The sequence below is a fragment of the Scandinavium sp. genome, from assembly GCF_036271055.1.
Lineage (GTDB): Bacteria > Pseudomonadota > Gammaproteobacteria > Enterobacterales > Enterobacteriaceae > Scandinavium.
This window is the reverse complement of sequence record NZ_DATBBJ010000070.1, coordinates 1-230,686: the sequence shown is the minus strand read 5'-3', so window position 1 is coordinate 230,686 and position 230,686 is coordinate 1. Positions and strand designations below refer to the sequence as shown.

At 53.0% G+C, this 230,686-nt stretch carries 208 protein-coding genes, 8 tRNA genes, 1 other RNA gene and 2 pseudogenes (1 of these 219 cut by a window edge); 90 read left to right on the top strand and 129 right to left on the bottom strand.

What is annotated here, in order from left to right; all coding sequences use genetic code 11:
• The 7 genes and pseudogenes from VH187_RS13420 to VH187_RS13390 all read left to right on the top strand — a co-directional run.
• Positions 1-7,416: pseudogene (locus tag VH187_RS13420) on the top strand (BapA/Bap/LapF family large adhesin); its annotated part reaches 4,329 nt to the left of the window's first position; the annotation flags it as partial.
• Between the two features lie 76 nt (positions 7,417-7,492).
• Positions 7,493-8,902 carry a TolC family outer membrane protein gene (locus tag VH187_RS13415; RefSeq protein WP_329701936.1) on the top strand — a complete coding sequence of 470 codons (1,410 nt, stop codon included), beginning with the start codon at positions 7,493-7,495 and terminating at the stop codon, positions 8,900-8,902.
• Positions 8,899-11,091, top strand: coding sequence for a type I secretion system permease/ATPase (locus VH187_RS13410; protein ID WP_329701935.1), 2,193 nt, complete (start codon positions 8,899-8,901; stop codon positions 11,089-11,091). The genes VH187_RS13415 and VH187_RS13410 overlap by 4 nt, the downstream gene beginning before the upstream one ends.
• A 7-nt stretch (positions 11,092-11,098) precedes the next feature.
• A complete protein-coding gene (locus tag VH187_RS13405; protein WP_329701961.1) occupies positions 11,099-12,262 on the top strand; it encodes an HlyD family type I secretion periplasmic adaptor subunit in 1,164 nt (387 codons plus the stop codon).
• A gap of 70 nt (positions 12,263-12,332) precedes the next feature.
• Positions 12,333-12,696: a transfer-messenger RNA gene (gene ssrA, locus VH187_RS13400) on the top strand.
• 204 nt (positions 12,697-12,900) lie between these two features.
• A complete protein-coding gene (locus VH187_RS13395; RefSeq protein WP_329701934.1) occupies positions 12,901-14,142 on the top strand; it encodes an integrase in 1,242 nt (413 codons plus the stop codon).
• 157 nt (positions 14,143-14,299) lie between these two features.
• A complete protein-coding gene (locus VH187_RS13390) occupies positions 14,300-14,782 on the top strand; it encodes a GNAT family N-acetyltransferase (protein WP_329701933.1) in 483 nt (160 codons plus the stop codon).
• 250 nt (positions 14,783-15,032) lie between these two features.
• Here the strand turns inward: VH187_RS13390 and VH187_RS13385 are convergent, their stop codons facing one another.
• From VH187_RS13385 to VH187_RS13365, 5 genes are all read right to left on the bottom strand, one after another.
• Positions 15,033-15,863: an RES family NAD+ phosphorylase gene (locus tag VH187_RS13385; protein ID WP_329701932.1), complete on the bottom strand. Its 831-nt coding sequence runs from the start codon at positions 15,861-15,863 to the stop codon at positions 15,033-15,035.
• Complete coding sequence (locus VH187_RS13380) at positions 15,850-18,447, bottom strand: DEAD/DEAH box helicase (RefSeq protein ID WP_329701931.1); 2,598 nt, start codon at positions 18,445-18,447, stop codon at positions 15,850-15,852. The genes VH187_RS13385 and VH187_RS13380 overlap by 14 nt, the downstream gene beginning before the upstream one ends.
• A gap of 3 nt (positions 18,448-18,450) precedes the next feature.
• Entirely contained in the window at positions 18,451-20,580 is a 2,130-nt protein-coding gene (locus tag VH187_RS13375; RefSeq protein ID WP_329701930.1) for a site-specific DNA-methyltransferase, read from the bottom strand.
• Positions 20,581-20,813: 233 nt separating this feature from the next.
• Positions 20,814-22,763: a UvrD-helicase domain-containing protein gene (locus tag VH187_RS13370; protein ID WP_329701929.1), complete on the bottom strand. Its 1,950-nt coding sequence runs from the start codon at positions 22,761-22,763 to the stop codon at positions 20,814-20,816.
• On the bottom strand, positions 22,760-25,069 hold the full coding sequence (locus VH187_RS13365; protein WP_329701928.1) for an AAA family ATPase: 2,310 nt from the start codon (positions 25,067-25,069) through the stop codon (positions 22,760-22,762). The genes VH187_RS13370 and VH187_RS13365 overlap by 4 nt, the downstream gene beginning before the upstream one ends.
• Before the next feature lie 339 nt (positions 25,070-25,408).
• Between VH187_RS13365 and VH187_RS13360 the strand changes: the two are divergent.
• A pseudogene (locus VH187_RS13360) lies at positions 25,409-25,541 on the top strand (IS5/IS1182 family transposase); the annotation flags it as partial.
• Positions 25,542-25,579: 38 nt separating this feature from the next.
• Here the strand turns inward: VH187_RS13360 and VH187_RS13355 are convergent.
• On the bottom strand, positions 25,580-26,821 hold the full coding sequence (locus VH187_RS13355; protein WP_329701927.1) for a hypothetical protein: 1,242 nt from the start codon (positions 26,819-26,821) through the stop codon (positions 25,580-25,582).
• A 160-nt stretch (positions 26,822-26,981) separates the two neighbouring features.
• Between VH187_RS13355 and VH187_RS13350 the strand changes: the two genes are divergently transcribed.
• Together VH187_RS13350 and VH187_RS13345 are read left to right on the top strand one after the other, a co-directional pair.
• Positions 26,982-27,194: an AlpA family phage regulatory protein gene (locus VH187_RS13350; protein WP_329701926.1), complete on the top strand. Its 213-nt coding sequence runs from the start codon at positions 26,982-26,984 to the stop codon at positions 27,192-27,194.
• Positions 27,195-27,340: 146 nt separating this feature from the next.
• Positions 27,341-28,891, top strand: coding sequence for a DUF3987 domain-containing protein (locus VH187_RS13345; protein WP_329701925.1), 1,551 nt, complete (start codon positions 27,341-27,343; stop codon positions 28,889-28,891).
• Between the two features lie 392 nt (positions 28,892-29,283).
• Here VH187_RS13345 and VH187_RS13340 read toward each other — a convergent pair whose 3' ends face one another.
• Positions 29,284-29,919 (bottom strand): inovirus Gp2 family protein, encoded by a 636-nt coding sequence (locus tag VH187_RS13340; RefSeq protein WP_329701924.1) that lies wholly within the window; start codon positions 29,917-29,919, stop codon positions 29,284-29,286.
• A gap of 691 nt (positions 29,920-30,610) precedes the next feature.
• On the opposite strand from VH187_RS13340, the gene VH187_RS13335 reads away from it, so the two are divergent.
• The 9 genes from VH187_RS13335 to VH187_RS13295 all read left to right on the top strand — a co-directional run bounded on the left by VH187_RS13335 (position 30,611) and on the right by VH187_RS13295 (position 34,891).
• Complete coding sequence (locus VH187_RS13335) at positions 30,611-30,937, top strand: hypothetical protein (protein ID WP_329701923.1); 327 nt, start codon at positions 30,611-30,613, stop codon at positions 30,935-30,937.
• Positions 30,938-30,953: 16 nt separating this feature from the next.
• Positions 30,954-31,757 carry a hypothetical protein gene (locus VH187_RS13330; RefSeq protein ID WP_329701922.1) on the top strand — a complete coding sequence of 268 codons (804 nt, stop codon included), beginning with the start codon at positions 30,954-30,956 and terminating at the stop codon, positions 31,755-31,757.
• Positions 31,758-31,807: 50 nt separating this feature from the next.
• On the top strand, positions 31,808-31,987 hold the full coding sequence (locus tag VH187_RS13325; RefSeq protein WP_286226855.1) for a hypothetical protein: 180 nt from the start codon (positions 31,808-31,810) through the stop codon (positions 31,985-31,987).
• Between the two features lie 35 nt (positions 31,988-32,022).
• A complete protein-coding gene (locus VH187_RS13320) occupies positions 32,023-32,451 on the top strand; it encodes a hypothetical protein (RefSeq protein WP_329701921.1) in 429 nt (142 codons plus the stop codon).
• Positions 32,452-32,525: 74 nt separating this feature from the next.
• Entirely contained in the window at positions 32,526-33,347 is an 822-nt protein-coding gene (locus VH187_RS13315) for a DUF932 domain-containing protein (protein ID WP_329701920.1), read from the top strand.
• Positions 33,348-33,412: 65 nt separating this feature from the next.
• The gene (gene radC / locus VH187_RS13310) at positions 33,413-33,895 is read left to right on the top strand and encodes a RadC family protein (RefSeq protein WP_329701919.1); all 483 of its coding nucleotides are present in this window, start codon (positions 33,413-33,415) and stop codon (positions 33,893-33,895) included.
• Positions 33,892-34,113 carry a DUF987 domain-containing protein gene (locus VH187_RS13305; protein ID WP_329701918.1) on the top strand — a complete coding sequence of 74 codons (222 nt, stop codon included), beginning with the start codon at positions 33,892-33,894 and terminating at the stop codon, positions 34,111-34,113. Before radC ends, VH187_RS13305 begins: the two co-directional genes overlap by 4 nt.
• A gap of 59 nt (positions 34,114-34,172) precedes the next feature.
• Positions 34,173-34,538, top strand: a complete 366-nt coding sequence (locus tag VH187_RS13300) for a type IV toxin-antitoxin system YeeU family antitoxin (RefSeq protein WP_329701917.1) — start codon at positions 34,173-34,175, stop codon at positions 34,536-34,538.
• Between the two features lie 32 nt (positions 34,539-34,570).
• Positions 34,571-34,891, top strand: a complete 321-nt coding sequence (locus VH187_RS13295; protein WP_329701916.1) for a TA system toxin CbtA family protein — start codon at positions 34,571-34,573, stop codon at positions 34,889-34,891.
• Positions 34,892-35,163: 272 nt separating this feature from the next.
• Here VH187_RS13295 and VH187_RS13290 read toward each other — a convergent pair whose 3' ends face one another.
• The 5 genes from VH187_RS13290 to VH187_RS13270 all read right to left on the bottom strand — a co-directional run bounded on the left by VH187_RS13290 (position 35,164) and on the right by VH187_RS13270 (position 38,179).
• The gene (locus tag VH187_RS13290; protein ID WP_329701915.1) at positions 35,164-35,793 is read right to left on the bottom strand and encodes a hypothetical protein; all 630 of its coding nucleotides are present in this window, start codon (positions 35,791-35,793) and stop codon (positions 35,164-35,166) included.
• The gene (locus tag VH187_RS13285; protein WP_329701914.1) at positions 35,790-36,521 is read right to left on the bottom strand and encodes a hypothetical protein; all 732 of its coding nucleotides are present in this window, start codon (positions 36,519-36,521) and stop codon (positions 35,790-35,792) included. Before VH187_RS13285 ends, VH187_RS13290 begins: the two co-directional genes overlap by 4 nt.
• Before the next feature lie 172 nt (positions 36,522-36,693).
• Complete coding sequence (locus tag VH187_RS13280) at positions 36,694-36,936, bottom strand: hypothetical protein (RefSeq protein WP_329701913.1); 243 nt, start codon at positions 36,934-36,936, stop codon at positions 36,694-36,696.
• 167 nt (positions 36,937-37,103) lie between these two features.
• Complete coding sequence (locus tag VH187_RS13275; RefSeq protein WP_329701912.1) at positions 37,104-37,241, bottom strand: hypothetical protein; 138 nt, start codon at positions 37,239-37,241, stop codon at positions 37,104-37,106.
• Between the two features lie 308 nt (positions 37,242-37,549).
• Positions 37,550-38,179: an ECs1377 family protein gene (locus VH187_RS13270; protein WP_329701911.1), complete on the bottom strand. Its 630-nt coding sequence runs from the start codon at positions 38,177-38,179 to the stop codon at positions 37,550-37,552.
• A gap of 177 nt (positions 38,180-38,356) precedes the next feature.
• Here VH187_RS13270 and VH187_RS13265 point away from each other — a divergent pair, with 177 nt between their 5' ends.
• The 4 genes from VH187_RS13265 (at position 38,357) to VH187_RS13250 (ending at position 42,273) form a co-directional block, all read left to right on the top strand.
• Entirely contained in the window at positions 38,357-40,630 is a 2,274-nt protein-coding gene (locus tag VH187_RS13265) for an FdhF/YdeP family oxidoreductase (RefSeq protein ID WP_329701910.1), read from the top strand.
• A 147-nt stretch (positions 40,631-40,777) separates the two neighbouring features.
• The gene (locus VH187_RS13260; RefSeq protein WP_329701909.1) at positions 40,778-41,644 is read left to right on the top strand and encodes a hypothetical protein; all 867 of its coding nucleotides are present in this window, start codon (positions 40,778-40,780) and stop codon (positions 41,642-41,644) included.
• 112 nt (positions 41,645-41,756) lie between these two features.
• On the top strand, positions 41,757-41,987 hold the full coding sequence (locus VH187_RS13255; protein WP_329701908.1) for a (4Fe-4S)-binding protein: 231 nt from the start codon (positions 41,757-41,759) through the stop codon (positions 41,985-41,987).
• Between the two features lie 13 nt (positions 41,988-42,000).
• Complete coding sequence (locus VH187_RS13250) at positions 42,001-42,273, top strand: GNAT family N-acetyltransferase (protein WP_329701907.1); 273 nt, start codon at positions 42,001-42,003, stop codon at positions 42,271-42,273.
• Between the two features lie 73 nt (positions 42,274-42,346).
• Here VH187_RS13250 and VH187_RS13245 read toward each other — a convergent pair whose 3' ends face one another.
• On the bottom strand, positions 42,347-43,246 hold the full coding sequence (locus VH187_RS13245; protein ID WP_329701906.1) for a LysR substrate-binding domain-containing protein: 900 nt from the start codon (positions 43,244-43,246) through the stop codon (positions 42,347-42,349).
• A 99-nt stretch (positions 43,247-43,345) separates the two neighbouring features.
• Between VH187_RS13245 and VH187_RS13240 the strand changes: the two genes are divergently transcribed.
• Positions 43,346-43,954 carry a short chain dehydrogenase gene (locus tag VH187_RS13240; protein ID WP_329701905.1) on the top strand — a complete coding sequence of 203 codons (609 nt, stop codon included), beginning with the start codon at positions 43,346-43,348 and terminating at the stop codon, positions 43,952-43,954.
• A 37-nt stretch (positions 43,955-43,991) separates the two neighbouring features.
• Here the strand turns inward: VH187_RS13240 and VH187_RS13235 are convergent, their stop codons facing one another.
• Positions 43,992-44,150 carry a YqaE/Pmp3 family membrane protein gene (locus VH187_RS13235; protein ID WP_329701904.1) on the bottom strand — a complete coding sequence of 53 codons (159 nt, stop codon included), beginning with the start codon at positions 44,148-44,150 and terminating at the stop codon, positions 43,992-43,994.
• A gap of 154 nt (positions 44,151-44,304) precedes the next feature.
• Here VH187_RS13235 and VH187_RS13230 point away from each other — a divergent pair, with 154 nt between their 5' ends.
• Positions 44,305-44,484, top strand: coding sequence for a hypothetical protein (locus tag VH187_RS13230; RefSeq protein ID WP_329701903.1), 180 nt, complete (start codon positions 44,305-44,307; stop codon positions 44,482-44,484).
• 44 nt (positions 44,485-44,528) lie between these two features.
• Here VH187_RS13230 and stpA read toward each other — a convergent pair whose 3' ends face one another.
• The gene (stpA, locus tag VH187_RS13225; protein WP_329701902.1) at positions 44,529-44,930 is read right to left on the bottom strand and encodes a DNA-binding protein StpA; all 402 of its coding nucleotides are present in this window, start codon (positions 44,928-44,930) and stop codon (positions 44,529-44,531) included.
• A gap of 693 nt (positions 44,931-45,623) precedes the next feature.
• Between stpA and alaE the strand changes: the two genes are divergently transcribed.
• Positions 45,624-46,061, top strand: coding sequence for an L-alanine exporter AlaE (gene alaE / locus VH187_RS13220; protein ID WP_329701901.1), 438 nt, complete (start codon positions 45,624-45,626; stop codon positions 46,059-46,061).
• Between the two features lie 45 nt (positions 46,062-46,106).
• Here alaE and VH187_RS13215 read toward each other — a convergent pair whose 3' ends face one another.
• Positions 46,107-46,451 carry a DUF2002 family protein gene (locus VH187_RS13215; protein ID WP_329701900.1) on the bottom strand — a complete coding sequence of 115 codons (345 nt, stop codon included), beginning with the start codon at positions 46,449-46,451 and terminating at the stop codon, positions 46,107-46,109.
• 160 nt (positions 46,452-46,611) lie between these two features.
• Between VH187_RS13215 and VH187_RS13210 the strand changes: the two genes are divergently transcribed.
• Entirely contained in the window at positions 46,612-46,938 is a 327-nt protein-coding gene (locus tag VH187_RS13210; RefSeq protein WP_329701899.1) for an ElaB/YgaM/YqjD family protein, read from the top strand.
• Positions 46,939-47,002: 64 nt separating this feature from the next.
• On the opposite strand, the gene pdxR is transcribed toward VH187_RS13210, so the two are convergent.
• Positions 47,003-48,355 (bottom strand): MocR-like pyridoxine biosynthesis transcription factor PdxR, encoded by a 1,353-nt coding sequence (gene pdxR / locus VH187_RS13205; protein WP_329701898.1) that lies wholly within the window; start codon positions 48,353-48,355, stop codon positions 47,003-47,005.
• Positions 48,356-48,440: 85 nt separating this feature from the next.
• On the opposite strand from pdxR, the gene VH187_RS13200 reads away from it, so the two are divergent.
• The 12 genes from VH187_RS13200 (at position 48,441) to emrB (ending at position 61,475) form a co-directional block, all read left to right on the top strand.
• Positions 48,441-48,872, top strand: coding sequence for a carboxymuconolactone decarboxylase family protein (locus VH187_RS13200; protein WP_329701897.1), 432 nt, complete (start codon positions 48,441-48,443; stop codon positions 48,870-48,872).
• A 180-nt stretch (positions 48,873-49,052) separates the two neighbouring features.
• Positions 49,053-49,298 carry a glutaredoxin-like protein NrdH gene (nrdH, locus tag VH187_RS13195; RefSeq protein WP_329701896.1) on the top strand — a complete coding sequence of 82 codons (246 nt, stop codon included), beginning with the start codon at positions 49,053-49,055 and terminating at the stop codon, positions 49,296-49,298.
• Positions 49,295-49,696 (top strand): class Ib ribonucleoside-diphosphate reductase assembly flavoprotein NrdI, encoded by a 402-nt coding sequence (gene nrdI, locus VH187_RS13190; RefSeq protein ID WP_329701895.1) that lies wholly within the window; start codon positions 49,295-49,297, stop codon positions 49,694-49,696. Before nrdH ends, nrdI begins: the two co-directional genes overlap by 4 nt.
• Entirely contained in the window at positions 49,678-51,822 is a 2,145-nt protein-coding gene (gene nrdE / locus VH187_RS13185) for a class 1b ribonucleoside-diphosphate reductase subunit alpha (protein ID WP_329701894.1), read from the top strand. Before nrdI ends, nrdE begins: the two co-directional genes overlap by 19 nt.
• Positions 51,823-51,832: 10 nt before the next feature.
• Positions 51,833-52,795 carry a class 1b ribonucleoside-diphosphate reductase subunit beta gene (gene nrdF / locus VH187_RS13180; protein ID WP_329701893.1) on the top strand — a complete coding sequence of 321 codons (963 nt, stop codon included), beginning with the start codon at positions 51,833-51,835 and terminating at the stop codon, positions 52,793-52,795.
• Positions 52,796-53,149: 354 nt separating this feature from the next.
• Positions 53,150-54,352: a glycine betaine/L-proline ABC transporter ATP-binding protein ProV gene (proV, locus tag VH187_RS13175; RefSeq protein WP_329701892.1), complete on the top strand. Its 1,203-nt coding sequence runs from the start codon at positions 53,150-53,152 to the stop codon at positions 54,350-54,352.
• Positions 54,345-55,409, top strand: a complete 1,065-nt coding sequence (gene proW / locus VH187_RS13170) for a glycine betaine/L-proline ABC transporter permease ProW (protein WP_329701891.1) — start codon at positions 54,345-54,347, stop codon at positions 55,407-55,409. Before proV ends, proW begins: the two co-directional genes overlap by 8 nt.
• 63 nt (positions 55,410-55,472) lie before the next feature.
• Complete coding sequence (proX, locus tag VH187_RS13165; protein WP_329701890.1) at positions 55,473-56,468, top strand: glycine betaine/L-proline ABC transporter substrate-binding protein ProX; 996 nt, start codon at positions 55,473-55,475, stop codon at positions 56,466-56,468.
• A 162-nt stretch (positions 56,469-56,630) separates the two neighbouring features.
• Positions 56,631-57,815, top strand: coding sequence for an MFS transporter (locus VH187_RS13160; protein ID WP_329701889.1), 1,185 nt, complete (start codon positions 56,631-56,633; stop codon positions 57,813-57,815).
• Between the two features lie 278 nt (positions 57,816-58,093).
• Complete coding sequence (mprA, locus tag VH187_RS13155; RefSeq protein ID WP_329701888.1) at positions 58,094-58,624, top strand: transcriptional repressor MprA; 531 nt, start codon at positions 58,094-58,096, stop codon at positions 58,622-58,624.
• A 124-nt stretch (positions 58,625-58,748) separates the two neighbouring features.
• Positions 58,749-59,921: a multidrug efflux MFS transporter periplasmic adaptor subunit EmrA gene (emrA, locus tag VH187_RS13150; RefSeq protein ID WP_329701887.1), complete on the top strand. Its 1,173-nt coding sequence runs from the start codon at positions 58,749-58,751 to the stop codon at positions 59,919-59,921.
• 15 nt (positions 59,922-59,936) lie between these two features.
• Positions 59,937-61,475: a multidrug efflux MFS transporter permease subunit EmrB gene (gene emrB, locus VH187_RS13145; protein WP_329701886.1), complete on the top strand. Its 1,539-nt coding sequence runs from the start codon at positions 59,937-59,939 to the stop codon at positions 61,473-61,475.
• 102 nt (positions 61,476-61,577) lie between these two features.
• On the opposite strand, the gene luxS is transcribed toward emrB, so the two are convergent.
• The 19 genes from luxS to norR all read right to left on the bottom strand — a co-directional run bounded on the left by luxS (position 61,578) and on the right by norR (position 77,387).
• Positions 61,578-62,093, bottom strand: a complete 516-nt coding sequence (luxS, locus tag VH187_RS13140; RefSeq protein WP_329701885.1) for an S-ribosylhomocysteine lyase — start codon at positions 62,091-62,093, stop codon at positions 61,578-61,580.
• 205 nt (positions 62,094-62,298) lie between these two features.
• Complete coding sequence (gene gshA, locus VH187_RS13135) at positions 62,299-63,855, bottom strand: glutamate--cysteine ligase (RefSeq protein ID WP_329701884.1); 1,557 nt, start codon at positions 63,853-63,855, stop codon at positions 62,299-62,301.
• Between the two features lie 78 nt (positions 63,856-63,933).
• The gene (locus VH187_RS13130; RefSeq protein WP_329701883.1) at positions 63,934-64,362 is read right to left on the bottom strand and encodes a YqaA family protein; all 429 of its coding nucleotides are present in this window, start codon (positions 64,360-64,362) and stop codon (positions 63,934-63,936) included.
• Complete coding sequence (yqaB, locus tag VH187_RS13125; RefSeq protein ID WP_329701960.1) at positions 64,359-64,925, bottom strand: fructose-1-phosphate/6-phosphogluconate phosphatase; 567 nt, start codon at positions 64,923-64,925, stop codon at positions 64,359-64,361. Before yqaB ends, VH187_RS13130 begins: the two co-directional genes overlap by 4 nt.
• Positions 64,926-65,043: 118 nt before the next feature.
• Positions 65,044-65,358 (bottom strand): BON domain-containing protein, encoded by a 315-nt coding sequence (locus VH187_RS13120; protein ID WP_329701882.1) that lies wholly within the window; start codon positions 65,356-65,358, stop codon positions 65,044-65,046.
• A gap of 175 nt (positions 65,359-65,533) precedes the next feature.
• Positions 65,534-65,610: transfer RNA gene (locus tag VH187_RS13115), tRNA-Arg, on the bottom strand.
• Between the two features lie 80 nt (positions 65,611-65,690).
• Positions 65,691-65,767: transfer RNA gene (locus VH187_RS13110), tRNA-Arg, on the bottom strand.
• Positions 65,768-65,988: 221 nt separating this feature from the next.
• A tRNA-Arg gene (locus VH187_RS13105) sits at positions 65,989-66,065 on the bottom strand.
• A 3-nt stretch (positions 66,066-66,068) separates the two neighbouring features.
• Positions 66,069-66,161 (bottom strand) — tRNA-Ser (locus tag VH187_RS13100).
• Positions 66,162-66,485: 324 nt separating this feature from the next.
• A complete protein-coding gene (csrA, locus tag VH187_RS13095; protein ID WP_000906486.1) occupies positions 66,486-66,671 on the bottom strand; it encodes a carbon storage regulator CsrA in 186 nt (61 codons plus the stop codon).
• Between the two features lie 239 nt (positions 66,672-66,910).
• Positions 66,911-69,538: an alanine--tRNA ligase gene (gene alaS, locus VH187_RS13090; protein ID WP_329701881.1), complete on the bottom strand. Its 2,628-nt coding sequence runs from the start codon at positions 69,536-69,538 to the stop codon at positions 66,911-66,913.
• Positions 69,539-69,670: 132 nt separating this feature from the next.
• Positions 69,671-70,171, bottom strand: coding sequence for a recombination regulator RecX (gene recX / locus VH187_RS13085; RefSeq protein ID WP_329701880.1), 501 nt, complete (start codon positions 70,169-70,171; stop codon positions 69,671-69,673).
• Between the two features lie 86 nt (positions 70,172-70,257).
• Positions 70,258-71,319, bottom strand: coding sequence for a recombinase RecA (gene recA, locus VH187_RS13080; protein ID WP_329701879.1), 1,062 nt, complete (start codon positions 71,317-71,319; stop codon positions 70,258-70,260).
• Positions 71,320-71,392: 73 nt separating this feature from the next.
• Positions 71,393-71,890 (bottom strand): nicotinamide-nucleotide amidase, encoded by a 498-nt coding sequence (gene pncC, locus VH187_RS13075; protein ID WP_329701878.1) that lies wholly within the window; start codon positions 71,888-71,890, stop codon positions 71,393-71,395.
• A gap of 137 nt (positions 71,891-72,027) precedes the next feature.
• Positions 72,028-72,906, bottom strand: a complete 879-nt coding sequence (locus VH187_RS13070; RefSeq protein WP_329701877.1) for a metal ABC transporter substrate-binding protein — start codon at positions 72,904-72,906, stop codon at positions 72,028-72,030.
• 14 nt (positions 72,907-72,920) lie between these two features.
• The gene (locus tag VH187_RS13065; protein WP_329701876.1) at positions 72,921-73,781 is read right to left on the bottom strand and encodes a metal ABC transporter permease; all 861 of its coding nucleotides are present in this window, start codon (positions 73,779-73,781) and stop codon (positions 72,921-72,923) included.
• Positions 73,778-74,488: a metal ABC transporter ATP-binding protein gene (locus VH187_RS13060; protein WP_329701875.1), complete on the bottom strand. Its 711-nt coding sequence runs from the start codon at positions 74,486-74,488 to the stop codon at positions 73,778-73,780. Before VH187_RS13060 ends, VH187_RS13065 begins: the two co-directional genes overlap by 4 nt.
• 199 nt (positions 74,489-74,687) lie before the next feature.
• Positions 74,688-75,770 carry a lytic murein transglycosylase B gene (mltB, locus tag VH187_RS13055; RefSeq protein ID WP_329701874.1) on the bottom strand — a complete coding sequence of 361 codons (1,083 nt, stop codon included), beginning with the start codon at positions 75,768-75,770 and terminating at the stop codon, positions 74,688-74,690.
• 102 nt (positions 75,771-75,872) lie between these two features.
• Complete coding sequence (norR, locus tag VH187_RS13050) at positions 75,873-77,387, bottom strand: nitric oxide reductase transcriptional regulator NorR (RefSeq protein ID WP_329701873.1); 1,515 nt, start codon at positions 77,385-77,387, stop codon at positions 75,873-75,875.
• A gap of 183 nt (positions 77,388-77,570) precedes the next feature.
• Between norR and norV the strand changes: the two genes are divergently transcribed.
• Complete coding sequence (gene norV, locus VH187_RS13045; protein WP_329701872.1) at positions 77,571-79,010, top strand: anaerobic nitric oxide reductase flavorubredoxin; 1,440 nt, start codon at positions 77,571-77,573, stop codon at positions 79,008-79,010.
• Positions 79,007-80,140 carry an NADH:flavorubredoxin reductase NorW gene (gene norW, locus VH187_RS13040; RefSeq protein ID WP_329701871.1) on the top strand — a complete coding sequence of 378 codons (1,134 nt, stop codon included), beginning with the start codon at positions 79,007-79,009 and terminating at the stop codon, positions 80,138-80,140. The genes norV and norW overlap by 4 nt, the downstream gene beginning before the upstream one ends.
• 92 nt (positions 80,141-80,232) lie before the next feature.
• Here norW and VH187_RS13035 read toward each other — a convergent pair whose 3' ends face one another.
• The 4 genes from VH187_RS13035 to VH187_RS13020 form a co-directional block, all read right to left on the bottom strand.
• Positions 80,233-81,249, bottom strand: a complete 1,017-nt coding sequence (locus VH187_RS13035; RefSeq protein ID WP_329701870.1) for a HoxN/HupN/NixA family nickel/cobalt transporter — start codon at positions 81,247-81,249, stop codon at positions 80,233-80,235.
• Positions 81,246-83,474, bottom strand: a complete 2,229-nt coding sequence (gene hypF / locus VH187_RS13030; RefSeq protein ID WP_329701869.1) for a carbamoyltransferase HypF — start codon at positions 83,472-83,474, stop codon at positions 81,246-81,248. The genes VH187_RS13035 and hypF overlap by 4 nt, the downstream gene beginning before the upstream one ends.
• Position 83,475: 1 nt before the next feature.
• Positions 83,476-84,003: an electron transport protein HydN gene (gene hydN / locus VH187_RS13025; protein ID WP_329701868.1), complete on the bottom strand. Its 528-nt coding sequence runs from the start codon at positions 84,001-84,003 to the stop codon at positions 83,476-83,478.
• A 144-nt stretch (positions 84,004-84,147) separates the two neighbouring features.
• Positions 84,148-85,161: a LacI family DNA-binding transcriptional regulator gene (locus VH187_RS13020; protein WP_329701867.1), complete on the bottom strand. Its 1,014-nt coding sequence runs from the start codon at positions 85,159-85,161 to the stop codon at positions 84,148-84,150.
• A gap of 198 nt (positions 85,162-85,359) precedes the next feature.
• Here VH187_RS13020 and ascF point away from each other — a divergent pair, with 198 nt between their 5' ends.
• Together ascF and VH187_RS13010 are read left to right on the top strand one after the other, a co-directional pair.
• Entirely contained in the window at positions 85,360-86,820 is a 1,461-nt protein-coding gene (gene ascF, locus VH187_RS13015; protein ID WP_329701866.1) for a PTS cellobiose/arbutin/salicin transporter subunit IIBC, read from the top strand.
• 12 nt (positions 86,821-86,832) lie between these two features.
• Positions 86,833-88,251 (top strand): 6-phospho-beta-glucosidase, encoded by a 1,419-nt coding sequence (locus VH187_RS13010; RefSeq protein WP_329701865.1) that lies wholly within the window; start codon positions 86,833-86,835, stop codon positions 88,249-88,251.
• An 80-nt stretch (positions 88,252-88,331) separates the two neighbouring features.
• Here the strand turns inward: VH187_RS13010 and hycI are convergent, their stop codons facing one another.
• The 9 genes from hycI to hycA form a co-directional block, all read right to left on the bottom strand.
• Entirely contained in the window at positions 88,332-88,787 is a 456-nt protein-coding gene (hycI, locus tag VH187_RS13005) for a hydrogenase maturation peptidase HycI (RefSeq protein WP_329701864.1), read from the bottom strand.
• The gene (locus VH187_RS13000) at positions 88,780-89,190 is read right to left on the bottom strand and encodes a formate hydrogenlyase maturation HycH family protein (protein ID WP_329701863.1); all 411 of its coding nucleotides are present in this window, start codon (positions 89,188-89,190) and stop codon (positions 88,780-88,782) included. The genes hycI and VH187_RS13000 overlap by 8 nt, the downstream gene beginning before the upstream one ends.
• A complete protein-coding gene (locus tag VH187_RS12995; RefSeq protein ID WP_329701862.1) occupies positions 89,190-89,954 on the bottom strand; it encodes an NADH-quinone oxidoreductase subunit B family protein in 765 nt (254 codons plus the stop codon). The genes VH187_RS13000 and VH187_RS12995 overlap by 1 nt, the downstream gene beginning before the upstream one ends.
• On the bottom strand, positions 89,951-90,496 hold the full coding sequence (locus tag VH187_RS12990; protein WP_329701861.1) for a formate hydrogenlyase complex iron-sulfur subunit: 546 nt from the start codon (positions 90,494-90,496) through the stop codon (positions 89,951-89,953). Before VH187_RS12990 ends, VH187_RS12995 begins: the two co-directional genes overlap by 4 nt.
• A 15-nt stretch (positions 90,497-90,511) precedes the next feature.
• On the bottom strand, positions 90,512-92,221 hold the full coding sequence (locus tag VH187_RS12985) for a hydrogenase large subunit (RefSeq protein WP_329701860.1): 1,710 nt from the start codon (positions 92,219-92,221) through the stop codon (positions 90,512-90,514).
• Between the two features lie 17 nt (positions 92,222-92,238).
• Positions 92,239-93,162: a respiratory chain complex I subunit 1 family protein gene (locus VH187_RS12980; RefSeq protein WP_329701859.1), complete on the bottom strand. Its 924-nt coding sequence runs from the start codon at positions 93,160-93,162 to the stop codon at positions 92,239-92,241.
• 2 nt (positions 93,163-93,164) lie between these two features.
• A complete protein-coding gene (hycC, locus tag VH187_RS12975; RefSeq protein WP_329701858.1) occupies positions 93,165-94,991 on the bottom strand; it encodes a formate hydrogenlyase subunit 3 in 1,827 nt (608 codons plus the stop codon).
• Complete coding sequence (locus VH187_RS12970; protein WP_329701857.1) at positions 94,988-95,596, bottom strand: 4Fe-4S dicluster domain-containing protein; 609 nt, start codon at positions 95,594-95,596, stop codon at positions 94,988-94,990. The genes hycC and VH187_RS12970 overlap by 4 nt, the downstream gene beginning before the upstream one ends.
• Positions 95,597-95,678: 82 nt before the next feature.
• Positions 95,679-96,140 (bottom strand): formate hydrogenlyase regulator HycA, encoded by a 462-nt coding sequence (gene hycA, locus VH187_RS12965; RefSeq protein WP_329701856.1) that lies wholly within the window; start codon positions 96,138-96,140, stop codon positions 95,679-95,681.
• A gap of 188 nt (positions 96,141-96,328) precedes the next feature.
• On the opposite strand from hycA, the gene hypA reads away from it, so the two are divergent.
• From hypA to flhA, 6 genes are all read left to right on the top strand, one after another.
• Positions 96,329-96,673 (top strand): hydrogenase maturation nickel metallochaperone HypA, encoded by a 345-nt coding sequence (gene hypA, locus VH187_RS12960; protein WP_329701855.1) that lies wholly within the window; start codon positions 96,329-96,331, stop codon positions 96,671-96,673.
• 12 nt (positions 96,674-96,685) lie between these two features.
• A complete protein-coding gene (gene hypB, locus VH187_RS12955; RefSeq protein ID WP_329701854.1) occupies positions 96,686-97,555 on the top strand; it encodes a hydrogenase nickel incorporation protein HypB in 870 nt (289 codons plus the stop codon).
• Positions 97,546-97,818 carry a HypC/HybG/HupF family hydrogenase formation chaperone gene (locus VH187_RS12950; RefSeq protein WP_329701853.1) on the top strand — a complete coding sequence of 91 codons (273 nt, stop codon included), beginning with the start codon at positions 97,546-97,548 and terminating at the stop codon, positions 97,816-97,818. Before hypB ends, VH187_RS12950 begins: the two co-directional genes overlap by 10 nt.
• A complete protein-coding gene (hypD, locus tag VH187_RS12945) occupies positions 97,818-98,939 on the top strand; it encodes a hydrogenase formation protein HypD (protein ID WP_329701852.1) in 1,122 nt (373 codons plus the stop codon). Before VH187_RS12950 ends, hypD begins: the two co-directional genes overlap by 1 nt.
• On the top strand, positions 98,936-99,946 hold the full coding sequence (gene hypE / locus VH187_RS12940) for a hydrogenase expression/formation protein HypE (protein ID WP_329701851.1): 1,011 nt from the start codon (positions 98,936-98,938) through the stop codon (positions 99,944-99,946). The genes hypD and hypE overlap by 4 nt, the downstream gene beginning before the upstream one ends.
• 81 nt (positions 99,947-100,027) lie before the next feature.
• Complete coding sequence (flhA, locus tag VH187_RS12935; protein WP_329701850.1) at positions 100,028-102,106, top strand: formate hydrogenlyase transcriptional activator FlhA; 2,079 nt, start codon at positions 100,028-100,030, stop codon at positions 102,104-102,106.
• 56 nt (positions 102,107-102,162) lie between these two features.
• On the opposite strand, the gene VH187_RS12930 is transcribed toward flhA, so the two are convergent.
• The gene (locus VH187_RS12930) at positions 102,163-102,507 is read right to left on the bottom strand and encodes a nitrous oxide-stimulated promoter family protein (protein WP_329701849.1); all 345 of its coding nucleotides are present in this window, start codon (positions 102,505-102,507) and stop codon (positions 102,163-102,165) included.
• A 232-nt stretch (positions 102,508-102,739) separates the two neighbouring features.
• Between VH187_RS12930 and VH187_RS12925 the strand changes: the two genes are divergently transcribed.
• Entirely contained in the window at positions 102,740-103,234 is a 495-nt protein-coding gene (locus VH187_RS12925; RefSeq protein WP_329701848.1) for an NlpC/P60 family protein, read from the top strand.
• Between the two features lie 46 nt (positions 103,235-103,280).
• Here the strand turns inward: VH187_RS12925 and VH187_RS12920 are convergent, their stop codons facing one another.
• Positions 103,281-104,150, bottom strand: coding sequence for a LysR family transcriptional regulator (locus VH187_RS12920; protein WP_329701959.1), 870 nt, complete (start codon positions 104,148-104,150; stop codon positions 103,281-103,283).
• A 100-nt stretch (positions 104,151-104,250) separates the two neighbouring features.
• Here VH187_RS12920 and VH187_RS12915 point away from each other — a divergent pair, with 100 nt between their 5' ends.
• The 3 genes from VH187_RS12915 (at position 104,251) to mutS (ending at position 108,541) form a co-directional block, all read left to right on the top strand.
• The gene (locus tag VH187_RS12915; protein ID WP_329701847.1) at positions 104,251-105,441 is read left to right on the top strand and encodes an MFS transporter; all 1,191 of its coding nucleotides are present in this window, start codon (positions 104,251-104,253) and stop codon (positions 105,439-105,441) included.
• 126 nt (positions 105,442-105,567) lie between these two features.
• The gene (locus VH187_RS12910) at positions 105,568-105,822 is read left to right on the top strand and encodes a SymE family type I addiction module toxin (RefSeq protein WP_329701846.1); all 255 of its coding nucleotides are present in this window, start codon (positions 105,568-105,570) and stop codon (positions 105,820-105,822) included.
• Positions 105,823-105,979: 157 nt separating this feature from the next.
• The gene (gene mutS / locus VH187_RS12905; protein WP_329701845.1) at positions 105,980-108,541 is read left to right on the top strand and encodes a DNA mismatch repair protein MutS; all 2,562 of its coding nucleotides are present in this window, start codon (positions 105,980-105,982) and stop codon (positions 108,539-108,541) included.
• Between the two features lie 58 nt (positions 108,542-108,599).
• On the opposite strand, the gene VH187_RS12900 is transcribed toward mutS, so the two are convergent.
• The 3 genes from VH187_RS12900 to VH187_RS12890 are packed head-to-tail and all read right to left on the bottom strand — an operon-like array spanning position 108,600 to position 110,867.
• The gene (locus VH187_RS12900) at positions 108,600-108,836 is read right to left on the bottom strand and encodes a non-oxidative hydroxyarylic acid decarboxylases subunit D (RefSeq protein WP_329701844.1); all 237 of its coding nucleotides are present in this window, start codon (positions 108,834-108,836) and stop codon (positions 108,600-108,602) included.
• 10 nt (positions 108,837-108,846) lie between these two features.
• Entirely contained in the window at positions 108,847-110,274 is a 1,428-nt protein-coding gene (locus VH187_RS12895) for a non-oxidative hydroxyarylic acid decarboxylases subunit C (protein ID WP_329701843.1), read from the bottom strand.
• On the bottom strand, positions 110,274-110,867 hold the full coding sequence (locus VH187_RS12890; protein WP_329701842.1) for a non-oxidative hydroxyarylic acid decarboxylases subunit B: 594 nt from the start codon (positions 110,865-110,867) through the stop codon (positions 110,274-110,276). The genes VH187_RS12895 and VH187_RS12890 overlap by 1 nt, the downstream gene beginning before the upstream one ends.
• A gap of 160 nt (positions 110,868-111,027) precedes the next feature.
• On the opposite strand from VH187_RS12890, the gene VH187_RS12885 reads away from it, so the two are divergent.
• Together VH187_RS12885 and VH187_RS12880 are read left to right on the top strand one after the other, a co-directional pair.
• Complete coding sequence (locus tag VH187_RS12885) at positions 111,028-111,435, top strand: MarR family winged helix-turn-helix transcriptional regulator (protein ID WP_329701841.1); 408 nt, start codon at positions 111,028-111,030, stop codon at positions 111,433-111,435.
• Between the two features lie 64 nt (positions 111,436-111,499).
• Positions 111,500-111,877, top strand: coding sequence for a DUF4440 domain-containing protein (locus VH187_RS12880; protein ID WP_329701840.1), 378 nt, complete (start codon positions 111,500-111,502; stop codon positions 111,875-111,877).
• A gap of 63 nt (positions 111,878-111,940) precedes the next feature.
• Here VH187_RS12880 and rpoS read toward each other — a convergent pair whose 3' ends face one another.
• The 14 genes from rpoS to cysG form a co-directional block, all read right to left on the bottom strand.
• Entirely contained in the window at positions 111,941-112,933 is a 993-nt protein-coding gene (rpoS, locus tag VH187_RS12875) for an RNA polymerase sigma factor RpoS (protein WP_329701839.1), read from the bottom strand.
• A 58-nt stretch (positions 112,934-112,991) separates the two neighbouring features.
• Positions 112,992-114,149, bottom strand: coding sequence for a murein hydrolase activator NlpD (nlpD, locus tag VH187_RS12870; protein WP_414713940.1), 1,158 nt, complete (start codon positions 114,147-114,149; stop codon positions 112,992-112,994).
• A 126-nt stretch (positions 114,150-114,275) separates the two neighbouring features.
• Positions 114,276-114,902, bottom strand: coding sequence for a protein-L-isoaspartate(D-aspartate) O-methyltransferase (locus VH187_RS12860; RefSeq protein ID WP_329701838.1), 627 nt, complete (start codon positions 114,900-114,902; stop codon positions 114,276-114,278).
• Positions 114,896-115,657 carry a 5'/3'-nucleotidase SurE gene (gene surE, locus VH187_RS12855; protein WP_329701837.1) on the bottom strand — a complete coding sequence of 254 codons (762 nt, stop codon included), beginning with the start codon at positions 115,655-115,657 and terminating at the stop codon, positions 114,896-114,898. Before surE ends, VH187_RS12860 begins: the two co-directional genes overlap by 7 nt.
• Entirely contained in the window at positions 115,638-116,687 is a 1,050-nt protein-coding gene (truD, locus tag VH187_RS12850) for a tRNA pseudouridine(13) synthase TruD (RefSeq protein WP_329701836.1), read from the bottom strand. Before truD ends, surE begins: the two co-directional genes overlap by 20 nt.
• Entirely contained in the window at positions 116,684-117,163 is a 480-nt protein-coding gene (ispF, locus tag VH187_RS12845; protein WP_329701835.1) for a 2-C-methyl-D-erythritol 2,4-cyclodiphosphate synthase, read from the bottom strand. Before ispF ends, truD begins: the two co-directional genes overlap by 4 nt.
• On the bottom strand, positions 117,163-117,873 hold the full coding sequence (gene ispD, locus VH187_RS12840; RefSeq protein WP_329701834.1) for a 2-C-methyl-D-erythritol 4-phosphate cytidylyltransferase: 711 nt from the start codon (positions 117,871-117,873) through the stop codon (positions 117,163-117,165). Before ispD ends, ispF begins: the two co-directional genes overlap by 1 nt.
• A gap of 20 nt (positions 117,874-117,893) precedes the next feature.
• Positions 117,894-118,217 carry a cell division protein FtsB gene (ftsB, locus tag VH187_RS12835; RefSeq protein WP_329701833.1) on the bottom strand — a complete coding sequence of 108 codons (324 nt, stop codon included), beginning with the start codon at positions 118,215-118,217 and terminating at the stop codon, positions 117,894-117,896.
• Positions 118,205-118,354, bottom strand: a complete 150-nt coding sequence (locus tag VH187_RS12830; RefSeq protein WP_329701832.1) for a hypothetical protein — start codon at positions 118,352-118,354, stop codon at positions 118,205-118,207. The genes ftsB and VH187_RS12830 overlap by 13 nt, the downstream gene beginning before the upstream one ends.
• A 14-nt stretch (positions 118,355-118,368) precedes the next feature.
• The gene (locus VH187_RS12825) at positions 118,369-118,695 is read right to left on the bottom strand and encodes a DUF3561 family protein (protein ID WP_329701831.1); all 327 of its coding nucleotides are present in this window, start codon (positions 118,693-118,695) and stop codon (positions 118,369-118,371) included.
• A 42-nt stretch (positions 118,696-118,737) separates the two neighbouring features.
• The gene (gene cysC, locus VH187_RS12820) at positions 118,738-119,343 is read right to left on the bottom strand and encodes an adenylyl-sulfate kinase (protein ID WP_329701830.1); all 606 of its coding nucleotides are present in this window, start codon (positions 119,341-119,343) and stop codon (positions 118,738-118,740) included.
• A complete protein-coding gene (cysN, locus tag VH187_RS12815; RefSeq protein WP_329701829.1) occupies positions 119,343-120,773 on the bottom strand; it encodes a sulfate adenylyltransferase subunit CysN in 1,431 nt (476 codons plus the stop codon). The genes cysC and cysN overlap by 1 nt, the downstream gene beginning before the upstream one ends.
• Before the next feature lie 9 nt (positions 120,774-120,782).
• Positions 120,783-121,691, bottom strand: a complete 909-nt coding sequence (gene cysD / locus VH187_RS12810; protein ID WP_329701828.1) for a sulfate adenylyltransferase subunit CysD — start codon at positions 121,689-121,691, stop codon at positions 120,783-120,785.
• A 9-nt stretch (positions 121,692-121,700) separates the two neighbouring features.
• Positions 121,701-123,107 (bottom strand): siroheme synthase CysG, encoded by a 1,407-nt coding sequence (gene cysG / locus VH187_RS12805; protein ID WP_329701956.1) that lies wholly within the window; start codon positions 123,105-123,107, stop codon positions 121,701-121,703.
• A 246-nt stretch (positions 123,108-123,353) separates the two neighbouring features.
• Between cysG and VH187_RS12800 the strand changes: the two genes are divergently transcribed.
• Complete coding sequence (locus VH187_RS12800) at positions 123,354-124,397, top strand: aminopeptidase (protein WP_329701827.1); 1,044 nt, start codon at positions 123,354-123,356, stop codon at positions 124,395-124,397.
• Between the two features lie 40 nt (positions 124,398-124,437).
• Here the strand turns inward: VH187_RS12800 and cysH are convergent, their stop codons facing one another.
• The 3 genes from cysH to cysJ all read right to left on the bottom strand — a co-directional run bounded on the left by cysH (position 124,438) and on the right by cysJ (position 128,797).
• Complete coding sequence (gene cysH / locus VH187_RS12795) at positions 124,438-125,172, bottom strand: phosphoadenosine phosphosulfate reductase (protein ID WP_329701826.1); 735 nt, start codon at positions 125,170-125,172, stop codon at positions 124,438-124,440.
• Between the two features lie 107 nt (positions 125,173-125,279).
• The gene (gene cysI / locus VH187_RS12790; RefSeq protein ID WP_329701825.1) at positions 125,280-126,992 is read right to left on the bottom strand and encodes an assimilatory sulfite reductase (NADPH) hemoprotein subunit; all 1,713 of its coding nucleotides are present in this window, start codon (positions 126,990-126,992) and stop codon (positions 125,280-125,282) included.
• Positions 126,992-128,797 carry an NADPH-dependent assimilatory sulfite reductase flavoprotein subunit gene (cysJ, locus tag VH187_RS12785; protein ID WP_329701824.1) on the bottom strand — a complete coding sequence of 602 codons (1,806 nt, stop codon included), beginning with the start codon at positions 128,795-128,797 and terminating at the stop codon, positions 126,992-126,994. Before cysJ ends, cysI begins: the two co-directional genes overlap by 1 nt.
• 303 nt (positions 128,798-129,100) lie before the next feature.
• Between cysJ and queD the strand changes: the two genes are divergently transcribed.
• Complete coding sequence (gene queD / locus VH187_RS12780) at positions 129,101-129,466, top strand: 6-carboxytetrahydropterin synthase QueD (protein ID WP_329701823.1); 366 nt, start codon at positions 129,101-129,103, stop codon at positions 129,464-129,466.
• A gap of 58 nt (positions 129,467-129,524) precedes the next feature.
• On the opposite strand, the gene queE is transcribed toward queD, so the two are convergent.
• The 9 genes from queE to rlmD all read right to left on the bottom strand — a co-directional run bounded on the left by queE (position 129,525) and on the right by rlmD (position 139,665).
• On the bottom strand, positions 129,525-130,196 hold the full coding sequence (gene queE, locus VH187_RS12775) for a 7-carboxy-7-deazaguanine synthase QueE (RefSeq protein ID WP_329701822.1): 672 nt from the start codon (positions 130,194-130,196) through the stop codon (positions 129,525-129,527).
• A gap of 83 nt (positions 130,197-130,279) precedes the next feature.
• The gene (locus tag VH187_RS12770) at positions 130,280-130,636 is read right to left on the bottom strand and encodes a hypothetical protein (protein ID WP_329701821.1); all 357 of its coding nucleotides are present in this window, start codon (positions 130,634-130,636) and stop codon (positions 130,280-130,282) included.
• Positions 130,629-131,417, bottom strand: coding sequence for a DUF4225 domain-containing protein (locus tag VH187_RS12765; RefSeq protein ID WP_329701820.1), 789 nt, complete (start codon positions 131,415-131,417; stop codon positions 130,629-130,631). Before VH187_RS12765 ends, VH187_RS12770 begins: the two co-directional genes overlap by 8 nt.
• 11 nt (positions 131,418-131,428) lie before the next feature.
• Complete coding sequence (locus VH187_RS12760; protein ID WP_329701819.1) at positions 131,429-131,746, bottom strand: hypothetical protein; 318 nt, start codon at positions 131,744-131,746, stop codon at positions 131,429-131,431.
• A 199-nt stretch (positions 131,747-131,945) separates the two neighbouring features.
• Positions 131,946-133,241, bottom strand: a complete 1,296-nt coding sequence (gene eno, locus VH187_RS12755; RefSeq protein ID WP_329701818.1) for a phosphopyruvate hydratase — start codon at positions 133,239-133,241, stop codon at positions 131,946-131,948.
• Between the two features lie 82 nt (positions 133,242-133,323).
• Positions 133,324-134,961: a glutamine hydrolyzing CTP synthase gene (gene pyrG / locus VH187_RS12750; protein ID WP_329701817.1), complete on the bottom strand. Its 1,638-nt coding sequence runs from the start codon at positions 134,959-134,961 to the stop codon at positions 133,324-133,326.
• A gap of 223 nt (positions 134,962-135,184) precedes the next feature.
• Positions 135,185-135,976: a nucleoside triphosphate pyrophosphohydrolase gene (gene mazG / locus VH187_RS12745; RefSeq protein ID WP_329701816.1), complete on the bottom strand. Its 792-nt coding sequence runs from the start codon at positions 135,974-135,976 to the stop codon at positions 135,185-135,187.
• 107 nt (positions 135,977-136,083) lie between these two features.
• Complete coding sequence (gene relA / locus VH187_RS12740; protein ID WP_329701815.1) at positions 136,084-138,315, bottom strand: GTP diphosphokinase; 2,232 nt, start codon at positions 138,313-138,315, stop codon at positions 136,084-136,086.
• A gap of 51 nt (positions 138,316-138,366) precedes the next feature.
• Entirely contained in the window at positions 138,367-139,665 is a 1,299-nt protein-coding gene (gene rlmD, locus VH187_RS12735) for a 23S rRNA (uracil(1939)-C(5))-methyltransferase RlmD (protein WP_329701814.1), read from the bottom strand.
• A 57-nt stretch (positions 139,666-139,722) separates the two neighbouring features.
• Here rlmD and barA point away from each other — a divergent pair, with 57 nt between their 5' ends.
• A complete protein-coding gene (gene barA, locus VH187_RS12730) occupies positions 139,723-142,470 on the top strand; it encodes a two-component sensor histidine kinase BarA (RefSeq protein ID WP_329701813.1) in 2,748 nt (915 codons plus the stop codon).
• A 42-nt stretch (positions 142,471-142,512) separates the two neighbouring features.
• Here barA and VH187_RS12725 read toward each other — a convergent pair whose 3' ends face one another.
• The 8 genes from VH187_RS12725 to syd form a co-directional block, all read right to left on the bottom strand.
• Entirely contained in the window at positions 142,513-143,646 is a 1,134-nt protein-coding gene (locus tag VH187_RS12725) for a glycerate kinase (protein WP_329701812.1), read from the bottom strand.
• Positions 143,647-143,679: 33 nt separating this feature from the next.
• Positions 143,680-145,020, bottom strand: coding sequence for a glucarate dehydratase (gudD, locus tag VH187_RS12720; RefSeq protein WP_329701955.1), 1,341 nt, complete (start codon positions 145,018-145,020; stop codon positions 143,680-143,682).
• Between the two features lie 13 nt (positions 145,021-145,033).
• Complete coding sequence (locus VH187_RS12715; RefSeq protein WP_329701954.1) at positions 145,034-146,377, bottom strand: enolase C-terminal domain-like protein; 1,344 nt, start codon at positions 146,375-146,377, stop codon at positions 145,034-145,036.
• Positions 146,377-147,849, bottom strand: coding sequence for an MFS transporter (locus VH187_RS12710; RefSeq protein ID WP_329701953.1), 1,473 nt, complete (start codon positions 147,847-147,849; stop codon positions 146,377-146,379). The genes VH187_RS12715 and VH187_RS12710 overlap by 1 nt, the downstream gene beginning before the upstream one ends.
• Positions 147,850-148,012: 163 nt before the next feature.
• Positions 148,013-148,456: a flavodoxin gene (locus tag VH187_RS12705; protein ID WP_329701811.1), complete on the bottom strand. Its 444-nt coding sequence runs from the start codon at positions 148,454-148,456 to the stop codon at positions 148,013-148,015.
• Between the two features lie 16 nt (positions 148,457-148,472).
• The gene (truC, locus tag VH187_RS12700) at positions 148,473-149,255 is read right to left on the bottom strand and encodes a tRNA pseudouridine(65) synthase TruC (RefSeq protein ID WP_329701810.1); all 783 of its coding nucleotides are present in this window, start codon (positions 149,253-149,255) and stop codon (positions 148,473-148,475) included.
• Positions 149,252-149,584 carry a YqcC family protein gene (locus tag VH187_RS12695; protein WP_329701809.1) on the bottom strand — a complete coding sequence of 111 codons (333 nt, stop codon included), beginning with the start codon at positions 149,582-149,584 and terminating at the stop codon, positions 149,252-149,254. Before VH187_RS12695 ends, truC begins: the two co-directional genes overlap by 4 nt.
• A 643-nt stretch (positions 149,585-150,227) precedes the next feature.
• A complete protein-coding gene (gene syd, locus VH187_RS12690; RefSeq protein WP_329701808.1) occupies positions 150,228-150,773 on the bottom strand; it encodes a SecY-interacting protein in 546 nt (181 codons plus the stop codon).
• Positions 150,774-150,841: 68 nt separating this feature from the next.
• Here syd and queF point away from each other — a divergent pair, with 68 nt between their 5' ends.
• From queF to xni, 5 genes are all read left to right on the top strand, one after another.
• Positions 150,842-151,687 carry an NADPH-dependent 7-cyano-7-deazaguanine reductase QueF gene (gene queF / locus VH187_RS12685; protein ID WP_329701807.1) on the top strand — a complete coding sequence of 282 codons (846 nt, stop codon included), beginning with the start codon at positions 150,842-150,844 and terminating at the stop codon, positions 151,685-151,687.
• Between the two features lie 116 nt (positions 151,688-151,803).
• Complete coding sequence (gene ppnN, locus VH187_RS12680; protein WP_329701806.1) at positions 151,804-153,168, top strand: nucleotide 5'-monophosphate nucleosidase PpnN; 1,365 nt, start codon at positions 151,804-151,806, stop codon at positions 153,166-153,168.
• 459 nt (positions 153,169-153,627) lie between these two features.
• Positions 153,628-154,917, top strand: coding sequence for an HAAAP family serine/threonine permease (locus VH187_RS12675; protein WP_329701805.1), 1,290 nt, complete (start codon positions 153,628-153,630; stop codon positions 154,915-154,917).
• Between the two features lie 51 nt (positions 154,918-154,968).
• Positions 154,969-156,336, top strand: a complete 1,368-nt coding sequence (locus VH187_RS12670) for an L-serine ammonia-lyase (RefSeq protein ID WP_329701804.1) — start codon at positions 154,969-154,971, stop codon at positions 156,334-156,336.
• Positions 156,337-156,448: 112 nt separating this feature from the next.
• Positions 156,449-157,204 (top strand): flap endonuclease Xni, encoded by a 756-nt coding sequence (gene xni / locus VH187_RS12665; RefSeq protein ID WP_329701803.1) that lies wholly within the window; start codon positions 156,449-156,451, stop codon positions 157,202-157,204.
• 45 nt (positions 157,205-157,249) lie between these two features.
• On the opposite strand, the gene rlmM is transcribed toward xni, so the two are convergent.
• The 4 genes from rlmM to VH187_RS12645 all read right to left on the bottom strand — a co-directional run bounded on the left by rlmM (position 157,250) and on the right by VH187_RS12645 (position 160,256).
• Positions 157,250-158,350: a 23S rRNA (cytidine(2498)-2'-O)-methyltransferase RlmM gene (gene rlmM, locus VH187_RS12660; RefSeq protein WP_329701802.1), complete on the bottom strand. Its 1,101-nt coding sequence runs from the start codon at positions 158,348-158,350 to the stop codon at positions 157,250-157,252.
• Positions 158,343-158,738, bottom strand: a complete 396-nt coding sequence (locus VH187_RS12655; RefSeq protein WP_329701801.1) for a DUF423 domain-containing protein — start codon at positions 158,736-158,738, stop codon at positions 158,343-158,345. Before VH187_RS12655 ends, rlmM begins: the two co-directional genes overlap by 8 nt.
• A 19-nt stretch (positions 158,739-158,757) precedes the next feature.
• Positions 158,758-159,675, bottom strand: coding sequence for a glycine cleavage system transcriptional regulator GcvA (gcvA, locus tag VH187_RS12650; protein WP_329701800.1), 918 nt, complete (start codon positions 159,673-159,675; stop codon positions 158,758-158,760).
• A gap of 353 nt (positions 159,676-160,028) precedes the next feature.
• Positions 160,029-160,256, bottom strand: coding sequence for a YgdI/YgdR family lipoprotein (locus tag VH187_RS12645; RefSeq protein ID WP_329701799.1), 228 nt, complete (start codon positions 160,254-160,256; stop codon positions 160,029-160,031).
• Between the two features lie 192 nt (positions 160,257-160,448).
• Here VH187_RS12645 and csdA point away from each other — a divergent pair, with 192 nt between their 5' ends.
• Entirely contained in the window at positions 160,449-161,654 is a 1,206-nt protein-coding gene (csdA, locus tag VH187_RS12640) for a cysteine desulfurase CsdA (protein WP_329701798.1), read from the top strand.
• A complete protein-coding gene (gene csdE, locus VH187_RS12635) occupies positions 161,655-162,098 on the top strand; it encodes a cysteine desulfurase sulfur acceptor subunit CsdE (RefSeq protein WP_329701797.1) in 444 nt (147 codons plus the stop codon).
• On the opposite strand, the gene tcdA is transcribed toward csdE, so the two are convergent.
• Together tcdA and mltA are read right to left on the bottom strand one after the other, a co-directional pair.
• Entirely contained in the window at positions 162,095-162,901 is an 807-nt protein-coding gene (gene tcdA, locus VH187_RS12630) for a tRNA cyclic N6-threonylcarbamoyladenosine(37) synthase TcdA (protein ID WP_329701796.1), read from the bottom strand. The two genes, csdE and tcdA, sit on opposite strands and share 4 nt — an antisense overlap.
• A 19-nt stretch (positions 162,902-162,920) precedes the next feature.
• Complete coding sequence (gene mltA, locus VH187_RS12625) at positions 162,921-164,018, bottom strand: murein transglycosylase A (protein ID WP_329701795.1); 1,098 nt, start codon at positions 164,016-164,018, stop codon at positions 162,921-162,923.
• 196 nt (positions 164,019-164,214) lie between these two features.
• Here mltA and VH187_RS12620 point away from each other — a divergent pair.
• From VH187_RS12620 to VH187_RS12610, 3 genes are all read left to right on the top strand, one after another.
• Positions 164,215-164,291 (top strand) — tRNA-Met (locus VH187_RS12620).
• 63 nt (positions 164,292-164,354) lie between these two features.
• A tRNA-Met gene (locus VH187_RS12615) sits at positions 164,355-164,431 on the top strand.
• Positions 164,432-164,480: 49 nt separating this feature from the next.
• Positions 164,481-164,557 (top strand) — tRNA-Met (locus tag VH187_RS12610).
• 108 nt (positions 164,558-164,665) lie between these two features.
• Here the strand turns inward: VH187_RS12610 and amiC are convergent.
• Positions 164,666-165,919 carry an N-acetylmuramoyl-L-alanine amidase AmiC gene (gene amiC / locus VH187_RS12605; RefSeq protein ID WP_329701794.1) on the bottom strand — a complete coding sequence of 418 codons (1,254 nt, stop codon included), beginning with the start codon at positions 165,917-165,919 and terminating at the stop codon, positions 164,666-164,668.
• A 227-nt stretch (positions 165,920-166,146) separates the two neighbouring features.
• Between amiC and argA the strand changes: the two genes are divergently transcribed.
• Positions 166,147-167,478: an amino-acid N-acetyltransferase gene (argA, locus tag VH187_RS12600; RefSeq protein ID WP_329701793.1), complete on the top strand. Its 1,332-nt coding sequence runs from the start codon at positions 166,147-166,149 to the stop codon at positions 167,476-167,478.
• Between the two features lie 61 nt (positions 167,479-167,539).
• Here the strand turns inward: argA and recD are convergent, their stop codons facing one another.
• The 12 genes from recD to rppH form a co-directional block, all read right to left on the bottom strand.
• On the bottom strand, positions 167,540-169,378 hold the full coding sequence (gene recD / locus VH187_RS12595; RefSeq protein WP_329701952.1) for an exodeoxyribonuclease V subunit alpha: 1,839 nt from the start codon (positions 169,376-169,378) through the stop codon (positions 167,540-167,542).
• Positions 169,378-172,917: an exodeoxyribonuclease V subunit beta gene (gene recB / locus VH187_RS12590; RefSeq protein WP_329701792.1), complete on the bottom strand. Its 3,540-nt coding sequence runs from the start codon at positions 172,915-172,917 to the stop codon at positions 169,378-169,380. The genes recD and recB overlap by 1 nt, the downstream gene beginning before the upstream one ends.
• The gene (gene ptrA / locus VH187_RS12585; RefSeq protein ID WP_329701791.1) at positions 172,914-175,802 is read right to left on the bottom strand and encodes a pitrilysin; all 2,889 of its coding nucleotides are present in this window, start codon (positions 175,800-175,802) and stop codon (positions 172,914-172,916) included. Before ptrA ends, recB begins: the two co-directional genes overlap by 4 nt.
• Positions 175,803-175,928: 126 nt before the next feature.
• Complete coding sequence (recC, locus tag VH187_RS12580) at positions 175,929-179,297, bottom strand: exodeoxyribonuclease V subunit gamma (protein ID WP_329701790.1); 3,369 nt, start codon at positions 179,295-179,297, stop codon at positions 175,929-175,931.
• Positions 179,298-179,327: 30 nt separating this feature from the next.
• On the bottom strand, positions 179,328-179,648 hold the full coding sequence (locus tag VH187_RS12575; protein ID WP_329701789.1) for a prepilin-type N-terminal cleavage/methylation domain-containing protein: 321 nt from the start codon (positions 179,646-179,648) through the stop codon (positions 179,328-179,330).
• A complete protein-coding gene (locus VH187_RS12570; RefSeq protein ID WP_329701788.1) occupies positions 179,633-180,040 on the bottom strand; it encodes a DUF2509 family protein in 408 nt (135 codons plus the stop codon). Before VH187_RS12570 ends, VH187_RS12575 begins: the two co-directional genes overlap by 16 nt.
• Entirely contained in the window at positions 180,037-180,594 is a 558-nt protein-coding gene (locus VH187_RS12565) for a prepilin peptidase-dependent protein (protein WP_329701787.1), read from the bottom strand. Before VH187_RS12565 ends, VH187_RS12570 begins: the two co-directional genes overlap by 4 nt.
• Positions 180,585-181,055, bottom strand: coding sequence for a prepilin peptidase-dependent protein (locus VH187_RS12560; protein ID WP_329701786.1), 471 nt, complete (start codon positions 181,053-181,055; stop codon positions 180,585-180,587). Before VH187_RS12560 ends, VH187_RS12565 begins: the two co-directional genes overlap by 10 nt.
• Positions 181,056-181,217: 162 nt before the next feature.
• Positions 181,218-182,012, bottom strand: a complete 795-nt coding sequence (thyA, locus tag VH187_RS12555) for a thymidylate synthase (protein ID WP_329701785.1) — start codon at positions 182,010-182,012, stop codon at positions 181,218-181,220.
• A 6-nt stretch (positions 182,013-182,018) separates the two neighbouring features.
• Entirely contained in the window at positions 182,019-182,894 is an 876-nt protein-coding gene (gene lgt / locus VH187_RS12550) for a prolipoprotein diacylglyceryl transferase (protein WP_329701784.1), read from the bottom strand.
• A 203-nt stretch (positions 182,895-183,097) separates the two neighbouring features.
• The gene (gene ptsP / locus VH187_RS12545) at positions 183,098-185,344 is read right to left on the bottom strand and encodes a phosphoenolpyruvate--protein phosphotransferase (protein ID WP_329701783.1); all 2,247 of its coding nucleotides are present in this window, start codon (positions 185,342-185,344) and stop codon (positions 183,098-183,100) included.
• 12 nt (positions 185,345-185,356) lie between these two features.
• Positions 185,357-185,890, bottom strand: a complete 534-nt coding sequence (rppH, locus tag VH187_RS12540) for an RNA pyrophosphohydrolase (protein ID WP_329701782.1) — start codon at positions 185,888-185,890, stop codon at positions 185,357-185,359.
• 684 nt (positions 185,891-186,574) lie between these two features.
• Between rppH and mutH the strand changes: the two genes are divergently transcribed.
• The 4 genes from mutH (at position 186,575) to VH187_RS12520 (ending at position 189,586) form a co-directional block, all read left to right on the top strand.
• Entirely contained in the window at positions 186,575-187,261 is a 687-nt protein-coding gene (gene mutH, locus VH187_RS12535; RefSeq protein ID WP_329701781.1) for a DNA mismatch repair endonuclease MutH, read from the top strand.
• Between the two features lie 69 nt (positions 187,262-187,330).
• Positions 187,331-188,044: a TerC family protein gene (locus tag VH187_RS12530; protein ID WP_329701780.1), complete on the top strand. Its 714-nt coding sequence runs from the start codon at positions 187,331-187,333 to the stop codon at positions 188,042-188,044.
• A gap of 127 nt (positions 188,045-188,171) precedes the next feature.
• Positions 188,172-188,390, top strand: a complete 219-nt coding sequence (locus tag VH187_RS12525; protein ID WP_329701951.1) for a YgdI/YgdR family lipoprotein — start codon at positions 188,172-188,174, stop codon at positions 188,388-188,390.
• 155 nt (positions 188,391-188,545) lie between these two features.
• The gene (locus VH187_RS12520) at positions 188,546-189,586 is read left to right on the top strand and encodes an NADP(H)-dependent aldo-keto reductase (RefSeq protein WP_329701779.1); all 1,041 of its coding nucleotides are present in this window, start codon (positions 188,546-188,548) and stop codon (positions 189,584-189,586) included.
• An 82-nt stretch (positions 189,587-189,668) separates the two neighbouring features.
• Here the strand turns inward: VH187_RS12520 and lplT are convergent, their stop codons facing one another.
• Both lplT and aas read right to left on the bottom strand, forming a co-directional pair.
• Positions 189,669-190,859 carry a lysophospholipid transporter LplT gene (gene lplT / locus VH187_RS12515; RefSeq protein ID WP_329701778.1) on the bottom strand — a complete coding sequence of 397 codons (1,191 nt, stop codon included), beginning with the start codon at positions 190,857-190,859 and terminating at the stop codon, positions 189,669-189,671.
• On the bottom strand, positions 190,852-193,011 hold the full coding sequence (aas, locus tag VH187_RS12510) for a bifunctional acyl-ACP--phospholipid O-acyltransferase/long-chain-fatty-acid--ACP ligase (RefSeq protein ID WP_329701777.1): 2,160 nt from the start codon (positions 193,009-193,011) through the stop codon (positions 190,852-190,854). Before aas ends, lplT begins: the two co-directional genes overlap by 8 nt.
• A 624-nt stretch (positions 193,012-193,635) precedes the next feature.
• On the opposite strand from aas, the gene galR reads away from it, so the two are divergent.
• The gene (galR, locus tag VH187_RS12505) at positions 193,636-194,652 is read left to right on the top strand and encodes an HTH-type transcriptional regulator GalR (RefSeq protein ID WP_329701776.1); all 1,017 of its coding nucleotides are present in this window, start codon (positions 193,636-193,638) and stop codon (positions 194,650-194,652) included.
• Here galR and VH187_RS12500 read toward each other — a convergent pair.
• The 4 genes from VH187_RS12500 to VH187_RS12485 form a co-directional block, all read right to left on the bottom strand.
• The gene (locus VH187_RS12500; protein WP_329701775.1) at positions 194,640-195,092 is read right to left on the bottom strand and encodes a GNAT family N-acetyltransferase; all 453 of its coding nucleotides are present in this window, start codon (positions 195,090-195,092) and stop codon (positions 194,640-194,642) included. The genes galR and VH187_RS12500 overlap by 13 nt on opposite strands.
• Positions 195,089-195,862, bottom strand: a complete 774-nt coding sequence (locus VH187_RS12495) for a GntR family transcriptional regulator (RefSeq protein WP_329701774.1) — start codon at positions 195,860-195,862, stop codon at positions 195,089-195,091. The genes VH187_RS12500 and VH187_RS12495 overlap by 4 nt, the downstream gene beginning before the upstream one ends.
• Before the next feature lie 101 nt (positions 195,863-195,963).
• The gene (locus VH187_RS12490) at positions 195,964-197,391 is read right to left on the bottom strand and encodes a glycoside hydrolase family 1 protein (RefSeq protein WP_329701773.1); all 1,428 of its coding nucleotides are present in this window, start codon (positions 197,389-197,391) and stop codon (positions 195,964-195,966) included.
• Between the two features lie 7 nt (positions 197,392-197,398).
• Positions 197,399-198,733 carry a PTS sugar transporter subunit IIC gene (locus tag VH187_RS12485; RefSeq protein ID WP_329701772.1) on the bottom strand — a complete coding sequence of 445 codons (1,335 nt, stop codon included), beginning with the start codon at positions 198,731-198,733 and terminating at the stop codon, positions 197,399-197,401.
• 299 nt (positions 198,734-199,032) lie between these two features.
• On the opposite strand from VH187_RS12485, the gene VH187_RS12480 reads away from it, so the two are divergent.
• Positions 199,033-200,067, top strand: a complete 1,035-nt coding sequence (locus tag VH187_RS12480; protein WP_329701771.1) for a LacI family DNA-binding transcriptional regulator — start codon at positions 199,033-199,035, stop codon at positions 200,065-200,067.
• Here the strand turns inward: VH187_RS12480 and lysA are convergent.
• The gene (gene lysA, locus VH187_RS12475) at positions 200,037-201,299 is read right to left on the bottom strand and encodes a diaminopimelate decarboxylase (RefSeq protein ID WP_329701770.1); all 1,263 of its coding nucleotides are present in this window, start codon (positions 201,297-201,299) and stop codon (positions 200,037-200,039) included. The two genes, VH187_RS12480 and lysA, sit on opposite strands and share 31 nt — an antisense overlap.
• A 121-nt stretch (positions 201,300-201,420) precedes the next feature.
• On the opposite strand from lysA, the gene VH187_RS12470 reads away from it, so the two are divergent.
• Positions 201,421-202,368, top strand: a complete 948-nt coding sequence (locus VH187_RS12470; RefSeq protein ID WP_329701769.1) for a LysR family transcriptional regulator — start codon at positions 201,421-201,423, stop codon at positions 202,366-202,368.
• On the opposite strand, the gene VH187_RS12465 is transcribed toward VH187_RS12470, so the two are convergent.
• Entirely contained in the window at positions 202,355-203,047 is a 693-nt protein-coding gene (locus tag VH187_RS12465) for an aspartate/glutamate racemase (RefSeq protein ID WP_329701768.1), read from the bottom strand. The genes VH187_RS12470 and VH187_RS12465 overlap by 14 nt on opposite strands.
• A gap of 135 nt (positions 203,048-203,182) precedes the next feature.
• Here VH187_RS12465 and VH187_RS12460 point away from each other — a divergent pair, with 135 nt between their 5' ends.
• Positions 203,183-203,503, top strand: a complete 321-nt coding sequence (locus VH187_RS12460) for a cupin domain-containing protein (RefSeq protein ID WP_329701767.1) — start codon at positions 203,183-203,185, stop codon at positions 203,501-203,503.
• A gap of 71 nt (positions 203,504-203,574) precedes the next feature.
• Here the strand turns inward: VH187_RS12460 and wzz(fepE) are convergent, their stop codons facing one another.
• The 4 genes from wzz(fepE) to VH187_RS12440 form a co-directional block, all read right to left on the bottom strand.
• Positions 203,575-204,711: an LPS O-antigen length regulator Wzz(fepE) gene (gene wzz(fepE) / locus VH187_RS12455; RefSeq protein ID WP_329701766.1), complete on the bottom strand. Its 1,137-nt coding sequence runs from the start codon at positions 204,709-204,711 to the stop codon at positions 203,575-203,577.
• A gap of 342 nt (positions 204,712-205,053) precedes the next feature.
• Positions 205,054-205,815 carry a 2-dehydro-3-deoxy-D-gluconate 5-dehydrogenase KduD gene (gene kduD / locus VH187_RS12450; RefSeq protein WP_329701765.1) on the bottom strand — a complete coding sequence of 254 codons (762 nt, stop codon included), beginning with the start codon at positions 205,813-205,815 and terminating at the stop codon, positions 205,054-205,056.
• Positions 205,816-205,876: 61 nt separating this feature from the next.
• Complete coding sequence (gene kduI, locus VH187_RS12445) at positions 205,877-206,713, bottom strand: 5-dehydro-4-deoxy-D-glucuronate isomerase (RefSeq protein WP_329701764.1); 837 nt, start codon at positions 206,711-206,713, stop codon at positions 205,877-205,879.
• A 474-nt stretch (positions 206,714-207,187) separates the two neighbouring features.
• Complete coding sequence (locus tag VH187_RS12440) at positions 207,188-208,369, bottom strand: acetyl-CoA C-acetyltransferase (protein WP_329701763.1); 1,182 nt, start codon at positions 208,367-208,369, stop codon at positions 207,188-207,190.
• Between the two features lie 217 nt (positions 208,370-208,586).
• On the opposite strand from VH187_RS12440, the gene VH187_RS12435 reads away from it, so the two are divergent.
• Both VH187_RS12435 and VH187_RS12430 read left to right on the top strand, forming a co-directional pair.
• A complete protein-coding gene (locus tag VH187_RS12435; RefSeq protein WP_329701762.1) occupies positions 208,587-209,816 on the top strand; it encodes an amino acid permease in 1,230 nt (409 codons plus the stop codon).
• Positions 209,817-209,924: 108 nt separating this feature from the next.
• Positions 209,925-210,803, top strand: coding sequence for an aldo/keto reductase family oxidoreductase (locus VH187_RS12430; RefSeq protein WP_329701761.1), 879 nt, complete (start codon positions 209,925-209,927; stop codon positions 210,801-210,803).
• A 12-nt stretch (positions 210,804-210,815) separates the two neighbouring features.
• Here VH187_RS12430 and VH187_RS12425 read toward each other — a convergent pair whose 3' ends face one another.
• Both VH187_RS12425 and VH187_RS12420 read right to left on the bottom strand, forming a co-directional pair.
• The gene (locus tag VH187_RS12425; protein ID WP_329701760.1) at positions 210,816-211,577 is read right to left on the bottom strand and encodes a transporter substrate-binding domain-containing protein; all 762 of its coding nucleotides are present in this window, start codon (positions 211,575-211,577) and stop codon (positions 210,816-210,818) included.
• Positions 211,578-211,589: 12 nt separating this feature from the next.
• A complete protein-coding gene (locus VH187_RS12420) occupies positions 211,590-212,753 on the bottom strand; it encodes an amidohydrolase (RefSeq protein WP_329701759.1) in 1,164 nt (387 codons plus the stop codon).
• A 142-nt stretch (positions 212,754-212,895) separates the two neighbouring features.
• Between VH187_RS12420 and VH187_RS12415 the strand changes: the two genes are divergently transcribed.
• The 5 genes from VH187_RS12415 (at position 212,896) to VH187_RS12395 (ending at position 216,874) form a co-directional block, all read left to right on the top strand.
• Entirely contained in the window at positions 212,896-213,747 is an 852-nt protein-coding gene (locus tag VH187_RS12415; protein WP_329701758.1) for a LysR family transcriptional regulator, read from the top strand.
• 83 nt (positions 213,748-213,830) lie between these two features.
• Positions 213,831-214,394: a peroxiredoxin gene (locus tag VH187_RS12410; protein WP_329701757.1), complete on the top strand. Its 564-nt coding sequence runs from the start codon at positions 213,831-213,833 to the stop codon at positions 214,392-214,394.
• Between the two features lie 19 nt (positions 214,395-214,413).
• Positions 214,414-215,637: a protein-disulfide reductase DsbD family protein gene (locus VH187_RS12405; protein WP_329701756.1), complete on the top strand. Its 1,224-nt coding sequence runs from the start codon at positions 214,414-214,416 to the stop codon at positions 215,635-215,637.
• A 54-nt stretch (positions 215,638-215,691) separates the two neighbouring features.
• Positions 215,692-216,261 carry an RNA polymerase sigma factor gene (locus VH187_RS12400; RefSeq protein ID WP_329701755.1) on the top strand — a complete coding sequence of 190 codons (570 nt, stop codon included), beginning with the start codon at positions 215,692-215,694 and terminating at the stop codon, positions 216,259-216,261.
• A complete protein-coding gene (locus tag VH187_RS12395) occupies positions 216,248-216,874 on the top strand; it encodes an NrsF family protein (RefSeq protein WP_329701754.1) in 627 nt (208 codons plus the stop codon). The genes VH187_RS12400 and VH187_RS12395 overlap by 14 nt, the downstream gene beginning before the upstream one ends.
• A gap of 40 nt (positions 216,875-216,914) precedes the next feature.
• On the opposite strand, the gene VH187_RS12390 is transcribed toward VH187_RS12395, so the two are convergent.
• Complete coding sequence (locus VH187_RS12390) at positions 216,915-217,835, bottom strand: LysR substrate-binding domain-containing protein (protein WP_329701753.1); 921 nt, start codon at positions 217,833-217,835, stop codon at positions 216,915-216,917.
• A gap of 175 nt (positions 217,836-218,010) precedes the next feature.
• Here VH187_RS12390 and VH187_RS12385 point away from each other — a divergent pair, with 175 nt between their 5' ends.
• The 4 genes from VH187_RS12385 (at position 218,011) to VH187_RS12370 (ending at position 221,427) form a co-directional block, all read left to right on the top strand.
• Positions 218,011-218,787 (top strand): SDR family NAD(P)-dependent oxidoreductase, encoded by a 777-nt coding sequence (locus tag VH187_RS12385; protein WP_329701752.1) that lies wholly within the window; start codon positions 218,011-218,013, stop codon positions 218,785-218,787.
• A gap of 48 nt (positions 218,788-218,835) precedes the next feature.
• Positions 218,836-219,336, top strand: a complete 501-nt coding sequence (locus VH187_RS12380) for an OsmC family protein (RefSeq protein ID WP_329701751.1) — start codon at positions 218,836-218,838, stop codon at positions 219,334-219,336.
• Between the two features lie 69 nt (positions 219,337-219,405).
• Positions 219,406-219,741 carry a DUF1294 domain-containing protein gene (locus VH187_RS12375; protein WP_329701750.1) on the top strand — a complete coding sequence of 112 codons (336 nt, stop codon included), beginning with the start codon at positions 219,406-219,408 and terminating at the stop codon, positions 219,739-219,741.
• 555 nt (positions 219,742-220,296) lie between these two features.
• The gene (locus VH187_RS12370) at positions 220,297-221,427 is read left to right on the top strand and encodes a PAAR domain-containing protein (RefSeq protein WP_329701749.1); all 1,131 of its coding nucleotides are present in this window, start codon (positions 220,297-220,299) and stop codon (positions 221,425-221,427) included.
• Positions 221,428-222,240: 813 nt separating this feature from the next.
• On the opposite strand, the gene VH187_RS12365 is transcribed toward VH187_RS12370, so the two are convergent.
• Together VH187_RS12365 and actS are read right to left on the bottom strand one after the other, a co-directional pair.
• Positions 222,241-222,314: transfer RNA gene (locus VH187_RS12365), tRNA-Gly, on the bottom strand.
• Between the two features lie 93 nt (positions 222,315-222,407).
• Positions 222,408-223,142: an amidase activator ActS gene (gene actS / locus VH187_RS12360; RefSeq protein ID WP_329701748.1), complete on the bottom strand. Its 735-nt coding sequence runs from the start codon at positions 223,140-223,142 to the stop codon at positions 222,408-222,410.
• A gap of 199 nt (positions 223,143-223,341) precedes the next feature.
• Here actS and idi point away from each other — a divergent pair, with 199 nt between their 5' ends.
• Positions 223,342-223,893, top strand: a complete 552-nt coding sequence (idi, locus tag VH187_RS12355) for an isopentenyl-diphosphate Delta-isomerase (RefSeq protein WP_329701747.1) — start codon at positions 223,342-223,344, stop codon at positions 223,891-223,893.
• Between the two features lie 78 nt (positions 223,894-223,971).
• Here idi and lysS read toward each other — a convergent pair whose 3' ends face one another.
• The 5 genes from lysS to xerD form a co-directional block, all read right to left on the bottom strand.
• Positions 223,972-225,489, bottom strand: coding sequence for a lysine--tRNA ligase (lysS, locus tag VH187_RS12350; RefSeq protein WP_329701746.1), 1,518 nt, complete (start codon positions 225,487-225,489; stop codon positions 223,972-223,974).
• A 9-nt stretch (positions 225,490-225,498) separates the two neighbouring features.
• Positions 225,499-226,597, bottom strand: a protein-coding gene (gene prfB / locus VH187_RS12345) for a peptide chain release factor 2 (protein WP_329701745.1) whose coding sequence is annotated in 2 segments (ribosomal slippage) — positions 225,499-226,521 and positions 226,523-226,597 — 1,098 coding nt in all. Because the reading frame shifts where the segments join, the coding sequence is not laid out codon by codon here.
• 148 nt (positions 226,598-226,745) lie between these two features.
• Positions 226,746-228,479, bottom strand: coding sequence for a single-stranded-DNA-specific exonuclease RecJ (gene recJ, locus VH187_RS12340; protein WP_329701744.1), 1,734 nt, complete (start codon positions 228,477-228,479; stop codon positions 226,746-226,748).
• A 3-nt stretch (positions 228,480-228,482) separates the two neighbouring features.
• Entirely contained in the window at positions 228,483-229,202 is a 720-nt protein-coding gene (gene dsbC / locus VH187_RS12335; protein ID WP_329701950.1) for a bifunctional protein-disulfide isomerase/oxidoreductase DsbC, read from the bottom strand.
• A gap of 24 nt (positions 229,203-229,226) precedes the next feature.
• Positions 229,227-230,123: a site-specific tyrosine recombinase XerD gene (xerD, locus tag VH187_RS12330; protein WP_329701743.1), complete on the bottom strand. Its 897-nt coding sequence runs from the start codon at positions 230,121-230,123 to the stop codon at positions 229,227-229,229.
• A 100-nt stretch (positions 230,124-230,223) separates the two neighbouring features.
• Here xerD and fldB point away from each other — a divergent pair.
• Positions 230,224-230,686: flavodoxin FldB (gene fldB, locus VH187_RS12325; RefSeq protein WP_329701742.1), on the top strand; the 463-nt coding region annotated here is incomplete at its 3' end.

Genomic DNA, 230,686 nt, shown 5'->3' with positions numbered 1-230,686 from the left:
GGCAACGTTGTGGACGGTGGCGCAACCAACGACACCACGCCAACCTTCAGCGGAACGGGCGAAGTAGGCAGCACCATCACTATTTACAACGGCGCGGGTATTCTTGGCACCGCGACCGTCAACGAAAGCGGAAGCTGGACGTTCACCCCGTCCTCCCCGCTCCCGGCTGTCAGTTACGTCATTACCACCACTGAAACGGATGTCGCAGGGAACACCAGCCTGCATTCTCCGACGGTGAATTTCACCATTGATACGAGCGCACCGACAACGCCGACTATCGATTATGCCCAGGACGATGTCGCCCCAGTTCTGGGTCAGGTGAATACCGGTGGCACCACCGATGACAATACCCCAGTGCTGCACGGCACCGCTGAAATCGGTAGCACGGTGACAATTTTCAACGGCTCCACCCTTGTTGGCACGGCTGTCGCTGACGGCAGCGGCAACTGGTCGCTTGCCCTGGGCACGCTGACTGATAACGCCTACACCTTCACCGCCATCGCCACCGATAAAGCAGGCAACCCGAGCGGTAGCTCGGCGTCGTTCACGCTGACGGTGGATACCACAGTGCTGCTGCCGCCGGTTGTGGAACATATCACGGATGATTTCGGCGTCATTCAGGGCGACCTGACCACTGGCATGTATACCGACGACCGCACACTGGCGATATCGGGAACAGGCCAGAACGGTACTACGGTGGTCATTTACGATAATGGTATAGAGATAGGCACCGCTGCGGTAAGTGGTGGGCAATGGACCTTTAATACGCCACAACTGGCTGTCGATCCGCTCACAGAAACACAGCACAGTTTCACCTTCTCTACCCGGGAAGGTGCAGAAGAAACCACCCAGACAACGCCAGTTGTTATCATTGTCGATATCAATCCACCAGCCGACCCGACCAACCTTGTTACCTCCGCTGACGGCACCACCGTCACGGGTCTCGCGGAAGGGAACTCCACGGTTATCATTAAAGACGCCGATGGAAATGTGCTTGGTCAGGGCACAGCCAATGCGCTCGGCAATTTCACTGTCACACTCTCTCCGGCACAAACCGGTGGACAAACGCTGACGGCGGTTGACCAGGATCGGGCTGGCAACCAAAGCGGTGGCGTAGATTTTGGTGCTTCCAACACCGGCCTGCCGGATGTGCCGTCCATTACGCAAATCCTTGATAACGTCGGCAGCGTGACCGGTCCGGTTGCCCCTGGCGGCAGCACCGATGACACCACCCCGACGCTGAGCGGTAAAGCTGATGCCAACGCCACGGTGCATATCTTTATCGATGGTAGTTTGATTGAAGCGGGTAGTGTCGTCGCAGACGGCAGCGGTAACTGGAGTTTCACGTCTCCCGCCCTGCTCGAAGGACCACACAGCTTTACGGTTTCGGCAAGCAACGCTGTGGGAACCGGCGCACTTTCCGCGCCAACGAACATCACCGTCGATCTGAGCGCCCCACTCCAGCCCGTTATTCTCAACGCCACGGATGACGTTCCGGCCGTTGTGGGCACTGTCCTCAGCGGGCAGTTGACCAACGATGCGCGTCCAACGCTCAACGGTACGAGTGAACCCAACGCCACTGTCACTCTCTATGATAATGGCGTGAAAATTGGTACGGCTCAGGCGAATGGCAGCGGGCTCTGGAGCTTCACACCGTCAAGCGATCTCGCCAGCATTTCCCATGATTTCACGGCACAAGCCACCGATGCCGCCGGAAACACCGGGGCCGCGTCCGGTATCTTTACGCTCAACATTGACGCCCTCGCGCCGAATGCTCCCGCTATCACCAGCGTGGCAAACGACAACGGTACATTGCCGGTCAATATCAATCAGGGCCAGTCGACCAACGATACAACGCCACTGCTCAGCGGTAGCGGTGAAATCGGCAGCACGATCAGCGTGTATGACAATGGGAATCTGCTGGGCACCGCCAATGTAGGTGGCGGCGGCACCTGGACCTTCCCGGTCGGCACCGTGCTCACCGACGGGCCGCATAGTTTTACCATCACCGCCACCGATGCGGCGGGCAACACCAGTTCGCCATCCACCGCCTTCCCGATTGTTATCGACACCGCGCCACCAGCCGTGCCAACGCTGTTGTCGGTCGTCGACGATCAGCCGGGCATTACCGGTACGCTGGTCAATGGTCAGCTCACCAACGACACCACGCCGACATTAAGTGGGCGCGGTGAAGTGGGCGCGACGGTGAATGTTTTCTCTGACGGAGCGTTAATTGGCAGTGCAACGGTGGACAGCGGCGGCGTCTGGACCGTCACGCCAACCACCCCGCTCACCAGCGGCCCACATGTTCTGACCGTCAGCCAGACCGATCCGGCGGGTAACATCAGCGCCAGCACCAACGGCTTCACAGTGAATGTGGATGCAACCGCTCCGGGCGCACCACTTATCACCTCCGTGGCGGATAACACCGCGCCGGTCATTGGCGTTGTGCCAAACGGCGGCAATACCAACGAAACCCATCCGGCGATCAGCGGAACCGGCGAAATCGGCTCGACGATTACGTTGTACAACGGCTCGACGGTGCTCGGCACCACCACCGTTAACGGCGCAGGGAACTGGAGCTTTACACCGACAACCGCGCTGACCAGCGGCACCTGGAATATTACCGCGACAGCGACCGATGCGGCGGGCAATACCGGAGCGCTGTCTGACGTTCGCAGCTTTACCGTCGACACGCTGGCACCGACTCTCCCAACCATTACGACCGTATTTGACGACCAGGGCACCGTGACAGGCAATCTGGTTTCCGGCGCGGTCACCGACGACACACAACCCGCCGTCAGCGGCAGCAGCGAAGCCAACGCCACCGTTAAGATTTATGACAACGGAAGCCTGGTCGCAACTGTCACCGCCAATGGCAGCGGTGCATGGAACTGGACGCCGGGTGCCGCGCTGGCTCAAGGCAACCATATCCTGACCGTGACCGCGACAGATGCCGCAGGTAACGTCAGCCTAACGTCCAATAGCTTCACCTTTGTGGTCGATTCGCAGGCCCCGCTGGCTCCAGTCATCACAGCGCTTGCCGATGACGTCACGCCAGTTATCGGACCAATAGTGGTCGGTCAAACCACCAACGACAACACCCCAACACTGACGGGTACGGCGGAAGTGGGGGCCACAGTAAACATTTACGACGGCACTACGCTGGTCGCGACGACCACGGCAGATACACTCGGTAACTGGCTGGTCACCACCTCGACACTGGGCGATGGCCCGCATTCATTGACCGCAAAATCAACAGATGCGGCAGGTAACGTCAGTCCTGCGTCGGCAGGCTTTGCGATCACCATCGATACCTCAGCGCCAGTGGCTCCGGTATTGCTGACCGTCACGGACGATGTGACCGGCGGTGCGTTCGGGGCGCTGACAACCGGGCAACTCACCAATGACAACAAACCGACGCTGACAGGTACAGCCGAAGCGGGTAGCACTGTCAGCGTTTACGATGGTTCAACCTTACTGGGTACGACTGTCGCGACAGGCGGTAACTGGAGCTTTACGCCAGCAACCGGGTTGTCCGATGGCTCACACACGTTGACCATTACCGCCACCGATGCGGCGGGCAACGTTAGCCCGGCAGCAGGTAACTTCGTGGTTGTGGTGGATGCCACCGCGCCAGTGATGCCAGTTATCACCCTCATCAACGACGATGTGCCGAATATCGTCGGCGCGGTGGGGAACGGCCAGCCAACCAACGATGCTCAACCAACGCTGAACGGTACAGCGGAAGCCAACAGTACGGTGAGGATCTACGATAACGGCGCATTAGTCACCACCGTAACCGCGAGCGCCGGAGGAACATGGGCGTGGACGCCACCTGCCGCACTTGCACAAGGGAATCACAGCTACACCGTGACCTCCACCGATACGGCGGGTAACCTCAGCGCAACGTCTACGACGGCGGCGATTATTGTCGATACCATCGCCCCAGGCGCGGTCACTAACCTGGCGGCGAACGCCACCGGGACTCGTATCACGGGTACAGCTGAAGCCAACAGTACCGTCACCATTACCAGCAGCACCGGTACGGTTCTGGGTACGGCCACCGCCGACGGAACGGGTGCCTTTACGGTGACCATTTCACCTGCACAAACCAGCGGTCAGGGGCTACTGGCCTTCGCGCAGGACAGAGCGGGCAACGTCGGCATCAACACGCCGTTTACCGCACCGGATACTCGCGTACCGGACGCACCGACCATCACCAGCGTTGTGGACGACGTGCAGAGCTATACCGGCTCGCTGACCAACGGACAATTGACCAACGATCCAACGCCAACCCTGAGCGGCCTCGCACAGGCGAACGCGACGGTGAATGTCTACAACAACGGCACACTGCTTGGCACGACAACCGCCAACGCCAGCGGCGTGTGGAACTTCACCCCTGGCGGCAATTTGACAGAAGGCAACCACGCCTTCACGGCTACCGCCACTAACGCCAACGGCACCGGGGCCGCTTCGTCGTCCATTTCGGTGATTGTCGACACCACTGCGCCTAACACGCCGACCATTAACATCAGCGCGGACGGCAGCACGTTGAGCGGTGTCGCCGAAGCCAACAGCACCGTGACCATCACGCTGCCGGGCGGTGGCGGAACGCTTACCACCACAGCAGGCAGTAACGGTGCGTGGACGCTGACGCTGCCAGTGCGTGAAATCGAAGGCCAGACGCTTTCAGCGACGGCGACGGACGTCGCGGGTAACACGTCCGGCTCTGCCTCGGTTATCGCGCCAAATCTGCCGTTGTCGGCGAGTGATAACGTCACCAGTCTGGCGTTAACCTCGACCGCCACCACCAGCACCGAGCACCTCACCGATTACGGTTTGCTGTTGGTCGGCGCGCTGGGCAATGTGGCGTCTGTCCTGGGGAATGACACCGCGCAGGTGACGTTCACCATTGCTAACGGTGGTTCCGGCGATGTCACCATTGACGCGGCGGCAACTGGCATCGTGCTGTCACTGCTCTCCACTCAGGAGATCGTGGTGCAGCGATTCGATACCGCCAGCGGTTCATGGACTACCTTTGTTGACACCTCAGCCGGGGCGTTCGCTAACCTGCTGACGCTCAATGGCAGCGGCGTCCAGCTCAGTCTCACCGGACTGACCGGTGGGCAGTATCGCGTCCTGACTTACAACTCCAGTCTGCTGGCGACAGGGTCTTACACCAGCCTTGACGTGGACGTACAGAAAACCACGGCCGGCACCGTCAGCGGCACAACGTCGCATACGGGTAACGTCATTCTTGATATCGACCCGACCAACGGAGAAGACAACGCGCCAACAGGCACAACGGTTACGCAAGTCACCAATGCTAATGGTGTCGTGACAACCGTAGGCGCTGCCGGGGCGGATATTGTTGGCCTGTACGGTACGCTGCACATCAGCCAGGACGGCAGCTACACCTATACGTTGACCAACACCTCTGCGGCGGTGCTGGGGCACAAGGAGAGTTTCACTTACACCATTACCCACCTCGGCGTCAGCGATTCGGCACAGTTGATTGTCACCCTTGGTCCGGTTCCGGCAGCGAGCACCGTGGTCACCGCCGATGACAGCGCATCGCTGGTCTTCAACACCGATGTTTCTGCCATCAATAATGGTGCATCGTCGCAATCGGGCTTTACGGTGGTTGGCGTAGGACTGGGGAATGTGTTGAGCCTCGACGTGCTTGCCAACATGAGCAACCCGATTAAGTTTGATGTCGATGACGGCAGCACTCGCACCCTGACGCTGCAATCGTCAGTCGGCGGCGTGGCGCTGGCCTCAACCTTTGATCTCTACATCTACCGCTTCAACGATCTGACTCAGCAGTACGAGCAGTATAAAGTGCAAAAAGGCTGGCTGAACGCGCCGTTGTTGGGTGGTCAGTCGAGTCAGTTGACGATGACTCTGCCGGGCGGCGAATACATATTCCTGTTGAACACCGCGAGCGGCGTGACGGCTTTGACCGGCTACACCCTCAATGTGTTGCAGGATCACACCTACGCTGTAGACAGCCTCACCGCCAGCACCACAGGCAATGTGCTGAGCAATGATGTGCTGCCAACCGGCGCTTTGCTAACGGAAGTGAATGGCGTGGCGGTATCGGCTACCGGTACGACCACCATTAACGGGCAGTACGGCACGCTGACTATTGATGCCCACGGCAATTACACTTACACCCTGAAAAGCGGTGTGGGGGCTGATGGCATCAACACGCCGGACAGCTTCATCTACACCGTTAAAGCGGCGAACGGGGATACAGACCGCGCTTCGTTGAACATCACTCCGACTCCGCACGCACTCGATGCGGTTAACGACACCAGCACAGTGATGCCGGTCACCACCGTTCAGGATACCACCGCCTACTCGGACACCAGCGTAGGAACGGCGAACTGGTCTAACCCTCTGATCGGCACCGGTTCCGGGAGCGGCAGCGGCGCCTTTACAGTCGATGCCAACACGCTGCTGCATAACGGGGTGCTGCACTTTGCGATCACCAGCGCACTTGCCATTGCCGGTTTGTCAGGCACCTGGACAATTACTCAGGGTGGTTCAGTGGTGCAACAAGGTACGTTCAGCGGCTCCAATACTGATATCAGCATTGCTGACCTCGGCGCAGGCAATTACACGCTGAACTTCACCGGCACCACCAGCGGACTGGGTCTTCTCGGCTCGTACACCGTCACGCCGTCCGTCACCGGGACGACGTATCACCTGGATGCGTTTGATACCAACAGCAGCACCGTTAACGGCAACATCTTCGATGGAACCGGCGCAGCGGGTGCGCTGGATCAGCTCTCGACGGTGCATACCACACTGACGGTGAACGGCTTTGGCGGCAGCACGGCGACACTCAACCCAACGGGCAGCACCAGCAGTGCCACCATTCAAGGGCATTACGGCACCCTGACCATGAACCTCGACGGCTCTTACACCTACGCCCTGAAGGCCGGTGTCAGCGTCGCGTCAATGACCAGCAAGGAGACGTTCACTTACACCCTTAACGACCAGAACGGCCACACCGATAGTGCCACGCTGACCATCGACATGAACCCGCAGATGGCAAGTAGCGCACAGCATGACGTGATAAACGGCTCGGCCTATGGCGACACGGTGATTTATCACCTGCTGAACAGCACCAATGCCACGGGCGGCAACGGCAGCGACGACTGGACGAACTTCAACCTCGCTCAGGGCGACAAAATCGATCTGCGTGAACTGCTGACCGGCTGGGATCACCAGGCGTCTACGCTCGGGAACTTCGTGCAGGTCAGCACCAGCGGGACGAACACGGTGATTTCCATCGACCGTGACGGAACAGGATCCACTTATCACTCAACGACTTTAATCACCCTGGACAACGTCCAAACCACGTTAACGGAGCTGATTCAACAGAACCACATTATCACCGGCTAGCCAAAAACAGCCCCGGATGTTACGGCGTCCGGGGCAAAAAACAGCAACATGTCGTGATTTTTAAAAGGGATACAATATGGGAAGAAGAGCGCCTGTCGCATTACTGCTGGCATTCCACCTCTGTTCCATTCAGGTGTATGCCGAAGATGAGCCACAATCCATCAGTTCTGAAGGACTGGCCACCGAGCAAGGCTTGCCTTCGCTCGACGGTTCCTCCGCTGAACTTCCCCTGAGTAACGCCGCGCCCGGTTCGCTGACGCTGAATAACGCCGTGAGCCGCGCCGTTAACTGGCACCCGTCTATCCGGGAGGCGATTGGCAAACTGCTTTCACAAAACGACCAGATTGACGTCGCCAAATCGAAGTATTACCCGCAGGTCACAGCGGGCATGAACAATGGCTACAGCAACACCTACACCAACAACGGCTACAGCCCATCGCTGGTGCTTTCCCTTTCACAAATGCTGTATGACTTTGGCAAGGTTTCAAGCCAGGTCAAAGCCGAAACGGCGGGCGCGGCGCAGCAACAAGCCAATGTCCTGGTGAGTATCGACAACGTCGCCCACGACACCGCCGTGGCGATGGTGCAGGTGCAGTCCTGGCAGCAGATGGTCGACGCCGCTAAAGAGCAACTTGATGCGCTGAACGGCATCGGAAAACTGACTCAACAGCGTAACGATGAAGGGGCAACTTCCCTTTCTGATGTGGTGCAAACCAACGCCCGCATCGAATCAGCACGTTCACAAATGGTTCAGTATCAGGCCAATCTCGACAGCGCTCAGGCGACATTGATGAGCATGTTAGGCTGGAATTCGCTCAACGGTGTCAGTACTGAATTTCCGGCAAAACTCGAACAAAGCTGCATGATGGCGAAACCCGAAGACAGATTAGTGCCGTCGGTGCTCGCTGCGTGGGCGCAGGCCAGCGCCGCACAGGCGAATCTCGAATACGCCAACGCGCAAATGACCCCCACTATTTCGCTTGAACCGTCGGTTCAGCACTATCTCAACGATAAATATCCTAGTCATGAAGTGCTTGATAAAACGCAGTATTCGGCCTGGGTGAAAGTCGAAATGCCGATTTATCAGGGCGGCGGTCTGACCGCGCGGCGCGATGCTGCCAGCCATGCCGTAGAGTCGGCGCAATCCACCATTCAACGTACCCGTCTTGATGTGCGCCAGAAACTGCTGGAAGCACGCAGCCAGTCGCTGAACCTTGCCAGCGCCTTGCAGATCCTTGGCCGCCAACAACAGCTCAGCGAACGCACCCGCGAGCTCTATCAACAGCAGTATCTCGACCTCGGTTCTCGCCCCTTACTGGATGTACTTAACGCCGAACAGGAAGTGTTTCAGGCGCGCTTCGCCGAACTCCAGACACAAAGCCAGCTCCATCAGCTCCAGCTTGACTGCCTCTACAACACCGGCACGTTACGCCAGGCTTTTGGTCTCAATAATCGCAGCATTCAGTCCGTGGAGATCCAGCCATGACCCGTGCCGCTCCTCCTGTTGAAGAATTGATTAGCGACCAGGCCCTGAGCAACTGGGCATTGGCTATCGGTCACGTTGCGGCCCATTATCGGGTGGTCTGTTCGCCAGGGGCGATTCAGGCCAACGCGCCGTGGTTTAAAGGCAAAAACCGCACCCCTGCGCTGACGCAACTCGCACGTCAGGCCGGGCTATCGTTCCATTTACTGACCCTCACCGAACACGCCTTCAGCCAGTGGCGACTGCCGGTCGTGGCGGAACTCGAAGACGGTCAACTGGCGGTGATCGAGCATTTCAACGGCGACGATGCTGTCGACGTATTTATGATCGACGGTGACAGCGAAAGCAACCGCGTGATCGCCAGCGATCTGTTGTCATCGGTGAAATACGTCGCCGCCCTGCGCCCGCTTTCTGCGCTCAAGGACAGCCGCGTCGACGCCTACGTTTCCCGCTTTAGCCCCGACTGGATGAAAGGGCTGGTGTTGCAGGATTTACGCCCGTACATTCCGGTGATGATCGCCGCGTTTCTGGTGAACGTACTGTCACTCGCCGGGATCGTCTTCTCAATGCAGGTATATGACCGGGTGATCCCTGCGCAGTCATACCCGACGCTGTACGTGCTGGCAACGGGAGTGCTGATCTCGGTTATCTTCGGTTTCCTACTGCGTGAAGCGCGAACGCATATCATGGACGTGCTCGGCAAACGCGCCGATATGCGCATTTCTGACAGGGTGTTCAGCCATGCCCTGCGGCTGCGCAACAGCGCGGTGCCCCGCTCCACCGGCAGCTTTATTTCGCAACTGCGCGAGCTGGAGCAAATCCGCGAAATGATCACCTCTTCCACGCTCTCAACGCTGGTCGATTTGCCGTTCTTCTTCCTGTTCGTTGTGGTGCTCGCCATCATCGCCCCGCAGTTGTCATGGATCGCGCCGATTGCGGCGGTCATGATGGTATTGCCTGGCCTGATGATGCAGAAAAAACTCGCCATTCTCGCCAACCAGGCCGCACACGAATCCACGCTGCGCAACGCAGTGTTGGTGGAAAGCGTACAGGGGCTGGAAGATATCAAGCTGATGCAGGCGGAAAACCGCTTTTTGCAGCAGTGGAACAGCTACATCCGCATTACCGGTGAATCTGGCCTGCGCACGCGAAAAGTGACGCAAGGGCTGATTGGCTGGGGCATGTCGGTGCAAAGTCTGGTGTATGCGGCGGTGATTTTATTTGGCGCGCCGCTGGTGATCGAAGGCGATTTAACCACCGGTTCGGTGGTGGCGGCATCGATGCTGGCGTCACGCATGATTGCACCGATGGCCGGGCTGTGCGGCGTGCTCGCCCGCTGGCAGCAGGTGAAAGCCGCTAAAATGGGCCTCGACAGCATCATGCAACTCCCGACCGAAACGCAGCGCGATGAAACGCTGGTGCATCAGGAAATTTTCCACGGTCACTACGTGTTTGAGAACGCCCATTTCCGCTATCACCACGAAGATCAGCGCGTACCGCTGCGGATCTCACGTCTGGAAATTTTACCCGGCGAGCGCGTGGCCCTGCTCGGGCGCAACGGTGCGGGGAAATCGACGCTGTTGCAGGCGTTGGCGGGTGGCGTGGAGATCGTCAACGGCGACCTGCGGCTCGACAACCTCAGCATCTCGCAAATCGACATGGCCGATTTACGCCGCAACATCGGTTTTCTCAGCCAGAACGCGCGGCTATTTTTCGGCACCCTACGGGAGAATTTAACCCTCGGCGCACCTCACGCCAGCGACGAAGCAGTGTTTGAAGTGCTTGAAATCTGCGGTGCCGACGGTTTTGTTAAACGCCTGCCGAAAGGGCTGGACCATCAAATCATGGAGGGCGGCAACGGGCTATCGGGCGGTCAACGGCAGGCGATTTTGCTCGCGCGAATGCTGCTGCGCTCGCCCAATATTGTTTTGCTGGATGAACCGAGCGCCTCGCTGGATGAACACACCGAACGAGAATTTATTCAGCGATTGGGTAACTGGCTCGGCAATCGGACGCTGATTGTCGCCACTCACCGCGTGCCGATGCTGGAACTGGTCGAGCGCGTGGTGGTGCTCAAAGAGGGCCAACTGGTGATGGATGCCCCGAAAGCGCAGGCGATGAACAACAGCCGCACACCGGTTCAGGCCACGGCAAACGGACGGGGGTGGAACAATGAAAACCAATCAGCGTGATATCGCCATGGACGACCTGGACATCCGCCGGGAGAATGAGTTTTCCGGTGCCAGCAAAATCGTCCTGATTTCCGCCGTGCTGTTTGTTGCCCTCGGCGTGTGGGCGTGGTTTGGTCAACTGGACGAAGTCTCAACCGGCACCGGGAAAGTGATCCCCAGTTCCCGCGAACAGGTTTTGCAATCGCTTGATGGTGGGATCCTCACCGAACTGACCGTACACGAAGGCGATAAAGTTCAGGCCGGTGAAATCGTAGCGCGTTTGGATCCGACCCGATCGGAGTCGAACGTCGGCGAAAGTGCTGCCCGCTATCGTGCGTCGTTAGCCTCAAGCGTGCGTCTGGATGCGGAAGTGAACGATCTGCCGTTGAAATTCCCTGACTCGCTCAAAGCCTGGCCCGATCTGATCGCTTCCGAAACGCGTCTGTATAAATCCCGCCGCGCACAGCTCACCGACTCGCAGGCCGATATTCAGGATGCCTTAAACTCGGTCAACAAAGAGCTGGCGATCACCGAACGGCTGGAAAAAAGTGGCGCGGCGAGCCACGTGGAAGTGCTGCGCTTACAGCGGGAAAAAAGCGATCTCGGCCTGAAAATCACCGATTTGCGTTCACAATATTACGTGCAAGCGCGTGAAGCGTTGTCGAAAGCCAATGCCGAAGTGGACATGCTCTCGGCGATAATTAAAGGCCGCGAAGACTCCGTCACCCGGATGACCGTGCGTTCACCGATGCGCGGGATTGTGAAAAATATCCAGGTAACCACCATCGGCGGTGTCATCCCGCCCAACGGTGAAATGATGGAGATAGTTCCCCTCGACGATCACCTGTTGATTGAGGCACGCCTCTCGCCTCGAGATATCGCTTTTATCCATCCCGGCCAACGGGCATTGGTCAAAATCACCGCCTATGATTACGCCATTTATGGCGGGATTGAAGGCGAAGTGGAGACCATTTCGCCGGACACGATTCAGGACAAAGTGAAGCCAGAAATCGTTTACTATCGGGTGTTTATTCGCACGCATCAGGATTATCTGGTTAATAAACGCGGGCATAAATTCTCCATCTCACCAGGAATGGTTGCCAGCGTCGACATCAAAACCGGTGAAAAAACCATCATGGATTACCTGATCAAACCGTTCAACCGTGCGAAAGAGGCGCTACGTGAGCGATAAGTGAGCGTTTGTGCGGCTTATAGCGGTAGTATTTGCCCGGCCGGGTCTGTTATACTCGACGTAACACATTGGGGCTGATTCTGGATTCGACGGGATTTGCGAAACCCAAGGTGCATGCCGAGGGGCGGTTTGCCTCGTAAAAAGCCGCAAAAAAATAGTCGCAAACGACGAAAACTACGCTTTAGCAGCTTAATAACCTGCTAAGAGCCCTCTCTCCCTAGCTTCCGCTCTTAAGACGGGGATAAAGAGAGGTCAAACCCAAAAGAGATCGCGCGGATGTCCTGCCTGGGGCTGAAGTGCTAAAACTAATCAGGCTAGTTTGGTAGTGGCGTGTCTGCCCGCAGCTGCCCGGCGAATGTAAAGACATGACTAAGCATGTAGTACCGACGGTGTAGTAATTTCGGACGGGGGTTCAAATCCCCCCAGCTCCACCAAAATCTTCAATCGATGATTACCAGAGTCATCCGATTAAGTCTAAAGAGCCCTCATGGCATAAGCCCTGCGGGCTTTTTTGTGCCTTCATTTTGTCCCCGGGAGTCTGAAGCAAACTAATTAAATCCGAACTTTTTAGGCACCTTGTTAGGCACCTCATAAAGCATTATTGTTTTTGAGGTGCCTAAAACTATGGAAACCCGGCAATGGCAAGACAAACCAAACCTTTATCCGTCAAAGAAATCGAATCAGCCAAACCCAAGGAAGCGGACTACGTTCTCTATGATGGCGATGGCCTTGAGCTACTAATCAAATCAAGCGGCAGTAAAATCTGGCAGTTTCGCTACATTCGCCCTGTCACCAAGAAACGTGCAAAGAAGAGTATTGGCCCCTACCCCTCAGTTACCCTTGCCGATGCCCGAAACTATCGCGCAGAGTCTCGTTCTCTTCTGGCGAAACAGATCGATCCTCAGGAGCATCAACAAGAACAGCTGCGCAGTTCGCTTGAAGCTAAAACCAATACTTTCCAGCTCGTTGCTGAACGTTGGTGGAATGTGAAGAAAGCCAGTGTGACCGAGGACTATGCAGAAGATATCTGGCGCTCGCTGGAGAGAGATGTTTTACCGGCGATTGGCGATATCAGTATTACAGATATTAAAGCTCATACACTGGTTCAGGCCGTTCAACCGGTTCAGGCCAGAGGAGCGCTGGAAACCGTCCGTCGCCTGTGCCAACGAATCAATGAGGTCATGGTTTATGCTCAAAATACAGGCCTAATTGATGCGGTTCCTAGCGTCAATATTGGCAAAGCCTTTGAGAAGCCTCAGAAAAAGAACATGCCAAGTATCCGTCCAGACCAGCTACCGCAACTCATGCAAACTATGCGTACTGCCAACATTATCCTACCAACACGATGCCTATTCATGTGGCAACTTCTTACTATCACCCGTCCTGCCGAAGCGGCTGAAGCTCACTGGGATGAAGTTGATCTGGAAGCGCGAGAATGGAAAATTCCCGCATCACGAATGAAAATGAACCGTGACCATACCGTTCCTTTATCAGATGAGGCAATGGCTGTTCTGGAAATGATGAAGCCGTTAAGCGGCAACCGAGAATTTATATTCCCTAGCCGTATCAAACCCAACCAGCCAATGAATAGCCAGACCGTTAACGCGTCGCTAAAACGTGCAGGTTTTGGAGGTGTGCTCGTTTCACACGGTTTGCGTTCTATCGCCAGTACAGCTCTTAACGAACAGGGTTTTCCACCTGACGTTATTGAAGCGGCATTGGCCCACGTGGATAAGAATGAGGTTCGCCGCGCCTATAACCGCAGCGATTACCTTGAGCAGCGACGGCCAATGATGCAGTGGTGGGCAGATTTTGTTAACGCGGCAGATAGTGGCAGTATTATTGAAGGGGGGATGAAAGGAATGCGGCTCGTAGGATGATGCTTGTGGACCAATAGTTAATATGACCGTGAACCCATCTGACAGTCATGTATGCTCCAGAAGTGAACATTGTCTATGGTATTTGACTTCTGATATAGAAATGCCTAATGCTAAGGCTGATAAGTGGTCAGCCTGTGTTTAAAGAAGAGTTATGAACATGGAAAAAATAGTCAAAAGCCCCAAAAGCTGCAGTGTTGCTGAGATCGCATCATTTGAAGCACTAGTGATCGAGGGTGGGGAAGTCGAATTGGCGGGCCTTCGAGAAAGAATTCTGCGCGCCGAGCAGCTTGTCTTTATCTATGATAACAATAACTTGGTTGTTGCAGTTGGAGCCATTAAACATCCAAATGCAGGGTATAAATCAAGCGTTTTTGAAAAGTCTGGCATTTCTGAGCAAGGAGGGTATGAATTTGAGGCGGGCTGGTTGTATGTTGCAAACGCAGCAAGAGGTAAAGGTTATGGGCGCATTCTGATGGAGTCAATTTGTCAACTGTTGTCTGACAAGCCATGCTTTGCTACCACTCGTGAAAATAATACCGCTATGCAATATTTGTTTAACCAATTTGGTTTTTCGAAACTTGGTAATTCTTACAAAAGTAGGAAAGGAAATTATTCTCTTACTCTTTATGTAAAGGAATAGTTAAGCCAAGAAAAGCAATAACTTTTCTTATCTACTTATCCTTCACTACAAATCGAAATCACCCCATATTCTGTAGACATCTTTAGATGCCCTGAGCATGAGCGGAACGTCCCAACATCCGCTCGATGCCGCCCTTAATCATGTTGGGGGAGCTCAGTGCCAATATTTTATTAATAGGTTGAGGTATCGGTTAACGAAGAAGAGTCGTAACCAGCAATCACTGATAATTTTAACAGAGCACGAGCTAGGCTTAAGAAGATTTGAACCACGGATTACCTTTCTGCCAGGCATCAATATTGATTACTTTTACCTCAAAGGGAGCGCAACTGACAATTTCGATCGCACTTGGATCAAAGATCGCGATGTTATAGCCCAACTGCTTATCATCGTCTCCGAAGTGACTCTTATATGCAATTGCATCATATCCAACGCTACGAAACAGTTCAGCCAGTATCTGAGTCGGCGCATAATCGGCGCGGTCATCCGACTGTGTGACAGGAGTTGAAAATGCATTATCTATCTCAATCCAGACAGCTTTCTCTTTCTCCTGTGCTGTTGGCTCCCGTCCGCCCAGCACGTGCCTTAAGATAGGCCCAGAAAGTGATGACTGACCATGTCCAAGTGAAAGATCAAGAGTCCGCAATGGGCGCGAGAGCTTGCACACAGCAACCGACACATCAGCACCAATCCAAGGCCGTACCTCGGAAATCGCAGTCTTCACTGTTGTACCTACATATAGCACCGGGATACCCGAGGAATTTGCACGTCCTTCGATGGCTCGGTCAGTAAGAGGCTTCATACGTGAAGCTCCGAAACCCCACACATCCTCGCCAATCCAGTTACCGTCACTATCGGTCCGGTCGCACAGATCTATCCCAAGCTGAGCACGATAGAACACATGCCCTTCTTTCAGCTCACCGTCACGTCCCTTAATCGTCGCAAGAACCGTATCAAGGAATGTTCTCTGTTCTTCACTTAAGATGTAACGATTGACCGTGCTAACGTAGCTTGCGAATCGAGAATAACTGTCCCAGTACGGAAACTCAGGTCTATAGCTCAAATCCTTCTCATATATAGTCATCTGCAAGCCCGCTACTGAATAAAGCCTCAGCATCTTGAGCGGCAGCAATTGAGTCTTGTACTTCCTGCCGCTTCAAGTTGAGGACACGTAATTTTCCGTTGTTTTTCACCTGAGCAATGGACTCAATCCGTCTATACACCTTGGGATGGCTTGCGGCGTAAAGCGCCAAACCTTGTAACTTAGCAAGCGCATCACTCAAGTACAGTCCATGCGGGTCAACCAGGTCTACAACGAGAGAGCCATCTTGTTCGGAAAAAAACAGGAAATCAGGGCGAACAATCCCATATTGCCCGGCTTTTTCGTAGGCAATACCAAGCGAAGATTGTCCTGGCTGCTGCGGATTACGATACCAGTAACAGAATTCAGCTCTTCCGGACTCAGTCTCAACAACCGTTCGCTCCCATTCATTCAGCTCAGCTGGGTATTTTCTATCGAGCCCACATAACAAGTGGTTATCCCAAACAGGCAGCACTTTCACATTTCCATTTTCGTTCGCCTTAGTCGCCTCATAACGGGCCTCAGGCTTCAGCAATCCAACATCCTGTGGCTCTGTACTCATTTCGATGATCTGTCGATAGGATTCCCTACGATCATCGCTTAGCGTCTTAATCTGTTGGTCATATTTTGACAGCCAATTCCTCGCAAGCTTTTCGGCCTCGGTATCGAAATAAGCCTCTACTTCCATCACCAGTCCCAAACCAGCAACTGTTACACGTCCTTCAATAATTGCTTCTAGAAATTCTTCTGGATCATTTTTGCGATCGGCTACCTGACTAGCCAAATGATCAACATACGAATGGGCAATAGCTGGGCTAAAGATACGTGCAGCTCGGCGGTATGCATCATCGATCACAGCCACATCAGCATCTTCCCAGAATTGTTCCAGGCTACGCCCCTGCCCTAGCATATCTGCCTTCACTGTCTTGCCATCTACAACCAATACAGACTTCCGCTTGATCTTAATTTTGTCCTCATTTTCGTACTGAAACTTATCCAGAACGGTATGCATTGCGGCATGAGCTAGCTTTCCTGCACCGGATAAAATATCGTCGGACGCCAATTCATGAGCTAACGCCGTCAACCTGACCGCTGGCTTAGCACCACGCTGGGGGCGCGTTTGCGACGGTAAAATTTCAAATGCATCCCACACGGTAGATGAAACAGCAGGATTCGGCAGCACTTCAATGTAATCTGTCAAGACGCGCCCTGGCGTTGCCGCTTCACTACCGGTCGTCAATTCATCAACTACCTGCTCCACAGCCTTACGATTGAACTTTGGCAATAGACAATCTACAGCGTTCAAGCGATCATTACCTGGGATACGACGAGCAAGAGGCGAACGTACAAGACGCCCCAATAACTGTGTGATGTGAGTCTTGTCGCTGGCTGCGCGGAAAGAAATCATAACCTCGGCACGTGGACAGTCCCATCCAGTACTTATAGCGTCCTTAGCAATTAATACCCGCACCCACGTTGATTCTTCAACCCGTTGCGGCTCTATGTAGGGCACGTCACGGTTACCAAATCGCTGTGTGGTATGCTCCCCGAAAACATGTGCCACACAGGCAGGAGACAGCTCGGGATAACGCTCAAAGATAGTATCCAATGCCCTCCCGATCTCATCTGGGTCAGGTGTATTCGGTACTTGCAAGACCATCAAAGGAACAACAATATACGCTTCCTGCTGTTGCTTGGAGTATGTGCTCCAGGCAAGGCTGGACTCCTTCAATTTATCGGTCGCACGACGCACCAGTACGGTATCGAAATCGCCAATATTGTCAGGGATATCAAGCAAGATGGTATCTTTGATAAGTCCAGACTCCTGTACTTTCGCCGCATCTACTTCCACATTAGGCAGCTTAATATGCTTTCCAGCCGACTCAATCGCCTTGTTGAACCGCTCCACTGTAGCTGAAATACCCCATACCGCTGGAATACCGGGTACGCTACCTACACCATTGATAAGCCGTTGGACGATAGTACTTTTGGCATTCTGGCTGGCAGTGGTCTGTGCGCCCATACCACGATGCGCCTCATCCAGTACCAAGTAGAGCGTCAAATCTGGGTCTTCAATAGTATTCTGGATTGTGTCCCAAATCGTGTATGCCCGCAGGTCTGGTCGCATTTCAGGGAACGTTTCATCTAACTTGGCAGCCATTTCTGCAGGGTCATGACCTCGAACCAACAAGCTGTTCTTACTCAACTTCTGGGTGTTGAGAAAATAGATTTTCCCCGGCTGAAACTTAGGTCTATTGAATGTATTTTCAACTACCACGAGATCTGTGTAATTTATACGATCGCTGGCTTCGATAAAGCGAAAACGAGTCTGCTCATTCAAAGAAGGGTCATCACTGAACCAAATAACTACTGCGCCGGGATCAGCGTCAAAACTGAACTCATCGTCGCCGTGAAACAGCGCTTCAAACGTAGCAGCAGCCATGACTGTCTTACCTGCACCGGTTACGGCAGTTAGTGAGAATGCGGTCCTGTCGAATTCGCTATGCCATAATCGGCGAGCTTTGCCCAAATTATTTAAGGATTCACGGACTGCGTCGCGTTGATAATCTTTGAGGGTGAACTTCATCCGTTATTCCCCATTGGTGAAGCTAAAATTGGTGAGATACGATTCATAAAGGCGGACTGCCTCGACGCTATCTGGCAAACGTTTAGCAATCGCCTGAAAGCGACGGTCATCGTTAGTAACGATATAGGCAATGATTAATTCGGTTCTCCCACACAAAGCCCTGATAAACGGTGTAGCAGCGTCAACATTGCTTAGCAATCCATAAGTATCAGCTATAGCCCAACCATCATCCGGCAGTTTGTCTATAAGAATTCCCTTAGCACCAGCACGAAGCCATAGCAGCGGCGCGATCCGATTAAATGCCAAGTTATAACTTATAGATACCGGGGTTTCGTAGGTAAGCGTGAAAAACTCAGCATTTTCCTCAAAGCCTTCAGACATCGGGAATTCATCAGTAAATTTATAGTCCCCTTTTATCAGTTCACCATCTGGGGTTCTACCCGTAATAGCAGCAGCAACACGAGGCTTGGTAATGTGATCACAGATGCCCCATTTTTCCCACTCTTGGTCACCCGGCCTTAAACCTAACTCTCGAAGCTTTTTTTGTTCATCCGCGCTAACTTCATTGTTGGTAATACTTATGCACTGGCGACGACCTCCGTCCTGCCGGTTCAAACGCATAACGGCGTGTACTGTAGTTCCAGAGCCAGAGAAAAAGTCCACAACCACAGCTTCAGGCTTGTCGGCAACAAAGAATCTGAGAGCATCTTCAACTGCATACAGAGATTTTGGGAAAGGAAAACGGCGTTCAGGAATTAATTTGGATAAAATCAACGATCCGCCATTCTCTGCATTGTGAGAGGCCATGTTCCACACTCGCTTAGGAATTACTCCCTTACGCTCTCGATGGACCGCCCGTACAGCGCCATCTGGATCATGCCCAATGATATCAATTCGTCCATCCCGAATAGCATCGACAGTACCACTTGGCAAATAATGAATTGCAACCTGTCCGCTTTCCGGCTTGTAGTTTCGTGCACGTATAAAGCCATTCTGAAGATATTTTTTGGCTGTTTCAGGAGTAATGCCCCAAAGTCCTTCGCCGCCTTTCGGTCTTAAAGGCCAGATGGGAATTGTTCCTTTTGGAGGCTGTACCGTCATGCGATCCACATCATCAGTGAGTGGTTCACCAATAGAATCAATAAAGCCTGATACTTCGTCAATAAATATAGGGTAAAACTGATTTGGACGAGCACCTCGCTTGGCAGTCGGTTCGCGGCGGCGAAGCCCAAGCCAATCAATATCACGCCCGATTTGTGCAGCGGCTGAGCGAGAATCATCTAGCATATTCTGTTCGCCAAGCTGGACGCTGGAGCCCCCCAACCTTACGAAATAAATGAATTCCTCAACCCGAGAGAACTGGCCAACCCGCGCTACACCCTTTGCACTGATAATGCTTGTAACCATTTCTATTTGTGCTTCAGGAAACACCTGTTCCAAAAGCAACCCGAGCCTCAAGTACTCTTTTTCGTCAATGGTTGCAATCAGCACTGAATCCGCAGGATTCAATAGCTCTTTAGCTAATAAAAGGCGACGCTCCATCATCGCGAGCCATTTACTATGCCGATACAGATCATCACCAGCAACATAATCGTTGTTGTACTTCCAGTCCTTTGCCCCTGTGTTGTATGGTGGGTCAATGTAGATCGCATTTACCTTGCCGCGATGAGTGTAGGTTAATGCTTTGAGAACGTGATAGTTCTCACCATTGATGATTGTATGGCATGGCTTATGGCCACCTCGGAGCACTTTGCCGGTACTAATTAGTCCCGGATAGATAGTATCGCGAAACTCAGCTACCACTACCAGAAAACCCAGCCCTACAGCCTTAGTTTCGGCTTCGGCAGTATCCAAAAGTTCTAATAATGCCGTCTTGTTGGCCCTGTTAATAGTCTTTACCTGCCAAAGCCGCTGATCACCTTTCTTGATCGATCCGCGCTCCGGCAGAATACGCACCTTGTCACCTTTTCGGACAGGTCGTAATGGTAACTCAACAGCTTCAGGGCTATGTCGCTCGAAGTTCAGCCCGAAGGGGAGGCGCGACGACAAAATTTTGAACTCTCGATCTAGTTCAGCCCCTAATGCCGGATCTTTAGCTTTTGCTTTGGCAAGCAAATCAGTCAGTCTGGACACTGAAATTTTTTCTCTCTATTGTGTATCTAGCTATTGACGATGCGGCTAAAACGTACCACATGAGCTATGTCGTCACGCCGATTGAAGTGCAGGTCATCAGTTGGGAAAGGCATAGCCTTAACATTTAATAACCGATACAAACAATGCACTGAAAATTTAGAGTAATATTAACATTCATCAGCAACACCGACGACCTAAAAACTGAATGACATTGTGAATGTGATTAAGCGATGCTATGGGATGATCTGTACCTCGCCTTCTTCAAACCACTGACTTTCCTCGATTCGAGCCATTGCTGCAGTTGGATCGGACGACCAAAGCACTAAGGCGAGCGATTCTTGCGCACGGCTGCAAGTTACGTACAGTAGACGTAAAGTCCGGTCGATGGTTGTCTCTTTGCCAGCTTCAGCATTATCTTTGTCCCGTTTACTTAGCTCCATACCGCCAAAAATCTTGTCGTATTTAATGAGGAACCCTCCGGCAAGCTCATCATCCATTACAACCATGACGTGCTTGAACTCAGAGCCTTTAACTACCTGATGTGTTGCAAGCTCTGAAATCCCAGCAAGGTAATTCCGATAGCACTTAAGTTGTTTCCATGGAGCAGCAAACAGTGCACACCATCCACGGCGCATTCTTGTTTGTTTTGACTCATCCTCACCTCGTTCAGGAGCTGGGGGAGTTGGTGACTTATCGGCATAAGCCTCCTGAAGGCGATGATCTACCTCGAACAAGCTTGCACACAAGACTGGCGCTAACACATCAGCAACCGTTGACTCTGGTTTAGCGCAAGCCGCCGCAAAAATATTTACCGCCTTGAGTATTTCGTCAGTACGTGCGGCTCTTGCTTCATAGTCTTCAGGAATATTGTCTAACCTGCCATATCGTCTAAAAACCTCAGTTGCCATGAACTCATTCACAATCCCGTCATTGCTTATACAGGCTTCCAAGTGTGCAAGTTCATTAAGCAATGTTTGTACAGATGAAGGCCCCTTATTATCACCACTGCCAGATGGCGCTGCTGCATGAGGATCTAACAGAACCATTGCCTCATAAACATGAAGAAACGAGCCACGAGTGGCAACAAGCTTATGCTCAAGCGCAAGCAACTGATATTGCCCTTGATTCCAATCTGCTAAACCACTAATTTCAAACATTCGCTCAGCGCACCAGCGTTCACTAAGCACTTTATCTTCTGGACTTCGTGATGTATCCCCCAAGAAGAGCCGAACCGTTCCACCAGCTTTTTCCGTTCGGGGATGTTGTGCTGAACCCTTTGTTGGTTGCGTCCTACCTTCCAGTTCAGTTTCCCAGATTTTATTAATCAGTGTGACTATCCGTCGCTGACTACGATGATTCATTTGTAACTCAGGCGTTGCCCAGTTTTCAGGAACAATGCTTGGAAGATCCGCATGACCATCTGTATAAATTCGTTGTCGATGATCTCCCAGCAAACCAAGAGTCAAATCTCGCTCCCGCTTTTCGGCAAGTAACATCAAGGAGTCCAGTACACCTTTCATCGTGTCCTGCGACTCATCAATAAGTATGATTGGATGTCGATCTTTGAGAATGCTTTGAAGTGTCGGTTTATTCCGAAGCAACCACGCAGTCGCGTCCAGTACGTAATTGTGTGGTAGAGCACCAGGACCATATGTATTTCGGTCGGGATGGTATATGAATACTTCTGTCGCTCGCAGAATTTCGATTTCATCTATAATTTCGTCGAGAGCGCGTTGTTTAGCTGGAGTTATACCTCTCGGTTTTGCTTCCGCCTCTGCAGTGTCTCTAGCAAGTTGCGCTTCTTTTAATGCAATAAGAGCCTCACGGATGTCATCGTTAAACCCGTTAATCAATTCCCAGCAAAACGAATGGATGGTAGACACACTGACTAAATTATTGTCTCCAAGACGTCCGTTGATTACAGAGACAGCATTCTTGGTGTAGGTCACAACTCTAATCGAACGCCCATACATCTTCAGGGACCGTGCCAATTGTCCCCCCTTCTCATGCTCGGTCACACCAGTAAGGCGACGTAAAACTTCCACCAATGTTCGTGTTTTACCAGAACCAGCCCCCGCAAAAAGGAAGTAGTTACGAGGTGGAATGTCTGTAAGGTAGCCGCAAATCTCTTCTACTACCCCTGCATCGCGATCATTGCCGTCAAGGGTTGGTGAATTAGTCATGGCATCACCTCCTTGCTTGGCTCAAGCTGTGTCTGGAGCCATTCCAATGCATCCTCGATATATTTAGGACAGACAATCGGTTCTTCCGCAGCGACCATTTCAAAGATGCTTGCTGCAAAGTCTCCTTTATTAAATGATCCATGCATTAATTTGTGCAGAGCCGCGAGCAGTTCTGGAATATTATCATTTTCAGCAACCTGTCTTGCTACTGAGCCCAGCGCGCCTTTCGGCGGCGTGATTTGCTTGCCTTCTTCATCGACCTTTTCATTCATCAACTCCTTAAACCAGGGAATATTCCTTAGGATAAGCGAATCCTCAAAAGTGCTGGGCCACTGGCTATCAGCTTCGGCTACAGGCAACTGCCATGCGAAACGTACAAAACATTCGGCAATTTCGTTCCAGACAAGATGCTCATCTTTTGGGTTCTTGAAATCCTCAAGCTGTTGCAGCTTAGGGTGCCATCCGCGAAGAGTCGGGTTCCCACATTGCAGGCCGGATTGTCCTGTATTAGCTACCGCAACCAAGGTTGTAGTCGGTTCCCCATTTTTTTTAGGCTTACCAGGTCTTTCTTCGACTGGATCGATATCAGTAATAATTACAGTTGGAATACGGAGTCTTTCAACGAGAGACCTTAGCCGATGAGCATGGCTACCACCAATATCAAGGAAGGACAGATAGCGGCTGTTGAGTATTGCAAAATCTCTTTCAATGAAAAGAGGCAACAGCATACGCTCAGCAACCCCCTCGACAAAGATTGCAGCATTGGCGAATAAAAGATCTGTGTGCTGAACGCGAAAATAACGCTCAGCGAATTGACGAGTCGTTTTATCATCACCAAAAACTTGCCCAAGATTGACCACCTCAGTGGTAGGCATGGTTTGTTCATCACTCTTAGCAATGCGGCGAACATATCGTAGCCGGTCAAAATTCTCAGCATGTGCTAGATGGCTAGAATGAGTACTGATAATCAATTGGCTTTTAAGTCCTAACTCATCGCTACCGTTAGGGCTTATTAACTTATGTGCCTTGCCAGGAAATATACGTTGTACCTGGACGTGCAAATGAGCCTCGGGCTCCTCAATCATAACCAGGTGAACAGGTACTGGAGCGCCCTTTTCAGGATTTAGGCGAGCAGCTTTGAAAGAAACAAGTTGGTAACTAAGCGATTGTAAATTCTGATAACCGAGACCAATGGAATATTCCGGGAGAAGCTCTTCTAACGAATCCTTCTGCATGCTGTATTGAACAGCGGTTCCATGGTCGAGTAAATCAGCTGTCTGTATGCGCGTTCGGAAACGAATCTCTTGGGGATCATGCAAGCCTGGGTACCCAAGCTCTTTAACCTCTTCTACCGAAGGTCCGATAGCCTCATGGATCTTTTTATCTAGTTCCTGCTGCGCCTCAGCAACAGCTTTTATGAGGTCAGCTCGGTGCCCATGACCTGTTGCAGCCACATTTAGGTGCTGTCGAGCAAATTTGAGAAGCTGGTTGGAGAATAAACCTATGCGATGGGGGCCAGAAGCAGATCGGGAATCAGCTTCCTCACTACCAAGGCCACGCTGTGCAGCCACAAAGTCTACTTTTATAAGTTTCTGCAGGTGCTTACGATCAATTGGGCTAGAGTCAGCATCCAGTACCTGGCTAACGTAGGTCTTTATTCCGTCCAAAGGGTTGTTATCGGCATCTAACTTATAGGCCCGAACTTGGCCTAGTTGAGAAGGTTCTCGCAGCCAAAAATCAAGAAGATCAATCGGCCACGCAAGCGAATCCTTTCCCATATCCTTCACAGGTATTCTCGTCAGGTGATACTTCCAAGCCAACTGCTTCAGCTCCTCAATGTTCGTAGCAGGTTCCAGACGCAATCGGACACCTACCCCACCCCCCTTCCAACTGAATTTTGACAAGAACGGGGAGACATAGTGGAACATACCGGCCTTAGCATCGAACCATAGATCTAGCGTTGGCATCGCCGAAAGTAAGGTTCCGAGTTGCTCTTCCCATTCACCTTCGGATGCGCCAGACGTAGATGGGTCTTCTTCTAATGCGTCCCAAGCTCTTCCAAGTTCCCGCAATTTTGGCCATTGAGAAACACTGATGTCGAAAGCACCAAATGATGAGCCATCTGCGAGGAAGTGGCGTAGCGCCGCCAGAATTGATGTTTTGCCGCTATTATTAGCACCGACGAGAATAGTAGTCTTAGGATCAATCTCAAGCTGGACCTTACCAAGTCGGCGGAACTGGCAAAGCTCAATAAACCGAAGGGATATCTGCCCAGATAATGATGTAGTGGCGTCTGCTGCTGACATTGTGGCTCCTCTCAATCCGTATAGGGATGCGCCAACCTGTAGCAGCTTAGCGCCACGCCGTAAGCTCGAGTCCTTCCACCTTAATGCTGTTGAGGCACAATTAGAAAGAATTGACACGGCAAGTCATATTACCGCTTCGCTAAAAAATGCCAATCCTTAAATATACTCTAACTGATTCATGTCACAGTGTTTTTGGGCATCGGGTTAGCAATCGGCATGGCCTGTAGATTCGCGTAATGACGTAAACCCACTTGTTCAAGAACTATGTTCAAATATAAATCCTTCCTGAGAGTGATCCTATCCCAGCGCCAGAAGGCGCTGATAAGTACCAGCAGACACATAAAACAGTTGTTCGGCGGAATACTGACGTTACGTGACTACGACGGTCAGGTTGCAGAGGTTTTTGGCTATGGAGTGTGCGCTAAACGAAATGACTAAGGCGGATATGCCAGAAAGCGTGCGTATTACCTGAACAATGATCTGTTACAGTAAACTCGCCTTAAATTTTATTTATTCAACAAAGTCTTTAGAACCATCAAACCCCAGAGCCATGTCGTAACAACTATTGTTATTAAGATCCCAGGGGAAGATGCATGGCTGATTCAATAAAAGGACATAATAATATCGAATTTTAGAGTAACTATTTTTTCTTACCGCTTTATGCCGCAAATACAAATTTCTAGCTGATACACTAAAACCAAACTCCATAAACTTAGATCTAATTTTTTCTGAAATCGTAAGACTATTATTACCCTCGTAATAAATCGCCAGTTCTGGTTCTACCCAACGGCTAACCTCAATATCAAATGCTCCCAGTGTTCCCAGCCAGCTTCCCTGCGTACCATCAAACATTCGTTTATGAAAATAAAATCTGCTCATATTTTTAAGAAGTATTTTAACATCTAAATCCGAAACATCACTTTTACACTGAAAAACCACAAAGGAACCAGGCTTATGTTCCAGCAACCAAACATCAACAAGTCTTTTATAGTAATCAGCAATATTCTTTCGCTCTGTAAAGGACATTCGGAGATCTGCAGCGGGTAAAACAAGAGTACCATTTTTATTGAGGGAGGTTATCACCTGCACTGCTCTTTGCAGCATCTTAAACTCAAAAAGTAAGCCTGCACGAATGAACAAAAGTGATAATTCTGAATCAGACTTCTTCACAAATTGGTCACGATGACGTGAGTATTTTCCGCATAAAACAATACCCAGCCCCACCAACTCCCGATAAAAAAAGAGAGGAGCATCTGGATATTCCAGCGCATAGCAACATTCGGTAAGACGATATCTGATAAAACGCGGCATGGTAGATAATATCTTATCATTAAATAACTCTTCCGTTGCCTGAAAAAAGAATTCTCTGTCGACACCATTAAAACCAGAAATATTGCAAAGTAAAGCGATACTATAATTTCGGTTGTGTTCAACAAGTTGCTCGTGAAGTTCTCTGTTATAAGGTGCACCACCATCAACACCTTTATTATTGTGCTCAACTGTATCCGAAAAATAGTTGCTATCAATAGACAAGTGGATTTCAAGAGCACCCAGCAAATAATGCCTGGCTATCTGGGCCTGTTTTCCAGTTATCCCTGCCTTCTGAAGGATACTGTTGATTCTGCCAAAAATACGGCGATACCACTCTTCTGCAACGGGGTCTGTGCATATGAGACTCATCACCACCTGACTGAAGTGAAGACTGTCGATAGCATCAAACGCTGCTTTCTGTACGGATGTTGTGGCTGGCATAAGTTAGTGTCAAAAAAAGTAGGTGGTAATTGCCAATTTTAGACACCATTCGACTTCATTACAATCCATCGCATACCAGCCATTCGGCCCAGGTATTGAATAACGGAGAGCCGTTATTAAACAAATAACTTACATCCTGACAGTTCAATGAGGTAGAAAGATGACCACCTACACCCAGACAGTAAAAATCCTGCGCATGCGAGCAGTTTCGGCCAAACTCGGCATCGCTCGTTCCACCATCTACGACTGGCTTAATGCTAAGTCGCCACGTCATGATCCAGCATTCCCGAAACCCTACCCCTTGGGTAAGCAATCCGTTGGCTGGCTGGAATCCGAACTGGATGAATGGGTTCTACTGCGCCGGGCAGCATAGCCTCCCTGACACCCCATTACAGCGAATACTGCACTTGAACTAACACAAACCAATAGTGAACTCCCACCGTATGCCCTTACCCAGCAGGGTAAGTCGCATCGGTGATATCACTTTTGAATTAATCTAAAAAATTTAAGGAAATAAAAATGAGCTATTTACCGTTGTTGCCTGGATTCCAGTACCAGGCGATTCCTGTGCCGACCATCCCTTTATGGGCGTTTACATCTGTGATGCAAAATGCCATTAACTATCTTCAGGATGGCGGGAAAATCCCGGAGGAATTAGTTGTCAATGCGGTTTTAGCCGCTGTATCGGAGGCTTGTCAGTCTCATATTGAAGTTTTCAATCCCTATACGAAAATGCCGGGACCCTGCGCCCTTTATATCGTAACGCTGGCGGATTCAGGCACGGGGAAATCGACCGTAAACAAACAGCTCAGGAAGCCGTTTGACGAAAAAAAAGTTGAGCTGGATGAAGCTTTCCGGGAAAAATTGTTTGCATACAAACGCGATTATGCCGTCTGGGAGACAAAACTCCAGGCACTTAAAAGTAATCTGCGCATGGCAGTAAAAAAAGGTCTCCCTACCGACGAGGCTGGAGCTGCACTGGCGGTACATACAAGCATGGAACCCGTTAAGCCTTTAATACCCACCCTTGTCTGTAATGATCCGTCGGAAGCCGCACTCATTGAATTATTCGACAAATACTCGAATATTACCGTTAACTCCGACGAAGCGAGCAGTTTTTTTGAGTCCTGTGTGAAATATAATTCCGTGTTCTATAATAAAACTTGGGATGGTGACCTCTATGTGCACAAACGTGGCAATCAGGCTTCCCGTAGCTTCAAACCGACACTGACCTTATCTTTAATGTTGCAGAGATCTCTCTTTCTCAATTTCATGAAAAAGAATCAAGACAAGCTTGTAAACAGTGGTTTATTAGCTCGATTCCTGTTTATGAACATCCCCACTAAAAATGCCACAAATATGGGCCATCGTTATCACTCGAATGCATCTGCACGTGATGAAACTGCATTGCCTCTTCTTTATGCGCACATCCGTAAGTTTCAGGAAATGCAGAAGCAACAAATCCTTTCAGGTAATACTGACAAGAAAATGCTTAAACTGTCTCCTGAGGCATCTGAATACTGGAGCCATAAACATGCTTACTGGACTTCGTTGCCAATGAACGATCACCACTGGAAAGGTGTTGATTATATGCTGCAGAAAGCCAGCACTAATACATTACGCATTGCTGGACTACTTCACTATTTCACCGATCAGGAGACCGATATTATTCCACTCGAAGTTATTCAGAAAGCCGCTGCAATAATGGAGTGGTACCTTAGCCATGCAGCATCCTGGTTCTATCAGTTCACGGATGAATATAAGTTTTATCAAGATGTAGAAGAACTCCGCCAGTGGATTCACAATAAATTCACTGCCAATGGTTGGATTCCATTCAAAAAGAATGACATCATCAAGTATGGACCCAATAAATTCCGCCGCAGCGACAAACTTGAACCATTGCTGAATTACATCATTGGTCAACCAGGAACGGGGTTTTTTACCACATTTCAGACAAGCGCTCATTCAGCCGAGTATATTACTTGGCGCATGAATAATGGCTGTTACGCCCCACTCGTTGCGCCTCCGCTTCAATACTTGCCACAACAATCGCCTAAGCTGATTAATTAGTCTGGCATTGCCTAAGGCACTCAACAAGCAACATCACGATAACAATTCATGCTACTGAATTGTTATCAAAAACCACACCCAACAGGCTCATTGACACCTTTGCGTCATGGGCCTTTCATGCCTTAAAAAAAACATCCCTGCATTATCCTTCGCTACGATTGCTACAGTAGCAGGTTGTAGCAGTGTCTTGAGATACGCATGCCGTAAAAACACACCAAATCGCGCATTCTTCCTGCAGACTAATGCCCATCGTATCACCCTGTTAACATGTTGCTACAACGCACAGCCCCTTGCCGACGTTAAGTAAATGTTACAACGCAAGTTGCTACAACGATAATCATGCCTTGCTACAAGCATATTTCAGGCACTGGCACACCGGCTCCCTTAATATATCAGCACTGACTACAACCAAAATTACGCTGCCCATCATCATTTCTTTTCGAGTAGAGTTTAGCCGTATACTCCAGGTGCTGGAATATCTCGCAATAATTAAGCTCAAAGGTCTCGCTATTAGTGTCCAGCTTAATACTTCCCCCGAGCACAAAATGTACCAATTTGTAGTACCGTTGATAATCAGGTTGTGTATGAAGGTTTAACGTTCTCACCCATGCCTCCATGACCATTAATGCCAGATTATGCACATATACATTACCAACACGGCAATATGTGCCGATGCTACAGTACGCATCGTTATTCAGCATCAATACGATATGATAATGTTTCTTCCCTTTTTTCTCACCAAATTCCCTTGACCAGACATAACGGACGTTACATGGATGGACTCTTTTACCCTCCATCCGCTTACGCGTTTGTGTTTGTTTAATCTGAGACTTTAGTGATTCCATAAATCGAGTTATCAGTGTAGAGTCTGTACTGTATTGTTCATAGACCTCATCCGGTATTCTTAAATCTATTCTCCGCACATACGTTCTTGGATATTCATTAAGTGATTTTCTCAACGTATCATGGATACGGTTTATATGATGTTGGTTGCATGGCCCATGTAATTTGCTGATGTATGGTTTCATGTTTTAGTCCTTGTGTTAATCATCTCAATATAATAAACCTGATATGTTATTAATTACTCTACATGTACTGATATTGATTGTTATAAGTGAGTGTTAATACTGATTTATATATACTCTATCTTTATTATTATAATACAGTATCAGACAGTAATTACTGCACTGATGCTACTTTTGCTATAGTAGAAGGAAACACGTAAAACAGACAATTAACTTACATAATATAACTCTGAAGTTAACGTCGCAGACGTAGCATCAAATTAAGTCATAAATACGCACTATCCTCCGTCCAAATTGCAAATAATTTCAACCCTATATCACCCAGATGAATCAGTCTGACGAATGTCATTCGGTTGCTGAAACTTGTTGATCTATCGCACCGATCGATACTTAACTTTAGATAGTTTAAACCTATTAATTATAGCAAATCGATCGACGCAACAATAGATAATAACGATCAATTCCTGGAAACTGATCTGTATTAACGATTATCCGCTAGCTCATTTAATCAATACGATCAGCCTGCTCCCCTTAAAACGGAAGCGACCCTTTTTGTATTTAAATCATCAGGAAAGGAAACCAAATTTTCAGAAGCCATTACGCAACTCTGGCTGGATTACTGCTGCTTAGCCACTGTGCCAGCGCCGTACAGGCTGACCAGCAATGGGGTGACTGGTACGGGAACATCAGTGCCATGGAGTTTGAACTCAATATTCAAAATATTTCAGGCGAAGTACTCACTCTGACCTGCACAAGTGGAAAGCTGGCTGCTGCTTACAGCGTACCTGCGGAGGATTACCGCGTCTCGTCACAAACAGGCCTTTCTGAACCAGGCGTCAGTATCAATGGTACGAACCATCCTCTGGATGAAACGGCCTTTACTGCGCTAAAAGCGGCAAGTGAAAAAGACGTAATAAAGATGACCTCTATGAATGCCGCTATCTCTAAAAAATTCAGCGCAAAAGGGCTGAATAAGGCACTGGCTGATGCCACATGGCAGGACTGTATTAATCATTATTAAACTGAAAGGAAACCTTATGCGTAAACTCGTTGTTTTATCTCTCAGCTCCGCAGCACTGTTTATTCCATTGGTCTCGTCTGCAATGACAATTCACGGCGACATACATCCCGAACGCTATACCTTCTTTTTGACTCAGGAAGGCAGTAACCAACTGAAACAGGCAAATGACCGGATAGCGAAGAATCCGCAGGCTTATACGCTTGATGTGAATCATACAGGCATTCAGCCCTATGATGCCGTTCGCTGGGACGGAAAACCTGTAAAGGCCGTCACCTGTGTCCTGGTAGATGGCGTGATGATGGGACAAAAAGCTACGTGGTCACAATGTAAAGACGAGAGCGGTGCTGAGTATTTCGGCAATAAAGGCTGGCTGGTACGTGATTACGTCGCAAAAGCCTGTGAAGTCGGAAAATCAGATTGTCCTGTTTATCTTGTACTTCAGACAGATCCTCCAACAATGCGCAGTGATATGGCTAATTTCGTTCCTGCCCCTAAAAACTTTAATGCTTCGACAAGCCTGACGGATGAAATTAAATCTGAAGGTTGCCAGATGGCGGATAACTCATTTGAACATGCCAAAAGTAGTCTGCGTTGTCGTGCCATTAATACCGTGCGTTTCATCCGTAAACAAAATACCGAAGCGGCATATGAAGCAGATTTAACCACCACGACGGGTGAAGCACTCACTATGACAGTGGGGTATACCTACGGTAACCCGTCCGCCAACGAGCCGGGCTGGCGCACAATTTCGGTCAACCAGGGAGACATCATTACTGATATCCGTAGGCAGGGCCAGTGGGTTCCCAATGGTTATAAATAACCTTATCAGTGAGATAACTTTTTATTCGGCATTCAGCTAATGGAGGTTCAGTGGGAAAAACATTACAGCAGGAAACGCCACTAACCGTGGACTGTACCTGGCAACTTGTTTTGAGTGTTGCCGGTGTGACATTGATGCGCAGCAATTCTGTTGCGGTTAAAGCTCTGGGAGCCAGCCTCACCACACTGAGTCTGATACGTATCATTAAAAAACTCGCCACGCTTGCCTGAACACCCGTCCAGTGAGCTCAGAGGATAAAAGCAATATGTCTGAAAATACCCAGGGGAAACTCAAGGGACTGAAAGTGAAAGTCAGTATGCGGCGAAATGTCTCCTCCACTGATAACCCGGTTGAGCAGGTAGAAGAAAATGTCAGTGAGCAAACGACAGAAGGGCCTGAATCCCGTACTACCCGATATAAACGATTGCTCGATATTATTGTTATCAATGGTTTGCTGAATATTGCCGAAGATAAACTTAGTGATGATGCATTTATCGAGTCGGTGTTCAGTAAGGCTTATGAGCTTTTGCCTGTGCCGGTGAGACTAGTTGTCAGAAGGGAATGGTGCCTGGGTTATCTCCAGTCACGGAAAGCCCCGTTACTGGCGCAACTCCAGCTATACCGGACCGAAAGGCACAGCTCCGCAGAAACGGTGCCGCCTGCCCTGGAACCCACGTTACCACCAGCGACCTAATCAGACTCATTAATAACAGACAGGGCCATCCTTCGAGGTGGCCTTTTTTATGCCGATTTTTCACAGGAGTTTTTATGACCCGTTTAGCCAGCCGCTTTGGTGCGGTGAATCTCGTTCGCCGCGACCGTCCGTTAACCCGCGACGAACTGGCGCATTATGTGCCGAGTGTGTTTAGCGAAGAAAAGCATGAATCCCGCAGTGACAGGTACACCTACATTCCGACTATTTCCCTGCTCGATAACCTGCAACGCGAAGGCTTCCAGCCTTTCTTCGCCTGTCAGACTCGAGTTCGGGACCAGAGCAAGCGAGAGCACACCAAACACATGCTGCGCCTGCGTCGCGAAGGCCAGATCACTGGCAAACAGGTGCCAGAAATCATCCTGCTGAACAGCCATGATGGTTCCAGTTCATACCAGATGTTGCCGGGGTTATTCAGATCGGTTTGCCAGAATGGGCTGATTTGCGGTGAGTCTTTCGGAGAAGTGCGCGTGCCGCATAAAGGAAATGTGGTGGAGAAAGTCATAGAAGGAGCTTACGAAGTGCTGGGGATTTTTGATCGAGTGGAAGAGAAGCGTGATGCCATGCAGTCGCTGATATTAACGCCACCTGCACAGCAAGCGATGGCGAAAGCGGCATTAACGTATCGCTTTGGTGAAGAACATCAGCCGGTAACCGAATCACAAATCCTTTCCCCGCGCCGTTGGCAGGACGAGAGTAATGACCTGTGGACAACTTACCAGCGTATTCAGGAAAACCTGATTAAAGGCGGGCTGTCGGGGCGAACTACCCAGGGTAAACGCGCTCACACTCGAGCAGTGAAAGGTATCGACGGTGATGTGAAACTCAATCGTGCGCTGTGGGTGATGGCGGAGAATATGCTGCACCTCGCTTCATGAAACTTTTTACCATCCTTCATGCCCTGCCAATAAATCGGTGGGGCTCTTCATTTTAAGGAACTGACATGTCTGCAATTCATCTATCCCCGGTATTTCCTGCAAACGAGCAACGAGTCATCCGTCATGCGTTACGACTCCTTGAAAAATATCAGCGTCAACCGAGTGAGCCGTTTACCTCCACCAGCTTCACAAAAACCTGGCTGCAATTACAAATGGCTCATCAGGAACGAGAGGTCTTTATCGTGATGTATCTCGACAACCAGCATTGTCTGCTGGAATGCGAAACACTGTTTACCGGCACACTTAGCCATACCGAAGTGCATCCTCGCGAAGTGGTGAAGTCAGCCCTGAAGCACAACGCCGCTGCGGTCATTCTGGCGCATAACCATCCTTCTGGTACGACAGAAATCAGTCAGCAGGATAAACATATCACTCAGCGAATAATGAAAGCGTTAGCACTGGTAGAAGTGCGAGTGCTGGATCATTTGGTTGTTGGGAACGAAGTGGTGTCTTTTGCTGAATGTGGCTGGTTGTGTGGTACAGAATGAAAATCATCAGTAAGCGCCAGGCGATGCATATTTATCGTCAGCATCCCGAATCCCAGTTATCTGCCTTCTGTACAGGTCACTACCAGTGGCATGGCAGTGTCTGCCATTACTACGGACGTGAAGTTCAGGATATCAGCGGCGTACTCGCTGTTTTTGTTGAGCGTCGTCAGGACCGGACTGGCCCGTATGCCATTCTTCGCAGCGTGACGATGAATTAATCACATCTCTCAGTCATTGATGAATTAATCACATCTCTCAGTCATTAAGGAATATGTTAATGCAGTCGACCACCTTATCCGGCACATCAGCGGAGAACGCATCCTGCCTTCAGTGGGGATTAAAACGTAATATCACGCCTTGCTTCGGCGCTCGCCTGGTACAGGAAGGCAACCGTCTCTACTTTCTGGCTGACCGGGCTGGTTTTAATGGCTCATTCAGTGACGATGAAGCATTGCGTCTGGACCAGGCGTTTCCACTGATAATGAAACAGCTGGAGCGGATGCTTACAACTGGAGAGCTCGATCCCCGCAGCCAGCACTGCGCCACGCTGCATCACAACGGACTGGTCTGTGAAGCTGACACTCTCGGCTCTCATGGCTATGTTTATATCGCTATTTATCCTCAGTCATTCGCAACCAGATAACACCTTCTCTTCCTTTATCAGGGACTCAACTCATGCATATTTCAACTGTACCGGCCACGGTGCCGGTTTCGCCATGCCTGTCGCCCGTTCAGGTCTGGCAGCAGCTGTTAACGTACCTACTGGAACACCATTACGGTCTTACGCTCAACGACACACCATTCCATGATGATTTAGCCATCCAGGAACATATCGAGGCAGGTATCACACTTGCTGATGCGGTGAATTTCCTGGTGGAACGCTATGAACTGGTGCGCATCGACCGTAAAGGATTCACCTGGCAAGAGCAGACACCATTCCTGACCACTATCGATTTACTCAGAGCCAGGCGAGCTGCCGGATTAGTGCACACATAAATAGAGCAAGTCTTTCTCCCTATCTCACTTTATTTTTCTCATCAAAAAGGGGTAAAAAAACTTTTAGGCACCTGTATAGGCACCAAAGAAAAGTTGAATTAGAGGTTACCTAAGTTATTTCAATGAATTACAACACCAATTCAGACTCCCCCAGCCCACCAAAATTCTCCGTCAGCGGTTACCAGAGCCGTCTGACGAAGTCGAAAGCCCGCATAATTCACGTTATGCGGGCTTTTTTGTGGGTGCTGTTTGCCCTCAAAATGTTGGCATGCTTACTGTAACTGCATGATTGTTAAATGCTCGTTGATTTTCTGAAGCAATACATTGATTCCATTATCATGTGCGATAGCACTCAGCGGGAGCACAAAACCAATTCCCTTAATTTGATCATCGTCTGAATGGTAGACAGAAGAAGTCGTTTCCGGGTAATTCTCGTAACTGTTCCATAGATCGTAGGGTGAATCGTAAATACCCTCATTCGTAGTTGCCGAAAAGAGAAAGACGCGGAGGTAACTTTCAGCAGACTCTACGGTCACTTTTAAATCGGTGGCAACAGGTTCTTCATTTTTCCCGTATTGCTTCTCTCGTCGCTCTGATTCAAGTTCGCTGTCAGTGATGAGATTGAAGTCGAGAACAAAATCATCACAGGTCATAGGGGCAGTCGGGTTTTTCTGACGACTAAACACAACGGAAAAATCCAGTGCCGGAAGATAGTCCCATTTCCATGACTCAAGAGGATTTTTGTTGCTCTGCGGGGGCTTGCAAAAGCTCCATGTATCCCAGTATAAGAATGTGGTATCGAGCTTTTGTGCTGTTTCATTTAGTAGTGGGAAAATTTGCTGATAGTAGGCGGCACAAATGCGATGTGCCTGGCGTACAACACTAAATGGATCGGACATCATTGTTTTCCTTTTAGATAAGAGAAATCGTCAGGAAGAGAGGACGAAGAGACGAAATTCAGGAACGCGCACCACGGTTTCAACGGTTCACGAATACCATACAGAGCGAGTGCGTGAAGACAGTCAGCAACTATTTTTTGTTCTTGCCGCGTCGGCCATGTGCGCTCCGGATATTGAAGCTTTTCTCTGACACTCCGCCATTCCTGGCAGTGAAAAATGACACCAGTAAAGATACTTTCTAATTCGGCAAACAGTGCCTGTGCATTTGCAGGGACATTCCCCAGTGCCAAAAAGTGCAGTTCAGTATTTTTACCTTCACTCTTTTGCCATGCGTAAATCTCTTTGCACCACTGTTGCTGATATTGCTGCCCACCAGCAGGGGGCTTTACTTCAATGAGCAAAGTCGCTTGGGCGAAGTTCATGACCACATCCGGCTCTGCAAAGCGGCTTCCATCATCAACCCAGCGGTGAACGGATTTATCGATCTGGTCAGGAAAGTCATATTTTGGCCAGAAAGTGATGGATTCAAACGCTCCCCAACTGCTGGCATCAACAGCGAGGAGTGTTGAGAGGAAAGAGCACAAAGATTCTTCTGACAAGTAACTGATGCGCCCCCAGAATGCTGCTGTTAACAAGTCCTCATAGTGCTTAAATAAGGAGCGCCAGTTTTGCGATTCATTCTTCATCAAACTTATTCTTTTGGCCTTTCCATTCAGAATTGCATGTAGCATCGCAGTCTCATTTAAAATCGTTAAAATAAGCCATCACAATATAACTTAAAATACGTGACAGTTTTGACATAGCTCAGATATTTTGAATCATATAAATAATTCGGTATCACTGAAGTTATCGAGAAGGTGGTGACTGAACTCGATAATAAAGAGATTCAACACTAGCAGCGAGTTAATCCGCAAGAATTTTTGGTTGTAATTTCTTCCTAATAAGCCCATAGTAAGTAATCGTCAGTAGTAGATTAAAGCCCACAAATGCCGCTGTCATAATATTCGCTTCACTGGCACTCTTGAAATTGAATAACCTTGTGAGTGAGTCAACCAAACTATCAAAGGGAATTTTCTTAGCGACGATTAGCATAACCACGACAAATAATTCTATTTTGATGAATAAATTAATAACATATTTTCCCATTTGCGATCACTTCAATCATGCGGGAGAGTGATACAACTTTCCGGGTGATCAACAATCCAGTATTTACCCCTGGCACTGAGCCCATTTTAGGGATCAATCCACACCATCCATCATTACGGCATACGCCATAAAATAAAAAACCGCCCGTAGGCGGTTAATTATTTAGGTTATCTGAGCGGCGGGTCGACATCATCCGGTATTCCAGGGTCGAGCGGATCTATGGGATCCGGAATATCGGGAATGGTGTCACCCGGAAGAGGCTCATCTACCGGCACAGGATCAACCAAATCAGGACGTTCAACCATATTGCCTCCGTGAACGGTCCGTTAAGCGACGTCTAAGGCAACTATTTTTTGTCTTTCTGTGGATTTTTCTCGTTGTCTTTCGGCATCTTATCAGGTTTTTTAGGCTGGTCTTTATTCACGTTCAAAATAGTATGATTCATGGATAACTCCAGTAGGGTAAGCAGCGATGTGCTGCCTAATAATTATAGGTTCTCAGCCCCAATAGGCCATACGAAGCCGTAAAGTAATTACCCCTATCCCTGCCGTTTTCCTATTTTTTACGGAAAAAAGAAATAACAATGTACATATTATCAGCAGCTAAGACATGATTATTCAACCCGCCGATAAACCGGCACCCGACGAGTGGTTCCTGTCAGCGTATCGAACGCATCGACTTCTGCGGTCGAAATTCTCATCCCGGATTTTCTTAGGGTCGCGATATCGGCGGCGATGCGCTGCATGCCAAACCAGAACAATCCATCCAGTGCTGTCACCTGGAGTCCTGCTTCCAGCGCCAGTTTCAGGCGTTGCCTTGGGGCTTTGACTTGCTTAGCAATATCCTGGAACGCCGCGGTGGTGACATCGCCTGATTCAACCCGGCGTATACGATTCGAAAAACGGTAGCGAAAGGCATCCGGGATCGCGCTGAGATCGGTTTTCAGGCTGTAAACGCAGCCGTAACGATTATCACTGATCGTGACCGCTTTGCGACTGAGTTGCAGTTCATTACGCAGGTGATCGATAAGCTGCGGGGCGCGGATCAGCTGCAAACGAAATGGCAACTCAAAGCTCGTCACATAATCCACGTTCAACAACGCCAGCCTTAAACGCGCCTCGCTGCCGGCTTTTTCCTGTCGACACTCTTCCAGCACTTCTGCCCACTGCTGAGCCAGACGCGGGGGTTCACTGACCTCAGTAAATTGGTACTTTTCAATCTCGTAATCGATTCGCGCAGCCATGACTGTTTCCTTACCCACATACCTTCACTTTTCATTACTTTAGCGCATTAAACGCACAGTGCGCTATCAGTGAATGGCCTACCCCCTTCCCTGTTTGCTTACCTACAAGGGGGCGATTGAATGCGCGGGTCATCTTGTTAGATTGCGGCATCAATAATAAACAACGTAACTATTTTCATGAGCAAGAAAGTGAAAGGTATCGCTGCGTATCATCACGCGGCAGGCGGTTGGGGTGCTGTGAAAGCCACCACGGCGGCGGTTTGGGGCCAAAAAGCCATTGGTCGTGAAGTCATTGCGATGTTCCATATGAATCAGGTTAAAGGCTTTGATTGCCCGGGCTGCGCCTGGCCTGACCCGACCCATCGGGCACCGATGGAACTGTGTGAGAACGGCGTAAAAGCCGTGACCTGGGAAGCCACCAGCAAAAAAGTCGGCCCGGAATTCTTTCAGAAACACTGCGTAGACGAACTGCTTAGCTGGAACGACTTTGAACTTGAGAATGCCGGGCGTTTAACCCATCCGCTGAAATACGATGCGGTCAGTAAAAAATATCAGCCCGTCAAATGGGAAGACGCCTTCGCCGAAATAGGCACACTACTGCGTACCTACTCTGACCCCAACACGGTAGATTTTTATACCTCTGGCCGCGCCTCCAATGAAGCCGCTTACCTTTATCAGCTCTTTGCGCGCGAATACGGCACCAATAACTTTCCTGATTGTTCCAATATGTGCCACGGCCCCACCAGCGTAGGCCTGACCAACGCCATCGGTATCGGCAAAGGCACCGTAGAGCTGGACGATTTCGAGCATTGTGATTTGGTGATTAGCATCGGTCACAACCCGGGCACCAATCACCCACGCATGCTGGCGACCCTGCGTGAAGTCGCACAGCGCGGGGCGAAAATCATTTCGATTAACCCGTTATCTGAACGCGGCCTTGAACGCTTCAGTCATCCACAGATCCCTTCCGATCTGTTGACGCATGAAGGAGTGAAACTGTCTGAAAGCTATCATCACGTGAAGGTTGGCGGTGATGTTTATCTGATCCTCGGCATCATGAAAGCCCTGCTGGAAATGGCGGATAACGGCAGCAGCGTCGCCCTGGATAATGATTTTATCCGCGAACACACCCACGGTTTTGATGCCCTGCGTGAAGAACTGCACGCATCTCAATGGAGTGAACTGGTCGAGCATTCCGGTATCAGCCGCGACACGATGCGTGAAATCGCCTTCATTTATGGGCAATCCCGCGCCACGATCATTTGCTATGGCCTTGGCATTACTCAGCACGAGAACGGCACCAACAACGTGCAACAACTGGCAAATTTGTTGCTGCTCAAAGGCAATATGGGCCGTAAAGGCGCGGGGATTTGTCCGCTGCGTGGTCACTCCAACGTGCAGGGCGACCGCTCGGTTGGCATTAATGAAGCACCGACGGAAACGTTCCTGCAACGACTGGAAAGCGAGTTTGCATTTACCGCCCCGCGCGCGCATGGGCACTCTTCCGTCACCAGTATTCAGGCGATTGAAAAAGGTGAAATGAAGGCGCTGTTTTGCCTCGGCGGGAATCTTGCCGTGGCGATGCCTGACCCTGAACGCACCTTTGCTGCGGTGAAAAAGCTCGATTTGATGGTTCATATGGCGACCAAACTGAACCGTTCGCATCTGCTGTTAGCGAAGCATAATTATATCTTCCCGGTGCTGGGCCGTACCGAGAAGGACATTCAGGCGAGCGGGTTGCAGTCCGTCACCGTTGAAGATTCCATGAGCATGGTTCATGCCTCAACGGGTACGCTCAAACCCGCGTCGAAACACCTGCGTTCGGAACCGGCCATTATCGCTGGGCTGGCACGCGCGACGCTGCCAGAGTCTTCCGTTCCGTGGGAAGCCTTCATCGCTGATTACCGCGCTATCCGTAATTCTATCGAACGCGTCATTCCTGCCTTCGCCGGTTTTAACCAGCGTATCGAACACCCCGGCGGTTTTCGGATGGAAAATAGCGCGTCGCAGCGCATTTGGAACACCGCGACTGGCAAGGCCAATTTCACTCAGAGTAAAAAGCCGACAACCAAACGTGCAGGCTATCCGGCAGAAACGTTGATGCTGGCAACACTGCGCAGCCACGATCAGTACAACACCACGGTTTATGGCATGAACGACCGCTATCGCGGTGTCGTAGGCCGTCGCGATGTGCTGTTTATCAGTCAACATGAAGCGAAAGTACGTGAACTTGAAGTGGGCGATGTGGTGAACGTTGTGGCGCTGGATGCCTGCGGCGCGAAAACTCAGCGTCAGCTTAATGGCTTAACCGTTGTCATTCACGATATGGCGAACGGCTCAGTAGGCGCGTATTACCCGGAAGCAAACGTTCTGCTGTCGCTGGATGATTACGATGAGGAATGCCATATCCCGGCCTATAAAAGCGCGCCGGTAGTGATTGAAAAGGCATAAATAAGACGATTATTCGGCCGGATGCGCGCCCTGCCATCCGGCCGATTAATTTTAAACAACTCCTTTCTTGTCGCGTTACGATGCGCTGACTAAGATCTAAACACTTATCCCTTCTATAAGCTCCGCCCATGCGCGGGTGGAATCACTATGTTTGAAAGCAAAATGGCGGCTATGCGCCAGAAGCGCTGGAAAAAGCGCCTTCCTCTTTTAGTCTCACAGGACGCCCGCTGCGGTGATCCTTACGATTACTATTCTGTGCATCTGGTCGATGTCGATCGGAACCGTTATCAACTGACTGACTTCCAGGATCCGGTCGTGACGATTGCACGCTGGGACTACGACACCGAAAGCTATCTCGATGAACGCCGCATTAGTATTCCTGAACTCGATGCGATGCAGGCCGAAATCATTCACCATCGCAGCTTTGGCCCAATAAGTTTTGGCGGCATTCTGGCGTTCAACTTTAGCCGTCGCACACGTTTTGCTTATATCAAAACGCTTTTCAGCCGCGGTAAAGGCAAGCTGGTGTCGGCCTTTTTCGCCAACAAAGAGCTTAAAAGCCGTGACCGAATCGCCCTGCTCAACATGCTGGTGAATGAGTACATTCAGCAGCGTCCTTCCCGTCTCAATGCGGGTGTGACCATCAATGAAGTGATCGACATGCTGTACGGAAAACTCTGGTACAAGCACATTCGCAACGAAGAGTTTCGCCGCAAAGTCAGATTGCTGCTGAAATCACTGGTGATTACCGACGACCTGGCATTCGTGGATGACCGTTATTATGTTCAGCCGAAAGCGATGGCGACGCTGGTCGAGTTCGAGAAAGAGGAGCATCGCCTCAAGCAGCAGGAAAGAATGCAGCGTAATTTTGTGCGCCTGATGATTGTCATCACCGCCTCGACCGTGTTGATCACCCTTGCATTACTGGGGCTGGCAGGCGTTGTCGACTTGCATAAAGTTTGGGAATTCCTGCGTAATCTGAAGCCTGTTAGCGTGTTGATGAAGCTGATCTAACGCCGTCCTCTGGGATGCCGATTCGCTGCATCCCATGATTTCCTCTCTTTCCCCTTCCCCATCACAGGTCTATGCTTACCTCTGCAGTCACGCTAATAACAGAGGCCTTGTCGTGGATAAAGCGTTAATCGATGCGGGATACCGCCTTTACAGCGGTGAAAAAATCGACGTCTATTTTAATACTGGAATGTGTCAGCACTCGGGCAATTGCGTGCGGGGCAGCGGGGAGTTATTTAACCTGAAACGCAAACCCTGGATCTTGCCGGATAATGTCGACGCACAAACCGTTCAACGAGTGATTGATACCTGCCCAAGCGGCGCGTTGAAATACCAACTGAAATAGACCGGGAGAGACCATGGAAATTCTGGAAGGCAATACCAGCTTTTATGTAAACGATGCCGAAGGCCATCGCGTGGCCGAAGTGGTGTTTGTCCCGACGGGCGAACATCTCAGCATAATCGAACACACCGATGTGGATGAAAGCCTGAAAGGCCAGGGCGTAGGCAAGCAACTGGTGGCTAAAGTGGTGGAACGCATGCGCCGCGAAAACCGTAAAATTATTCCACTGTGTCCGTTTGCCAAACACGAATTTGATACCACACCGGAATACGCGGATATCCGCGCCTGATCGTCTACAACTGAGCCAGTGACGAAATAATCGCGAGACTCTTTCCCACTGGTTATTCACTTGATTGCCTGCCTCAGTGTAAATACCCTAATTTCGCCACTTCACTTTGCAAATGCGTGATAAAACCGCTGAGCTTCGGCAGCGGACGTAAATCTTGCCGATAAAGAATATGGACCGGGCGCGGCGCGGGTAGCCAGTCGTCCAGCACGCGGATTAATTTCCCGCTGTTGAGTTCATCGCTAAGCAAAATTTCAGGCTGGAGCAACAACCCGGCCCCGGCAAGCGCCGCCATTTTTAGCCCTAATCCGTCATTGCATATCAACACCGGATCGCGCCGCCACGGGCTTTCCGTTTCACTTCCGGGCAGTCGCCATTCGTTACGCGTGGTCCAGACCCTGTGCGACAAACAACGATGCGCCGAAAGCTCTTTGGGCGTTTGTGGTACACCGTCGCGGGCAAGGTATTCCGGCGAAGCACAAATCACCATGCGATAAAGGCACAGCGGTTTTGCGACCAGATCGTTATCACGTAAATCACCAATACGGACCGCGAGATCGAATCCCTCCTCGACCAGATTGACGACCCGATTACTGAGATCGAGTTCCACACGCACATCCGGATAACGCTGCAAAAAAGTCGCTACGATGGGCGCAACGATACATGCCCCAAAGGTCGTCGGCGCGCTGATGCGGAGCACGCCGGAAGGCGTGGCGCGCAGACGTTCAACAGATGCATCCGCCGCCGCGACGTGTTCCAGCACTTGCCGACACTCTTCGACATACACGCGGCCGGCATCGGTCAGGCTCTGGCGACGCGTAGTTCTGTCCAGCAAACGTGCGCCCAGGTTCGCCTCAAGCTGATTGATATACTTCCCGACCATCACGGCAGACATCTCAAGCCGGGCGGCAGCATCGGTAAAACTGCCGCTTTCGACCACCGCCACAAAGATTTCCATACTGCGAAGTTTATCCATATTGCAAACCATGAGTTATTAATGTTCTAACCATAAGCCAGTTTATCGCACAAACAATTAGGTAAAGAATAGCGTTCAGACCATAAAGAGGACGCTGAGATGAAAATTTTGATTGTGGGTGCCAGCGGCACCGTTGGCCATGCAGTAGCCACCGAACTGGAAAAAACAGGGCAACACACACTTATTCGCGTTGGTCGTCATCAGGGTGATGAACAGGTTGATCTCACTGATGACGCGAGTGTCGATGCGCTGTTTGCTCGCACGGGCAAAGTAGATGCGATTATCGCCACTACCGGGAATGTTTTCTTCGGTCCGCTCAATGAGATGACAGCGGAAAACTTTTCCATCGGCTTACAGGATAAGTTACTCGGCCAGGTTCGTCTGGCGCTCAAAAGCCAACATTTCCTTAATGACGGGGGTTCTATCACCTTGACCAGCGGGATCATTGCCGATGTACCGATTGCCCAGGGTGTGAATGCGACTACCGTGAATGCGGCGTTGGCCGGTTTTGTGAAAGCGGCAGCCTGCGAATTATCTCGAGGGATAAGAATCAATCTGGTGAGTCCAACATTGCTCACGGAATCAGAAGCGGCTTACGGCCCATTCTTCCCAGGATTTGAAAGCGTTCCGGCAGCACGTGTTGCGTTGGCCTATCGTCGAAGCGTTGAAGGGGTACAAAGCGGGCAGGTGTTTAAAGTCGGCTATTAAGAAAACGGGATCGTACAGGCGATCCCGTTGTTTTTTATCAGTCGCGGGTTTGTACCCAAAAAGCGTGGATCAGACCCGGGATGTAGCCCAGCAACGTCAGCACAATATTGATGATAAACGCCCAGCCAAATCCTTTACCGAGCAACACACCAATCGGTGGGATCAGAATAGTAAAAACGATACGCCAGAAACCCATACAAACTCCATGCAATTAGTGATGATAAAAAATATCTTCAAGCGTAGCCATTGTCACCCGCGCCGTCATTTTCGCCCATCGCGTTTACCCTCTTTTACCTTTTTGTTCCAATCTGCGCTAAGGTAAAGCAACAGACTTCATAAAGGAGAGCACGATGTATTCTGTTGGCGATCTGGTTCAACCCAAAATGGGTGGCCCAAAAATGAAAATTATCGAAACTCATGGCGACCAAATTGTGGCCGTAGCGGCGAGTGATGAACAGGGGCAGAAATATACTCTGAAAGAGGTAGATGTTGCCCCTTATCATGAAGAAGGCGATTTTGGTGTCTGTTAAAAAAACGGTGAGGCTTCCCTCACCGCTTCAATATTTAAATCAATTTAAATCAGAAAATCGTTAAGTGATTTGCCTTCAGCGATAGCCTGGGCAAGCGGTTTTGGCATTCTACCCTGACCTGTCCAGGTTTTTTGCTCACCGCCGATATCGGTAAAGCGATATTTAGCCGGACGCGCAGCACGCTTTTTAACGTTGTTGCTCGGCCCACTTGCCTCCGCCATGAAATCATCCGGCGAGATCCCTTCAGATTTCATAAGTTCAAGCCAGGCATTGATTTTTTTCTGCTTCTCGGCCAAACCTTCACGCATATCCGCTTCTTCGTTGCGCTTTTCTTCAGTCACGATCCTGAATTTTTCCAGTACATCCTCAAGAACGTCAATGGAGAATTCTCGCGTCATCGCACGCAGAGTACGGATATTATTTAGTTTTTGTAACATTGCAGACATATATTATTAAAACTCCTTTCCCCGGGATAAAAAAATCGTACCACAGGAACAATTGTATTATATGAAATAATTATTTACCACCCTCTCTGAGCAACCAAGGCTTTATCCAGACATTTCTCAACAAATATTCATCAATATCAGTTTGAGGGTTTTTCTATATATCAGTTTCTGATTTTAATGCTTGAATGAATAAAAACAGTTAAGTCTTAATATTTGTATTAGCGTTGAAAGATAAAGCCTTTCTTCTCTGTCAGGCGGCAGGAATGGAAACAGCCCAACCCTTTCAGTGCATGCATAGTCACATACAATGCATAAACAGCCAATAAATAAACCAGCATAAAATGCTGCAAAAATTACATCTAAAAGCACTTAAACCATGTGCGGATAATTGTTTTTATTCTGACCATTACGGCCCGCAATCCTGATGATAGAAAATACGCCATCATCCACAAGAAAACGCAACACAATGAAAACAAACGAATTACAACAAAGGACGAACAAAAAATAGCGTTGTAATCAAAAATCAACCAACCACAGAGTATTTTATCGACAAAGTGCGATTAATTAAAAATTTCGAGCTAGTTGTCACTTCAAGTGCAGGCAGATATTCTATGCGTGAAATGAAAGTCAATTCATCACTCTGTTAAAAAGCCAGTTTTATACATTAACCCCCTTCTATCAAGGAGCATACCGATGTTCTCTGCGCAGTCACGCCTGCGTCATGCGGCAGCAGACACTTTCGCCATGGTGGTCTACTGTTCCGTCGTGAACATGTTGATTGAAATATTTCTCTCCGGTATGAGCTTTGAGCAGTCACTTTCTTCTCGTATGGTCGCCATTCCCGTAAACATGTTAATTGCATGGCCCTACGGATTTTATCGCGACTGGATGATGCAGCACGCACGCCGTTTAAGCCCAACGAAAGGGATGAAAAATCTCGCCGATGTCGTGGCGTATGTGACGTTTCAGTCACCGGTTTATGTCGTGATTTTATTGTCTGTGGGCGCTGACTGGCATCAGATAGCCGCTGCGGTAAGCTCGAATATTGTGGTGTCGATGATGATGGGCGCGGTATATGGGTATTTTCTCGACTACTGCCGCCGCCTGTTTCGTGTCAGTCAGTACGCCTGACGCAGGAAGGTGAACGCCACGACTGGCAAGCAGCCAGCCGCAGGTTTATTGTCCTTCGCCAAAAAGACCATTAAGAAAACGCTCAAGCGCAATACGAGAGCTGAATCCGTGCGGTATTCCGTAATGCTCCTGCGCATCGCCGCCTAAATAAAGCGGGAACTGCTGATAATGGTCGCAGGTTTTAATCTCGGAGGCCGGATCCGCCAGCAAATTGCTGCGCTCTTTAAGGCCCGGATGAATGATAAGCGCCGTTCTGCCCATTCTTGCTTCGCGGTTCACGTAGACGTAGCTCTCGCCGCGGCGATAGCCATAAATTTTCTGCGTCACTTCGTCCATCGTGAATCCGACTTTTTCAAGAACGCGCGCCACCTCATCAGGTCGTAAATACATATGCTTTCCTCGTTATCCTGTACAGCCACGCCACCTTACAGTATTCAGCATTAGCATCGCTTTCAGAAAAATCCATAAACGACCTGATAAGGCGTGATTCATCTCAGAGGAATAAAATCTGTCCTAAACTTAGAGTCACCGTTAATCAAGGGAGGATCCCATGTTCAACAGACCTAACCGCAACGATGTAGATGATGGCGTACAGGATATTCAAAATGACGTCAGCCAGTTGGCCGACTCGCTGGAAGAGGTGCTGAAATCTTGGGGCAGCGATGCCAAGGACGAAGCAGATGCCGCGCAACGCAAAGCGAAATCTTTGCTGCGTGAAACCCGAGCCAGGATGCAAGGCCGCACTCGTGTTCAACAGGCAGCACGCGATGCAGCGGGCTGCGCTGATACCTTTGTGCGGGATAAACCGTGGCAAAGTGTGGGTGCCGCAGCTGCAGTCGGTATCTTTATTGGCGCTTTATTGAGCTTGCGCCGATAATAAAAGCGTAATGCTGATAATAAATACGCGTCCGCCCCGGCAGGCTTCTGGTTTGTCGGGGCTTTTATTTGATGGCCTGACTGAGCATGCGCGCCTGTTGCTGCGCCATTGCCAGACTGGAAATATTGGTAAAGCTCATCAGCAGCCCAGATTCCCCCTGACTGTTCATTCGCCAGTCGCTTAATGCCTGTACCGCAAGCCGGGCCTGACGAGCGCGCCGCGCAAGCTCGCGGTCATCACCCTGAATCGACATCACCAACTGAATCCCCCCCTGCTGTGGCACGACCTGGAAGCCCTGCTCTGCCAGCGCCTGCTCCAGCCATTGCCGACGTTGTGCATAATGCTGGCGCATCTTTTTCAAATGACGCCAGAAATGGCCTTCACGCATAAAATCCGCCAGTGTCATTTGCCACAGCAGCGGCACACTGCACGCCGTCAGTGAAGCCTGCTGACGAAACGCCGCCACCTGCGGCAGTGGCACCACCAGCCAGGCTGTTCGTAATGCCGGGAACAATGACTTACTGAACGTGCCAGCGTAGATCACGCGCTGCGGTGCATCGAGGCTTTTGATCGGCGGGAGCGGTTTACCTTGATAGCGAAACTCGCTGTCGTAATCGTCTTCAATAATCCACGCTTCCCGGTGCGCGGCCCAATCCATTAGCTGATGACGACGCGGCAACGATAGCGCCACACCCAGCGGGCTTTGGTGCGCGGGCGTCAGTAGCGCAAAACGCGCATCGGGTGCCAGCCGCAGCCCTTCTTCAATTTGCATCCCTTCTTCATCCACCGGCACCGGACAAAACTCAATGCCCTGACGCGCAATCAGTGGGCGAATCAACGGGAAACCGGGATCTTCCAGCCAGATTTTATCGCCTGCTTGCCCAAGCGTTTGCAGGACAAGCGTCATCGACGCCGCATAACCAGTGGTGATGAACACCTGTTCCGGTAAACATTCAATGCTTCTGGAAAAACGTAAATATTCGACAATCGCACTGCGCAGTGTCATTTCACCGCACACGTCGCCCAAGGCCAGATCAAAACGGGTTTGGGTGCGCAGGCGTCGCCCCATCACCCGCGCCCACTGCGCTCGCGGGAACAAATCCAATGCAGGTAATCCCATCTGGAACGGCTGCGGCTCCGGCTGTTCTCCGCCGTACCACACAGGTTCCGGCGCGGCAGGCCCGGGGACAACGCCCGCACTGACGAATGTCCCCGCTTGCCCGCGTCGTTCTAACCACCCTTGTGCCACCAGCTCACCGTAAGCCGCTTCTACCGTGGCGCGTGAGACCCCTAACTCCTGAGCATAAACGCGACTGGCGGGCAGCCGTTTGCCCGGCGACAGTTCACCTTGTTCTATCGCGGTTTTAAGCTGGCGGGAGATTTGCTGGTAGCGTGGTCCGGGAGTGGATTCATTCATGGTCTGGTTTTTCACTTAAAATATGGCACTCTTTTGCAGACCATTATAGTGCTAAAGTTCTGCCATCGTTAAGAGGAGAAACCCAATGACCACATTACGTCAGCCTTACTATGAACTGAGCCCGACCGTTTACGCCGCCTTTCTTCAGGCAAGCAAAGCACTCGAAAATTGCGAACTGGATGTGCAGTTAATCGAACTGGTGTATCTGCGCGTGTCGCAAATCAACGGCTGCGCTTTTTGTCTGGAAATGCACAGCAAAGCGCTGCGCAAACAAGGTATCGAGCAGGTGAAACTGGATGCGTTGGCGGGCTGGCGCGTAAGTCACCAGTTCTCTGATCGCGAACGTGCGGCCCTGGCATGGGCTGAAGATTTGACTGACATCGCCCGCACTCGCGCGGAAGACGCCGTTTACGAACCACTGCTGGCCTATTTCAGCGCCACCGAAATCAGCGATCTGACTTTTGCTATCAGCCTGATGAATGCCTTCAACCGCCTCGCGGTCGGCATGCGCATGTAATTTCAGCCATAAAACCCTCGCCCTCGCTACGCTCGTTAGTGGGGGCAGATTAATTCAAATTATCTATATATTGTGTGGTTGATGTTTTTATTAACTACATCTAGTATTCCTTTTGAAGAGACATCCCAAACCGACGCTCACTTTTGCGCCGCCTTGTCATTTTAAACGGAAATACGAATCATGCGCATTACTATTTACACTAGAGACAATTGCGTTCAATGCCACGCCACCAAACGGGCGATGGAATCCCGGGGTTTTGAGTTTGAGATGGTGAATATCGACCACGATCCTGCGGCGGCTGACACACTCCGCGCGCAAGGTTTTCGATCGCTACCTGTCGTTTTCGCCGGGGAAGAGAGTTGGTCCGGCTTTCGCCCGGATATGATCAACCGTCTGCGTACCGAGGCCATTGCGGCTCGCGCATGAGCACCCTCGTCTACTTCTCAAGCAGCTCCGAAAACACATTGCGCTTTATCGAGCGCCTGGGGCTGCCTGCAACACGTATTCCGCTGAACGAACGCGAGCGCATACAGGTGGACGAACCTTACATTCTGGTGCTGCCAAGCTACGGCGGTGGCGGCACCGCAGGCGCAGTTCCGCGCCAGGTGATCCGTTTTTTAAACGATCCCCATAATCGCGCATTGATCCGCGGCGTGATCGCCTCGGGTAACCGGAATTTCGGCGAGGCCTTTGCCCGAGCCGGCGACGTGATTGCGCAAAAATGCGATGTGCCCTTTCTGTATCGTTTTGAGCTGATGGGTACCCCGCGCGATATCGACAATGTGCGAAAAGGAGTGAGCGAATTTTGGCAACGACAACCGTAGAACGTGTGACCCACAGCGCCCCGGACTACCATGCGCTGAATGCGATGCTGAATCTGTATGACAAAGCAGGCCGCATCCAGTTTGAAAAAGATGCCGAAGCCGTACGCGCGTTTATGGACAGCCATGTGCGTCCACAAACCCGCACTTTTGCCAATCAGGATGCACGGCTCGACTGGCTTGTCGCCGAAGGGTATTACGATGCGCGCACGCTTACTCGCTTCGATCGTGCGTTCGTCGTTGATTTATTCGCCCACGCCCACGCCAGTCATTTCCAGTTCAAAACGTTTCTCGGCGCGTGGAAGTATTACACCAGCTACACGCTGAAATCGTTCGACGGAAAACAGTATCTGGAACATTTCGAGGATCGTGTGGTGATGGTGGCGCTGAGTCTGGCGCAAGGCAATGAAGCCCTTGCCCGTCAACTGACCGACGAAATGCTATCCGGACGTTTTCAGCCCGCCACGCCAACGTTTCTCAACGGCGGTAAACAGCAGCGAGGTGAACTGGTTTCCTGTTTCCTGCTGCGTATTGAAGACAATATGGAGTCGATCGGACGTGCGGTGAATTCCGCATTACAACTCTCCAAACGTGGCGGCGGCGTGGCGTTTCTGCTGTCGAATCTGCGTGAAGCAGGCGCGCCGATTAAGCGTATCGAAAACCAGTCTTCCGGCGTAATCCCGGTGATGAAAATGCTGGAAGATGCGTTTTCGTATGCCAACCAGCTTGGCGCGCGCCAGGGCGCGGGAGCTGTTTATCTGCATGCGCATCACCCGGATATCCTGCGTTTTCTCGATACCAAACGCGAAAATGCCGACGAAAAAATTCGCATCAAAACTTTGTCGCTCGGCGTTGTTATTCCGGATGTTACGTTCCAGTTAGCGAAAGATAACGCGCAAATGGCGCTGTTTTCGCCGTATGACGTTGAACGCCTTTACGGCAAACCATTCGGCGATATCGCTGTGAGCGAGAGGTATGAAGAATTACTCGCCAATGAACGTGTGCGTAAAACCTGGATCAACGCTCGCGATTTTTTCCAGACGCTCGCCGAAATCCAGTTCGAATCCGGTTATCCGTACATCATGTATGAAGACACGGTGAACCGCGCCAATCCGATTGCCGGGCGCATCAACATGAGCAATCTGTGCTCGGAGATTTTGCAGGTCAACAGCGCTTCCAGGTTCGATGAAAATCTGGACTACGCCACGACCGGGCACGATATTTCCTGCAATTTAGGTTCGCTGAATATCGCGCTGGCTATGGATTCCCCGGACTTTGGCCGCACAGTGGAAACGGCGATCCGTGGCCTGACGGCGGTGTCGGACATGAGCCACATTCGCTCGGTGCCATCGATTGAAGCCGGGAATGCCGCTTCGCACGCCATTGGTCTTGGGCAGATGAATTTACACGGTTATCTCGCGCGGGAAGGCATTGCTTACGGCAGCCCGGAAGGGCTCGATTTCACCAATCTCTATTTCTACACGGTGACGTGGCACGCGCTGAATACGTCGATGAAACTGGCTCGCGAGCGTAACCAGCGCTTCGCAGGATTTACCCTATCACGCTACGCCAGCGGGGAATATTTCCAGCAATATCTGGAAAATGAGTGGCAGCCGAAAACCGAAAAAGTCCGCGCGCTATTTGAGCATGCTGGCGTCGCCCTGCCCACGCGCGAAATGTGGCAGCAATTGCGGGAAGACGTGATGCAATACGGCATCTATAACCAGAATCTGCAGGCCGTGCCGCCGACAGGATCGATTTCCTATATCAACCATGCGACCTCAAGCATTCACCCGATTGTTTCAAAAATTGAGATCCGCAAGGAAGGTAAAACCGGTCGCGTGTATTATCCCGCGCCGTTTATGACCAACGACAATCTGGCGCTGTATCAGGATGCCTATGAAATCGGGCCAGAGAAAATCATCGATACTTACGCCGAGGCGACAAAACACGTCGATCAGGGCCTGTCGCTGACGCTGTTCTTCCCCGATACCGCCACCACACGCGACATCAACAAAGCGCAAATCTACGCCTGGAAGAAAGGGATCAAAACGCTGTACTACATCCGTCTGCGCCAACTCGCGCTGCAAGGCACCGTAATTGAAGGCTGCGTATCGTGCGCACTGTGAGGAGAAAAGGATGAGCCGTTTATCACGCGTTAGCGCCGTTAACTGGAATCATATTCAGGACGATAAAGACCTCGAAGTCTGGAACCGCTTGACCAGCAACTTTTGGCTGCCGGAAAAAGTCCCGCTGTCGAATGATATTCCGGCGTGGCAGTCATTGAGTCACGCCGAGCAACAACTGACGATCCGCGTGTTTACCGGGCTGACGCTACTCGACACCATCCAGAACACCGTTGGCGCGCCTGCACTGATGGCTGATTCGCTCACCCCGCATGAAGAAGCGGTAATGTCGAATATCAGTTTTATGGAAGCGGTACATGCGCGTTCGTATAGCTCGATTTTCTCCACGCTTTGTCAGACCAAAGACGTGGACGCGGCCTATGCGTGGAGTGAAGAAAACGCGCCGTTGCAGCGTAAAGCGCAACTCATGCTGGAGCATTATGCTGCCGATGCGCCGCTGAAAAAGAAAATCGCCAGCGTGTTTCTGGAATCGTTCCTGTTCTATTCCGGCTTCTGGTTGCCGATGTATTTTTCGAGCCGTGGCAAGCTCACCAACACCGCCGATCTCATACGCTTGATCATTCGCGACGAGGCGGTACACGGCTATTACATCGGTTATAAATTCCAGAAAGGGCTGGAAAAAGTGAGTGCAGAAGAACGTGATTCACTTAAAAACTTCGCGCTCGAGCTGCTGATGGATTTGTACGACAACGAACTTGCCTACACCGAAGCCTTGTATGCTGGCACAGGTTGGGAAGACGACGTGAAAGCGTTCCTCTGTTATAACGCCAACAAAGCGCTGATGAACCTTGGCTATGAAGCACTTTTCCCGGCAGAAATGGCCGATGTGAACCCGGCCATCTTGTCCGCACTGTCGCCGAACGCCGACGAAAACCACGATTTCTTCTCCGGTTCTGGCTCGTCCTATGTGATGGGCAAAGCCGTTGAAACCGAAGACGAAGACTGGAATTTTTAACCCTAATTTGCGAGGGAAATATTCCCATACTTCCCTCGCGGATATTTCGCATTAGCACTAAGATTTTCCGCCAAATAGCCATTTCAATGCTTTCACTATTTTATCCTTGCCAATCAGGTGAATTATCCTGATTCACGCCAAATTCCGTTGCCCTGACAAAAAAATATCGACAAACTTTCATTTACCCGCAGCCCTTATATCATGGGGCGATAGCGCACATTGGTTATTGGAAACGCCCGCGCAGCAAGGAAGTTGAGGGTTGTCTCAGAATCTGAGTATGTTAGGGTAGACCTGTCAACTATTTTCATCAGGTAACCTATCGACATAACCAAATAACAGGAATCCGTTTATTGCATGGCAATTAAATTAGAAATTAACAATCTTTATAAAATATTTGGCGAACACCCACAGCGCGCATTCAAATATATTGAGAAAGGTCTTTCAAAAGAACAAATTCTTGAAAAGACCGGGTTATCGCTTGGCGTTATAGACGCCAGTCTGGCCATTGAAGAAGGCGAGATTTTTGTCATCATGGGGTTATCCGGTTCCGGTAAATCCACCCTGGTACGCCTTCTCAATCGCCTGATAGAACCGACCCGCGGACAGGTCCTGATCGACGGCATCGATATTGCCAAAATCTCCGACGCTGAACTCCGTGAAGTACGCAGAAAGAAAATCGCCATGGTCTTCCAGTCCTTTGCCCTGATGCCGCATATGAACGTGCTGGATAATACCGCTTTCGGTATGGAATTAGCGGGCATTGCACCGGCTGAACGTCAGGAAAAAGCACTGGATGCTCTACGTCAGGTTGGCCTGGAAAATTATGCGCACGGCTATCCGGATGAATTATCCGGTGGGATGCGACAGCGCGTCGGCCTCGCCCGAGCATTAGCGATCAATCCCGACATCTTATTAATGGATGAAGCCTTCTCCGCGCTCGATCCGTTAATTCGTACCGAAATGCAGGATGAGCTGGTGAAATTACAGGCCAGACATCAGCGCACGGTAGTGTTTATTTCTCACGATCTCGACGAAGCCATGCGCATCGGCGACCGCATTGCCATTATGCAAAACGGCAAAGTGGTGCAGGTCGGTACGCCGGATGAAATCCTTAATAATCCCGCCAACGATTATGTCCGCACCTTCTTCCGTGGCGTGGATATCAGCCAGGTGTTTAGCGCGAAAGATATTGCGCGCCGCACGCCGAAAGGCCTGCTGCGTAGCACACCCGGCTTTGGCCCACGTTCTGCGCTGAAACTGCTGCAGGATGAAGACCGCGAATATGGCTATGTCATTGAACGCGGCAACAAATTTGTCGGGATTGTTTCTATTGATTCCCTGAAGGCCGCGCTGGCCGAGGGCCAGGGCATTGATGCCGCGCTGCTGGACGCCCCACAGCCCGTTGATGCTCAGACCGCGCTTAGCGAGTTGCTCTCTCATGTTGGCCAGGCGCCTTGCGCGGTGCCGGTTATCGATGAAGAACAACAGTACGTTGGCATCATTTCCAAAAGTATGCTGCTACAGGCTTTAGATCGCGAGGGAACAAACAATGGCTGATCAATCAAATCCGTGGGCAACCACACCGGCAACAGACAGCGCGGCACAATCTGCTGATGCCTGGGGAACGCCATCTGCGGCCCCCGCTCAGAGCGGCGGTGCTGACTGGCTGCAAAGTGCGCCAGTCCCAAAAGAAGAACACTTCAATATTCTCGATCCATTCCATAAAACGCTGATCCCGCTCGATAGCTGGGTCACCCACGGCATCGACTGGATAGTGGTGCATTTCCGCCCGCTGTTCCAGGGCATCCGTATGCCGGTGGATTACATTCTCGGCGGTTTCCAGCAGTTGCTGTTGGGAATGCCCGCCCCCGTAGCCATCGTCGTTTTTGCGCTGATCGCATGGCAAATTGGTGGCGCGGGAATGGGTATCGCCTCGCTGATTTCGCTCATTCTGATTGGCGCGATTGGCGCCTGGTCACAGGCGATGATCACCCTTGCATTGGTGCTCACCGCCCTGCTGTTCTGCGTTGTCATTGGCTTGCCGCTCGGCATCTGGCTGGCGCGTAGTCCGAGGGCGTCGAAAATAATCCGGCCTCTGCTCGATGCAATGCAGACCACACCCGCGTTTGTTTACCTTGTTCCGATCGTCATGCTGTTCGGTATCGGTAACGTGCCAGGTGTAGTGGTGACCATTATCTTCGCCCTGCCGCCGATTGTCCGTCTGACCATTCTCGGCATTAACCAGGTGCCCGCTGACCTGATTGAAGCGTCACGATCGTTTGGCGCTAGTCCGCGTCAGATGTTGTTTAAAGTGCAGTTGCCGCTGGCAATGCCGACCATCATGGCCGGTGTGAATCAGACACTGATGCTGGCGCTGTCGATGGTCGTTATCGCCTCGATGATCGCCGTCGGGGGTCTGGGGCAAATGGTTCTACGCGGCATTGGCCGACTCGATATGGGTCTGGCCACCGTCGGCGGCGTCGGGATTGTTATTCTCGCCATTATTCTCGACCGTCTGACACAGGCCGTTGGCCGCGACTCCCGTAGCCGTGGCAACCGTCGTTGGTACACCACTGGCCCACTCGGCCTGGTGACTCGCGTCTTCATCAAGTAATTCTGCATTTCCCGGCAGTGCTGTCTGCCGGGCTTACTCTCTCATAGCTATAAAGGAACAACGATGCGAAACCGCGTAATTTTTGCTACTGCGTTTGCCACCCTTGTCTCCACCAGCGCGTTTGCCGCTGACCTGCCGGGCAAAGGCATTACCGTTCAACCTATCCAGAGCACCATTTCCGAAGAAACCTTCCAGACCCTGCTGGTTAGCCGCGCGCTGGAGAAACTGGGTTATACCGTCAATAAACCGAGCGAAGTCGATTACAACGTTGGTTACACCTCCATTGCTTCTGGCGATGCGACTTTTACCGCCGTGAACTGGAAACCGCTGCATGACGATATGTATGCTGCCGCAGGTGGCGATAAGAAGTTTTATCGTGAAGGCACCTTCGTGACCGGTGCTGCGCAAGGTTATCTGATGGATAAGAAAACCGCCGAGAAGTACCACATCACCAAAATCGATCAGTTGAAAGATCCTAAACTGGCCAAACTGTTCGATACCAATGGCGACGGTAAAGCCGATCTGAGCGGGTGTACGCCTGGCTGGGGTTGTGAAGCGGTAATTAATCACCAGATTGACGCTTACGGCCTGAGCAAGACCGTGGTGCATAATCAGGGTAACTATGCGGCGATCATGGCTGACACCATCACTCGCTTCAAAGAAGGCAAACCGATCCTGTATTACACCTGGACGCCGTACTGGGTCAGCGATGTCCTGAAACCGGGCAAAGACGTGGTGTGGCTGCAGGTGCCATTCTCATCAATGCCGGGCGAGCAGAAAAATATCGACACCAAGTTGCCGAATGGCGCTAACTATGGCTTCCCGGTCAACACCATGCACATAGTGGCAAACAAAGCCTGGGCTGAGAAAAACCCGGCGGCGGCGAAACTGTTCTCGGTGATGCAGCTACCGATTGGCGATATCAACGCCGAAAACGCCATGATGCATGAAGGTCATGCTTCCGAGGCCGATATTCAGGGCCACGTAGACGGCTGGATCGCGGCTCACCAGCAGCAATTCGACGGCTGGTTGAAGCAGGCGATGGCTGCGCAGAAATAAACATTAGTCATCCTGCATGTATTGCCCGGCGGCGCTACGCTTGCCGGGCGAACATTTCCCGCGAAACCGCACGATAAAACACGCAACATTTCCCCCTCCTCCCCCATTTGTCGCTATCATTCCTCACCTGCAAAATAATCACTCGAAGAATGAACGGCACTGATGACCAAAAATTCACATGAACTTAGCCCCGCGCTGATTGCGCTGATGTCCGTCGCGACCGGCCTTGCCGTCGCCAGCAACTATTATGCCCAGCCGCTGCTCGACACCATCGCGCGTGCGTTTTCGCTCAGCCCCGGGAAAGCCGGATTTATCGTTACCGCGGCCCAGCTTGGGTATGCTTTCGGGCTGCTGTTTCTCGTGCCGCTCGGGGATATGTTCGAGCGCCGTCGCTTAATCGTCAGCATGACATTGCTGGCCGCAGGTGGGATGTTGATCACCGCCTCCAGCCAGTCTCTGACGATGATGATCCTCGGCACTGCACTTACTGGATTGTTCTCCGTCGTCGCACAGATTTTGGTTCCACTGGCGGCGACCCTCGCCAGCCCCGAGAAACGCGGTAAAGTGGTCGGCACTATTATGAGCGGGTTGCTGCTCGGTATTCTGCTCGCGCGAACAATAGCCGGTCTGCTGGCAGGTCTCGGCGGCTGGCGCACCGTCTACTGGGTGGCGTCGGTGTTGATGGTGCTGATGGCTTTCGCTCTGTGGCGCGGTTTGCCGAAAGTTAAATCCGAGACCCATCTCAATTATCCGCAGCTGCTGCGCTCGGTGTTCAGCCTTTTTGCTTACGACAAACTGCTGCGCACTCGCGCACTGCTGGGCTGCCTGACCTTCGCGAACTTCAGCATTTTGTGGACGTCGATGGCATTTCTGTTGGCGGGTGCCCCCTTCAATTTTTCTGACAGCATCATCGGACTGTTTGGTTTGGCCGGCGCCGCTGGGGCATTGGGCGCTCGTCCGGTAGGTGGACTTGTGGACAAGGGGAAATCCCATCTCACCACAACGACGGGATTGGTGTTGCTGCTACTCTCATGGCTGGCTATCTGGTTCGGCCACACTTCGGTGCTGGCGCTAATCGTCGGGATTCTGGTTTTGGACTTGACCGTTCAGGGCGTACACATCACCAATCAGACGGTTATCTACCGCGTTCAGCCAGAAGCACGTAACCGCCTGACCGCCGGCTACATGACCTGCTATTTCATCGGTGGCGCTGCCGGATCGCTCATTTCTGCCTGGGCATGGCAGCATTGGGGCTGGGCGGGCGTTTGCCTCGCCGGGTCGATCATCGCCGCGCTGAACCTGGCTGTCTGGTGGCGAGGATTTCACCGTCAGGAAGCCGTTATCTGAAAAGTCCATACATTCATGGCCTTATTCGGGCTTTGGGGTATTAAGACCTCCCTATGTCTGTTAAGGTTATCTACCTGATTAGCCGGGCAACTGTTTCATGAGTAAATAGTTACACCCATGCATTGAAACCTCCCGGATGCTGACGGCGCGCACCTTCGCCGTCAGAGAATACTTTTTTGATTTAATTGTTTTGATGAATAAATTCGGAACATTAATTCATTTACATTATTTGTCACCGTCGTTACTATATCGGCTGTAATTAATGAGGTTATGCCCAAATGGATAGTTCGTTTACGCCCATTGAACAAATGCTAAAATTTCGCGCCAGCCGTTATGAAGATTTTCCTTATCAGGAGATCCTTCTGACCCGCCTGTGTATGCATATGCAAGGTAAGCTGTTGGAAAACCGCAATAAAATGCTGAAAGCTCAGGGGATCAACGAGACGTTGTTTATGGCGTTAATCACGCTGGAGTCTCAGGAAAACCACAGTATTCAGCCGTCAGAATTGAGCTGCGCACTGGGGTCTTCTCGTACGAACGCCACCCGAATCGCGGATGAACTGGAAAAACGCGGCTGGATTGAACGCCGCGAAAGCGACAACGATCGTCGCTGCCTGCATCTGCAACTCACCGAAAAAGGCCATCAGTTCCTGCGTGAAGTTTTACCGCCGCAGCACAACTGCCTGCACCAGCTTTGGTCGTCTTTAAGCGTGACCGAAAAAGAAAGTCTTGAGCAGATCACCCGCAAACTCCTGACCCGTCTTGATGAGATGGACGAGGAAGGCGTGGTAGTGGATGCACTTCGCTAAACCAGTGAATCGCTCAACATCATGATTTAAAAAAAAACCGACAGGCCAGCCGTGAAAACCGCTGGCCTTTCTGACAAACAAGTCGGCTCAGCCGATGTGAAATAATAAGATCGTGGAGAAAAACATGAGCGCGAATGCGGAGACTCAAACCCCGCAGCAACCGGCCAGTAAGAAAGGTAAACGTAAAGGCACCCTTCTGCTGCTGACCTTGCTCTTTATTCTGATTGCCGTGGCATATGGGATTTATTGGTTTTTAGTACTGCGTCATTATGAAGAGACCGATGACGCTTACGTGGCAGGGAACCAGGTTCAAATCATGGCGCAGGTGTCAGGCAGCGTGACGAAAGTCTGGGCTGACAACACCGACTTCGTGAAAAAAGGCGATCCGCTGGTCACTCTCGACCCGACCGATGCGCAGCAGGCGTTCGAGCGTGCGCAGACTGAACTGGCTTCAAGCGTTCGTCAAACCCGCCAGTTGATGATCAACAGCAAGCAATTGCAGGCGAGCATTGATGTCAAAAAAACGGCACTGGCTCAGGCTCAGACCGATCTCAATCGCCGTGTCCCACTGGGAACCGCGAACCTGATTGGCCGTGAAGAACTGCAACACGCCCGTGATGCTGTCGCCAGCGCGCAAGCTGAACTCAACGTCACCATCCAGCAATACAACGCCAACCAGGCGATGGTGCTGGGCACCAAACTGGAAGACCAGCCTGCGGTGAAACAGGCGGCGACCGAAGTACGTAACACATGGCTTGCCGTGCAGCGTACCAAAATCGTCAGCCCAATGACCGGTTACGTTTCTCGCCGTGCGGTACAGCCAGGCTCACAAATTAGCCCGAGCACCCCGCTGATGGCGGTGGTTCCGGCAACCAATCTGTGGATCGATGCTAACTTTAAGGAAACCCAGCTGGCGCATATGCGTATTGGTCAGCCGGTAACCGTCATCAGCGATATTTACGGTGATGACGTGAAGTACACCGGGAAAGTTGTTGGTCTCGATATGGGCACGGGTAGTGCCTTCTCGCTGCTTCCGGCGCAGAACGCCACCGGTAACTGGATCAAAGTGGTTCAACGTCTGCCGGTACGTGTCGAACTTGATGAGAAACAGCTGGCACAACACCCGCTGCGTATCGGTTTATCGACGCTGGTGAAAGTTGACACCTCAAATCGTGACGGCCAAATCCTTGCGAATCAGGTGCGCACTGCGCCCGCCTACGAAAGTAATGCGCGCGAAATTAGCCTTGAGCCTGTGAATAAGCTTATCAACGATATCGTGCAGGCCAACGCCAACTAAACCGGGGTGAACGGAATGCAACAGCAAAAACCGCTGGAAGGCGCGCAACTGGTCATTATGACCATTGCGCTGTCGCTGGCGACGTTCATGCAGGTGCTGGACTCGACCATTGCCAACGTGGCGATCCCGACTATCGCCGGTAACCTTGGCTCTTCACTGAGCCAGGGCACCTGGGTTATCACCTCATTCGGGGTGGCGAACGCCATCTCGATCCCGATTACCGGTTGGCTGGCAAAGCGCGTCGGTGAGGTAAGACTGTTTACCTGGTCCACTATCGCCTTTGTTATCGCTTCATGGGCGTGTGGCGTTTCCAGCAGCCTGACGATGCTGATTTTCTTCCGCGTCATTCAGGGCGTGGTCGCCGGACCGCTGATCCCCCTGTCGCAGAGCCTGCTGTTAAACAACTACCCGCCAGCAAAACGCGCCGTGGCGCTGGCGCTGTGGTCGATGACGGTGATCGTGGCCCCTATTTGTGGCCCGATCCTCGGCGGCTATATCAGCGATAACTATCATTGGGGCTGGATCTTCTTCATCAACGTGCCGATTGGCGCGGTGGTGGTGATGCTAACGCTGCAAAGCCTGCGCGGACGCGAGACTCGTACAGAGCAACGGCGTATCGATGGTGTTGGCCTGGCGCTGCTGGTGCTCGGTATCGGCAGTTTGCAGGTGATGCTCGACCGCGGTAAAGAACTCGACTGGTTCAACTCCACCGAAGTGGTGGTGCTGACGATTGTCGCGGTGATTGCCATTAGCTTCCTGATCGTCTGGGAGCTGACGGACGACAACCCGATAGTCGATCTCTCGCTCTTCAAGTCGCGAAATTTCACCATAGGGTGTCTGTGTATCAGCCTGGCCTATATGCTCTACTTCGGCGCGATTGTTCTGCTGCCGCAGCTATTGCAGGAGGTATACGGCTACACGGCAACCTGGGCGGGTCTGGCGTCAGCGCCGGTCGGGATACTGCCGGTTATACTGTCGCCGATTATTGGCCGCTTCGCACATAAACTTGATATGCGTAAGCTGGTGACGTTCAGCTTCATTATGTACGCGGTGTGCTTCTATTGGCGTGCTTACACCTTTGTGCCGGGAATGGATTTCGGCGCGTCGGCGTGGCCGCAGTTTATTCAGGGCTTTGCTGTGGCGTGCTTCTTTATGCCACTGACGACCATTACGCTGTCAGGTTTACCTCCGGAGCGCATGGCGGCGGCATCAAGCCTGTCGAACTTTACGCGTACGCTGGCCGGTTCTATCGGCACATCCATCACTACCACGATGTGGACCAACCGCGAAGCGCTGCATCACGCACAGTTAACCGAGTCGGTGACGCCGTTTAATCCGAATGCCCAGCAGATGTACAATCAGCTTGAAGGGCTAGGGATGACGCAGCAACAGGCTTCCGGTTATCTGGCTCAGCAAATCACCAATCAGGGGCTGATTATTTCTGCCAACGAAATCTTCTGGATGTCGGCGGGGATCTTCATCGTACTGTTGGGGCTTATCTGGATAGCGAAACCGCCGTTTGGTGCTGGCGGAGGTGGTGGCGGCGCTCACTAACAAAAAAGCCAGTTCATGATGAACTGGCTTTTTTATTTGCTGCCGGATGGCGCTGCGCTTATCCGGCCTACCGCTCTGATTGTAAGCCCGGTAAACGCACGGCTAAATATGCAGCTCTTGCAGCTTCTCTTTCGGCAGTGCCAGCTCATCGTTGCTGTTGACGCGAACGCCACGATCGATGATATGACGCGCGATTTCCTGCGCTTCTTCCAGAGAGTGCATGGTATACGTGCCGCACTGGTAGACGTTCAGCTCCGGGATCTGGTTCTGCTCTTTCACTTTCAGCACATCTGCCATCGCCGCTTTCCAGGCTTCTGCTACACGGCTTTCGTCTGGCGTACCAATCAGGCTCATGTAGAAACCGGTGCGGCAGCCCATTGGCGAAATATCGATGATTTCCACACCGTTGCCATTGAGGTGATCACGCATGAAGCCTGCAAACAGGTGCTCCAGTGTGTGAATACCACGTTCCGGCATCACTTCTTTGTTCGGTATGCAAAAGCGCAGATCAAAAACGGTGATTTCATCGCCGTGCGGCGTGTGCATGCTTTTTGCGACGCGAACAGCAGGCGCTTCCATTCGGGTATGGTCGACAGTGAAGCTATCTAATAACGGCATTTTGTCTCCTCCGAACTCTTCTCTTTCTCTTGTGCCATCAGGGCCGCGAGAAAAAAACGCTGAAGAGTGTGATTATTTTTAAAATTAACTGAACTCTTTGTTCCCGGGCGAGTCTTACTATATGAAAGACGCGCATTTGTTATCATCATCCCTGTATTCAGAGATGAAATTTTGGCCACATTGACTGTGGCCTTTTTCTTTTCTGTCAGGCGTGTCGCGCAACAAGGTCAGAAAACGGCTCGGTATCTGCCGCTTCAATCTCACGCTGACGCACCCACGAGGCTTCGCGCTCCGCTTCAAAATCTGCTTCGCTTAAAATCTCCAGTGGCTCTTCACGCAGCATCGTACGATATTGATCGCCCAGCGCTTTGCCTGTTCCACCAATGCCACTTTCAAGCATAGAACGCAAAATCCTTGCTGAGAAAGTTAATTCTGGATTATCGAAGCTCGCAACCAGCTCATCGCAAACGTTCTGATAGGCGTTACCGCCTTCAATACCATCTAGCGTTTGAGCAACGCGTTTCAAATCTGCAAATAAGTCTTTACCCACTTGTGCCAGCGGGAACTGTGCAGTCTCACAACCAATACCCAGCGTCAGGCCCGGCTTACGCCCTTCCAGAATCACACGATTCCAGTTAGTGCGGGTGCACAGCAACTCGTCACTGCTCATCTCCGGCGCATCGGCCAGCACGCACCAGACCATAAACAAATCGAGGAAACGTACCTGCTGCTCGTCAACGCCAACTGGCGAGAACGGGTTGATATCCAGCGAACGCACTTCGATGTACTCGATGCCGCCGCGCAGCAGCGCATCCGACGGCGTTTCACCGCTGCGAGTCACACGTTTCGGGCGAATTGGCGCATACAGCTCATTTTCAATCTGCAAAATGTTGCTGTTGATCTGCAGGTATTTACCGTCTTTCTCGACGCCAATTTCAGCGTACTCCTCCGACGGCGTTTTGATCGCCCGCTTCAATCCTGCCACATACTCGTGGAGATCGTTAAACGTAATTCCGAGATTGCTTTGCGACTTATTGGTATAACCGAGATCGCTTAAACGCAATGAGGTCGCGTACGGCAGGTAGTACATACCGCCATCCGTTTTCTCAAACGGCAATGTGGTCGGTTTACCTTGCAGGAACGACGCGCAAATAGCCGGGGACGCTCCGAACAAATACGGGATCACCCAGCCAAAGCGATAATAGTTACGGATCAGGCGGAAATAGCCTGCGGAGATGGCCTCTTTGCCCTCTTCCTTATCTTTCACGCCGCACTTCGCCTGCCAGAATGCCAACGGCAATGAGAAGTTGTAATGCACACCAGAAATGGTCTGCATCAACGCGCCATAGCGATTTTTCAACCCTTCGCGATACAGCGTTTTCAGACGGCCCACGTTTGAGGAACCATACTGTGCCAGCTCAATATCCTGACCTGGCGCGATGTAGCAAGGCATGCTCAGCGGCCACATGCGTTCATCACCGATATTTCGCGCGGTATGACGATGTACGTCACGCAGCAGCGTCAGCATGTGATCGATATCGCCGTCGACCGGAGTAATAAACTCCAGCAATGCTTCGGCAAAGTCTGTAGTAATCCATTTATGGGTCAATGCTGAACCCAACGCTTCCGGATGACCGGTTGTTGCCAGTGAACCATCTGCATTCACGCGCAGTGTTTCGCGCTCAAGTCCGCGTTGGATCCCCTGAACTGCTTTGGGATTCTTTTCCAGCCAGGCCAGCGCCTGTGATACGTCCGGGATCAAATTGACCTCCCGCCTGTCGAATTCATTTTATTAAGCATAATTGTAATGGTTGACGATTAAAGGTCACAATCAGTCCAATTAGTGCCACCACGTCATACCCTGAAGCGTTGCCGCGGCAATGGCCACATAGCGCAACGCCTTGCCAAGGCATAAGAAAAAAAGCACCGGTCCCCAGGAAAGACGCATCCATCCTGCCAGGACACAGAGCAAATCGCCGATAACCGGCATCCAACTCAATAACAGTGTGGCTGCGCCATAACGTCTTAGCCAGCCTACTGCTTTCTCCCGCCAACGCGAATTATCACGCTGCGGAAATAAACGCCCAAGAATAACGTTAGTCACCCCTCCAAAGCTATTACCCATTGTTGCTATTAACACGAGTTGCCATGGATGGCTGACTCCTGCGAGTAACATGCCTATCAGGACAACTTCGGAATTACCGGGTAACAATGTAGCGCTCAGAAAACTGCTGGTAAAAAGCGAGAACAGCGGCAGTGCGTCACTCACAGCAATCGCACATCTACGGCGTCCATTCCCGCAAGTTTGGCGGCCTGAATGCCGAAATCAGCATCTTCAAAGACCACGCATTTTTCCGGCACGACGCCCATTAATTCGGCACATAGCAGAAAGGTGTCGGGAGCGGGTTTGTGATTTTTAACATGATCGGCAGCAACGATCGCCGTGAAGTACTGACGTAGGCCGAGATGATTGAGCAGCGCTTCTGCCATCGCACTTTCGCTGCCCGTACCGACCGCCATCGGGCGACGACCGTGCCACTCTTTAACTACATCAATCAGCGGTAAAGGACGAACGGTATCCAGCAGCATGGCTTTCACCGCATCCGTCTTTTCGCGCGCCAGCTGGTGAGGATCGAGCGTTGCCTGATTCAGTTCAATGACGGCCTGAGCGATGCGCCAGGTTGGAGAGCCGTTAAGCGCCGCCATAGCCTGTGCATCAAAGCGCATATCATAGCGCGCCAGCACCTGATGCCACGCTTTAAGGTGAGTAGGTTCGGTATCAAGGATGGTGCCATCCATGTCGAAAATCAGCCCTGCATAACGCTCGTACATCATGTCCTCACTCACGGGATATCGAAACATCACTTTAACGTAAAAAGGGGGGACTTGTCGCCGCCCGCCGAAAACAAGAAAGGCACCTGACGGTGCCTTTCTTGTGCATTTTCAGACGTTACTTGACCTGCATATCGTTCTCAACAACACGAACACCCGTCACGCCTTTGGTAATTTCTACCGCACGGTTGGCAATCGCTTGTGAAGAAACGAAACCACTCAGCTGAACACGGCCTTTAAAGGTCACCACACCGATGTCTGAGGATTTGATGTCTTTATCACTGAACAAGGCGGATTTCACTTTGGTGGTCACCACGGTGTCATCGATATAACCACCCGTGCTTTCCTTCGTGGAAGAGCCTGCACAGCCGGACAGGGACACACCAACAACGACGACTGCACAAAATGCAGAGACAGCTTTGAACCATTTCATGGATTTCTCTCCTTGCTACCTGTTAACACATTAATCACAGATATAAATTAGCCTGGAAGTCGAAAGATGCCAATAGGAAACAAATGGTTAAGGAATAATCTGGAATTGGATTGAGGGAGAGACCTGGAAAGTCGAACGCAATGAGAAAGTTTAGGGAGATTTAAAAGAGAGAAGATGGTGCATCCGGGAGGATTCGAACCTCCGACCGCTCGGTTCGTAGCCGAGTACTCTATCCAGCTGAGCTACGGATGCATTAGGATACTGCTTTACTGCGGACCGCCGAGAAAACAACTTTCTCTGGCAATTCATCATTGCTGATGATGAAGAGAATATGGTGCATCCGGGAGGATTCGAACCTCCGACCGCTCGGTTCGTAGCCGAGTACTCTATCCAGCTGAGCTACGGATGCATCGGGATACTGCTTTTACTACTGACTCAATGTCACTCAACGTGCCGCAACATTGATGAACTCGACCATTGCTAGTGGTAAAAAATATGGTGCATCCGGGAGGATTACTCGCCGAAGGCTCGCCCTGACGGGCCGTTGCTAAAGCAACGTTACCCCCCCTCATACTCGCTGAGAAAATAACTTTCTCTGACGACTCATCATTGCTGATGATGAGGAGAAGATGGTGCATCCGGGAGGATTCGAACCTCCGACCGCTCGGTTCGTAGCCGAGTACTCTATCCAGCTGAGCTACGGATGCAAATGGCGGTGAGGCGGGGATTCGAACCCCGGATGCAGCTTTTGACCGCATACTCCCTTAGCAGGGGAGCGCCTTCAGCCTCTCGGCCACCTCACCATACGCCTCTTGCGAGTGCTTCAAGTTACTCGTTAGAGCTTCTCGTCGCTGCGTGGCGCACATATTACTTTCTGGGACTTATAAGTCAAACAATTTTTCCTGAGCTTTTATCGTTTGCACACTTCCCGTTCAATTAGTTTGCAAAAACGGCAAAAAGAGCGATTAATCAACACAAATACTCTCAGATAATCCAGCAAATACAGGGCGTGCGAAAAGAGCTCGTAGAAAAAAATGTGATGGATTCAGGACGAAGAGAGGAATAGATACAGCGAAAGTGAAAAAAGAAGAGGGTTGCGTCTCACCGGGAAGTGAGACGCGGGAAAATTAGTAACTGGACTGCTGGGATTTTTCAGCCTGGATACGCTGGTAGATCTCTTCACGATGGACAGAGACTTCTTTAGGGGCGTTTACGCCGATGCGCACCTGGTTGCCCTTCACCCCTAAAACTGTCACGGTGACCTCATCTCCAATCATGAGGGTCTCACCAACTCGACGAGTCAGAATCAGCATTCTTTGCTCCTTGAAAGATTAAAAGAGTCGGGTCTCTTGTATCCCGGCATTATCCATCATATAACGCCAAAAAGTAAGCGATGACAAACACGTAAACGTGTAAGCAGTCACGGCATTACATTCTGTTAAACGTAAGTTTAGCCGATGTACACAATTTCAACCTGACTTTATCGTTGTCAGTCTTGCTATTGCAAGGCGCCTAAACCTGACGGTTAGAGCGCCCGCTGCGTTTATAATTATTACAGTTTTGCGCTGACCCAGCCTTTTACGCTGGCCAGTGCGGCCGGGAGAGCCGCTGCATCCGTACCGCCGGCTTGCGCCATATCAGGACGACCGCCCCCTTTACCGCCCACCTGCTGAGCGACCATACCAATCAGTTCCCCTGCTTTCACGCGGTCTGTCACATCCTTAGAGACACCCGCAATCAGAGAAACCTTATCGTCAGCAACCGTTGCCAGAACCACAATCGTGGAACCGAGCTGATTCTTCAGATCGTCAACCATAGTACGCAACATCTTCGGTTCAACGCCAGTAAGTTCGCTCACCAGCAGTTTTACCCCATTGATTTCTTCCGCTTTGCTGGAGAGATTTGCGCTCTCCTGAGCAGCGGCTTGCGCTTTCAGTTGTTGTAACTCTTTTTCCAACTGGCGAGTACGTTCAAGCACTGAACGGACTTTTTCAGTCACATTATGGCTATCGCCTTTCAGCAGATGCGCCACATCGCTCAGCACATCGCTCTGCGAATGCAGGCTCGCGATAGCGCCTTCGCCGGTCACGGCTTCGATACGGCGCACACCTGCCGCTGTACCGGATTCGGAAGTAATGCGGAACAGGCCGATATCCCCGGTGCGTGAGGCGTGAGTACCGCCGCACAGCTCGGTAGAGAAGTCGCCCATGCTCAGAACACGCACTCGCTCGTCGTATTTTTCGCCGAACAGTGCCATCGCACCTTTCGCTTTCGCGTCTTCCAGTTCCATAACGTGAGTTTCGATAGGCAGGTTACGACGAATTTGGGCGTTGACCAAATCTTCGACCGCACGAATCTCTTCCGGTTTCATGGCTTCAAAATGGGAGAAGTCAAAGCGCAGCGCTTTGTCATTCACCAGAGAACCTTTCTGCGCAACGTGGGTGCCGAGCACCTGGCGCAGTGCCGCGTGCATCAAGTGCGTCGCGGAGTGGTTCAACAGAATACGTGCACGACGAGCTTCGTCGACGTCAGCCCGCACCGCGTCACCCACTTTCAGGGAGCCGTTGTTCAACGTGCCGAGATGACCAATCGCCTGGCCGTATTTCTGCGTGTCAGACACATTGAAAGTAAAACCAACACCTTTCAGTTCGCCCTTATCGCCAACCTGGCCGCCTGATTCTGCATAGAACGGAGTCTGGTCCAGCACGACAACGGCATTTTGGCCTGCTGCAACGCTCTCTACAGCTTTACCGTCCACGAACAGCGCGGTGATTTTAGCGTTCAGTTCCAGATGGTCGTAGCCTTTAAATTCAGAAGCACCTTCAACGCGGATCATCGCGTTGTAGTCTGCGCCGAAACCGCTGGATTCACGCGCACGACGGCGCTGTTCTTCCATTGCGACTTCAAAGCCTGCTTCATCGACTTTGAGATTACGCTCACGACAAACATCTGCTGTCAGGTCAACCGGGAAACCGTAGGTGTCATACAGACGGAAAGCGGTTTCGCCATCCAGCGTATCGCCTTTCAGCTTCGACAGCTCTTCGTCCAGCAGTGCCAGACCACGTTCAAGCGTACGCGCAAACTGCTCTTCTTCGGTTTTCAGTACTTGCTCAACCTGCGCTTGCTGACGTTTGAGTTCTTCACCTGCAGAACCCATCACTTCAACCAACGGGCCGACCAGCTTCCAGAAGAAGCTGTCTTTCGCACCGAGCATGTTGCCGTGACGAACCGCGCGACGAATGATACGACGCAGCACATAGCCACGGTTTTCGTTCGATGGGATAACGCCATCCGCAATCAGGAATGCACAAGAACGAATATGATCGGCAATAACGCGCAGGGATTTATTGTTGAGATCAGTCGCGCCGGTCTCTTTTGCTACCGCCTGAATCAGGGTGCGGAACAAATCGATGTCATAGTTGGAGTTCACGTGCTGCAATACAGCTGCGATACGCTCCAGACCCATACCGGTATCTACAGACGGCTTCGGCAGCGGTTCCATCGTACCGTCGGCCTGACGGTTGAACTGCATGAAGACGATATTCCAGATCTCAATGTAACGATCGCCGTCTTCTTCCGGGCTGCCCGGAGGACCGCCCCAAATGTGATCGCCATGATCAAAGAAGATTTCAGTACACGGACCGCACGGACCGGTGTCACCCATCTGCCAGAAGTTATCCGATGCATACGGCGCGCCTTTGTTGTCGCCGATGCGGATAATACGTTCACGCGGAACGCCCACTTCGTTAGCCCAAATTTCAAACGCTTCGTCATCGGTTTCGTACACGGTGACCCACAGACGCTCTTTCGGCAGCCCAAACCAGTTTTCACCGGTCAGCAATTCCCAGGCGTACTGGATGGCATCATGTTTGAAATAGTCGCCGAAGCTGAAGTTGCCCAGCATTTCAAAGAAAGTATGGTGACGTGCGGTGTAACCGACGTTTTCCAGATCGTTGTGTTTACCACCCGCACGCACGCAGCGCTGTGAGGTCGTCGCGCGGGAATAATTACGCTTGTCGAGACCAAGGAACACGTCCTTGAACTGGTTCATCCCGGCGTTGGTAAACAGCAGAGTCGGGTCGTTGTTCGGCACCAGGGAGCTGCTGGCAACTACCTGATGGCCCTTACTATGGAAAAAGTCGAGAAACGCCTGACGGATCTCAGCGGTGCTCATGCTCATAATTATCCTGGAATCACGCTAACGGATTGTTGCAGGCGGCAACTGAACAGTTTTTACACAGTCAGGCAACCTTACGGAAAAAAGTGGGAATAAGATAAGTTTTCTTGGGAGGGAAGTAAAATCCAGAGTGACTCAGTCGTTAAAATTTCGCCAAATTTGCTGGATATCTTCCATTAGATAGCCGCGATTCATTAAAAATCGCTGCACCTTCACTTTTTCTGCGAAGGCTGTAGGGAGCGGTTCCCCATACTTGCGCTGTGCTTGTTCACGGGCCAATTCTGTCCAGTCGATTTCACAGTCGTACATCGCCTGATCAATGTCAGGCCGCGCAATCCCTTTCTGGTTCAGCTCCTGCCGAATACGCGCGGGGCCATAACCTTTGCGGCCACGGCTGGCGATAAACTGCCGGGTAAAGCGAGCATCGTCGAGATAGTTGCTTTCCAGACACCAGGCAACCACCTTATCCACCTCTTCCGGCGGCGCATCAATCGGCTCCGGGCCATTTTTCGTCAATATCGGGGCGACCAGCTTGCGACGCAGTTCTTTTTCACTGTGATCGCGCATCGCCAGAATACGAATGGCTCTGTCCAGCAAACGGGCATAAGCAGAACGACGAGGTGAGCTTTCAGTCATAGCGGGCCTTTTTGCACAGAATGAAATGACTATTGCGAAAAAGCAAAAGGGCCGCATCAGCAGCCCTTTTCTATTTTCAGCGAGGATCAGAAGTCTTCGTTGGTTTCTTCGACGTTGTCGTTGTTGTCAACGTTGAAGGCTGGCTTGTCATCCTGATTACTCAGTAACAGCTCACGCACTTTCTTCTCGATCTCTTTCGCAGCAGCCGGGTTCTCTTTCAGCCAGGCGATAGAGTTCGCTTTACCCTGACCAATTTTGTCGCCGTTGTAGCTGTACCAGGCACCTGCTTTCTCGATCAACTTCTCTTTCACGCCGAGATCAACCAGTTCGCCGTAGAAGTTAATACCTTCACCGTAGAGGATCTGGAATTCAGCTTGCTTGAACGGTGCTGCAATTTTGTTTTTGACGACCTTCACGCGCGTTTCACTACCCACGATGTTATCGCCCTCTTTCACCGCACCGATACGGCGGATGTCGAGACGTACAGAAGCGTAGAATTTCAGCGCGTTACCGCCAGTGGTGGTTTCCGGGTTACCGAACATCACACCGATTTTCATACGGATCTGGTTGATGAAGATCAGCAGCGTATTGGACTGTTTCAGGTTACCCGCCAGTTTACGCATTGCCTGGCTCATCATACGTGCCGCGAGGCCCATGTGAGAGTCACCAATTTCACCTTCGATTTCCGCTTTCGGCGTCAGTGCCGCTACGGAGTCGACGATGATGACGTCTACCGCACCAGAACGTGCCAGCGCATCACAGATTTCCAGCGCCTGCTCACCAGTATCCGGCTGAGAACACAGCAGGTTATCGATATCAACACCCAGTTTGCGAGCGTAGACCGGGTCCAGCGCGTGTTCTGCATCGATAAACGCACAGGTTTTACCTTCGCGCTGCGCGGCAGCAACGACCTGTAAAGTCAGGGTTGTTTTACCGGAGGATTCTGGTCCGTAAATTTCAACAATACGACCCATCGGCAGACCACCTGCCCCCAGTGCGACATCCAGAGAAAGCGAACCGGTAGAGATGGTTTCCACGTCCATGGAACGGTCTTCACCCAGGCGCATGATGGAACCTTTACCGAATTGTTTTTCGATTTGGCCCAGTGCTGCCGCCAACGCTTTCTGTTTGTTTTCGTCGATAGCCATTATTACTCCTGTCCGGGTGTTACCGCGTGAATTCTGTTTCGTTGAGGCAATTATACTGTATGGTCATACAGTATCAAGTGTTTTGTAGAAATTGTTGCCACAGCATCTGTAAGGCATACGCCGTAGCCTGACGGCGCACGGCTTCGCGGTCTCCGGCAAAGCATTCCTGGCGGGTATAACCCTGCCCATTTGCGCAAGCAAGACCGAACCATACCGTGCCAACGGGCTTTTCTTCGCTGCCGCCATCCGGCCCGGCAATGCCGCTGACGGAGAGCGCATAGGTGGCGCGAGCCGCTCGCAGCGCGCCAATCGCCATCTCTACGACCACCGGTTCACTGACTGCCCCGTGGTTCAGCAATGTTTCTTCCGACACGCCAACCATCTGCGATTTGGCTTCATTACTGTAAGTGACAAACCCGCGTTCAAACCAGGCGGAACTGCCTGAAATATCCGTCAATGCTTTCGCAATCCAGCCGCCGGTACAGGATTCAGCCGTTGTTACCGTTGCCCTTTGAGCTTTCAGCGCAAGGCCTACCTTTTCGCTGAACGCCATCAATTCACTGTCAGTCATCGTCATCCCTCGTGGCCTGAAAAAGATGCTCAACAAGATACCATTTTCTTTATCGAGAGGGAGATGACGTGGAAATTTTACGAGGACGCTTCAGAAAAATCGTGCTGCGCCCCGAAACCTCGGGACGCATCTCAGAATTACTTCATGCTATTAGCGAGAGTTTCCACATTATGTCGCAGCATTTTGACGTAGCTGTCTGCCACGCCACCCGGTTTCGACAATGCTTCAGGATAAAGCTCACCGCCCGGTTGTGCGCCAGTTGCCGTCGCAATCTGTTTGACCAGACGGGGATCAAGCTGGTTTTCCATAAACCAGGTGTGCACGCCATCCCCTTTAATCTGAGTGATGAGTGCCCCAACCTGCGCGGCACTCGCCTCACTTTCTGACGACAGCCCTTGCGGGGCAAGGAACGTCACGCCGTAAGCGCGGCCAAAATAACCAAACGCATCATGACTGGTCAGCACTTTGCGTTTTGCCTGTGGGATCGCGCTAAACCGCGTCTTCGCCCAGCGGTCTATCTGCTGAAGCTCGGCGATATATTTCTGCCCGCTGGCGTTGAGCGTCGCTTCATCTTGGGGGTCAGCTTTCACAAGCCCTGCCAGAATATTCTGCGCATACAGCGCCCCGTTCGCCGCGCTATTCCATGCGTGTGGATCGGTGACGGTTTTGCCTTCTTCGTCCAGTGTGTGTGTTTTTACGCCTTGCGAAGCCACCACCAGTTCACCTTTAAAGCCCGATGCCTTCACCAGTCGGTCAAGCCAACCTTCCAGCCCAAAACCGTTCACGACAACCACATCGGCTTTGCTCAGCAATACGCTGTCTTTTGGCGATGGCTCAAAGGAATGCGGGTCACCGTCCGGGCCGACCAGCGTATCGACGTGAACATGATCGCCCCCCACCTGCTGCACCATATCGCCGAGCACCGAAAAACTCGTCACCACATTTAGCGTTTTCGCTGTCACGCCTTGTGACAGCACACCTAACGTCAGCGCCAGAATCAACCCCGTTCTTTTCATCTTTTCCCCTTGCGTTAAAAATGCGCTCGCAGGCTGAAGGCCAGCCGGCTGCGCGTGCCAAAAAACACCGAAATAAGAAACAGTAAACTTGCGCTCAGGACGATGGACGGCCCGGCGGGCAGATTGGTTGACCACGACAAGCTCAGGCCGAGCCAGGCGCAGAATGCGCCACTCACCGCCGCGAACAACAAAATGCCCGGCAACGTTTGAGCCCAACAGCGCGCCGCAATCGCCGGAAGCATCATTACCCCCACCGCCATCAGCGTGCCGAGCACCTGAAAACCGGCCACCAGATTGAGCACCAACAGCGCCAGAAACAGGCCGTGCAGCAGGGACGGAAGACGAGGTGAATTTACCTCCAGCCAGGCGCTGTCGAACGCCTCACTGACCAGCCCACGATATAACACTGCCATCACCACCAGCGTCAGGCTTGCGACGCCGGAGACAAACAGCAGCGCGTTGTTGTCCACCGCCAGAATCGAGCCAAATAACAAATGCAGCAGATCGACGCTGGAGCCACGCAGCGACACCAACGTGACGCCCAACGCCAGCGATCCAAGATAGAATCCGGCAAAACTGGCGTCTTCTTTAAGCGGCGTGCGACGGCTGACCCAACCGGCAATCAGCGCTACGGCGATGCCTGCGATGAACCCGCCTACTGTCATCGCCAGTAATGACATCCCGCTGAGCAAATATCCCACCGCCACGCCGGGCAGAATGGCGTGCGAAAGGGCGTCGCCCATCAGGCTCATACGGCGTAACAGAAGAAAAACACCGAGCATGGTGGTGCTGACCGACAGCGCCAGACACACCACCAAGGCGCGGCGCATAAAGCCGAACTCGATAAAAGGTTGAAAGAAGGTGTGCCAGATCATGCACGCCTCGCATTTTCAAATGTCGTCAGCACAGAAGGCGTATCGCCCCAACAAGCGCGTCGGGATTCAAGCAATAACGTTTCGGGGAAATGGCGGGCGACGCGTTGATTGTCATGCAGCACCGCCAGCACGGTTTGCCCGTCGCGATGCATCTCGAGGATTAATTCCATTAGCTCAAGGCTGGTCGCTTCATCGATGCCTGTAAAAGGCTCATCCAGCATCACTAACGGCGCTTGTTGCACCAAGACCCGGGCAAAAAGCATCCGCTGAAATTGGCCGCCGGAAAGCGCATCAATCGACGACTCACCCAGCGCCGCAAGCCCGACCCGGTCGATAGCTGAGGCGATTTTTCTCCGCATTTGTGCGTTCAAGCCGCGAAACAGTGACACATGCGGCCATGCGCCCTGACTAACCACGTCGTGTACCGTAAGCGGAAATTGCGATTCCAGCGCATGACGCTGCGCCAGCCAGCCGATAACCGGGCGAGTGCCACGCCAGTAAAGCTGCCCGCTCACTGGTGGAATAAACCCCGCCAGCGTTTTCAGCAGCGTGGATTTACCGCAGCCGTTGATACCGACAATTGCCGTCAGCGAGCCTTTCTCAATTGTGCCACACAGGGTTGGCGTGATAGCCAGGCGCTCGTAACCCGCTACCAGATGATCAAGCTCAATCATGGCAGCGCCACCGCCCAGCAGGTCGCCAGCCAAAGCAACGCGATCAGAATCAGAGCCAAAGCCAGACGTATCAGGCTTGAGGAATTAAACAGGGAACAGGGGATCATCATCAATCTCAATTAAATGTTATAACATAACAATAATCAGATTAACGTGAGATGTAAATCAGGGTGGTCAGATGGGGTGTATCGAAATATTTCAGATGCCCCTCCCGAAAGGAGGGGCCAAAGAATTACTGCTGCGTACGGGCCATTGCCACTGCCTGACCAAGCTGCCAGACCGCCATCGCGTAATGCGTGCTGTGGTTGTAACGAGTGATCGCATAGAAGTTTGGCAAGCCATACCAGTATTCATACCCGGTGCCGACATCAAAACGTAACAGGCTCGCCTGCTGGTGATCGCCTAACGACTGGGTCGGAGATAAGCCTGCCGCCGCCAGCTGTGAAACGCTGTAGTTGGTTTTGAAGCCGTTCTCCAGACCCGGTGCCTGGCCTGCTGCCGGAACCGCGACCTGATCGCCCTTCACCCAGCCGTGCTGTTTGAAGTAGTTGGCAACGCTGCCAATCGCGTCGTCCGGATCCCACAGATTGATATGACCATCACCGTTGAAGTCCACGGCGTACTGTTTGTAGGAGGACGGCATGAACTGACCGTAACCCATTGCCCCCGCAAACGACCCTTTCAGATCCAGAGGATCATCCTGTTCGTCACGGGCCATCAGCAGGAAGGTTTCCAGCTCGCCGGAGAAATACTGTGCGCGACGTGGATAGTTGAACGACAGAGTTGCCAGCGCATCAAGAATACGGGTTTTACCCATTATGCGGCCCCAGCGCGTTTCCACACCGATGATGCCGACAATAATTTCCGGCGGCACGCCGTAGACCTGCCACGCACGGGTGAGCGCATCCTGATGTTCGTTCCAGAATGCCACGCCGTTTTGCACATTATCCGGGGTGATAAACTGTTTGCGATAGCGCAACCACGCACCGTTCGGCCCGGTCGGCACTTGCGCCGTAGGAGCCTGTCGGTCCATCAAGCGCAGAACGTAATCCAGGCGTTTAGCCTGAGAAAGAATTTCATGCAGTTGCTGACGGTCAAAGCCGTGTTTGCTGACCATCGAATCGATGAACTGCTCCGCCGCCGCGTTATTGGCAAAGTCGCCGCCCATCTGGGTCACGTTATGCTGCGGCTCCAGCAGAAATCCTCCCGAAGAAGGACTCGTCGTGGTAGGCGCTTCTGCGGTTTTTGGTTTGCTGCTACAGGCAGCCACCAGCACACAGAGCGGGAGTAGGGTCAGGTAACGACGCTTCAACATGTGACATCCATTTAGCTAATTCGGCAAGAGTGAGTATGGTAAACATCCGTCAGCCGATAAGAAAGTGCAAGCGCGCCCCTGAAACAACTATTTCGTTTAAAGTTACTTTTTCAGACCTAAACGTTTTGCCAGCCGATGCAAATTGGCCACATCCAGCGAAAGCGCGCGAGCAGTCGCTGCCCAATTATGTTGCTGACTTTCCAGCGCCTGAATAATGGCCTGACGCTGAAATGTCTCGGTCGCCTCGCGCAGATTCACCGCCTCCGCCTGTATTTCACCCGTTTGCACAACAACCACGGCTTCACCGGCAAATGCGAAATGTTGAGGATCCAGCGTCACGTTCTCACCTCCACTCGCCGCTCGCGCCAACACGACCGCACGATGAATGGCATGTTCCAGCTCACGCACGTTGCCTGGCCATGGATAAGCCACCAGATGCGCACGTGCCGCAGCGCTTAAAATCACACTGCCAAGCCCCATGCGAGCCCGGCACTGTTCGCAAAAGTAACCCGCCAACAAAATGACATCTTCGCCACGCTCGCGCAGCGGCGGCACTGAAAGCGGAAACACGCTCAGGCGATGGAACAAATCAGTGCGAAATCGCCCCGCCAGCACTTCTTCGCGCAAATCACGGTTGGTTGCCGCAAGCACGCGCACGTTGACCCGCAAGCTGCGATCGTCCCCTACCCGCTGAATATCGCCATATTGCAGAACGCGCAGCAGTTTGGCCTGAAGTGACAACGATAGCTCACCGATTTCATCGAGGAACAGCGTGCCGTTATCGGCGATTTCAAATTTACCGCTTCGGTTGCTGATGGCCCCTGTGAACGCCCCTTTCACGTGGCCGAAAAGTTCGCTTTCTGCCACGCTTTCCGGCAGAGCGGCACAGTTCAGGTAAACCAGAGGATTTGCAGCGCGCGGTGATTGCTGATGAATAGCCTTCGCCACCAACTCTTTCCCGGTGCCCGTTTCGCCGCCAATCAGCACGTTAAGCTCCGACCCCGCCACGATCTCAATCTCTTTTTTCAGCTGCATGATCGGTGCGGAGAGGCCGATTATCTCCTGTGCATCCGCAGTCGGTTCGCCACTCGGGTTTTGCATCAGCACGTTCTGGCTTTCCAGCCGCGCAATCAACAGCGCGTTATTCAGTGCCCCGGAGACCAGCGCCGCAATCAGCCGCAGTTCTTCATCGCTGTAATTGTCGAACTGATGTGCGTCCATGCCGTCAAGCGTCAACGCGCCAATCAGGTTTTGTCCGGCAAACAGCGGTAGACCAAGGCAGGCGTGAACTTTCAGGCTCTCCTGACCGGGGATCAGCCCGTCATAAGGATCGGGCAGCGAACTGTCCGCTGGAAAACGCACGATATCCCCGGCACGGGCAATCGCCTCCAGCCGTGGATGCCCTTCCAGCGCAAAACGTCTGCCGAGCACGTCCTTCGCCAGCCCGTCGATCGCCAGCGGTATGAACTGATGCGCTTCGTATCGCAATAACGCCGAGGCATCACAGCCCAGCAGTTGACGCAGCGTGGTTATCAAGCGTGAAAAACGGTTCGGGTGACCAATGTCGCTCTGTAGCTCAATGGCGATTTTCGCCAGCGCTTCGGTGGAAAAACTCATGCCTGCCTCATTGTCATAATGACTATCTGCATTGTCGTTTCGACTACATTAATAATAGTCATTATGACAAATCCTAGCAATGGGAAATTATAAAATCACTTAATTATCAATACAATAAATGTTGGCACGCGATTTGATATAGCCCCATTACTTTTTTGAATCAAAAGACTGATTGAGGGCATTATGGCTATTCACGTTAAAAACAATATTCATTGGGTTGGACAACGCGATTGGGAAGTGCGTGATTTTCATGGCACCGAATACAAAACCCTGCGCGGCAGCAGCTACAACAGCTATTTAATCCGCGAAGAAAAAAACATACTGATTGATACCGTTGACCATAAATTTAGCCGCGACTTCGTGCAGAACCTGCGTGCCGAAATCGACCTGGCCGACATCGACTGCATCATCATCAACCACGCTGAAGAAGATCATGCGGGCGCGTTAACCGAACTGATGTCCTCCATTCCGGACACCCCGATTTATTGCACTGCCAACGCCATCGATTCGATTAACGGTCACCACCATCACCCGGAATGGAATTTCAACGTGGTGAAAACGGGCGACACAATGGATCTCGGCAACGGTAAACAACTGATCTTCGTCGAGACGCCAATGCTGCATTGGCCCGACAGCATGATGACGTACATGACCGGCGATGCGGTGCTGTTCAGCAACGACGCGTTCGGCCAGCATTATTGCGACGAACGCCTGTTCAATGACGAAGTGGATCAGGCCGAACTGTTCGAGCAGTGCCAGCGCTACTACGCCAACATTCTCACTCCGTTCAGCCGTCTGGTGACGCCGAAAATCACCGAGATCCTCGGCTTCAATTTGCCAGTGGAGATGATTGCCACTTCACACGGCGTGGTCTGGCGCGATAACCCAACGCAAATCGTTGAACAGTATCTGAAATGGGCGGCGGATTATCAGGAAGATCGCATCACTATTTTCTACGACACCATGTCCAACAACACACGCATGATGGCCGACGCTATCGCCCAGGGCATTAACGAAGTGGATCCCCGTGTGGCGGTGAAAATTTTTAATGTCTCCCGCAGCGATAAAAACGATGTGCTAACGAACGTCTTCCGTTCCAAAGGCGTGCTGGCGGGCACGTCCACCATGAACAACGTGATGATGCCGAAAATTGCCGGTCTGGTCGAAGAGATGACCGGCCTGCGTTTTCGCAATAAACGCGCCAGCGCCTTTGGTTCACATGGCTGGAGCGGCGGCGCAGTGGATCGTTTGTCTACCCGTTTGCAGGACGCCGGTTTTGAAATGTCACTGAGCCTGAAAGCCAAATGGCGTCCGGATCTGGACGCGCTCGAAATCTGCCGCGAGCACGGCCGTGAAATCGCCCATCAGTGGGCGCTGTCGCCGCTGCCGGATTCTTCCTCCATAAACGCAGTGATTAAGCCTCAAGAAGCTAGCAGTGCCAGTGATTTCGGCCCTTCCATGCAGTGCAGCGTGTGCCAGTGGATTTACGATCCTGCGCAGGGTGAACCCAATCAGGACGTCGCGCCGGGTACGCCGTGGAGTGACGTGCCGGACAGCTTCCTGTGCCCGGAATGTTCACTCGGTAAAGAGGTGTTCGAAGTGCTGGCGACGGAGGCAAAATGAAGCACGGTATCGTCATCATCGGATCGGGCTTTGCCGCCCGCCAACTGGTGAAAAACATCCGTAAACAGGACACGCAAGTCCCGCTGACACTGATTGCCGCCGACAGCATGGACGAGTACAACAAACCGGATCTCAGCCACGTCATCAGCCGGGGGCAACAGGCCGCCGATTTGACGCTGCAAACGGCGGGCGATTTTGCCGAACAGTACAACCTGCGCCTGTTTCCGCACACCAGAATCACCGACATCGACGCGGTAGAGCAGGTCGTGGAAAGTAGCGATCAACACTGGCTGTACGACAAACTGGTGCTTGCGACTGGAGCCACAGCCTTTGTGCCGCCGGTTCCCGGTAAAGAGCTGATGGTGACGCTCAACAGCCAGCAGGAATACGGTGCGGTGCAAACGGCGCTACACGATGCAAGGCGAGTCCTGATTGTCGGGGCCGGACTGATCGGCAGCGAACTGGCGATGGATTTTTGTCGGGCTGGCAAAGCCGTCAGCGTGGTGGACAATTCGGCGAGCATTCTGGCCTCGCTAATGCCGCCTGAGGCCAGCAGTCGGCTGCAACATCGGCTGACCGATATGGGCGTGCATCTGCTGCTCAAAAGCCAGCTTCAGGCGCTGGAAAAAACCGCCACCGGTATTCGTGTGACGCTCGACAGAGATCGTCTCATTGAAGTTGATGCGGTGATTGCCGCCGCCGGTTTGCGCCCGGAAACGACGCTCGCTCGCCGCGCAGGGATTGAAATCAATCGCGGAGTAATGGTCGACGACACGCTGCAAACCAGCAATCCGGCGATTTATGCCCTGGGCGACTGCGCAGAAATCAACGGTAGCGTACTGCCGTTCCTCCAGCCGATTCTGCTAAGTGCCCTGACCCTTTCGAAAAATCTGCTGGGTCAAACGGGTACGCTGAAACTGCCACCGATGCTGGTGAAGGTCAAAACACCGGATCTGCCGCTGCATCTGGCGGGGGAGACGGGTCGGCAAGATTTGCGCTGGCAGCTCGACACCACCGCCGAAGGCATGATTGCACAAGGGTTTGATAGCGACGCAAAACTGCGGGCGTTTGTGGTGAGTGAGGAAAACATGAAGCAGGCGTTTGGGCTGTTGAAACAGCTTTCGGCCTGAGGAAAAGTGCCCGATGGCGCTGCGCCTATCGGGCCTACTCGATCGCTTTTGTAGGTCCTGCAAGCACAGCGCCGCTGGGCATTTTTACAGACTCACACGCTCAACGCGTCATACCCACGCCAGCGGTACACTGCCAGAGAAACCACCCAGCAGGCGATGAACAGCCCAATTACCATAAATCCGGCGTTACCGAGATTGTCATTCAGCGCACCCACCCCATTCCACAGCCCGCCGCTGAAACCAAATTTATCCATCAGCAGTCCCATCGCTTCCAGGCCACCGATAAACAGCGCCACCACGACCGACGTGCCGGTGATGGTCATGTTGTAATACAGCTTACGCTGCGGCTTGTTGAACGCCCAGCCGTACGCGCCGACCATTAACACATTATCAAGCGTATCGATTAACGCCATGCCGCTGGCAAACAGCGCCGGGAAAATCATGATGCTCCAGATTGACATCCCGCTCGACGCACTGGCGGCAGTCAGGCCCAGCACACCAATTTCTGTAGCTGTATCAAAGCCCAGCCCAAACAGGAAACCGACCAGATACATGTGCCAGCTTTTGCCGATCAGGCGGAACGTTTTGCCGAACAGCCAACTCATCACGCCGCCAGTAGCCATCGGATCGCTGTTGAAAGGTTTGCCCTGCTTGAAAGCACGGAAGCTGCGCCAGATACCGCGCAGGATAATCAGGTTCACGAAAGCCATTGCCAGCAGGAACAGGGAAGACACCGCAGTACCAATCAGACTGCCTGTTTCATGAAACCAGCTCATGTGCTGCTGAAAAGCTGTTGCCGTAGCGGCAATCGCCGCCGAAGCCAGCACCACAATCGACGAATGCCCGAGTGAGAACCACGCCCCGACGCCAAAAGGACGCTTGCCCTGTTGCATCATTTTACGCGTGACGGTATCAATCGCCGCAATATGGTCAGCATCAACCGCATGGCGCAGACCGTAACCCCAAGCCAAGAGGCTCGCCGCCATCAACGCGCCGCTGTGACCAAACACCTGCCATGCCCAACACCACGCCAAAAGGTTAGCCAGCATCAGTCCAAATACCAGCAGCGCCGCGCGCGGCTGTTGGCGTAAAAGCGTCATCAACTTCATTCGTTCTTTTCCTCCTGGAGGCGGGCTGCGGCAATCACCGCCTGCCCATATGAAATTCCGCCGTCGCCTGCGGGCAGGTTCCGCGGAAATAAAAGTGTAAAACCAGACAGATAAAACGCCAGCCGCTCACGTAACAAACGGTTATGCAGTACGCCACCGCCAAAAACCAGAGTGCTGATCCCGTGAATTTCAGCGTGAAAACGCATCATCTGCGCGAATCCACAGGCCAGCGCATCGTGAAACGCCCAGGCTTTCTCTGCTTGTGGCGCTGACCAGTTCAACCATTCCTGCCAGAAAACACGTAAATTCAGTTCGTTACCCTGAAAAGGCAACGTCAGCGGGTGATCACTACTGAGACTTTGCCACGCCAGCGCTTCCAGTAAACAGGCCGCTTCCCCTTCATAACTGAGCGAATCGGGCGCGCACGTTAGGGCACTCGCTACTGCGTCAAACAAACGCCCACAGGACGATGCCAGCGGCGCATTGATGCCACGCTCAACGGCACGCCCCAGCGCGGCCGATGGGTGATTTTGCAATATCGCAAATGGCTCAGGGCCCGCCGTAAATGCCAGACTTTGCGCCAGCAAATTACGCCACGGCTGGCGAGCGGCTAAATCGCCGCCAGGCAGCGCCACCGCAGGTAAACCGCCGAGATGTGCGCATTCGCGATAGTTCACCTTCAGGCATTCCCCGCCCCACAGCGCGCCGTTTTCGCCCATACCGATACCGTCGAGCGTCAGGGCAATCACATCACCTCCGTCCAGAGGCCAGCCGTGTTCGGCCATACAGGCCGCCGCATGCGCATGGTGGTGCAGCACCGTGTCACACGGAATAGCCAGCGCCTTGCCCCACTGCACAGAGCGATAACCCTCATGCGCATCGACCACTACGCGTTCTGGCGTAAACGCATACACCGACTGCATCAGCGCCAACGCGTTACCCCACTGCGTCTCAACGCCCCCTTGCGCCAAATCGCCCAGATGCTGACTCAACACCGCTTCTTTCCCGCGCACCAGGCAAAACGTGTTTTTGAGATCGGCCCCGCAGCACAGCAACGGCGGGACATCGACAAATCCCGGCGGCAAGGGCAATGCATCAGGCACAAAGCCCCGTGCGCGCCGCAGTATTTCGCCGTTTTGCCGCATGACTGAATCATCCATCCGTTGCACGATGTCCCGGTTATGCAGCAGAAAACCGTCGGCGATACCGGCTAAATCCCCCAGCGCTTCGGCATTGCTGGTAGCCGGAGGTTTGCCGTTGAGATTTCCCGACGTCATCACCAGCGGGCGGTTCAGCGCTTGCATCAACAAATGCTGAATCGGATTTGATGGCAACATCACACCGACTTCATCCAGACCGGGCGCAATGCCGTCGCACACATCAGCCACGCTCTTTTTCGTCACCAGCACGATGGGCGACGCCGGAGTGTTAAGCAATTTTTGTGCCTGTTCCGGCAAAGTGCCTGCCTGCGCTAACATCACCGCCAGCGGTTTTGCCGGACGCCGTTTACGCTGACGCAGCCGTGCCACCGCATTGGCATTTCCGGCATCACAAGCAAGATGAAAGCCGCCCAGACTTTTAATCGCCACGATGCCACCGGATGCCAGCATCCTGACTGCTGCATTCAACGCGGCTTCACCCGTTTCGTGCTGCGCTTGAGATCGCCAACTCAGTTGTGGGCCACATTCAGCACAAGCCACCGGCTGCGCATGAAAACGGCGGTCGCGCGGGTCGCGATATTCTTTTTCGCAGGAAGGACAAAGGGGAAACGCCGCCATCACCGTAAAGGGGCGGTCATAAGGCATCGCGTGGATAATAGTAAAGCGCGGGCCGCAATGCGTGCAGTTGATAAACGGGTAACGGTAACGCCGATTTTGCGGGTCATTCATCTCAGCCAGACACGCCGGACACGTTGCCGCATCCGGTACAATCTGCGTGCTCATGCGCCCTGCGCCGCTTTGCTGAATAGTGAAATCTGTCGGCAATTCGCCCCAGTGGTAGGGCGAAATATCCGTCGAATCTATCCGCGCCAAAACGGGGCAATGCGCCCGAAGATGGGCAGGGAAGCCGTTTTCTGCACCAACGAGGTGCACCAGCACCCCTTCGGCATCGTTACTGACATTCCCCTGACGCTGTAACTGCTGCGCTATCTGCCAGACAAACGGACGAAACCCGACGCCCTGAACTTTGCCACGTACACGAATGACAATACCGTTGACTGGCATCTTAATAGGCCAAAGCGGTCCGGCGACGTTTCTCAGCGTTGAACTGCTCCAGCGCAGCCCTGTCGATACAGACCAGCGCAGCGGTTGGACAAGAAGCCACGCAAGCCGGGCCTTCCGCACGGGTATGGCAAAGGTCGCATTTGTTGGCTTCGGCTTTTTCCATTTTCACTTTCATGCCGAATCCGCTGGTGCGAACCACCGGGCGAACGACCACTTCCATCGCCCCGTAAGGGCAAGCCACCACGCAGGTTTTGCAGCCAATACAGCGTTCCTGCATCACATGCACAAAACCGTTTTCGCGGGCGATTGCCCCGTTCGGACAGACATTCGCGCACGGCGCATCTTCACACTGACGGCAGGCCGTCGCCGTGGAAATATTCACGCCCTTAATGACATGAATGCGGGGTAAGAAATTTTGCGGGGTCAGCGCGGCACAATCCTGATCAACCTGATGCGCAACGGCGCAGGCCACTTCACAGGTGCGACAGCCAATACATTTGCTCGCTTCCGCGATGATGAAACGGTTCATCCACTTCTCCAGCCTTTGGCATTAAGGCCGGAGATATGCATTAATCACGCCAATATTAAATTCGTTAATTTTCAATAGCTTGATTGGATAGTGATTTATTCAAACGCTGTCATCGACAAAAATGACGATGACAGCTGACGGGCGTCAGGCGAAAGGTCCGGCGGTCACGGAATCGCGGAGGATCAATTCACCGGGGAAGGATTGTTGGAGCTTGAACTCGCCGCCGTCGAGCATAAAAATCAGCCGGTTGATGGTTTCTTCAATCATCGCGGTCACCGGAATTTTAACGCTGGAGAGCGCGGGAACGGTGTAAGGCGCCAGGGCAATATCGTCAAAACCAATAACCGAAACCTGCTCCGGCACGCGTAAACCTGCGGTAATGAGCTGCTTGATAGCGCCGATAGCCATGTCGTCATTACTCGCCACCAGTGCGCTGAACGAAATGCCGCGCTCAAGCAACGTGGTGACGCCCGCCGCACCCGTCGCAGGCGTCCATTTGCCTTCCGCTATCCACTCGTCACGCACCGCAATGCCATTGCGTTCCAGCGCTGCTTTATACCCTGCCAGGCGTTCAATCCCGGTTGGGGAATCCAGTGAACCGGTGATAAATGCGATATCGCGATGGCCCTCAGCAATCAGCTGTTCCACCGCCGCCTCACTGGAGGCTTTTTGATCGGACCAGACACAATGCGTGGCGTTTAGCCGCAACCGACGGTTAAGCACCATGATCGGCCTGTCATGATCGTGGATGATCTCGTCCATTTCATCGGGCGTCAGAAAACGTGGATAGATGATGATCGCGTCGCAACGCAGATCGAGCAGATACTGGATCGCCGCCCGCTCCTCTTCCGCGCTGTGTTTGCCATCGGCGAGGATAAGCTGCCGCCCCTGATCTTCCGTCAGGCGCGCGGCGTGGAACAACAGTTCGCTGAAATAAACGCCGTGATACAGCGTGTTCGTCACCACCAGCCCCAGCGTCTGGCTTTTTTTGGTCGCCAGGTTACGCGCCAGTAAGTTCGGGCGATACCCGCTTTCGCTGATTGCTTTGTACACGCGATCTTTGGTTTCCTGGCTCACATAGCCATTGCCCGACAGCACGCGGGACACGGTGGCTTTCGACACGCCAGCGCGCTTCGCCACTTCCAGCATCGTTGCCATGTTGCTCATCCATCTGAAAAAAGTGTTGGCAGTGTACTTCAGGCTTTGCCGATTTTCAGCAATCACGATTTGAGGTGATCAAGTTCACGAAAACAAAATAGATCGTTTTCCTGTCTTGTTTCATCCGCTCAATCTCTTCATGATTTTGTGGAACCGGTTTCCTATACAAATTTTAATCACAAAAGATGGATTGATCCGATGCCGAAAAATTATGCCGCGCTGGCCCACGATGTGGTGGCCGCACTGGGCGGTGCTAACAACATCACCGCCGCGACCCACTGCATGACCCGTCTGCGCTTTGTGCTCAACGACCCAACACTCGCCGACGCCGTTACGCTGAAAGCCCTCAATGGCGTGCTGGGCGTGGTGCGCAGCGATAATCAGTGCCAGGTGATCATCGGCAATACGGTTTCTCAGGCATACAAAGAAGTGATGAACCTGCTGCCAAATAATCTGCAACCCGCCGTAGAACAAGGCCCGCAGAAACTGACGTTGCGTCGCATCGGCGCGGGTATTCTCGATGCGCTGATCGGCACCATGTCACCGCTGATCCCGGCGATCATCGGTGGCTCAATGGTGAAACTGCTGGCGATGGTGCTGGAGATGTCCGGCGTGCTGACGAAAGGCGCTCCGACGCTGACCATTCTGACGGTCATCGGCGACGGCGCGTTCTTCTTCCTGCCGTTGATGGTCGCCGCTTCTGCCGCAGTAAAATTCAAAACCAACATGTCGCTGGCGATTGCCATTGCGGGTGTGCTGGTGCATCCGAGCTTTATCGAACTGATGGCGAAAGCTGCTCAGGGCGAACACGTCGAGTTCGCGTTCATTCCGGTAACGGCGGTGAAATATACCTATACGGTGATCCCGGCACTGGTGATGACCTGGTGCCTTTCATATATCGAGCGCTGGGTGGATAAAATCACGCCTGCGGTCACAAAAAACTTCCTCAAGCCGATGCTGATTGTGCTGATTGCCGCCCCGCTGGCTATTCTGTTGATTGGCCCGATTGGCATCTGGATCGGCAGTGGGATTTCCGCGATTGTGTACACCGTTCACGGTTATCTTGGCTGGCTCTCCGTTGCCATTATGGGCGCGCTGTGGCCGCTGCTGGTGATGACCGGGATGCACCGTGTGTTTACCCCAACCATCATTCAGACCATCGCCACTACGGGTAAAGAAGCGATGGTGATGCCGTCTGAAATCGGGGCCAATCTGTCGCTCGGCGGCTCATCACTGGCTGTGGCGTGGAAAACGAAAAACCCGGAACTGCGCCAGACGGCGCTGGCGGCAGCAGCCTCGGCGATTCTGGCGGGCATCTCTGAACCGGCGCTGTACGGCGTCGCTATTCGCCTCAAGCGTCCACTGATTGCGAGCCTGATTAGCGGCTTCATTTGCGGCGCTATCGCTGGTATCGCCGGGCTTGCCAGCCATTCAATGGCCGCACCGGGCTTGTTTACCAGCGTGCAGTTCTTTGACCCGGCCAATCCGATGACCATTGTGTGGGTCTTTGGTGTGATGGCGCTGGCTGTGGTGTTCTCCTTTGTGCTGACGCTGCTGCTGGGCTTTGAAGATATTCCCGTGGAAGAAGCACCTGCCGCTGACGCCGCCGTTCAGGCACGCAAAGCCCAGGGCATTCCGACCACCGCACAACCCTTATAAGCGAGGTAACGCATGTTTCCGAAAGATTTTTTATGGGGCGGCGCGCTCGCTGCTAACCAGTCTGAAGGCGCGTATCTGGAAGGCGGCAAAGGCCTGACAACCGTCGATACCATTCCGCACGGCGCAAACCGTATGCCGGTTAAATTGGGGCTGGATAAGCGTTTTACCCTGCGCGAAGACGAATATTACCCGAGCCACCAGGCGATCGATTTCTATCATCGCTACAAAGAAGACATCGCCCTGATGGCAGAAATGGGCTTTACGGTATTCCGCACCTCTATCGCCTGGGCACGTTTATACCCAAATGGCGATGAGCTGACGCCCAATGAGGAAGGCATCGCCTTTTATCGCGACCTGTTTGCCGAGTGCAAAAAATACAATATCGAGCCACTGGTCACGCTGTGCCATTTCGATGTGCCAATGCATCTGGTGTTGGAATACGGTTCGTGGCGCAACCGTAAAATGGTCGAGTTTTTCACCCGCTACGCGCGCACTTGCTTTGAAGCGTTCGACGGACTGGTGAAATACTGGCTGACCTTCAATGAAATCAACATCATGCTGCACAGCCCGTATTCGGGTGCCGGATTAGTGTTTGAAGCAGGCGAAAACCAGGAGCAGGTGAAATACCAGGCCGCGCACCATGAGCTGATTGCCAGCGCGCTGGCGACGAAAATCGCTCATGAGGTGAACCCGCAGAATCAGGTCGGCTGTATGCTGGCGGGAGGCAATTTCTATCCGTATTCCTGCAAGCCGGAAGATGTGTGGATGGCGCTGGAAAAAGACCGCGAAAACCTGTTCTTTATCGACGTACAGGCACGTGGCGCCTATCCGTCCTATTCAGCGCGGGTGTTCCGTGAAAAAGGCGTGACCATCGAAAAAGCGCCAGGTGACGATGACATTCTGAAAAACACCGTTGATTTCGTGTCGTTCAGCTATTACGCCTCGCGCTGTGCGTCGGCAGATATGAACAGCAATAACACCAACGCAGCAAACATCGTCAAGTCGCTGAAAAACCCGCACATCAAGGCCAGCGAATGGGGCTGGGGCATTGACCCGCTGGGTCTGCGCATCACCATGAACATGATGTATGACCGCTACCAGAAACCGCTGTTCCTGGTGGAAAACGGCCTCGGCGCGAAAGACGTGGTGGAAGCAAACGGCGAAATCAACGACGACTATCGCATTAGCTATTTACGTGAGCATATTCACGCCATGGGCGATGCGATTGACGACGGCATTCCGGTGATGGGTTACACCACCTGGGGCTGTATCGATTTGGTGGCCGCATCGACCGGTGAGATGAGCAAACGCTACGGTTTTGTCTACGTCGACCGCGATGACGCAGGCAACGGCACGCTGGCCCGTTCGCGCAAAAAATCGTTCTGGTGGTATAAGAAAGTGATCGCCAGTAACGGGGAAGATTTAGCTTAAGTAAATTGCCCGGTGGCGCTGACGCTAGAAGGCCTACGCTTTTGTAGGCCGGTGCAAGCGCAGCGCCGCCCGGCAGGGTTTTACAAGCGATCAAACCCGCCGTCGCCCGTCCAGCCCTCTAAATGCTGATACACCACTTCCGTCGCCGCTTTTACTTTTTCAGTCATCGGATAATAGAAGCCGACAATATCCGGCTGGATACCGAGAAAAATCACCTCGCCAGCATCCTCTTTCAGCTGATCGATCAGATAGTTGAGCGGCATATTATGCGTCGTCATCAGGAACATTTCGGCGATGTCATCCGGATCGACAATGCGAATGTCACCCGGCTCCAACCCCATGTCGGTAGCATCCACGATCAGCAAACGCTGCGGGTTCATTTCGCGGATCGCGCCGATTTCTCTTTCAGGCGCACTGCCGCCATCAAGTACAACCCAATCCCCTTTCGGCATTGCGGCGCACTTTTCCGCAAGCATCGGCCCTGCGCCGTCGTCACCCATCATGCTGTTGCCCACGCACAGTAAAACGTCAGTCACGTAACCTCCTCACCATCAAATAGATGGCACTTTCCTGATAAATATCATGCAACATGCTGAGCAACTGCTTGCTCCATGCCTGCTGCTGTGGCGTTTGTCGTGACTGCGCTTCGTCAAAGGCTTTTGCCAACATGATGATGTGGCTGCTGTCGATGACGATTTCGCCGTACTTTGGCACACCGTCCATTTTCCGCCGGGCCTCACTCTCAGGCGTCAACGTGGCGATCCACGCCTGGTAATCGTTCCACGGGCAACTTAGCGCTGACTCAAGACAATCAATGATGCCGAGGTGATGACCAATCGCCAGACTGTAATAAACCACCTGCTGTGCATCGGCAGGCGTGGCGTCATTTTCGTCTATAAATTTTCGGCTCAGCTGGCTGAACACGACGTTTTCGCTCATCAGACTTTTGCCTCTTCGACCACCTGGTTGAGATGGTCAACAATCTCAGTCAGTCGCGGATCGTTTTCGGATTCCAGCCAACGGTTAACCTGCTGTTCGCCCTGCCCCAACATTCGCATGTAGTCATCGGCAATTTGACGGCCATAGCGATATCCGGCAAGACGGCGCGCGGTGCGATCGATAAGCACACGCAGCGGCTGCACCATATCCGGATGCAGGATCTCCGCAGGCTTTTGATCTTCATCGCCAGGCGCACGAGCGTGGATCTTTTGCTCCAGCAAGCCCAACGCCATCGCAAAGCCGTAAAGCGTGGCGGCAGGCGTTGGCGGACAGCCTGGAATATAAACATCAACGGGCACGATTTTGTCCGTGCCGCCCCACACGCAATAGAGATCGTGGAAAATCCCGCCGCTGTTCCCACATGCTCCATAGGAGACACAGATTTTCGGATCGGGTGCGGATTGCCAGGCACGTAGCGCCGGAGAGCGCATGGCACGCGTCACAGCACCGGTAAACAGCAGAATGTCGGCATGACGCGGGGAAGGCACGACTTTGATGCCAAATCGTTCTGCGTCAAACAGCGGGGAAAGCGTGGCGAAAATTTCGATTTCACAGCCGTTACAGCCACCACAGTCCACACGATAAACATAGGCAGAGCGCTTGATGTTCTTCAGCAAAGACGCCTTCATGCTGGCAATCGACTCTTCCACCGTCATCGGCACCGGCAGCCCGTTGTCATCACGCGGCCCTAATAGATTGTTCATGCGTGGTCCTCTCTGATATGGCGGGTGAGTGCAATCTGGTCTGACGGCACGAGGCATTTTTGACGCTTGCACGCAGGGCACGTTTCGAAGCTCTCACGGTGCTGTTCGGCGCGGGTGTCGCCGTTGTGGCTGAGCAACGCAATCACGTAATCAATCTCTTTCTGCACGGCGAAGGGCCGCTGGCACTCACGGCAGTTGCACAGCTCAAAGCGCGACTGTTGGAGAAAATCCTCTTTCTTCCAGACCGCCAGCTCATATTCCTGCGACAGTTTGATCGCCGTCGTGGGGCAAACTTCTTCGCAACGACCGCAAAAAATGCAACGACCGAGATTGAACTGCCACGCCAGCGCATGGTCCGCAGCGTCCGTTTCCACCGTCAACGCATTGGAAGGGCAAGCATTGACGCAAGCCGCGCAGCCAATGCACTGCTGCGGGTTATGTTCCGGTTTGCCGCGAAAGTTTTTATCGACCTCAATCGGCGTCAACGGGTATGACGACGTGGGCGTACCGGTTTTGATCACTTTCTTGATAAAGGTAAACATCGTTGCTCCTTTAACCTATTTCAGCGGCGAGTTTTTGCGTTCGATGCTGTAGCGCTCAAGCTCTTTGTACGCCACGGTCTGACTCTTTTTCTTACGCACATCGACCACCGTCATGCGGTCAGTACAGGAGTAGCAAGGGTCAAGGCTGCCGATAATCAGTGGCGCATCGGAAACAGTGTTACCACGCAGCATGTAGCGTAATGTCGGCCAGTTGGCGTAAGTCGCCGCGCGACAGCGCCAGCGATACAGCTTCTGGTTATCGCCGGTCATGCTCCAGTGAATATCATCCCCGCGCGGCGCTTCAGAGAAGCCAAGCGCAAAACGGTTTGGAATATAGGTGAAGCCATCGACCATCAGCTGCCCACCGGGAAGATTATCAAGACCGAAGTCGATCATATTCAGGGCGGTGAACACTTCGTTGATACGCACTTTGAGACGCGAAATCACATCGCCCCCCTGCTCGGTGTGGACTTCCATCGGCAACAAGCCATAACCGACGAATGGATGATCGGCGCGGGTGTCGCGCGCGTGGCCGCTGGCGCGAACCATTGGCCCCACGTTACTGAAATCGCGAGCAATTGTCGGATCCAGACGCCCAATGCCCACGGTGCGCTGCTCAATATTTGGTGTGCTGAGCAACATCTCAACCAGTTCCTGCACGTCACGGCGCATCTGTTGCGCTAACTGGCGAGTTTTGATCATGTCATCTTTGAGCAGATCGCGACGAATCCCGCCGATCAGGTTAAGACCGTAGGTTTTACGCGCACCAGTGAGGATTTCCGCCATTTTCATTGAGGCTTCACGCACACGGAAGAACTGCATAAACCCGGAATCAAAGCCGACAAAGTGACATGCCAGCCCAAGGTTCAGCAGATGCGAATGCAGGCGCTCCACTTCGAGCAAAATGGCGCGGATCATCTGCGCACGCTCCGGCACAACGATGCCCATCGCGTTTTCAACAGACGTGGTGTACGCCGTGCTGTGGGCGAAGCCGCAAATGCCACACACGCGATCGGAGAGGAATGTCACCTCGTTGTAACCCATACGGGTTTCCGCTAGTTTCTCCATTCCGCGATGGACGTAGAACAGGCGGTAATCGGCGTCGATAATATTCTCGCCGTCGACAAACAAGCGGAAGTGACCGGGTTCATCAGAGGTCACATGCAGCGGCCCAATCGGCACCACGTTATTTTTCTTGCTGCCGAGTTCATTGATGAATTCGTAGGTTTCGCTGTCGGTAGTGGGAGCCGGACGCTGGCGATAATCCATGCTGTCTTTACGCAGAGGGTAAAGCTCATCCGGCCAATCATCCGGCAACACCAGACGGCGTTCATCCGGTAAGCCCACCGCAATCAAACCGTACATATCGCGCACTTCACGCTCACCCCAAACAGCAGCAGGGACGCGAGGCGTTACCGAAGGATATTCGAGGGTGTTGGCATCCACTTCGACGCGCACGGTTACCCAGCATTTCGTCCCCTGCTCCATCGACAGAACGTAATACACCGCGTAGTGACCATTGAGTTTTCGCTCATCGTTGCCGAACAGCACCGACAGCCAGCCGCCCTGCTGGTAGTACAAATATTCCACCACTTCCGGTAGATAATTGATCTTTACCGTCACGCTCAGCTGATCGCGCGTTTGCCATGCTTCATCCAGCACCACGCCCGGAAATTGTTGGTGGAGCGCGGCGAGATACTGTTGACCGACTTTTTCTTCAGACATACTCAAACTCTCTTAAATCACGCCACCAGCAAGGAGACGAAGGCTAAAAAGGCAAACCCAAAACCGGCCCAGGTCACCCGGGAGGTGGCGACGAAACGCAGGCGAGCCATACTGTTCTCAAACAACGCAATAACCGCCACGCCAAGCAATAACTTCGCAATGGCGATGGCCAGCGCCAGCACAAAACCGCTGACAGAAAAATGCGTCATTTGCCCCCACGGCAGAAAGACGCCGACGAACATTTGCAGCACCACCAGTTGTTTCAGGCTGATGCCCCATTTGAGGACCGCAAAGCCGCTACCGCTGTATTCGGTCAACGGCCCTTCCTGTAACTCCTGTTCCGCTTCGGCGAGATCAAACGGCAGTTTTCCCATCTCGATAAAGGTGGCAAACGCACAGGCGCACAACGCCAGAACCAATGGAATGGAATGCGCTACCGGCCAGTGATAGAGCGTTTCGGCAATGTGGCTGATGTGTGTCGAACCCGCCACTTGCGCGGCGACCCACAATCCCAAAAGCAAAATCGGCTCGACCAACACCCCCAGCATCGCTTCACGGCTCGCGCCAATACCGGTAAATGGGCTACCGGTATCCAGCCCGGCAATGGCGAAAAAGAAACGGGCAATGGCGAAGAGATAGATCAACGTGATCAAGTCACCCAACGAAGGCAGCGGCGAGGCGAGTGTCACCACCGGCAGCGCCATCGCAATCGTTAGCATGACGCCCACCATCACAAACGGCATCAGCCGGAACACCCAACCGGAAGCTTCCGGAGCGACACTTTGACGCCCCAGCAGTTTGATCAGGTCGCGATACTCTTGCAGCACACCAGGCCCACGGCGGTTGTGCATACGTGCCCGCAGTTGGCGTGTTACGCCAGAGAGCAGTGGCGCAGCGGCAAATAACACCAGCGCCTGAATTATCGGAAACAACACACTCATTTTCAGGCTCCTCGGGAAATCACAATCACTACCAGCACCGCCAGTTCGATCAGCGCCAGGCGACGGAAAATCGCTGGCACCGCGTCCTGTTGCCAGCCGGGGATCAGTGAAATCGGATTCAGTTTTTTGCGCAGCGCCAGCACCGGCGCAAAGGCTTCCTTAACCGGCATGGCAAAACCGTGCGCCGTAATCACCATTGCGGATTCATGCTCATATCCACAGGCCCATGCGCTGCCGCGCGAACGACCAGGCAGCCGGTTGCCCTTCATGAGCACCATGATGAGGAACGGCAGCAATGGGCAAGCAATCAGCAACAAAGTGATCATTGGCGTTGAAACGACGGTATGGGTAATTTCCAGCGGCAGCGGAACGGCATGTTGCAGCAGCGGTAATAGCCACGGAGCTGCAACGCCACCCAGAACACAGCACAGCGCCAGTGCCACGGTGCACGTCGCCATCAGCAACGGTGCGCAACAGGCCTTCTCCGCCGTGTTGCTACGCGGTGCGCCGAGGAACATCACCCCGTACACTTTCGCCATACACATCACCGCTAACGCACCAGTGATCGCCAGGCCCACCGCCAGCAGCGGGCCAAGTAAACGCCCGATAAATTCACCACTGTTACCCAGACGGAAGAAGGACTGGTAGATAACCCACTCGCCGGCAAAACCGTTTAGTGGTGGTAGAGCCGCCATCGCCATGAGCCCCACCAGCATCGCAAGCGAAATAACGGGCATCCGCTTGCCAATGCCGCCCAGTTTTTCGATATCCCGATGACCGGTGCGATACCAGACGCTGCCCGCGCCGAGAAACAGCGTGGTTTTGAAGAGGGTATGGTTGATGAGATGATAGAGCCCGCCCGTCAGGCCAAGCGCCACCAGCGCCGGTTGTCCAAGCGCTTCGCCAGTGACACCGGCCCCTAAGCCCAGCAAAATGATGCCGATATTCTCCAGGGTGTGATACGCCAGCAGGCGCTGAATGTTGTGTTCCATCAACGCATAAAGCCCGCCAACAAAGGCTGTCACCATCCCGAGAATCAGCAGCGTAATGCCCCACCAAATCGGCTGATGACTGCCGAGCAGCGACAGCGTCAGGATCCCCAGCAGGCCGATTTTCATCACCACGCCGGAAAACAGTGCCGCCGCCGGAGCGCTGGCATTGGCATGGGCCTGAGGAACCCAACCGTGCAGCGGAATAATGCCCGCCAGCAGACCAAAGCCCAGTACACCCATAAACCAAATAAGCGAACTGAACGGCAGCACTTGCGCCCGCACATTCAATTCACCCAACTCCAGCGTGCCGTAGCGCTGCCACATCAGCCAGCAAACCACCGCCAACAGCAGCGTTCCAAGCCGTCCAAGCGCAAACCAAAGTTTGCCAGACTGCGCGCAACCGGTAAGAAAGGCGGCTGAGAGCGCCATGATTTCGGTCATCACCACCAGTGCGCCAAAATTACCCGCCACCACGGCGCAAACGGCCGCTGCGAGCAGCAGATTTATCAATAAACCGTTCGCGCGTGTCTGCGGATGGCGGTGCCAGTCGATGTTATAAATGCTGACGAACAAACCGCAGAGCCCCAGGGTAATCAGCCAGATAGCATTCATCGGCCAGAGCAATACGTGATGATGAAAGAGAGGCATAACACCAGCGACAACATGCTCTCCCAACAACACCTGAATGCCTACCACTGCCGCGCACAAGCTGCCTGCGGCTCCGCCAATCCCGGCTACGATCCCGCTCAGGGATTTGCGGAAAGACAGGAGTCCCGCGAGGATCGCCGCGACGACGAAACAGGCCACGGCGCTATTGATTAACAACAAATCCTTCATTTTGCGCCTCCCTCCAGCGACTGAAATAACGCTAAATCGCCTGCGTCGATGTTCATGTTCAGCTCGCGTTTGCGCTTACTGGACTGCGCGATATCACGAATATCAACCAATAGCAGCGCTTTGGTCGGGCATGTACGGACGCAACTCGGTCCTTGCGGATCGAAATAACACAGGTCGCATTTCACGGCGATCGCCCGGATACCCGGCACCCAATCAAGCAGCGAACTGACACGGGCGGGCGCAGACGGCGCAGGCAGTGCTTTCGGGCTGTTCACATTCGCCGGGATATCCAACGGACGGCTGCCCGAGAATTCGATCGCGCCAAACGGGCAGGCGATGCCGCACAGCTTGCAGCTAACGCACAGGCTTTCGTTGAGTTGAACCGCGCCATCGACGCGGTTAATGGCATTGGCCGGGCAGACCCCGGCACAAGGGGCGTCTTCACAGTGATGGCACAACTGCGGCGCCGATTCTTTTTCGTTTCTCATCACCCTTAAACGCGGCATGGCCTGTAAGCCATGCTGGCGATGGGTTTCGGCACACGCCGCTTCACAAGTGCGGCAGCCGATACAGACGGTGGAGTCAGCTATTACAAAACGGTTCACCAGGGGGTCCTCAGGTGACGGTCATTTTTGACGAAAACAGATCGCAGGCGTCATTTTTGACGCTCATCGACACCAGGAAATATCAGGAATGCAGCGTCCGATCGCCGAGTAAACGCGACAAATTGACCGTCTGGCCAAGTTCGATTGCCGCGTAAAGCCCGTTATAAACCGGTGAGATTTTCTCCAGATAATGTTCCAGCACCTGCTCACGATTGCGGTTGCTGATAACCCCGTCCACTTGCCCGTCCGGACTCAGGACGGCCTGTGCAATCAGTTGTTTATCGGAGCCATCACTGTTTTCAACGTAGTATTCGATGGTGTGGCTGTTGAAGCCTTCAGCCAGCGTGACGGCAATATGGAAGTGTTCGAAAAGGACAAAGCACAGGTCTTTGTCTGAGGTGCAGCTCATGGCGTGATGTAAGTGCGCTTTTGAAAGCGTAATCCCCTGAACCAATGAATTGCAGTAGGTATGCCATTGATCCTTTTGGCGACGATGGCGGTTAGCGATGTAATCCGCTTTTTCGCTAATTTCCCAAATAGTCATGTCAGCTTGTCCGGTTTGATAAAGATGCAACGAATAAGCACATTCCATGCCAAATTTTAATCTATTGATTTTAAATCAATTATTAAAATACAGGGCCAAAATGACATGTCATTTTCGTCACGCCGTCATCGTCACTTTTTCTTCTGGCACTAATATTGCATTCCGTGTGAAACGTTATGGGAGGCGATATGCACGAAATTACACTCTGCCAGCGAGCACTGGAAATTGTCGAACAGCAAGCCCTGCAAAACGGCGCGTCGCGCGTGAAGGCGGTCTGGCTTAACGTTGGCGCGTTTTCTTGTGTCGAACCCGCCGCACTCAACTTTTGCTTTGAACTGGTTTGTCGCGGCACGCTCGCGGAAGGCAGCACACTGCATATAGAAGAACAGCAGGCTGAGTGCTGGTGCCCATCATGCCAAAAGTATGTGCACCTACTCTCCCCTCACGTCAGGCGCTGCCCGCAGTGCCATAGCAATGAATTACGGATCGTGGCCGATGATGGGTTGCAGATCCAGCGTATCGAAGTGGAGTAACAGGAGTCCGTTATGTGTACAACCTGTGGTTGCGCGGAAGGCAATCGCTATATCGAAGGGGACGAGCGCAACCCGCATTCAGCATTTCGCAGCGCACCGTTCGCCCCCGCCTCACGACCGCCTTTAAATATCACCGCCCTCGCCTCTGATTTTCGTCCTCAGCAGTCCGGAGAGGGTGACTTGCATTACGGGCACGGCGAAGCTGGCACGCACGCGCCAGGCATCAGTCAGCGCAGAATGCTGGATGTCGAAATCGACGTGCTGGATAAAAACAACCGACTCGCCGCCCGCAATCGCGCCCGTTTTGAGGCCCATAAACAGCTGGTGCTGAATATGGTGTCGAGCCCAGGCTCCGGCAAAACCACGCTGTTAACAGAGACCTTGCTGCGCCTGAAAGGAAAAACTGACTGTGCGGTAATAGAAGGCGATCAGCAAACCATTAACGATGCGGCTCGTATTCGCGCTACCGGTACGCCAGCGATTCAGGTGAATACCGGCAAAGGCTGCCATCTGGATGCGCAAATGATTGCCGATGCGGCCGTGCGCTTGCCGCTGGAAGATAACGGTATTCTGTTTATCGAGAACGTCGGCAATCTGGTTTGTCCGGCAAGTTTTGATCTCGGTGAACGCCATAAGGTCGCCGTGCTGTCAGTGACCGAAGGGGAAGATAAGCCACTGAAATACCCACATATGTTTGCTGCTGCGTCACTGATGCTGCTCAATAAAATCGATCTGCTGCCGTATCTCAATTTCGACGTAGAGCAATGTATTGCTTACGCGCATGAAGTGAACCCTGAGCTTGAAGTCATTATGATTTCTGCCACCCAGGGCGAAGGCATGGCGCGTTGGTTAGCGTGGCTGGAGACACAGCGATGTGCATAGGCATTCCGGGGCAAATTTGTGCCATTGAAGGCCTGCAAGCGAAAGCGGATGTCAACGGCATCAGGCGCGACGTGGATCTTACGCTGGTCGGAATGACCGATGAGCACGGGCAATCACGGCTCGGGCAATGGGTGCTGATTCATGTTGGTTTTGCAATGAGCGTCATCGATGAAAACGAGGCACGCGAAACACTGGCAGCGCTGCAAAATATGTTTGAGGTCGAGCCTGACGTGGGCGCTCTGCTGTACGGCGAGGAGCGATAATGCATTTTATCGATGAATACCGCGCGCCAGAACAAGTCATGGCGCTTATCGCTCACGTGCAAAACCGTGCGCGTTTCCTTACCCACACAGCCCAAAAACCGCTGCGGATTATGGAAGTATGCGGCGGCCATACACACGCGATTTTCAAATTTGGCCTCGATCAGCTATTGCCGGAAAACATTGAATTTATTCATGGCCCAGGTTGCCCGGTTTGCGTGTTGCCGATGGGGCGAATCGATGCCTGCATCGACATTGCCAGCCATCCTGAGGTCATTTTCTGCACCTTCGGTGACGCGATGCGAGTGCCGGGCAAACAGGGGTCGCTCACGCAGGCAAAAGCACGAGGGGCAGATATTCGTATCGTTTACTCTCCGAGGGATGCCCTTGCGCTTGCCAGACTGCACCCACAGCGCAAAGTGGTGTTCTTCGGTCTGGGATTCGAAACCACCATGCCCGCTACCGCCATAACCTTGCAGCAAGCAAAAGTGCAAAAAGTCGATAATTTCTTCTTTTTCTGCCAGCACATTACGTTGATTCCGACATTACAGAGCCTGCTGGAACAACCGGACAACGAGATCGACGCCTTTCTTGCCCCGGGGCACGTCAGCATGGTGATAGGGACCACGGCATACACTTTTATTGCAGAACGCTATAAACGCCCGATCGTCGTCGCTGGATTCGAACCTCTTGATCTACTGCAAGGTGTCAGCATGCTAATTGAGCAGAAAATAGCAGACCTAAGCCAAATCGAAAATCAGTACCGCCGGGTCGTTCCCGACTGTGGTAATCGACGGGCGCAAGAAGCGATTGGCGAAGTCTTTATGGTAAATGGCGACAGCGAATGGCGCGGGCTTGGCCTGATTGCCGACTCTGGCGTGCATCTGACACCTGATTATCAACAGTTTGACGCCGAATCCCATTTTCGCCCTGCGCCGCAGAGCGTTAGTGACGATCCCCGCGCCTGCTGCGGCAAAGTGCTTACCGGACGCTGTAAACCGCATCAGTGCCCGCTGTTTGGCACAACCTGCACCCCGCAAAGTGCATTTGGCGCGCTAATGGTGTCCTCCGAAGGCGCCTGTGCCGCGTGGTATCAATATCGACGTCAGGAGCATGGCGCATGAAAAGCATTCAGATAGCACACGGCAGCGGCGGTCAGGCGATGCAGCAGTTAATCAACCAGCTGTTTATGAAAGCCTTTGATAACCCGTGGCTGGTGGAACAAGAAGATCAGGCGCGGCTCGATCTTGCTTCACTCACCGCCTGTGGCGATCGACTGGCGTTCTCCACCGACAGTTATGTTATCGATCCGCTGTTTTTTCCCGGCGGGGATATCGGCAAACTCGCCGTCTGTGGTACGGCGAATGATGTGGCAGTCAGTGGTGCCCTTCCCCGCTTTCTGTCTTGCGGATTTATTCTGGAAGAAGGGCTGGAAATGGCGACCCTCGAAGCGGTGGTGGCGAGTATGGCGCAAACGGCGGCGGCGGCGAATATCGCTATCGTGACCGGCGATACCAAAGTGGTGCCGCGCGGAGCCGCCGATAAACTGTTTATTAATACCGCAGGAATAGGCGTCATTCCTGCCCAGGTGAATTGGGGTGCGCGACATCTCTGTGCGGGAGACAAGCTACTGGTCAGCGGCACGCTGGGCGATCACGGTGCGGCGATTTTAAATCTGCGTGAACATCTTGGGCTGGAAGGCGATTTGCAGAGTGATTGTGCGGTCCTGACACCGCTCATCCAGACGTTGCTCGACATTCCCGGTGTGAAAGCGATGCGCGATGCCACGCGCGGGGGCGTCAACGCAGTGGCGCATGAATTTGCTGCGGCATGCGGTTGCGGGATTGAACTCAACGAAGCGCGTTTGCCCGTCAAACCCGCCGTTCGTGGCGTCTGTGAATTATTAGGTCTGGACGCGCTGAATTTTGCCAACGAAGGCAAGCTGGTCATTGGTGTCGCAGCCGATGCAGCGGAACAGGTTTTAGAGCAGTTGCACCGCCATCCTCTGGGACGGGATGCGGCGATCATTGGTGAGGTGAGCACTCGTCAGGGTGTACGTCTCACCGGGTTATATGGCGTGAATCGTAGCCTGGAATTACCCCATGCCGAACCACTCCCGCGCATCTGTTAATACCGCGGTCTAACGTCATATTTTTAATCATTATATTCGTTTATTTGCACGGGGCTTCCCGGTGCTTTTTGGATAATTGCAATGTCATATTCACCGATGGGCGATCTCGGGCAGCAAGGGCTGTTTGATATCACCCGTACTTTATTACAACAGCCGGATCTGATGAGCATCAGCGATGCGCTGACCCGGCTGGTAAAGCAGTCTGCATTAGCAGACCGCGCGGCAATTATTCTCTGGCAACCGGGAAACCATCGCGCGCGTTATTACGCCATTCCGGACAGTGGCGAGGCCATTGAGTACGAAGATGAAACCGTGCTGGCATACGGCCCTATGCGGACTTTGCTTTCCCGCCCGGAAGCGATTTGCTGTGACCATGAAACATTCAGCGAAACGTGGCCGCATCTTGCCGCCAGTGGATTGTATGCCCCCTTTGCTCAATATTGCCTTCTGCCTTTAACCAACGAAGGGCATATTTTTGGAGGCTGTGAATTTATCCGTCACGACGCCAAACCCTGGAGTGAAAAAGAGCTTCAAAGGCTATATACCCTGGCGCAGATTGTCGCGGTCGTCAGCGAGCAAATTCAAAATCGGGTGAGTAACAATCTCGATTACGATCTGCTTTGCCACGAGCGCGATAACTTTCGCATTCTGGTGGCGATCACCAATGCCGTGCTGTCACGCCTCGACATTAATGAGTTAGTGAGAGAGGTCTCAAAAGAGATCCATCACTATTTCAGCATTGATGCCATCAGCATTGTGTTGCGCAGCGAGCGTAAAGGTAAGCTCAATATTTACTCCAGCCATTATCTCAACGATCAGGAGCCCCTCCATGAACACAACGAAGTGGAGGAAACCGGGACGCTGAGCGAGCGGGTGTTCAAGTGCAATGAAATGCTGTTGTTGAATCTGCACGAAGGCGATGCGCTCGCGCCCTATGAACGAATGTTGTTCAACATGTGGGGCAATCAACTGCAGACGCTGTGCCTGCTGCCGCTGATGTCGGGCGACAAAATGCTGGGTATTCTCAAACTGGCGCAGTGCGATGAAAAAGTCTTCAATAGCACCAATATAAAACTGCTTCGTCAAATCGCCGGACGCGTGTCTATTGCGGTGGATAACGCCCTCGCGTATCAGGAAATCCATCGGCTCAAGGAACGCCTGGTCGATGAAAACCTGGCGCTGACCGAACAACTGAACAATGTCGATAACGACTTCGGTGAAATCATCGGTCGCAGCAAAGAGATGTGCAATGTGCTGAAGCAAGTCGAGATGGTGGCGCACAGCAACAGCACCGTGTTGATTCTCGGCGAAACCGGCACCGGTAAAGAGCTTATCGCTCGGGCTATCCATAATCTCAGTGGCCGCAACACTCGCCGGATGGTCAAAATGAACTGTGCCGCGATGCCTGCAGGGCTGTTGGAAAGTGACCTTTTTGGTCATGAGCGCGGCGCTTTTACCGGGGCCAGCACTCAGCGCATTGGTCGCTTCGAACTGGCGGATAAAAGCTCGCTGTTTCTCGATGAAGTCGGCGACATGCCGCTCGAACTACAGCCAAAACTGCTGCGTGTATTACAAGAGCAGGAGTTTGAGCGTTTAGGCAGTAATAAACTGATCCAGACTGACGTTCGACTGATTGCCGCCACCAACCAGGATCTGCGAAAGATGGTGGCAAACAAAGAATTTCGCAGCGATCTCTACTATCGCCTGAATGTCTTCCCGATCCAGTTGCCGCCGCTGCGCGAACGCCCGGATGATATTCCGCTACTGGTGAAAGCCTTTACCAGCAAAATTGCCCGCCGCCTCGGTCGTCAAATTGACAGTATTCCAGCCCACACATTACGCACACTCAGCGAAATGCCGTGGCCGGGGAATGTGCGAGAGCTGGAAAACGTCATCGAGCGTGCGGTGTTACTCACCTCAGGAACCGTGCTGCAGTTTTCACTACCCGAAATGGCCTTTACGCCCCCCGTAGCCCAAAAAGCCCCGGCAGAGCCGCCGCAAGAAGGGGAAGATGAAACGCAGCATATCATTCGGATTTTGAAGGAAACCAACGGTGTTGTCTCTGGCCCGAAAGGTGCTGCGCAGCGCTTGGGGCTCAAGCGCACGACTCTGCTTTCGCGCATGAAACGGCTTGGGATCGAAAAGGACATATTGGTGTAAATCGCTGTGACCTGCGCGTAGGGGCAGATCACGCCGTGAATTCCGCGGCGTGTTCCTTATTTCTTTGGCCGGTATTTCTCTGGCAAATCAGGAACGGCGCGCCTGTCATCAATCAAATGCAGGATAGTCAGGAGCGGATGCCGCCACAGCATACGTGGCCCGGCCCAGCGCATGATTTGCTTCATCTCTTCCCGTTTAGCAGGTTGATAGCAATGCACTGGACACTGTTTACACGCAGGTTTTTCTTCACCAAACACGCATTTATCGAGTCGTTTTTCGGCATAGGCGTTCAACCCCTCGTAGCGACCGATCTCTGCACTTGCCTGCGGGCAGCGCCGCTCATAGAGCGCAATCATGCGACGGATCGTCAGCTTTTCTCTGCGAATACGATTTCCCGCCATTTTGCCTCTCCTGTTCATAAGTTGCATAAATAATACCCCTTAAAGCACAGGGATTCCACGCATGCAATTCGGCACTGTCCAAAATAAGACCCAATACGACTTGGACAAAAAATGAGCTATGTATATTATTTTCACACCTTCCGGGAGGAGTCCGGTCATTTATTCGTAAGGATTTATTCGCTCTTTTTTGTAGAATTTTACTTTTATGCATGTATCAAAAATCATTCCTGCGATGGTGCTGCTTGTCACCACCGCTGTTGCTGGTCACGCTTGTGCCTTCAATATGCCTTCAAGTTTTACCACGCTGAAAAATCACAGCATGACTCGTCAACTTTCTGAACCGCAATCAGAAAATATTAAGTCAAAAATTCTCGCACAGTATTCTCAATGGAAAGGTACGCGTTACCACTTTGGCGGAAGCTCGCACCGTGGCATCGACTGCTCTGCGCTGATGCAGGCTATCTTCCATGGCTCAATGAGCATGAATCTGCCAAGAACCACCAGCGAGCAAATTCATAATGGTTATCATATTGCTCAGAATCAGTTGAAGCCCGGCGATTTGGTGTTCTTCAAAACGTCAGGATCCACCCGCCATGTCGGTGTTTACGTCGGGAATAATGAGTTTATTCATGCGTCGAAAATCAAAGGGGTAACGGTTTCAAGTCTTGCCAACAATTATTGGCAAGCCCATTATGAAACAGCCCGCCGCGTTACCGCAGACGCGTAAAGAAAATCCCTGTGATGTCAGAACATCACAGGGATTTTTTCATTCCTCAGGACAGCAGCCGTATTATCTCAGCCATCCCTTTACTCAAGATTTTATCTGGGCGCATGACCACCGCCAGCTGTCGATGAAGTACGGGTGTTAAAGAATAAACCGCTAATCCCTCGCTATCCTGGGCATCTGCGACTGACATTTGAGGCACAATACTCACGCCCAGCCCGCTTTTCACCAGCCTTTTGATCGCTTCAATACTTCCAGATTCCATCATCGGCGTCACTGTCAGGCCACTGGCCGCAAACCAATTGTCGATAAGTATTCGCGTCCCGCTCCCCGCTTCAAAAGCAATCATCGGTAATGAATACAGACGGTCAGGAGAAGGGGCAATGATGTCGTCGCCTGCGCGACAAATAAACACGAACTCTTCTTCCCGACAGTGGTTGACCACAAGTTGACGGCTGCTCACCGGCAGCGTCACCAGGCCGAGATCGAGTCGATTTTCTTCCACCGCACGCACGATATCCACCGTATTGCCAGTCATCACACCGACCTGAAGCAAAGGATATGTTTTGCGGAGATGGTGCAGCACTGGCGGCAACAAATGAATGCACGCCGTCGCCCCCGTTCCCACCCGCACCTGGCCACTGACTTCCTGCGAAACCTCACTTATCGCGCGCATGGCGTCATCGACGGCATGTGAAATTCGATCGCTATGAGCGAGTAAAACCAATCCTGCTGCGGTTGCCATCACACCGCGGCCGGTTCTCTCGACCAGTCTTGCACGTACTGATTGCTCAAGCTGCCTGATTTGCAGACTCACTGCCGGCTGCGAAAGGCCCAACGCATCAGCGGCGGCGGAAAAACTCCCGCGTCCAACAACTAATCGGAAAGTAGCAAGGTGGCTCAGATTGAGAGGAGTCATCTCAAAGTTTTTCTCATACGGCGTATTAGTGGGCGCCTCTGCCTGCGACTCAACGTGAGGCATATGCTAGAAGCCTTTGTAATAGCATTGAGTGAAAACAATGACCAGCAATTATCTGCTCCCCACCCGCAGGGTAACGGCCTGTGCGGGTTTGAGCCAACTCATCAACTGGGGGATCTCCTTTTATATGCCGGGCACTTTTTCAAGCGCCGTAGCGGCTCAGACCGGATGGTCTTCCACCTTTATTTATGGCGGCTTAACGTTGGCGATGCTGATGATGGCGGCAGTTTCCCCTTTTGTTGCCAGATTTTTGAGCCTCTTTGGCGGTCAGCAAGTTCTCATTATCGGTACACTTTTCATCACCGCAGGCTGCATTACTCTTGCGCTACCGGCGTCTAAAATCACCTGGCTGGTTGCCTGGAGCATTATTGGTATCGGCATGCGCTTGTCCCTGTACGACACGTTATTCTCCGTATTAGTCGGCCTTTACGGGCCAGCCTCTGGCCGGGTGATTTCTAAGGTTGCATTGTTTGGGGGTATGGCTTCCGTTGTATTTTGGCCTCTTGGCACGTGGTTACTGACCCACTTGAGCTGGCACGCTGTAGTGCTCATTTATGCATGTACCGGCCTGATGAATGCAGGTCTATTACTGGTGGTGCCTAACCAAAAATCACTGATGCGGAAAAAAATTCAACACGCTGCAAAAACACCAGCAAATCCCTTACCCGCCACACTTTATGCCCTCTTTATTGCGCTAATGACCTTTGTATCGAACGGAACGTCAACCCATATGCCTGAACTGATTGCAAGCTGCGGACTGCCCGTAACAGTTGGCATGTTATGGGGAATAGGTCAGACAGGATCACGGTTACTGGATGTGCTGTCGGGCTCACGTCTGACGCCTGTCCAACTGGCAATCATCACATCTGCACTGATTCCGCTCTGTTTTCTGCTCGCGTTAACCGGTACACATTTCGCCTGCGCAATCGCGGGCTTCATTCTCGGCTATGGGGCCGTAAATGGATTAATGACCGTCGTGAAAGCAACCTTGCCGCTGCAACTCTTCAGTCTGGAACACTATGCTGAGCGCACTGGAATTTTGCTCATCCCGGCCCAATTACTCGCGGCCATATCGCCTTTTTTCTGGGCGTGGCTCAATAGCCATGTCGGTATAAAGGGAACGTTGTGGTGCTCATTATTACTGGGCCTGGCAATCGCTTCTCTTGCCATCCTGCTGGCGAATCTGATTCGGACTCAGCAGCAATTTTCCGAGCAACAATCCAGTATTTGATGAAATCTCCGTGTTGTTTCATTTTCTCTGGAAGCAACTACGCAAAATTCATTTCGCCCTCACAATAATTACTGTGTTTTTATCCAGCTCATTTATTCTAGTCCGCAGACAGAAGGAGTGATGAAGATGGATCAACAAAACACAATGGCTATGGATATCGAGAAAACGGCACGTCAGATTAAAGTTAGCTACGTCAGAAAACGCCATCAGGATCCCAAAACAGGGCGTACACGGCACTACAGCCGTCATCCAAGTCTCGTCCTCAGCGGCAACTGGCTTGAAGAAGCCGGTTTTCCGACCGGGGTGAGCGTTTCGGTAACCGTGCAGCACGGGCAACTGATTCTGCAGCCACAGAAAGAAAGGGCCGACGTCATTCGTTAAAACCAGGGCAGTGTCACTTTTGTTGAAGTTAAAGGCTGATGAGATGCGTAGTTTTTGCTGCGAGAACATTGTCGTTCATGCGACAATAGGCGCAACTTATACGCATGAAAAACGCCTGAATATTATTGTTTTTCAACGAAATGGACATCATAACTCCATGACCACACTTGAAAATTTCGACGCTCACACGCCGATGATGCAGCAGTACCTGAAACTGAAAGCACAGCATCCGGAGATCCTGCTGTTCTACCGGATGGGCGACTTTTACGAGCTGTTTTATGACGATGCCAAACGCGCCTCGCAGTTGCTCGATATTTCGCTGACCAAGCGTGGTGCTTCTGCGGGTGAGCCGATTCCGATGGCGGGCGTTCCTCATCATGCTGTCGAAAACTATCTCGCCAAGTTGGTAAACCTCGGTGAATCCGCAGCCATTTGCGAACAGGTTGGTGATCCGGCCACCAGCAAAGGGCCGGTGGATCGCAAGGTTGTGCGCATTGTGACGCCCGGCACCATCAGCGATGAAGCTTTGCTGCAGGAGCGTCAGGACAATCTGCTCGCCGCTATCTGGCAAGACAGCAAAGGCTATGGCTTCGCTACCCTGGATATCAGCTCCGGGCGTTTTCGCCTGAGCGAGCCGGCTGACCGTGAAACCATGGCCGCCGAACTGCAACGCACCAACCCGGCTGAACTGTTGTACGCGGAAGACTTTGCCGAAATGGCGCTGATTGAAGGCCGTCGTGGCCTGCGTCGTCGTCCGCTATGGGAATTCGAAATTGATACTGCACGCCAGCAGTTAAACATGCAGTTTGGTACGCGTGATTTAGTCGGTTTTGGTGTTGAAAATGCCCCGCGCGGTCTGTGCGCTGCGGGCTGTTTGCTGCAATACGTCAAAGATACACAGCGAACTTCTCTGCCGCATATTCGTTCCATCACCATGGAGCGTCAGCAGGACAGCATCATTATGGATGCGGCGACGCGTCGCAATCTGGAGATTACCCAAAATCTGGCGGGTGGTGTCGATAACACGCTGGCAGCGGTGCTTGATCGCACGGTGACGCCGATGGGCAGCCGTATGCTCAAACGCTGGCTGCATATGCCAGTGAGAGATACCCAGGTGCTGACGGAGCGCCAGCAAACATTGGGCGCATTACAGGATCGTTGTGACGAACTCCAGCCAGTGCTGCGTCAGGTGGGCGATCTGGAACGTATTCTCGCCCGTCTGGCGCTGCGTACCGCTCGTCCACGTGACTTAGCGAGAATGCGTCACGCCTTCCAGCAACTGCCGGATTTACGTGAACAGCTCAAGAGTGTGGACAGTGCGCCAGTGCAAAAACTGCGCGAAACAATGGGCGAATTCACCGAGTTGCGCGAACTGCTCGAACGCTCAATTATCGAAACGCCTCCCGTTCTGGTGCGTGATGGCGGCGTGATTGCACCGGGTTATCATGAAGAACTCGACGAATGGCGCGCGCTGGCAGATGGCGCAACCGACTATCTCGATCGGCTGGAAATTCGCGAGCGCGAGCGTTTGGGCCTGGATACGCTGAAAGTCGGCTACAACGCCGTACATGGCTACTACATTCAGATCAGTCGTGGGCAAAGTCACATGGCCCCGATCCACTACGTTCGTCGCCAGACGCTGAAAAATGCTGAGCGCTATATCATCCCGGAACTGAAAGAGTATGAAGACAAAGTTCTGACCTCCAAAGGTAAAGCGCTGGCGCTGGAAAAACAGCTGTACGACCAACTGTTCGACATGCTCCTGCCACATCTGGCTGACCTGCAACAAAGTGCTGCGGCGCTGGCAGAACTGGACGTATTGGTGAATCTGGCAGAACGAGCTTATACCCTGAACTATAGCTGCCCGACGTTTAGCGATAAGCCTGGAATTCGCATTGTGGAAGGTCGCCATCCGGTGGTTGAGCAAGTGCTGAACGAACCGTTTATCGCCAACCCGCTGAACATGTCTCCTCAGCGGCGAATGCTGATTATCACCGGTCCGAATATGGGCGGTAAAAGTACCTATATGCGCCAGACTGCACTGATTGCGCTTCTGGCGTATATCGGCAGCTATGTTCCGGCGCAGAAAGTCGAGATTGGCCCGATCGACAGGATCTTTACTCGCGTTGGCGCAGCAGACGATTTGGCGAGCGGTCGCTCAACCTTTATGGTCGAGATGACGGAAACCGCCAACATTCTGCATAACGCCACCGAGAATAGCCTCGTATTGATGGATGAAATTGGTCGTGGCACGTCCACGTACGATGGACTCTCGCTGGCATGGGCCTGCGCAGAAAGCCTTGCTAATCGTATTAAAGCGCTGACGCTGTTCGCAACCCATTACTTCGAGCTGACACAACTGCCGGAGAAAATGGAAGGCGTGGCGAACGTCCATCTTGATGCGCTGGAGCATGGCGATACTATCGCCTTCATGCACAGCGTGCAGGACGGCGCGGCAAGCAAAAGCTATGGCCTCGCCGTTGCTGCCCTTGCGGGTGTACCGAAAGAGGTGATTAAGCGCGCGCGCCAGAAACTGCGCGAGCTGGAAAGCCTGTCGCCAAGTGCCGGGGCAACGCAGGTTGATGGCTCGCAGATGTCGCTGCTTTCAACACCTGAAGAAACCTCGCCAGCCGTTGAAGCACTGGAAAATCTTGATCCGGATTCTCTGACCCCGCGTCAGGCACTGGAGTGGATTTATCGCCTGAAAAGCCTGGTGTAAGTAGCTGTCATGGATGCCAAAAAAAAGCCGGAAGCTTTATGCTTTCCGGCTTTTTTTGTTAACGCTTCCCGTCTCTCAATAATGGCGGAATGCTCGGCACCATCGGTGCCTCATCAATATCCTTCTGCGTCATACGAAACGCTTCGGGATAGTGTTCACGGCTTGTACGCCGCAATGGCTCAGTATCACGCCAGGTATACAGACAGTGCTGACACTGATGCACGGTCCAAACGCCTTTGACTGGTGATGTCGCCATCACCTCAATATTTTCATCTGCACAACGTGGACAAATCATCTGCTACTCCTTAACGACGGTTAGCCAACATGGCGGTCAGTTTTTCAGCCCAGGCTTGAGTTTCAGGTAAATCACAGACCGGCTGGCTGTAGTGACCACGATTATCCGGCGCAACTGGCGTGGTGGCATCGATGATGAGCTTGTCTGTTATACCTGCCGGACTGGAGCCGGGATCCAGTTCCAATACCGACATATTCGGCAGCTGCACCAGGTCCCCGGCAGGGTTCACTTTTGAAGAGAGCGCCCACATCACCTGCGGCAGGTTAAAGGGATCGACATCCTCATCCACCATAATGACCATTTTCACGTAGCCCAACCCGTGCGGCGTTGTCATTGCTCTCAACCCTACTGCGCGCGCAAAACCACCGTAGCGTTTTTTCGTTGAGATAATAGCCAACAGGCCGTGGGTGTACATGGCATTAACCGCCTGCACTTCCGGGAATTCCGCTTTTAGCTGCTGATACAGCGGCACACACGTCGCCGGCCCCATCAGATAATCGATTTCAGTCCACGGCATCCCTAAATAGAGCGATTCAAAAATGGGTTTCGTGCGGTAGGAAACTTTGTCGATGCGCACAACGGTCATGTTACGCCCGCCGGAATAGTGGCCCGTGAACTCTCCGAATGGCCCTTCTATTTCACGCTTACGCCCTTCGATAACCCCTTCAATGATCACCTCAGAGCCCCACGGCACATCAAAACCAGTCAGTGGTGCCGTCGCAATGGGATAAGGGCTTTCACGCAGAGCACCCGCCATTTCGTATTCCGACTGATCGTACTTCAACGGCGTCGCGCCCATTAAAGTGATGATCGGATCGTTTCCGAGCGTAATGGCTATAGGTAAATCCTCGCCACGCTCTTCAGCCTTGTGCAGATGCAGTGCGATATCGTGCATTGGCACCGGTTGCAGACCCAACTTGCGTTTGCCCTTCACCTCCATACGATAAATGCCTACGTTCTGCTTTCCGAAGTGATCGGGATCGAGCGGATCGCGGGAAACCACGCAGGCTTTATCGAGATAGAATCCGCCATCGCCATCGTTAAGGCGGAACAACGGCAAAATATCGAACAGATTAATGTCATCGCCATCGACCGTATTCTCGGCCCATGCAGGATTCGCGCGGCGCTCAGGGGCAATAGGAAAATGCTCCCAGCGGCGGATAAATTCATCGATCTGTTTTTTGACCGGAGTATTGGGTGGAAGCCCCAACGAGATGGCGTGGTTTTGCCAGGAACCAATTGTGTTCATGGCGACGCGAGCGTCGGTAAATCCACGGATGTTATCGAACCATAATGCGGGCGCTCCGTCACCGATACGACCTGTTGCATTGGCGGCTGCGGCCAGATCGGGCTCGGCGTTGACCTCTTCACTGATTTTAAGCAATTGCCCTTGGGCGTCCAGCGCATCCAAAAAACTGCGCAAATCATCAAATGCCATTAGTCATTCTCCTGTGAAAAATTCTGTGCCTGACTCATCCCTTGCCAACGACGCGCATGGGGATGTTTTAGGCCGAACTGATCCAACACACGCGCCACGATATGCTGCGTGATGTCATCCACTGTTTGTGGATGGTTATAAAAAGCGGGCATTGGCGGCACCATGGCAACGCCCATCCGTGAAAGCGCGAGCATGTTTTCCAGATGGATCGTGCTGAGCGGCATTTCACGCGGCACCAGTACTAACTTTCGTCCTTCTTTCAGTACAACATCAGCGGCGCGCCCCACCAGCCCCTCGGCATAACCCATTCGAATCCCTGCGAGCGTTTTCATGCTGCAAGGGATCACAATCATGCCGTCGGTATGAAACGATCCTGACGAAATAGTCGCCGCTTGATCAGCGGGGTTATGGCAGAAGTCGGCCAGGGAAGCGACTTCCCGAGCGTTGAAAGGCGTTTCTAATTCGACGGTGGTTTTTGCCCATTTCGACATCACCAGATGCGTCTCGACGTCAGGCATATCGCGTAATGCCTGGAGCAGTGCCACACCCAATGGAGCGCCCGTTGCCCCTGTCATTCCCACCACTAGTTTCATTCCTGAACCTCAATAAATTGTTCGTGTACGAACTTTATTTTAAAATACTCTCCTGACACGTTCTCAACAAGATCCTCCGCACAGATAGCTAAAGGAGAGATCATTAAAAAACGAAGCATTAACCGTTATGATAGAAAGCGGATCCTGAGCGAGAGTATTCATGAAGTTACGAAACGAGGCGTTTCACTTACTACGCCAGCTTTTTCAGCAACATACCGCCCGTTGGCAGCAGGCATTACCGGCGCTGACCAAACCGCAATATGCGGTTATGCGCGCTGTCGCCGAAAACCCCGGTATTGAACAAGTGGCGCTCACCGAAGTGGCTGTCAGCACCAAAGCGACGTTGGCTGAAATGTTAAGCCGTATGGAACAGCGAGCTCTTTTGAGGCGTGAACTTGATCCTGCGGATAAACGCCGCCGGTTTGTTTATTTGACCGAAGAAGGTGAAGCGCTATTGGCAACGGCAATGCCAGTGGGTAATCGCGTGGATGAAGCGTTTTTAGGCCGTCTGACTAAAGAAGAGCGTAAACAGTTTTCACAGCTGATCGACAAAATGATGGGTGATTAATCCTGCCCTCTAAAAAAATCACTACAGGCTGCCAGAACACCTTCCCTCTCTAAAAGGAACAACAATGAACCCTTATGTTACTGAAATCATTGATGCGCACATTGCCATTGAAAACTGGCTTTCCCGGGGAGAAGGCAATGCCGATGCATTGTTCTCTCGCTTTGATCGCGATTTTACGATGGTGACACCGAACGGAGCCAGTCTCGATTTTGCGGCACTTTGCGGTTTCTTTCACGCTCAGCAAGGGGCACGTGCGGGGCTAAAAATTGCGGTGGAAAAAATCGAATTGCTCGCCGAGTGGCAAGAGGGAGCGGCACTACGCTATAGCGAAAAACAGAGCCTACCAGAACAGGCCGAAACACTTCGCTTCTCAACAGTAATATTGAAAAGGCAGGGAGAGAAAATCACCTGGCGCCATCTGCATGAGACCGCTCAGGCATAATATCCCCAGCCAGAAAAGAAAAAGGCCCGTCGCGATGACGAGCCTTTCTGGATGAAAACGGTTTTATTCGCGGAACAGCGCTTCGATATTGAGCCCTTGCCCCTGCAAAATTTCACGCAGACGACGCAGACCTTCAACCTGAATCTGACGAACGCGTTCACGAGTCAGGCCAATTTCACGACCGACATCTTCCAGCGTTGCCGCTTCATACCCCAGTAAACCGAAACGACGTGCCAGCACTTCACGCTGTTTGGCGTTCAGTTCGAACAGCCATTTGACGATGCTTTGTTTCATGTCATCGTCCTGCGTGGTGTCTTCCGGGCCGTTATCTTTTTCATCGGCCAGGATGTCCAGCAGCGCTTTTTCGGAATCGCCACCCAGCGGGGTGTCGACCGAGGTAATGCGCTCGTTGAGACGCAGCATACGGCTTACGTCATCAACCGGTTTGTCTAACTGCTCAGCAATCTCTTCTGCGCTCGGTTCGTGATCCAGTTTATGGGATAGCTCACGCGCGGTACGCAGATAAACGTTAAGCTCTTTGACGATATGGATTGGCAGACGAATAGTACGGGTTTGGTTCATGATTGCCCGTTCAATGGTCTGACGAATCCACCAGGTTGCATAGGTCGAGAAACGGAATCCGCGCTCCGGGTCGAATTTCTCGACCGCGCGAATCAGCCCCAGATTGCCCTCTTCAATCAGGTCCAGCAAAGCCAGACCACGATTGCTATAACGGCGAGCAATTTTCACCACCAGACGAAGGTTACTTTCAATCATCCGGCGGCGAGAGGCAACGTCACCACGCAGCGCGCGTCGTGCGAAATACACTTCTTCCTCGGCAGTTAACAGTGGGGAATAACCAATTTCCCCAAGATAAAGCTGAGTCGCATCCAGCACACGCTGTGTGGCACCCTGTGATAACAGCTCTTCCTCTGCTAAGTCGCTCTCACTGGGTTCCTCTTCTACTAAGACTTTCTCATCGAAAGACTCTGTTCCGTTCTCATCAAATTCCGCATCTTCATTTAAATCATGAACTTTCAGCGTATTCTGACTCATAAGGTGACTCCTACCCGTGATCCCTGGACGAAACACACCTCACGGTTGTTTCGCCAAATTATCGCTGCGGCAAATACTGCAGCGGGTTGACGGATTTCCCCTTGTAACGAATTTCAAAATGCAAGCGTGTTGAACTGGTTCCGGTGCTACCCATGGTAGCTATCTTCTGCCCCGCCTTCACTTCTTGTTGTTCCCGGACCAGCATTGTATCGTTATGGGCGTAGGCGCTCAGGTAATCATCGTTGTGTTTGATGATAATAAGATTACCGTAACCGCGCAGTGCGTTACCGGCATAGACGACGCGTCCATCTGCAGTCGCGACGATTGCCTGTCCTTTACTGCCTGCAATATCGATACCTTTGTTGCCGCCATCGCCGCCACTAAAGTTTTCGATGATTTTGCCGTCAGTCGGCCAGCGCCAGGAAGAGATTGGCGAACTGGTAGACGTACTGCTTGCAGTCGGTTGGGCAGTGCTTGCAACAGGTGCCGTAACAGGCGCTGTGACCGGAGTCGCAGGCTTATTGTTAGGCAACATTTTGTTAGCACTTTGTTCACCTGAATCCTCAGAATACGTAATTGTTGGTTGAGACGCAACCACTGCGGAGGAATTTTGTGCAGGTTTTGAGACTAATCCGGAAGGGGTAGTGCTGGCCTGTTCGCTGGCCTGTGCTACCGCGTTATTTCCGGTGATTGGCTGCCCTGAAGCATTCCCGACCTGGATAACCTGCCCCACGTTCAGACCGTAAGGTGCCGGGACATTATTCCGCTGCGCCAGGTCACGGAAATCGTTGCCGGTGACCCAGGCAATATAATAAAGGGTGTCGCCACGCTTCACAGTGTAGGTATTCCCCCCGGTGTAGCTGCCCTTTGGAATGTCGCCGTATTTACGGTTATAGACAGCGTGTCCATCAACGATCTGCACTGGCTGCTGTGCCGCAACGGGCTGCGCTGACTGGATCTGTGGCTGAGCGGATTGGATCTGCGGCTGAGCCGGCGCGGTTTGTACCGGCTGCGGTTGTGGTGCCGTCTGAGTGGTGGTGCCCATTTTTGGCGGCGGTGTAATTAACATGCCGGAATCGGTACTGGACGACATCCCGCCCACAGAACTGACCGGAGCAGGCGCATTATTAGACGTTGTGCATCCTGCTAACCAAAGTGAAACCAGTGATAAAGCCGCCACGCGACTAACGGTGAATTTTGGGCTTCCCGCGCTCATTTATCCCCCAGGAATAGGTTAACTGCCAGTGACTTATAAACCGTGAAAGGCGACGGTAATCACACAAAAAAAGTGTGCTCACCCTACGCCAAATGGCGCGTTGAAAGAAACAGGAAAACTCCTGTATTACGCCAGTTCGCCTTTGACCAATGGCACAAAGCGAACCGCTTCTACGGTATCGATGATAAATTCGCTCCCCCGCCGCCGAACACGCTTCAGAACCTGTTGTTCTTCTCCGACGGGTAAAACGAGAATGCCGCCTTCATCAAGCTGTGACATCAGCTCGACGGGAATTTCCTGCGGCGCCGCCGTGACAATAATGGCATCAAATGGCGCTCTTGCGTGCCACCCTTGCCATCCATCGCCATGACGCGTTGAAACATTATGTAAATCCAGCTGCTTGAGGCGACGTCGCGCGTGCCATTGCAGGCTTTTAATACGCTCAACGGAACACACGTGATGCACCAGATGCGCCAGAATAGCGGTCTGGTAGCCCGAGCCGGTGCCGATTTCCAGCACGCGTGATTCCGGCGTCAGTTCAAGCAGTTCGGTCATCCGCGCGACCATATAAGGTTGCGAGATAGTTTGCCCCTGACCGATGGGCAACGCGACGTTTTCCCACGCTTTATGTTCAAAGGCTTCATCAATAAACTTTTCACGCGGAACCTGAGCAATGGCGTCGAGCACTTGCTCGTCCAGAATGCCCTGATTACGCAGTTGATTCAGAAGACTTTGCACGCGTTTGCTTACCATTGCTCACCGACTCCTGTGCGATCCAGCCAGCCAGACAGCACCTCCTGCGCGCTGTGAGCAGTCAAATCAACATGCAGAGGCGTGACGGAGACATAGCCTTCATCCACGGCGGCAAAATCGGTATCTGGTCCGGCGTCGAATTTCTCGCCCGGCGGCCCTATCCAATAGAGCGTATTGCCGCGCGGATCCTGCTGTGGAATGACTTTATCCGCCGGATGGCGACTGCCACAGCGAGTCACGCGAATGCCTTTGATTTCAGAAAGCGGGAGATCGGGCACGTTGATATTCAGAATACGCCCGGTGCGAAGCGGCTCGCGGGCCAGTGCCCGCAGAATAGTGCACGTCACCGCCGCGGCGGTGTCATAGTGCTTATAGCCGTTCAGCGAAATCGCCAGCGCCGGAAAACCGAGATGACGGCCTTCCATCGCCGCAGCCACCGTACCTGAATAAATCACATCATCGCCCAGGTTCGGCCCGGCATTAATGCCAGACACCACGACATCCGGACGTGGTCGCATCAGTGTGTTTACACCGAGAAACACACAGTCCGTCGGGGTGCCCATCTGCACGGAAATATCGCCGTTTTCTAACGTGAAGGTACGAAGAGAGGATTCCAGCGTCAGCGAATTTGACGCCCCACTGCGGTTACGATCGGGTGCAACAACCTGGACCTCCGCGAACTCACGCAAGGCCTTCGCCAGAGTTTGGATCCCCGGCGCGTGGATCCCATCATCGTTACTCAGCAATATTCGCATAATCACCCGTTGTGTTGATAAGTTCCCTTACAACACTGGTGGCAAAACTGCCTGCCGGCAGCCAGAAACGTACCTCGACGGTGACGTCATCCCACCAGTTCCAGCTCATTTGTTGCGGGTAGAGCAGCATGGCACGCCGCGCGGCTTCCACTTTTTCACGCAGCAACAAAGACTGTAAAAGCGTTTCTTGCGCGAGCGTTTGCTGCTCAAAATCAAGCGCTGCCCGCTGCGTTCCCCACTCGCCACTGCCCGGCAATGACGCGGTTATCATCAGTTCGCGATTTTCAACGCGAGACTGAAGTTCAGGCATCTCTTCATCCGTTGCCACAAACCAGCTGCCGCGTCCCGCTAATTGTAGCGCATCGCCGTCAACAACTTGATTAAAGTCCGGTTTTTTTAAACGCTCGCTCACTAACTGATTAAACAACGCGCTGCGGGCCGCCGACAACCAAAAACTGCGCTTATTGCGATCGCGAACCGGCGCACCGCTTTCTGCCCAGCGGAGTGCGCCGTGCAAATTACTGCCACCGATCCCGAAACGCTGCGCACCGAAATAGTTTGGTACGCCCTTTTCGGCAATCGCCTGCAAACGGGCTTCTGCATCTTCGCGGCTGCTGACTTCACGCAGCACCAGCGTAAACGCATTGCCTTTCAACGCGCCAAGACGCAGCTTGCGTTTGTGGCGGGCATACTCCAGTACTTTACAGCCTTCGAGTTCAAATTTGCTTAAATCAGGCATCTCTTTGCCTGGCAGACGGATGCAAATCCACTGTTCAGTGACCGCGTGTTTATCCTTCTGCCCGGCAAAGCTCACTTCGCGAGCGTGTACTTTCAGGAATTTTGCCAGCGCATCGGCGACAAAACGGGTGTTACAGCCGTTTTTCAGGACGCGCACCAGCAGATGTTCGCCTTCGCCATCCGGGGAAAAACCGAGGTCTTCGACCACCAGAAAATCTTCGGGGTTGGCTTTTAGCAGGCCCTGCCCTTGTGGTTTACCGTGCAGGTAAGTCAGTTCGTCAAAAGCGATCATGGACGGGCCTTATTCAGCAGCGCTACGGCTTCGCAAGCAATCCCTTCGCCACGACCGGTAAAGCCGAGTTTTTCGGTGGTGGTCGCTTTCACATTGACGTCATCCATGTGGCAGCCCAAATCTTCGGCAATGAACACGCGCATCTGCGGGATGTGCGGCAGCATTTTCGGGGCCTGAGCAATAATGGTCACATCGACATTACCGAGCGTGTAGCCTTTCGCCTGAATACGACGCCAGGCTTCACGCAACAGTTCGCGGCTGTCCGCCCCTTTGAAAGCAGGATCAGTGTCCGGGAACAGTTTGCCGATATCACCTAACGCCGCCGCGCCGAGCAGCGCGTCGGTCAGCGCATGCAGCGCCACGTCGCCATCGGAGTGAGCCAGCAGGCCTTTTTCGTAAGGCACGCGCACGCCACCAATGATAATCGGGCCTTCTCCGCCAAAGGCGTGTACGTCAAAACCGTGTCCAATTCGCATTATGCCTGCTCCTGAATTCCGCAACGGGAAAGGTAGAATTCTGCCAGCGCCAGGTCTTCCGGGCGGGTCACTTTAATATTATCAGCACGCCCGACAACGAGTTGTGGGTGGAAGCCACAATATTCCAGCGCAGAGGCTTCATCGGTGATCGTCGCCCCTTCATTGAGCGCCCGAGTCAGGCAATCAAAGAGAAGTTCGCGAGGGAAAAATTGTGGCGTCAGTGCATGCCAGAGGTCGTTTCTGTCAACGGTATGGGCTATCGCCTCTCGTCCGGGCTCGGCGCGCTTCATGGTGTCGCGCACTGGCGCGGCGAGGATCCCGCCAACACGACTGGTATCGCTGAGCGCCAGCAGATTCGCCAGATCGTCCTGATGCAGGCACGGACGCGCGGCATCATGCACCAGCACCCACGGGGCATCCCCCGCCGCACGCAAACCCGCCAGCACGGAATCGGCGCGTTCTGCGCCACCTTCAACAACGGTGATTTGCGGGTGATGAGCGAGTGGGAGTTGCTGGAAGCGTTCGTCGCCGTCGCTGATAGCGATGATGACGCGATCGACACGCGGATGCGCCAGTAGGGCAGCCACCGCGTGTTCAAGAATCGTTTTGTTACCGATTGAGAGATATTGCTTCGGGCATTCCGTTTGCATACGGCGGCCAAAACCGGCTGCCGGCACCACGGCGCAAATGCCCGGAAAAGGGGTTGCCATGCGTTTATCCTGGCCTGTGATTATCGATTGTTCTGCCCCGAACTCTGATTCTGACCCTGATTGCGTTTAGACGCATCGGGCACCAGACGATAAAACGTTTCGCCCGGGCGGGTCATACTGAGTTCGTTGCGAGCGCGTTCTTCGATAGCTTCCTGACCGCCGTTGAGATCGTCAATTTCGGCGAAAAGCTGATCGTTGCGCGCTTTAAGTTTCGCGTTAGTCGCTTGCTGAGCCATCACGTCATCATTGACGCGACTGTAGTCGTGAAGACCGTTCTTGCCGAACCACAGCGAGTACTGTAGCCAGACCAACAATGCCAGCAATAGCAGCGTTAATTTACCCATCCTGCCCCCTGAAAAACGGCATCATCATCCCATAACGTGCCGGAGTGCTCTACCCAGGCCTGCGGACGATGCCGCATATCGCGGGGAATGTACCACATTTTGGCCGTGGAGTCGTAGGTCTGAATAGAAACGAACATACTGACCGCTGTGTTTAACCCAGTAGCCACAGGAACAGCAAGCCGAAGAGTGCTGCGACGGTTATCAGCGTCACCACAATACTGTAGAGGAGTTTACCGTTAACCAGCGAATGTAGCGCAATGCCAATCACCACGGAAACGGGTAGTAGCGCCAGAAAGAAGGGCCACGTGTAGAGGAAGAAGAACAGCGTATTGCTGCCATAAAACACAAACGGGATCCCGAGCGCCAATAGCCATGCAACAAAACCCACGACCGCGCCCGAGAGAGACCAGGTGGTCTCTTCGATTTCGCCGTTCATGGGTTCAGTCTGAATAATGGTCATGTTTTGGGTATTGCGCATCTCAAATCCTGTTTCTTGACTGGCCGGAAAACCGGCCCGGTCTCAGGATCTGATAATATCGTCCTGTCTCAGCAGGTCTAATAATTGGTTAATCAAATTTGTTACTAATTGTTCGCCATCAAGGTGAATTTCGGCCTTGTCCGGGGCTTCATAAACCGAGTCGATACCGGTGAAATTACGCAATTCTCCGGCGCGCGCTTTTTTATACAAACCTTTCGGATCGCGGGTTTCACACACTGACAATGGCGTATCGACAAACACTTCAATAAAGCGCCCTTCTCCCACACGCTCGCGCACCATCTGCCGTTCCGCTCGATGCGGTGAAATAAAGGCCGTCAACACAACCAAACCAGCATCCACCATCAGGTTAGCGACTTCGCCGACGCGGCGGATATTCTCTTTGCGGTCGTCGTCGCTAAAGCCTAAATCGCTACATAAGCCGTGACGCACATTGTCACCATCCAGCAGATAGGTGCTGACACCTAGCTCGTGCAACGCTTCTTCGAGCGCCCCGGCCACCGTGGATTTTCCCGAGCCGGAAAGCCCGGTGAACCACAGCACAACTCCACGGTGACCGTGGCGTTGTTCGCGCTGTTGCTGCGTAACGGGATGCGCGTGCCAGACGACGTTCTCGTCATGCTGCGCCATTACTTGCCTCCCAGTAGATCGCGTGCGCCCCAGTGCGGGAAGTGCTTACGGACCAGCGCGTTCAGTTCCAGTTCAAAGGCACTGAAATCCCCGTTATTCACGGCGGTGGTCTGCTCATGCGGTTCGCGAACCATACCCGCTCCGACGGTCACGTTAGTCAGGCGATCGATAAAAATAAGGCCGCCGGTTACCGGATTTTGCTGGTATTTATCCAGCACTAAAGGTTCGTCGAAGGTCACATCCACCAGTCCAATACCGTTCAGCGGCAGGCTGGTCACTTCGCGCTGTGTCAGGTTGTTGATATCCACCTGATACTGCACGCCGTCAACGCGGGCGCGTGTTTTCTTCCCGGCGATTTTGATTTCATAGCTTTGCCCCGGCTGGAGGGGCTGTTCAGCCATCCACACCACATCCACGCTCGCGCTTTGCACCGCAGCAATATTTTCGTTTACATCCACCAGCAGATCGCCACGACTGATGTCGATTTCATCTTTCAGCACCAGAGTGATGGCTTCTCCGGCAGCGGCCTGCTGCAAATCACCGTCAAAAGTCACGATGCGCGCAACAGCGGATTCTACGCCAGACGGCAGCACTTTTACGCGCTGACCGACACTCACCGTGCCAGACGCGAGCGTGCCCGCATAGCCACGGAAATCAAGATTCGGCCGGTTCACATACTGGACCGGGAAACGCAGCGGCTGACCCTCTACCACGCGTTTGATTTCAACAGTTTCCAGCACTTCGAGTAAAGTCGGGCCGCTGTACCACGGCATTTTATCGCTCTGGCTCGCGACGTTATCGCCTTCAAGTGCCGACAGCGGCACAAATCGGATATCCAGTTCACCCGGCAGTTGCGCGGCAAACGTCAGGTAAGCGTCTCGGATTTCATTGAATTTCGCTTCGCTGTATTCCACGAGATCCATTTTGTTTACCGCCACCACCAGGTGTTTAATACCCAGCAATGTGGAAATAAAACTGTGGCGACGAGTCTGATCGAGCACGCCTTTACGCGCGTCCATCAGCAGGATCGCTAAATCACAAGTGGAAGCACCGGTCGCCATATTACGGGTGTACTGTTCGTGGCCTGGGGTGTCGGCAATGATAAATTTGCGCTTCTCAGTTGAGAAATAGCGGTACGCAACGTCAATGGTAATGCCCTGCTCGCGCTCGGCCTGCAAGCCATCAACCAGCAGCGCCAGGTCGAGTTTTTCACCTTGGGTGCCGTGACGCTTGCTGTCATTGTGCAGCGATGAGAGCTGATCTTCGTAAATCTGGCGAGTATCGTGCAACAGGCGACCGATCAGGGTGCTTTTGCCATCATCCACGCTACCGCAGGTCAGGAAACGCAGCAGGCTTTTGTGCTGCTGCGCGTGCAGATACGCTTCCACACCGCCTTCATCGGCAATTTGTTGTGCAATCGTTGTGTTCATGGCGGCTCCTTAGAAATAACCCTGACGTTTCTTAAGCTCCATGGAGCCTGACTGGTCGCGGTCAATCATGCGGCCCTGTCGTTCACTGGTGGTCGACACCAGCATCTCTTCAATAATTTCCGGTAATGTCTGCGCCGTCGATTCCACCGCGCCGGTCAGTGGCCAGCAGCCGAGCGTGCGGAAACGCACCATCTGCTGCTTAATCACCTCACCTGGCTGCAAATTAATGCGATCGTCGTCGATCATCATCAGCATCCCGTCACGTTCCAGCACCGGGCGCGGTGCAGCCAGATACAGAGGAACGATTTCGATATTTTCCAGATAGATGTACTGCCAGATATCCAGCTCAGTCCAGTTGGAGAGCGGGAACACGCGAATGCTTTCGCCTTTGTTAATCTGACCGTTGTAGTTGTGCCACAGCTCCGGGCGCTGGTTTTTCGGATCCCAACGGTGGAAACGGTCGCGGAAAGAGTAGATACGCTCTTTGGCGCGGGACTTCTCTTCATCACGACGAGCGCCGCCGAACGCGGCATCAAAACCGTATTTGTTCAGTGCCTGTTTCAGGCCTTCGGTTTTCATGATGTCGGTATGCTTAGCGCTGCCGTGCACGAATGGGTTAATGCCCATCGCCACGCCTTCCGGATTTTTATGTACCAGCAGTTCGCAGCCATAAGCTTTGGCCGTGCGGTCGCGGAACTCGTACATCTCACGGAACTTCCAGCCGGTGTCCACATGAAGTAGCGGGAACGGCAGCGTGCCTGGATAGAACGCTTTACGCGCCAGATGCAGCATCACGCTGGAGTCTTTGCCGATGGAATACATCATCACCGGGTTAGAAAATTCTGCCGCCACCTCGCGGATGATATGGATGCTTTCCGCCTCCAGTTGACGCAGGTGAGTGAGTCGTTTTTGGTCCATAACCGTTCCTTAAGCCAGATTCACCACAGAAGAGTTAAATCCCTCCTGCTGTTGATTGTTCTGAAACCAGGCGAGTTGTTGATGCAGTTGCACCACTTCCCCCACCACCAGCAATGCTGGCATCGGGGCGTCTTTCGCCAGGCTTTCGAGTTGTTGTAAGGTTCCGACGATCACCTGCTGATCGGCGCGCGTGCCGCGGCTGATCACCGCCACTGGCGTCAGACTGTCGCGACCGTGCTTTATAAGTTGTTGGCTGATTTCCGCCGCTTTCATGGTGCCCATGTAAATCGCCAGCGTCTGACGGCTCTGCGCCAGATGCGCCCAATCAAACGGCGTGCTGTCGGCTTTGTAATGTCCGGTAACAAAGGTCGCGCTTTGTGCGTGATCGCGATGGGTCAGTGGGATGCCTGCGTAAGCGGTCGCCCCCGCCGCAGCGGTAATGCCGGGAACCACCTGGAAAGGCACACCCGCTTCGGCAGCCGCCTGGAGTTCTTCTCCACCACGACCAAAAATGAACGGGTCACCGCCTTTCAGGCGCACTACGTTTTTACCTGCCAGCGCCGCTTCAACCAGCATACGGTTGGTATCATGTTGCGGCACGCTGTGGGTGCCCGCGCGTTTGCCAACACAAATCATCTCCGCATCACGGCGCACCAGTTCGCGCACGCCTTCGCTGACAAGATGATCGTAAAACACCACATCGGCCTTCTGGATAACCTGCAATCCACGCAGCGTCAGCAGGCCTGCATCGCCAGGCCCTGCGCCGACCAGCACAATTTCACCGACGGCACGTTCAGGCTGATTCAATTCATCTTCAAGCGCCTGCTGCGCGGCAGATTCGTTGCCCGCCACCATTAAACTGGCAAAGCGCCCGGTAAATACGCGCTCCCAAAAACGGCGGCGTTCGGCCACCGTTTTCAAACGCGTTTGAATGTGATGCCGCCAGTAACTCGCCGCCTGCGCCATACGCCCGAGATTGGTCGGCAGCAGCGCTTCGATTTTTTCGCGCAATATACGCGCCAGCACGGGGGCCGTACCGCCCGAGGAGATCGCCACCAGCAAAGGCGAGCGATCGACAATCGACGGGAAGATAAAAGAGCACAGTGGCTGATTATCCACCACGTTCACCAGGCGCTGACGAGCATTCGCCGCCGCAAAAACGCGTTGGTTCAGTTCGCTGTCATCCGTGGCGGCAATGACCAGAAACACAGCGTCAATCTGTGCTTCATCGAATTCTGTGGCTAACCATTCAATGGCCTGTTGGTCTGCAAGTTCTGTCAGTTCAGCCGAGAGTTGCTGCGCGACTATGCGCACGTTTGCCCCAGCCCGCCGTAACAGCAGAATTTTTCTGGCGGCAATATCGCCACCCCCGATAACCAAAACCGGGCGGTCTTTCAGAGCGGCAAAGAGAGGCAAGTAGTCCACGGCGCTACAACTCATTCACATTCAACATAGAGGGACTATAGGGGGAGGCTCAGAGCAAATGAAATTACGAAATGGAATGAGTAGTTCCTCAAAGGAATAACACTTCAACAATGCAAAGACGAAAAAGTGCTTAACGCTCGATATTTCGCCCGTTTAGGAACAAATGAAATTGTGTTAGACCGGTCACAGTTTCATACTAGAGCGGTTTATTATTTTGCCCTGGTGTAAGGACACATTATGTTTTCCGCCCTGTGCCGCCGCCTGCTTCCCCTGGCGTTAGGCGCATGTTTTACGGCGTCATCTTTTGCTGCCTCGGTGCCAACCGGTGCCATCGCCAACCAGCAAGCGCGTTATATCGCCACTTATTTTCCGGGTCGAATGACCGGCAGCCCTGCAGAAATGCTCTCGGCGGATTACGTTCGTCAGCAGTTTGCGCAGATGGGCTATGAAAGCGATATTCGCTCCTTTAACAGCCGCTTTATTTACACCAGCAAAGACGCGCGTCAGAACTGGCATAAAATCACCGGCAGCACGGTTATCGCCGCGCACGAAGGTAAAGCCAGCCAACAGATTATCGTGATGGCGCATCTTGATACCTATGCACCGCACAGCGATTCCGATGTGGAAAACAATCTCGGTGGCCTGACGCTGCAAGGCATTGATGATAACGCCATGGGCGTGGGCGTGATGCTGGAACTGGCCGAGCGCTTGAAAAATATACCGACGGAATACAGCATCCGTTTTATCGCCACCAGCGGTGAAGAGGAAGGAAAACTCGGCGCAGCCAATCTGCTGCAACGCATGAGCGCTGCGGAAAGGAAAAACACTCTGCTGGTTATCAATCTGGATAATCTGGTGGTCGGGGACAAACTCTATTTCAATAGCGGAAAATCAACGCCCGCCTCAGTGCGTAAACTGACCCGCGACCGCGCATTGAATATTGCCCGTAGCCACGGTATTCAGGCCGCCATCAATCCAGGGTTGAACGCCCGCTATCCGAAAGGAACGGGTTGCTGTAATGACGCAGAGGTGTTTGATAATGCGGGCATTCCCGTACTTTCCGTCGAGGCCACCAACTGGTCGCTCGGCAAGAAAGACGGTTTCCAGCAGCGCGCTAAAACGCACGCCTTCCCGGACGGTACAAGCTGGCATAACGTCCGTCTCGACAACCTGCAATATATAGACAAAGCCCTGCCGGGCCGTATCGAGCACCGTGGTCGTGACGTGGTGAAAATCATGTTGCCGCTGGTGAAGGAACTGGCAAAAGCGGGGAAAGCGTAAGGCAATCAATCCGGTGACGTTTCGCCACCGGACACTTCATTCACCCTTCGTGCAATCCGCATTCACGCTTCAAACCAAAGAAACGCGTTTCTTCTTCAGCCATGCCCGGCTCCCATTTACGGGTGGTGTGGGTATCGCCGACAGAAAGATAACCCTGATCCCACAGCGGATGATATTTCAGGCCGTGTTTTTGCAGATACTGATAAACCGTGCGGTTGTCCCAGTCGATAATCGGCAGGATTTTAAACACCCCGCGCTGAATAGCCAGCACCGGTAAATTAGCCCGACTGCCAGACTGTTCACGGCGCAGGCCCGCAAACCAGGTTTGCCCGTTCAGTTCCTGCAACGCTCGGTTCATCGGCTCGACTTTGTTGATGTCATTGTATTTCTCAATGCCTTCAACGCCCTGCTCCCACAGTTTTCCGTAACGCGCTTCCTGCCACGCCGGGCTCTGTTCAGCACGGTAAATCTTGAGGTTGAGTTTCAGCTTGTCCGTCAGTTCATCAATAAACTGATAGGTTTCAGGAAACAGGTAACCCGTGTCGGTGAGGATGACCGGGATGTCCGGACGCAGTTGATTCACCAGATGCAGGCTCACCGCCGCCTGAATGCCGAAGCTGGAAGAAAGCACGTAGTCACCCGGCAGGTTTTCCAGTGCCCACGCCACGCGCGCTTCCGCGCTGAGTTTCTCCAGTTGACCGTTGGTTTCTGCAAGCGCGAGTACGCGCTCGACTTTCGGCAAGGCGTTTAAGGCGTTCAGATCGAGTACGGACATGGTTACCTCACTGTCAGGTTTTGCCGGGCGGCACTGCGTTTGCCCGGCCTACAACACATCTGATTCACGTGGGCCCGGTAAGCGCAGCGCCACCGGGCAATCGCGAATTATTCCCAGAAATCTCGCGCCGGATCGAGCACCGGACGGATGATCCCCGCACGCACAGTGAAGTCACCGAACCCTTCATCGGCTTCACGCTCTTTGGCCCAGCGTCCTACCAGTTCATCCAGCGAATCGAGAATTTCCGATTCGGTGATGTTCTCGCGATACATCCGTGGAATGCGCGTCCCCATGCGGTTGCCGCCGAGATGCAGGTTATAGCGACCCGGCGCTTTACCGACCAGGCCAACCTCGGCGAGCAGCGCACGGCCACAGCCGTTCGGGCAGCCGGTCACACGCAGAACGATATGCTCATCACCCACGCCGTGACGCGCCATCACCGCCTCCACTTTGTCGACAAACGACGGCAGGAAACGCTCGGCTTCGGCCATTGCTAACGGACAGGTCGGGAACGACACACAAGCCATCGAGTTTTCACGCTGCGGTTTGACGGCATTCATCAGGCCGTTTTCCTGCGCGAGTTTCTCAATCTTGACTTTCTGGCTTTCCGGTACGCCTGCCACAATCAGGTTCTGATTGGCGGTCAGACGGAAATCGCCTTTGTGGATCTTCGCGATTTCCAGCAAGCCGGTTTTCAATGTTTTGCCCGGATAATCCAGGATGCGGCCATTTTCAATAAACAGCGTCAGGTGCCATTTATTGTCGATGCCCTTTACCCAGCCAATGCGATCGCCACGACCGGTAAATTCATACGGGCGAATCGGCGCAAAAGTCATGCCTGCACGGCGCTCGACTTCCGCTTTGAACACGTCAACGCCGACACGTTCAAGGGTATATTTGGTTTTCGCGTTTTTCCTGTCGGTACGATTACCCCAGTCGCGCTGAGTCGTCACCACCGCTTCCGCAACAGCCAAAGTGTGTTCGAGAGGCAGGAAACCAAATTCGCTCGCGGTGCGGGCGTAGGTTTTTTTGTTGCCATGGTCGATAGACAGACCGCCGCCGACCAGCAGGTTGAAGCCCACCAGTTTGCCGTTCTCCGCCACCGCGACAAAGTTCATGTCGTTGGCATGCAGATCCACGTCGTTCTGCGGTGGGATCACTACCGTGGTTTTGAATTTACGTGGCAAGTAAGTATCGCCCAGGATCGTCTCTTCGTCGGTGGTCGCCACTTTCTCCTGATCGTGCCAGATCTCCGCATAAGCCCGGGTGCGCGGCAGCAGGTGTTCAGACAGCTTTTTCGCCCACTCGTACGCTTCCGCGTGCAGTTCGGACTCAATCGGGTTCGAAGTACAGAGCACGTTACGGTTCACGTCGTTAGCTGTCGCCAGCGCATCGAGCCCGACTTCGTGCAGCATCTGGTGCGCCGGTTTGACGTTCTTTTTCAGAATGCCATGAAACTGGAAAGTCTGGCGGTTGGTCAGACGAATACTGCCGTAAATCGTGTTGTTCTCAGCGAACTTGTCGATCGACTGCCATTGTTTGGTGGTTATGATCCCACCCGGCAGGCGGCAGCGCAGCATCATCGCATGACGCGGTTCAAGCTTCTGTTCAGCACGTTCGGCGCGGATATCGCGGTCATCCTGCTGATACATACCGTGAAAGCGGATCAGCAAGAAGTTGTCGCCATTAAAGCCGCCGGTCAGGCCTTCATTCAAATCTTCGGCGATGGTGCCACGCAGAAAGTTACTCTCTTTCTTCAGACGCTCGGCATCGGCCAGCTTACCTTCGACCACTAAAGGCCCTGGGTGTTTTTCGCTCATTAGTAGACATCTCGCTGATAACGGCGCTCAACGCGCAGCTCACTTAAATATTCGTCCGCCGCTTCGGTATCCATCGCACCAAATTCAGCAATCACTTCCAGTAAAACCTGCTCAACGTCTTTCGCCATGCGATTGGCGTCACCGCAGACATAAATGTGGGCACCGTCATTGATCCAGCGCCACAGCTCCGCGCCCTGTTGACGCAGTTTGTCCTGTACATAGACTTTTTGTTTTTGATCTCTGGACCAGGCCAGATCGATTTTGGTCAGGACACCTTCTTTCACGTAGCGCTGCCATTCCACCTGATACAGGAAGTCTTCGGTGAAATGCGGGTTACCAAAGAACAGCCAGTTTTTGCCTTCTGCGCCATCCGCCGCACGCTGCTGCATAAAGGCGCGGAACGGCGCGATGCCAGTGCCAGGGCCAATCATTATCACCGGAGTTTCCGGGTTAGCAGGCAGACGGAAATTATCGTTATGCTCAATGAACACACGCACTTCGCCATCTTCTTCTACGCGATCGGCGAGGAAACCAGACGCGCCACCTGTGCGGGCGCGGCCTTCGATGTCATAACGCACGGCCCCCACAGTGATGTGTACTTCGGTTTCCACTTCCGCTTGTGACGAGGCAATGGAATACAGGCGCGGTGTCAACGGACGCAGCAGACCGATTAACACTTCTGCATCCAGCTGTGCCGGAGAGAAACGCACCATATCGACAATCGGCGTGGTCGCGGCGTAATGCTGTAATTTGGCTTTATCACCCACCAGCGGCAACAGCGATTCGCTGCGCGTGAGCGTGGCGTAATTTTCCACGATATTGGCGGTGTTCACCGTCAGTTCGAAATGCCATTGCAGCGCTTCGCTGAGCGCCAACGTTTGACCATTCACGGTGACGGCTTCATCACCTTTCAACCACAGTAGTTCTGCCAGCTCTTTCACCAGCGCCGGATCGTTCTGATACCACACGCCCAACGCATCGCCCGGCTGATAGCGCAGCCCAGACTCAGCCAGATCAATTTCGATATGACGCACGTCTTTTTCAGAATCGCGGCCAGTGATTTTTTGGTTTACCGCCAGCGTCGCCGTCAGCGGCGCTTCTTTGGTATACGGACTGGAATGCACTTCATTGACAATACCGCTCGCCGCAGCCGCCGCCTGGGCTGGGGTTTCTTTCGGCGCACGCGCTTTCAATACGTCAACAATACGTTCGCGCCATTCTGCCGCTGCGGCCTGGTATTCAACATCAGTGTCGACGCGATCCAGCAACCGCTCCGCGCCAAGCTCAGCCAGCTTACCGTCGAAATCTTTACCCGACTGGCAGAAGAATTCATACGAGGTATCGCCCAGACCAAACACCGCAAACGCGGTGCCATTCAGCTTCGGCGCTTTTTTCGAGAACAGGAACTTGTGCAACGCCACGGCTTCTTCCGGCGGTTCGCCTTCACCTTGTGTCGACGTCACCACCACCAGCAGTTTTTCCTGGGCGATTTGTTTGAATTTATAGTCGCCTGCGTTCACCAGTTTGACGTTCAGTTTCGCCGCCAGCAGGTCGTCGCGTAACTGTTCAGCCACACGGCGCGCATTGCCCGTTTGCGAAGCGGAGATCAGTGTAATTGCTGGCGCTTCAACAGCGGCAGGCGCGGTGGCGACTACACTCCCCGGCTGCTGATTGAGCATGCCCCAGAAATAGCCAGAAACCCAGGCGAGCTGAGTCGGTGAAAGATCGGTGGTGGCCGCCTGCAGGCGTGCCAGTTGCTCCGGGTTCAGCGGAAGCAAAGCGGAAGGTGGGGCCTGTGTCGTCATGCGTCGTTATGTTCCAGTAGCAAAGCTTTTTATTATCGTAATAACGTAAGTGAAAGTAAGGTTAACGGCTGGAATAATAACAATTAAAGAAGGGTTGGAAATAATAAATAACCAAATGGACTAACCTGTTTTGCTTGTCTTATTTATCGCTAAAACAGGTTAATTAACCCATTGATAAAAAACAATTTTCATCTCGGCTATCACCAGTGGAGGCAAACCCACTTTAAATGGCGGTTTTAGTTAATGCGAAAAAAGGCGCATTGCTGTAAGATTCGCCGGTTTTTTCCGCATTATTGAGAGTTCATGATGTCCACCACCCTGTTTAAAGATTTCATCTTCGAAGCCGCTCACCACCTGCCACATGTTCCGGAAGGTCATAAGTGCGGACGCCTGCACGGTCACTCCTTTATGGTTCGTCTGGAAATTACCGGCGACGTAGACCCGCACACGGGCTGGATCATGGATTTTTCCGAGCTAAAAGCGGCGTTCAAGCCGACCTACGACAGACTCGATCATTACTATCTGAACGATATTCCTGGCCTCGAAAATCCGACCAGCGAAGTGCTGTCAAAGTGGATTTGGGATCAGATGAAACCGCTGGTGCCACTGTTGAGCGCGGTCATGATCAAAGAAACCTGCACGGCGGGTTGCGTCTATCGCGGCGAGTGATCGTTGAAAGGCATTGATGCCAAATGCAAAAAGCCCGGTGAATTAACCGGGCATTTTTTTAGGCGATATTCAGGTATTTGTGCGTCTGCATCGACAACCGCCAGTTGCGGGCGATACAGGTTTCAATGCACAGGCGGGTCGCATCTTCTTTCTGGCTGATCGGCTGTAAGGCGATCACTCGCTGTTTATCGTCGCTCAGCGTGTCTAATAATTCGTCCAGCGCTTCGATATCACGTACACGCCCGACAGGATGCTTGATTTCATCAGCGCGATGCAGCGCCTGTGAAAGCACTTCATAGCCCCCGCGCATATTCACTTTAGGCGATACTGTTACCCACGTGGCATGTGAACAACGCACTTCATGCGTGCCGCTGGTTTCAATCTGACAGCTATAACCGTTGTGCTCAAGCAGCGTCGTCAGTGGGGTTAAATCATGAATACACGGCTCACCGCCCGTGATCACCACGTGACGCGCGGTCCAACCCTGACGGGTGATTGCGGTCAGCAGATCTTCCGCCGTGCCCGCGCCCCATTTGTCGCTTTCTTTGGTTTTCGCCAGAATGCTGAACAGAGACACTTCCCGATCTTCCAGCATGTCCCAGGTATGTTTGGTATCGCACCACGCACAGCCAACCGGGCATCCCTGTAGTCGAATAAAAATGGCGGGAACGCCGGTAAAGTAACCCTCGCCTTGCAGGGTCTGGAACATTTCATTAATCGGGTACTGCATAGTCATCTCTGTGAAAGGAGTAAAGTGTAAGTATCGCAGATTTAGGCCATCAGAGCGAGGCAAGCGGCTGTGGGGCAGCGGCTTTACAATGTCTTCAGCCCGCGATAAATCCTCAACATTTTCCAGTAACCTTTATGGAAACGGCCAAATAATTCCACAACGGTGAAAGTCCCCCCAAATATCAGCAAAGCGACAGGTAGTTCGCTGAGATCGCCAATGGCTATTGACCCAAGAAAGAAAACCATAACCCCAAAAAGAGCAATATCTGCATTGAGTATGCTGGCGTCTTTCATTCGGTAAGCGCTTTGAAGACTAATTCCTTTCTCCCTCGCTTCGATAATCAGCCTTTCAGCCTTATATTCCGTAAGTCCTAATGCCATCATCTTAGTGATCAAAAGTTGATCTGCAGAAGCGTTGTTTTTGCGGTTGCATTCATTCATCTTTTAATTCCGCCCACTCAGTATCACTGCGTCCCATAAGTTGATATATTGAGAAACTGCTAGATGAATCACCGACCACTTCATTTACACCTTCAGCAACACTTAATGTTCGCCAACTTCGGATGTAATCTTCTCTGATATAATATAATAGTTTCCAGGCCTCAGGCTTTAATGTGAGCATTGATGCCGATCCAACTGAAAGCCCTATATCGCCCACCGAAAAAGCTATATCGCCATTTTTAACTGTTCCACCAAGTAAACCAGCAATAGAACGGTAGACATTTCTAAGTGGCATCAAGTTCGGTTCTTCATGAGTAACAAGGTAGTAACCATTTTCCCACATATTTTCTGTCCCATGCAGGAGTAAAGCTGCCCCATACGTTTTACATGCGGCACCAAGGTTTAGTTTGCATATCCCCACTCCGCCAATAGATTGCATAACCCCTCCAATAAATCCCACATCTTTAAGAACTATTGTCGATATAGCGTGCCGTTGCTCCTCACGTTGAGCGATGACATAAAGCCGGATTTTACCCATTTGCAGTTTCATGTTATTTTCTTGAAGCATCCGGTATTGCTGAATCAGATTTTCCATCGCCTGCCCAAAAGTAACTCGTCCTCTTTTATAATCGTCGATGTAAGACAGGGAAAATTTTCTTTGCTCCTTCGCAAATTTATTACGAAGCGACAGATCATTTAAATATCTTGACTCCAAACTAAATAACAGACTGTTGATTTTTTCACGTTCTCTTTCCAGGCTCATCAATCCATAACTGTCCATAATCTACCTTATCATTTCCCTCTAAGGGCCCATTGTATTTTAAAACTTATAAAACAGTTCTTAAAAAAAGGAGTGAAAAACAAGGAAAGTAATGCTACGAAATACCATAAGAATACGCCTTCAATCATTGACTCGAGATCGTAACTACACAATGAGAAAATTAAACCGAGTAAAAGTGCTACCGACCATGCATAATACTTCCATGTATATACAAAAAACATTCGGCTAACTGATATTTCTTTGCGCTTCGCCATTTTAACCAACCGCATGGCTTCCCATTCTTTCAATCCAGCTTTAACCAATAAGCGTTCAATACTTTCCGTATCCATACAATTAGCCTTGTTTTATCCCTTTTACGGCCAAACGGTAACGTAGATAGTGAACGTAAAATGTGAAAGTTATCAAAGTTGCTGAGCATAGAACTAAATTTCAGAATTTATCAAGAATGACAAATAAGGGATCCGAACGCCATTTTCAGATACAAAAAAACCCGCCGAAGCGGGTTTTTCTTAAGAGCGAAAGTCAGAATTACTGACCTTTGATCTCTTTACGACCGTTGTACGGTGCTTTTTCACCCAGCGCTTCTTCGATACGAATCAGCTGGTTGTATTTAGCAACGCGGTCAGAACGGCTCATAGAACCGGTTTTGATCTGGCCTGCAGCAGTACCGACCGCCAGGTCAGCGATGGTTGCATCTTCAGTTTCACCTGAACGGTGAGAGATGACAGCCGTGTAGCCAGCGTCTTTAGCCATCTTGATTGCAGCCAGAGTTTCGGTCAGAGAACCGATCTGGTTGAATTTGATCAGGATGGAGTTAACGATGCCTTTGTCGATACCTTCTTTCAGGATCTTGGTGTTGGTTACGAACAGATCGTCACCCACCAGCTGGATTTTGTCGCCCAGTACTTTGGTCTGGTATGCGAAACCATCCCAGTCAGATTCGTCCAGGCCATCTTCGATGGAAACGATCGGATACTGTTTAGTCAGATCTTCCAGGAAGTGAGTGAATTCTTCGGAGGTGAATGCTTTGTTGCCTTCGCCAGCCAGAACGTATTTACCGTCTTTGTAGAATTCAGACGCTGCACAGTCCATCGCCAGGGTGATGTCTTTGCCCAGCTCGTAGCCTGCTGCTTTAACGGCTTCAGCAATAACAGCCAGTGCTTCAGCGTTGGAACCCAGGTTTGGCGCATAGCCACCTTCGTCACCAACAGCAGTACCCATACCTTTGGACTTCAGAACCTTAGCCAGGGTGTGGAATACTTCAGAACCCATACGGATGGCTTCTTTCAGCGTTTTAGCACCAACAGGTTGAATCATGAACTCCTGGATATCAACGTTGTTGTCTGCGTGCTCGCCACCGTTGATGATGTTCATCATCGGAACCGGCATAGAGTATTTGCCTGGAGTACCGTTCAGTTCAGCAATGTGTTCGAACAGCGGCTGACCTTTAGAAGCAGCAGCAGCTTTGGCGTTAGCCAGAGACACAGCCAGGATCGCGTTTGCGCCGAAGTTAGATTTGTTTTCGGTACCGTCCAGATCGATCATGATCTTGTCGATGCCAGCCTGATCTTTGGCATCTTTGCCAAGGATTGCCTGAGCGATCGGGCCGTTTACCGCGCCAACTGCTTTCAGTACGCCTTTACCCAAGTAACGGGATTTGTCGCCATCGCGCAGTTCCAGTGCTTCACGGGAACCAGTAGAAGCGCCTGATGGTGCTGCTGCCATACCGACGAAACCGCCTTCCAGGTGAACTTCAGCTTCAACAGTCGGGTTACCACGGGAGTCGATGATTTCACGACCGATGACTTTAACAATTTTGGACATATAGGTTTTCCTCAAGTCACAACGTTAACTAAAACTCCAGACAAACAACGCCCCAACCAGGGGCGCTGCCGTTCTAACTTTTTTACTTCGCCTGACGTTTCTGGTAATCGCTGGCGGCTTTCACAAAGCCTGCAAACAGCGGATGCCCATCACGCGGCGTAGAAGTAAATTCCGGATGGAACTGACAGGCAACGAACCATGGATGATTCGGCACCTCGATGATCTCGACCAACTGATCATCCCCGGAACGGCCTGCAACACGCAGACCCGCAGCTTCAATCTGTTTCAACAGCATATTGTTGACTTCATAGCGGTGACGGTGACGCTCGGTGATAGTCTCTTCGCCGTACATCTTGCGAACCAGGCTGTCGTCGCTAAGCTGGCAGGCCTGAGCCCCCAGACGCATAGTGCCGCCGAGATCGCTTTTCTCAGTACGCACTTCGACATTGCCGTCTTCGTCACGCCATTCGGTAATCAGAGCCACAACCGGGTACTTACAGTCTGGCACAAATTCCGTTGAGTTGGCGTTTTCCATCCCGACTACGTTACGAGCGAACTCGATCAACGCAACCTGCATACCCAGGCAAATGCCCAGATAAGGAATATTGTTTTCACGCGCAAAGCGTGCGGTGGCAATCTTACCTTCAACACCACGGTAGCCGAAGCCGCCAGGGATCAGAATAGCATCAAGATCTTTCAGGATTTCAACACCACGCGTTTCAACATCTTGTGAATCAATCAGCTTGATGTTGACGGTCACGCGGTTCTTCAACCCACCGTGTTTCAGCGCTTCGATAACTGACTTATAGGCATCTGGCAGTTCAATGTACTTGCCGATCATACCGATAGTCACTTCGCCTGCCGGGTTAGCTTCTTCGTAGATAACCTGTTCCCATTCTGACAGATTAGCTTCCGGACAGTTCAAGCTGAATCGTTTACAAATATAATCGTCCAGGCCCTGTGATTTCAACAGGCCCGGGATTTTATAAATGGAATCGACGTCTTTCATCGAGATAACAGCTTTTTCTGGAACGTTACAGAACAATGCAATTTTGGCACGTTCATTGGCCGGAACGGCACGATCGGAGCGGCAAATCAGGATATCTGGCTGGATCCCGATGGAGAGCAATTCTTTCACGGAGTGCTGAGTCGGTTTGGTTTTGACTTCACCCGCAGCAGCCAGATAAGGCACCAGCGTCAGGTGCATAAACAGCGCGTGTTCGCGGCCGATATCCACAGCCAACTGGCGAATCGCTTCGAGGAACGGCAGGGATTCGATATCGCCGACAGTACCGCCGATTTCGACCAGCACGACGTCGTGACCTTCGCCACCAGCAAGTACGCGCTCTTTGATAGCATTGGTGATGTGCGGGATAACCTGAACGGTCGCGCCAAGATAGTCGCCACGGCGCTCTTTACGCAGTACGTCAGAGTAGATACGACCCGTGGTGAAGTTGTTACGGCGAGTCATTTTGGTGCGAATGAAACGCTCGTAGTGACCCAGGTCCAGGTCAGTTTCAGCGCCGTCTTCAGTAACGAACACTTCACCGTGCTGAATAGGACTCATGGTGCCCGGATCGACGTTGATATACGGATCCAGTTTCATCATGGTCACATTGAGGCCACGGGCTTCGAGAATGGCTGCGAGGGAAGCGGCTGCAATGCCTTTACCCAGAGAGGATACGACCCCGCCGGTCACAAAAATATAGTTCGTTGTCATGCTGAACCTGAGAAGTTAGGTTGGAATGATGGAATAACCAGGACGGGAAAGTAGTATACCGGAACACGGCGAGCGCCACAAATATTCATTCTCCGTCTCCATTCCAGGCTCAGACACACATAAGGAGTGAGAAAATAGCTCCTTTTGGGTAAATGTTTTTGACGCAAATCAATCGCTTGTCATTTTAAAAATCACACAAATCGTGTTTTATCGCAAAAAAACGTTAGAGATCATATTCCTGTCGTTTTACCTCTTGCCATACGCCTTCCATGGTTTCCAGGTCGATTCCCGTCATTTCAAGGCCTCGCTCGGCAACAATTCGCTCCACTTCACGGAAACGACGCTCGAATTTCAGGTTCGCTTTTTGCAGTGCGGTTTCGGCTTTCACCCCTAAATGGCGGGATAAGTTGACCGTCGCAAACAGCAAGTCGCCCATTTCCTCTTCCAGCTTTGCTTCGTCGACCACCGCCTGCTTGGCTTCGTGCATCACTTCGTCGATTTCTTCATAGACTTTGTCGAGCACCGGGCCGAGTGAAGTCCAGTCGAAACCGACAGTCGATACACGTTTCTGGATTTTATGTGAACGCATCAGCGCAGGCAGGCTGTGGGGGATATCGTCAACAGCGGAATGTTGAGCTTTTTCGGCGCGTTCGGCGGTTTTAATTTGTTCCCAACGCTCCAGCACTTCACGGCTATTGGCCGCATTCGCGTCACCGAAAATATGTGGATGACGACGCTCTAATTTGTCGCTGATAGCCGCGCAAATGTCGTTAAAGTCAAAGCGCCCTTCTTCCTGCGCCATTTGTGCATAAAACACCACCTGGAACAGCAAATCGCCAAGCTCACCGCGCAGATCGTCAAAATCTTCACGGTTGATGGCATCCAGCACTTCGTAGGTTTCTTCGAGGGTGTACGGCGCGATGGTGGCGAAGGTCTGCTCTTTGTCCCACGGACAGCCGCTTTGCGGGTCGCGCAGACGTTGCATAATGCCGAGCAGGCGGTCGATTTGATTCATGATAGTGTCCTGAAAAATGTCGGGTGGCGCTGACGCTTACCCGACCTACGTGAGATCGTAGCCCCGACAAGCAACGCGCCGCCGGGGAAGATAGCAGAAAAGCAGCGTTACCCGCCGTGCAGACGTCGGGCGTCAATCACATCCGGCACCTGGTTCAGTTTGCCGAGCACCCGGCCCAGCACCTGCAGGTTGTAGATTTCGATGGTCATATCGATGGTCGCGAGCTGCTGCTTGGTATCGCTGCGGCTCGCCACGCCCAGCACGTTGACCTTCTCGTTGGCAAGGATGGTGGTGATATCGCGCAACAAACCGCTGCGGTCATTGGCCTGCACGCGCACCACCAACGAATAACCGGCTGAGTAACTTTCGCCCCAGACAGCATCAACAATACGCTCTGGCGCATGGGATTGCAGTTCAACCAGCTGATCACAATCCGCACGGTGCACAGAAATCCCACGCCCTTGAGTGATAAAGCCGACAATTTCATCGCCCGGAATGGGCTGGCAACAGCGTGCAATGTGATGCATCAGATTGCCGACCCCTTCCACCACCACGCGACCATCATCTTTCTTACGGCTCTGCGGGTTGTAGGTTTTCTGCTGCAACTGCTTGAGCGCCGCAGCGTCCTGTTCGGCAGCACTCGGCTTGTTGAACTGCGATTGAAGGAAGTTCACCATCTGGTTGAGGCGAATATCACCGCCGCCAATCGCGGCCAGCAGTTCATCAATCTCATTGAAGTTGTAGCGCGGCAGCAGATGCTTCTCGGCTTCCTTCAGGCTTATCCCCAGGCGTTCCAGTTCATCGTCCAAGATCTGACGCCCGGCGAGAATATTTTTGTCGCGATCCTGTTTGCGGAACCAGGCGTGGATCTTCGCGCGCGCGCGGCTGGTGTTAACGTATCCCAGGTTCGGATTTAGCCAGTCGCGGCTTGGGTTCGGCTGTTTCTGGGTGATGATTTCAATCTGATCGCCCATCTGCAACTGATAGGTGAAGGGGACAATGCGCCCACCGATTTTGGCGCCGATGCAGCGATGCCCCACATCACTGTGGATATGATAGGCAAAATCAAGCGGCGTTGAACCGGTCGGCAAGTCTACTACATCGCCTTTCGGGGTAAACACATAGACGCGGTCGTCGAACACCTGACTGCGCACTTCGTCGAGCATTTCGCCCGAATCGGCCATCTCTTCCTGCCACGCAATCAGCTTACGCAGCCAGGCTATGCGGTCTTCGTGACCGCGAGCGCCGCTGGACGCCGCGCCCTCTTTGTATTTCCAGTGCGCCGCCACGCCAAGCTCTGATTCTTCATGCATCTGACGCGTACGGATCTGGATTTCAACCGTCTTTCCACCCGGACCTAACACCACGGTGTGGATTGACTGATAGCCGTTCGGTTTTGGGTTGGCGACGTAGTCGTCGAACTCATCCGGCAAGTGACGAAAATGGGTATGCACGATGCCCAGTGCGGCGTAGCAGTCCTGCAAACGTTCAGCGACAATACGCACCGCACGCACGTCAAACAGCTCATCAAATTGCAGATGCTTCTTCTGCATTTTGCGCCAGATACTGTAGATGTGCTTTGGTCGGCCGTACACTTCCGCCCGCACGCCCTCTTCTTTGATGGAGGCGCGCAACGTCCCGACAAATTCGTCGATGTAGTGCTCGCGATCGATACGGCGCTCGTGTAGCAGCTTGGCGATGCGCTTGTATTCGTCAGGATGCAGGTAGCGGAAGCAGTAATCTTCCAGCTCCCATTTCAGTTGACCGATACCGAGGCGGTTCGCGAGCGGCGCATAAATGTTGGTACATTCTTTTGCCGCCAGGACGCGTTCATCTTCCGGCGCGTCCTTCACTTCACGCAAGTGAGCTATTCGTTCGGCGAGTTTGATGACCACGCAACGGAAATCATCGACCATCGCCAGCAGCATGCGGCGAACGTTATCGACCTGTTCGGAAGAGACGGAATCGTTATGAGCGGCTTTCAGCTGACGAATCGCAGCCATATCGCGCACGCCGTGGATAAGCGTCACGATGGATTTGCCCACGGCAGCTTCGAGCGTTTCTTCACTGACGACTTCGCCGACCACCAACGGGAACAGCAGTGCCGCCCGCAGTGAATCGATGTCCATGTTGAGCATAGAGAGGATTTCAACCATCTCGACACCGCGCCACAACAGTGCGTCAGCATCAGGATGATCGAGAGTTTGTTCGCGACAATAGGTCCATGTCTCGGCTAAGCGTTCACACGACTGCTGGCTGGAAATTCCCAGGCTTGCTATCCATTTAACCGGATCAAACTCCCCAGCTTTATTAATATGTGCACTGCGTACCGCAACCATTGTCCTCTCCTTTAGGGACTGGGCCTGTCGGATTCGACAAGCCTTGATTCATTATTGGTGCTCAAACAGCACCATCGACTCCAGGTGCCCAGTGTGCGGGAACATGTCCAGCATTGCCAGACGCTGAATTTGATAGCCCGCCGCCAAAAGCACTTCACTGTCTCGCGCGAGCGTCGCGGGATTACAGGATACATACACCACGCGCTTGGGCGCTAATTTTACAACATGCTGCATCACGCCTGGTGCGCCTGCACGCGCAGGATCGAGTAAAATTTTGTCAAAGCCGTTTTTCGCCCAGGCCTGCAGAGTGACATCATCTTCAAGGTTCTCGTGAAAGAATGTCACATTGTGCAAACCATTATGTTCCGCGTTCTGTTGGCCTTTTTCGACCAATGCGGGCACGCCTTCCACGCCAACCACGTTGGCCGCACGTTTCGCCAGCGGCAACGTGAAGTTGCCCATCCCGCAAAACAGATCCAGCACGCGGTCTTCGGGCTGAATATCCAGCCACGCCAGTGCGGTTGCGACCATTTGCTGATTTACGCCGTCGTTGACCTGAATAAAGTCTCGCGGGCTGAACGTTAAGCGTAGCCCGTCTGAACTGTACCAGGGCAATTCGCCGCTCACCTGTTCAACGCTATCACTTTGCGGTGCCAGCCACAGCGCAAGCTGATGTAAATGCGAGAACTGTTCCAGTTTTGCTTTATCTGCCGCAGAAAGTGGCGCGGTATGACGCAGCACCATCAGTGGGCCGTTGTCAGCCTGTACCAGTTCCACATGTCCAAGATGACGAACACCCGTCAGCCCGCTGAGGCATTCGCGCAACGCAGGCAGTAATGCTTCAAGAGTGGGCACCAAAACAGGGCATTGCGTCACTTCGACGATGTCATTCGAACCCGACTTGCGAAAACCCATCTGCAAGTATTGGGTTTTCGGCTGATAATTCAAACTCAAGCGTGCGCGGCGGCGATAGCCCCACGGTGACGCAGCAAGAATGTCGTCAACCTCACGCTTCATCAGACGCGCCAGCGCGGCTTGCTTACTACGTTGCTGGAGGGGCACGCTGGCATGTTGCTGCTGACAGCCGCCACACACGCCAAAATGCGGGCAGCGGGGCTTTTCACGTTCAGCGCTGTCGTTAAGTCGACGTTTTACCTGCCCACGCGCATACTGTTTTTTATCTTCTGTAATCTTAATTTCAGCACGTTCATCGGGAAGCAACCCGTTGATAAACAGCGTTTTCCCGTTATGGCGCGCAACCCCCTGACCGAAAAGGTCAAGGTCGCTTACCGTCACGGTTATGATCTCGCGCGTCGTCACGCGGCGTTTTGCAGAGTAGAATTGCGCCATTCAGAGATTTTTCTCAAACGTAGTGTGTTAACCCTGATTCTCCCATAACGGAACTCCATGACCAACTACAGCCTGCGCGCGCGCATGATGATCCTGATCCTGGCCCCAACCGTTCTTATCGGTTTGCTGCTCAGTATCTTCTTTGTCGTTCACCGCTACCACGATCTGCAGCGTCAGCTGGAAGACGCCGGAGCCAGCATCATTGAGCCACTCGCGGTCTCCAGTGAATATGGCATGAACTTGCAAAACCGTGAGCCCATCGGACAGCTGATAAGCGTCCTGCATCGCCGTCATTCTGACATCGTGCGAGGGATCTCGGTGTATGATGAACACAACCGACTGTTCGTCACGTCCAATTATCGACTCGATCCCAGCGAGTTACAGCTGCCGCAAGGCACACCATTGCCCCGCAGGTTGACTGTCACCCGCACGGGCGATCTGATGATCCTGCGCACGCCCATCCTTTCGGAAAGCTATTCGCCGGATGAATCGCCCGACGCAGATGCCAAAACTCCGGTCAATATGCTTGGCTATGTGGCGCTGGAGCTGGATTTGCGATCCGTGCGGCTGCAACAATACAAAGAGATCTTTATCTCCAGCGTGATGATGCTGTTTTGTATTGGCATTGCGTTGATTTTCGGCTGGCGACTGATGCGCGACGTGACCGGGCCAATTCGCAATATGGTGAATACGGTCGACCGAATTCGCCGGGGTCAACTCGACAGTCGCGTGGAAGGATTTATGCTTGGCGAGCTGGATATGCTGAAAAACGGCATCAACTCGATGGCGATGTCACTGGCGGCTTATCACGAAGAGATGCAACACAACGTTGACCAGGCGACATCGGATCTGCGCGAAACCCTCGAACAGATGGAAATCCAGAACGTCGAGTTAGATTTAGCGAAAAAGCGCGCCCAGGAAGCGGCGCGTATCAAATCTGAATTCCTTGCCAATATGTCGCATGAGCTGCGCACGCCGCTCAACGGGGTGATTGGCTTTACGCGCCTGACGCTCAAATCCGACCTTAATCCGACTCAGCGCGATCACCTCAGCACCATTGAACGTTCGGCGAACAACCTGCTGGCGATCATTAATGATGTGCTCGACTTCTCCAAACTGGAAGCGGGCAAACTGATTCTGGAAAGTATTCCGTTCCCGCTGCGTAATTCTCTCGATGAAGTGGTCACGCTGCTCGCCCATTCAGCCCACGATAAAGGGCTGGAGCTGACACTGAACATCAAAAATGATGTGCCGGATAACGTGATTGGCGATCCGCTGCGCCTTCAGCAGGTGATCACCAATCTTGTCGGCAACGCGATTAAATTTACCGAAAGCGGCAATATTGATGTGCTGGTTGAAAAGCGTGCGTTGAGCAATAACAAAGCGCAGATTGAAGTGCAGATCCGTGATACCGGCATCGGCATTCCCGAGCGTGATCAGTCGCGTCTGTTCCAGGCGTTCCGCCAGGCTGATGCCAGTATTTCACGACGCCATGGCGGCACGGGGCTAGGTCTGGTTATCACCCAGAAACTGGTCAAAGAAATGGGCGGGGATATTTCCTTCCACAGCCAGCCGAATCGCGGTTCAACCTTCTGGTTCCATATCAGTCTCGACCTCAATCCAAACGTGGTGTCCGAAAGCCTGACCACGGCTTGTCTGGCAGGCAAACGTCTCGCCTATGTCGAGGCCAATTCCGCAGCCGCGCAATGCACGCTGGATATGCTGGCGACCACGCCGCTGGAGGTGGTTTACAGCCCGACCCTCTCGGCCCTGCCAGAAGATCGCTACGATATTCTGCTGGTCGCCGTGCCGGTTTCAATGCGTGAATTAAGCATGCATGCCGACAAACTTGAACGCGCCCGCTCAATGACCGATTTCCTGGTTCTGGCGCTGCCATGCCACGCGCAGGTCGATGCCGAGCAACTCAAACGGGACGGGGCTGCGGCTTGCTTGCTGAAACCATTGACCTCAACCCGTTTGCTGCCTGCATTAGCAGAATGCTGCCAGAGCGATCAAACGCCCGTGACGCTGAACACCAGCGGAACACGCTTAGGCATGTCAGTGATGGCGGTAGATGATAATCCAGCGAACCTCAAACTGATTGGCGCATTACTGGAAGACCAGGTGCAAAACGTAGAATTGTGCGACAGCGGTCAGGAAGCGATTAACCGCGCGAAACAGATGCAGTTCGACTTGATCCTGATGGACATTCAGATGCCAGAAATGGACGGTATTCGCGCCTGCGAACTGATTCGCCAGTTGCCACACCAGCAGCAAACGCCAGTCATTGCGGTCACCGCACACGCCATGGCCGGACAAAAAGAAAAACTGCTCAGTGCCGGGATGAATGACTATCTGGCGAAACCTATCGAAGAGAGCAAACTGCATAATTTACTGCTGCGTTACAAGCCAGGCTTAAGCCTATTGCAGCCTGAAGTCGCCGAGCCGCACCCACCTGTCAATCTCAATACCACGCTCGATTGGCAGTTAGCGCTACGTCAGGCGGCGAATAAACAGAGTCTGGCGCGCGACATGCTGCAAATGTTGGTGGCGTTCCTGCCGGAAATACGTAACAAAGTGGAAGAACAGTTGGTGGGCGAAAAACCGGAAGATCTGGTGGATGTCATCCATAAACTCCACGGCAGTTGCGGCTACAGCGGTGTGCCTCGGTTGAAAAACTTGTGCCATTTGATAGAAGGCCAGCTGCGCAACGGCATTGCCCCGGAAGATCTGGAGCCTGAGCTGCTTGAGTTGTTGGATGAAATGGATAACGTCGCACGAGAAGCGCGACTGATTCTGGGGTGATCCGGACACTTTGATCCCCTCTCGCACAGAGAGGGGATTTTCTCAGCGGCCTATTTTCATCACTGCGGCCACATTACGCGCCGTACGACGCACATTTTCTCGCGCATTGCTCAGCGCATCTTCAAGCGTGCAAATGCGATAGATCACACTGAACACGGCATCCAGTCCGTGCTGATGCACGATCTCAACGTCATCCGTCAGACTGCCGGCAATAGCAATCACCGGAATGTTAAAACGTTTTGCCACGCGCGCAACGCCAACGGGTACTTTGCCGTGAACGGTCTGGCTGTCGATTCTTCCTTCCCCGGTAATGACCAAATCCGCGTTTTTCACAATCTCTGCCAGATGCAGCGCATCGGTCACAATTTCAATGCCCGGACGCAACGTGGCGCCGCAAAAAGCAAAAAGCGCCGCGCCCATGCCGCCAGCCGCGCCGCCGCCTTCCAGATTAAGCACATCAATATCTAGATCGTGTTTGATAAGTCGGGCGTAATGCAATAACGCCGCATCAAGCCGGGGGAGCATCTCAGCCGTCGCCCCTTTTTGTGGGCCAAACACCGCCGTTGCACCCTCGTTACCCGTCAGTGGATTCGTGACATCACAGGCAACTTCAATCCTGCATTCAGCAAGACGGGGATCCAGTTCAGTAATATCAACGCGCACCAACTGTTCCAGGCCTTCACCGCCCGGAGGAATTTGCTGATTATCTTCCGCCAGTAACTTAGCCCCTAACGCCTGCACCATGCCCGCGCCGCCATCATTGGTGGCGCTGCCGCCGAGGCCAATAATTATCTGCTTAACGCCCGCATCCAGCGCGTGGCGAATCAGTTCCCCGGTTCCCCACGACGTGGTTTTCAGCGGATTACGCTTACCCGGCGGCACGCTTTCCAGTCCGCTGGCGGCCGCCATTTCAATGAATGCGCACTCTTCGTTGCCGGAAACCCCATAGAACGCCTGTAGCGCTTCTCCCAGCGGGCCAGTCACATCAACCGTGACGATACGCCCTTGAGTCGCGGCGACCATGGCTTCTACCGTGCCTTCGCCGCCGTCTGCGACCGGAATTTTCACGTAATCAGCATCAGGAAAAATCTGCCTAAAGCCCTCCTCAATCGCGCTGGCGACATCCAGCGCGCTCAAACTTTCCTTGTACGAATCCGGGGCAATTACGATTTTCATTGGCTGTCCTTATGGGGTTCCGGCTTTTGTCTATTATCGCACCATACACGGACGCTTGTTATCAAACGTCCAGCCGGGGATCAAATACTGCATGCCCATTGCGTCATCACGCGCACCAAGACCGTGTTTCTGATACAGCTCATGGGCCTGCATCAACCGGTCCATATCCAGTTCAACGCCAAGACCCGGCGTGGAAGGCACCTGCACCATGCCGCCTTTGATTTCAAACGGTTGCTTGGTCAGACGCTGATTACCCTCTTGCCAAATCCAGTGGGTATCGATAGCGGTGACTTTACCTGGTGCTGCGGCTGCCACATGGGTAAACATCGCCAGCGAAATATCGAAGTGGTTGTTGGAGTGCGAGCCCCAGGTCAGGCCGAATTCATGACACATTTGCGCCACGCGCACCGAGCCTTGCATTGTCCAGAAGTGCGGGTCAGCGAGAGGAATATCGACCGATTGCAACGACAGTGTATGGCCCATCTGCCGCCAGTCGGTAGCAATCATGTTGGTCGCGGTCGGCAGCCCGGTCGCACGGCGGAATTCGGCCATCACTTCACGTCCAGAGAAGCCTTGCTCTGCGCCGCACGGATCTTCCGCATACGCCAGAACATTACGCAATTGCTTACCGATTTTGATCGCTTCATCGAGCGACCACGCGCCATTCGGATCGAGCGTGACACGCGCCTGTGGGAAGCGTTTCGCCAGAGCGGTTACCGCCTCGGCTTCATCTTCACCACTCAACACACCGCCTTTCAGCTTAAAGTCATTGAAACCGTATTTGTCATACGCCGCTTCCGCCAGACGCACGACGGCATCCGGGGTCATCGCTTCATCGTGGCGCACACGATACCAGTCGCATTTTTCGTCCGGCTGACTCTGATACGGTAGCGGCGTACGCTTGCGATCGCCGACAAAGAACAGATAGCCCAGCATTTCGACTTCACTACGCTGCTGACCATCGCCCAGCAGCGACGCCACGTTTACACCCAGATGCTGACCGAGCAAATCGAGCATCGCCGCTTCAATACCGGTGACCACGTGAATAGTGGTGCGCAGATCGAACGTTTGCAGCCCACGACCGCCGGAATCACGATCGGCAAAAGCGTTACGTACCGCCGTGAGGATATTTTTATATTCCCCCAGAGTTTTGCCGACCACCAAAGCCGCCGCCTCTTCCAGCGTTTTGCGGATCTTTTCGCCGCCGGGGATTTCCCCCACGCCGGTATGTCCGGAATTGTCTTTGATCATCACGATGTTGCGGGTGAAAAACGGCGCATGTGCACCGCTCAGGTTCATCAGCATGCTGTCGTGCCCGGCAACCGGGATCACCTGCATGGAAGTCACTACTGGCGTTGAATGTTGAATCGTCATCATGCAATCCTTTTTATTGAGTGCGCCCGAATACAGGGCGTTTGCGATCGAATGTCCAGCCAGGGATCAGATACTGCATCGGCACAGCGTCATTGCGTGCGCCACCGGGCAGCCGTTTGTAGGCCTGGTGTGCCTTTTCAATTTGCGCCCAGTCAAGCTCTACACCAAGCCCGGGCGCATCGGGCACCGTGATTTTTCCGTTCTCGATTTGCAGCGGATTTTGGGTGAGTCTGGCATCGCCTTCCTGCCAAATCCAGTGCGTATCAATGGCGGTCGGCTTGCCAGGTGCCGCCGCGCCAACGTGGGTAAACATCGCCAGCGAAATATCAAAATGGTTATTTGAGTGACAGCCCCAGGTTAAACCCCAGTCGTCACACAACTGCGCTACGCGTACCGCGTCGGAGAGCGTCCAGAAATGCGGATCGGCGAGCGGAATATCTACCGCGTTGAGCATCACAGCGTGGGCCATTTCGCGCCAGTTGGTGGCAATCATGTTGGTCGCGACGGGCAGTCCGGTCGCCCGACGAAATTCTACCATCACTTCTCGTCCGGAAAAGCCTTGCTCTGCTCCACAGGGGTCTTCTGCGTAGGTCAGCACATCCTGTAAACCTTTGCACAGCCCAATGGCTTCATCAAGCAGCCACGCACCGTTAGGATCAACGGTGATCCGCGCGTCAGGAAAGCGTTTTTTTAGCGCCTTTGCCGTCTCGATTTCCTGTTCGCCAGGCAACACGCCGCCTTTCAGTTTGAAGTCCTTAAAACCATATCGGTCCTGCGCGGCTTCTGCCAAACGTACAACGCTTGCTGAAGAAAGCGCTTCCTGATGACGCAGGTGATACCAGTCGTGATCGTCGCGCCTTCCTTCGCTGTACGGTAAGTCGGTTTTGTTGCGGTCGCCAACATAGAACAAATAACCCAGCACAGTGACCGCATCACGCTGTTTGCCTGGCCCCAACAGTTCACACACTGGCACGTTCAACGTCTTTCCGAGCAAATCCAGCAACGCCGCTTCCAGCGCGGCAACTGCATTCACCTTGAGTTCGAACGTCCATGCGCCTTTGCCAAAGGTATCAAAATCCGCCGCCTGATTACCCTTGTGAACCTGCTGAACCACGCGGTTCATGCGCGCAATTTCCTGCCCAACAACTTTCGGAATCGCGTCCACCAGCGTCTGGTAAATGACTTCCCCACCGGGCGCTTCACCCACGCCGGTATGCCCGGCGTTATCGGTAAGCACCACAATATTACGGGTGAAATAAGCGTGGTGCGCGCCGCCGATATTCATCAGCATGCTGTCCTGTGCTGCCACCGGAATGACCTTCATGTCAGTAATGACCGGGCTTGACTGAGTATTCATCATCCACGCTCCGTGACGGGTTTCAGTTCGATACGTTTGATATCGCCGACCAGTACCAGATAGCTCAACACGGCGACCAGCGCGTGAATACCAACGTAGATTAACGCCCAGTTAAACGACCCCGTCGTCGCCACGATGTAACCGATAGCAATCGGCGTCACAATCCCGGACATATTACCGAACATGTTAAACAGACCGCCGCTGAGGCCGCTTATCTCTTTCGGCGCAGTGTCAGCCATTACCGCCCAGCCCAGCGCGCCGATGCCTTTACCGAAGAAGGCCATCGCCATAAAGCCGATGATCATCCATTCTGCATCGACATAATTACAGAACACCATGGTCATCGACAGCAGCATCCCGAGCACAATCGGTGTTTTACGTGCGATGTTGAGCGAACCACTTTTGCGCATCAGCCAATCGGAAATAATCCCGCCGAGCACCCCGCCCACAAAGCCACACACCGCCGGGATCGACGCGACAAACCCCGCTTTCAGAATCGACATACCGCGCGCCTGCACCAGATAAACCGGGAACCAGGTGATGAAGAAGTAAGTCAGCGCGTTGATACAATATTGACCGAGATACACGCCGATCATCATTCGCGAGGCCATCAACTGTTTGACCTGCGCCCATTTCTCCCGCATCGGCACCTGTTGCGCATTTTTCTTCTGGTCCATGTTGATAAGCCCACCGCCTTCGGCGATGTAGTCCAGCTCCTTCTGGTTTACGCCAGGGTGCTGATTCGGCTCGTGGATCATTTTCAGCCACAGGAAGCTGATCACGATCCCTAATCCCCCCATAAAGAAGAACACATGTGACCAACCCACGGCATGCGTCAGCCAGCCCATGATCGGCGCGAAAATCACTGTGGCGAAATACTGTGCGGAGTTGAAAATCGCCACCGCCGTTCCCCTTTCCTGCGCCGGGAACCAGGCCGCAACGATGCGACTGTTACCCGGGAAAGATGGCGCTTCGGCAAGCCCGACCATAAAGCGCAAAGTAAACAGCGCGATGATGATGCCAAAGCCATTGAAGATATCGACGAAACCCTGCAACAGCGTGAACATCGACCAGGTAAAGATCGACCAGAAGTAGACGCGTTTAGATCCGAAGCGGTCAAGCAGCCAGCCGCCGGGGATTTGGCCGATCACATAGGCCCATGAGAAAGCAGAGAAAACATATCCCATGCCAACCGGATCGAGGCCAATGTCTTTGGCCATTTCGGATCCGGCTATCGAGAGCGTGGCGCGATCGCCGTAGTTGAAAGAGGTGACGATAAACAGCATCACCACGATCCAGTAGCGCGCGTTGGTCCGCTTTTCAGCAGACGCCGTCGCCTGACTTAGTGAACTCATTGTTGTACTCCTGAGGCTTCCCTCATTCTGAACAACGTAACCTGTAGGGGAATCAGAATGACGTTTGTTTTTATGGCGGCGTCGCGCAGTGGCGTGCCACGTTTTATTAACCGGCAGGAGAAGTATAAAAACGCATCAATGAGGGCTCACCGTGCATAAACACAGCATTCAGTTTGAGATAAACAGAGTTTTGGGGCTTATGCCCAGGAGGATGGGGTCTGGTTCACGGAATCGGGTTTTGGCAGGCGAAAAGATGCCCTTCTGATGAAGGGCAATTGGCTTAGCTGAGCAACGTCGCCCAGTGTTCAACCCAAGGGTTGGATATCGTTTCGGGTTCAGGATCTTCGCTGGCATCGATCAGCAGCATCTCGCCGATACGCTGTGCGCCCTGCTCCTGCAACAGCGCATCAAACTTCTTGCCGCCACCACAGAAATGCGAGTAAGTGCTGTCGCCTAACGCGATGATCCCGTAGCGCAGATGGGGCTGGTACATATCCTGAATGCCCTGATACAACGGCACAATGCTGTCCGGTAAATCACCCTGCCCGGTTGTCGATGTCACCACCAGCGCGAATTTTCCCTGATATGACTCCCAGTCACCGACTTCAGGATCTTCAAACACCTGAGCCTTATGCCCGAGTGAAGCGAGAATTGTCTGCGCTTCTTCCGCCACTAACAGCGCGTTTCCGTACATGGTGCCGACAAAAATGCCTACTTCCGCCATTACTTTTCTCCCTGAATCATTCAGTTATGAGGTCATCCTGACGGTTGTCCGGCGTAAACTCAACCCTTTCAACTTCAGGGAGAAGACCACGCCAGCCAAAATGTGACATCGCCTGCATCCAGACGTCATCAAGGCTTGCGCGGATCACCAGCGGTTCACCGGTAAAAGGATGAGTCAGATGCAGTTCACTGGCATGCAGCATTAAGCGGTCGCAGCCGAAGTGCTCTGCGGCGCTGCGGTTCTGGCGGAGATCGCCATGTTTGCTGTCACCCAGGATCGGGTGGCGAAGATGACTCATATGGCGGCGCAGCTGATGTTTGCGTCCGGTTTTCGGCTCAAGCTCAACCAAACCGTAGCGCGTTGTAGGGTAACGCCCGGTTGCTACCGGCATTTCAGCCGTCGCCAGACCACGATAATGCGTCACCGCCGGTTGCGCTTCTTTATCCTCACGCGCGAATTTATCCGCGATTTTATCCAGCTCTTCCACCAGTGGATAATCGAGAAGCGCCTCTTCCATCAACCAGCCACGGACGATAGCGTGGTAACGTTTTTGGATCTGATGCTGTTCAAACTGCTGAGACAACAAGCGGCCCGCTTCGCTCGATAGCCCCATCAACAGCACACCAGAGGTCGGCCTGTCGAGGCGATGAACGGTAAAGACATGCTGACCAATCTGGTCGCGCACGGTTTGCATCAGCACCACTTTTTCATCACGGTCGAGCCAGCTACGATGCACCAGCCAACCGGAAGGTTTGTTGACGGCAACCAGCCATTCATCCTGATAGAGGATCTCAATCATTTGTCATCGGTGCCTGCAAAGAGGGCGTCAAGCTGTTCGAGCTCGGGCAGAATAATCGTCCGGAAGGGATGGTCGACGGTAAGAGCCATTTCGTAATACGGCGCAACGGCAAAGCTCTGCGGCAACGGCTGCTGGCTGTCGACAAGCTGGTGCATACGCGGGATCAACACCCATTGCAGCCACTCCAGCGGCTCCAGCGTGTCCATGCAGAAAGGTTGTGTGCTCTCGAAAACACGGGCTTCAGGAGCGTTATCCTGCCAGTGCTGATGCTCGCGCAGTTGCGCTTCAATTGCGTGCAGTCGCTGACGAACGCTGTCGTGGTGGGACATAGAAACCTCAGAAGAAACGTCGAAATGAAAATCTGGGGGCAGGATAACACTGGAGAGTGTGAAATAAAAAAAGGGAGCACTGTTTTCACAGTGCTCCCGGTTCGTTTAGCAGCAGTCCAGCTACTTTTGGTGCTCCCTGCTCATCCATGACAACTTTTCCTACGGTCTCCTGACCAAGTTCATCCGTAAACTATTGCATCCTGCTCGCACCACCCCGATGCGATCTGACTTATCCGTAAGTTTGTCCTGATCTTCCTGATCCACCGGGCATCCTGACCGGCTCTCTTTCTCCATCCTGGAGGTGTCCTTTTACGCGTCCTGCGCAATCCTCTCGCTTTCGTCCTGAAAGCCTGTCCTTGTAGCACCATCCTGGTGTTTCCAGCTGAAGCGTCATCATCCTGATGTTCGCTTCGGTGTCAGACTCCGTGTCGACCTGTATAGAATCCTCTATTCCGCCTCGTCTTACAAGCCTCTGTTAGCGAAATCCTTAAGACCATTTTCATATGAAAGTTAAGGGATTACATCTTAACTATTTGATTTAAATAGAATGGCATTATAGCGAAGCGGCAATGACAGGCTTACAACCTGGTGATCTCTCACAGGGTCTGTAAGAGATCTCTCACAAGCACACCAGGCAGATGGCTTACAGCAGAGGCTCAAGGTGTGTCAGAAAACTCGCAATAGAAGCAGAAAGCGTGATGCGGTTACGGGTTCCAAGGGTCTCAAGGAGGACTTCGCCCGTCAGATTACACACGGATATCACATCCAGTTCACTGTCCATTGTTCCAATAAACAACGTTGGCGACAGCTTCAGGCGTTTCTGTGTCACCAGATGGCCAATCAGGTTTTCCTGAACACGCTGAAAATCGTCGGGACTCCAGACCTGCAATAGCATCAGTTGACGCTCGCCAAAGGTCGCGGCCATATCACCCGCAAACTGGCTGGTATAATACGTTTGCAGCGGGTCTTGCACCACAATATCCATCGCGCGCTCGATCGCTTCCAGTGTTGGCACAAGGCTGAAAGGCTGAGGCTGCCAGAAGACGCCGTCGTCATCAGTTTGCGTCACGCAAGGGGATGGGACCCCGTACAGTTCTTCGCTGCGTGGTTGCGTGCCATGGCGCTGTTGCCATGCGTCGCAATAACGTTGGGTAAACGCATTCAAGGCTTCTACGGTCTGCTGATCCACTGCTTTCTCTCTCCAGGTCAACCAGGATAAACTCAAGGCATAGTCTACCTGCATTGTGACGGTGAAACATGTCTTCTTATGAAAACCATCAGGCGCTGTCTGGCCTGACGCTCGGTAAAGCCACAGATTACCGTGATATTTACGACGCCAGCCTGCTTCAGCCAGTGCCTCGCAGTCTTAACCGCGATCCCCTCGGCCTTCACGCCGATAACCTCCCTTTTCACGGCGGTGATATCTGGACGCTGTATGAGATCTCCTGGCTGAATGCAAAAGGCCTGCCGCAGGTGGCCGTCGGACACGTCGAGCTGCGTGACACCAGCATCAATCTGGTGGAATCCAAAAGCTTTAAGCTTTACCTGAACAGCTTCAACCAGACTCATTTCGCCGATTGGGAAGAAGTGCGTGCCACGCTTGAACGTGACCTGCGCCATTGTGCGCAAGGCGATGTCAGCGTGGCGCTATATCGTCTGGATGAAATCGAAGGCCAGCCGATTGCGCATTTTCATGGCACCTGCATTGATGAGCAGGATATTGAAATCGACAGCTACGAATTCAGCACCGACTATCTAGAAGGCGCTGCAAACGGGAAAGTGGTTGAAGAGACACTCGTCAGCCATTTACTCAAATCCAACTGCCTGATTACTCACCAACCAGATTGGGGCTCCGTACAAATTCACTATCGCGGCGCGCAAATCGACCGAGAGAAACTGCTGCGCTATCTCGTGTCTTTCCGCCATCATAATGAGTTCCACGAACAGTGCGTCGAGCGTATTTTCAATGACATCCAGCGTTTCTGTCAGCCGGAAAGCCTGAGCGTTTATGCTCGATACACCCGTCGCGGCGGACTGGATATCAACCCGTGGCGCAGTAACACGGATTTTGTGCCTGCAATCGGTCGCCTGGTTCGCCAGTAACATACATGATTGCAAAATAAAGCGCGGTTTCGGTCGCGCTTTTTCTTGTTAAAATCTGACCAGCAAGGCTATTGTAATCAATAGGGAAGACGATATTCGTCCCGTAAGGAGTTCACTTGATTACACATATTAGCCCGCTTGGCTCAATGGATATGCTGTCGCAGCTGGAAGTCGATATGCTGAAAAGCAACGCCAGCAGCGATTTGTACCAACTGTTTCGCAACTGTTCACTGGCAGTACTCAACTCAGGCAGTCTGACCGACAACAGCAAAGAACTGCTGTCACGCTTTGAAAGCTTTGACATCAACGTGCTACGCCGCGAGCGCGGTGTGAAACTGGAACTGATTAACCCGCCGGAAGATGCCTTCGTCGACGGACGCATTATCCGCTCCCTGCAGGCCAACCTGTTTGCCGTTCTACGCGACATTCTGTTTGTTTACGGTCAAATCCATAACACGGTTCGCTTCCCGAATCTCGATCTGGAAAGCTCTGCCCACATTACCAACCTGGTGTTCTCCATTCTGCGTAACGCCCGTGCGCTGCACGTCGGTGAAGCACCGAGTATGGTGGTTTGCTGGGGCGGTCACTCTATTAATGAAAACGAATATCTCTATGCTCGCCGCGTGGGTACTCAGCTTGGCTTACGCGAACTGAATATCTGTACCGGTTGTGGTCCGGGCGCGATGGAAGCGCCAATGAAAGGGGCCGCCGTCGGCCACGCGCAGCAGCGCTATAAAGAAGGGCGTTTTATCGGCATGACCGAGCCGTCCATTATTGCCGCCGAACCACCGAATCCGCTGGTAAATGAACTGATCATCATGCCGGATATCGAAAAACGCCTGGAAGCGTTTGTCCGTCTCGCACATGGGATAATCATCTTCCCAGGCGGCGTAGGAACGGCGGAAGAACTGCTTTATCTGTTGGGTATTTTGATGAATCCGGCCAACAAAAATCAGGTCTTGCCGCTGATACTGACCGGGCCAAAAGAGAGCGCCGATTACTTCCGCGTATTGGACGATTTCATTGTGCACACGCTGGGTGAAGAGGCCCGTCGTCACTATCGCATTATTGTCGACGATGCGGTGGAAGTGGCTCGTCAGATGAAGAAAGCGATGCCGCTGGTGAAAGAGAATCGCCGTGACACCGGGGATGCGTACAGCTTTAACTGGTCGATGCGTATCGCGCCTGACCTACAACAGCCGTTCGAACCGACCCATGAAAACATGGCGAACCTGAAACTGTATCCCGATCAGCCGGTAGAAGTTCTGGCTGCAGACCTGCGCCGCGCTTTCTCGGGTATTGTGGCGGGTAACGTAAAAGAAGTGGGTATTCGAGCCATCGAAGAACACGGCCCGTATAAGATCCACGGTGACGGCGAAATGATGCGCCGGATGGACAGTTTGCTGCAAAGCTTTGTCGCGCAGCACCGCATGAAACTTCCAGGCTCCGCGTATATTCCCTGCTACGAAATTTGTTCCTGATCCCCTCTTCCTGACTCAAGGGCGGCGCATAAGCCGCCCTTATCTTTTATATCAATTACAAAAATTGCCGCGATGGATAAAGCGTTAAATATTCAAATAAATTAGGTTAGTACGCGCTAAAGCACTATTTATGTCGCTTTTTTCAGAAAATGATGCGTATTCGCTGCGGTATACTTTTCTCCAATACGCTGCCAGTGCTAGCCTTCGCGCGCATAAACTTCCGTAAACGTTAAAAAACCAGTCTGATGGTCTAATAACCATCATCTGTGGAGTGTTTTATTGCATTTGGGATCGGGATCACTGATACATTCATAACTTAAATGTATCTTTCCGGCCGCACACAATCATGGGCAAAAATAACAAGAAAAACCCATTTCGCACGAATTTATATTACCGTCAGCCATTTATTCATTCGATTTGACTAGAAAACTGACAAGTTACTTCCTCCAGGAGATACAGATGGAAACCATTCAAACCAGCACCATTGCCTCGACAGAAAGTCGTAGCGGATGGCGTAAGACAGATACCATGTGGATGCTGGGCCTTTATGGCACGGCGATCGGTGCGGGCGTGTTGTTCCTGCCGATCAACGCCGGGGTTGGCGGTTTAATCCCGCTCATCATTATGGCAATTCTTGCTTTCCCAATGACGTATTTTGCACACCGTGGCCTGACCCGCTTCGTGCTGTCCGGTAAAAATCCGGGCGAAGACATCACCGAAGTGGTTGAAGAACACTTTGGCGTGGGTGCGGGTAAATTGATTACCCTGCTGTATTTCTTCGCGATTTACCCGATTCTGCTGGTTTATAGCGTCGCTATCACCAACACCGTTGAAAGCTTCATGACCCACCAGTTGGGAATGACGCCGCCACCGCGTGCGATTCTGTCGCTGATCCTTATCGTCGGCATGATGACCATCGTGCGCTTTGGCGAGCAGATGATCGTGAAAGCAATGAGCATCCTGGTGTTCCCGTTTGTGGTAGCCCTGATGCTGCTGGCCTGCTACCTGATCCCACAATGGAACGGTGCGGTGCTGGAAACGCTGTCTATGAGTAGCGCAACCTCTACCGGCAACGGCCTGTGGATGACGCTGTGGTTGGCGATCCCGGTGATGGTGTTCTCCTTTAACCACTCACCGATCATCTCTTCTTTCGCCGTCGCGAAACGTGAAGAATACGGTGTGGATGCTGAGAAGAAGTGTTCCAAAATTCTGGCTTTCGCGCACATCATGATGGTACTGACCGTGATGTTCTTCGTGTTCAGCTGCGTGCTGAGCCTGGCGCCAGCGGACCTGGCGTCTGCAAAAGAGCAGAACATTTCGATTCTGTCTTACCTGGCAAACCACTTTAACGCACCACTGATTGCGTGGATGGCCCCGATTATCGCCATCATCGCTATCACTAAATCCTTCCTCGGCCACTATCTTGGCGCACGTGAAGGCTTTAACGGTATGGTGATTAAATCGCTGCGTAGCCGTGGAAAAACCATTGAAGTAAGCCGTCTGAACAAGGTGACTGCGGTATTCATGCTGGTTACCACCTGGATTGTGGCAACCCTGAACCCTAGCATTCTTGGGATGATTGAGACCCTGGGCGGTCCAATTATCGCGATGATCCTGTTCCTGATGCCGATGTACGCGATTCAGAAAGTGCCTGCAATGCGCAAATACAGCGGTCACATCAGCAACGTGTTTGTGGTCATCATGGGCCTCATCGCCATCTCCGCGATTTTCTTCTCTCTGTTCGGTTAATCTCCCGCGCCGCCTACGGGCGGCGCACATCCCTCCAGCCATGGACGCATCATGATCAGCGTATTCGATATTTTCAAAATCGGCATTGGTCCTTCCAGCTCTCACACCGTTGGGCCAATGAAAGCGGGCAAGCAATTCACGGATGACCTGATTGCACGCAATATTCTCACCGACGTTACCCGCGTGGTGGTCGACGTTTACGGTTCACTTTCCCTGACCGGAAAGGGTCACCACACCGATATCGCCATTATTATGGGCCTGGCGGGTAATCTGCCGGACAGCGTCGATATCGATGCAATTCCGTCATTCATTCAGGATGTGAACACGCATGGCCGCCTGCTGCTGGCGAATGGCGAACACGAAGTCGAGTTCCCGGTAGACCAGTGCATGAATTTCCATGCCGACAATCTTTCCCTGCATGAAAACGGAATGCGAATTACCGCTTTAAGCGGCGATAAAGCCGTTTACAGCCAGACGTACTACTCGATCGGCGGCGGTTTTATCGTTGATGAAGACCATTTTGGTCAGAGTGATAACGCACCTGTTGCGGTGCCGTATCCGTATAAAAACGCGGCTGACCTTCAGCGTCACTGCCAGGAAAGTGGTCTGTCGCTCTCCGGTCTGATGATGCAAAACGAACTGGCTTTGCACAGCAAAGAAGAACTCGAACAGCATTTCGCAGCAGTTTGGGATGTCATGCGTAGCGGCATTGAGCGCGGCATCACGACCGAAGGCGTGCTCCCGGGTAAACTGCGTGTGCCACGTCGTGCAGCGGCATTACGCCGTATGTTAGTAAGTCAGGATAAAACCACCAGCGACCCAATGGCTGTCGTTGACTGGATCAACATGTTTGCGCTGGCGGTAAACGAAGAGAACGCTGCAGGTGGACGCGTTGTCACCGCGCCAACTAACGGCGCTTGCGGCATTGTTCCGGCAGTGCTGGCGTATTACGACAAGTTTATCCGCGAAGTAAATGCTAACTCACTGGCGCGCTACATGCTGGTGACCAGCGCCATTGGTTCTCTGTATAAAATGAACGCGTCTATTTCAGGTGCCGAAGTGGGTTGTCAGGGCGAAGTCGGCGTGGCCTGTTCGATGGCTGCAGCAGGCCTGGCTGAACTGCTGGGCGGCAGCCCGACGCAGGTGTGCATCGCCGCAGAAATCGGCATGGAGCACAACCTTGGTTTGACCTGCGACCCGGTTGCAGGCCAGGTTCAGGTGCCATGCATCGAGCGCAACGCGATTGCCTCAGTAAAAGCGGTCAATGCCGCACGTATGGCGCTGCGCCGCACCAGCGATCCGCGCGTGTGTCTCGATAAAGTCATCGAAACCATGTACGAAACGGGCAAAGACATGAACGCCAAATACCGCGAAACCTCTCGCGGCGGTCTGGCAATGAAAATTGTAACCTGCGACTAAGCTCGCACCGACGCCTCGTTTTGCGAGGCGTCTTCCTGATTTCTTCGCGTTAAATAGCCTCACATTCCGCACAATGTTACCCTTAGCGCATTGCTATCAAGAAGGGTAAACCGTGGCCGTTCATCTGCTTATCGTCGACGCGCTGAATTTAATTCGCCGTATTCATGCGGTTCAGGGCTCGCCCTGCGCGGACACCTGTCTGCATGCGCTGCAACAGCTGATTCTGCATAGCCAGCCAACCCACGCCGTCGCCGTGTTTGATGATGAAGCCCGGGATCAAAACTGGCGACACCAGCGCCTCCCGGACTATAAAGCCGGGCGCTCACCGATGCCGGAAGATTTGCACGCCGAAATGGACAATATTCGTCGCGTCTTTGAGCAGCACGGCGTGCATTGTTGGGTTTCTGCTAAAAATGAAGCTGACGATCTCGCCGCCACACTGGCCGTGAAAATTGCCAGCGCCGGGCATCAGGCCACGATTGTGTCTACGGACAAAGGCTACTGCCAGTTGTTGTCGCCCACCATTCGTATTCGTGATTATTTTCAGAAACGCTGGCTCGACGCGCCGTTTATTACTCAAGAGTTTGGCGTGACGCCACAGCAACTCCCGGATTATTGGGGTCTGGCAGGAATAAGCAGTTCAAAAGTGCCGGGCGTGGCGGGTATTGGCCCGAAAAGTGCGACTGAGTTGCTGGCGCAGTTTCCCACGCTCGAAGCGATTTATCAGCATCTGGACGACGTACCGGAAAAGTGGCGTAAGAAACTCATTGAACATCAGGAGATGGCGTTTATCTGCCGGGAAGTGGCGACGCTACAGACGGATTTACAGCTGGACGGGAATTTGCAGCAGTTGCGGTTGGCGCGGTAATTTCGCCCGACCTACATAATGTAGGCCGGGCAAGCGATCAAAAGCTTAACGCTCGTCGCGACGTCCACCCACGGCGGCCCAAAGGCGACGCACATGTACCGTTACTTCTTCGCGATCGTGGTATAACTGACGCGCCTGAATATGGGCGTTGATCCCATGCTCGTCGAGCTGCGCCTGAATGTACGCCAGATTCTGCGACACTTCTTCGTAGCGCTTTTTCATTGGCAATTTGAGGTTGAAAATGGTTTCGCGACACCAACCATTCACCAGCCATTGCGCCATCAGCGCGGCAACTTTAGCCGGTTTCTCCACCATGTCGCACACCATCCACGAGATGTTATTGCGCGTTGGCCGATAGCGGAAACCATCTTCACGCAACCAGGTCACTTGTCCGGTGTCCATCAGGCTTTGCGCCATCGGGCCGTTATCCACTGAAGAAACCCACATGTTGCGCTTCACCAACTGGTAGGTCCAGCCGCCAGGACAGGCCCCCAAATCCACCGCATACATGCCATTTCCCAAACGCTCATCCCATTCATCTGCCGGAATGAACACGTGAAAGGCTTCTTCCAGTTTGAGGGTCGAACGGCTCGGCGCATCAGACGGAAACTTGAGGCGCGGAATGCCCATATAGAACGGGGAGTTGTTAGTGGTCAGCGAGTAACCCACGTAGCAGCAACCTGGCGCAATGAAGAACACATGCACGACGGGACGCTTCGGCGTTTCAAACTTCGCCAGCACGTTCACTTCGCGCAGCGCCGAACGCAACGGCACGGTGAATTTGCGGCAGAACTTCATCAATTCTTTGCTTTCGTTGGTGTCCGCGACTTCGACACGCAGATCACCGCCCTTCTCAACCACGCCTTGCAGCATGCCCACAACCGGAGTAATGCGGTCTTCCGGTGGAAGGTCTTTCAGTAATTCGCAGGCCACAAACATCTGACGGGCAAAAATCAGCGAGCTGAACGGCAGCTCACGAATGATTTTTTCTGCTTCATCCGGCTGATAACATTCGAAAATGACATAGCCAGAGTTCTCTTTCACTCGGGCAAAACCGAATACTTCAAGACGAGATGCCTTGTCAGAAATCTCTGCTGCACACTCTTTCTCAAAACCCTGACGGCAGTAGAGAATAACCTTATTCATGCGTGATACCTTTACGCTTTAAACGAATAGCACCAATCAACATTAGCACCCAGCCAGCAAGGAAGCTCACGCCACCTACCGGAGTCACAAATGCCCACAGGCGTAAATGCGACAGCGCCAGACAATAAAGGCTGCCGCTGAAAAAGACGGTTCCCAGCGCCATAAACACGCTGCTCCAGTAGAACCAGATACTGATACGGCGCTGCATAGCCACCGCCAGACCGAAAATCGCCAGCGTATGGAACGCTTGATACTCAAGGCCGGTCTGGATCCAGCCCATCTCGACCACGCCGAGCGATTTACTTAATACATGTGCGCCAAACGCACCCAAGGCAACAAAAACAAAGCCACTGATGGCGGCAAAAATCAGCATGAAGCGACTGGTCATGTCATTACCCTAAATTCATTTATTGTTCGTAACGGAAACGGAATTTTTCTTGCTCGCTGGCCGCTTTCGCCAGGATCCACTGCCGAAAGGCGGCTATTTTACCCAGTTCCGCCTGACTGTCATGGCAAACGAGGTAAAACGCATTCTTGCTGACCAGAACATCATTAAACGGGCAGACCAAACGGCCCGCCTCAATTTCGGACTGCGCCATCACATTGTTGGCCAGTGCGATCCCTTGTCCATGGATAGCCGCCTGCAGCACCATCGCGCTGTGGCTGAAAATCGGTCCCTGTTGAACATTGATATGATTTAAGCCCAACTGGCGGGTATAAGTTTGCCAGTCGCGACGTGAAGCATCATGCAATAACGTATGTTGCGCCATATCTGCGGGCGTTTTCAACGCCTTCTCGCCGGTCAACAACAACGGCGAACACACCGGTAACAGATATTCGGCGTACAATTTTTCGACTCGCAGGCCCGGCCAGTTGCCGCGACCATAGAAAATCGCCACGTCGACGTCGTCCGCCAGTTTGTCTTCCTGACGGTCCACAGCCTGAATTCTGACGTCGATTCCCGGATAAGCTGAGTTAAAGCTTGCAAGGCGAGGCACCAGCCATTGAATGGCAAAACTCGGCAGCATACTGACCGTCAGAGCACCCTTGGCGCTGCGGGCCTGCAGTTTACGCGTTGCTTCGGTTAATTGCGAAAAGATCTCTTTGATATCCTGGAAATAGCTTTGCCCTTCTTCGGTCAGCAACAACGAACGATTGCGACGACGAAAGAGCTTCAGGCCCAGGAAATCCTCGAGTGACTTGATCTGATGGCTTACCGCAGCTTGAGTGACAAAGAGCTCGTCGGCGGCGCGAGTGAAGCTGAGATGACGGGCGGCGGCATCAAATACACGTAATGCATTCAGAGGTGGTAAACGCTTCGACATGGTTGTTTTAGCTTAGATGTTAACTAGTTTTAACAATTAGATTACATCATGTAACCTATTAGTTTTTTTTATCTGAGCCATTATAATTTGTCCGTTGAGCTTCTACCAGCAAATACCTATGATGGCGGCACTTCCTGAGCCGGAACGAAGAGCTTTTTTCGGAATGCGTGTTCTGATGGGCTTTTGGCTTACGGTTGTGATGTTGTGTTGTTGTGTTTGCAATTGGTCTGGAGTTCAGACCTCGGTAGCGAGACTACCCCCTTTTCACTTCCTGTACATTTACCCTGTCTGTCCATAGTGATTAATGTAGCACCGCCAAATTGCGGTGCTTTTTTTTGCTTTAAAATCAACCGTTACTTGTCCATCTCGACCATTTCTTTCACGTCGCTGTGGTTGATTTGCTGCTTGTTACCGTTCGCATCTTTATACGAAATCATCCCGGTATCGTCATCCGTCTGCGGTTTCCCGTCAGCGATAATCGTCCGTCCATCAGTGGTGTGCATCACGTAGTTCGGGCCAGAACAGGCGCTCAGAGTAAAAGTCAGCATACAGGCAGAAATCATTGCGGCAGTCTTGTTCATCTTCTTCTCCTTTTAGCCATTCATGCTAAAGATAGTGCTGCGAATAACAGGCAAAAACAGTCACCTGACATAATTCAGCATAACGCACTGTCATCGCTTTGCCACAGATACAAGAAAATTCCGAGGAACATCCCTGTCCTTGCCCTGCCGCGTGTTTTGCGCGACGATCGGTAAACTGGAATGAGGAAAATCATGAACGCATTCAACCCGGCGCAGTTTCGCGCCCAGTTTCCGGCGCTGAGCGATGCCGGGGTCTATCTCGATAGCGCCGCTACGGCCCTGAAACCGCAAGCCGTGGTCGACGCCACGCAGCAGTTCTACAGCCTGAGCGCGGGCAATGTGCATCGCAGTCAGTTTGCGCAGGCGCAAAAACTCACTGCACGTTACGAAGCTGCTCGCGATCAAGTCGCGGCATTGATTAACGCACCGGAAGGCAAAAATATCGTCTGGACCCGAGGCACTACCGAAGCCATAAATATGGTGGCTCAGTGTTACGCCCGCCCACGTTTGCAGCCCGGTGATGAAATCATCGTTAGCGAAGCCGAGCATCATGCCAACCTCGTGCCGTGGCTGATGGTGGCGGAGCAGACCGGCGCGCGCGTCGTGAAACTGCCGATTGGCGCGGATCATCTGCCGGACGTTGAACAACTCTCCTCATTAATCACCGCCAGAAGCCGCATTCTGGCGCTGGGACAAATGTCCAATGTCACTGGCGGTTGCCCCGATCTGGCCCGCGCGATTCAACTCGCGCACGCCGCCAATATGGTGGTGATGGTCGATGGAGCGCAGGGCGTAGTGCATTTCCCGGCAGACGTTCAGGCGCTGGACATCGACTTTTATGCCTTCTCCGGCCACAAGCTGTATGGCCCAACCGGGATTGGCGCATTGTATGGCAAACGTGAGTTGCTGAACGAGATGACCCCATGGCTGGGCGGCGGCAAAATGATCACCGAAGTCACCTTTGACGGTTTCAAAACGCAACCCGTGCCTTATCGTCTGGAAGCAGGTACACCGAACGTCGCTGGAGTGATCGGTCTCAGCGCCGCGCTGGAATGGTTAAGCCAAACGGATATTGCGCAGGCCGAAACCTGGAGTCGTGGTCTTGCCACACTCGCCGAAGAAGAACTGTCGCGCCGTCCGGGCTTTCGCTCTTTCCGCTGTCAGGACTCCAGTCTGCTGGCCTTCGATTTCGCAGGGGTGCATCACAGCGACATGGTGACGCTGCTCGCCGAATACGGCATCGCGTTGCGTGCCGGGCAACATTGCGCTCAGCCTTTGCTGGCAGCACTTGACGTGAGCGGTACACTACGCGCCTCATTTGCCCCGTATAATACTCAGGAAGATGTTCATGCGCTGGTGAGCGCCGTTGACCGCGCCCTTGATTTACTGGTGGATTAAATGACAAGCCCTGCTCTCGCCGGACATCCGTTCGGCACAACCGTAACGCAAGATACCTTACGTCAGATTTTTGGCCCGCTAAATCAATGGGAAGACAAATACCGCCAATTGATTTTACTGGGTAAACAACTGCCCGCCCTGCCGGAAGCGTTGAAAGCACAAGCCGAGGAAATTGCCGGGTGTGAAAACCGCGTCTGGCTGGGCCACACGTGTCTGCCAGAAGGCAAATTGCACTTTTACGGTGACAGTGAAGGAAGGATCGTTCGAGGATTGCTAGCCGTGTTGCTGGCTGCTGTAGAAGGTAAGAGCGCGGATCAGCTTCTGGCCGCCGATCCGCTGGATTTTTTTGATGAATTAGGTTTGCGAACCCAGCTCAGCGCGTCCCGCAACCAAGGGCTGAACGCGTTGCGCGACGCGGTACTGAACGCCGCGCGCCAGGGTTAAGCTGTACGCTCCGCTTTCGCCAGCATTTTCTTCAAAGCATGGGATACCGCGACAAAACCAAACGTCGCGGTCACCATCGTCGCCGCCCCAAAACCGGACGCACAGTCCATTCTCTTCGGCCCTTCGGCTGTACTTTTCATCGCACAGACTGAACCGTCTGACTGCGGGTAGACCAGCGCTTCGGTAGAAAAGACGCAATCTACGCCCAGCTTACCTTTACCGTTTTTCACCACGCCAAAATCACTTTTCAGCCGTTCGCGCAGTTTCGCCGCCAGCGGATCCTGGATAGTCTTCGCCAGGTCAGCGACCTGGATCTGCGTGGGATCGATTTGTCCGCCTGCGCCGCCTGTTGTGACCAAGGGCACTTTGTAGCGACGGCACCAGGAGATCAGCGCCGCTTTTGGACGCACGCTGTCGATCGCGTCGATAACGTAGCTAAAGCCAACGCCCATATATCCCGCAACATTTTCCGGCGTCACAAAATCATCCACAACCGTGACACGGCATTCCGGGTTGATCAGGCGAATGCGATCCGCCATCACTTCCGCTTTAGCGAGCCCAACATTGCCACCGAGTGCATGGATTTGTCGATTGGTATTGGTGACACACACGTCATCCATATCAATAAGCGTGATCGCCCCGATACCGGTACGCGCCAGCGCTTCTGCCGCCCATGACCCTACGCCGCCGATACCGACCACACACACATGCGCATCGGCAAACACCTGCAGCGCTTTTTCACCATATAAACGTGCCGTGCCGCCAAAACGCTGGCGCCAGGCATCGCTAATCACGACTGACATAAAACCTCAAATGACTCTGTTAACCGCTGAATACGTTGCCCGCACCTGGCGCATTGCGAAGGACCCATACACGACCATAATGGTTATACCAGCCCGCACGATGACCCGCATCCGGGCCAATACCCTGATAGATGTCGAAGTGCTGGCCTTTAATCGCCCCACCCACATCCAGCGCGACCATCAGGCGCAGTTCATAGTGACCGTTGAACTTACCGTTGTTATCCAGTTGTGGGACTTCCGCCAACAGCGTTGTGCCTGGCGGAATAATGCTCCGGTCAGACGCCACTGACGCACGGCCAATCAGCGGCACCGCGCTCGCACCTTTTACAGGCGCAAAAGATTGCGGCTTGAAGAACACGAACGACGGGTTCTCTTCCAGCAGGGCACGCACGTCCGCTTCGCTGTGGGTTGCGCCCCACTGACGGATCGCCTGCATCGACATATCTTCTTTTTTATACTCGCCGCGATCGACGAGCACTTTGCCGATACTGCGGTACGACCAGCCGTTCTTCCCGGCATAGCTAAAGAAGTTGAGCGGAGAACCATCACCATAATCAATGTATCCACTGCCCTGAACGTCCATGATGAAGTTATCCATCAGGGAGTTGCTGTAGGCCAGAATATAGTTGTCGCTCAGCGCGCCAGCATAGATTTCCGCACGTGACGGCAGGCGGCCGCGCTTCGGTGGCATACGGTAAATCGGATACTGGAACTCGCCTTGTCGTGTATGACGCGCTTCTACTACTGGTGTGTAGTAACCCGTGAACTGAACGTTGCCGTAGTTATCCGCGCCCTGCATCTGCCAGGCGTCCAGCCCGTATTGCTTCATAGTACGGGTATCGCCCCCGGACTGTAGCCACTGCTGAACGGCGGTAAAGACATTGCTCTGGCTGCCATAAAGGCGCGGCGAGGCGTTACGGATTTCATTAACCTGCTGAGCGAAATCCCCGCCGTTAATCGGCGCCCCTACGGCTTCTGGCTGATTCACCAGAGAAAACGGCTGGTTAAAGGTGCCGTCTTTATACTGTTGACCGCGATCGGTCGGCTTAGAGGAACAGGCGGCGAGCATCGTCATCACTGCGCCTGTCACCAGAATTTTGGCCCAACGTCCTTTCATGGTATCTCGTCTTCTCTCTATGCTAAATGCGTGATGAAGATAACAAACCCCCCGGGGTATTGAAATGCGTTAACGTGCCACTCGCCCCATTTTGCGCAAAAAACAGACTATATGACCCGTTTTCATCCACTCTGTTCCAATTATGCAAAAAAGGGTTGCATCAAATCGCGACCAGCGTATAGTGCGCTTCCACGGACGCGGGATGGAGCAGCCTGGTAGCTCGTCGGGCTCATAACCCGAAGGTCGTCGGTTCAAATCCGGCTCCCGCAACCAATTAAGATGTAAAGCATTACAATGTGTAGAAAGGTTTACCTGATGGAAGGGTAAGCACTCGGACGCGGGATGGAGCAGCCTGGTAGCTCGTCGGGCTCATAACCCGAAGGTCGTCGGTTCAAATCCGGCTCCCGCAACCAACACATAATGAAGAATAAAGCTTATCTGAGATGACGATAAGTTGACGGACGCGGGATGGAGCAGCCTGGTAGCTCGTCGGGCTCATAACCCGAAGGTCGTCGGTTCAAATCCGGCTCCCGCAACCACTTCATAAAACAATAGGCACCCTAACGGGTGTTTTTTTGTATCTAAAATCCGGCGAATGCTCAAAAAAATGACGCCTTTCGGCGCCACTCTCTCTTTCTGACTCTCTTTTAGCCACGTCGCGCGAGCGTTGCGCCATCGGCAAAATAGGCTTTGATCCCGGCCAGAATCGACTCCGCCACTTCCTGCTGGAACGTTGCTGTCTTAAGTTTACGTTCTTCTTCGACGTTACTGATAAACGCTGTTTCCACCAGAATCGACGGGATGTCCGGCGCTTTTAATACCGCAAAACCGGCCTGCTCCACGCTGTTTTTATGCAGATTATTCACCTTACCTAATCTGCCCAACACCGCTTTACCAAATTTCAGACTGTCGTTGATGGTCAGCGACTGCACCATATCGAACATAGTGTGGTCGACATAACGATCACCACTTTTGCTGACACCGCCGATCAAATCCGAGGCGTTCTGCGTTTGCGCCAGATACTTTGCTGCGGTACTGGTCGCGCCTTTCGTCGAAAGGGCAAACACTGATGAACCGCTCGGCTGGCGACTGGTAAAGGCATCCGCATGAATGGAGACAAACAGGTCAGCACGTTGTTTCTGCGCTTTGGCGACACGAACTTTCAGCGGAATGAAAACGTCTTCATTGCGCGTCATGTAGGCCTTCATGTTGCCTTCTTTCTCGATGAGCGTTTTCAAACGACGGGCAATTTGCAGCACCACGTCTTTCTCGCGCGTTTTATATTTGCCCACCGCACCGGAATCTTCCCCCCCATGCCCTGGGTCAAGCATGATAACAATCGGTCTGTCACGCCCGGCTTTACCCGGCTGTGGGCCACTTTGTGCTGGAGGCACCTGCTTATCGAGATCGCCTTTATTGTAATCTTCCAGCAGTGCCAGCAGAGGATCCTGCATTTCCGTCGCCGTGGACGGATAAAGATCCATTACCAGACGCTCTTTAAATCCTGCCACGGCAGCCAGCGCAAACAGCTGTGGTTTCACATTTTGCTTGAGTTCAAACACCATGCGTACAGTTTGCGGATCGAACTGCCCCACGCGTGCCGATTTGATATAGGGATCGTCGCTGCGGATCTGCTCGCCCATGCCTTTCAGCACAGAATTGAGGTTCACGCCTTCGAGATCGACCACGACTCGCTCCGGATTGCTCAGCGCAAACTGCTTATATTTCAGTTCATGGCTGGATTCTATCGTCACGCGAGTATAGGTGGATGAAGGCCAGACGCGCACAGCCACAACCCGGCTGTCAGCTGCCAGACCAATCTGACTTACGCTGAGTAACCACATGGCCCCCGCTCCCTTAATGAAGCGACGACGGCTTAATCCTGACTGACTTCCAGACATGCCTCTCCCAAGCAAAAAATTCAATTTAGCAGTTTAAACGACTCGTTTGAGCGAAAACTTTAACCAAAGCCGCATAAACTGTCATCTATAAAAGGGTAAACAATCCTGATTCATTTCATTTTCTATGCATCTTTCTTTGCACATTCGTTGAAATTGCTGCTTGCACTGACAAGCAAAACAGAATAAAAATACATTAATTACGAATAATCATGCATCGAGGTTGTACTGTGGTGAAGGAACGTAAAACCGAACTGGTTGAAGGATTTCGTCATTCTGTGCCCTACATTAACGCCCACCGGGGTAAGACGTTTGTCATTATGCTCGGCGGCGAAGCGATTGAGCATGAGAATTTTTCAAGCATAGTCAACGATATAGGATTACTACACAGTTTAGGGATTCGCCTTGTGCTGGTTTACGGCGCACGCCCGCAGATTGATGCCAATCTGGCGGAACACCATCATGAGCCGCTGTATCACAAAAATACGCGTGTGACTGACGCCAAAACGCTCGACCTGGTGAAACAGGCAGCAGGAATGTTACAACTCGACATCACTGCACGCCTGTCAATGAGCCTCAATAACACGCCATTACAGGGCGCACACATCAATGTGGTGAGCGGGAACTTCATCATCGCACAACCGCTGGGCGTTGATGATGGCATAGATTACTGCCATAGCGGGCGCATTCGTCGCATCGACGAAGAAGCGATTCATCGCCAGCTCGACAGTGGCGCTATTGTGTTGATGGGGCCTGTTGCTGTCTCCGTGACCGGCGAAAGTTTCAACCTGACGTCCGAAGAAATCGCCACTCAATTAGCCATTAAGCTCAAAGCGGAAAAGATGATCGGCTTCTGTTCTTCCCAGGGCGTTTTAGACAACCAGGGCGCGATTATTCCCGAGTTATTTCCTAATGAAGCCCAGGCCAGAGTCGAAACGCTGGAAAACGAAGGGGATTATTACTCCGGCACTGTGCGCTTTCTGCGTGGGGCAGTTAAAGCCTGCCGCAGCGGTGTGCGTCGCTGTCACTTGCTGAGCTATCAGGAAAATGGCGCACTGTTACAGGAACTCTTCTCCCGCGACGGCATTGGCACCCAAATTGTGATGGAGAGCGCCGAGCAAATTCGCCGCGCCACCATCAACGATATCGGTGGGATCCTTGAGCTGATTGAGCCACTGGAACAACAGGGCATTCTGGTGCGCCGCTCACGCGAACAACTGGAAATGGAAATCGACAAATTCACGGTCATTCAACGCGATAACACAACCATCGCCTGTGCCGCGCTGTATCCCTTCCCGGAAGAACGCATTGGCGAAATGGCCTGTGTGGCGGTGCATCCTGATTATCGCAGTTCTGCACGCGGCGAAGTGTTGCTCGAGCGCGTTGCGGCGCAGGCGAAGCAGATGGGCCTCAGCAAGCTGTTTGTGCTGACGACGCGCAGCATTCACTGGTTCCAGGAACGTGGATTTATGCCGGTTGAAGTGGATTTACTGCCGGAGAGTAAAAAAGAGATGTACAACTATCAGCGTCGTTCGAAGGTGCTGATGGCAGATTTAACCTGAGTGTTTTCTGAAATGCTGCCCGGTGGCGCGAACGCTAACCGGGCTGATGAAAAAATCGGTATTAGCCAAACTGAGCAAACAACGCCGCCAGCCCACTGCGTCTTTCGGTTCTGACGGTGATCGCCTGCCCCAGTAGCACCGGGTCGGCATACATCGACAACCGCTGACGAGCACGGGTGATAGCCGTGTACACCAGTTCACGGGTCACCAGCGGCACGCTTTGTGACGGCAAAATCAGCGCCGCATGATTAAACTCAGAGCCTTGGGATTTATGCACCGTCATCGCCCACGCGGTGTCGTGTTCCGGTAAACGACTCGGCTGCACAGATTTGATTGTGCCATCCGGCATCGGGAACCACACACGTAGCCCTGTGCCTCTGTCTAACGCAATGCCCATATCGCCGTTAAACAACCCAAGTGCGCTGTCGTTGCGGGCAATCATCACCGGACGCCCTTCATACCAGCGAGAGTGCCGTGACAGCGCAATGCGCCGCTTACGCGCCAACGTCTGTTCAAGCTGTTCATTAACGCCACTCACGCCATAAGGCCCTTCACGAAGCGCGCAAAGTACCTGATAGTGTGAGAAAGCCTCCAGAATATCGGCAGGTTCAGCACGCGCCTGCAAAAGGGCCAGATAATCTGCATAACCTGTCACCGCATCTTCCAGCATCGATTCATACTCTGCGGTGGTGCGCAGTGGCATCAGGGCGATATCGGAAAAGTCTTGCGCAAAGACCGCTTTCATCGCCTTGGCATCGCCGTTGTTCACCGCTCTCGCCAGTTGACCAATGCCTGAATAACTGCCGAAGCGGTAGCTTTTTCTCAGGAGGCACAGGCTGTCACGCAGTGCGCCGGCTGCATGACCTTCGCCAGCAGGCACATCCATTCCGGTCAAACGACTTAATTCCTGGGCACGTTCCTGCGTATACCCGACATTCACCCAAGCGCAAACATCCCCCAGCACAGCCCCCGCCTCTACCGAGGCCAGTTGGTCGCGGTCGCCGAGGAAAATGACTCTGGCGTGCGCGGGCAGTGCGTCGATCAACCGTGCCATCATCGGCAGGTCAATCATTGAGGCTTCATCCACCACCAGCACATCCAGATGCAGCGGATTACCCGCGTGATAACGCAGTCGTTGGCTACCGGGCTGCGCCCCAAGCAGACGGTGCAGCGTTCCGGCTTCCACAGGCAGCATTTTTTTCTGTTCATCGGTTAACGGTAACTGGCGCAATGCAGCCCCTAAAGACTCCGTCAAACGCGCGGCCGCTTTACCAGTGGGCGCGGCCAGCCGAATACGGCATTTCGGCTGAGTATTGGTCTGAATAATCGCCGCCAGTAGTTTCGCCACTGTGGTGGTTTTCCCGGTCCCCGGGCCGCCAGAAATCACCGAGATACGACGGGTCAGCGCCACTGCTGCGGCCACTTTTTGCCAGTCTATTTCTTCGGTAGGGGGAAACAGTGCCGCCAGGGTGGCGCTCAGTTGCGCTTCATCGCCGGAGAAAACGGGCTCTGCCTGACTGAAAAAACGGGCAATTGCGAGTTCATTGCGCCACAAGCGGTTGAGGTAAAGTCGCCCTTCACACAACACCAGCGGCGTCGCCTCAGATCCATCACTGACGGCAGGAGAAGCCAACAGCCACTCTTCAATCTGATTAACAGGCCCAGCCCGTTCAAACAGTTGCTGCCAAAGCACTTGAGCACGCCCGGTGCATTGCTCATCAGGGTGAAAACGGGAGAGCGGCAAACAGACGTGCCCTTCCCCTGCATCACGGCTCAACAGCGCCGCCGCCAGCATCACCGCTGGGTTGCCCTGTTCTGCCACCATCAGGGCGAACTGCACGTCCAGCGGGCGCAACAACTTTTGTTGCGCGGCTTCCATCAACAGGGCTTCCATGGTCATCATCTCACCTCCTGTGTATCGCCTGCAAACAGCTCATCAAGACCGTCGATCAACGCGCGATCCGGGCGAGTGGCAAAAATGCCTTGTCCGCTGTCGCCACCATCCACGCCACGCAGGAACAGGTAAATCACGCCGCCGAAGTGGCTTTCATAATCATAATCTGTCAGCCGATGACGAAGATAACGGTGCAGCGCCAGGCTATACAGTTGATATTGCAGATCGTAGCGGTGCGATTGCATCGCCTGCGTCATCGCCGCCTGAGTGTAGGCTTCGCTGTTTTCGCCGAGCCAGTTTGATTTGTAATCCAGCAGGTAGTAGCGCCCATCGTGGCGGAAAACCAGGTCAATAAAGCCTTTCAGCATCCCGCTCACCTGACGGAAATCGAGCGACGGACAGCCTGCCGAAAGCGGGTCGTGCTGGCGAATTAAGCCGTCCAGCGCCTGCGGAATAAGCAATTGTTCAATCGGCAGATAAAACTCCATTTCGACCTGTTTATTTTTGGCGGTCAGTTGGCTCAGGGAAATTCCCGCGCCAGAAAGTGGCGTTTGCAGCACCGTGGTCAGCCACTGCGTCAGAACCGGCGCCCATTTGACCTCAAAACCGTTGCGTTCTAACTGCTCCAGCATCCACGTTTCAGACACCGGCTGAGTAAAATCGATCTCTTCAAACAGGCTATGCAGAAACGTTCCCGGCGACGCACCGCGTGGGAAGTGGTGAGGCGACAGTTCCGGCTCGTCGGAAACGTCTGCGACACCCGCCGCATCGATGTCCAGACGCGGCAGAAGATCCTGCGCTACGCTGTGTCCTCGCTGTTGCAGGCCGGAATAACTGGTGACTCGCCAGTCGTCGACAATACGTCGCTGCATCTCTCTGGCCCGTAACTCCGGCATTTCCGGCGCAACGGCTTGCCAGCGCCCCCCTTCCGGTAGCGTGGGAATATGCAGCGCGATGTGTTCATTGCACAGTTCACGCAAGCAAGTTTCAAGCCCTGCCGCGTCTTTGGCTTCGCCTTTTTGCACCAGCCGTCCTAACGCGCTGTGATGCAGTTCGGTGTCGGTCGCTTTATCACTGCGGCGCGGGCTTAGCGGGGCGATGCCTAAACTGCAATGCCAAATGGCGCGGGTCAGTGCCACGTACAGCAAACGCAAATCCTCCGCCAGCCGCTCGGCTTCGGCGAGTTCAAGACTTTCCTCGCCATTGTGCAAATCGAGCACCGCCGCAAAAGAGTTTCGATCGTGATAAAACGCCTGATCCTGTTTGCGATAGCGGGCGATAAACGGCAGCCACACCAGTGAATACTCAAGCCCTTTCGATTTATGCACCGTGACGATTTGCACCAGGTGTTTATCGCTTTCCAGACGCATCTGTTGGCTGGACGAGCCGCTTTCGGGCCCACCGATTTGCTGAGCCAGCCAGCGCATCAGTGCGTGCTCACTTTCGAGTTGCCCGGCAGCTTCCTGCAACAATTCGCTGATGTGCAGAATATCGGTCAGACGGCGCTCACCGCCTTGTGTCGCCAACAGATTTTCTGCAATATTACGGGCCGCCATCAGCGCCCGCAGCATCGCCATCACGCCCCGTTGTTGCCAGAGTTGACGGTAACGGCTGAACTCCTCGACTACCGCATCCCACGCCAATTCATCCAGATTGAGACGTTCAATATCCTGCGCGTTAAGGCCAAACAGCGAACTGGCAAGCGCACTACGCAGGCTACTTTCCCTTTCCGGGGCCAGTACGGCCTGCAATAGCCACAGCAGTTCCTGGGCTTCTGGCGTTTCGAATACGCTGTCTCGATTAGATAAATAAACCGATGGAATGCCCAGCACGTTTAGTGCATCACGCACCAGCGCCGCTTCCTGCCGATTACGTACCAGCACGGTAATGTCAGATGCCGCGACCGGGCGCGATTTTTCACCACGCCACAACAGCGCGTCACCCCGCTGTCCGGCACTGAGCCAGTCGCGAATTTTCCCGGCGCATAATTGCGCCATAAAAGCCTGATAATCCCCTGCCCCCACATTGCTACCTGGCATTAACCAGAAGCTCATCGCGGGTTGGTCCTCACCTTTCAGCTCAAAGCGCAGTCCCTGATTTTTGGGCGCGGATTTGACCGGCAAAAAGGGAATGTCGCGGAACATAAAAGGATTATCGGAAAGACTGAACAGACGATTGACGCTGTCTACCACACCCGGCGCGGAACGCCAGTTGGTATCAAGGGTGTAATGAGCAGAGACGTCGCCACGCGCGCGCATATAGGTAAAAATATCCGCGCCGCGAAACGCGTAAATTGCCTGTTTTGGATCGCCAATCAACAGCAGCGCTGTGTCAGCCTGCTGCCGCCAGATACGGCGAAAAATACGGTACTGCTGCGGATCGGTATCCTGAAATTCATCGATCATCGCCACCGGGAAACGTTGACGAATGGCTGAAGCCAGCGCATCGCCACTTTCGCCCTGCAATGCCTCATCCAGGCGGCTCAACATGTCGTCAAAGCCCAGTTCGCCCCGGCGCTGTTTTTCGCGCGCGACCGCCTCACGGATCTCAACCATCGCCCGCGAAATCACCAGATCGTTAAGCGAAGGCGGCGTGGTCAGCAGAGCTTCGATGGTGTCGAACAGCGGGTGTTGTGGCGGGCTTCCACCTTCTTTGGTTCGGGAATAGAGGAAAGATTGAGCAAACTTTTCAAGCGAATCCGGTAACTGATAGCCGGTATTTTCTTCCGTTGCCCAGGCACTTATTTTATCGATCCATTTGCCCTGATTACCGCGATTAAACTTGCGTCTGTCGAGATCGGAATTTTCCAGCAGATCGCCAATTTCACTGACAGCCGCCAGCCACGCTGCTTTCAATTCACTGAGCTGCTCAACAATCTGTTGATGGCGCTCAATCAGCGTTTCGTCAGACGGCGGTGTTTTAAGCTGCGGCGCTTCACCTTGCAGGTAACGATCGATGGATTTCAACAGATCCTGCGGGCCTTTCCAGCTCGCATGAATGGCTTCTGCTACTTCGCGGGGAAGCGGATAACAGTAGCGTCGCCAGAAGTCGGCGCAGGCCTGAAAGCGCAGCCGGGATTCATCTTCGATGAGCTGCTGTTCAAACAGCATGCCGGATTCGAAGGCGTTAAGGCTCAGCATGCGCTGACAGAAACCGTGAATGGTAAACACCGCCGCTTCATCCATCTGCCGTTCAGCCAGCAGCAGCACTTGTGCGGCTTGTTCAGGGTCGGGGATTTCGGCCAGCAGGCTGGCATACAGCGGGTTATCGCTGCTGTTACGCAGACAAGCGATGCGCAGTTCGTGAATATTGCTGCGAATACGGCCACGCAGTTCTTCGGTGGCCGCTTCGGTGAACGTCACTACCAGCAACTCTTCGACATCGACAGAACGGAAAAAGGCGGCCTCGCCGCCTAATCCGAGCAACAGCCGCAGATAGAGTGCGGCAATTGTGTAGGTTTTTCCGGTGCCCGCTGAGGCTTCAATCAGGCGCTCACCTGTTAACGGTAAGCGCAGGGGATTTAAGGACTCGGCGGTCTCGGTCATTCGTTCTCTCTCATCAACGGCATGGATTTCTGCAACGCGCTGACGCTCTCCCAAACCTTCCAGCCTTTCGGGTGAACATACTCTGTTTTCCCGTTCTGGCTGCCGGAGACCTGAGAGAGGACGGTCATGCCCTGCGGCTCCACCACCGTTTGATGGAAGAAGTCAGCAAGTTTTTGCGGCGTAAGCAGTTTTATCTGAGCCACTACTTTATCACGTGAATCGAAACGCATATTACCGCGATCGAAATCTTTGCTGAGCTTCGAGGCTTCTTCACCCAATGTTTGTGGCGGCTGCTGCATTTGGGCAATCACCGATTGCTGCATCTGAGCAAACTCTTCAGGCTTCATCGCCCGCAGCTTTGCCTCAGCGGTTGGGAAAAAGGCTTTGAAACGCTGCCAAAGGAAACCAGGCTGTTTGTCACTGCTTTGCAGCAAGAAGCCTACGCCCCATTGACGACCGATATTCATCGGGAAAGCAAACACCGCATAACCCAACTGTTCTTCGGTGCGCAGCTGATTGTAGAACCAGGGCTGAATAATCTGACCCAACATGGCGCTGGCGGCAGAGCTACTGAATTCATCGGCTTTCGGCGGGGCAAACACCGCAGCAAGTGCGGAATCGCTGGTACTGCTCGCTTTCTCAAAAATAGCGTTCTGCTGCTTATCCACCACCACGTCTTTATTGCGACACCATTCCGTGCCGCGGGCGTTCAGCTGCTTTTGCACCTGACGGGCAAGTTCAGTGGATTTCTCTGCCGTCATATTCCCCACAACAAGGAATTCCGGACGCGCGCCCGCTTTCAGGTCATCTCGCCAGGTCAAAACATCTTTGAGCGTAATGGATGGCAGCAAACCCCGGCGTTCTTCGCGTTGGAAGTAAGGCACCTGCGAAAGCATCTGGACGGGCATAATAGCCTGATCGAACGCCTTGCCCTTATCAGCAGAATCAAGCATTTGCGTATACCAGGATTTCGCCTGTGCGAGTTGCTCTTCGGTTGGCTGATAGCTGAAATAACCTTGCAGCAGCGCATCAAACAACTGCGGTAAACGCTGGGTATAGCCGTTTGCGTTAACCATCAGACCATTATTTGCGCCTGTGGAGAAACTGATACCGCCTACCGACGCCTGGTTACTCAGTTGGTCGAGGGCAATGCCTGCCAGATAATCATTCAGCGCGAAAATGACCTGGTTACGCGCGCTATCCATCGCACGCGGATTACGCAGCACCAGAGTGACATCGGCCTTCGGTTCGCTGGCAAAATAGCGGCTCGGGGTATACACCACGCGCAACTGCGGTTCATCAACAATCAACTGAGGCTTATCAACCACTTTTTCAGGCTTAATCAGCGTGAAGTCATCCGGAATATACGGGTTCAGGGTGGGCAGTTGCAGGGTTATCTTCGCCGATTCCTGCTGCCACTGGCTGAATGTCTGGGCACTGATTTTATCGACCTGGTATGGCGCATTGACGAAATAGGCGGTTTTGTTGTGCGGTTCGTTCGGGCTGATATACCAGATACGTGCATTTTCCGGCGTCATCATCGCCAGGCGGTCGCTAATGGCTTTCGCATCATACTGGTCAGCAATATTCACTGCATCAAGCGTGTGCTCAACGGGAACGCGGATCATGGTATCCGCCAGCCATTCGACGTAATCCATATCGCGGTTAATCGACGGATAGCGGAAATCGAGATCTAGCACGTGCGCCAGTTCATCGAAATAACGTTTATCAACGCCTTTCTGACGGAGCATATCGAGGTAGCTGAAAATAGCGGCCACAACCTGGTCACGATGAGCCAGGCCTTTGTCAGTGAGCGTTGCGGAAATCGCCAGCACACCGCTGTTGCCGTTCACCACCGGATCAGAATCGGCACGAATCCCCTCTGCCAACCCCTGATTTTGCAACCAGTCGGAAAGCGTTCCCGGACTACGGTTGCCAATCAGATAGGTGACAAGTTCATCCGTTTTGCTGCGGAACTGCGCCGTGTTGTTATCGATACGAAATTCAACGCGCAGCACCTTACGAGGCACGGCAGGCGTGTAATGAATGATGATGCCTTTCTGCGCATCGGTGACTACTGGAACAGTGATCTCCGGACGCGTGATATTTTTATTCGGCACTCGGCCCCAGGTTTCGGCAGCCATTTTCGCCAGTTCCGGCAACGGTTTATTGCTGTAGATAACGGCTTTCATCAGGTTCGCGGAGTAGTATTTGTCGCGAAACGCGTGCAGGGAATCCAGCACCGGGCTATCCGGTTTATCGCTCAACGTTTCGAGATTGCCGCCGGAGAATCGCGCCCCCGGGTGCGCCGGGTTAATGGTTTCCGCGCTCACCTGTGCCATGCGCATGCCGTCACGGCTGCGCGCCATGGTCAGCTCGGAATTAACGGCGTTACGTTCCCGGTCGGCATATTTTTTATCAAGCAGAGGTTCAGCAATTGCATCTGCGAGGCGGTCTACTGCCCCTTCGAGCGCATCGTTTTCTACCTCAAGATAAAACGCGGTGCGATAGGGCGCGGTGCTGGCATTGTGACTGCCGCCGTGCATTTTAAGGTATTCGGCGAGGCTGTCTGGCTGCGGGTATTTTTTAGACCCCATCAGAGTCATATGCTCAAGGAAATGCGCCAGACCCGGATGTGAATCGGGATCTTCCAGCGAACCTACCGGCACGACTAACGCAGACAGTGATTTAACGGCCTGCGGATCGGAAACAAGCAGCACGACCATACCGTTATCAAGCTTGATAGCCTGATATTGACGGGGATCTTTCTCGCTTTTGCGGATGGTTTCCTTTATCGGTTGCCATCCATTGTCGGCCTGACTTAAGGGCGCCCAAAGGGCGAACAACACGATAAATACAACATTCAACCAGGTGCTGCGGGGCATTCACGGACCTCATCATTAACAAACTTCTGAGCTGCTCTGAATGGCAGCCTCACTTGTGTACATCAGTCCGTGACAAGTTGCGCATGATAATGGAATCCGAATATCTGCGCAATTTTTATACAACCGTTATGACTGATGGAAGCGAAAAACGGGCTGCAGATAACGTTCAGCCTGCGCGATAATCGCCTCAACGTTTTCAGACTCCAGCGTTCGCCACAGGCGCTGATACCAGACATCGGCACTCTCGCCACGAACAACCATATTGCCTTCCCAAGCCTGCATAAACTTACTGCGCGCTTTCTGCTGCGTCTCTTCATCCCATAAAATGACATTATTTTCGCTGTCATAACAGGATTTCAGCCATGCCCCCCCACTTTCAGGGAGGAACAGGAGCGGTTGAGACATGCCTTCGCGGTAGCCAGCCACCAGCTCAGCTAAGTACTTCATGGCTTCATCGGCAGCCAGCGGCGGGAATCGCCATTCACTGTCTTTACGCAGCAGCAACCGGCTTTCACCGATTCCACCACTGGCACAATAGACAAGATGCTCAAGCCAAAGTTGCATCCCTTGCGAGACGTTCTGCATCGACGGACGCCAGCGCAGCAGGCCATCCGACTGTACCTGCGGCAGCCAACCAGTAATATTGACCCCGTCACACTGCAGGTCAATTTCCAGACTTTTTCCTGGCAAGCGGCAGGCATTGACTCTGTCGGCCAGCGCCTGCATTTCCTGACGTTGGTCATCCCAGGCGATTTCGCCAAATGCACCGTAGGGCAGTTCGCCACCCGCACGGAAACGGCTGTACATCAGACCCGCATCCTGTTCTTCAACCAGCGTATTCACCAGTTGCTGGTTCAGCTGATAACGCGTCAGGCCTTCCAGAGTAAAAGGCTCCGTTTCCGGTATATCATTGTCTTCAATGCGGAAATTCACCTGTAAACGCATCTGGAAAAATGCTCTGACAGGATGTGACCAGAATCGTTGCAACTGTTCTAACGGCAGCGTTTCAATAACGACAGGCGGTAATGGCTGGATGAAATCACTGTGCGCTTCGCCCTCAAGACTTGCGGCATTCAGCCATTCGCGGGCATAGCTTTGTGTTTCTCCAGGCTGGAAATTCACGGCATCAAACGGCATACGGCTATGCAGATGCGAAATATGCGCTTTCACCCGACGTTCACTTTCATCGCAGTTGAGCTCGTCATCCCCTCGCAAACAGTGACTCTGGCCGATGTAATCCACCAGTTCCTGAACCAGAACCGAAGGATAGCGCTCGCTGTTGTCCTGAATGGAACGACCGATATAGCTGATGTAGAGCTTTTGTTCCGCTGACATCAACGCCTCGAGGAACAGATAGCGGTCATCATCGCGACGGCTACGATCGCCGCGCACAGGTTTCTGGCTCATCAGATCAAACCCGAGTGGGGCTAATGCGCGCGGATAAATTCCGTCGTTCATGCCGAGCAGGCAAACCACTTTGAACGGAATTGAACGCATCGGCATCAGGGTACAAATGTTTACGGGCCCAGCGAGGAAACGCTGACTGATGCGTTCCTGATCAAGGCGCTGCGCCAGTTCATCACGTAGCAGTGAAAGTGGGACGGTTTCTCCGTAGTGCGATTCCAGACCCTGATCGATAATGCCCTGCCATTGTTGTTCGATAAGCGTCAGAGCCGCTTCGGTATCCGTGTCCGGCAGGAAGAAATCATTGAGCATCTCGCGGCATACGGGCAGCCATTCAGAGAGCGGCCGTTCTTCGCTCAGACGATGACGCCATTGATTCAGCTTCATCAGCAGAGAAGCCAGATGCCCGACGAGTTCGGCAATTAGCCCACTGGATTCGTCGTAAGGGAGAATCGACTGCCACTCACCCTGGCTGCTTTCCATCGCATAACCGAGCAGCATACGCGTCAAACCGAAGCGCCACGTATGCTGGCCCGTTGGCGGGAGATCCCATTCGCGAACGTTATCATCGTCCATTCCCCAGCGTACGCCAGATTCATTGACCCACTGGCGCAGATAGCGCAGCCCTTCTTCATCGATATTGAAGCGAGCCGCCAGCACCGGAACGTCAAGCAAGGCGAGTACATCTTCACTGACGAAGCGACTGTCCGGCAGGGAAAGTAAAGTGATAAACGCCTCTAGCGCCGGATGTGACTGACGTGCCCGGCGGTCAGAAATAGCCCAGGGCACGTACCGCTCGCCGCTCGCACTGCCAAACACCGCCTGGATAAACGGGCTGTAGCTGTCGATATCGGAAACCATCACGATGATGTCGCGCGGCGAAAGAGTAGGATCGTCTTCCAGCATCGCGAGAAGACGATCGTGCAGCACTTCCACTTCGCGCTGTGGGCTGTGGCAGACGTGAATACTTAAGCTGCGATCTTCAGGATCCAGCGTGCGTTTACTGTTGCTGCGAGCAAACTCTTCCGCTGTACGCCCGGCAATGGCGCTGTTTTGCAGTTCCAGAATGTCGTATTGCAGGTTATGCAGCAGGTTATCCGGTTCGATATCGACAAAAGCATCCAGTTCCTGATAACGCTCAAGCCCCGCCAATAAATAGATGTAATCACGCCCCAGCTTGCCCCACGACGCCAACATCGGGTTACCGACGTCCTGCTCGCCTTCGGCGTTAAACAACGCGGGTGCCTGAATGTTGTCTCGGAACAGCGGAAGATCGCGCTGCTCACGGTGATGCCGACGCTGGCGCGCTAACAGCTTAGCCAGAAAAGCCGGGTCTTTGATGTCGCCCCAGTAATAACGGCAGGGGTTGGTGAACAGCACATACACATCTACATGTTTACCCAGTGCCTGCAGCGCTTGCAGATAAACCGGCGGTAAAGCTGAAATCCCGCAAATAAACACGCGAGAGGGCAGGCCAGCAGGCTTCTGTTCACTGCTTTCCAGAGCGCGAATAAAACGCTGATACAGGTTGGCACGATGCCAGAGCGGCTGGCCCAGCGCTGCAGTATGATCAACCAGCGCTTTCCATAGCGGCGCCTGCCAGTTTTGTGCGTCATCGATGTCTTCAACACGCTCATCGGCTTCCCAGCGAGTCAGCCATTCTGGGCGATAAACCAGATACTGGTCATACAGGTCAGCAATACGCGAAGCGAGCTGAAAGAGTTTGCGCTTGTCATTGTCATCGGCCAGATAGTGACGCAAAGGCGAAAATGCCTCCTGCTCCAGCATTGCCGGAAGCAACGTCATTAATTTCCAGCTCATGCTTTGCTTGTTGAACGCACTTTGTTCTGGGATTTCAGATAAGACGCGAACAAACATATCCCAGATGAAACTTGCCGGGAGCGGGAATTCGATATTAGCGGCAATGCCAAAACGCTTCGACAGCGTCATCTGCAACCACTGTGCCATACCGGTACTTTGCACCAACACCATTTCAGGCTCGAAGGGGTCGTTGAGTCTGTCCTGCTCAACAATGAACTCCATCAATGCTTCCAGCACATCCAGACGGTTGGAGTGGTAGACCCGTAACATATTTCGCTCCTGACGCTCGCGGTTAAGCCATTAACGTTGTGGGCAGTGGAGGCGCGATAATTGCCCCTCACGACCGGCCGGCGTGGTAATCGTTACCGTGATGCTGACACATCTTTGGCGGCTTGTCTGCACACGGTTCAAGTGCCAGCCCTCGGGCAAAGCGGTGGTATGTAGCTGGCTGCCACGCCATGCTTCGCGCCAAAGCTGACGATACTGGTTGAGTTGCGCCCCACCAGCCGCAAGCTTGCTTTGCAAGCCAGACAATGCACTCACCACCATCATCATCAACACTACGCTCAACAGCACTTCGGGTAGACTAAAACCCTGCTGACGGCTCACGGAATCTGACATTGTACCGTTTCCTTTCGTGGGCAAAAATCGCTCCAGCCGTTATGATCGAACAACAGGTTATTGCCGCTGACCTGGCCTGTTTGCCAACGAATTTGCTCGCCACTACGGGCTATCAATAACGCTGCTCCATCAATGAACAGACGCAAACACACGCGTCCCGCAAAAATTGCATTCGCCTGGCATTGTTCGACGGGCTGTAACGGCCAGGTATATGTCCGCCCCCACTCCAGCAGTGACTCCGCATGAGCGCTATCAATCATCGCCACTTTTTCAAGCGTGGTGTGTGACACTTGAGCCTGATGCCGGACACTGACACCTTGTAACGTCAGACTGCCAAGCACGAGCATCAGCAGGACCAACATTAGCGACGACATTCCCTCTTGCCGCTTCACAAGTTGTGTCCCGTCACGTTGTAGTTGGCGCTCACCTGCACGTCTGGGCGGCCCTTCAGATGCGCCGAAAGTAACATATCAAATTCAGGCGCAAACCCGGCCAGGTTATGCCGCTTAACCGTAAAATCATCCACGACAAGGAAATCGGGATCGGTCATTTTTTCCCATCCTTTTCCTGTGCAACTCGCAGCACCTCGTAAGGTTTCCAGCGCACCATTGTTCATTCTGAATCCTGTCACATCAGAATTTGTCGACGGCGTTTGCTCCCAGACACCGTTGAGATTCCCATCCCAACGCAGTACAACGCAGTGGTTTTCGATTGTAATGCCTTCGCCCGCGCATACTCCCCGGCAAAAACCAGCACGTTGTAAATGCCGTGAGACGGTAAACAGACGTTGCCAAACCTCTTCTTCCAGCACCTGTTGCTGCGTTTGGCGGATTGCTGCCATTTGTAGGGCTGGTAAAAAACGAGCCGTCGACAGTAGCAACACACTGCCTATCGCCATCGCAATTAAGACTTCAACCAATGAAAATCCCTGTTCATTTACTGGCATTCTTTATTCGTGCTCCCTTTGCAAAGCCGAATACGCCCCCAACCCGAAACAATCAAGGTCCAGCTCCCCGCGCCACTTTTTAAGGTGATATGCCCCGGCCAGGCGGTATTGCGTAAGCCATAAAATCCGAGGGCTGGCGTGATGTCTGTGACGGTAACGTCCGGCCATTGAGGGCGCAGCACGAACACGTTTTGCGCTACACAACCATCCTGCTCTGAGCTGAGTGCATTCAGGCACCAGCCCTGCTCTGCCTTTTGCAGACGCGGCAAGCGGTCCCGGCGGTTCCAGTTAGCGTCGTTACGTAGCATCACCAGATAATCCCGGACCTGACAGGCGGTTTGCCAAAGGCGCTGTTGCTGCTGCCAGCTCTGCCAGCCGTACAGTCCACCAGCACTGAGAATGAGCATCAGCGAGATAGCGACCAGCATTTCAATAAGGGTGTAACCCTGTTCTCGTTTCATGAGCGCACTTTGCGTCGATACGCTACACATTGCGAGTGGGTATTCAGGATTTTACGAGCACGTTTCAGGGAAATGTGACGAGTTGCAAGACGTTGCAAAAAATCAGGAAGGACGCTTCAGAAAAACAAAACCGGCCACGTGGGCCGGTTGATTTCAGGTGATTTAAATCGCCACTGGCGCTTTAATACCGGGGTGCGGATCGTAGCCTTCAATCTCGAAGTCATCGAATTGATAATCGAAGATAGAGTCAGGCTTACGTTTGATAATCAGCTTCGGCAACGCGCGCGGTTCACGACTCAACTGCAGATGAGTCTGTTCCATGTGGTTGCTGTACAGGTGCGTGTCGCCACCTGTCCAGACGAAGTCACCCACTTCCAGATCACACTGTTGCGCGACCATATGCACCAATAGCGCGTAGCTGGCGATGTTAAACGGCAGGCCGAGGAACACGTCGCAGGAACGTTGGTACAGTTGGCAAGAGAGCTTCCCGTCCGCCACATAGAACTGGAAGAAAGCGTGACACGGAGCGAGCGCCATTTTATCCAGCTCACCGACGTTCCAGGCAGAAACAATGATACGGCGTGAATCCGGATCATTTTTCAGCTGGTTCATGACGGTGGTGATTTGGTCAATATGACGGCCATCCGGCGTTGGCCACGCACGCCATTGCTTACCGTAGACTGGCCCCAGGTTGCCCTGGTCGTCAGCCCATTCATCCCAGATGGAGACATTGTTTTCATGCAGATAGGCAACGTTTGTGTCACCTTTCAGGAACCACAACAGCTCATGGATGATGGAGCGTAAATGACAGCGCTTGGTAGTCACCAGCGGGAAACCATCTTGCAGGTTAAAGCGCATCTGGTGGCCGAAAATCGACAGCGTGCCCGTGCCGGTACGGTCATTCTTTGGGGTGCCCTCGTCGAGCACCTTCTGCATCAGATCAAGATACTGTTTCATACTTCCTCAGGAGACTTGCTGCTGTGGGCGACGGCGATATGCCCAGACCATCATGATGACACCCGCCAACACCATCGGAATGGAGAGGATCTGCCCCATGCTGATGTACTGTACCCACTCGCCGGTAAACTGCGCATCTGGCTGGCGGAAGAATTCCACGATGATACGGAACAGGCCATAGCCAATCAGGAACAGACCGGAAACAGAGCCCGTTGGGCGCGGTTTGCGGATAAACAAGTTGAGGATGATAAACAGCACTACGCCTTCCAGCGCCAGTTCATAAAGCTGCGATGCATGACGCGGCAGCACGCCGTACTGATCGAACAGCGACTGCCATTCAGGGTGCGACGGCAGTAACGCCAGGTCTTCCGCACGAGAGCCTGGGAACAGCATGCTGTAGTGGAATGAAGGATCAACCCGGCCCCACAATTCGCCGTTAATGAAGTTACCCAAACGCCCCGCGCCAAGACCAAACGGGATCAACGGTGCGATAAAGTCTGCGACCTGGAAGAAGGTGCGCTTGGTGCGTTTAGCGAAGACAATCATCACCACGATAACGCCAATCAGGCCGCCGTGGAACGACATACCGCCGTCCCAGACGCGGAACAGATACAACGGATCGCTGAGGAATGTTGGCATGTTGTAGAACAACACATAGCCAATACGCCCACCCAGGAATACCCCGAGGAAGCCTGCATACAGCAGGTTTTCAACTTCGTTTTTCGTCCAGCCGCTACCCGGTCGATTCGCCCTGCGAGACGCCAACCACATCGCGAAAATAAAGCCGACCAGGTACATAAGTCCGTACCAGTGAAGCGAGACCGGTCCAATGGAAAAAATCACCGGATCAAACTCCGGGAAATGCAGATAACCACTATTCATCTGTCACCACAAATGCTTGTTATTCCGCCGAAAGTGGTCAGCGGTAGAGACGCGCAACCTGTTGGCTGCCCCAAAGGTGCGAATGATAGCACAAGGCGGAAGGCGGGGCTGCGGGGAAAGATGTAAAAGATATGTATAAGCGAAGCGTGGTCGGTTCAGGATTTACAAAGTCCGATAGCGCTGAAGCCACCCGGCAGAAGCGCTTATCGCCCGCCGCGAATCAGACCGCCGAGACCTCGGCGCTCCATAAAGGCCGCGACTTGATGGCGAACTTCAGTGGCTAACTGTGCATCGAGACTGCGCTGGGCAAGATTCTGCGCGTCCTCAAGCTCAATGTGACGCAGCAGATATTTCACGCGTGCTACCGAGCGACCGTTCATCGACAAATGTCGGAAACCGAGGCCAATCAGAATAGTGACACACATCGGATCACCCGCCATTTCACCGCATACCCGCAGATCGATTCCGAGGCGCTCCGCATCTTGCGCAATCATCGACAACGCACGAAGCAGCGCCGGGTGCAAGCTGTCGTAAATGCTCGCCACACGCGTATTGTTACGATCTACCGCCAGTAAATACTGCGTCAGATCGTTCGTGCCAACTGAAATAAAATCGACGCGACTGGTCAGGTGCGCCATCAGAAACACCATTGAAGGCACTTCGAGCATCACTCCGATACGCGGTTTCGGGATCTCGTAACCGATCATCTCTTCTACTTCGCGCCCGGCACGTTCGATCAGGCGTTTCGCTTCATCGACTTCATCAATGCTGGTGACCATCGGCAGCAGAATGCTGAGATTGCCGGTGGCGGCATTGGCACGTAACATTGCGCGCACCTGGATCAGGAAGATCTCAGGCTGATCCAGCGTGATACGGATCCCGCGCCAGCCGAGACAAGGATTTTCCTCACTGATCGGCATATATGGCAGCTGTTTATCCGCACCAACGTCCAGCGTACGTAGCGTGACGGGCTTGTCATTGAACATCTGCAACATGCCCTGATACTGCGAAACCTGCTCTTCTTCCGACGGGAAACCGCTTTGCAGCATGAAGGGTATTTCGGTGCGATACAGGCCGATGCCATCAATGCGGCTGCCGAGTTTTTCTTCGTGCTCCGGGCTTAAACCCGCATTCAGCATAACTTTGACGCGTTCGCCGCTTTTGAGTTGTGCCGGACGTTCCACATCATCTTCGGCGATACGGCTAAGCTCGTTTTCTTCGGTGACCAGCCGCTGATATTCCTGCAGCAGGACCGGTTCCGGGTCGACCAGGATCTCGCCGCGATAACCGTCAACCACCAGCATCCGACCATGAAGTACCGCAGGTTGGATGTCCGCTCCCATCACGGTTGGAATGCCTAACGCGCGCACCATGATTGCTGCGTGCGAGTTCGCTGCGCCATCGCGCACGACGACACCCGTCAGCCTGTCTTGTGGAACTTCTGCGAGCGTCGTTGCCGATAACTCGTCGGCCACCAGCACAAAACGCTCTGGCCAGGTATTTGCGCCCTGGACAGTATCATCGAGATGGAACAGCAGACGCTGCCCGAGAGCGCGCAGATCACCCGCGCGTTCTTTCAGATAGCCATCACTCAATGCAGCAAACTGATCGGCAAACTTCTCGATAATAGTTTTAACGGCCCACTCCGCCACCGAGCCTTTGTCCACTTCCGCGAACAGCTCTTTGCGCAGACGAGCGTCTGATAACAAGTGCGAATAGAGGTCAAAAATGGCGGCGGTTTCTTTCTGCGCACCAGCAGCGAAACGCTTACTGTAGCGACGAAATTCACCCGCAGCGTCTTCCAGCGCCTGGGTCAGGCGTTCACGCTCAAGCGCAGAATCCAGCGTCGACGCTTCATACACCTGTTCCATTAACGGCAGCGTGGCGTCCATCCAGCCTTGGGCAATCGCCACCCCGGAGGATGCCGGAAGCGCGCGAATACGCGTTTGCCGATATTGGCCAAACAGTGCAGTCAGCTGAGATTGAGAGAGGATGGCCGCCATTTGCGTGGCAAGCGTGACGAGGAAAGATTCTTCGCTTTCGTCAAACTGACGCAGTTCACGCTGCTGCACCACCAGCACGCCCAGTAACTGGCGGCGCTGTATGATGGGAACACCAAGAAAAGCGCGGTATTTTTCTTCTTTTACAGAAGGGATATATTTGAAGCTCGGGTGCTTTTGCGCATCCGCGAGGTTAATGGGCTCCGCAAGGCGTCCCACCAGGCCTACGACACCTTCATCAAATGCGAGTGTGATTGTCCGGCCCCGCGGCTTTTTCAGCCCGCGAGTCGCCATCAGGTAATAGCAGCGTCGGTCGTGGTCAGCCAGGTAAACCGAACAGACTTCGGTTTCCATCGCCTGGCAAATGTCCGTTACCAGAATATCAAGCGCCTCGTTCACACGAGGTGCGCTTGCCACTTTCTCTACTATCTCTCGCAACCGGGTGAGCATAATGTGCGTGGCTTAACCTCTTTTACGTCGATATGCAGGGGCTGTGTTCTGCGGCTTCGGCGTACTTTCCGTCAGCGCCAGCACAACAGCTGCAAATTCCTTCATCACCCGACGGTAGACGTCGCGTTTAAACGACACAACCTGACGCACCGGGTACCAGTAACTTACCCAGCGCCAACCATCGAACTCCGGTGTACTGCTGGTTTGCATGTTGATCTCGCTATCATTGCCAATCAACTGCAGGAGAAACCATTTTTGTTTCTGGCCGATACAAACCGGCTTTGTGTCCCAACGCACCAAACGTTTCGGTAACTTGTAACGCAACCAGTTACGGGTAGACGCCAGGATCCGCACATCTTTACGGCTTAATCCGACCTCTTCGAACAATTCCCGATACATCGCCTGCTCAGCAGATTCGCCTGGATTGATCCCTCCCTGAGGGAACTGCCAGGAGTGCTGACCGTATCGCCTGGCCCACATGACCTGGCCCTGACGATTGCAGATTACAATTCCAACATTTGGGCGGTAGCCATCGTCATCAATCACCGGACTACCTCTAAAAACAATTTTCAATGTGAATGATTGTTTCACACTCGTCGGAAACGGTAAACCACTCTCTTACGGCGATAACAACGGATAACAATTGAATAACTCACAGTAATCATCGAAGTTATAAACAGATGCCCGCTTTCATGGGCCATTTTATTCACTTTTTCTGTGGATAGAGTTGTGAAGAAGTACGTAACTACCATGGGAAAACCTTGAATAGTCCGAAAAACACAAATCTAACGCATTAAAATAAAATGATTATATTCATCACCTTAGAATAGTGATCTTTACTCAAACATGCCATAACGTGACGATCGTCACAGGTGCGATCCTTTCACTGCTGAAAGATCGAACAACGTCGTTTTTATCCACAGATTGTGCCACTTACTTAAACACTTTTTGTGTAAAAATTGGATTTTCGTCGCACGTCAAGCCTGTAAATGGAAACAGTAGTGAGGGTTTTACCCACTTATCCCACTTTTCTGTGGATAACAGGGGGTAAGATCCTGTTCATTGCCAGTGACCAGAATGGGAAAACCTTTTTTAGCGCGAAAAAAGGTCACCAAAAATCATCAAAAAATACTATTAAATCATCATATTGGCGTAGTTATCCAGAAAGAGGTAAACTCTTTTCATAACGGGGATAAACCCCGCTCATTTTTTCACCATAGGTGTTCTGTTATGTCCCTTCTCTCTCCACTGTGTTCCCCTCCGCAGTCTGAAGCCCAACTTTTAGACCAGGCGCAGAAGCTGGCGGGTTATACACTGGGTGAACTGGCGGCGATGGCAAACATCCCCATTCCCCCCGATTTAAAGCGAGATAAAGGCTGGACTGGCGTGCTGCTGGAGATTTGGCTGGGCGCAAGCGCAGGAAGCAAACCCGAGCAAGATTTTGCGGCCCTGGGCGTCGAACTGAAAACCATTCCAATCGACCGGAACGGTCGTCCTCTGGAGACCACATTCGTCTGCGTGGCCCCACTTACAGGCAACAGTGGTGTCACCTGGGAAACCAGCCACGTCAGGCATAAGCTCAAGCGCGTGCTGTGGATCCCGGTTGAAGGCGAACGCACGATCCCACTGGCAGAACGCCATGTTGGCGCACCGCTATTGTGGAGCCCTAATGAAGAAGAGGACCGTCAGTTGTGCATGGACTGGGAAGAACTGATGGATTTGATTGTTCTCGGCCAGGTTGAACGTATTACCGCGCGTCACGGCGAAGTGCTGCAACTACGCCCTAAAGCCGCCAACAGCAAAGCCCTGACTGAAGCCGTCGGCACTCATGGTCAACCGATTCTGACCTTACCCCGTGGTTTCTATCTGAAAAAGAACTTCACCGCAGCCTTGCTGGCCCAGCATTTTTTACTCTGACAGGATTCGTTTGGGCTAAGACGTCGCTAGCGCTTATAATGCCGCTTTTCGTTTTTGGCAGGACTTACAATGTTATTTGCATGGGTAACCGATCCTAACGCATGGATGGCGCTTGGGACGTTAACGATCCTTGAGATCGTTCTGGGAATCGACAATATTATTTTTCTCTCTCTGGTAGTGGCAAAACTCCCAACGGCCCAGCGTAATCACGCTCGTCGCATAGGTTTGTTTGCAGCAATGGTGATGCGTCTGGCTCTGCTGGCCTCCATCGCCTGGGTGGTCAGGCTGACCCATCCGCTGTTCACCCTGTTCGAACACGCCTATTCGGCGCGCGACATCATTCTGTTATTGGGTGGTTTGTTCCTTATCTGGAAAGCGAGCAAAGAGATCCACGAATCGATTGAGGGTGAAGAAGAAGGGCTGAAAACCAATGTTCACTCGTTCCTCGGCGCAATCGTGCAGATCATGCTGCTGGACATTATTTTCAGTCTCGATTCGGTAATTACTGCCGTGGGTCTGTCCGATCATCTGTTCATTATGATGGCCGCCGTGGTCATTGCCGTGGGCGTGATGATGTTTGCCGCCCGGCCTATCGGTGAATTCGTTGACCGGCATCCGTCCGTCAAAATGCTGGCACTTGCGTTCCTGATCCTGGTCGGCTTTACGTTAATGTTAGAAAGTTTTGGTATTCATGTACCGAAGGGCTATATCTATTTCGCGATGTTTTTCTCCATTGCGGTGGAGACCCTCAATTTACTGCGAAACAAAAAAAATCCGCTTTAAATTCAAAGGCAGCCCACAAAATGAGGGCTGCCCCGCAATCTTTTTAAGATTTTACTGCTTTTTACTTACTGCTTACCGGGTTATTACTAGAATGATATGAGTTGCGGTCATATTAAGGGTGATAATGATGACAAAATGGGCAGTTTTAATTTCCGCGGTAGGTTTGGCATTTGCTGTTTCCGGTTGCAGCACAGACTACGTGATGGCGACAAAAGATGGTCGTATGATCCTGACGGATGGCAAACCGGAAGTCGATGACGACACCGGCCTTATCAGTTACGAAGATCAGCAAGGCAACAGAATGCAGATTAATCGTGACGACGTATCCCAAATCATTAAGCGCTAAAAGAAAACAGGTCAGCTCGTCTGGCCTTTTTTGATTTTTTACTTCCGCTTTTTCCTCGCATCTGCCATGTTTATATTCCTTTGTCAGGACGCACTTCGCACGCCTCCTGACGTTGTTGATATAACGTTGTCGATAGAAAAGAAAGGAAGGCGGCTATGCACTATCACCGTATCCCCCACAGCTCACTGGAAATCAGTACTCTTGGGCTGGGCACTATGACGTTTGGTGAACAAAACAGCGAAGCCGACGCCCATACACAGCTCGATTACGCCGTTGCTCAGGGTATTAACCTGATTGACGTCGCAGAGATGTACCCTGTTCCCCCGCGCCCGGAAACTCAGGGCCTGACCGAAACCTACGTCGGCAACTGGCTGGCGAAACACGGCAGCCGTGAAAAGCTGGTGCTGGCCTCGAAAGTCAGCGGTCCATCGCGCAATAATGACAGCGGTATTCGCCCGAATCAGGCACTGGATCGCAAAAACATTCGTGACGCGCTGCACAACAGCCTGACTCGCCTGCAAACCGATTATCTCGATCTATACCAGGTTCACTGGCCACAGCGCCCGACCAATTGCTTCGGCAAACTGGGCTATGAGTGGACTGAGTCTCAGCCGGTTATCACGTTGCTGGAAACCCTGGAAGCGCTGACCGAGTTTCAGCGTGCAGGCAAAATCCGCTATATCGGTGTGTCGAACGAAACCGCGTTTGGTGTGATGCGTTATCTGCATCTTGCCGATAAACATGATTTACCGCGAATCACCACCATTCAAAACCCGTACAGCTTGCTTAATCGCAGCTACGAAGTCGGTTTGGCGGAAGTGAGTCAGTATGAAGGCGTGGAGTTGCTGGCCTATTCGTGTCTGGCATTCGGTACGCTGACAGGCAAATATCTGAACGGAGCGAAACCGGCAGGCGCGCGTAATACGCTGTTCAGCCGCTTTACGCGCTACAGCGGTGAGCAATCACAGAAAGCGGTGGCGGCTTATGTCGATATCGCGAAACGCCACGGTCTTGATCCAGCTCAGATGGCATTGGCGTTTGTTCGCCGTCAGCCATTTGTTGCCAGCACCCTGTTGGGTGCGACCACGATGGAGCAACTGAAAACGAACGTGGAAAGTCTGCATCTGGAACTGAGCGAAGACGTTCTGGCAGAAATTGAAGCGGTGCATCAGGTTTATACCTACCCGGCACCGTAAATAACTGACTGCCCGGCGGCGCTACGTTTGCACGGACCTATACCTTTCGTAGGTCTTGTAAGCGTAGTGCCACCGGGCGTTTTTATTTCCGACCCCAAACCCACAGCGCAGCAATCGCCAGCCCAAACAACGTGCCGAAACCAATCCCAACACCTACGACCGGAATACCGACCATCACTGCCAGCGAGTAAAGCCCAAGCATGATCAGCATCGCGCTGTTTTCGCCCAGGTTCTGCACCGCAATCGCGTTGCCCGCGCCAACGGTGTGTTTCCCGCGATCCTGTAACAACGCATTCAGCGGCACGACAAAGAAACCGCCGCATATGCCCAATAACAGTAACAAGACATAGGCCGGTAACAGCGCATGTTGGATGGCGAAAATCACCACCGCAACGCCAATCAGTACGCCAGCTGGCATGCAGCGGGCTACCGTTTCCAGCGTGACCAGCTTCGCTGCCGCGCCTGCACCCACCACAATCCCGACGGCCACCATCGCATTCAGATAGGTTGGCGTCGCGTTATCGGTAATGCCGAGTGCCACCGGCACCCACAAAACCAACAGGAAACGCAGCGTAACGCCTGCGCCCCAGAACAGACTGGTGCCGACTAACGAGAAACGGGTTTCCCGGTTACGCCACAGTAGCCTGCACGCAGAGAAAAAGCTGCCAGTCATCGCATTAAAACGCCAGGACTGCCCGGTTCTGGCCGCAGGTAAGCGTGTGATGAAGAGGTTGGCGACCACTGCGCCTGCGTACACCAACGCACACACGCTCAGCGCTGCCAGCACGTGCCAGTCAGCCAATACACCGCCAGCAACGGAACCCAACAAAATAGCGGCGATGGTGGAGGATTCCATCAAGCCGTTAGCTTTTACTAATTTGTCACCGGTCGTCAGTTCACCAAGAATGCCGTATTTGGCGGGTGAATAAGCCGCCGCCCCCACGCCCACCAGCGTGTAGCCAATAAAGGGATTCACGCCGAGGCAAATAGCGGCCGCGCCAATCAGTTTCATGCTGTTGGCAACCATCATCACCCGGCCTTTCGGGAAGCTGTCAGCAAACTGCCCGACAAACGGCGCAAAAAGAATGTAAGCGCCCACAAACACCATCTGCAAAACCGGCTGACTCCAGTCCGGGTAAAACTGCTGTTTCATTAGCGCCAGCGTGGCAAACAGCAGCGCGTTATCGCCAAACGCCGACAGAAACTGGGCGCAGAGTACCGCCATCATCCCTTTCGATCGCAGCGAAGTGTTAGTGTGCACTGACTCACTCATGCGTTTTTTCCACCTGATCAACCTGTTCTTTAAGGGCGACAAAATCGGGTTTGCCGCTGCCCAGTACCGGTATCTGTTTGAGGAAACGAATATCTCGCGGCACCGCCAGTTCCGGCACGCCGCTTGAACGCGCCTGTTGTTGTAGCTTCTCGCGCGTCAATTCTGCATCGGTGGTAAACAGCACCAATGCCTCGCCTTTGCTGGCATCTTGTTTGATGACCGTGGCATGCAGTTTGTCAGGTGACACCGCCAATGCCAGTTGTTCAACCATTTCCAGCGACACCATTTCACCTGCAATTTTGGCAAAACGCTTGGCGCGCCCCTGAATTTGCACAAAACCTTGCTCGTCAAACAGCACAATATCGCCCGTGTCGTACCAGCCAGTTTCGAGTTCACCGTTCTGATTTTCTGCCGTTGGCAACCCCAGCACGCCCGGATTTTCGACGCGCAAGTAGCCGTTCATGATGTTCGGCCCTTTCAGTTGCAAACGTCCACCCTCATCAATCCCCGGCACCGCCAGCAAACGTGCATCCATTCCCGGCAGAATACGGCCAACCGTGCCCGGCTTTGCTGCCATCGGTACGTTGATCGACACCACTGGCGCGCACTCGGTCACACCGTAACCTTCCAGAATGCGCAGACCAAATTTGTCCTGCCAGATTTGCTTCGTGCTCTCTTGCAGTTTTTCTGCCCCGGCGACCACGTAACGCAATTTGTGGAAGTCATACGGATTGGCAAAACGGGCGTAATGGCCGAGGAACGTTGAGGTGCCAAACAGCACCGTACAGTTACGATCGTAGACGAGCTCCGGCACAATGCGGTAATGCAGCGGGCTTGGATAGAGGAACACTTCGGCACCGGTCAGCAGCGGCGTGAACAGGCCGACGGTCAGACCGAATGAGTGGAACAGCGGCAGCGCCGACATAAAGCGGTCACGAGCGGTGAAGTCAGCGATGGTTTTGATCTGCTCAACGTTCGCCAGAATGCTTTTATGGCTGTGTACCACGCCCTTCGGATTTCCTTCAGAACCCGAGGTAAACAGCACAATCGCGGCATCTTCCGGTTGCTGTTTGACCTGCGCGAGATGCGGCATCAACAGATGGCCGAAAATCCACAGTTTGTCAGCAACGGTGACATCGCCTTTTAAATCTTCCAGAAACACCCAACGCACTTGCGTCAGCTGTTCCGGTAAATGCCACAGCTTGCCTTTATCCAGGAAAGTACGGGAGGTGAAAATGGTTTTGATTTCTGCCGCAGTGATGGCGCTTGAAAGCCCTTTAATACCCGCGGTGTAGTTCATCATCGCCGGGATGCGCCCGCGCGCGATAGCCCCGAAAATGACCGCCGCGCTGATCCCGGCATTCGGTAACATCAGGCCAATTTTTTCGCCTTTCGCGCTGTATTTTTCCAGAATACGAGCCACGAACAACGTCTTCGTCAGGAGCTTACGGTAGTTATCCGGCTGGAAATTGATGTCTTCGATGCAGGGCTTGCGGTCGCCATAACGATATTGAGCAGTGAGCAATGCTTCGTACAGCGTTTCACGTGGGCGCACCGCCATTCGGGCTTCCATCATGATTTGATGCAGCATTTCGCCAGCGATTTTGCGGCGATCTCGTGCGCGCGGGGCTTCCGGCATCGGCAATGTGGTCGGCGGTAAAATATGAATGTGAATACGCGGGAAAAGGCGGCGCTTTACCAGTCCTTTCAAGCGGCTGGCAAAAGTCAGTTCTGCACCTTCGATGCGAATCGGCACAACAACGGCTTGCGATTTAGCCGCGACAAAAGCCGCGCCGTCGTAAATTTTCATCAGCGAACCGGTGATAGAAATCCGCCCTTCCGGGAAAATCACTACCGGACGCCCCTGCTCCACCAGACGGACCAAATGCTTTATCGACATTGGTTTTGTCGGGTCGAGTGGCACAAAATCAATCAACGGCGTCAACCAGCGCATAAACCATTTTTGGCTGATTGAGGTATAGACCGCAAATACCGGGCGCACAGGTAAAAATAGCGCCAGCAGAATACCGTCAATAAAAGAGACGTGATTAGGGGTTATCAGCACCTTTGACTGGCGCAATGCCGCTGTGTTTCCGGTTACGTTGACCCGAAACATCACTCTGAAAAGAAATCGAAAAAAGCCCAACAGCATATCAACTCCATTTGGCAAAAAATGACTTTATGCAGAGTACATGACTGTAGGCAGGAAAAGCAGTGCGGAGGCGGATTTTAGGCAAAAAAAACCTGCGCATCTGCGCAGGTCGGTGCAAGTAGAGAAGTACGAAAATCGTACTAAAAAATTCTCACCAATCAATACCTCTGGGACTTTGATTGTGGCTTTTGGGCCCAAAAACTGCCACTGAGAAAACGCAAGCGAATGAGCCTAAGTGCAACGATGTGTTACGATTATCGCTTACTGTTACAGTTATGAAATTTAGAGCAAAAAAAACCTGCGCATCTGCGCAGGCTGGTGTAATTAAGTGGCCTTCCCGTGGGGGTCGACTTCACCTATCAATACCTCTGGGATAATCAGAGTATCAACCAGATTGATAAATCCTCCAGCGATCATTCGCAACAGCTAATCGCAAAGTGTAACCAAAGGTTTGAATTCACCTTTTTCATTTTCAATTGCCCGTGACGTACTGTGTAACTTTTTCACTGTGCACGCCCTTTTGCATCACATTTGCGTGACGCCGTTGGCGCTTAACCTTGAACAGCACTGGCTTTTCCGTAACACTGAGAAGGTGTAACCGTTTTCCCTCTTAAAAGGCATGATATGGCGACAATAAAGGATGTGGCCCGGATGGCAGGTGTTTCAGTGGCCACCGTTTCCCGGGTTATCAACAACTCTCCCAAAGCCAGCGATGCCTCACGCCAGGCCGTTTCTTCCGCGATGGAAGCCCTTAGCTATCACCCGAATGCCAATGCCCGCGCGCTAGCGCAGCAATCGACGGAAACCGTCGGGTTAGTGGTAGGCGATGTCTCCGATCCTTTTTTTGGTGCGATGGTCAAAGCCGTAGAGCAAGTGGCCTATCACACCGGCAATTTCCTGCTGATTGGCAATGGTTATCATAATGAGAAAAAAGAGCGTCAGGCCATTGAGCAGTTGATTCGCCACCGTTGTGCGGCCCTGGTGGTTCACGCCAAAGTGCTGCCTGACGAAGAACTGATTAGCCTGATGAAACAGATCCCCGGCATGGTGTTGATCAACAGGATCCTGCCCGGCTTTGAGCAACGCTGCGTCGCGCTCGATGATCGTTACGGCGCCTGGCTTGCGACGCGTCATTTGATTCAGCAGGGCCACACCAAAATTGGTTATCTCTGCTCGAATCACGCAATTTCAGACGCCGAAGATCGCTTACAGGGCTATTACGACGCACTGAAAGAGAGCGGTTTGCCGTGTAATGAGCGACTGGTGACCTTTGGTGAACCGGATGAAAGCGGTGGCGAACAAGCGATGACCGAACTGCTAGGACGCGGGAAAAACTTTACCGCCGTCGCGTGCTATAACGACTCGATGGCCGCCGGAGCGATGGGCGTACTGAATGACAACGGTATCGATGTGCCGGGGGAAATTTCGCTGATTGGTTTCGATGACGTGCTGATTTCGCGCTACGTGCGACCGCGTTTAACCACCGTGCGCTACCCGATTATCACGATGGCGACACAGGCCGCAGAACTGGCGCTGGCACTCGCCGATAAACGTCCGCTACCGGAAATCACGCACCTTTTCAGCCCAACGCTGGTACGGCGTCATTCGGTGATTGCGCTGGCTGAAACTCAAAGTTCGTAGCGATACAGATGCACGGTGGTGGCGGGATATTCGATGCCATCACCGATGTATTGCCAGCCAAACCGCTCATAGAAATCGCGGCAAGCGGAATAGAGATGCAGCTCGCTATAACCTTTGCTGCGGGCGTACTCCATCACATGGGTTTGTAACTTCCCCGCAATGCCCTGCCCACGAACAGACTCATCGACATACAGCGCGGCCAACCACGGATAGAGATCCTGACGGCTGATCAGATCACAGCGCCACAAGCCTACCGTCGCCAGCAGTTTGCCTCCGTCGGTCATCACAAACGTCAGCGGCAGCGCGTCGGGTTGCTGACTGTGTTCGATGATGCTGGAGAAAAACTCACGCGGCATCGCCACACCGCCGAACGCCTGCCATAACCAGTCAGTTACTTGTCGGGCGTGCTGCGGGGCCTCATACAATGGCTGAATGATCACATCAATTTCCCCTGAAAAATGGGGACAGATTCAAACAGATAGCCGTCGAAATCGGGCGCATCTTCATCGGACAGTTCCAGCAGACTGTTTTTAACGTTTTCAAGATGTTGCCACATCGCCTGCCAGGCCCCCATGACATCACGGCGGCGCAGTGCTGCCAGAATGGTTTGCCTGTCGCCAAGCCATTTCAGGCGATAGGCCCGGCTGGCGATATGTGCATTGAATTGTTGCCAGATGGGGCTACTGTCCATTTGTAGCCAGATTTTCTCGACCGTGGTCAGCAGCATCTGGTTTTGCGTCGCGCCTGCCAGCACCAGGTGGAACATTTTGCTGTTGTCCTGGCTGTGATCATTTGCCGCGATAGCGCGCTGTTCCTGCTCGATAATCCGTTTGAGGTTATCGATATCTGCACGAGTGGCCATTTTCGCGGCAAAGGCTGCAATGTTGCTTTCCAGCAACTGGCGCGCCTGCAAAATTTCAAATGGCCCAACGTCACTGTTGAGCATCTGCTCTTCTTCGCTGTCGTTTTCCTGCGGAATGCGCATCACGTACACGCCTGAACCCTGGCGAATATCCACCGTGCCTTGCAATTCCAGCATCAACAGCGCTTCGCGGACAATAGTGCGGCTGACGCCATATTTTTCTGCAATGTTTCGCTCTGGCGGCAAACGGGATCCCACCGGATAGAGGCCCTGCATAATCTGGGCACGCAAGTCTTCACCAATTTCCTGGTAAGGTTTTTTTTCCGGCGGAACAACGGCCTTTTCCACAATATCACCTGTGTTTGCTTGCGAGTGGATGCACGGACCGCCCTACCTGGCAGCCCGATCGGCGGCTATAGTAGCAAAAATCATCCGCTACTGAAGCCCCGCTATTTCAGCTCATCATCCACGTTGAGCGTTAGCGTCCGGCTGTCGCGCAATCTGCGGAACCAAGCAGCTGATTTTTTCGCTCGTCGTGCACGGTTATTTTCCAGATCGATTTCAATCAACCCATAACGGTTCTTGAACGCGTTCATCGGCGACACATTGTCCGTGAACGCCCACAGCATGTAGCCGTGACAGTTTGCGCCATCCTGTTTCGCACACAGCGTCTGCCACAGATGTTCACTGATGAAATCGATTCGGTAATCGTCTTCAATCACCCCATCGCGGTTGCGGAACTGGCCTTCATTCTCGATACCCATCCCGCTTTCAGCGACAAACCACGGAATATTGCGGTACTCGTTTTTGATACGCATCGCCATGTCGTAGACGATTTGCGGGTAGATTTCCCAGCCGCGTGATTTGTTCATCCGTCTGCCCGGCAACTCGAACGGCTCGTAATAATAGGCCGGATGGAACGGAGTCTCCGGATGCCAGGCACGGGATGGCGCTTTTACGCGATGCGGGTAATACAGATTGATGCCGAGTTCATCCACGGTATTCGCGCGGATTTCATCGAGTTCTTCCTGACTGTAATCCCAGGCGACATGGTGTTTTTCCAGCAACGTAAACAGCTCAGCCGGATATTCACCATGCACAAATGGATCGAGAAACACACGGTTGTAGAACAGATCGTAGCGTTCAGCGGCAAGCACGTCATGCGGCGCAGAGGAACGTGGATACGTCACCTCCGGGTTGAGAATACAACCCACGCTGCCGCGATAGCCCTTCTCGCGGAACAGCTTCACCACCCGTGCCGTCGCCAGCACTTTGTGGTGATTCCACTGCATCCAGGTGCCGGTGTTCTGTTCGTACGGCCAGCGCAAAGCGTCAAGGTATACGCGCGTCTGCACGACAATCGGCTCGTTGAAAGTGAACCAGCGCATCACTTTGTGGTGGTAGCGCACGAAGACTTTCTCCACGTAGCGCACAAATAACTCGACCACTTTTTTCGACGCCCAGCCGCCATATGTTTCCAGCAAATAACCGGGCAGTTCGTAATGTTCGAGGCAAATCATTGGCGTAATGCCATTGGCATTCAGCTCATCGAACAACGCGTCGTAATAGGCGGCGTACTCTTCATCCACCGTGACATTTTCGTAATCGGTAAGAAAACGCGACCAGTTAATGGAGGTGCGATAGTGCGTCAGCCCGGCCTGTTTCATCAGCGCGACATCTTCGCGGAAACGGTTGATAAAATCCGTCGCTATCGCCGGGCCATAGCCGTTATGCCAGACGTGCCTGTCGTTTTTGTACCAAAGATCCGGCCAGGAATCCTGGCCCTCCTTTTTGCCACTCCAGCCTTCCGTTTGCCAGGCAGAAGCCGCAGCCCCGAGAATAAAATCCGGTGGGATGGTAATGGTTTTCTGGCTCATTGCGTCCTCATGCGTTCTCAGTGGCCTGCTGTTGCGCTTGCAGTTGCGCCTGTTCGGCACGGCGGGAAGCGATTTTCACAAACGGCAGATAAATGATGATGGAGGTAACGATACAAATCAGCTGAGTGATCACCGCGCCCATCGAACCGGCAGTGGAAAGCCAGGCGTTAATCAACGGCGGTGTAGTCCACGGCACCATCACTACGGCTTTACCGGCAAACCCGGCGGCGGTGGCGAAGTAACCGATGGAACCGGTCACTAACGGGGTGATGATGAACGGGATCGCCAGAATCGGGTTGAGCATAATCGGCATGCCGAAAATGACCGGTTCGTTGATATTGAACAGGCCAGGGCCAATCGACAGTTTGGCAATTTCCTTCATCTCTTTGCGTTTGGTCGCAATCATCACCGCAATCAGCAAACCAATGGTCAGGCCGGAACCGCCAATACTCATGTACACATCCCAGAACGGCATGGTGATGATGTTCGGCACTTCTTTGCCCTGCTCAAATGCGCTCATGTTGACGGTGATAGCGCCCAGCAGCAGCGGCTCACGGATCGGTTTGATCATCTGATTACCGTGAATGCCAATCACCCAAAACAGTTGCGCGACAAACATCAGTAGCAAGATACCCGGCAGGCTTTGTACTACCCGCTCCAGCGGCTGCTGGACTACCTGATAAACCGCATCGTAAAGATACAGGCCGGTCAGTTGATGGAACACGAAACCAAAGGTGGCGATAACGGTGACAGTGATGATCGACGGGATCAGCGCCGAAAACGACGCCGAGACGTTTGGTGGCACAGTATCCGGCATTTTAATCTTCAAGCCAGGACGCCCTTCCAGCCAGCAATAGATTTCCACCGACAGAATGGCGATAAACATGCCGAGGAACAGACTGCGAGTGTCAGAGAACTGGCGCAGCAGCACGTCTTTGACCTGATGCATTTGCCCATCGACCATCATTTCCACGGTGGTTGGCGTGACGCAGATAAAGCAGATCACCGCCAGCAGGCCGGGAAACAACGTCTTGATGCCGTTGATTCGGCCCAATTCAATGCCGATTAAAAACACCGCGCCAATGTTGAGAAAATTCAGCGTGGCGTAGTTAATTGCTGCGGTTATCGGTTTGAGTGCAGCAAGAAACGACAGCGACTGGAAGCTGGCGAGACCGTTTTTCGGATCCAGCACCATGTTGGAAATCAATACGGAGAACGCGCCGACGATGATCACCGGCATGAGGGTAATAAAAGAAGATTTGATCGCCATAATATAGCGGTAGCTATTGAATTTAGTGGCGAAACTTCCCAGAGAATCGATTAACTTTTCCTGAAATGCCATAGGGGTGATACCTCAAATGTGGGCTTTTATCAAAATGGGTTTACAGCCTTGGTCCATTTGGCATACCAAAAATAGCGATGTGTCGGACAAACTTCTGTGACTGAGGTCTCACAGAACAATTTGGCATTCCAAATAAATCACAAATCGACACATTGGCATACCACGCAATTTTTAGAGGGGTATTTCAGCGAAACGCTGTCAAAAGCGTGATCGCGATAGTTATTTGTAACGAACGCAGAAGATATGCCCCTGAATGTCTGTGATAAACTGCGGCAATTATGTGGCTTCAGGAATCAACAATGGCAACAATGCTGGATGTCTCACTACGCGCTGGCGTGTCGAAAGCGACCGTTTCCCGCGTACTGAACGGCACAGGTCAGGTCAAAGAAAGCACCCGAAAGCAGGTGTACAAAGCCATGGAAGAATTAGGGTATCGCCCGAACTTTTTGGCGCGTTCCCTGGCGAACCGGACCAGCAACAGCATTGGCCTGGTGGTGTCCACCTTTGATGGTTTCTATTTCGGGCGCCTGCTGCAGCAGGCGTCTCGTCAGACGGAAACTCACGGCAAACAGTTGATCGTCACCGACGGTCACGACACGCCCGAGCGCGAAGAACAAGCGGTGCAGATGCTCGCCGACCGTCAGTGCGATGCCATTGTGCTCTACACCCGTTTCATGAGCGAAAAAGCAATCATGAAGCTTATCGACTCCATCGCTATGCCGGTCGTGGTCATCAACCGTGAACTCAGTCAGGCACGCGATCGCTGCGTTTTCTTTGAACAGCAGGATGCCGCGTTTCAGGCAGTCGAGTACCTGATAACCCAGGGCCATCGCGATATCGCCTGCATCACCGTTCCGATTCATACACCAACGGGCAAAGCGCGTTTGCAGGGCTACCGCAGCGCGCTGGAAAAGCACGGCATCGCCTGGGATCAAAGCAAAGTGAAGTACGGGGATTCCGGCATGACGCGCGGCTATGAGCTGTGCCAGCAGTTGCTGGAAGAGAAGGTGAAATTCAGCGCCCTGTTTGCCTGTAACGACGATATGGCGTTAGGGGCTTCCAAAGCGCTGCATCAGGCGGGGTTGAGAATTCCGCAGGATATTTCTTTATTCGGCTTCGACGATGCGCCAAGCGCAAAATGGCTTGAGCCGGGGCTTTCAACGGTTTATTTGCCGATCGACAACATGATCACCACCGCTATCGACCAGGCGATCAAACTCGCCAACGGTTTGCCGATAGAAACCCTTCCTGCATTTACCGGAAAACTGGTGTTACGCGAATCGGTAACGATCGGCCCGTTTTATCAGAACAGTTCCAGCGCCAGCAGTTCCTGAATGGTCTGACGACGACGGATAAGCCGCGCGCTGCCGTTGTCATACAGCACTTCTGGCAATAATGGACGGCTGTTGTAGTTGGACGACATCGACGCGCCGTACGCGCCGGTATCATGTAGCACCAAATAATCTCCCGGCATGACTTCTGGCAGTTCACGCGTTTCCACCTTGCCGCCTTCTTGCTGCGTAAACACATCGCCTGACTCACACAGCGGGCCTGCGACAACGGTGTCGACCAACGCGGCCTGCGATAAATCACGCCCATCTGCCGCCAGGGCTGAAATGTGGTGATAGCTGCCGTACATTGACGGACGCATCAGATCGTTAAAGCCTGCGTCAATCAGCACAAAGTGACGGCTGCCCATGTTTTTCACGCTGCGCACCTGCGCCACCAGCACACCTGATTCCGCAACCAGGAATCGACCCGGTTCGATCTCCAGTTTCACCGGATGCCCCAGATGCTTAGCGATTTGTTCTCGTGCGGCATTCCACAGACCGAAATAGTGATTGGTGTCGATGGTTTCTTCGTCGTAACGATAAGGGATAGATAACCCGCCGCCTGCGGAAATGGCTTCCAGATCCTGACCGAATTCCACCACCTGACGCACCATTGCGCCACACACTTGCTCCAGATGACCGTAGTCCACACCGGAGCCGATATGCATGTGAATACCCACTAACTTCAGCTGATATTGCTGGATGACTTCCAGTGCATCAGGTAAATCGCTATACCAAATGCCGTGCTTACTGTTCTCACCGCCAGTATTGGTTTTCTGGCTGTGTCCGTGACCGAAGCCCGGATTCACACGCAGCCAAACGCGATGACCAGGGGAAACAGCGCCGAGCTGCGCCAGCATATCGACAGAACCGGCGTTGACCGGGATTTTTAGTTCACTGACGCGCGCGAGCGTCGCTTCATCAATCATATCAGCGGTAAACACGATATCGTCCGGATGTGTTTTCGGATCGTAACCCGCCGCCAACGCGCGTTCGATTTCACCGAGCGACACGGAATCCACCTTCACGCCCTGCTCACGCATCAGGCGCAGAATATGAATGTTGGAACAGGCTTTCTGCGCGAAACGCACCACGTCGAACTGGCTCAACTGCGCAATCTGCTGGCGAATGATCGCCGCATCGTAGACCCACACCGGACAACCAAATTCGGCAGGCAGGCGCAGCAGGTTCTCAGCGTTGAGGGCGGTATCCGTATTATTCAGTGGGCGTGGCATGGTGAAACTCCGGTGATTTCGCTTTTCAACGATTACGCCACAGCTCATGTGGAATAAAAAATATCGTTTTATCGATACTTCATGCAAAATTGATATGGATAACGCAGCGAAAGGAAAAGGTATGCCCGCCGTGAATTTACGCCATATTGAAATTTTCCATGCGGTAATGACCACCGGCAATCTGACCGAAGCCGCGACCATGCTGCATACCTCGCAACCGACCGTGAGCCGTGAACTGGCCAGGCTTGAGAAAGTGCTGGGTCTGAAACTGTTCGAGCGTAATCGCGGGCGTTTGCATCCGACCGTGCAGGGTTTGCGGTTGTTCGAGGAAGTGCAGCGTTCGTGGTATGGGCTGGACAGAATTCTCAGCACGGCGGAAAGCCTTCGTGAATTTCGGCAGGGTGAGCTGTCGGTCGTCTGCCTGCCAGTCTTTTCACAATCCTTTTTACCGGCGCTTGTGCAGCCTTTTCTGGCGCGTTACCCGGACGTCAGCCTGCAAATTGTGCCGCAGGAATCGCCATTGCTTGAGGAGTGGCTGTCCGCGCAGCGCCATGATGTGGGGTTAACGGAGACACTGCACACGCCACCGGGCACGGAGCGCACGCCGTTATTGAGTATGAATGAAGTCTGCGTATTACCAGCGAACCATCCGCTGGCCGCAAAAACGGTGCTGACGCCGCAAGATTTCGAAGGCCAGAATTACATCAGCCTTTCACGAACCGACAGCTACCGTCAGTTACTCGACGGCCTGTTTGCCGAACACAGCGTTCATCGCAGGATGGTGGTAGAAACCCACAGTGCCGCATCAATCTGCGCCATGGTCCGCGCAGGCGTGGGCATTTCCGTGGTAAACCCCTTTACTGCGCTGGATTACGCCTGGAGCGGCGACGACAGTGGTATTGCAATTCGCCGTTTCAGCGTGGACGTGCCTTTTACCGTCAGCCTGATCCGCCCATTGCATCGTCCAGGATCTGCGCTCGTGGATGCCTTTATCACGCATCTGCAAAGCAGTGTTCAGACCCTGGTTATGCCACTGGAAGAAAAGCTCAATCGCGTCAGGAAAGCATGAAATCGACGACATCAGAGGCATGCAACGCGGCGGTATCGAACACCGGCACCGGACTGCGCTCGGCGGGAACCAGCAGACCGATTTCGGTGCAGCCAAAGATCACGCCTTCTGCGCCTTCGCTTACCAGCCGCTCAATCACCTGCACGTAGTACGCCCGCGATGCCTCAGTGAAGCTGCCGAGACACAGTTCGTCAAAAATAATCTGATTGATGTGCGCTCGCTCATCGGCGTTCGGGATAAGGGTGTTCAGCGAAAATTCTTGCTCAAGACGGCCCCGATAGAAATCTTGCTCCATCGTATAGCGCGTGCCTAACAGCGCGACATTACGCACGCCCTGTTTTTCGATAGCACGCCCGGTGGCATCGGCAATATGCAGAAACGGCACGCCACAACGTAATTCAATGTGCGAGGCCACTTTATGCATCGTATTGGTACACAGCACGATCCCTTCCGCGCCGATACTCTCCAGGTCTGCCGCCGCCTGCGCAAGCATCTCACCCGCACGGTCCCATTCGCCCGCCGACTGGCAGGCTTCAATCTCGTGAAAATCGACGCTATGCATCAGGATCTTCGCCGAATGCAATCCGCCGAGGCGCTGCTTGATCCCTTCATTGATCAGACGATAGTAAGGGATCGTCGATTCCCAGCTCATGCCGCCAAGCAGACCAATCGTTTTCATGGGGTGTCCTTCCTGAGTGTTTTCCACAGTGAACCAGAGTTGTGATCAACTTTCCACTTCTCAGCGAGCAAGTTTTCATTTCTCAGCGGCTAAGATAAGTTGAATGAAACAATGTTTTGATTTGAGGATATAGCGATGTTTGTTCTGCATAGCGAGACAACACTTGAAGATTTGGGCAACGGTGTCACCCGCCGTATTCTGGCGCATGGCGGCAACATGATGGCGGTGGAAGTCCATTTCGAAACGGGCGCGGTTGGGCCGATGCACAATCATCCGCACGAACAACTGACCACGGTGCTTTCGGGTGAGTTTGAATTTACTATCGGGGACGAAACGCAGGTTGTGCGCACCGGGGATACGCTCTACAAACAACCTCACGTGATGCACGGCTGTGTATGCCTGAAAACCGGTGTTCTGCTCGATACCTTCACGCCCATTCGCGAAGATTTCCTATAATCACCGTCACGGTTTAATGCCCTTTTCGATATAAAAAAGGAGGACATTGTCCTCCTTCACTCATCGCAGTTTTAAGTCATTTGCTCATCAAGCAGAAGTTGAGTCCGGCGAGACTCTCGCGCATTCTGCAGCAGAACGACGCCACAACCCACCATTCCCCCCATCAGCGCAGCCAGCAGGATAATCAGGCTTTTCCCTGGGCCATCTTTCTTGACAGGCAGAGAAGGTGAAAGCTGATAATTCACCACCGGGAAGTGAATATTCTGGATATTCAGCCCTTCAATTTGCCTTAGGCGATATTCGCGATTGAGGATATCCGCATTCAGTTCTGAGACATCGGTAATAGATTTTTCGATTTCAATTTTTTTATTGATCCCGTCAGCCCCTAAGGTCACGGAGAAATCAGGGTCATCTTTTATCATTTGCCCCTGGCTGTAGACGGGCTTATTAATTCCGGCCGCTTTAGCCACCTGCAAAGAATAATTCAGGCGCTTAATTTTGGTCTCTTTCGCATTTTGCAGCTGCGCACGATCCAGCTCCAGGCGCTGTTTTTCGACCTGAATTTTCATCGCCACGGCTTCATGAATATTGGAAAGAGTCTGCCTCACCACTTCATCGGCCACAAACTGCGTGTAGCCTGCCAGAATGTTTTGCGCTTCCCCTGGCTGTGGGCCTGTGAATGAAAGCGTCCACGAGCTATACGCCGTGTTAGGCTCTTTCCTATTGCCAGCATCATCCACCGCTTTCATTTTCTCAGAAACAGAGACAATCGCGCGATGCAGATCCATCGGGTCAACCTTCACACCATCAAACTGGCCCATCAGTAACGGCGAGGATTTAATGAACTCCTCAAGTAGAACCGATGAATTAAACTTCTTGATAAACAGATTAAAAATGCTGTCGCTATCCACATTAACATCAACATCCAGCACATGAACCGTTGCGAGTAATGTGTTGAGTGGAACCAGTTGTGTCCGTTCAGCAGGCGTAATGACGGAAGTGCTGGTCCATTTTTGTGGTAGCAGGAGAGCGGCAATAAGCCCAAGCATGGCGGAGCAGAAAGCGATAGTGAGGATGCGTTTTTTCGCGTTCCACAGAATGTCCAGTAGGGCAAGGAGATCGATTTCATGTCCATCATTGAGGGCCTGAACGGGACGGGGGAAAGGGATCACTGCGTCCTTTTGCGGTTTAATATCCATCGTTGACATAAGGTGTAGGCCATTTCGCGTAGAGGTGATTTTTCGCTAATATATCCCCATAAGAATATTCTGAAAACCTTTTATTGTCAGAATGGCTTTAATTCGTGCGCGATGACAGAATTAACCCTTCCCCTCAATTTAAGTTGGCAAGTAAAAAATTCCACTTAAATTTGTAGTTGATAAATATCGCTTAATAATTTATATGCGCCACGTCGCACACTCAATTAATCGAACCGCTTTAGACGGATGGAATATCCCCCTATTCCGTCAATCCGTTAACGTAATTTATATTTTTATTGTGAATACAAAAAACCCTGCCATTCAGCAGGGTTATCAGTTGGGCGAAAAGTGTTAGCGCGCCAGCCAGCCGCCATCCACCGCCACGGTGTAGCCGTTAATGTAATCTGACGCACTGGAAGCCAGGAACACAACTGGCCCCATCAGATCCGATGGCAGACCCCAGCGTGCCGCAGGAATGCGCTCCAGAATGGCGGCACTGCGTTGCTCGTCTGCCCGTAATTGCTCGGTGTTGTTGGTCGCCATATAGCCCGGCGCAATGGCATTCACGTTGATACCGTGTTTTGCCCATTCGTTCGCCAGCAAACGGGTTACGCCCATCACGCCGCTTTTCGATGCGGTATAAGACGGCACGCGGATCCCGCCCTGGAAAGAGAGCATCGACGCGATGTTGATAATCTTGCCGCCGTTGCCCTGGCTGATAAAGTGCTTCGCCGCCGCCTGAGCCATAAAGAACACCGCTTTGATGTTCAGGTTCATCACGTCGTCCCAGTCTTTTTCACTGAACTCAATTGCATCCTGACGACGAATCAGCCCGGCGTTGTTGACCAGAATGTCGATGTGACCAAACTCAGCCACCGCGCGTTCCAGCAGCTGTGGGATGCCGTCGATGTTACGCAGATCGGCAGTCAGGCTCAGGAAACGACGACCGCGTGAGGTCACCTGTTCAATGGTGTCGGTAGGTTCAACGATGTTGATGCCCACGATATCGCAGCCTGCTTCCGCCAGACCAATCGCCATGCCCTGTCCTAAACCGGTATCACACCCGGTGACAACAGCGACTTTCCCTGCCAGTGAAAATGTATCGAGAATCATAAAATATCCTTACTCTATTCGCGCCTGCTTCGGACAGGCAAGATTATTGGCTGCCCGCGACTTAGCGCAGATCCTTCACGGCGACGTGGTCCATATCATCAAAGACCTGGTTTTCACCAACCATGCCCCAAATGAAGGTATACGCCTGCGTACCCACGCCTGAGTGAATCGACCAGCTCGGCGAAATCACCGCCTGCTCGTTGTGCATCACGATATGACGTGTCTCCTGCGGCTGCCCCATCATGTGGAACACGCAGGCGTCATCGGCCATGTTGAAATAGAAATAGACTTCCATGCGACGCTCGTGGGTATGACACGGCATGGTGTTCCACAGATTGCCCGGATCCAATTCGGTCAGGCCCATACTGAGCTGACAGGTTTCCAGCACGTCCGGCACAAAGTATTTATTGATAGTGCGGCGGTTGCTGGTGAGGTTATCGCCCAACGTGACAGGTGCCACGTCGGCAGGTGTCACTTTTTTGGTTGGGAACGTGGAATGTGCTGGCGCGCAGTTGTAGTAAAACTTGGCTGGCTTCGCGGCATTTACGCTTGCAAACACCACTTCTTTCGCGCCTTTGCCTACATACAGCGCATCGCGATGGCCTATTTCATAGCACTTACCGTCGACGGTAATTGTGCCAGGGCCACCGATGTTGATGACGCCCAGTTCGCGGCGCTCAAGGAAATAGCTCACGCCCAGCTGTTTGCCTACTTCGCCACCAACAGAAACGGTTTTCGCCACCGGCATAATGCCGCCGACGATAATGCGGTCGATGTGGCTGTACACCATGGTGTATTCATCGGCGACAAATACTTGTTCAACTAAAAATTCGTTGCGCAGCCCTTGAGTGTCGAGCGTTTTTGCGTGCGCGCTGTGGATGCTTTGCCTGATGTCCACGTTTACCTCCAGCAAGAGTGATTCATTTTGAAAAGCAGTTTCGCTTTACCGTTGAGGCCATCTTAGCCCTCCACTGGACGGTTTTCAATTACAAATAAAACAGCGTTTCACTTTTTCTGCATTAAAATACCAGAAATGCAAAAGCGATCACGTTACGCGGGAAAACACCGTATTCAATTTTTAACAATACAAATTAAAAACAATAGGTTATGACATCTTTAAAAAACAACACAGAGGAAGGTAAACGATGTTTAGAAACAAAGTTGTTCGGAAGAGAGCAAGAGAAAGGGTGAAATTTTCGCCAGCAATCAGGCGTTAACAGAGAAGTGCGCGGAAAGTCACAGAAATTAAAACATCGTTTCGATAAATTATTCTTTCGGTTTTATACCGTCCGATAGCCAATAATTTGAGTGTTTCTGTAACTGGCCTTGCCCTTCCTGATGAAGGGCGTTTTTTTTGGATGAACGAACCGCTCTATTCGCGCTCAACGGCCAGCGCCACGCCCTGCCCACCACCGATACATAACGTCGCTAATCCCCTACGTGCATCGCGCTTGATCATTTCATGCACCAGTGACACCAGAATGCGGCAGCCAGAAGCGCCAATCGGATGACCCAGCGCAATCGCACCGCCGTTTACGTTCACGCGTTTTTCATCCCATTCCAGCACCTTGCCGACAGAAATGGCCTGTGCAGCAAAGGCTTCGTTCGCTTCAATCAGGTCAACATCGTTTAGCTGCCAGCCAACCCGTTCCAGACAGCGGCGCGTGGCGTAAACCGGGGCGATGCCCATTAATGCAGGGTCAACACCTACACTGGCAAACGCACGAATACGGGCGAGGATCGGCAGATTAAGTTCCATCGCTTTGGATTCACTCATCATCATCACCGCCGCCGCACCATCGTTGATTGACGAAGCGTTGCCTGCAGTAACGGAACCGAGCGTGTCGAATGTCGGGATCAGACTCGCCAGCCCTTCGGCACTGGCGTCGGTGCGCGGTTGCTCATCGGTGTCCACCACCTGAGCCAGACCGTTTGTTTGCAGGCTCACCACTGGCACGATTTCATCGCGAAAGCGCCCGGAATCAATCGCCCGACGCGCTTTCTGCTGCGAACTGAGCGCCCAGGCGTCCTGCAATTCGCGAGAAATGCCGTATTCCCGCGCCATATTTTCTGCCGTGACACCCATGTGGTAATCGTTGAACGCATCCCACAACCCGTCGTGAACCAGGCTGTCGATGAGCTGGCTGTTGCCGAGACGCGCCCCGGTGCGGCTGTCGGTTAAGACATGCGGCGCGCGGCTCATGTTTTCCTGCCCACCGGCAATCACCACATCCGCTTCCCCACACTGAATGGCCTGTGTCGCCAGATGCAGTGCTTTAAGACCAGAGCCGCAGACATCGTTGATGGTTATCGCAGACACGGTATTCGGCAGCCCGCCCTTGATGGCCGACTGACGGGCAGGGTTCTGCCCGGCGCCCGCCGTCAGCACCTGGCCGAGGATCACCTCGTCGACCGCCATAGGATCAAGCCCGGTGCGTTCCACCAGCGCTTTCACCACTACACTGCCCAACTCGACTGCGGTAAAGCGCGACAACGCGCCCTGGAAACAGCCGATGGGCGTGCGCACTGCACCTACGATAACGACGTCTTTCATCCCGACCTCAGCGCAAAGAAACGGCATTATAGTAGAGCATTGTTATCAACAATTTTCGCAATTGTTTACAAAAAGTGAGTTTTATCACAAAGGTAACTGTCGTCACGTAACATTCATAAGATGTTTGAATACTTACGGCAAATCCTGGTCCCCCGCCTTATCTGAAATAGAGTAAACTCGCGGCTGTTTTTCGTTATCTGGTTTAAAGATTCAAAAAATGTCTAAATTATGGTCAAAAGACGAAACCCTCTGGAGTTTCGCCTTATATGGTACTGCGGTTGGGGCTGGCACCCTATTCCTGCCCATTCAGTTAGGCTCTGCCGGCGCGATGGTGTTGATAATTACGGCCCTGGTGGCGTGGCCACTCACTTACTGGCCGCACCGCGCGCTGTGCCGATTCATTCTTTCTGCCAATCTGCCTGCCAACGTCGGGATCACTGGCGCGGTAAATCACTATTACGGCAAGAAAATCGGCAATCTCATCACCGCACTCTATTTCGTCGCCTTCTTTGTGGTGGTGCTGATTTACGCAGTGGCAATAACTAACTCGCTCACCGAGCAACTGGCGAAGCAGATGACGGTGACGTTGGGCATTCGCATGTTGGTGAGTCTGGTGGTAGTGCTGGTGCTCAACCTGATCTTTCTGATGGGGCGACACGCGACGCTGAAAGTGATGGGTTTTCTGGTGTTCCCGCTTATCGCCTACTTCCTGTTCCTGTCACTGTATCTGACGGGCTCCTGGCAACCGGCGATGTTCAGCGGTCAGCTAACGTTTACCCCGCACACGCTGCATCAGGTCTGGCTTTCTATTCCGGTGATGGTTTTTGCGTTTAGCCATACGCCCATTATCTCGACGTTTGCTATCGACAGGCGTGAGAAATTCGGCGAGCAGGCCATGGATAAATGCAAAAAAATTATGCGGGTGGCCTACCTCATTATCTGCCTGAGCGTGCTGTTCTTCGTCTTTAGCTGCCTGCTGGCGATCCCGGAGAGCTACATCACGAATGCCAAAAATGAGGGCGTCACTATTCTGTCCGCTCTGGCGATGATGCCTGCCGCACCACACTGGCTGGCGGTTTCGGGCATTATCGTGGCGATTGTGGCCATGTCGAAATCGTTCCTCGGCACCTATTTTGGAGTGATTGAAGGGGCCAGCGAAATGGTGCGTGCGACGCTGAATCAGGCGGGTGTTCGCAAAAGCCGTGCCTTTAACCGCGCGATTTCCATTCTGCTGGTTTCTGCCGTCACCTTCGTGGTGTGCTGCATTAATCCGAATGCGATCTCGATGATTTACGCCATTAGCGGCCCGCTGATTGCGATGATCCTGTTTATCATGCCAACGCTTTCAACGTATCTGATCCCGGCGCTAAAACCCTATCGCTCCATCGGCAGCCTGATTACGCTGATTGTCGGCCTGCTGTGCGTTTCGGTGATGTTCTTCGGTTAACTGTTTGATGCGGCAGACCCTGCCGCACATTCCGTAAAACTTTATTCCCCTCATTCCTCGACGACTCGGTTTACACTTAGCCGGTTAAGCCATTATGAGGAAACAGTTATGTCCAGCGTTAAACAGTCCGGCAGCTTCACTCTTGGCAATCGCGAGATCTGGCGTCTTGGTTACGGCGCTATGCAGCTCGCGGGGCCGGGCGTTTTCGGTCCGCCGAAAGATCCCGAAATGGCGGTAAAAGTCCTGCAAGCCGCGCTCGACGCGGGTGTGAACCACATCGACACATCCGATTTCTACGGTCCGCACGTCACCAACCAAATCATCAAAAAAGCACTGCATCCGTACCCGAAAGAGCTGACTATCGTTACCAAAGTCAGCGCCCGTCGTGATGAACAGGGCAACTGGCTGCCTGCGCTATCTGCGCCAGAACTGACGCAGGCGGTCGAAGACAACCTGCGTAATCTCGGTCTGGATGTGCTGGAAGTGGTGAACCTGCGCAGCATGATTAGCGTTCACGGCCCGGCGGAAGGGTCGCTGGAAGAACCACTGGAAACGCTGATTAAGCTGAAAGATCGTGGCCTTATTCGCCACATCGGCCTGAGCAACGTGACGGCAAAACAGGTGGAAGATGGTCAGAATATGACCGACATCGCTTGCGTGCAGAACTTCTATAACGTGGCGAACCGTCATGATGACGCGCTGATCGACACGCTCGCGCAGAAGAATATCGCTTACGTGCCGTTCTTCCCGCTCGGGGGCTTCTCGCCGTTGCAGTCTCAGGAAATCAATGAGATTGCCGCCAACCTGAAAGCCACACCGATGCAAGTTGCCCTCGCCTGGCTACTGCAACGTTCGCCAAACATTCTGCTGATCCCAGGCACGTCATCCCTCGGTCATCTGAATGAAAACCTTGCCGCTGCGTCACTGACGCTGCCAAAAGAGGCGTTAGACGTGCTGAACAACCTGCCGCAGGCGGCTCAGCACTAAGTTTCAGTCAGACTACAACGCGCTGAGATACTGTTTTTCCAGCTCGCTGATAGTGCCGTCCTGCTTTAACTGGCTGACGGCACTGTCAATTTTCTGCCAAGTTTGTTCATCCCCTTTGCGCAAGCCAATGGCGCTGGTTGAGGTCAGAACCGGATCCTTTACCGCCTCGCCGGAAAACGCAAAATCCTTGCCCGCTGGTTTCGCAAGGAAACCCGCCTGACCGGCCGTCGCCACTACCAGCGTTGCGTCCAACCGTCCGTTCGCTAAGTCGGCGTAGATATTCTCCTGATCCGGATATTCCACTACGTTCACGCCCTGTTTGCGCCACTGCTCAAGCGCATATTTCGCCTGTACCGAGCTTTGCAACACGCCAACATTTTTACCGTTTAGCGCCTGTGCGCTGCTTGCCAGTGGCGTCGCTTTAGCTGAAATCAGTCGTGTATCGTCCTGATACAGCGACTGAGTGAAATCCATCACCCTCTGGCGCTGCGCATTGGGCGCCATCGACGATAAAATGGCGTCGAATTTTTTGGCGTTCAGCCCAGGGATCAGACCATCAAAGCCGGTTTCTACCCACTCACACTTCACCTTCGCGCGCTCGCAAATGGCTTTACCGACCGCGATATCCAGCCCGGTCAGTGTGCCGTCCGCCATTTTATATTCATATGGTGGATAAGTAGGATCGGTGCCAAAGCGCAGCACAGTATTATCAGCAGCAAAACTGTTCAGCGAAGCGGTGCAAAACAGCGCCAGCCCGGCGACAACTTTTTTCATTTTTAGCTCCGGTTATTCAGTGGTGAGGCGATCAAGGGCGAGGGAGATCAGGTACTTCACCCCCAGAGGAAGAATATCGTCGTTGAAGTCGTAGTCCGGGTGATGGCAGAACACGCCGCCCTGGCCGATCAGCGCATACGCGCCGGGCTTGCGCAGCAGGAATTCTGAGAAGTCTTCTGAACCATTGAGCGGTTCAATATCACGTTTTACCGCGCTGACCCCAAACACCTTTTCAGCTGCACGAGCCGCCGCACGTGCCTGTTCGGGGTGATTCACAGTGGCAGGCGATCCATTAGCGAAACGCACGCTAATTTGGCAGTCACTGGCAACAGCAGTCCCCTGACAAATGGATTCGATCCGCGCTTTCGCCTGCGCACGTAGCTGTTCATCGAAAGTGCGCAAACTGCCGCTGAGTGATGCGCTCGCCGGGATGACATTCGGCGTGGTTCCGGCATGCAAACTGCCCATGCTCAGAACGACCATCGCGGCGGGATCCATCGTTCGACTGACCACCGTTTGCAGCGTGCAAATAAGCTGTGCCGCCGCCATGATCGGATCTTTGCATTTTTCTGGCGCAGAACCGTGCCCGCCAACACCGTGGATCTCAAACAAAACATCGTCGCAAGATGCCAACATTGCCCCTTCGCGCACGCCGAAAATACCCGGCGGCAAATGCGGTGCATTATGTAAACCGTAGATCTCATCCCAGCCGAACCGTGCTTCTGCCTCATCGGCTATCATCGCCAGCGCGCCGCCGCCATTCTCTTCCGCAGGCTGAAACAGCAGGACAATCTTGCCGAAGAACTGTCGATTTTGACTCAGCCAGCTTGCCGCTCCGAGCAGCATCGCGGTATGCCCGTCATGACCGCAGCCGTGAAACGCCCCCGCCACCGTCGATCGCCATTCGGGATTGCCTCCCTCCTCCATCGGCAGCGCATCCATGTCGGCACGCAGAGCGATGGTTTTACCGGGCCCAAGCTCACCGTGAATAACGCCAACCACGCCCGTGCCACCAATGCCGGTCGTCGTCTCAATGTTCCATTCCCGCAGCAAACTCGCGACGCGCAGACTCGTGCGCCGCTCGTTGAAAGCGATCTCAGGATGAGCATGCAGATCGCGCCGCAGCGCCACCAGCGATTCAACATCGAATACCCTTTCAGGAATTGCCTTTATCATCAGAACCGCCTCTGTGCGCAGAATGAGAAAATTTTGCTGGTCTGATGCTATAAGTGTTTTATTTTAAGGGTCAATTCCCCGTTTCTTATGCCTATAACCGGGCGTTATAGCAGGAGGCGTTATCAAGACATCACAGCTCAAATTGCTGGTCGCGATTGCACGACAAGGCACACTGATCGGTGCGGCCAGCGAATTGCATCTGACGCAGCCCGCCGTCACCAAAAGCATTAAGGAACTTGAGGCCCAGTTGGGCGTTCAGTTGTTGGTACGCAGCGGCAGCGGGGTGCGATTCACCGATTACGGCGAAACGCTGCTGCATTCAGCCCGCCTTGTAACCGCCGAGATTGAACGCGCCGAGCGGGCCATCGCGCAGATGAAATCCGCCACGCCCTCGACGCTGAAAATTGGCCTTTCGCTGCTTTCTGCCACCGTTCCCGTTTATGCCGCCCTTAGCCGCTTTCGCGCGCGCTGGCCGCAGACGCAACTGGAAATCATGGAAGGAATGCCACGGCAAATCATCGACAGCCTGCGCAACGGGGAATTCGATTTGTGTCTGGCATTTATTGCCGATAGCGATTCCATCGCCGAATTTGCGTTTATTCCGCTCGCCCGGTGGCCGCAGCGCCTGATGTACAGCGGCGCGATGACTGATTCATCGCTGCCTGAATTAGCCCATAGCCAGTGGCTATGGAATCACACCATCGAAAGCTGGCTGCCCTTCTGGCGACATCTGAGTGCCGGGGAGACGCTTGCCCCGCCTGCGCAGATGACGCTTTGCACTTCGTGGACGATTTACCGCCAGTTAGCGCTGGAGCCTAAAACCGTCAGTATCTGGCCTGATTTTTTGCTGCATGGCGACAATGCGCCGAAAACGCTAACGCCGTTGCCGCAGGCGTTACCGGAAATCACGCTCGGTTTTATGGTCCGTCGCGATCACGTGTTTAACCGCGTGACCGAACACTTTATCGAGTGCGTCAAAGCCGAACTGAAATAATTTTTTTACTCGACCGCAACTTTTTCATTACCTCCAGCGAACTGTAGGGGAAGACATCTTTTCCCTACATCCCGGAGCCAACCATGATTGCTGTGAAACCTCGCTTAACCCTGCTTGCCACCGCTGCGGCCTTTGGCCTTTCCCTGATGGCATTCAACGCTAACGCCGCGCTGCAACCGGGCGCTCAGGCCCCTGATTTCAAACTGCAAGGGGCGCTGGCGGGCAAACCGCTGACCTTCTCCTTGCAGCAGGCGCTGCAAAAAGGCCCGGTGGTGCTCTATTTCTTCCCGGCAGCATTCACCAAAGGCTGCACGCTGGAAGCCCATGATTTTGCCGAAGCCACCGATGACTTTAAAAAACTCGGCGCGACGGTGATTGGCGTGACAGCGGGGAACACCGATCAGGTGGCTAAATTCTCGCAACTGGAGTGCCGCGATAAGTTTACTGTCGCAGCCGATCCAGGGGCGAAAGTCGCCGCCGAATACCAGACGCAGATGCAGATGGGCGGCAAAACGCTGTCTGACCGCACCTCTTACGTCATTGCGCCAGACGGCAAAATCCTGATGAGTTACACCGACCGCAACCCGGACGCCCACATCCAGAAAACCATGGATGCGGTGAAACAATACGCCCAGTCACACTCCTGATAGCTGACAGAGACGCGCTATGCTAACCGCCCTGCTCGCCGCCTTCGTAGGCGGCATTATTCTCAACTTTATGCCGTGTGTGTTCCCGGTGATTTCGCTGAAAGCGTTCGGCTTGTTGCGCCATGACGGCGACACCGCCAGCGCCCGCAGCGAAGGTCTGGCATTTCTGCTCGGCGTGATTGTGACCATGATGGCGCTGGCCGGGATTTTACTGGCCGCTCGTGCGGGCGGTGCCGCAGTGGGTTGGGGCTTCCAGCTCCAGTCGCCGCTGGTCATTTCGCTGCTGGCGCTGGTGATTCTCGGCGCAGCGCTGAACCTGCTTGGCGTGTTTGAAGTGGGTTTATCGCTGCAACGTGCCGGAGAAATTTCCTTCGGACGCGGCGCGTTTGTCCGTTCGGCGTTAACGGGCGCGCTGGCGATCATCGTCGCCACGCCGTGTTCTGCGCCGTTTATGGCGAGCGCTATTGGTTACGCGCTGGTGCAACCGGCGGCTGTATCGCTGGCGATTTTCTTCGCCCTGGCATTAGGATTCGCCGCGCCCTTTACGCTGATTTCGCTGTTCCCTGCATTGGCAAAACGCCTGCCAAGACCGGGCGCATGGATGAATACACTCAAGCATGTGCTGGCTTTTCCGATGCTCGCCGCGTTTGCCTGGCTGGTATGGGTTCTGGCGCAGCAAGCGGGAACCACTGCACTCGGCGTGCTGTTAGCGGGTTCTGTTATCCTGAGTTTTACCGCGTGGCTGTATGGTATCGCGCAACGGCGGCATCTGGCAGGACGCGGTTATCGGGTGATGTATGCGGTGACAGCGGTGCTGTTAGTCGCGATCCTCGCCCCGCTTCCCGCCGTAATGAAACCTGTCGCTAGTGTCGAAACCACCGCCAGCAGTGCGCCAATCAAATGGACACCGCAGACGCTGGCAGAACAGCGCGGGCATGGCAAAGCCATTTTCGTCAACTTTACCGCCTCGTGGTGCATTACGTGCCAAGTGAACGACAAAACTTCGCTGTCGACTCAGGCCGTAAAAGACGCACTGGCGCGTACCGGCACGCTGTATATGGTGGCAGATTCGACTAAATTTAATCCTGATGTCGATGATGCGCTTAGCCAATTTGGTCAGGGTGGATTGCCGATGTATGTGGTGTATCCTGCCGACGGTGGCGCACCGAAAGTGTTGCCTCAGGTTTTGACCCCGAGCATCGTGGTCAACGCCCTCAATCAGGCGGCCGGGAAAAAGGCGTAATGTCCGAAGCGGCAGCGCGCCTGAACGTTCCGGCGTCATGCAGCAAGGCGAAATATGGGTAAGGTGGAAGTCCCGCGCGAACAGTGGCCCGCATTTATGGCACGCGCTCAGGCGGGGGATCGTCAGGCGTATACGCAACTGTTGCAGACGCTGGTGCCGGTCATTCGCGCGATTGTCCGCAAACAGGTGGACGACGAGGTGTTAACCGAAGACGTGATTCAGGAGGTGCTGCTCACCCTGCACCGGATCCGTCACACCTACGATCCCGCCAGCCCTTTTCTGCCGTGGCTGATGGCGATTTCTCAGGCCCGAGCCATTGATGCTTTGCGCCGACGCGGACGTCGCGATCGCCGGGAAGTCGTGGAGGATGAAACCTCGCTTAACGTCGCGGATAACGCCCTGGCACTGCGTACTGAGAGGCTGGATGTCGGCGAAGAGCTGGATGGTTTTCTGAATCAACTGCCCGCCCGCCAGCGGCAACTGGTGGAACACGTACATTTGCAGGAAATGAGCCTCGTCGAAGCGGCGCAGGCGAATAACCTGACGGTGTCTGCTGTGAAGTCCTTGTTACATCGGGCGTTAAACAATCTGCGCCGTTATGGAGCCAGTCATGGACAGTCATGATGCTTTGATTGAAAAACTGAGCCGTTCCGCAGTACCGGTGAAACGCACACAACCGGTACGCTGGCGCGTAATAAGCTGGGTATTGATGGCTTTGCCTGCCGGAGTGTTAGCGAGTTTGCTGCTGCAACGGGCCGCTACGGATTGGTCTCAGCCTGGCGCTGAGTGGGCGTTGGCACAACTGGCGCTGGCCTTTTCGATGGGATTGTTAGCCATCAACGCCGCGTTCACCAGCAGCATTGCAGGCCGTCGTCCTCTCAGAATGCGCTGGCTGGCTGCGTTAGCCGTGGTCTGGCTGGTTTCGGTGTTGGTGAACATAGGTCACCCGCCCCTGTCTGCCAACAGCCTGCATGACACCCGTTGCTACACCTTCATGGTCACCGTGAGCGTACCCATGATTGCGCTGGCGATAGGGTATCTGCGTCGGACGCGCACGCTCAGCCCCCTGCGCAGTCTGACGTTATCCGGAGTGGGCATATCAGCGATGGCGCTGACGCTGCTGGCGTTTTGCCATCCGGTACATCTGCATCCTGAGGATTTCCTGATGCATCTGGCTGCAATTGCCACGATAGTTGGCGTAACCGTTACGCTGGGCTGGCGTTGGGTTAGCGCATAATGGTTCGGCGCTTTGATGCCTTCGCTTATAGATAGATTTTCTATGTTGCCTGACTTTCTGCCAGCACATCTTCCACCAGCCAGTCGTGAAGCAGGCGAACTTCCGGGCGCATGAGGGTGTGCTTTGGCGTGACGATGAAGTAAGACCAGGTCAGCGGCCAACGATGGTCAGGATGAAGCTGCGATAACTGCCCCGTTTCAATCAACGCTTTTACCAGAGCAAGGCGCACAATAGCCACGCCGCGCCCACTCAGCGCCGCGAGGATCACTGCCGATGTAGAGTTGATATGCAGCCCACTTTCCCGCGCTTCCGGTGCATTCAGCGTTTTGAGCACCTCTTCCCAGGATGGAAAATTCGCGCCCGGATGTGGCGTGTCATCGTGAATCAGCTTTTGTTCTGCCAGCCAGTCACAGCAGGCCGTTTTCTCAGGTTGCACTAACCGAGGACTACAGACCAGCACCACTTCTTCATCCATCAGCCAGGTTTTATCGACGCCCGGCCAGTCACCCTGCCCACAACGTATCCCCAAATCCGCTTCACCGTGGGAGACATCCATCAGCTTTTCCGTCACATCAAGGCGTAAATCAATTTGCTCATGTACTTCCGAAAAGCGGTTCAATCGCTCCATTAACCAGTTCATCACCAGCACTTGTGAAGCCGTTAATACGACAACCGTTCGGGCGCGACGACCACGCAATTTATTCAGACCAATTTCCAGTTTATCCAGCCCTTGGGTGATGTCCTGTAACGCATCCTGTGCCTCGCTGACCAGCGTCAGCCGCTCTTTACCGGAACGCGTGCGATGCAATAACGGATGCCCGACCCAATCTTCCAGCGCACGCACCAGTTGCCCAACAGCCGCAGGCGTGACGCCCATTTCCTGCGCCGCACCGGTAAAGCTGCCGTGGCGGGCCGTGGCCTCAAACGCGTGTAGCCATTTAAGGCGGTTTAACGATCGCATTGTGCTCTCCAACAAAGATGTCTGTTATCAGTATACGCCACCGAGATAGATTTTCTTTCTTGCTACGCAATTTCTTCTGATTCGTCAACATCGTTGCCCAGTGGCATTCTGGCTCCACACGATGAGGGGCGACGCTCCTTACACATCACTTTCACTGAGATTGAAGAGGTTTACGATGAGCGCAACATTCAGCGGTAAAAAATTATTAGTGGTTGGCGGCACCAGCGGTATGGGTTTTGAAACCGCGAAACTGGTAATAAAAAATGGCGGCAGCGTGGTGCTGGTCGGTAATCGTCAGTATAAAGCCGAGCAGGCTCGTCAGACGCTCGCCGCTGACGGGCAGGTGTCGATTATCGTCGCTAACCTGATGACCGAAGAAGGCATGCAACATGTCGTGGATGTCCTCAATGCGGAACACAAAGACATCAGCCTGCTGGTGAACGCCGCCGGGGTGTTCTTCCCGAAACCGTTTACCGAGCACGAAATGGCCGACTACGACATGTATATGAGCATCAACCGTGCGACCTTCTTTATTACCCGAGATATAGTGCGCAATATGGTCGCGGCGGGTATCAAAGGCTCTATTGTTAACATCGGTTCGATGTGGGCGCAGCAGGCAATCGGCGCAACGCCGTCTTCTGCTTACTCGATGGCAAAAGCAGGTCTGCATGCGTTGACCAAAAACCTGGCAATCGAGCTTGGTGGAAATGGCATTCGTGTGAATGCCGTTTCTCCGGCGGTGGTTCACACCCCAATTTACGAAGGTTTCATTGCCAAAGAGGACGTAAAAGACGTGATGACCAGCTTCGACAGCTTCCACCCGATTGGCCGCGTGGGTACTCCGGCAGATATCGCCGAAACCGTGGCGTTCCTGCTGTCAGATAAAGCAGGCTGGGTGACTGGCGCTATCTGGGATATCGACGGTGGTGTGATGGCCGGCCGTAACGCCTGATGAAGATAACGCACGTGTCGCAAGGCGCGTGCGGCTCAGGAGGCCACAATGAAAAACGACGTTGCAGGCTATGAGATTGTGACGAGGTGGCGCGGCGGTATGGCGAGTGAGTCAAACTGCCGTGAAAACCGTGTCGACGGGCAACCACAGTCGTCGGTACAACACGTTATTTATGCAGATGAACCCCAAGCTCTGGGCGGAAAAAACAGCGCCCCTTCCCCACAAGAACTGCTGCTCGCCGCCTTCAATGCCTGCATGACAGCGGTGTTTGCAGGGGTTGCTCAACGCGAAGGGATCGCGCTCTCGCGTCTGGAAATTCAGACCACTGGCAACTTTCGGCTTACCCCGTATGAATCCCTCCCTTTTGTGGAAAACGAAATGCCGGATTCCGTCCGATATCTGATTCGCGTCAGTGGCGACGGCAGTATCGCGCAGTTCGATAACATTCATCGCAGCGTGATTGCCACCTCTCCTACTCGAGGAATACTGGCGCAGAACATGACGGTTGAAGGCGACATGGTGGTTGAATCACATCTGACGACAGGCTGAAATACAGGATTTTGAAAGGACGATAAAAAGAGGGCAAAATACCCTCTTTCGTCAAACTGTAGCCAAAGCATGTATCTCAATCGTCTCTGTTATTTACTTCTCATTCTGGCAGCCGCAGGCAGTGTTTATCTGCCTCATCCGTTAGCAACATGGTTTATATCCGCTAATCTGCTGACGCTGCTCATTTATGGCGTGGACAAACTGGCCGCCTGCAAATCCTGGCGCAGGATCCCGGAAACCACCCTACTTCTATTTGGTGTCGTCGGTGGATGGCCTGCCGCAATTCTCGGTCAGCAACTATTTCACCACAAAAAACAAAAACAGCCGTTCAGGACTTATTTTTATACCAGCGTGGTGGCGAATGTTTTGGTCGTTGTGGCTGCTTATCAGATGGTTATTCGTTAGGGGTAGTAAATATTATGAAGGGGCCGCGTTGAACATTTGGAGCGGGCGAAGGGAATCGAATAAAAAACCCACCACACCTCTTCAAGAGGCTGATAGATAACAATATTTCTATCGGCGCAGGCAACTAATTACGTGATAATAGAGGATCATTATCGTGCCAATCAAGGACCAGGCGTACTTATATAAGCGGAAAGATGGCATACCAGATCGCAACCCGTTCCATTGTAAGTATCCCTGTAAAACGGCCCATTCACTTGTATAGATCATTGCCGTTGTAGGCAGATACGGACACAGAAATACAGAGCAGCCCACCGAAGACCCAATTTTTATTCATAGGATAAACTTTTAACCAACAATTCATTTTCGATTGGCTAAAAATATACAATGCAACTGGGCCTTACGACAAATATGCAGGTTATTTTTTAGTTTATTAAGCGTGAGTTAATCCTAGCTTTAACCACACTTACATCAATGATTTTGTTACATCTGATCGTTTACTCACCAACTTTGATTACGTACACTTTCCTTGTGGACTTATAAGCAACATAAGGATGAATGGCTATTGGTCATTTTTTATTTAGAGGTGACAAGACAGCTTGCAGTGGTAGGATTCTTGAAGGATTCCCCGATCATCAATTTTTCGATAAAGATATGGCATGTGAAGGCCATCAAGTAACCTGTGGTAAACATCCAGGCCGTTACCGTATCTGTGGCGGTCTTGATACCGATGATATACATGGCAAAAGGATTGCCGGAACACTGCACAGCCGTAGCTCGTGCCCTTGCAAATCACGTTTCATTCCTTCCATCAATGACACTTACGAATTTTCCACTGGTCCAGCGAAAGCCGACACAACCCAATCTCACATCGTTGATTTTCCCGTTCTCCCCGGCCCGATTGCAGATCCTAAAACTGATAGCTTTGCTGCCACCTGCAAGCCAGAAGATAATCCGTTATTGAACGGTGTTTATATCTGGACTGAAACAACGGGCGCAGGGCATGCTTTCGTATCTGTACACCAGAACAATTCAATCTACGTTTATACATACGGGCGCTTTGGTCGAAAAGGTCCAGCCACATTAACAGGCGATGGAATTCTTAACTTCCTTACTGGCGATGATGCACGTCTTTACTACCGTCAAGAACTCTACAAAGTTCAGGCGAAAGTATTCCAGATAGATGATGTTACACCAGTAGAAACTCGCCATATTTTTGAAACTTTATGGAACTCTGGCAATACACCTATTTTCACAGAGAAAATGGGTGATCGCACCAAGCGGCGCGGAAAAGTGATTGATGTTTATGATCTCACTGGTAGCAACTGCACCACGCATACGGTGCAAGCAATCCAAGAGGCAGGAACTAAAATCTTCGATACCAGCTACAAATCGACAACAACACAGCTTCCTATCGACGGTGAAGAAGATTTCACTATTCCGGTATCCTTACAACGCTATTTGATGGAAAAGAGCGGTGATCTGTCTTCAATGAACGTTATGGAAGTAACTAACAACTTCAAGGAACAGTATCCGAATACCGAAAATTTCAAGCCAAATACCGAAGGCCGTACAGAAAAAATAGAAGGAGAGCTTGCAAATAGTGCGTCAACGGTTGGCTCATCTTCTGGTTATTCTGGCGGTACAATTGGCGGTGTTTTAGGTGGTTCATATGACATTGACGAGTAGTACTAAAACGATTCTCCGATGGGGGGGCATAATCACAACCTCACTCATATACTTGGCATCCGTGTTAGTTAGCGTATTGGATTATGGGATAACGCGAAAATACACTGACATACTCAACGATAAGGCTATCACCGTTGAAGCCTGTAATGCCGTGGTTACCGAATTTGATCAGTATTATGGCAGACTGATTGATGTTTCTCTTTTCGGATATATTATTTCTACCGTGCTAATCCTCATCATTTTCAAGAAAGTGAGATGACCGCCAAAGGCTGGAATCCTCCAGCCTTTTCTCCTTCCATGATTTCAGACAATAGCAGCCAATAAGCCCGTTGGTGGTAAGACAACGTGCGGAGCGTAGCGACTTCATCGGGGATATGTCAGACAGTGAAGTTTATCAGGATCGCCGTGTACCCTTTCGGGAGCGTGGCTGAGACGCTGGCAGAGCCTGCATTTCGTGTGCAGGTACGAACACCACCATAAACCTGTTTATTCCCTGCAACGTCATCACGACGTGTGGCATGTGGGAGCATCGGCAAAAATGCGCTTCACTGTAAGGTTATGAGAATCAATGCCTGGATCAGGCTTTGCCTTCACGTTGTGCTATCGCGGTGTGAGGGTTGGAACTGCCGCCGCCGAATAGTTATACTCTCATTTCCATGTAACTATCCGTGACAACTAACAGTGTACCCCCCCATTGGTACTTCGTCGTTCAATGGTAGAACGTTGAAAAACAACATATGACAAGTAAGTTGTTGATAGCTAAACACATTAAAGCGAACTATTGGCGGTGTTTTGCAACAATGGGAGAGATTCTGGAGCGGGCGAAGGGAATCGAACCCTCGTATAGAGCTTGGGAAGCTCTCGTTCTACCATTGAACTACGCCCGCAAAAGGCATGCCCGCGAAAGGGGTGAAGGCATTATAGGCTTAACGCCTTCACTGGCAACCCTTACTGAGATTAAATGGCGATAAAATAACCGCTTAGCACTTCGGCTTGCTACCCTGCGGTGGCAAATAGCGTAGTGGATCGATGGCGGTAGCGCGGTAGCGGATCTGGAAATGCAGCTTCACCGAATCGGCATCACTGCTGCCCATCGTTGCGATCTGCTGGCCGATTTTCACCGACTGTCCGTTATTCACCATCATCTTGTCGTTGTGCGCATAAGCGGTGATGTAATCCTCATTGTGCTTAATCATGATCAGATTACCGTAGCCGCGCAGCTGATTACCGACGTACACCACTTTTCCCGCGCCAGAAGCATAGACTGGCTGGCCGCGAGAGCCTGCGATATCAATCCCTTTATTACCGCCATCAGCCGTTGAATAGCGCAGCACAACTTTACCGCTCGTCGGCCAACGCCAGCAGCGTTGCCCGACCGGTGGCCATGAGGATTGAGGCACAGCAGACGATGGCGTCACTTTTGCCGTTTTCGTACTGCCTGAGGATTTCTTCGAACTGCCCTGCACTTTCAGCCGCTGCCCTATTTCGATGGTATACGGCGGAGAAATACCGTTCATCCGGGCAAGATCTCGCACGCTGGTGCCTGTCATGCGAGAGATTCGGGACAACGTGTCACCCCGTTTAACCGTGTACACCGATCCGCTATAGCTTCCCTCGGATCCTGATTTATTACCGGAACAGCCAGCCAACATCAGCCCAATAAACAGGCACAGTAAAAGGCGTAAAGGGTTTTTCATCAGGCGTCCTGCTCTCAAAACGAGTCCTCGGTATCGGTCAATCAGATGACACATCATACCAGTCATAGCCCGTATGCCAATGTTTAGCACGCGTTTAAATCGATTGGTTTTAGCAAGAAACATCTCAGTTGAGATACCGCTGCGAGCTTAATTCGTTCACGCACTTTGGCGTATAATGAAACGCCCCGTGAACTGGGAAGGTACATCCGGAGAGGTTATGAGCAAGCAAGAACACGTCATTCTGGTTAATGAGCAGGGAGAAATCCTCGGGACGCAAGAGAAGTATGCCGCCCATTCAACCTCCACACCGCTGCATTTGGCGTTCTCCTGCTGGTTATTCAACTCACACGGTGAAATGCTGTTGACTCGTCGGGCGTTGTGCAAAAAAGCGTGGCCGGGCGTCTGGACTAACTCCGTCTGTGGTCATCCACAACTGAACGAAACGACTGAACAGGCGATTATTCGCCGCTGTCGCTATGAAGTTGGCGCTGACTTACAAGACATCACCCCCGTTTACCCAGAATTCGACTACCGGGAATCCGACAACTCCGGCATCGTAGAAAACGAGATCTGCCCTGTTTTTGCAGCCCGGGTGACGAATGAACTGACGCTTAACCGGGAAGAAGTGATGGAAGCCAAATGGCTGAGCCTCGGCAATTTACGCCAGGCGGTAGAGTCTGCACCGTTCCTGTTTAGCCCTTGGCTGGTGTTGCAGTTAAACCACATTCCGGCCTGGAAAAAACTCCAGCGATTTGCTAAAGCCGAATAATTCAGACGAAAAAAAGCCCGATGGCAACAGCAATCGGGCTTTTTATACCGAAGACATAAGTCTCCGGTCAGTGTCGACTTATTTGGTCGGACGCATTGCCGGGAAGAGGATAACGTCGCGGATGGTGTGGCTGTTAGTAAACAGCATAACCATACGGTCGATACCGATACCCAAACCCGCTGTCGGCGGCAAACCGTGCTCCAGTGCGGTCACGTAGTCTTCGTCGAAGAACATCGCTTCATCATCACCTGCTGCTTTCGCATCAACCTGATCCTGGAAGCGCTGCGCCTGATCTTCTGCATCGTTCAGCTCGCTAAAGCCGTTGCCGATTTCACGGCCACCAATGAAGAATTCAAAGCGATCGGTTATCTCCGGGTTTTCGTCGTTACGACGCGCCAGCGGAGACACTTCTGCCGGATATTCAGTGATGAAGGTCGGCTGAATCAGGTGCGCTTCTGCCACTTCTTCAAAGATCTCGGTTACGGTACGACCCAGACCCCAGCTCTTCTCGACTTTGATGCCAATTTCAGCCGCAATAGCTTTCGCTGCATCGAAGTTATCCAGATCGGCCATATTGGTTTCTGGACGATATTTTTTGATCGCTTCACGCATGGTCAGCTTAGCGAATGGCTTACCAAAGTCGAACGTCTGCTCGCCGTAAGGCACTTCGGTTTTGCCGAGAATGTCTTGTGCCAGTGTACGGAACAGGGACTCCGTCAGCTCGATCAGGTCTTTGTAGTCCGCATAAGCCATATAGAGTTCCATCATGGTGAACTCTGGGTTATGGCGTACGGAGATGCCTTCGTTACGGAAGTTACGGTTGATTTCGAACACGCGATCGAAACCACCCACCACCAGACGCTTCAAATACAGTTCCGGCGCGATGCGCAGGTACATGTCGAGGTCCAGGGCATTGTGATGGGTGATGAAGGGACGCGCAGACGCGCCACCCGGGATCACCTGCATCATCGGGGTTTCCACTTCCATAAAGTCACGGCCAACCATGAACTGACGGATGCCAGCCATAATTTGGGAGCGAATTTTAAAGGTGTTGCGGGAATCATCGTTAGAGATGAGATCCAGATAACGCTGACGGTAACGCGCTTCCTGATCCTGCAAACCGTGGAATTTGTCTGGCAACGGGCGCAGGGCTTTGGTCAGCAAACGCAATTCTGTGCAGTGGATAGAAAGCTCACCGGTTTTGGTTTTGAACAGCTTACCTTTCGCGCCAAGGATATCGCCCAGATCCCATTTTTTGAACTGTTCGTTGTAGATGCCTTCGGCCAGATCGTCGCGGGAAACGTACAGCTGAATACGGCCGCCCACGTCCTGAAGGGTCACGAAGGAGGCTTTACCCATAATACGGCGGGTCATCATACGGCCAGCAACGGTGACTTCGACGTTCAGCGCTTCCAGTTCTTCATTTTCTTTGCCGTCAAATTCGGCATGCAGCTGGTCGGAGGTATGGTCACGACGGAAATCATTCGGGAAAGCGATGCCCTGCTCACGCAGCGCGGCCAGCTTCTCACGACGGGATTTCAATTCGTTATTCAGGTCGACGACTTCTTCAGCGCGCGGTGCTTGTTGTTCAGACATGTTGGTTCCTCATAACCCTGCTTTCAAACTTGCTTCGATAAATTGATCAAGGCTGCCGTCCAGTACCGCTTGCGTGTTACGGGTTTCAACCCCGGTACGCAAATCTTTGATACGGGAATCGTCCAGTACGTATGAACGAATCTGACTGCCCCAGCCAATATCTGATTTATTTTCTTCCGCCGCCTGCTTCTCAGCATTTTTCTTCTGCATTTCAAGCTCATACAGCTTCGCTTTCATCTGCTTCATGGCCTGATCTTTGTTCTTATGCTGCGAACGGTCGTTCTGGCACTGGGTCACGGTGTTGGTTGGAATGTGGGTAATACGCACCGCAGATTCCGTACGGTTAACGTGCTGACCACCTGCGCCTGACGCACGATACACGTCGATGCGCAGATCCGCCGGGTTGATGTCGATATCAATGTCGTCATCCACTTCCGGATAGACGAAGGCGGAGCTAAAGGAAGTGTGGCGACGGCCACCGGAGTCAAACGGACTCTTACGAACCAGGCGGTGTACGCCGGTTTCGGTGCGCAGCCAGCCAAAGGCGTATTCGCCCTGAATGCGGATAGTGACGGATTTGATGCCCGCGACTTCGCCCTCAGACTCTTCAATAATTTCGGTTTTAAACCCGCGGGATTCAGCCCAGCGCAGATACATACGCATCAGCATGCTTGCCCAGTCCTGCGCTTCAGTACCGCCGGAGCCTGCCTGGATGTCGATATAGCAGTCGGCGCTGTCGTACTCGCCGGAGAACATGCGGCGGAATTCAAGCTGGGCCAGTTTGGCATCGAGCTGGTCTAACTCAACAACGGCTTCGTTGAAGGTTTCTTCGTCGTCGGCTTCAATCGCCAGTTCCAGCAGGCCGGACACGTCTTCCAGCCCCTGCGTCATCTGATCTAAAGTGTCGACGATCGCTTCCAGCGCGGAACGCTCTTTACCCAACGCCTGTGCGCGCTCAGGTTCATTCCACACGTCAGGCTGTTCCAGCTCGGCGTTTACCTCTTCGAGGCGTTCTTTCTTGGCATCGTAGTCAAAGATACCCCCTAAGAACGTCGCTGCGCTCTGTGAGGTCCTGGATGCGGTTTTTTACCGGGTTAATTTCAAACATGTGTCATATCTTATGTTGGGGACTAAGACGAAAATGCGGTCATAAACCGGAAAGTTTACCGGAATTATGCCCCATTTTATAGCACTGGTTGCTCGCATTCCGACGAGCTGCGGAAGCCGATATTCCGCGGTAACTTCAGACCGGCGGGCTAGATTGGCCAGATGTGATCGATAAGCAGCTGCACGCTTCGATTACCGCGAAACTCATTCACATCCAGCTTGAACGCCAGTTCGACTTCGCGCACGCCGTTATCCGGCCAGCGGGTGGTATCGACGTTGAAAGCGATCCCGTCCAGCAGCGGGCCACCGCCTAGCGGCTCAACCATCACCTTCAGATGCCTTTCGCCCACCAGACGCTGTTGCAGCAGCCTGAACCTGCCGTCGAACAACGGCTCCGGGAACATTTGTCCCCAGGGCCCGGCATCACGGAGCATCTCGGCGATTTCCAGCGTCATTTCCTGCGCCGAAAGTACGCCGTCCGACCAGATTTCACCCTGCAACAGCGCCGGATCAAGCCACTCGCCGACCAGCTCACCAAAACGCTGGCGAAACTCATCGAAGCGCGCCTCTTCCAGCGACAAACCTGCCGCCATCGCATGGCCGCCGAACTTGAGCATGAGCCCAGGGTTCAGGGTATCCAGTCGTTCAAGCGCATCGCGCATATGCAGCCCCTGAATCGAGCGCCCGGAGCCTTTAAGCGTGCCGTCCCCCGCCGGAGCGAAAGCAATCACCGGCCGGTTAAAACGCTCTTTAATACGCGAAGCCAGAATGCCGACCACCCCCTGATGCCACTCCGGGTGATACATGGCGAGCCCATAAGGCAGCGTTTCGTTGCCGTGCTCAAGCTTTTCGCACAGCGTCAGGGCTTCCGCCTGCATGCCCTGCTCAATCTCTTTGCGCGTCTGGTTTAGCGCATCGAGCTCATTAGCCAGCATGCGCGCCTCGCCAATATTTTCGCTGAGCAGAAGAGCCACGCCGACGGACATGTCGTCCAGGCGACCCGCCGCGTTTAACCTTGGCCCGAGAGCGAAGCCCAGATCGCTGGCCGCAAGCTTGTGCGGTTCACGGTTAGCGACCTCAAGCAGCGCACGAATGCCCGGCCGACATTTACCGGCACGAATGCGGCTCAGGCCTTGCCAGGTCAGAATGCGGTTGTTGGTATCCAGCGGCACCACGTCGGCCACCGTGCCAAGCGCGACGAGGTCGAGCAGCTCGGCCAGATTTGGCATAGCCAGCCCCTGCTGTTCAAACCAGCCGCAGCCGCGCAGGTGCGCGCGCAGGGCCAGCATTAGGTAAAATGCTACGCCAACGCCCGCGAGAGATTTAGATGGAAATTCGCAGTCCACCAGATTGGGGTTGATGATTGCTTCCGCCGCAGGCAGCTCAGGCCCCGGCAGGTGATGGTCGGTAATAACGACCGGAATGCCAAGTTCGTGCGCGCGTTCAACTCCGCTGAGCGAAGAAATGCCGTTATCGACGGTCAAAATCAGCTGTGCGCCACGAGCATGGGCCTGATCGACGACCTCGGGGCTTAAACCGTAGCCATCTTCAAAGCGGTTCGGTACCAGATAACTGACGTTTGTGCCGCCCAGGCTGCGCAGGGCAAGCACGCTTAGCGCCGTGCTGGTTGCGCCGTCGGCATCAAAATCACCGACGATAATAATGCGCAGCCCTTCACGAAAGGCGTTATGCAGAATGTCAACGGCCCTATCCATGCCGTTCAGCTGCTGCCAGGGAAGCATCCCCTTCACGCTGCGCTCCAGATCCTGTTCACCGCGCACTCCGCGACTGGCGTAGAGACGTTTTAGCAGCGGCGGCAGGCCCGCCGGCAGCACCACCGAATCATCCACGACCCGGCGGCGAAGTTGCGTTTGCTTTTTCACCCGTTATTGACCGCTTACTTTGCTCAACTGCTGGTGCGCATCCAGCATTTGCTTCATTTCTTTCGGCCCCTGATAGCCAGGGATCACCGTGCCGTTGCTCAGGACGATAGCCGGGGTCCCCTGCACGCCGAACTGCACGCCCAGGTTGTAATGGTTCGCGATATCGGTAGCGCAGGTTGCGGAAGCCACCGCGTCGCCTTTCATCGCGGCGTCGAAGGCTTTATTACGATCTTTGGCGCACCAGATTGACTTCATATCGCTTTCGGCCTGGCTTTGCAGCCCCTGGCGCGGGAAGGCAAGATAACGCACGGTGATACCCAGCGCGTTGTAATCTTTAATCTCTTCATGCAGCTTATGGCAGTAGCCGCAGGTGATGTCGGTGAAGACGGTAATAACGTGTTTTTCCTGCGGCGCTTTATAGACGATCATCTCTTTCTCAAGCGCGTTCAGCTTGCCGACCAGCAGCTGGTTGGTGACGTTAACCGGCTGCGCACCGCTGACGTCATAAAGCGGCCCCTGAATAATATGTTTGCCGTCTTCCGTCACGTACAGCACGCCGCTGTCGGTCAGCACGGTTTTCATACCGGCCACAGGAGCAGACTGAATATCCGCGTTCTGCACGCCAAGCTTCGCCAGGGACTGTTTGATCGCCGCATCGTCAGCGTGAGCAAAACCGGAGACGGACGCTGCCAACAGAGAGAGCAGCAAAATACCTTTTTTCATCATGATTCCTTTATCTTCTGGCACTCACGCCCGTGGGTGGTGCTGTTGATGCAGCTGACGCAGACGTTCCGTCGCTACATGAGTGTAAATCTGGGTTGTCGACAAATCGCTGTGCCCTAACAGCATCTGTACGACACGCAAATCCGCGCCGTGGTTCAGCAGGTGCGTGGCAAAAGCATGGCGCAGAACGTGCGGTGAGAGCTTCGCGCTATCAATACCCGCAATCTGCGCATAGTGCTTGATGCGGTGCCAGAACGTTTGTCTGGTCATCTGCTGCGCCCGCTGGCTGGGAAATAAAACGTCAATCGACTGGCCGTTTAGCAGCCACGGACGCCCGTGCTCCAGGTAATTCTCGAGCCAGTAAACTGCCTCTTCACCCAGCGGCACCAGGCGCTCTTTGTTGCCTTTACCTATGACCCGCACCACGCCCTGCCGCAGGCTGATATCGCTCATCGACAGGCCAACCAGCTCTGACACGCGTAGCCCGGTAGCATACAACAATTCCAGCATGGCTTTATCGCGCAGCTCAATTGGCTGATCCAGGCAGGGTGCCTGCAGCAGCCTGTCTACCTGCGCCTCGCTGAGATCCTTCGGCAGCCGCTGCGGCAATTTAGGAGATGAAAGCATCGCGCTTGGGTCATCCTGGCGGGATTTCTCCCGATAAAGATACTGGAACAAACGGCGGATGGCGCTCAGCATACGTGCTGAACTGGTGGCTTTGTAGCCGCCCTCCAGGCGTTCGGCAAACAGCGATTGAAGGTCGCCAGTCTGCACGGTTAGCAAGGTTAAATCATGCCTGTCTAACCACTCCACAACCATTTTCAAATCCCTGCGATACGCGCTGAGCGTATTCTCCGCCAGGTTTTTCTCAAGCCAAAGCGCATCGAGAAACTGTTCGATACGTGCCAGATCCTGTTCCACTAGAGCCTCGCTTTTGGTGAATTGTGTCCATTATGCATGATGCACAATCGAATCTGATACACTTGCCAGCCTGCACGTTATTACATGAGTTGTTATCGCTATGAACATTGGCCTTTTTTATGGCTCCAGCACCTGCTACACGGAAATGGCTGCCGAAAAAATTCGTGACATCATCGGCCCGGAGCTGGTGACGCTGCACAATCTGAAAGATGATGCTCCGTCGATGATGGAACAGTACGATGTGCTGATCCTCGGTATCCCAACCTGGGATTTTGGCGAGCTGCAGGAAGACTGGGAAGCCGTCTGGGATCAGTTGGATAACCTGAATCTGGCGGGCAAACCCGTCGCGCTTTACGGCATGGGCGACCAGCTTGGCTACGGCGAATGGTTCCTCGACGCGCTGGGCATGCTGCACGACAAACTGGCTTTACGTGGCGCACAGTTTATTGGTTACTGGCCGACCGAAGGCTATGAGTTCACCAGCCCAAAACCGGTTATCGCGGACGGGCAACTGTTCGTTGGCCTGGCGCTGGATGAAACCAATCAGTACGACCTCAGCGACG

What these genes read in the sequence shown, in the direction of transcription:
- VH187_RS13335 (WP_329701923.1), top strand. Translation starts at nt 30,611, where the DNA reads ATGGAGTTTGAACTCAATATTCAAAATATTTCAGGCGAAGTACTCACT.
- ptsP (WP_329701783.1), bottom strand. Translation starts at nt 185,344, where the DNA reads ATGCTCACCCGGTTGCGAGAGATAGTAGAGAAAGTGGCAAGCGCACCT.
- VH187_RS12990 (WP_329701861.1), bottom strand. Translation starts at nt 90,496, where the DNA reads ATGTTTACCTTTATCAAGAAAGTGATCAAAACCGGTACGCCCACGTCG.
- VH187_RS13395 (WP_329701934.1), top strand. Translation starts at nt 12,901, where the DNA reads ATGGCAAGACAAACCAAACCTTTATCCGTCAAAGAAATCGAATCAGCC.
- ptrA (WP_329701791.1), bottom strand. Translation starts at nt 175,802, where the DNA reads ATGCCCCGCAGCACCTGGTTGAATGTTGTATTTATCGTGTTGTTCGCC.
- VH187_RS13320 (WP_329701921.1), top strand. Translation starts at nt 32,023, where the DNA reads ATGTCTGAAAATACCCAGGGGAAACTCAAGGGACTGAAAGTGAAAGTC.
- VH187_RS13415 (WP_329701936.1), top strand. Translation starts at nt 7,493, where the DNA reads ATGGGAAGAAGAGCGCCTGTCGCATTACTGCTGGCATTCCACCTCTGT.
- VH187_RS12440 (WP_329701763.1), bottom strand. Translation starts at nt 208,369, where the DNA reads ATGAAAGACGTCGTTATCGTAGGTGCAGTGCGCACGCCCATCGGCTGT.
- VH187_RS12760 (WP_329701819.1), bottom strand. Translation starts at nt 131,746, where the DNA reads ATGGATACGGAAAGTATTGAACGCTTATTGGTTAAAGCTGGATTGAAA.
- VH187_RS13275 (WP_329701912.1), bottom strand. Translation starts at nt 37,241, where the DNA reads ATGGTTGAACGTCCTGATTTGGTTGATCCTGTGCCGGTAGATGAGCCT.
- VH187_RS12560 (WP_329701786.1), bottom strand. Translation starts at nt 181,055, where the DNA reads ATGAAACGAGAACAGGGTTACACCCTTATTGAAATGCTGGTCGCTATC.
- VH187_RS13365 (WP_329701928.1), bottom strand. Translation starts at nt 25,069, where the DNA reads ATGTCAGCAGCAGACGCCACTACATCATTATCTGGGCAGATATCCCTT.
- VH187_RS13405 (WP_329701961.1), top strand. Translation starts at nt 11,099, where the DNA reads ATGGACGACCTGGACATCCGCCGGGAGAATGAGTTTTCCGGTGCCAGC.
- nrdH (WP_329701896.1), top strand. Translation starts at nt 49,053, where the DNA reads ATGCGCATTACTATTTACACTAGAGACAATTGCGTTCAATGCCACGCC.
- thyA (WP_329701785.1), bottom strand. Translation starts at nt 182,012, where the DNA reads ATGAAACAGTATCTTGATCTGATGCAGAAGGTGCTCGACGAGGGCACC.
- VH187_RS12480 (WP_329701771.1), top strand. Translation starts at nt 199,033, where the DNA reads ATGGCAACAATGCTGGATGTCTCACTACGCGCTGGCGTGTCGAAAGCG.
- VH187_RS12370 (WP_329701749.1), top strand. Translation starts at nt 220,297, where the DNA reads ATGGCTATTGGTCATTTTTTATTTAGAGGTGACAAGACAGCTTGCAGT.
- hycC (WP_329701858.1), bottom strand. Translation starts at nt 94,991, where the DNA reads ATGAAGGATTTGTTGTTAATCAATAGCGCCGTGGCCTGTTTCGTCGTC.
- VH187_RS12530 (WP_329701780.1), top strand. Translation starts at nt 187,331, where the DNA reads ATGTTATTTGCATGGGTAACCGATCCTAACGCATGGATGGCGCTTGGG.
- proV (WP_329701892.1), top strand. Translation starts at nt 53,150, where the DNA reads ATGGCAATTAAATTAGAAATTAACAATCTTTATAAAATATTTGGCGAA.
- VH187_RS12980 (WP_329701859.1), bottom strand. Translation starts at nt 93,162, where the DNA reads ATGAGTGTGTTGTTTCCGATAATTCAGGCGCTGGTGTTATTTGCCGCT.
- VH187_RS12890 (WP_329701842.1), bottom strand. Translation starts at nt 110,867, where the DNA reads ATGAAACTAGTGGTGGGAATGACAGGGGCAACGGGCGCTCCATTGGGT.
- truC (WP_329701810.1), bottom strand. Translation starts at nt 149,255, where the DNA reads ATGATTGAGATCCTCTATCAGGATGAATGGCTGGTTGCCGTCAACAAA.
- VH187_RS13070 (WP_329701877.1), bottom strand. Translation starts at nt 72,906, where the DNA reads ATGAAAAGAACGGGGTTGATTCTGGCGCTGACGTTAGGTGTGCTGTCA.
- hypE (WP_329701851.1), top strand. Translation starts at nt 98,936, where the DNA reads ATGAAAAGCATTCAGATAGCACACGGCAGCGGCGGTCAGGCGATGCAG.
- VH187_RS13210 (WP_329701899.1), top strand. Translation starts at nt 46,612, where the DNA reads ATGTTCAACAGACCTAACCGCAACGATGTAGATGATGGCGTACAGGAT.
- VH187_RS12830 (WP_329701832.1), bottom strand. Translation starts at nt 118,354, where the DNA reads ATGTTCGTTTCTATTCAGACCTACGACTCCACGGCCAAAATGTGGTAC.
- ascF (WP_329701866.1), top strand. Translation starts at nt 85,360, where the DNA reads ATGCCGAAAAATTATGCCGCGCTGGCCCACGATGTGGTGGCCGCACTG.
- VH187_RS12860 (WP_329701838.1), bottom strand. Translation starts at nt 114,902, where the DNA reads ATGGTAAGCAAACGCGTGCAAAGTCTTCTGAATCAACTGCGTAATCAG.
- relA (WP_329701815.1), bottom strand. Translation starts at nt 138,315, where the DNA reads ATGGTTGCGGTACGCAGTGCACATATTAATAAAGCTGGGGAGTTTGAT.
- recA (WP_329701879.1), bottom strand. Translation starts at nt 71,319, where the DNA reads ATGGCTATCGACGAAAACAAACAGAAAGCGTTGGCGGCAGCACTGGGC.
- recX (WP_329701880.1), bottom strand. Translation starts at nt 70,171, where the DNA reads ATGACTGAAAGCTCACCTCGTCGTTCTGCTTATGCCCGTTTGCTGGAC.
- VH187_RS12395 (WP_329701754.1), top strand. Translation starts at nt 216,248, where the DNA reads ATGGACAGTCATGATGCTTTGATTGAAAAACTGAGCCGTTCCGCAGTA.
- VH187_RS12645 (WP_329701799.1), bottom strand. Translation starts at nt 160,256, where the DNA reads ATGAACAAGACTGCCGCAATGATTTCTGCCTGTATGCTGACTTTTACT.
- VH187_RS13350 (WP_329701926.1), top strand. Translation starts at nt 26,982, where the DNA reads ATGACCACCTACACCCAGACAGTAAAAATCCTGCGCATGCGAGCAGTT.
- hypF (WP_329701869.1), bottom strand. Translation starts at nt 83,474, where the DNA reads ATGCCAGTCAACGGTATTGTCATTCGTGTACGTGGCAAAGTTCAGGGC.
- norW (WP_329701871.1), top strand. Translation starts at nt 79,007, where the DNA reads ATGAAGCACGGTATCGTCATCATCGGATCGGGCTTTGCCGCCCGCCAA.
- VH187_RS12490 (WP_329701773.1), bottom strand. Translation starts at nt 197,391, where the DNA reads ATGAGCCAGAAAACCATTACCATCCCACCGGATTTTATTCTCGGGGCT.
- VH187_RS13295 (WP_329701916.1), top strand. Translation starts at nt 34,571, where the DNA reads ATGCATATTTCAACTGTACCGGCCACGGTGCCGGTTTCGCCATGCCTG.
- queF (WP_329701807.1), top strand. Translation starts at nt 150,842, where the DNA reads ATGTCTTCTTATGAAAACCATCAGGCGCTGTCTGGCCTGACGCTCGGT.
- VH187_RS12770 (WP_329701821.1), bottom strand. Translation starts at nt 130,636, where the DNA reads ATGAATGAATGCAACCGCAAAAACAACGCTTCTGCAGATCAACTTTTG.
- VH187_RS12800 (WP_329701827.1), top strand. Translation starts at nt 123,354, where the DNA reads ATGTTTTCCGCCCTGTGCCGCCGCCTGCTTCCCCTGGCGTTAGGCGCA.
- alaE (WP_329701901.1), top strand. Translation starts at nt 45,624, where the DNA reads ATGTTCTCTGCGCAGTCACGCCTGCGTCATGCGGCAGCAGACACTTTC.
- nrdF (WP_329701893.1), top strand. Translation starts at nt 51,833, where the DNA reads ATGAGCCGTTTATCACGCGTTAGCGCCGTTAACTGGAATCATATTCAG.
- VH187_RS13260 (WP_329701909.1), top strand. Translation starts at nt 40,778, where the DNA reads ATGTTTGAAAGCAAAATGGCGGCTATGCGCCAGAAGCGCTGGAAAAAG.
- luxS (WP_329701885.1), bottom strand. Translation starts at nt 62,093, where the DNA reads ATGCCGTTATTAGATAGCTTCACTGTCGACCATACCCGAATGGAAGCG.
- VH187_RS13020 (WP_329701867.1), bottom strand. Translation starts at nt 85,161, where the DNA reads ATGGCAACGATGCTGGAAGTGGCGAAGCGCGCTGGCGTGTCGAAAGCC.
- VH187_RS13270 (WP_329701911.1), bottom strand. Translation starts at nt 38,179, where the DNA reads ATGGCTGCGCGAATCGATTACGAGATTGAAAAGTACCAATTTACTGAG.
- VH187_RS12655 (WP_329701801.1), bottom strand. Translation starts at nt 158,738, where the DNA reads ATGACCAGTCGCTTCATGCTGATTTTTGCCGCCATCAGTGGCTTTGTT.
- cysJ (WP_329701824.1), bottom strand. Translation starts at nt 128,797, where the DNA reads ATGACGACACAGGCCCCACCTTCCGCTTTGCTTCCGCTGAACCCGGAG.
- VH187_RS12715 (WP_329701954.1), bottom strand. Translation starts at nt 146,377, where the DNA reads ATGAATACTCAGTCAAGCCCGGTCATTACTGACATGAAGGTCATTCCG.
- nrdI (WP_329701895.1), top strand. Translation starts at nt 49,295, where the DNA reads ATGAGCACCCTCGTCTACTTCTCAAGCAGCTCCGAAAACACATTGCGC.
- hycA (WP_329701856.1), bottom strand. Translation starts at nt 96,140, where the DNA reads ATGACTATTTGGGAAATTAGCGAAAAAGCGGATTACATCGCTAACCGC.
- VH187_RS12385 (WP_329701752.1), top strand. Translation starts at nt 218,011, where the DNA reads ATGAGCGCAACATTCAGCGGTAAAAAATTATTAGTGGTTGGCGGCACC.
- alaS (WP_329701881.1), bottom strand. Translation starts at nt 69,538, where the DNA reads ATGAGCATGAGCACCGCTGAGATCCGTCAGGCGTTTCTCGACTTTTTC.
- VH187_RS13380 (WP_329701931.1), bottom strand. Translation starts at nt 18,447, where the DNA reads ATGAAGTTCACCCTCAAAGATTATCAACGCGACGCAGTCCGTGAATCC.
- VH187_RS13355 (WP_329701927.1), bottom strand. Translation starts at nt 26,821, where the DNA reads ATGCCAGCCACAACATCCGTACAGAAAGCAGCGTTTGATGCTATCGAC.
- VH187_RS13065 (WP_329701876.1), bottom strand. Translation starts at nt 73,781, where the DNA reads ATGATCTGGCACACCTTCTTTCAACCTTTTATCGAGTTCGGCTTTATG.
- hypD (WP_329701852.1), top strand. Translation starts at nt 97,818, where the DNA reads ATGCATTTTATCGATGAATACCGCGCGCCAGAACAAGTCATGGCGCTT.
- VH187_RS12705 (WP_329701811.1), bottom strand. Translation starts at nt 148,456, where the DNA reads ATGGCGGAAGTAGGCATTTTTGTCGGCACCATGTACGGAAACGCGCTG.
- VH187_RS12925 (WP_329701848.1), top strand. Translation starts at nt 102,740, where the DNA reads ATGGTGCTGCTTGTCACCACCGCTGTTGCTGGTCACGCTTGTGCCTTC.
- cysI (WP_329701825.1), bottom strand. Translation starts at nt 126,992, where the DNA reads ATGAGCGAAAAACACCCAGGGCCTTTAGTGGTCGAAGGTAAGCTGGCC.
- hypB (WP_329701854.1), top strand. Translation starts at nt 96,686, where the DNA reads ATGTGTACAACCTGTGGTTGCGCGGAAGGCAATCGCTATATCGAAGGG.
- cysN (WP_329701829.1), bottom strand. Translation starts at nt 120,773, where the DNA reads ATGAACACAACGATTGCACAACAAATTGCCGATGAAGGCGGTGTGGAA.
- VH187_RS12670 (WP_329701804.1), top strand. Translation starts at nt 154,969, where the DNA reads ATGATCAGCGTATTCGATATTTTCAAAATCGGCATTGGTCCTTCCAGC.
- VH187_RS12565 (WP_329701787.1), bottom strand. Translation starts at nt 180,594, where the DNA reads ATGCCAGTAAATGAACAGGGATTTTCATTGGTTGAAGTCTTAATTGCG.
- VH187_RS12470 (WP_329701769.1), top strand. Translation starts at nt 201,421, where the DNA reads ATGCCCGCCGTGAATTTACGCCATATTGAAATTTTCCATGCGGTAATG.
- VH187_RS13340 (WP_329701924.1), bottom strand. Translation starts at nt 29,919, where the DNA reads ATGAAACCATACATCAGCAAATTACATGGGCCATGCAACCAACATCAT.
- mutS (WP_329701845.1), top strand. Translation starts at nt 105,980, where the DNA reads ATGACCACACTTGAAAATTTCGACGCTCACACGCCGATGATGCAGCAG.
- VH187_RS12825 (WP_329701831.1), bottom strand. Translation starts at nt 118,695, where the DNA reads ATGCGCAATACCCAAAACATGACCATTATTCAGACTGAACCCATGAAC.
- mazG (WP_329701816.1), bottom strand. Translation starts at nt 135,976, where the DNA reads ATGAATCAAATCGACCGCCTGCTCGGCATTATGCAACGTCTGCGCGAC.
- emrA (WP_329701887.1), top strand. Translation starts at nt 58,749, where the DNA reads ATGAGCGCGAATGCGGAGACTCAAACCCCGCAGCAACCGGCCAGTAAG.
- eno (WP_329701818.1), bottom strand. Translation starts at nt 133,241, where the DNA reads ATGTCCAAAATTGTTAAAGTCATCGGTCGTGAAATCATCGACTCCCGT.
- pdxR (WP_329701898.1), bottom strand. Translation starts at nt 48,355, where the DNA reads ATGAATGAATCCACTCCCGGACCACGCTACCAGCAAATCTCCCGCCAG.
- VH187_RS12460 (WP_329701767.1), top strand. Translation starts at nt 203,183, where the DNA reads ATGTTTGTTCTGCATAGCGAGACAACACTTGAAGATTTGGGCAACGGT.
- VH187_RS13345 (WP_329701925.1), top strand. Translation starts at nt 27,341, where the DNA reads ATGAGCTATTTACCGTTGTTGCCTGGATTCCAGTACCAGGCGATTCCT.
- pncC (WP_329701878.1), bottom strand. Translation starts at nt 71,890, where the DNA reads ATGACTGACAGTGAATTGATGGCGTTCAGCGAAAAGGTAGGCCTTGCG.
- VH187_RS12950 (WP_329701853.1), top strand. Translation starts at nt 97,546, where the DNA reads ATGTGCATAGGCATTCCGGGGCAAATTTGTGCCATTGAAGGCCTGCAA.
- VH187_RS13410 (WP_329701935.1), top strand. Translation starts at nt 8,899, where the DNA reads ATGACCCGTGCCGCTCCTCCTGTTGAAGAATTGATTAGCGACCAGGCC.
- VH187_RS13315 (WP_329701920.1), top strand. Translation starts at nt 32,526, where the DNA reads ATGACCCGTTTAGCCAGCCGCTTTGGTGCGGTGAATCTCGTTCGCCGC.
- VH187_RS13390 (WP_329701933.1), top strand. Translation starts at nt 14,300, where the DNA reads ATGGAAAAAATAGTCAAAAGCCCCAAAAGCTGCAGTGTTGCTGAGATC.
- VH187_RS12435 (WP_329701762.1), top strand. Translation starts at nt 208,587, where the DNA reads ATGTCTAAATTATGGTCAAAAGACGAAACCCTCTGGAGTTTCGCCTTA.
- VH187_RS12410 (WP_329701757.1), top strand. Translation starts at nt 213,831, where the DNA reads ATGATTGCTGTGAAACCTCGCTTAACCCTGCTTGCCACCGCTGCGGCC.
- rpoS (WP_329701839.1), bottom strand. Translation starts at nt 112,933, where the DNA reads ATGAGTCAGAATACGCTGAAAGTTCATGATTTAAATGAAGATGCGGAA.
- pyrG (WP_329701817.1), bottom strand. Translation starts at nt 134,961, where the DNA reads ATGACAACGAACTATATTTTTGTGACCGGCGGGGTCGTATCCTCTCTG.
- VH187_RS13300 (WP_329701917.1), top strand. Translation starts at nt 34,173, where the DNA reads ATGCAGTCGACCACCTTATCCGGCACATCAGCGGAGAACGCATCCTGC.
- VH187_RS13240 (WP_329701905.1), top strand. Translation starts at nt 43,346, where the DNA reads ATGAAAATTTTGATTGTGGGTGCCAGCGGCACCGTTGGCCATGCAGTA.
- nlpD (WP_414713940.1), bottom strand. Translation starts at nt 114,149, where the DNA reads ATGAGCGCGGGAAGCCCAAAATTCACCGTTAGTCGCGTGGCGGCTTTA.
- recD (WP_329701952.1), bottom strand. Translation starts at nt 169,378, where the DNA reads ATGACCATGGAAGCCCTGTTGATGGAAGCCGCGCAACAAAAGTTGTTG.
- VH187_RS12920 (WP_329701959.1), bottom strand. Translation starts at nt 104,150, where the DNA reads ATGACTCCTCTCAATCTGAGCCACCTTGCTACTTTCCGATTAGTTGTT.
- cysD (WP_329701828.1), bottom strand. Translation starts at nt 121,691, where the DNA reads ATGGACCAAAAACGACTCACTCACCTGCGTCAACTGGAGGCGGAAAGC.
- hydN (WP_329701868.1), bottom strand. Translation starts at nt 84,003, where the DNA reads ATGAACCGTTTCATCATCGCGGAAGCGAGCAAATGTATTGGCTGTCGC.
- VH187_RS12485 (WP_329701772.1), bottom strand. Translation starts at nt 198,733, where the DNA reads ATGGCATTTCAGGAAAAGTTAATCGATTCTCTGGGAAGTTTCGCCACT.
- csdA (WP_329701798.1), top strand. Translation starts at nt 160,449, where the DNA reads ATGAACGCATTCAACCCGGCGCAGTTTCGCGCCCAGTTTCCGGCGCTG.
- VH187_RS12525 (WP_329701951.1), top strand. Translation starts at nt 188,172, where the DNA reads ATGACAAAATGGGCAGTTTTAATTTCCGCGGTAGGTTTGGCATTTGCT.
- tcdA (WP_329701796.1), bottom strand. Translation starts at nt 162,901, where the DNA reads ATGTCAGTCGTGATTAGCGATGCCTGGCGCCAGCGTTTTGGCGGCACG.
- VH187_RS13160 (WP_329701889.1), top strand. Translation starts at nt 56,631, where the DNA reads ATGACCAAAAATTCACATGAACTTAGCCCCGCGCTGATTGCGCTGATG.
- VH187_RS12405 (WP_329701756.1), top strand. Translation starts at nt 214,414, where the DNA reads ATGCTAACCGCCCTGCTCGCCGCCTTCGTAGGCGGCATTATTCTCAAC.
- ftsB (WP_329701833.1), bottom strand. Translation starts at nt 118,217, where the DNA reads ATGGGTAAATTAACGCTGCTATTGCTGGCATTGTTGGTCTGGCTACAG.
- proX (WP_329701890.1), top strand. Translation starts at nt 55,473, where the DNA reads ATGCGAAACCGCGTAATTTTTGCTACTGCGTTTGCCACCCTTGTCTCC.
- dsbC (WP_329701950.1), bottom strand. Translation starts at nt 229,202, where the DNA reads ATGAAAAAAGGTATTTTGCTGCTCTCTCTGTTGGCAGCGTCCGTCTCC.
- VH187_RS12575 (WP_329701789.1), bottom strand. Translation starts at nt 179,648, where the DNA reads ATGTCAGATTCCGTGAGCCGTCAGCAGGGTTTTAGTCTACCCGAAGTG.
- VH187_RS13385 (WP_329701932.1), bottom strand. Translation starts at nt 15,863, where the DNA reads ATGACTATATATGAGAAGGATTTGAGCTATAGACCTGAGTTTCCGTAC.
- queE (WP_329701822.1), bottom strand. Translation starts at nt 130,196, where the DNA reads ATGCAGTACCCGATTAATGAAATGTTCCAGACCCTGCAAGGCGAGGGT.
- yqaB (WP_329701960.1), bottom strand. Translation starts at nt 64,925, where the DNA reads ATGTACGAGCGTTATGCAGGGCTGATTTTCGACATGGATGGCACCATC.
- VH187_RS13235 (WP_329701904.1), bottom strand. Translation starts at nt 44,150, where the DNA reads ATGGGTTTCTGGCGTATCGTTTTTACTATTCTGATCCCACCGATTGGT.
- VH187_RS13245 (WP_329701906.1), bottom strand. Translation starts at nt 43,246, where the DNA reads ATGGATAAACTTCGCAGTATGGAAATCTTTGTGGCGGTGGTCGAAAGC.
- csdE (WP_329701797.1), top strand. Translation starts at nt 161,655, where the DNA reads ATGACAAGCCCTGCTCTCGCCGGACATCCGTTCGGCACAACCGTAACG.
- VH187_RS13285 (WP_329701914.1), bottom strand. Translation starts at nt 36,521, where the DNA reads ATGCTACATGCAATTCTGAATGGAAAGGCCAAAAGAATAAGTTTGATG.
- gudD (WP_329701955.1), bottom strand. Translation starts at nt 145,020, where the DNA reads ATGACGATTCAACATTCAACGCCAGTAGTGACTTCCATGCAGGTGATC.
- hypA (WP_329701855.1), top strand. Translation starts at nt 96,329, where the DNA reads ATGCACGAAATTACACTCTGCCAGCGAGCACTGGAAATTGTCGAACAG.
- flhA (WP_329701850.1), top strand. Translation starts at nt 100,028, where the DNA reads ATGTCATATTCACCGATGGGCGATCTCGGGCAGCAAGGGCTGTTTGAT.
- VH187_RS12895 (WP_329701843.1), bottom strand. Translation starts at nt 110,274, where the DNA reads ATGGCATTTGATGATTTGCGCAGTTTTTTGGATGCGCTGGACGCCCAA.
- VH187_RS13010 (WP_329701865.1), top strand. Translation starts at nt 86,833, where the DNA reads ATGTTTCCGAAAGATTTTTTATGGGGCGGCGCGCTCGCTGCTAACCAG.
- mltA (WP_329701795.1), bottom strand. Translation starts at nt 164,018, where the DNA reads ATGAAAGGACGTTGGGCCAAAATTCTGGTGACAGGCGCAGTGATGACG.
- rlmD (WP_329701814.1), bottom strand. Translation starts at nt 139,665, where the DNA reads ATGGCGCAATTCTACTCTGCAAAACGCCGCGTGACGACGCGCGAGATC.
- VH187_RS13035 (WP_329701870.1), bottom strand. Translation starts at nt 81,249, where the DNA reads ATGAAGTTGATGACGCTTTTACGCCAACAGCCGCGCGCGGCGCTGCTG.
- queD (WP_329701823.1), top strand. Translation starts at nt 129,101, where the DNA reads ATGATGTCCACCACCCTGTTTAAAGATTTCATCTTCGAAGCCGCTCAC.
- cysC (WP_329701830.1), bottom strand. Translation starts at nt 119,343, where the DNA reads ATGGCGCAGCATGACGAGAACGTCGTCTGGCACGCGCATCCCGTTACG.
- rlmM (WP_329701802.1), bottom strand. Translation starts at nt 158,350, where the DNA reads ATGAATAAGGTTATTCTCTACTGCCGTCAGGGTTTTGAGAAAGAGTGT.
- VH187_RS12725 (WP_329701812.1), bottom strand. Translation starts at nt 143,646, where the DNA reads ATGAAAATCGTAATTGCCCCGGATTCGTACAAGGAAAGTTTGAGCGCG.
- VH187_RS13230 (WP_329701903.1), top strand. Translation starts at nt 44,305, where the DNA reads ATGTATTCTGTTGGCGATCTGGTTCAACCCAAAATGGGTGGCCCAAAA.
- VH187_RS12430 (WP_329701761.1), top strand. Translation starts at nt 209,925, where the DNA reads ATGTCCAGCGTTAAACAGTCCGGCAGCTTCACTCTTGGCAATCGCGAG.
- VH187_RS12880 (WP_329701840.1), top strand. Translation starts at nt 111,500, where the DNA reads ATGAACCCTTATGTTACTGAAATCATTGATGCGCACATTGCCATTGAA.
- VH187_RS12675 (WP_329701805.1), top strand. Translation starts at nt 153,628, where the DNA reads ATGGAAACCATTCAAACCAGCACCATTGCCTCGACAGAAAGTCGTAGC.
- stpA (WP_329701902.1), bottom strand. Translation starts at nt 44,930, where the DNA reads ATGTCTGCAATGTTACAAAAACTAAATAATATCCGTACTCTGCGTGCG.
- lplT (WP_329701778.1), bottom strand. Translation starts at nt 190,859, where the DNA reads ATGAGTGAGTCAGTGCACACTAACACTTCGCTGCGATCGAAAGGGATG.
- VH187_RS12765 (WP_329701820.1), bottom strand. Translation starts at nt 131,417, where the DNA reads ATGGACAGTTATGGATTGATGAGCCTGGAAAGAGAACGTGAAAAAATC.
- VH187_RS13290 (WP_329701915.1), bottom strand. Translation starts at nt 35,793, where the DNA reads ATGATGTCCGATCCATTTAGTGTTGTACGCCAGGCACATCGCATTTGT.
- barA (WP_329701813.1), top strand. Translation starts at nt 139,723, where the DNA reads ATGACCAACTACAGCCTGCGCGCGCGCATGATGATCCTGATCCTGGCC.
- gcvA (WP_329701800.1), bottom strand. Translation starts at nt 159,675, where the DNA reads ATGTCGAAGCGTTTACCACCTCTGAATGCATTACGTGTATTTGATGCC.
- surE (WP_329701837.1), bottom strand. Translation starts at nt 115,657, where the DNA reads ATGCGAATATTGCTGAGTAACGATGATGGGATCCACGCGCCGGGGATC.
- VH187_RS12985 (WP_329701860.1), bottom strand. Translation starts at nt 92,221, where the DNA reads ATGTCTGAAGAAAAAGTCGGTCAACAGTATCTCGCCGCGCTCCACCAA.
- VH187_RS13200 (WP_329701897.1), top strand. Translation starts at nt 48,441, where the DNA reads ATGACCACATTACGTCAGCCTTACTATGAACTGAGCCCGACCGTTTAC.
- lysA (WP_329701770.1), bottom strand. Translation starts at nt 201,299, where the DNA reads ATGCCACGCCCACTGAATAATACGGATACCGCCCTCAACGCTGAGAAC.
- VH187_RS12465 (WP_329701768.1), bottom strand. Translation starts at nt 203,047, where the DNA reads ATGAAAACGATTGGTCTGCTTGGCGGCATGAGCTGGGAATCGACGATC.
- norR (WP_329701873.1), bottom strand. Translation starts at nt 77,387, where the DNA reads ATGAGTTTTTCCACCGAAGCGCTGGCGAAAATCGCCATTGAGCTACAG.
- VH187_RS12910 (WP_329701846.1), top strand. Translation starts at nt 105,568, where the DNA reads ATGGATCAACAAAACACAATGGCTATGGATATCGAGAAAACGGCACGT.
- ispD (WP_329701834.1), bottom strand. Translation starts at nt 117,873, where the DNA reads ATGGCAACCCCTTTTCCGGGCATTTGCGCCGTGGTGCCGGCAGCCGGT.
- lysS (WP_329701746.1), bottom strand. Translation starts at nt 225,489, where the DNA reads ATGTCTGAACAACAAGCACCGCGCGCTGAAGAAGTCGTCGACCTGAAT.
- aas (WP_329701777.1), bottom strand. Translation starts at nt 193,011, where the DNA reads ATGCTGTTGGGCTTTTTTCGATTTCTTTTCAGAGTGATGTTTCGGGTC.
- mutH (WP_329701781.1), top strand. Translation starts at nt 186,575, where the DNA reads ATGTCCCTTCTCTCTCCACTGTGTTCCCCTCCGCAGTCTGAAGCCCAA.
- VH187_RS12885 (WP_329701841.1), top strand. Translation starts at nt 111,028, where the DNA reads ATGAAGTTACGAAACGAGGCGTTTCACTTACTACGCCAGCTTTTTCAG.
- VH187_RS13330 (WP_329701922.1), top strand. Translation starts at nt 30,954, where the DNA reads ATGCGTAAACTCGTTGTTTTATCTCTCAGCTCCGCAGCACTGTTTATT.
- VH187_RS13000 (WP_329701863.1), bottom strand. Translation starts at nt 89,190, where the DNA reads ATGAGCGAAAACGTCGTGTTCAGCCAGCTGAGCCGAAAATTTATAGAC.
- recB (WP_329701792.1), bottom strand. Translation starts at nt 172,917, where the DNA reads ATGACCGAGACCGCCGAGTCCTTAAATCCCCTGCGCTTACCGTTAACA.
- VH187_RS12520 (WP_329701779.1), top strand. Translation starts at nt 188,546, where the DNA reads ATGCACTATCACCGTATCCCCCACAGCTCACTGGAAATCAGTACTCTT.
- VH187_RS13280 (WP_329701913.1), bottom strand. Translation starts at nt 36,936, where the DNA reads ATGGGAAAATATGTTATTAATTTATTCATCAAAATAGAATTATTTGTC.
- lgt (WP_329701784.1), bottom strand. Translation starts at nt 182,894, where the DNA reads ATGAATAGTGGTTATCTGCATTTCCCGGAGTTTGATCCGGTGATTTTT.
- VH187_RS12400 (WP_329701755.1), top strand. Translation starts at nt 215,692, where the DNA reads ATGGGTAAGGTGGAAGTCCCGCGCGAACAGTGGCCCGCATTTATGGCA.
- cysH (WP_329701826.1), bottom strand. Translation starts at nt 125,172, where the DNA reads ATGTCCGTACTCGATCTGAACGCCTTAAACGCCTTGCCGAAAGTCGAG.
- VH187_RS13265 (WP_329701910.1), top strand. Translation starts at nt 38,357, where the DNA reads ATGAGCAAGAAAGTGAAAGGTATCGCTGCGTATCATCACGCGGCAGGC.
- radC (WP_329701919.1), top strand. Translation starts at nt 33,413, where the DNA reads ATGTCTGCAATTCATCTATCCCCGGTATTTCCTGCAAACGAGCAACGA.
- VH187_RS12420 (WP_329701759.1), bottom strand. Translation starts at nt 212,753, where the DNA reads ATGATAAAGGCAATTCCTGAAAGGGTATTCGATGTTGAATCGCTGGTG.
- VH187_RS13215 (WP_329701900.1), bottom strand. Translation starts at nt 46,451, where the DNA reads ATGTATTTACGACCTGATGAGGTGGCGCGCGTTCTTGAAAAAGTCGGA.
- VH187_RS12390 (WP_329701753.1), bottom strand. Translation starts at nt 217,835, where the DNA reads ATGCGATCGTTAAACCGCCTTAAATGGCTACACGCGTTTGAGGCCACG.
- VH187_RS12915 (WP_329701847.1), top strand. Translation starts at nt 104,251, where the DNA reads ATGACCAGCAATTATCTGCTCCCCACCCGCAGGGTAACGGCCTGTGCG.
- VH187_RS13370 (WP_329701929.1), bottom strand. Translation starts at nt 22,763, where the DNA reads ATGACTAATTCACCAACCCTTGACGGCAATGATCGCGATGCAGGGGTA.
- VH187_RS13250 (WP_329701907.1), top strand. Translation starts at nt 42,001, where the DNA reads ATGGAAATTCTGGAAGGCAATACCAGCTTTTATGTAAACGATGCCGAA.
- proW (WP_329701891.1), top strand. Translation starts at nt 54,345, where the DNA reads ATGGCTGATCAATCAAATCCGTGGGCAACCACACCGGCAACAGACAGC.
- VH187_RS12425 (WP_329701760.1), bottom strand. Translation starts at nt 211,577, where the DNA reads ATGAAAAAAGTTGTCGCCGGGCTGGCGCTGTTTTGCACCGCTTCGCTG.
- kduD (WP_329701765.1), bottom strand. Translation starts at nt 205,815, where the DNA reads ATGATTCTCGATACATTTTCACTGGCAGGGAAAGTCGCTGTTGTCACC.
- VH187_RS12900 (WP_329701844.1), bottom strand. Translation starts at nt 108,836, where the DNA reads ATGATTTGTCCACGTTGTGCAGATGAAAATATTGAGGTGATGGCGACA.
- VH187_RS12930 (WP_329701849.1), bottom strand. Translation starts at nt 102,507, where the DNA reads ATGGCGGGAAATCGTATTCGCAGAGAAAAGCTGACGATCCGTCGCATG.
- VH187_RS12380 (WP_329701751.1), top strand. Translation starts at nt 218,836, where the DNA reads ATGAAAAACGACGTTGCAGGCTATGAGATTGTGACGAGGTGGCGCGGC.
- amiC (WP_329701794.1), bottom strand. Translation starts at nt 165,919, where the DNA reads ATGTCTGGAAGTCAGTCAGGATTAAGCCGTCGTCGCTTCATTAAGGGA.
- norV (WP_329701872.1), top strand. Translation starts at nt 77,571, where the DNA reads ATGGCTATTCACGTTAAAAACAATATTCATTGGGTTGGACAACGCGAT.
- emrB (WP_329701886.1), top strand. Translation starts at nt 59,937, where the DNA reads ATGCAACAGCAAAAACCGCTGGAAGGCGCGCAACTGGTCATTATGACC.
- VH187_RS12695 (WP_329701809.1), bottom strand. Translation starts at nt 149,584, where the DNA reads ATGTCCCACCACGACAGCGTTCGTCAGCGACTGCACGCAATTGAAGCG.
- VH187_RS12995 (WP_329701862.1), bottom strand. Translation starts at nt 89,954, where the DNA reads ATGAACAATCTATTAGGGCCGCGTGATGACAACGGGCTGCCGGTGCCG.
- mltB (WP_329701874.1), bottom strand. Translation starts at nt 75,770, where the DNA reads ATGTTGAAGCGTCGTTACCTGACCCTACTCCCGCTCTGTGTGCTGGTG.
- VH187_RS13305 (WP_329701918.1), top strand. Translation starts at nt 33,892, where the DNA reads ATGAAAATCATCAGTAAGCGCCAGGCGATGCATATTTATCGTCAGCAT.
- recC (WP_329701790.1), bottom strand. Translation starts at nt 179,297, where the DNA reads ATGTTACGGGTCTACCACTCCAACCGTCTGGATGTGCTGGAAGCATTG.
- mprA (WP_329701888.1), top strand. Translation starts at nt 58,094, where the DNA reads ATGGATAGTTCGTTTACGCCCATTGAACAAATGCTAAAATTTCGCGCC.
- truD (WP_329701836.1), bottom strand. Translation starts at nt 116,687, where the DNA reads ATGATCGCTTTTGACGAACTGACTTACCTGCACGGTAAACCACAAGGG.
- galR (WP_329701776.1), top strand. Translation starts at nt 193,636, where the DNA reads ATGGCGACAATAAAGGATGTGGCCCGGATGGCAGGTGTTTCAGTGGCC.
- csrA (WP_000906486.1), bottom strand. Translation starts at nt 66,671, where the DNA reads ATGCTGATTCTGACTCGTCGAGTTGGTGAGACCCTCATGATTGGAGAT.
- VH187_RS13120 (WP_329701882.1), bottom strand. Translation starts at nt 65,358, where the DNA reads ATGAAATGGTTCAAAGCTGTCTCTGCATTTTGTGCAGTCGTCGTTGTT.
- idi (WP_329701747.1), top strand. Translation starts at nt 223,342, where the DNA reads ATGAGCAAGCAAGAACACGTCATTCTGGTTAATGAGCAGGGAGAAATC.
- ispF (WP_329701835.1), bottom strand. Translation starts at nt 117,163, where the DNA reads ATGCGAATTGGACACGGTTTTGACGTACACGCCTTTGGCGGAGAAGGC.
- VH187_RS12375 (WP_329701750.1), top strand. Translation starts at nt 219,406, where the DNA reads ATGTATCTCAATCGTCTCTGTTATTTACTTCTCATTCTGGCAGCCGCA.